Source organism: Streptosporangium amethystogenes subsp. fukuiense (genome assembly GCF_042665875.1).
Lineage (GTDB): Bacteria > Actinomycetota > Actinomycetes > Streptosporangiales > Streptosporangiaceae > Streptosporangium > Streptosporangium fukuiense.
The window spans coordinates 9,248,819-9,479,504 of the sequence record NZ_JBHTEE010000001.1 but is presented as its reverse complement, the minus strand read 5'-3'; the positions used below and the strand labels follow the sequence as shown (position 1 = coordinate 9,479,504).

186 protein-coding genes, 4 tRNA genes and 4 pseudogenes (2 of these 194 cut by a window edge) are annotated in these 230,686 nt (G+C 69.4%); 105 read left to right on the top strand and 89 right to left on the bottom strand.

The genetic code is table 11. The features are described from left to right. Positions 1-377: the beginning of a serine/threonine-protein kinase gene (locus tag ACFQVD_RS42000; RefSeq protein ID WP_343974341.1), read on the bottom strand. 1,183 nt of this gene lie to the left of the window's left edge; only the first 377 of its 1,560 coding nucleotides appear in the window; it begins with the start codon at positions 375-377; its stop codon lies beyond the left edge, outside the window. A gap of 695 nt (positions 378-1,072) precedes the next feature. On the opposite strand from ACFQVD_RS42000, the gene ACFQVD_RS41995 reads away from it, so the two are divergent. Then, complete coding sequence (locus ACFQVD_RS41995; protein WP_343974344.1) at positions 1,073-2,848, top strand: hypothetical protein; 1,776 nt, start codon at positions 1,073-1,075, stop codon at positions 2,846-2,848. A gap of 124 nt (positions 2,849-2,972) precedes the next feature. On the opposite strand, the gene ACFQVD_RS41990 is transcribed toward ACFQVD_RS41995, so the two are convergent. Further along, positions 2,973-3,917 carry an SDR family oxidoreductase gene (locus tag ACFQVD_RS41990; RefSeq protein WP_343974347.1) on the bottom strand — a complete coding sequence of 315 codons (945 nt, stop codon included), beginning with the start codon at positions 3,915-3,917 and terminating at the stop codon, positions 2,973-2,975. A gap of 189 nt (positions 3,918-4,106) precedes the next feature. Between ACFQVD_RS41990 and ACFQVD_RS41985 the strand changes: the two genes are divergently transcribed. From ACFQVD_RS41985 to ACFQVD_RS41965, 5 genes are all read left to right on the top strand, one after another. After that, positions 4,107-4,946, top strand: coding sequence for a helix-turn-helix transcriptional regulator (locus tag ACFQVD_RS41985; RefSeq protein ID WP_343974350.1), 840 nt, complete (start codon positions 4,107-4,109; stop codon positions 4,944-4,946). A gap of 204 nt (positions 4,947-5,150) precedes the next feature. Further along, positions 5,151-5,663 carry a hypothetical protein gene (locus ACFQVD_RS41980; RefSeq protein ID WP_386368823.1) on the top strand — a complete coding sequence of 171 codons (513 nt, stop codon included), beginning with the start codon at positions 5,151-5,153 and terminating at the stop codon, positions 5,661-5,663. Between the two features lie 409 nt (positions 5,664-6,072). After that, positions 6,073-6,528: an RNA polymerase sigma factor gene (locus tag ACFQVD_RS41975; RefSeq protein WP_386274453.1), complete on the top strand. Its 456-nt coding sequence runs from the start codon at positions 6,073-6,075 to the stop codon at positions 6,526-6,528. 2 nt (positions 6,529-6,530) lie between these two features. Then, positions 6,531-7,454, top strand: a complete 924-nt coding sequence (locus ACFQVD_RS41970; RefSeq protein ID WP_343974356.1) for a hypothetical protein — start codon at positions 6,531-6,533, stop codon at positions 7,452-7,454. A 514-nt stretch (positions 7,455-7,968) separates the two neighbouring features. After that, on the top strand, positions 7,969-8,502 hold the full coding sequence (locus ACFQVD_RS41965) for a hypothetical protein (RefSeq protein WP_343974359.1): 534 nt from the start codon (positions 7,969-7,971) through the stop codon (positions 8,500-8,502). 137 nt (positions 8,503-8,639) lie between these two features. Here the strand turns inward: ACFQVD_RS41965 and ACFQVD_RS41960 are convergent, their stop codons facing one another. From ACFQVD_RS41960 to ACFQVD_RS41910, 11 genes are all read right to left on the bottom strand, one after another. Continuing rightward, complete coding sequence (locus ACFQVD_RS41960; protein ID WP_343974362.1) at positions 8,640-9,179, bottom strand: hypothetical protein; 540 nt, start codon at positions 9,177-9,179, stop codon at positions 8,640-8,642. Positions 9,180-9,305: 126 nt separating this feature from the next. Further along, entirely contained in the window at positions 9,306-11,609 is a 2,304-nt protein-coding gene (locus ACFQVD_RS41955) for a GmrSD restriction endonuclease domain-containing protein (protein WP_343974366.1), read from the bottom strand. Positions 11,610-11,671: 62 nt separating this feature from the next. Beyond that, positions 11,672-13,777, bottom strand: a complete 2,106-nt coding sequence (locus tag ACFQVD_RS41950; RefSeq protein ID WP_343974369.1) for a UvrD-helicase domain-containing protein — start codon at positions 13,775-13,777, stop codon at positions 11,672-11,674. A gap of 59 nt (positions 13,778-13,836) precedes the next feature. Further along, positions 13,837-15,504: a serine/threonine-protein kinase gene (locus ACFQVD_RS41945; protein WP_343974372.1), complete on the bottom strand. Its 1,668-nt coding sequence runs from the start codon at positions 15,502-15,504 to the stop codon at positions 13,837-13,839. 81 nt (positions 15,505-15,585) lie between these two features. Next, positions 15,586-16,323: a DISARM system phospholipase D-like protein DrmC gene (drmC, locus tag ACFQVD_RS41940; RefSeq protein ID WP_386274451.1), complete on the bottom strand. Its 738-nt coding sequence runs from the start codon at positions 16,321-16,323 to the stop codon at positions 15,586-15,588. 23 nt (positions 16,324-16,346) lie between these two features. Further along, positions 16,347-18,278, bottom strand: a complete 1,932-nt coding sequence (locus tag ACFQVD_RS41935) for a DUF1998 domain-containing protein (RefSeq protein WP_343974378.1) — start codon at positions 18,276-18,278, stop codon at positions 16,347-16,349. Next, the gene (gene drmA / locus ACFQVD_RS41930; RefSeq protein ID WP_343974382.1) at positions 18,278-22,168 is read right to left on the bottom strand and encodes a DISARM system helicase DrmA; all 3,891 of its coding nucleotides are present in this window, start codon (positions 22,166-22,168) and stop codon (positions 18,278-18,280) included. The genes ACFQVD_RS41935 and drmA overlap by 1 nt, the downstream gene beginning before the upstream one ends. A 368-nt stretch (positions 22,169-22,536) precedes the next feature. Beyond that, entirely contained in the window at positions 22,537-23,496 is a 960-nt protein-coding gene (locus tag ACFQVD_RS41925) for an FAD-dependent oxidoreductase (protein ID WP_343974385.1), read from the bottom strand. Positions 23,497-23,508: 12 nt separating this feature from the next. Next, positions 23,509-24,591, bottom strand: a complete 1,083-nt coding sequence (locus tag ACFQVD_RS41920; protein ID WP_343974388.1) for a fatty acid desaturase — start codon at positions 24,589-24,591, stop codon at positions 23,509-23,511. After that, entirely contained in the window at positions 24,591-25,574 is a 984-nt protein-coding gene (gene dapF, locus ACFQVD_RS41915) for a diaminopimelate epimerase (protein ID WP_343974391.1), read from the bottom strand. Before dapF ends, ACFQVD_RS41920 begins: the two co-directional genes overlap by 1 nt. 15 nt (positions 25,575-25,589) lie before the next feature. Then, positions 25,590-26,507 (bottom strand): hypothetical protein, encoded by a 918-nt coding sequence (locus ACFQVD_RS41910; protein ID WP_343974394.1) that lies wholly within the window; start codon positions 26,505-26,507, stop codon positions 25,590-25,592. 587 nt (positions 26,508-27,094) lie between these two features. On the opposite strand from ACFQVD_RS41910, the gene ACFQVD_RS41905 reads away from it, so the two are divergent. The 4 genes and pseudogenes from ACFQVD_RS41905 (at position 27,095) to ACFQVD_RS41890 (ending at position 30,847) form a co-directional block, all read left to right on the top strand. Further along, positions 27,095-27,709 (top strand): DUF6461 domain-containing protein, encoded by a 615-nt coding sequence (locus tag ACFQVD_RS41905; protein WP_343974397.1) that lies wholly within the window; start codon positions 27,095-27,097, stop codon positions 27,707-27,709. Positions 27,710-28,203: 494 nt separating this feature from the next. Continuing rightward, positions 28,204-29,442 carry an MFS transporter gene (locus tag ACFQVD_RS41900; RefSeq protein ID WP_343974400.1) on the top strand — a complete coding sequence of 413 codons (1,239 nt, stop codon included), beginning with the start codon at positions 28,204-28,206 and terminating at the stop codon, positions 29,440-29,442. Positions 29,443-29,612: 170 nt separating this feature from the next. After that, positions 29,613-30,227 (top strand): annotated as a pseudogene (locus ACFQVD_RS41895) (transposase family protein); the annotation flags it as partial. 35 nt (positions 30,228-30,262) lie between these two features. Next, on the top strand, positions 30,263-30,847 hold the full coding sequence (locus ACFQVD_RS41890) for a DUF6461 domain-containing protein (RefSeq protein WP_343974403.1): 585 nt from the start codon (positions 30,263-30,265) through the stop codon (positions 30,845-30,847). A gap of 256 nt (positions 30,848-31,103) precedes the next feature. On the opposite strand, the gene ACFQVD_RS41885 is transcribed toward ACFQVD_RS41890, so the two are convergent. From ACFQVD_RS41885 to ACFQVD_RS41875, 3 genes are all read right to left on the bottom strand, one after another. Continuing rightward, a complete protein-coding gene (locus ACFQVD_RS41885; RefSeq protein ID WP_343974406.1) occupies positions 31,104-32,153 on the bottom strand; it encodes a DUF6461 domain-containing protein in 1,050 nt (349 codons plus the stop codon). 61 nt (positions 32,154-32,214) lie between these two features. Continuing rightward, a complete protein-coding gene (locus ACFQVD_RS41880; RefSeq protein WP_343974409.1) occupies positions 32,215-32,481 on the bottom strand; it encodes a hypothetical protein in 267 nt (88 codons plus the stop codon). A gap of 277 nt (positions 32,482-32,758) precedes the next feature. Beyond that, positions 32,759-35,692 carry a M20/M25/M40 family metallo-hydrolase gene (locus tag ACFQVD_RS41875; protein ID WP_343974412.1) on the bottom strand — a complete coding sequence of 978 codons (2,934 nt, stop codon included), beginning with the start codon at positions 35,690-35,692 and terminating at the stop codon, positions 32,759-32,761. A gap of 365 nt (positions 35,693-36,057) precedes the next feature. On the opposite strand from ACFQVD_RS41875, the gene ACFQVD_RS41870 reads away from it, so the two are divergent. Next, positions 36,058-36,645: a hypothetical protein gene (locus ACFQVD_RS41870; protein WP_157594386.1), complete on the top strand. Its 588-nt coding sequence runs from the start codon at positions 36,058-36,060 to the stop codon at positions 36,643-36,645. Between the two features lie 587 nt (positions 36,646-37,232). Here ACFQVD_RS41870 and ACFQVD_RS41865 read toward each other — a convergent pair. After that, positions 37,233-37,691 (bottom strand): ATP-binding protein, encoded by a 459-nt coding sequence (locus ACFQVD_RS41865; RefSeq protein WP_343974420.1) that lies wholly within the window; start codon positions 37,689-37,691, stop codon positions 37,233-37,235. A gap of 414 nt (positions 37,692-38,105) precedes the next feature. Between ACFQVD_RS41865 and ACFQVD_RS41860 the strand changes: the two genes are divergently transcribed. Both ACFQVD_RS41860 and ACFQVD_RS41855 read left to right on the top strand, forming a co-directional pair. Further along, a complete protein-coding gene (locus ACFQVD_RS41860) occupies positions 38,106-38,933 on the top strand; it encodes a helix-turn-helix domain-containing protein (protein ID WP_343974423.1) in 828 nt (275 codons plus the stop codon). Between the two features lie 14 nt (positions 38,934-38,947). Further along, a complete protein-coding gene (locus ACFQVD_RS41855) occupies positions 38,948-39,154 on the top strand; it encodes a DUF397 domain-containing protein (RefSeq protein WP_343974425.1) in 207 nt (68 codons plus the stop codon). A gap of 867 nt (positions 39,155-40,021) precedes the next feature. On the opposite strand, the gene ACFQVD_RS41850 is transcribed toward ACFQVD_RS41855, so the two are convergent. Together ACFQVD_RS41850 and drmD are read right to left on the bottom strand one after the other, a co-directional pair. Then, a complete protein-coding gene (locus tag ACFQVD_RS41850; RefSeq protein ID WP_343974429.1) occupies positions 40,022-44,353 on the bottom strand; it encodes an Eco57I restriction-modification methylase domain-containing protein in 4,332 nt (1,443 codons plus the stop codon). Then, the gene (drmD, locus tag ACFQVD_RS41845) at positions 44,350-47,505 is read right to left on the bottom strand and encodes a DISARM system SNF2-like helicase DrmD (protein ID WP_343974433.1); all 3,156 of its coding nucleotides are present in this window, start codon (positions 47,503-47,505) and stop codon (positions 44,350-44,352) included. The genes ACFQVD_RS41850 and drmD overlap by 4 nt, the downstream gene beginning before the upstream one ends. A gap of 768 nt (positions 47,506-48,273) precedes the next feature. Here drmD and istA point away from each other — a divergent pair. Then, a complete protein-coding gene (gene istA / locus ACFQVD_RS41840) occupies positions 48,274-49,803 on the top strand; it encodes an IS21 family transposase (protein WP_386274280.1) in 1,530 nt (509 codons plus the stop codon). Further along, positions 49,800-50,579 carry an IS21-like element helper ATPase IstB gene (gene istB, locus ACFQVD_RS41835; protein WP_364159275.1) on the top strand — a complete coding sequence of 260 codons (780 nt, stop codon included), beginning with the start codon at positions 49,800-49,802 and terminating at the stop codon, positions 50,577-50,579. Before istA ends, istB begins: the two co-directional genes overlap by 4 nt. Positions 50,580-51,533: 954 nt before the next feature. Here istB and ACFQVD_RS41830 read toward each other — a convergent pair. Both ACFQVD_RS41830 and ACFQVD_RS41825 read right to left on the bottom strand, forming a co-directional pair. Beyond that, complete coding sequence (locus ACFQVD_RS41830; RefSeq protein WP_343962672.1) at positions 51,534-52,583, bottom strand: DUF6461 domain-containing protein; 1,050 nt, start codon at positions 52,581-52,583, stop codon at positions 51,534-51,536. Between the two features lie 61 nt (positions 52,584-52,644). After that, entirely contained in the window at positions 52,645-57,978 is a 5,334-nt protein-coding gene (locus tag ACFQVD_RS41825; RefSeq protein ID WP_343962674.1) for a LamG-like jellyroll fold domain-containing protein, read from the bottom strand. A 657-nt stretch (positions 57,979-58,635) separates the two neighbouring features. Here ACFQVD_RS41825 and ACFQVD_RS41820 point away from each other — a divergent pair. After that, positions 58,636-58,908: a hypothetical protein gene (locus ACFQVD_RS41820; RefSeq protein ID WP_343962676.1), complete on the top strand. Its 273-nt coding sequence runs from the start codon at positions 58,636-58,638 to the stop codon at positions 58,906-58,908. Between the two features lie 125 nt (positions 58,909-59,033). Further along, the gene (locus ACFQVD_RS41815; protein WP_343962678.1) at positions 59,034-61,166 is read left to right on the top strand and encodes an N-6 DNA methylase; all 2,133 of its coding nucleotides are present in this window, start codon (positions 59,034-59,036) and stop codon (positions 61,164-61,166) included. 127 nt (positions 61,167-61,293) lie between these two features. Here the strand turns inward: ACFQVD_RS41815 and ACFQVD_RS41810 are convergent, their stop codons facing one another. Then, positions 61,294-62,790, bottom strand: a complete 1,497-nt coding sequence (locus tag ACFQVD_RS41810; RefSeq protein ID WP_343962681.1) for a serine/threonine-protein kinase — start codon at positions 62,788-62,790, stop codon at positions 61,294-61,296. Positions 62,791-62,993: 203 nt separating this feature from the next. Here ACFQVD_RS41810 and ACFQVD_RS41805 point away from each other — a divergent pair, with 203 nt between their 5' ends. The 7 genes from ACFQVD_RS41805 to ACFQVD_RS41775 all read left to right on the top strand — a co-directional run bounded on the left by ACFQVD_RS41805 (position 62,994) and on the right by ACFQVD_RS41775 (position 74,861). Then, positions 62,994-64,694, top strand: a complete 1,701-nt coding sequence (locus ACFQVD_RS41805; RefSeq protein ID WP_343962683.1) for a PD-(D/E)XK nuclease family protein — start codon at positions 62,994-62,996, stop codon at positions 64,692-64,694. 77 nt (positions 64,695-64,771) lie between these two features. Beyond that, entirely contained in the window at positions 64,772-65,968 is a 1,197-nt protein-coding gene (locus ACFQVD_RS41800) for a pPIWI_RE_Y domain-containing protein (RefSeq protein ID WP_343962685.1), read from the top strand. After that, positions 65,961-69,635 (top strand): pPIWI_RE_Z domain-containing protein, encoded by a 3,675-nt coding sequence (locus ACFQVD_RS41795; protein ID WP_343962687.1) that lies wholly within the window; start codon positions 65,961-65,963, stop codon positions 69,633-69,635. The genes ACFQVD_RS41800 and ACFQVD_RS41795 overlap by 8 nt, the downstream gene beginning before the upstream one ends. 25 nt (positions 69,636-69,660) lie before the next feature. Continuing rightward, a complete protein-coding gene (locus tag ACFQVD_RS41790) occupies positions 69,661-72,591 on the top strand; it encodes a pPIWI_RE module domain-containing protein (RefSeq protein WP_343962689.1) in 2,931 nt (976 codons plus the stop codon). Between the two features lie 230 nt (positions 72,592-72,821). Beyond that, positions 72,822-72,995, top strand: a complete 174-nt coding sequence (locus ACFQVD_RS41785; protein WP_343962691.1) for a hypothetical protein — start codon at positions 72,822-72,824, stop codon at positions 72,993-72,995. Between the two features lie 301 nt (positions 72,996-73,296). After that, the gene (locus ACFQVD_RS41780) at positions 73,297-73,878 is read left to right on the top strand and encodes a DUF4352 domain-containing protein (protein WP_343962693.1); all 582 of its coding nucleotides are present in this window, start codon (positions 73,297-73,299) and stop codon (positions 73,876-73,878) included. A 95-nt stretch (positions 73,879-73,973) separates the two neighbouring features. Further along, complete coding sequence (locus tag ACFQVD_RS41775; RefSeq protein ID WP_343962694.1) at positions 73,974-74,861, top strand: serine/threonine-protein kinase; 888 nt, start codon at positions 73,974-73,976, stop codon at positions 74,859-74,861. On the opposite strand, the gene ACFQVD_RS41770 is transcribed toward ACFQVD_RS41775, so the two are convergent. Further along, complete coding sequence (locus ACFQVD_RS41770) at positions 74,851-75,813, bottom strand: serine/threonine-protein kinase (protein WP_350957927.1); 963 nt, start codon at positions 75,811-75,813, stop codon at positions 74,851-74,853. The two genes, ACFQVD_RS41775 and ACFQVD_RS41770, sit on opposite strands and share 11 nt — an antisense overlap. Before the next feature lie 971 nt (positions 75,814-76,784). Here ACFQVD_RS41770 and ACFQVD_RS41765 point away from each other — a divergent pair. Then, positions 76,785-81,521, top strand: a complete 4,737-nt coding sequence (locus tag ACFQVD_RS41765; RefSeq protein ID WP_343962699.1) for an AAA domain-containing protein — start codon at positions 76,785-76,787, stop codon at positions 81,519-81,521. Positions 81,522-81,615: 94 nt separating this feature from the next. Here the strand turns inward: ACFQVD_RS41765 and ACFQVD_RS41760 are convergent, their stop codons facing one another. The 10 genes from ACFQVD_RS41760 to ACFQVD_RS41715 all read right to left on the bottom strand — a co-directional run bounded on the left by ACFQVD_RS41760 (position 81,616) and on the right by ACFQVD_RS41715 (position 92,454). Beyond that, positions 81,616-81,894, bottom strand: coding sequence for a hypothetical protein (locus tag ACFQVD_RS41760; RefSeq protein ID WP_343962701.1), 279 nt, complete (start codon positions 81,892-81,894; stop codon positions 81,616-81,618). 194 nt (positions 81,895-82,088) lie between these two features. Next, complete coding sequence (locus ACFQVD_RS41755) at positions 82,089-82,718, bottom strand: DUF1707 SHOCT-like domain-containing protein (RefSeq protein WP_343962703.1); 630 nt, start codon at positions 82,716-82,718, stop codon at positions 82,089-82,091. Between the two features lie 366 nt (positions 82,719-83,084). Continuing rightward, the gene (locus tag ACFQVD_RS41750) at positions 83,085-84,446 is read right to left on the bottom strand and encodes a serine hydrolase domain-containing protein (RefSeq protein ID WP_343962705.1); all 1,362 of its coding nucleotides are present in this window, start codon (positions 84,444-84,446) and stop codon (positions 83,085-83,087) included. Between the two features lie 346 nt (positions 84,447-84,792). After that, positions 84,793-86,001: a cytochrome P450 gene (locus tag ACFQVD_RS41745; RefSeq protein WP_343962707.1), complete on the bottom strand. Its 1,209-nt coding sequence runs from the start codon at positions 85,999-86,001 to the stop codon at positions 84,793-84,795. 403 nt (positions 86,002-86,404) lie between these two features. Next, complete coding sequence (locus ACFQVD_RS41740; protein WP_343962709.1) at positions 86,405-87,166, bottom strand: ABC transporter permease; 762 nt, start codon at positions 87,164-87,166, stop codon at positions 86,405-86,407. 9 nt (positions 87,167-87,175) lie between these two features. Further along, complete coding sequence (locus ACFQVD_RS41735) at positions 87,176-87,982, bottom strand: ABC transporter ATP-binding protein (protein ID WP_343962711.1); 807 nt, start codon at positions 87,980-87,982, stop codon at positions 87,176-87,178. Continuing rightward, positions 87,982-88,395 carry a DUF1048 domain-containing protein gene (locus ACFQVD_RS41730; protein ID WP_343962713.1) on the bottom strand — a complete coding sequence of 138 codons (414 nt, stop codon included), beginning with the start codon at positions 88,393-88,395 and terminating at the stop codon, positions 87,982-87,984. Before ACFQVD_RS41730 ends, ACFQVD_RS41735 begins: the two co-directional genes overlap by 1 nt. Before the next feature lie 2 nt (positions 88,396-88,397). After that, a complete protein-coding gene (locus tag ACFQVD_RS41725) occupies positions 88,398-88,727 on the bottom strand; it encodes a PadR family transcriptional regulator (RefSeq protein ID WP_343962715.1) in 330 nt (109 codons plus the stop codon). A gap of 368 nt (positions 88,728-89,095) precedes the next feature. Next, positions 89,096-91,345 (bottom strand): hypothetical protein, encoded by a 2,250-nt coding sequence (locus ACFQVD_RS41720; RefSeq protein WP_343962717.1) that lies wholly within the window; start codon positions 91,343-91,345, stop codon positions 89,096-89,098. 344 nt (positions 91,346-91,689) lie between these two features. Then, positions 91,690-92,454, bottom strand: coding sequence for a class I SAM-dependent methyltransferase (locus tag ACFQVD_RS41715; protein WP_343962719.1), 765 nt, complete (start codon positions 92,452-92,454; stop codon positions 91,690-91,692). A 137-nt stretch (positions 92,455-92,591) separates the two neighbouring features. Between ACFQVD_RS41715 and ACFQVD_RS41710 the strand changes: the two genes are divergently transcribed. From ACFQVD_RS41710 to ACFQVD_RS41670, 9 genes are all read left to right on the top strand, one after another. Next, entirely contained in the window at positions 92,592-93,194 is a 603-nt protein-coding gene (locus tag ACFQVD_RS41710) for a TetR/AcrR family transcriptional regulator (protein WP_343962721.1), read from the top strand. A gap of 387 nt (positions 93,195-93,581) precedes the next feature. Further along, positions 93,582-93,899: a hypothetical protein gene (locus ACFQVD_RS41705; RefSeq protein ID WP_343962723.1), complete on the top strand. Its 318-nt coding sequence runs from the start codon at positions 93,582-93,584 to the stop codon at positions 93,897-93,899. A gap of 510 nt (positions 93,900-94,409) precedes the next feature. Beyond that, positions 94,410-94,679: a hypothetical protein gene (locus ACFQVD_RS41700; RefSeq protein WP_343962725.1), complete on the top strand. Its 270-nt coding sequence runs from the start codon at positions 94,410-94,412 to the stop codon at positions 94,677-94,679. Beyond that, entirely contained in the window at positions 94,672-95,301 is a 630-nt protein-coding gene (locus ACFQVD_RS41695) for a DUF6879 family protein (RefSeq protein WP_343962727.1), read from the top strand. Before ACFQVD_RS41700 ends, ACFQVD_RS41695 begins: the two co-directional genes overlap by 8 nt. A gap of 179 nt (positions 95,302-95,480) precedes the next feature. Next, the gene (locus ACFQVD_RS41690; RefSeq protein ID WP_343962729.1) at positions 95,481-97,718 is read left to right on the top strand and encodes an ATP-binding protein; all 2,238 of its coding nucleotides are present in this window, start codon (positions 95,481-95,483) and stop codon (positions 97,716-97,718) included. Between the two features lie 105 nt (positions 97,719-97,823). After that, positions 97,824-98,327: a hypothetical protein gene (locus ACFQVD_RS41685; protein ID WP_343962731.1), complete on the top strand. Its 504-nt coding sequence runs from the start codon at positions 97,824-97,826 to the stop codon at positions 98,325-98,327. Further along, positions 98,314-102,231 carry an nSTAND1 domain-containing NTPase gene (locus ACFQVD_RS41680; protein WP_343962733.1) on the top strand — a complete coding sequence of 1,306 codons (3,918 nt, stop codon included), beginning with the start codon at positions 98,314-98,316 and terminating at the stop codon, positions 102,229-102,231. Before ACFQVD_RS41685 ends, ACFQVD_RS41680 begins: the two co-directional genes overlap by 14 nt. Before the next feature lie 382 nt (positions 102,232-102,613). Beyond that, positions 102,614-103,171: a hypothetical protein gene (locus ACFQVD_RS41675; RefSeq protein WP_343962735.1), complete on the top strand. Its 558-nt coding sequence runs from the start codon at positions 102,614-102,616 to the stop codon at positions 103,169-103,171. Positions 103,172-103,185: 14 nt separating this feature from the next. Next, complete coding sequence (locus ACFQVD_RS41670; RefSeq protein ID WP_343962737.1) at positions 103,186-103,989, top strand: hypothetical protein; 804 nt, start codon at positions 103,186-103,188, stop codon at positions 103,987-103,989. A gap of 110 nt (positions 103,990-104,099) precedes the next feature. On the opposite strand, the gene ACFQVD_RS41665 is transcribed toward ACFQVD_RS41670, so the two are convergent. Beyond that, positions 104,100-105,119 carry a hypothetical protein gene (locus ACFQVD_RS41665; RefSeq protein ID WP_343962739.1) on the bottom strand — a complete coding sequence of 340 codons (1,020 nt, stop codon included), beginning with the start codon at positions 105,117-105,119 and terminating at the stop codon, positions 104,100-104,102. A gap of 189 nt (positions 105,120-105,308) precedes the next feature. Between ACFQVD_RS41665 and ACFQVD_RS41660 the strand changes: the two genes are divergently transcribed. The 3 genes from ACFQVD_RS41660 (at position 105,309) to ACFQVD_RS41650 (ending at position 108,118) form a co-directional block, all read left to right on the top strand. Beyond that, the gene (locus ACFQVD_RS41660) at positions 105,309-105,506 is read left to right on the top strand and encodes a hypothetical protein (protein WP_343962742.1); all 198 of its coding nucleotides are present in this window, start codon (positions 105,309-105,311) and stop codon (positions 105,504-105,506) included. Between the two features lie 162 nt (positions 105,507-105,668). Continuing rightward, positions 105,669-107,339, top strand: coding sequence for a hypothetical protein (locus ACFQVD_RS41655; protein ID WP_343962744.1), 1,671 nt, complete (start codon positions 105,669-105,671; stop codon positions 107,337-107,339). Continuing rightward, a complete protein-coding gene (locus tag ACFQVD_RS41650) occupies positions 107,336-108,118 on the top strand; it encodes a hypothetical protein (RefSeq protein ID WP_343962746.1) in 783 nt (260 codons plus the stop codon). The genes ACFQVD_RS41655 and ACFQVD_RS41650 overlap by 4 nt, the downstream gene beginning before the upstream one ends. A gap of 58 nt (positions 108,119-108,176) precedes the next feature. On the opposite strand, the gene ACFQVD_RS41645 is transcribed toward ACFQVD_RS41650, so the two are convergent. From ACFQVD_RS41645 to ACFQVD_RS41635, 3 genes are read right to left on the bottom strand one after another with little or no spacing between them, the layout of a single operon-like run. Then, entirely contained in the window at positions 108,177-108,362 is a 186-nt protein-coding gene (locus tag ACFQVD_RS41645; RefSeq protein ID WP_343962748.1) for a hypothetical protein, read from the bottom strand. Then, on the bottom strand, positions 108,359-109,273 hold the full coding sequence (locus ACFQVD_RS41640; RefSeq protein ID WP_343962750.1) for a class I SAM-dependent methyltransferase: 915 nt from the start codon (positions 109,271-109,273) through the stop codon (positions 108,359-108,361). Before ACFQVD_RS41640 ends, ACFQVD_RS41645 begins: the two co-directional genes overlap by 4 nt. Beyond that, the gene (locus tag ACFQVD_RS41635) at positions 109,270-110,586 is read right to left on the bottom strand and encodes a cytochrome P450 (RefSeq protein WP_343962752.1); all 1,317 of its coding nucleotides are present in this window, start codon (positions 110,584-110,586) and stop codon (positions 109,270-109,272) included. Before ACFQVD_RS41635 ends, ACFQVD_RS41640 begins: the two co-directional genes overlap by 4 nt. A 250-nt stretch (positions 110,587-110,836) precedes the next feature. On the opposite strand from ACFQVD_RS41635, the gene ACFQVD_RS41630 reads away from it, so the two are divergent. From ACFQVD_RS41630 to ACFQVD_RS41585, 10 genes are all read left to right on the top strand, one after another. Further along, positions 110,837-111,223, top strand: coding sequence for a hypothetical protein (locus ACFQVD_RS41630; protein ID WP_343962754.1), 387 nt, complete (start codon positions 110,837-110,839; stop codon positions 111,221-111,223). A gap of 108 nt (positions 111,224-111,331) precedes the next feature. Next, the gene (locus ACFQVD_RS41625) at positions 111,332-112,285 is read left to right on the top strand and encodes an ABC transporter ATP-binding protein (protein WP_343962756.1); all 954 of its coding nucleotides are present in this window, start codon (positions 111,332-111,334) and stop codon (positions 112,283-112,285) included. Then, positions 112,282-113,133, top strand: a complete 852-nt coding sequence (locus ACFQVD_RS41620; RefSeq protein ID WP_343962758.1) for an ABC transporter permease — start codon at positions 112,282-112,284, stop codon at positions 113,131-113,133. Before ACFQVD_RS41625 ends, ACFQVD_RS41620 begins: the two co-directional genes overlap by 4 nt. Before the next feature lie 31 nt (positions 113,134-113,164). After that, on the top strand, positions 113,165-114,355 hold the full coding sequence (locus ACFQVD_RS41615) for a cytochrome P450 (RefSeq protein ID WP_386273813.1): 1,191 nt from the start codon (positions 113,165-113,167) through the stop codon (positions 114,353-114,355). Then, positions 114,345-115,547: a flavin monoamine oxidase family protein gene (locus ACFQVD_RS41610; RefSeq protein WP_343962762.1), complete on the top strand. Its 1,203-nt coding sequence runs from the start codon at positions 114,345-114,347 to the stop codon at positions 115,545-115,547. The genes ACFQVD_RS41615 and ACFQVD_RS41610 overlap by 11 nt, the downstream gene beginning before the upstream one ends. Continuing rightward, on the top strand, positions 115,547-116,452 hold the full coding sequence (locus tag ACFQVD_RS41605) for a Rieske 2Fe-2S domain-containing protein (RefSeq protein ID WP_343962764.1): 906 nt from the start codon (positions 115,547-115,549) through the stop codon (positions 116,450-116,452). The genes ACFQVD_RS41610 and ACFQVD_RS41605 overlap by 1 nt, the downstream gene beginning before the upstream one ends. Continuing rightward, positions 116,449-117,243 (top strand): alpha/beta fold hydrolase, encoded by a 795-nt coding sequence (locus ACFQVD_RS41600; protein WP_343962767.1) that lies wholly within the window; start codon positions 116,449-116,451, stop codon positions 117,241-117,243. Before ACFQVD_RS41605 ends, ACFQVD_RS41600 begins: the two co-directional genes overlap by 4 nt. Positions 117,244-117,318: 75 nt before the next feature. Next, positions 117,319-118,167: a hypothetical protein gene (locus tag ACFQVD_RS41595; protein WP_343962769.1), complete on the top strand. Its 849-nt coding sequence runs from the start codon at positions 117,319-117,321 to the stop codon at positions 118,165-118,167. Continuing rightward, on the top strand, positions 118,101-118,778 hold the full coding sequence (locus tag ACFQVD_RS41590) for a VOC family protein (RefSeq protein ID WP_343962771.1): 678 nt from the start codon (positions 118,101-118,103) through the stop codon (positions 118,776-118,778). Before ACFQVD_RS41595 ends, ACFQVD_RS41590 begins: the two co-directional genes overlap by 67 nt. A 91-nt stretch (positions 118,779-118,869) precedes the next feature. Next, positions 118,870-120,267, top strand: a complete 1,398-nt coding sequence (locus ACFQVD_RS41585) for an NAD(P)/FAD-dependent oxidoreductase (protein WP_343962773.1) — start codon at positions 118,870-118,872, stop codon at positions 120,265-120,267. A gap of 22 nt (positions 120,268-120,289) precedes the next feature. On the opposite strand, the gene ACFQVD_RS41580 is transcribed toward ACFQVD_RS41585, so the two are convergent. Continuing rightward, the gene (locus tag ACFQVD_RS41580) at positions 120,290-122,731 is read right to left on the bottom strand and encodes an ATP-binding protein (RefSeq protein ID WP_343962775.1); all 2,442 of its coding nucleotides are present in this window, start codon (positions 122,729-122,731) and stop codon (positions 120,290-120,292) included. 252 nt (positions 122,732-122,983) lie between these two features. On the opposite strand from ACFQVD_RS41580, the gene ACFQVD_RS41575 reads away from it, so the two are divergent. From ACFQVD_RS41575 to ACFQVD_RS41555, 5 genes are read left to right on the top strand one after another with little or no spacing between them, the layout of a single operon-like run. Then, on the top strand, positions 122,984-125,233 hold the full coding sequence (locus ACFQVD_RS41575) for a TOMM precursor leader peptide-binding protein (RefSeq protein ID WP_343962778.1): 2,250 nt from the start codon (positions 122,984-122,986) through the stop codon (positions 125,231-125,233). Between the two features lie 15 nt (positions 125,234-125,248). Continuing rightward, on the top strand, positions 125,249-126,610 hold the full coding sequence (locus ACFQVD_RS41570; RefSeq protein ID WP_343962780.1) for a SagB family peptide dehydrogenase: 1,362 nt from the start codon (positions 125,249-125,251) through the stop codon (positions 126,608-126,610). A gap of 6 nt (positions 126,611-126,616) precedes the next feature. Continuing rightward, positions 126,617-127,429: an HlyD family efflux transporter periplasmic adaptor subunit gene (locus ACFQVD_RS41565; RefSeq protein WP_343962782.1), complete on the top strand. Its 813-nt coding sequence runs from the start codon at positions 126,617-126,619 to the stop codon at positions 127,427-127,429. Positions 127,430-127,444: 15 nt separating this feature from the next. Next, entirely contained in the window at positions 127,445-129,679 is a 2,235-nt protein-coding gene (locus ACFQVD_RS41560) for an NHLP family bacteriocin export ABC transporter peptidase/permease/ATPase subunit (protein WP_343962784.1), read from the top strand. After that, entirely contained in the window at positions 129,676-132,558 is a 2,883-nt protein-coding gene (locus ACFQVD_RS41555) for an NHLP bacteriocin export ABC transporter permease/ATPase subunit (protein ID WP_343962786.1), read from the top strand. The genes ACFQVD_RS41560 and ACFQVD_RS41555 overlap by 4 nt, the downstream gene beginning before the upstream one ends. A 100-nt stretch (positions 132,559-132,658) precedes the next feature. On the opposite strand, the gene ACFQVD_RS41550 is transcribed toward ACFQVD_RS41555, so the two are convergent. Both ACFQVD_RS41550 and ACFQVD_RS41545 read right to left on the bottom strand, forming a co-directional pair. After that, the gene (locus tag ACFQVD_RS41550) at positions 132,659-135,088 is read right to left on the bottom strand and encodes a DUF4132 domain-containing protein (protein WP_343962788.1); all 2,430 of its coding nucleotides are present in this window, start codon (positions 135,086-135,088) and stop codon (positions 132,659-132,661) included. Positions 135,089-135,091: 3 nt separating this feature from the next. Continuing rightward, positions 135,092-135,484 carry a hypothetical protein gene (locus ACFQVD_RS41545; protein ID WP_343962791.1) on the bottom strand — a complete coding sequence of 131 codons (393 nt, stop codon included), beginning with the start codon at positions 135,482-135,484 and terminating at the stop codon, positions 135,092-135,094. A 357-nt stretch (positions 135,485-135,841) separates the two neighbouring features. On the opposite strand from ACFQVD_RS41545, the gene ACFQVD_RS41540 reads away from it, so the two are divergent. Further along, positions 135,842-136,132, top strand: a complete 291-nt coding sequence (locus ACFQVD_RS41540; RefSeq protein ID WP_386273810.1) for a hypothetical protein — start codon at positions 135,842-135,844, stop codon at positions 136,130-136,132. On the opposite strand, the gene ACFQVD_RS41535 is transcribed toward ACFQVD_RS41540, so the two are convergent. Then, positions 136,133-136,519: a TetR-like C-terminal domain-containing protein gene (locus tag ACFQVD_RS41535; RefSeq protein WP_386274448.1), complete on the bottom strand. Its 387-nt coding sequence runs from the start codon at positions 136,517-136,519 to the stop codon at positions 136,133-136,135. 29 nt (positions 136,520-136,548) lie between these two features. Here ACFQVD_RS41535 and ACFQVD_RS41530 point away from each other — a divergent pair, with 29 nt between their 5' ends. Next, entirely contained in the window at positions 136,549-137,127 is a 579-nt protein-coding gene (locus ACFQVD_RS41530) for a Vgb family protein (protein ID WP_343962795.1), read from the top strand. 33 nt (positions 137,128-137,160) lie between these two features. On the opposite strand, the gene ACFQVD_RS41525 is transcribed toward ACFQVD_RS41530, so the two are convergent. The 7 genes from ACFQVD_RS41525 to ACFQVD_RS41495 all read right to left on the bottom strand — a co-directional run bounded on the left by ACFQVD_RS41525 (position 137,161) and on the right by ACFQVD_RS41495 (position 144,138). Beyond that, positions 137,161-138,405 (bottom strand): MFS transporter, encoded by a 1,245-nt coding sequence (locus tag ACFQVD_RS41525; protein ID WP_343962797.1) that lies wholly within the window; start codon positions 138,403-138,405, stop codon positions 137,161-137,163. After that, the gene (locus tag ACFQVD_RS41520; RefSeq protein ID WP_343962799.1) at positions 138,402-138,812 is read right to left on the bottom strand and encodes a DUF2237 domain-containing protein; all 411 of its coding nucleotides are present in this window, start codon (positions 138,810-138,812) and stop codon (positions 138,402-138,404) included. The genes ACFQVD_RS41525 and ACFQVD_RS41520 overlap by 4 nt, the downstream gene beginning before the upstream one ends. Next, positions 138,809-140,362 carry an amidase family protein gene (locus tag ACFQVD_RS41515; RefSeq protein WP_343963050.1) on the bottom strand — a complete coding sequence of 518 codons (1,554 nt, stop codon included), beginning with the start codon at positions 140,360-140,362 and terminating at the stop codon, positions 138,809-138,811. Before ACFQVD_RS41515 ends, ACFQVD_RS41520 begins: the two co-directional genes overlap by 4 nt. 5 nt (positions 140,363-140,367) lie before the next feature. Then, on the bottom strand, positions 140,368-141,636 hold the full coding sequence (locus ACFQVD_RS41510) for a YlbE family protein (protein ID WP_343962801.1): 1,269 nt from the start codon (positions 141,634-141,636) through the stop codon (positions 140,368-140,370). A 134-nt stretch (positions 141,637-141,770) separates the two neighbouring features. Beyond that, positions 141,771-142,466: a GntR family transcriptional regulator gene (locus tag ACFQVD_RS41505; protein ID WP_343962803.1), complete on the bottom strand. Its 696-nt coding sequence runs from the start codon at positions 142,464-142,466 to the stop codon at positions 141,771-141,773. Then, complete coding sequence (locus ACFQVD_RS41500) at positions 142,463-143,410, bottom strand: polysaccharide deacetylase family protein (protein WP_343962805.1); 948 nt, start codon at positions 143,408-143,410, stop codon at positions 142,463-142,465. Before ACFQVD_RS41500 ends, ACFQVD_RS41505 begins: the two co-directional genes overlap by 4 nt. Before the next feature lie 8 nt (positions 143,411-143,418). Then, positions 143,419-144,138, bottom strand: coding sequence for a maleate cis-trans isomerase family protein (locus ACFQVD_RS41495; protein WP_343962807.1), 720 nt, complete (start codon positions 144,136-144,138; stop codon positions 143,419-143,421). 377 nt (positions 144,139-144,515) lie between these two features. Here ACFQVD_RS41495 and ACFQVD_RS41490 point away from each other — a divergent pair, with 377 nt between their 5' ends. Genes ACFQVD_RS41490 through ACFQVD_RS41465 form a run of 6 tightly spaced genes read left to right on the top strand, consistent with a single transcriptional unit; the run spans position 144,516 to position 149,929 of the window. Further along, positions 144,516-145,853, top strand: coding sequence for a nucleobase:cation symporter-2 family protein (locus tag ACFQVD_RS41490; RefSeq protein ID WP_343962809.1), 1,338 nt, complete (start codon positions 144,516-144,518; stop codon positions 145,851-145,853). A 60-nt stretch (positions 145,854-145,913) separates the two neighbouring features. Continuing rightward, on the top strand, positions 145,914-147,131 hold the full coding sequence (locus ACFQVD_RS41485) for an aromatic ring-hydroxylating oxygenase subunit alpha (RefSeq protein ID WP_343962811.1): 1,218 nt from the start codon (positions 145,914-145,916) through the stop codon (positions 147,129-147,131). A 21-nt stretch (positions 147,132-147,152) separates the two neighbouring features. Further along, on the top strand, positions 147,153-147,347 hold the full coding sequence (locus ACFQVD_RS41480; RefSeq protein WP_343962813.1) for a ferredoxin: 195 nt from the start codon (positions 147,153-147,155) through the stop codon (positions 147,345-147,347). Positions 147,348-147,353: 6 nt separating this feature from the next. Next, positions 147,354-148,601 carry an NAD(P)/FAD-dependent oxidoreductase gene (locus ACFQVD_RS41475; protein WP_343962815.1) on the top strand — a complete coding sequence of 416 codons (1,248 nt, stop codon included), beginning with the start codon at positions 147,354-147,356 and terminating at the stop codon, positions 148,599-148,601. Continuing rightward, the gene (locus ACFQVD_RS41470) at positions 148,598-149,131 is read left to right on the top strand and encodes a hypothetical protein (protein ID WP_343962817.1); all 534 of its coding nucleotides are present in this window, start codon (positions 148,598-148,600) and stop codon (positions 149,129-149,131) included. The genes ACFQVD_RS41475 and ACFQVD_RS41470 overlap by 4 nt, the downstream gene beginning before the upstream one ends. A 39-nt stretch (positions 149,132-149,170) precedes the next feature. Further along, positions 149,171-149,929, top strand: a complete 759-nt coding sequence (locus ACFQVD_RS41465) for an enoyl-CoA hydratase-related protein (RefSeq protein ID WP_343962819.1) — start codon at positions 149,171-149,173, stop codon at positions 149,927-149,929. 130 nt (positions 149,930-150,059) lie between these two features. Here the strand turns inward: ACFQVD_RS41465 and ACFQVD_RS41460 are convergent, their stop codons facing one another. After that, on the bottom strand, positions 150,060-150,962 hold the full coding sequence (locus ACFQVD_RS41460) for an alpha/beta fold hydrolase (RefSeq protein WP_343962821.1): 903 nt from the start codon (positions 150,960-150,962) through the stop codon (positions 150,060-150,062). Positions 150,963-151,173: 211 nt separating this feature from the next. On the opposite strand from ACFQVD_RS41460, the gene ACFQVD_RS41455 reads away from it, so the two are divergent. The 4 genes from ACFQVD_RS41455 (at position 151,174) to ACFQVD_RS41440 (ending at position 153,855) form a co-directional block, all read left to right on the top strand. Then, positions 151,174-151,596, top strand: a complete 423-nt coding sequence (locus ACFQVD_RS41455; RefSeq protein ID WP_343962823.1) for an Rrf2 family transcriptional regulator — start codon at positions 151,174-151,176, stop codon at positions 151,594-151,596. A 65-nt stretch (positions 151,597-151,661) separates the two neighbouring features. Beyond that, complete coding sequence (locus ACFQVD_RS41450; RefSeq protein ID WP_343962825.1) at positions 151,662-152,378, top strand: NIPSNAP family protein; 717 nt, start codon at positions 151,662-151,664, stop codon at positions 152,376-152,378. Positions 152,379-152,486: 108 nt separating this feature from the next. After that, a complete protein-coding gene (locus ACFQVD_RS41445) occupies positions 152,487-153,179 on the top strand; it encodes a formylglycine-generating enzyme family protein (RefSeq protein ID WP_343962828.1) in 693 nt (230 codons plus the stop codon). A 256-nt stretch (positions 153,180-153,435) separates the two neighbouring features. Beyond that, positions 153,436-153,855 carry a PPOX class F420-dependent oxidoreductase gene (locus ACFQVD_RS41440; protein WP_343962830.1) on the top strand — a complete coding sequence of 140 codons (420 nt, stop codon included), beginning with the start codon at positions 153,436-153,438 and terminating at the stop codon, positions 153,853-153,855. Positions 153,856-153,963: 108 nt separating this feature from the next. Here ACFQVD_RS41440 and ACFQVD_RS41435 read toward each other — a convergent pair. From ACFQVD_RS41435 to ACFQVD_RS41425, 3 genes and pseudogenes are all read right to left on the bottom strand, one after another. Further along, a pseudogene (locus tag ACFQVD_RS41435) lies at positions 153,964-154,239 on the bottom strand (type II toxin-antitoxin system PemK/MazF family toxin); the annotation flags it as partial. 53 nt (positions 154,240-154,292) lie between these two features. Further along, complete coding sequence (locus tag ACFQVD_RS41430; protein ID WP_343962832.1) at positions 154,293-154,937, bottom strand: hypothetical protein; 645 nt, start codon at positions 154,935-154,937, stop codon at positions 154,293-154,295. Between the two features lie 163 nt (positions 154,938-155,100). Next, a complete protein-coding gene (locus ACFQVD_RS41425) occupies positions 155,101-155,265 on the bottom strand; it encodes a hypothetical protein (RefSeq protein ID WP_343962834.1) in 165 nt (54 codons plus the stop codon). A 518-nt stretch (positions 155,266-155,783) separates the two neighbouring features. On the opposite strand from ACFQVD_RS41425, the gene ACFQVD_RS41420 reads away from it, so the two are divergent. Continuing rightward, complete coding sequence (locus tag ACFQVD_RS41420; RefSeq protein ID WP_343962836.1) at positions 155,784-157,781, top strand: hypothetical protein; 1,998 nt, start codon at positions 155,784-155,786, stop codon at positions 157,779-157,781. A gap of 8 nt (positions 157,782-157,789) precedes the next feature. Here ACFQVD_RS41420 and ACFQVD_RS41415 read toward each other — a convergent pair whose 3' ends face one another. Beyond that, positions 157,790-158,779 carry a helix-turn-helix domain-containing protein gene (locus ACFQVD_RS41415; protein WP_343962838.1) on the bottom strand — a complete coding sequence of 330 codons (990 nt, stop codon included), beginning with the start codon at positions 158,777-158,779 and terminating at the stop codon, positions 157,790-157,792. A gap of 52 nt (positions 158,780-158,831) precedes the next feature. On the opposite strand from ACFQVD_RS41415, the gene ACFQVD_RS41410 reads away from it, so the two are divergent. Then, complete coding sequence (locus tag ACFQVD_RS41410; RefSeq protein ID WP_343962840.1) at positions 158,832-159,227, top strand: cupin domain-containing protein; 396 nt, start codon at positions 158,832-158,834, stop codon at positions 159,225-159,227. A gap of 24 nt (positions 159,228-159,251) precedes the next feature. On the opposite strand, the gene ACFQVD_RS41405 is transcribed toward ACFQVD_RS41410, so the two are convergent. Continuing rightward, positions 159,252-159,887 (bottom strand): class I SAM-dependent methyltransferase, encoded by a 636-nt coding sequence (locus tag ACFQVD_RS41405; RefSeq protein ID WP_343962842.1) that lies wholly within the window; start codon positions 159,885-159,887, stop codon positions 159,252-159,254. 274 nt (positions 159,888-160,161) lie between these two features. Here ACFQVD_RS41405 and ACFQVD_RS41400 point away from each other — a divergent pair, with 274 nt between their 5' ends. Beyond that, complete coding sequence (locus ACFQVD_RS41400; RefSeq protein WP_343962844.1) at positions 160,162-163,032, top strand: HelD family protein; 2,871 nt, start codon at positions 160,162-160,164, stop codon at positions 163,030-163,032. Positions 163,033-163,147: 115 nt separating this feature from the next. Then, positions 163,148-164,545: a S41 family peptidase gene (locus ACFQVD_RS41395; RefSeq protein WP_343962846.1), complete on the top strand. Its 1,398-nt coding sequence runs from the start codon at positions 163,148-163,150 to the stop codon at positions 164,543-164,545. An 11-nt stretch (positions 164,546-164,556) separates the two neighbouring features. Here ACFQVD_RS41395 and ACFQVD_RS41390 read toward each other — a convergent pair whose 3' ends face one another. Then, complete coding sequence (locus ACFQVD_RS41390; RefSeq protein ID WP_343962848.1) at positions 164,557-165,750, bottom strand: sensor histidine kinase; 1,194 nt, start codon at positions 165,748-165,750, stop codon at positions 164,557-164,559. Positions 165,751-165,823: 73 nt separating this feature from the next. Continuing rightward, complete coding sequence (locus ACFQVD_RS41385) at positions 165,824-166,477, bottom strand: response regulator transcription factor (protein WP_343962850.1); 654 nt, start codon at positions 166,475-166,477, stop codon at positions 165,824-165,826. A gap of 150 nt (positions 166,478-166,627) precedes the next feature. Here ACFQVD_RS41385 and fdxA point away from each other — a divergent pair, with 150 nt between their 5' ends. From fdxA to ACFQVD_RS41365, 4 genes are all read left to right on the top strand, one after another. Next, positions 166,628-166,972 (top strand): ferredoxin, encoded by a 345-nt coding sequence (gene fdxA / locus ACFQVD_RS41380; protein WP_343962852.1) that lies wholly within the window; start codon positions 166,628-166,630, stop codon positions 166,970-166,972. Between the two features lie 133 nt (positions 166,973-167,105). Continuing rightward, positions 167,106-167,750, top strand: coding sequence for a helix-turn-helix transcriptional regulator (locus ACFQVD_RS41375; protein WP_343963051.1), 645 nt, complete (start codon positions 167,106-167,108; stop codon positions 167,748-167,750). A 34-nt stretch (positions 167,751-167,784) separates the two neighbouring features. After that, entirely contained in the window at positions 167,785-168,210 is a 426-nt protein-coding gene (locus ACFQVD_RS41370; RefSeq protein WP_343962855.1) for a hypothetical protein, read from the top strand. A 26-nt stretch (positions 168,211-168,236) separates the two neighbouring features. Then, positions 168,237-168,608, top strand: coding sequence for a cupin domain-containing protein (locus ACFQVD_RS41365; protein WP_343962858.1), 372 nt, complete (start codon positions 168,237-168,239; stop codon positions 168,606-168,608). Positions 168,609-168,675: 67 nt separating this feature from the next. Here the strand turns inward: ACFQVD_RS41365 and ACFQVD_RS41360 are convergent, their stop codons facing one another. After that, the gene (locus tag ACFQVD_RS41360) at positions 168,676-169,068 is read right to left on the bottom strand and encodes a VOC family protein (RefSeq protein ID WP_343962859.1); all 393 of its coding nucleotides are present in this window, start codon (positions 169,066-169,068) and stop codon (positions 168,676-168,678) included. Between the two features lie 434 nt (positions 169,069-169,502). On the opposite strand from ACFQVD_RS41360, the gene ACFQVD_RS41355 reads away from it, so the two are divergent. The 3 genes from ACFQVD_RS41355 (at position 169,503) to ACFQVD_RS41345 (ending at position 171,980) form a co-directional block, all read left to right on the top strand. After that, positions 169,503-170,330: a DUF692 domain-containing protein gene (locus ACFQVD_RS41355; RefSeq protein ID WP_343962861.1), complete on the top strand. Its 828-nt coding sequence runs from the start codon at positions 169,503-169,505 to the stop codon at positions 170,328-170,330. Next, a complete protein-coding gene (locus tag ACFQVD_RS41350; RefSeq protein ID WP_343962863.1) occupies positions 170,330-171,115 on the top strand; it encodes a hypothetical protein in 786 nt (261 codons plus the stop codon). Before ACFQVD_RS41355 ends, ACFQVD_RS41350 begins: the two co-directional genes overlap by 1 nt. 454 nt (positions 171,116-171,569) lie before the next feature. Further along, positions 171,570-171,980: an ATP-binding protein gene (locus tag ACFQVD_RS41345; protein ID WP_386368818.1), complete on the top strand. Its 411-nt coding sequence runs from the start codon at positions 171,570-171,572 to the stop codon at positions 171,978-171,980. A gap of 252 nt (positions 171,981-172,232) precedes the next feature. Here ACFQVD_RS41345 and ACFQVD_RS41340 read toward each other — a convergent pair whose 3' ends face one another. Together ACFQVD_RS41340 and ACFQVD_RS41335 are read right to left on the bottom strand one after the other, a co-directional pair. Continuing rightward, positions 172,233-172,733, bottom strand: coding sequence for a hypothetical protein (locus ACFQVD_RS41340; protein WP_343962867.1), 501 nt, complete (start codon positions 172,731-172,733; stop codon positions 172,233-172,235). 165 nt (positions 172,734-172,898) lie between these two features. After that, a complete protein-coding gene (locus ACFQVD_RS41335) occupies positions 172,899-173,174 on the bottom strand; it encodes a hypothetical protein (RefSeq protein WP_343962869.1) in 276 nt (91 codons plus the stop codon). Between the two features lie 293 nt (positions 173,175-173,467). On the opposite strand from ACFQVD_RS41335, the gene ACFQVD_RS41330 reads away from it, so the two are divergent. The 9 genes from ACFQVD_RS41330 to ACFQVD_RS41290 all read left to right on the top strand — a co-directional run bounded on the left by ACFQVD_RS41330 (position 173,468) and on the right by ACFQVD_RS41290 (position 183,514). Continuing rightward, positions 173,468-173,806 carry a hypothetical protein gene (locus ACFQVD_RS41330; RefSeq protein ID WP_343962871.1) on the top strand — a complete coding sequence of 113 codons (339 nt, stop codon included), beginning with the start codon at positions 173,468-173,470 and terminating at the stop codon, positions 173,804-173,806. Positions 173,807-174,201: 395 nt separating this feature from the next. Beyond that, entirely contained in the window at positions 174,202-174,999 is a 798-nt protein-coding gene (locus ACFQVD_RS41325; protein ID WP_343962873.1) for a DeoR/GlpR family DNA-binding transcription regulator, read from the top strand. Positions 175,000-175,102: 103 nt separating this feature from the next. After that, positions 175,103-176,650, top strand: a complete 1,548-nt coding sequence (locus ACFQVD_RS41320; RefSeq protein ID WP_343962876.1) for an amino acid permease — start codon at positions 175,103-175,105, stop codon at positions 176,648-176,650. Continuing rightward, positions 176,647-178,080: an FGGY family carbohydrate kinase gene (locus ACFQVD_RS41315; RefSeq protein WP_343962878.1), complete on the top strand. Its 1,434-nt coding sequence runs from the start codon at positions 176,647-176,649 to the stop codon at positions 178,078-178,080. The genes ACFQVD_RS41320 and ACFQVD_RS41315 overlap by 4 nt, the downstream gene beginning before the upstream one ends. Beyond that, a complete protein-coding gene (locus ACFQVD_RS41310; RefSeq protein WP_343962880.1) occupies positions 178,077-179,450 on the top strand; it encodes an NAD(P)/FAD-dependent oxidoreductase in 1,374 nt (457 codons plus the stop codon). The genes ACFQVD_RS41315 and ACFQVD_RS41310 overlap by 4 nt, the downstream gene beginning before the upstream one ends. Next, a complete protein-coding gene (locus ACFQVD_RS41305) occupies positions 179,447-180,727 on the top strand; it encodes an NAD(P)/FAD-dependent oxidoreductase (RefSeq protein WP_343962882.1) in 1,281 nt (426 codons plus the stop codon). The genes ACFQVD_RS41310 and ACFQVD_RS41305 overlap by 4 nt, the downstream gene beginning before the upstream one ends. A gap of 301 nt (positions 180,728-181,028) precedes the next feature. Next, positions 181,029-181,541, top strand: a complete 513-nt coding sequence (locus ACFQVD_RS41300) for a SigE family RNA polymerase sigma factor (RefSeq protein ID WP_343962885.1) — start codon at positions 181,029-181,031, stop codon at positions 181,539-181,541. After that, the gene (gene mltG, locus ACFQVD_RS41295; RefSeq protein WP_343962887.1) at positions 181,538-182,470 is read left to right on the top strand and encodes an endolytic transglycosylase MltG; all 933 of its coding nucleotides are present in this window, start codon (positions 181,538-181,540) and stop codon (positions 182,468-182,470) included. Before ACFQVD_RS41300 ends, mltG begins: the two co-directional genes overlap by 4 nt. Positions 182,471-182,548: 78 nt before the next feature. Beyond that, positions 182,549-183,514 carry a D-isomer specific 2-hydroxyacid dehydrogenase family protein gene (locus tag ACFQVD_RS41290; protein WP_343962889.1) on the top strand — a complete coding sequence of 322 codons (966 nt, stop codon included), beginning with the start codon at positions 182,549-182,551 and terminating at the stop codon, positions 183,512-183,514. A 12-nt stretch (positions 183,515-183,526) separates the two neighbouring features. Here ACFQVD_RS41290 and ACFQVD_RS41285 read toward each other — a convergent pair whose 3' ends face one another. The 5 genes from ACFQVD_RS41285 to ACFQVD_RS41265 all read right to left on the bottom strand — a co-directional run bounded on the left by ACFQVD_RS41285 (position 183,527) and on the right by ACFQVD_RS41265 (position 189,220). Then, on the bottom strand, positions 183,527-184,696 hold the full coding sequence (locus ACFQVD_RS41285) for a M20 metallopeptidase family protein (protein ID WP_343962891.1): 1,170 nt from the start codon (positions 184,694-184,696) through the stop codon (positions 183,527-183,529). 253 nt (positions 184,697-184,949) lie between these two features. Then, positions 184,950-186,272 carry an MFS transporter gene (locus ACFQVD_RS41280; protein WP_343962893.1) on the bottom strand — a complete coding sequence of 441 codons (1,323 nt, stop codon included), beginning with the start codon at positions 186,270-186,272 and terminating at the stop codon, positions 184,950-184,952. A 147-nt stretch (positions 186,273-186,419) separates the two neighbouring features. Further along, positions 186,420-186,887: an ATP-binding protein gene (locus tag ACFQVD_RS41275; RefSeq protein WP_343962896.1), complete on the bottom strand. Its 468-nt coding sequence runs from the start codon at positions 186,885-186,887 to the stop codon at positions 186,420-186,422. Positions 186,888-187,100: 213 nt separating this feature from the next. Then, on the bottom strand, positions 187,101-188,057 hold the full coding sequence (locus tag ACFQVD_RS41270; RefSeq protein WP_343962899.1) for a TIGR03885 family FMN-dependent LLM class oxidoreductase: 957 nt from the start codon (positions 188,055-188,057) through the stop codon (positions 187,101-187,103). Between the two features lie 137 nt (positions 188,058-188,194). Next, positions 188,195-189,220: a hypothetical protein gene (locus tag ACFQVD_RS41265; RefSeq protein WP_343962901.1), complete on the bottom strand. Its 1,026-nt coding sequence runs from the start codon at positions 189,218-189,220 to the stop codon at positions 188,195-188,197. A 299-nt stretch (positions 189,221-189,519) separates the two neighbouring features. On the opposite strand from ACFQVD_RS41265, the gene ACFQVD_RS41260 reads away from it, so the two are divergent. Further along, positions 189,520-190,485 carry an SCO6745 family protein gene (locus ACFQVD_RS41260; protein ID WP_343962903.1) on the top strand — a complete coding sequence of 322 codons (966 nt, stop codon included), beginning with the start codon at positions 189,520-189,522 and terminating at the stop codon, positions 190,483-190,485. A 38-nt stretch (positions 190,486-190,523) separates the two neighbouring features. Here the strand turns inward: ACFQVD_RS41260 and ACFQVD_RS41255 are convergent, their stop codons facing one another. Then, positions 190,524-193,454 (bottom strand): glycosyl hydrolase, encoded by a 2,931-nt coding sequence (locus ACFQVD_RS41255; RefSeq protein ID WP_343962905.1) that lies wholly within the window; start codon positions 193,452-193,454, stop codon positions 190,524-190,526. A gap of 493 nt (positions 193,455-193,947) precedes the next feature. On the opposite strand from ACFQVD_RS41255, the gene ACFQVD_RS41250 reads away from it, so the two are divergent. The 5 genes and pseudogenes from ACFQVD_RS41250 (at position 193,948) to ACFQVD_RS41230 (ending at position 198,212) form a co-directional block, all read left to right on the top strand. After that, complete coding sequence (locus ACFQVD_RS41250; protein WP_343962907.1) at positions 193,948-194,304, top strand: hypothetical protein; 357 nt, start codon at positions 193,948-193,950, stop codon at positions 194,302-194,304. A 343-nt stretch (positions 194,305-194,647) separates the two neighbouring features. Beyond that, on the top strand, positions 194,648-194,950 hold the full coding sequence (locus ACFQVD_RS41245) for a hypothetical protein (RefSeq protein ID WP_343962909.1): 303 nt from the start codon (positions 194,648-194,650) through the stop codon (positions 194,948-194,950). Beyond that, a pseudogene (locus ACFQVD_RS41240) lies at positions 194,947-196,493 on the top strand (molybdopterin-dependent oxidoreductase); the annotation flags it as partial. The gene ACFQVD_RS41245 and the pseudogene ACFQVD_RS41240, both read left to right, overlap by 4 nt. A 207-nt stretch (positions 196,494-196,700) precedes the next feature. Beyond that, positions 196,701-198,003 (top strand): annotated as a pseudogene (locus ACFQVD_RS41235) (4Fe-4S dicluster domain-containing protein). After that, on the top strand, positions 197,940-198,212 hold the full coding sequence (locus tag ACFQVD_RS41230) for a hypothetical protein (RefSeq protein ID WP_364148626.1): 273 nt from the start codon (positions 197,940-197,942) through the stop codon (positions 198,210-198,212). The pseudogene ACFQVD_RS41235 and the gene ACFQVD_RS41230 overlap by 64 nt, the downstream one beginning before the upstream one ends. Positions 198,213-198,605: 393 nt before the next feature. Here the strand turns inward: ACFQVD_RS41230 and ACFQVD_RS41225 are convergent, their stop codons facing one another. Together ACFQVD_RS41225 and ACFQVD_RS41220 are read right to left on the bottom strand one after the other, a co-directional pair. After that, on the bottom strand, positions 198,606-199,499 hold the full coding sequence (locus ACFQVD_RS41225) for a DMT family transporter (protein ID WP_343962913.1): 894 nt from the start codon (positions 199,497-199,499) through the stop codon (positions 198,606-198,608). Positions 199,500-199,730: 231 nt separating this feature from the next. After that, positions 199,731-199,804: transfer RNA gene (locus ACFQVD_RS41220), tRNA-Lys, on the bottom strand. Between the two features lie 231 nt (positions 199,805-200,035). Here ACFQVD_RS41220 and ACFQVD_RS41215 point away from each other — a divergent pair. Further along, positions 200,036-200,407 (top strand): PRC-barrel domain containing protein, encoded by a 372-nt coding sequence (locus ACFQVD_RS41215; RefSeq protein ID WP_343962915.1) that lies wholly within the window; start codon positions 200,036-200,038, stop codon positions 200,405-200,407. Positions 200,408-200,494: 87 nt separating this feature from the next. Here ACFQVD_RS41215 and ACFQVD_RS41210 read toward each other — a convergent pair whose 3' ends face one another. Then, positions 200,495-201,091, bottom strand: coding sequence for a hypothetical protein (locus ACFQVD_RS41210; protein WP_343962917.1), 597 nt, complete (start codon positions 201,089-201,091; stop codon positions 200,495-200,497). A gap of 66 nt (positions 201,092-201,157) precedes the next feature. Here ACFQVD_RS41210 and ACFQVD_RS41205 point away from each other — a divergent pair, with 66 nt between their 5' ends. Together ACFQVD_RS41205 and ACFQVD_RS41200 are read left to right on the top strand one after the other, a co-directional pair. Next, a complete protein-coding gene (locus ACFQVD_RS41205; protein WP_343962919.1) occupies positions 201,158-201,676 on the top strand; it encodes a DUF6328 family protein in 519 nt (172 codons plus the stop codon). Between the two features lie 22 nt (positions 201,677-201,698). Then, the gene (locus ACFQVD_RS41200) at positions 201,699-201,848 is read left to right on the top strand and encodes a GPGG-motif small membrane protein (RefSeq protein WP_165959640.1); all 150 of its coding nucleotides are present in this window, start codon (positions 201,699-201,701) and stop codon (positions 201,846-201,848) included. A 283-nt stretch (positions 201,849-202,131) separates the two neighbouring features. Here ACFQVD_RS41200 and ACFQVD_RS41195 read toward each other — a convergent pair whose 3' ends face one another. Beyond that, positions 202,132-202,845, bottom strand: a complete 714-nt coding sequence (locus ACFQVD_RS41195; RefSeq protein ID WP_343962926.1) for a metallophosphoesterase family protein — start codon at positions 202,843-202,845, stop codon at positions 202,132-202,134. Beyond that, positions 202,842-203,087, bottom strand: coding sequence for a BON domain-containing protein (locus tag ACFQVD_RS41190; RefSeq protein ID WP_343962927.1), 246 nt, complete (start codon positions 203,085-203,087; stop codon positions 202,842-202,844). Before ACFQVD_RS41190 ends, ACFQVD_RS41195 begins: the two co-directional genes overlap by 4 nt. Positions 203,088-203,233: 146 nt before the next feature. Here ACFQVD_RS41190 and ACFQVD_RS41185 point away from each other — a divergent pair, with 146 nt between their 5' ends. Beyond that, positions 203,234-204,454, top strand: a complete 1,221-nt coding sequence (locus ACFQVD_RS41185) for a glycosyltransferase (protein ID WP_417801425.1) — start codon at positions 203,234-203,236, stop codon at positions 204,452-204,454. Between the two features lie 114 nt (positions 204,455-204,568). On the opposite strand, the gene ACFQVD_RS41180 is transcribed toward ACFQVD_RS41185, so the two are convergent. The 10 genes from ACFQVD_RS41180 to ACFQVD_RS41135 form a co-directional block, all read right to left on the bottom strand. Continuing rightward, positions 204,569-204,796 carry a DUF4235 domain-containing protein gene (locus ACFQVD_RS41180; RefSeq protein ID WP_030913067.1) on the bottom strand — a complete coding sequence of 76 codons (228 nt, stop codon included), beginning with the start codon at positions 204,794-204,796 and terminating at the stop codon, positions 204,569-204,571. An 85-nt stretch (positions 204,797-204,881) separates the two neighbouring features. Continuing rightward, positions 204,882-205,148 carry a DUF6458 family protein gene (locus tag ACFQVD_RS41175; RefSeq protein ID WP_343962929.1) on the bottom strand — a complete coding sequence of 89 codons (267 nt, stop codon included), beginning with the start codon at positions 205,146-205,148 and terminating at the stop codon, positions 204,882-204,884. Between the two features lie 161 nt (positions 205,149-205,309). Continuing rightward, the gene (locus ACFQVD_RS41170; protein WP_343962930.1) at positions 205,310-206,146 is read right to left on the bottom strand and encodes a MetQ/NlpA family ABC transporter substrate-binding protein; all 837 of its coding nucleotides are present in this window, start codon (positions 206,144-206,146) and stop codon (positions 205,310-205,312) included. A gap of 68 nt (positions 206,147-206,214) precedes the next feature. Continuing rightward, complete coding sequence (locus ACFQVD_RS41165) at positions 206,215-206,901, bottom strand: DUF305 domain-containing protein (protein ID WP_343962931.1); 687 nt, start codon at positions 206,899-206,901, stop codon at positions 206,215-206,217. Between the two features lie 226 nt (positions 206,902-207,127). After that, positions 207,128-207,994: a lytic polysaccharide monooxygenase gene (locus tag ACFQVD_RS41160; protein ID WP_343962932.1), complete on the bottom strand. Its 867-nt coding sequence runs from the start codon at positions 207,992-207,994 to the stop codon at positions 207,128-207,130. 289 nt (positions 207,995-208,283) lie between these two features. Then, entirely contained in the window at positions 208,284-209,204 is a 921-nt protein-coding gene (locus tag ACFQVD_RS41155) for an NADP-dependent oxidoreductase (RefSeq protein WP_343962933.1), read from the bottom strand. A gap of 168 nt (positions 209,205-209,372) precedes the next feature. Continuing rightward, entirely contained in the window at positions 209,373-210,581 is a 1,209-nt protein-coding gene (gene fabV / locus ACFQVD_RS41150) for an enoyl-[acyl-carrier-protein] reductase FabV (RefSeq protein ID WP_343962934.1), read from the bottom strand. Between the two features lie 7 nt (positions 210,582-210,588). Continuing rightward, positions 210,589-210,756, bottom strand: coding sequence for a phosphopantetheine-binding protein (locus ACFQVD_RS41145; RefSeq protein WP_364148967.1), 168 nt, complete (start codon positions 210,754-210,756; stop codon positions 210,589-210,591). An 89-nt stretch (positions 210,757-210,845) separates the two neighbouring features. Further along, positions 210,846-211,841: a hydroxyacid dehydrogenase gene (locus ACFQVD_RS41140; protein ID WP_343962936.1), complete on the bottom strand. Its 996-nt coding sequence runs from the start codon at positions 211,839-211,841 to the stop codon at positions 210,846-210,848. Then, the gene (locus ACFQVD_RS41135; RefSeq protein WP_343962937.1) at positions 211,838-212,644 is read right to left on the bottom strand and encodes a ThuA domain-containing protein; all 807 of its coding nucleotides are present in this window, start codon (positions 212,642-212,644) and stop codon (positions 211,838-211,840) included. The genes ACFQVD_RS41140 and ACFQVD_RS41135 overlap by 4 nt, the downstream gene beginning before the upstream one ends. A gap of 159 nt (positions 212,645-212,803) precedes the next feature. Between ACFQVD_RS41135 and ACFQVD_RS41130 the strand changes: the two genes are divergently transcribed. Next, the gene (locus tag ACFQVD_RS41130; RefSeq protein WP_343962938.1) at positions 212,804-213,637 is read left to right on the top strand and encodes a hypothetical protein; all 834 of its coding nucleotides are present in this window, start codon (positions 212,804-212,806) and stop codon (positions 213,635-213,637) included. Positions 213,638-213,755: 118 nt separating this feature from the next. Here ACFQVD_RS41130 and ACFQVD_RS41125 read toward each other — a convergent pair whose 3' ends face one another. Further along, a complete protein-coding gene (locus ACFQVD_RS41125; RefSeq protein WP_343962939.1) occupies positions 213,756-215,654 on the bottom strand; it encodes a sensor histidine kinase in 1,899 nt (632 codons plus the stop codon). 300 nt (positions 215,655-215,954) lie between these two features. Here ACFQVD_RS41125 and ACFQVD_RS41120 point away from each other — a divergent pair, with 300 nt between their 5' ends. Beyond that, positions 215,955-216,953: a hypothetical protein gene (locus tag ACFQVD_RS41120; protein ID WP_343962940.1), complete on the top strand. Its 999-nt coding sequence runs from the start codon at positions 215,955-215,957 to the stop codon at positions 216,951-216,953. Positions 216,954-217,013: 60 nt separating this feature from the next. On the opposite strand, the gene ACFQVD_RS41115 is transcribed toward ACFQVD_RS41120, so the two are convergent. Together ACFQVD_RS41115 and ACFQVD_RS41110 are read right to left on the bottom strand one after the other, a co-directional pair. Further along, on the bottom strand, positions 217,014-217,871 hold the full coding sequence (locus ACFQVD_RS41115) for a 3-methyladenine DNA glycosylase (protein ID WP_343962941.1): 858 nt from the start codon (positions 217,869-217,871) through the stop codon (positions 217,014-217,016). A 126-nt stretch (positions 217,872-217,997) separates the two neighbouring features. Then, complete coding sequence (locus tag ACFQVD_RS41110) at positions 217,998-218,918, bottom strand: TIGR03620 family F420-dependent LLM class oxidoreductase (protein WP_343962942.1); 921 nt, start codon at positions 218,916-218,918, stop codon at positions 217,998-218,000. Positions 218,919-219,030: 112 nt separating this feature from the next. On the opposite strand from ACFQVD_RS41110, the gene ACFQVD_RS41105 reads away from it, so the two are divergent. The 4 genes from ACFQVD_RS41105 (at position 219,031) to ACFQVD_RS41090 (ending at position 221,353) form a co-directional block, all read left to right on the top strand. Further along, positions 219,031-219,591 (top strand): TetR/AcrR family transcriptional regulator, encoded by a 561-nt coding sequence (locus ACFQVD_RS41105; RefSeq protein WP_343962943.1) that lies wholly within the window; start codon positions 219,031-219,033, stop codon positions 219,589-219,591. A gap of 43 nt (positions 219,592-219,634) precedes the next feature. Beyond that, the gene (locus ACFQVD_RS41100) at positions 219,635-221,056 is read left to right on the top strand and encodes a hypothetical protein (RefSeq protein WP_343962945.1); all 1,422 of its coding nucleotides are present in this window, start codon (positions 219,635-219,637) and stop codon (positions 221,054-221,056) included. Between the two features lie 132 nt (positions 221,057-221,188). Further along, a tRNA-Lys gene (locus tag ACFQVD_RS41095) sits at positions 221,189-221,261 on the top strand. 20 nt (positions 221,262-221,281) lie between these two features. After that, positions 221,282-221,353 (top strand) — tRNA-Pro (locus ACFQVD_RS41090). 102 nt (positions 221,354-221,455) lie between these two features. Here the strand turns inward: ACFQVD_RS41090 and ACFQVD_RS41085 are convergent. From ACFQVD_RS41085 to ACFQVD_RS41070, 4 genes are all read right to left on the bottom strand, one after another. Continuing rightward, positions 221,456-221,529 (bottom strand) — tRNA-Lys (locus ACFQVD_RS41085). Positions 221,530-222,124: 595 nt separating this feature from the next. Then, positions 222,125-222,520 (bottom strand): OsmC family protein, encoded by a 396-nt coding sequence (locus ACFQVD_RS41080; RefSeq protein WP_343962947.1) that lies wholly within the window; start codon positions 222,518-222,520, stop codon positions 222,125-222,127. A gap of 60 nt (positions 222,521-222,580) precedes the next feature. Then, on the bottom strand, positions 222,581-222,865 hold the full coding sequence (locus tag ACFQVD_RS41075) for a hypothetical protein (protein ID WP_343962948.1): 285 nt from the start codon (positions 222,863-222,865) through the stop codon (positions 222,581-222,583). Positions 222,866-222,926: 61 nt separating this feature from the next. Continuing rightward, entirely contained in the window at positions 222,927-223,931 is a 1,005-nt protein-coding gene (locus tag ACFQVD_RS41070; protein WP_343962949.1) for an NADP-dependent oxidoreductase, read from the bottom strand. Between the two features lie 896 nt (positions 223,932-224,827). Between ACFQVD_RS41070 and ACFQVD_RS41065 the strand changes: the two genes are divergently transcribed. Further along, positions 224,828-225,208 carry a phage holin family protein gene (locus tag ACFQVD_RS41065; protein WP_343962950.1) on the top strand — a complete coding sequence of 127 codons (381 nt, stop codon included), beginning with the start codon at positions 224,828-224,830 and terminating at the stop codon, positions 225,206-225,208. Between the two features lie 4 nt (positions 225,209-225,212). Beyond that, positions 225,213-226,640, top strand: coding sequence for an aromatic amino acid ammonia-lyase (locus tag ACFQVD_RS41060; protein WP_343962951.1), 1,428 nt, complete (start codon positions 225,213-225,215; stop codon positions 226,638-226,640). A gap of 11 nt (positions 226,641-226,651) precedes the next feature. Here the strand turns inward: ACFQVD_RS41060 and ACFQVD_RS41055 are convergent, their stop codons facing one another. Continuing rightward, complete coding sequence (locus ACFQVD_RS41055) at positions 226,652-227,605, bottom strand: LacI family DNA-binding transcriptional regulator (RefSeq protein WP_343962952.1); 954 nt, start codon at positions 227,603-227,605, stop codon at positions 226,652-226,654. Positions 227,606-227,841: 236 nt separating this feature from the next. On the opposite strand from ACFQVD_RS41055, the gene ACFQVD_RS41050 reads away from it, so the two are divergent. From ACFQVD_RS41050 to cyaB, 3 genes are all read left to right on the top strand, one after another. After that, entirely contained in the window at positions 227,842-228,756 is a 915-nt protein-coding gene (locus tag ACFQVD_RS41050; RefSeq protein WP_343962953.1) for an amidohydrolase family protein, read from the top strand. Positions 228,757-228,853: 97 nt separating this feature from the next. Further along, positions 228,854-229,372: a cysteine dioxygenase gene (locus tag ACFQVD_RS41045; RefSeq protein WP_343962954.1), complete on the top strand. Its 519-nt coding sequence runs from the start codon at positions 228,854-228,856 to the stop codon at positions 229,370-229,372. A gap of 186 nt (positions 229,373-229,558) precedes the next feature. Continuing rightward, complete coding sequence (cyaB, locus tag ACFQVD_RS41040; RefSeq protein WP_343962955.1) at positions 229,559-230,113, top strand: class IV adenylate cyclase; 555 nt, start codon at positions 229,559-229,561, stop codon at positions 230,111-230,113. On the opposite strand, the gene ACFQVD_RS41035 is transcribed toward cyaB, so the two are convergent. Next, positions 230,110-230,686, bottom strand: the 3' portion of a protein-coding gene (locus tag ACFQVD_RS41035; protein WP_343962957.1) for an endonuclease/exonuclease/phosphatase family protein. It continues 221 nt past the right edge of the window; only the last 577 of its 798 coding nucleotides appear in the window; the start codon falls outside the window, past its right edge; it ends in the stop codon at positions 230,110-230,112. The two genes, cyaB and ACFQVD_RS41035, sit on opposite strands and share 4 nt — an antisense overlap.

Below are 230,686 nucleotides of genomic sequence, written 5' to 3'. Positions count from 1 at the left end.
AGCACCGAGCAGACCTGGGCGGCGATCGCCACCGCCCAGCCGACGGGCACCTCCGTCTCGTCGAGGAGCGCGGAGACGGAGGCGCCGTTGACGAGCTGCATGACGAGGTAGAGGTCGTCGCCGTGCGATCCGCAGTCGTAGACCGTGGGAACCCCCGGGTGCTCAAGCCGGGCGGTGATCCGTGACTCACGCACGAAGCGTCTGGTCAGTTCCTCGTCGCTCCGGCCGTCGGGCAGTTTGTCGGCCCTGATGAACTTGATGGCGATCGGCCGGTCGAGACGCTTGTCGTAGCCGAACCAGACCTCGCCCATTCCTCCCGAGCGACGCGACAGGGGGTCCAGCTCGTAGCGGGCCCCGATGATCGTCCGCCTGCTCAAAACCGCCCGCCTTCCGGAGATGTCGTGAATCCTCGGGATCTTCCGAGGAGACGCATAGGTTGATCGGCCGGACCACGGCTCGCGTTCCAACGAATGAGTGATTTCGTCGGCTAAAAGTGAATGATATTCAGAAAAACAGCAGATCGACGGTGGCCGAGGCATCGGCGGCGTACTCGGGGAGGTCCCGGATGCGTTTCGCGGCCCGCTCCGCCTGGTACACCGCATCCTTGGCGGCCCCGCGGAGCGACTTCGGGCAACCCCAGGATCCGGCCCTTCCGCCCGTCCAGCCAGGCCGCGAGCTCCTCGAACGCGTTACGCACCTGAAAGGAGGTTCCCGGTTCGAATGTCCGGGGAGTATCCGACTCAGGGGCCGCCCATTTGTTTTCGACTGGTTCGGTGGGAATTTGGGATGACAGATTAAGCCGTTACTACTTGTCCCCTAAGTCCGAAAATAGGTCTTCCTGGTCGCCTGTCACGCCCGCCGACACCTCGCAGAGTTCACGCCTGGCCGTTCACCGAAACAAACGTAACCCTGTTTTCGGCCTGGCTCTCAATGTCGAAGCAGACATGAATAACGTTAACGGATATATGAGGATATTTTTCGCCGAATATCCCGTATCCTCTGCTCGGCGGGGCGGGCCCGCTCGTTCCGCCGTGTCCGCCGGTACGGCGGTGCCGCGCTAAGATCGCGCTTCGTGCTTTCAGATAATTTCTGGCGGATTATCAGGATTGGATTAGTAGGTCTGGTTCTTGCGGCGGCGGTCGCGGGCCTAGTGCTCGGCGACGCCTGGCTCTGGGTGGCCGTCGAATGGTCGCCGCCTGCCTACGCGGGGTTATACGAAAACGGCGAGTTCGACACCCTGACGACCGCGGCGCTGCTCGTGGCCGCCCTGGTGAAGGCCGCGTTCCTCTGGCTGATCCTGCGTGCCCCCGCGCCCGGACCGCTGGACCGCCGGGAGAAGGCGCTGCGCCGGCTGCTGTACCTGGCGGTGGCGTACACCCTCGTGCTGCGCTACCCGATCGCGCTGCTTCCCGACGCGGTCGACGCGGCGTTCCAGCTCGCGCTGTGGACCGCGATCGACGTCCTCTACCTGCTGGTCATCCGCTGGCGGTCCCGCGTGCTGCGCGCGACGGCCGGCGCGATGTTCGCGGTCAATCTGGCCGCGATAGCCGACGAACTGCTCGACGAACTCGACCTCCCAGAGCTCGGATCGGGCGACATCGTCGAACTGGGCTTCATGCTGGGCGGAGTGGCGACGATCGCCATCACGGTCATCGGGCAGTGGCGCGACGGCCGGTGGAGCCGCGGCACGCAGATCGCCGGGTGGTCGTCGGTAGGCTCCCACGCGCTGGTGATCCCGCTCAGCATTCTGCTCGGAAGCATCTCCGGCGGCTATCTGGCGATCCTGGTCACGATGGACGCGGTGTGGCTCGTCGGCGCCGTGTGGATCGCGGCGACCGCCCGTGAACTGCCCGTTGAGGGCCGCCCGGCGGACCTTCCGCCCGCGCGGCGGCGCGTGCCCCGCATCGCGGTGGCGGCCGTGGCCGTACTGCCGATCATCGCACTGGTCCACCCGGAACAGACCCCGCACCTCACCTACACCGGCTGGTCGATGGACTGCTATGACCGGCCCAGTTTCGGCGACCTGAAACCCGCGGAACGCGACGCCGCGTTCCTGTGCCGGGCGCGGAGCACAGATGGCGGGGTCCCGCCCATGTTCCCGGACAGCCTGTCGGACCAGGGGGTCCTCGCGTACGGGCGGGCGCTGTGCCGTGCGAAGGACCGCGACGAGCAGGAGGCGATTCTGACGCGGGCCGGGAGCACGCGGCCCGCCTGGGGCGCGGACCCGTGGGACCTCGTCTACGTCTGCCCGGAGATCGTTGGCGCGACCCATCCCGAGTTGCTGCGGTCGACCGCGGAGACGGAGGCGGCGAACACCGCCTACATCGCCGAGGAGAACGCGAAGTGCCACGACCCGTGGCCCCGGACGAAGGGGGTCGTCCAGGCCACGGCCAACTACTTCCTGTTCGCCGACGGCGATCACGGCTATCTGGTCCACGACCCCGGAGACGAAGCGGTCGGCGAGGCGGCGGAACGGGCGATAGACAAGCTCTACGACGACCGCACCCTCATCGGGGTGGCCGGCAGCGCGGTGCTCGTCGGGCACGTCGAAGACGTCGTTGATCTGTGCCTTACCGTGAAGGCCCTCCGCACCGCGCCGCCACGGCGGACGGCCGGGTGGGATCAGGTCAACGAGGTGCCGATCGTCAGCCGCAGCGGCCGGCTCACCGTGCCGGAGATGGGCGAGGGCGGAGAGGTGGGCGCGGGTGCCCCGATGCCGAACCTGGCGATCGCGGGGAAGGGCCGCTACCGGCTCCGTGTCTACGTGCGGGTCGATGCAGGAGAGGAGCAGCACCTGGTCGTCGTGTTCCCTGGTGCGTCGAGGAAGAGGCTCCAACTGAAACCGTGAGCGGTGGCGGGGCGCGCACGCGCTCCCAACGGGCGGCGAAACCGTCCGGCACCGTCTGAACGCCGAGACGTCCCCCTCATCGCCCTTCCCGTTCGGCAGGCGGAGAAGAGGGCTTCGGCGTTGGTCAAGTGGTGGGAACGGTGGTCTTGGTGAGCCGCTCCGAGATCTGCCAGATGCGCTCGGCGTCGTCCGTGCCGCGTAGCGGGGAGTACATCCGCTGCTCGGCGGGCGGGCCGCCGAGGTCGCCGAGGCCCTTGGGTCCGTAGAGGGCGCCGGGCTTGGCGTCGGGGTCGGTCGCGGCCATGAGCGCGGGCAGCATCGCGGTCTCGACGGTGCCGACGAGGATGCCGCGGGCCGAGAGCGCGCGGATCAGGCGGACGCCGCCGGTGTCCTTGTCGCGGCCGAGCTCGGGGCGGGCGGCGAGGAGGCTGGTGGGGGCTACTCCGGGGTGGGAGAGGTTGCTGGTGATGCCCCACCCGTGGGTCTTGCTGCGACGGTCCAGTTCGAGACCGAAGAGCCCGAATGCGATCTTGGACTGCCGATAGGCGCGCATGGCGTTGTAGCCGCGTTCCCAGTTCAGGTCGTCCCAGTTGATGGCGCCGCGTTTCGCGGCGATGCTGACCTGCGATGTGACACGGGCCTGGCCTGCGCGCAGCAGCGGGAGGATGCGGCCGACGAGGGCGAAGTGGCCGAGGTGGTTGGTGCCGAATTGGAGTTCGAAGCCGTCCGCCGTGGTCTGCCGAGTCGGCGGGGTCATCACGCCCGCGTTGTTGATCAGAATGTGGATGGGCCGCCCCTCCTCGCGGAGAGCGTCTCCGAGGGCCTCGATCGACGTGAGCGACGACAGGTCGAGACTGCGCAGCGAGACCTTCGCGTTCGGGAGGCTCTGGCGGATCGCGGCGATCGCGTTCTCGCCCTTGCGGGGGTTGCGGACGGGCATGAGGACGTCCGCACCGGCCGCGGCGAGTCGCGCGGCCATTCCCAGTCCCATTCCGTCGCCGGCGCCGGTGATGAGCGCGCGCTTTCCGGACAGGTCCGGAACGGTGATGTCGATCGCTTGACGCGACATTGCTCTGCTCCTTGTGTTGTCGTCTCGGATCCACGGTCCCGGACGCCGCGTGGATGTTCCAGGGACTGCCGATCCATGGATGCGGGCTCATCCCGCCTCGGAGACCTCGGAGAGGGGGATCGGCAGTCCGTGGTTGCCGTCGCGCGAGGACGATAGAAACGGAGCAGCACCGCGAGCGGAGGGAATGCCATGATCGATCGCGCCGGGCTGGCGGAGTTCCTCCGCAGTCGTCGAGAAGTGCTGCAACCTGAGGACGTCGGTCTCCCGCGCGGTCCCCGCCGCAGGACGAACGGGCTACGGCGCGAGGAGGTCGCCACACTGTGCCACATGTCGACCGACTACTACTCCCGTCTTGAGCAGGAACGCGGACCGCGGCCGTCGAGCCAGATGCTCGCCTCCATCGCCCAGGGCCTGCACCTCTCGCTCGACGAACGAGACCACCTGTTCCGCCTCGCGGGACAGAACCCGCCCGCCCGCGGCGGAGTCGGCGAGCACATCAGCCCCGGCCTGCTGCGCATTTTCGACCGTCTGGACGACACTCCCGCGGAGATCGTCACCGAGCTCGGCGAGACCCTGCGGCAGACCTCGACGGGCGTCGCGCTCACCGGCGACACGACCCGATACACCGGGCCCGCCCGCAGCCTGGGCTACCGGTGGTTCACCGATCCAGCCGTCCGGCAGCTTTACGCGCCAGAAGAACATCCGTTCCTCACCCGGATGTTCGCCTCGGGGTTGCGCGAGATCGTCACCCTCCGCGGCCCCGGATCCCGAGCCGCACACCTCGCCGACCTGCTCCTCGCCCACAGCGACGAGTTCCGGCGCGTGTGGGACGCCCACGAGATCGGGATACGCCCCCACGCGGTCAAGCACTTCATCCACCCCGAAGTCGGAGCCCTGGAACTGACCTGCCAGAGGCTGGTCGACCCCGACCAGGCCCACTCACTGCTCGTCTACACCGCCATTCCCGGCAGCGAGAGCCACGACAGGCTGAACCTGTTGGCCGTCATCGGCACCCAGACCCTTCACTGAAGAACAGCCTGGAGGCGATGGTTTCGGAGACGGTGAACGACAGCTGGGAGTGGTGGGAGGCGTCAGGACCACTCGGAGCCGTCGAAGGGATACTCGCCCGGCCGCCGCACCGCGAACTCCGGACGGTTCATGAAGCCCGCATGACATGCTTTTCGTGTTATTCGGTAGCGGGAAGCAGGGCAGATGCGGTTACAGCGGTGGTGGTTGGCGGCCGCGTTGCTCGCACTCCTCCCCTCGGTCATGGCCTGGTTCGGCAGCGACGCCATCGCGAGCACCGGTCTCTTCTACTACGACTTCCACGTCATCGACGGGATCGGGATACTCCCTCTGGCGCAGGGCCTTGGCATCGGCTATCTGGGCTCTGTCGGGGTGGACATCATGCAGGTGCTGTGGGATGCCGAAGTCGTCGTGCTGGCCTTCGCGCTCCCCGTACCCATGGTGGCCGTGGCGGCCTTGCTCCGACGAAGGTGGCGGGATCGAACCACCCTGGTCCTGGCGGTCTTTCTCGGAATTCTCGCGGTGGTCAACCTCGCCGCCAACGTCGTCGGCCCCTGGTCGGACCTGACCCAATGCCCGCCGACCGATCACCTGTCTCTTCCCGACTGGTACTCCTGCTACAGGAACGGCACAGGGGTCGGCATTCCGCCCTTCCTCTACAGTCCTGCTTACGCCTTTGCCGCCTACACCCTGATCGAGATCCATCGTCGCCCGCTGTGACGCTCCGCCAAGTGGGATGTCCTTGGCCGATCGGCTTTGCCTTCCGATCATCAGACAGGATCGACGGCCCAACTGTGCTGAGCGGCGCGTGGTCGAGTACGAACCGCGAAGTGAGACCGGGCTTCCCGCCGCATGACGGACACCCGGCCATCGCGTTCTGACCGTTTTCTTCGCACCCGTCTGCGAAACCGGCCGCCTGCCCTCTCCCGACGAGGCTCCACCCGTACGGCACCTGGCGGCCGGGCACCTCAACGCCGCCACCGGCCGCCTTCGAGGGGGGCGGATCCAGTCGGAGGGTCTCAGCGAAGTGCCTGGATGATGCGCTGTCTCAGCCGGCAAGCCGTGTGACCATTCCCGCCGCGGTTGCGTCTGCATGTGACGTGACAATCGAAACCGCTCGGGGGGCGACATCATCGAGGAGCTGTACCGCGAGCACTGGCCGCTCGTGTGCGGGTTCCTCCTGCGCAGGACCCGCGATCCGCATCTCGCCGAGGACCTGGCGCAGGAGACGTTCATCAAGGCGACCAGGGCACTGCTCGGCTGGCGGGGGGAGAACGCGGCGGCGTGGCTGCTCACGATCGCGCGTAACGCCCTGGTGGATCACGTACGCAGGAGCCACCGCGAGCTGGCCCTCCCGAACCCCGACGAGCTGGGCGTGCCGCCGCTTCACGTGGAATCGCTGGACGTGCGCGACGCGCTGGAGCGGCTGCCCGAGCAGCAGTACCGGCTACTCACGCTGGTCTACTTCGAGGGCTTCTCGATGGTGGAGGTCGCCGCGATGACCGGCAGGTCGCACAACTCGATCAAAACCGCGGTGTGGCGGGCGAGAGCCGCCTTCGCCGACCTTTACCGGGAGAACCAATGAACATGCCTGAGATGCCAGACCTGCCGGACTTCGACCCCAAGCGCACCCGGCGTGCGGTCCGGCGGGGGCTGTCCAGGACGGTCGCCATCGTCCTGGCCGTGCTGGCGCTGCTCGCGGTGGCCGCGACCGAGGGCTCGTTCCTGGTGCAGACCCGCGGCGACCGGGAACGCCGCATGCAGGCCGTGCTCGGCACCGCCTTCAAGATCTACAACCCGGCCTATAGGGCGACGATCGACTCCTGCTGCCGGACCACGCCCCTATCGATGTCGTTCGAGGTGGCCGCGCGTCCCATGGGGCCTGCCGGAGCCTGGCCGGGCGGGAACGAGTCGTACACGATCAGTCAGGACTTCTTCGGCCGCGTGCGACACCTGCCGCTGGGCCGAACCGCCAACACCAGGCTTTCCCAGGCCCTGTTCGACGTCGGCACCACGTTGACGGCCAAGGACCAGGTGCGCGCGGTGCTCGCCCGGCTGCCCGCCGACCTCAGCGCGCTGGCGGTGGTGGAGTTCGAGCAGCCGCTCGGCGAGGCCGGCCTGAAGGCGTTCGTGAAGCGGTACCGCTCCTGCGCCGAACGGGTCGTGTACGAGCGCAGACCCGGCTCCCTCCCGATCACCTGGGGCTTCGACTACTGGGCCGACGCGCTGGACCTCGGCAAGGGCGGCGACATGACCGATGAAACATGCGGCGGCAGCCTGCCGCGGTTCCGCGACTGGGTCGGCCTGCTGCGTGACCACGACGACGCGAACCTGCGCTCCTTCGACCTGTCCCTGAACCGGCTGCGCGAGGCGGCCGAGGCCGGGCTCGCCCACGGCTATGTGGACCAGCTCAGCTCGGTCCGCGAGCTGCGGGAGCTGCTCAAGGACCCGAGGGTGCGCACGATCCGCCTGGCCGGCGTGACGTTCGACCTGGACCGACCTCGCCCTTAGCACGCGCCGCCTCGGCGAGCACTCGGACAATGCCTCCGTACAGACCGGAGCACGTCCCGATGCTCGAACGTCCGGGGAGATGGTGATGGAGTCGAGAGCGCTGGCAAGAAGGACTGCCACAGCGGTCGGACCTCTCTGAGAATGGGACAGCAGGAGGCTCTGGCGCGGGCCGTTCGTAGCCACACGCCAGAGCCTGTCGGCAAGCGTAGGCGAACCGGTCGTTCGGGGCGGGGGCGCACAGGACTGGCGGGGTACGGCCTGCTAACCGGACTCGTGCGATGGCCAGACTCACACCGACCACCGATCTTCCATTCGGCTTGACGACCGAGGCGGAACAAGCCGACACTGACGATGTCGTGCTCTCTGGGGTACGGAAGTGGCGCCGGGAACCCCCCGATGGAATCGGGAGCCCGGCGCTTGCGCTTTCTCCGGTCAGGCTGCCGATGCTTCCAGGAATGTGACGCGGTCTTCGAACAACGGACGCTGTTCTCGTCGGGGTAGAACTTCAGGCGGCGTGGCTCAGAAGGATGCGGATGGCGGGTCCGACTTCAAGGGACGTGGGATGCCTCATTTGATAGAACGCATCGACAGTGCGATCGTAGTCGACGCCTATCAGTTCATGCTTGTGGACATCGACGGAGCCAACGGGCAACCTGAGGGAGCACTGGATCTCTCGGAGCTCACAACCCGAGCAAACAAGACCGATTGGTTCGTCACCACAGCGAATCTCGCCATCATCACAAGCAGCGACACTTGGCATCTTGCCGACATCGCCATGGAACTGTGGGACGGGCAGCCACCCGACGACGATGGCGAGTGGGTCAAGAGCGAGACCACCATCCTATATTCCAGCTCGGGAAGAATGCGCCTGTCCGAAACACTTGGAGGGCCGTCCAAGTTGGACACGGTTATGGACCTGCGCGACAGAACCAGAACCTGGCCTGTACGCGCAAGCTTCCGGCCCGGCCCAGGCGTGCGCTATATCGAAGAGCAGCCACGCGAAGGCATAGAATCGTATCGGCTGCAGTTTTGGCCTTCAGTGAGGTGATCTCAGCGAGAACAGGCCAGGCATCTGCGGTGTTCTGCCCACGCGTACGAAATCGGCCGCCGACGGCACGAGCGTGGTCGGCGAGCACAGGACGGGTGCGGCTCACCTCACGGCGAGATGGGAAACCCTGTAAAAGGTCAGCGCTGCTCCCAGAACTGAACGAGATAAAACTCCAGGTCATAGGAGGTGCCATGGCGGTCATTTGTCATCGGCTCCCTTAGGCGCCACATATAGGCATGAACACCCCACACTGTTTCGCGGCGCCCCAGGTCGAAGATCAGTCGCGCAGGAGGGTGTTCAACCCAATCCGCCAAGCAGATCGTGCCGGAGAAAAGAGCGATCTCCCCCTCCCATTCCTTGGTCCACGGTTCCGAGGAGAACGGCGGCCCATCCCAGAGCTCGAACCGCACATCGACTACCTGATCACCGAATTCGGTGGTGACCAAGAGGCCGTTACCGCTTGTAGCGAACCAATCCCATTCCCCGTCGGGACCTCCCCAGGGATCCTCCGTTCCTTCCGTCCCCTCCTTTGCTGAATATATTTCTTCGTCGATGACGACGAACGTTTTGTTTGACACCCATACCGTGTCGCTGAGCGTGGCCAAGATATTCGCCATGTGCACATCAGCGCCTTCTATATTCAGGAGTGCGGCCGACTCGGAAACCTCGCCGCTCACACCGACCACTTCGTCTGTCTCAGCGGTTCTTATTTGACCGTCGGCGACCAAACCGTCAGGCGTTGCTGTGCTTCATCGGAGGGTCCTGATGGCAATAGTTCCGGCCGAAGGCACCGTTCCACGCGTTCAGTGGTAGCCGAACTGGCCGAGGCGGTGGTGGGCGATCTCGATCTCGGCCGGGGTGAAGAGATCCGCGAAGCGCGGCTGGACGACCAGCGCCTCGACGGTCAGGTCGAGACGCCCACGCTCCCAGAGAGCGGCGAAGCCGTCGGACACCGCGGGGGCGTGCAGCAGCTTGCGGGCCGTGGCGAGGCTGCCGTGCTCGGCGAGCATGCTCAGGAAGTACGTCGCGTGGTAGTTCGCCTCGGCGCGGGCCCGGTCGTAGACCGAGCGCATCGCCTCGTTGAACTCGACGTCCACCGCCGTCCCGGTCTCCGGCTCGTCCTCGCCGACAGGCCCCGCCACCGAGGACGCCGAGGACCCCGGGGACGCCAGAGAGCCAGAAGGCGCCGAGGCACCGGAGGCGCTCTCGTTGCGACGGGTCACGTAACCGAGCAGGGCGTCGACCGAGGTGAACACCTCGTACCCCAGTTCTGCGAGCCGGGGCAGATCCGCGACGTCCGGGTCGAGCTCCAGGACCACGGGCCTGCCCTGTCCCACCTGCAGCCCGTCCGGCCAGAACGCCTCGGCGACGGCCAGCGCGCGGCCGGTGACGGGATCGGCGATCTCGCTGTCCAGCGCCGGTTCGGCGTACCCCAGCCGTACCAGTTCCTCGGCCATGGCCTTGACCTGTGCCGACCGGACGTCGTCCTGCTCGTCCGCGACCACCGTCACCGGCCGCAGCTCGGTGGCCGCCACCGCGGAGGCTCCGTTGCGGAGTTCGGTCAGGAAGGACTGCACGGCCTGCGCCAGCAGTTCACGCCGGGCGGCAAGGAAGTCGGGATAGCGCTCGGGCCGCCACAGGTCGGGGTCGGTCGGGATCCACTGTGAGGCGAGCACCCCGGGGTGCTTCTCCTCCGCCTCCGCGAAGTACTCCTGAGGAGAACGCTTCCCGATCGTGAGGTTGGTGTCCTGGGTCAGGAAGCAGAAGTTCGCGACGGCGTTGACCTGCGAACGGTCGTAGCCGGCTCGGTAGAGCAGCGCCTTGGGGAAGATGTGGTGCACCTGCAGGGAGGTGAGCCTGCCCAGCATCTCGGCACGCAGTTCCAGCCCGCTGCCGAAGTCTCGGGCGCCCTTGACTCGGGTGAGCATGTAGAGGAGCGGGTAGAAGCGTGAGCCCTTGGTCGAGCCGTCGAAGTCACGGGCCTGGATCTCCAGGTTTCCGCCGCGCCAGCGCTCCAGGGACGCGATCAGCCCGTCGATGCCGGACTCCCTGACCACCTCGTAGTCCTGGGCGAGCACCGTCTCGGTCGACCCGGCGAAACGACCCCATAGCGCGGAGTGCACGTACCAGAACAGCACCTTGTCCCGGTGGACGGCGTCCGCGAACCGGCCCCCCGGGCTGAGATGGAGCAGCCGGGAGATGACGGGGATCGCATAGCGGCCCATGAGCACCTGGTCGTGGTCCAGGCCGAGCCGCCCGGAGGCGGCTTCGAGGAAGTTGCCGACGTATCCGACGGACCTGGTCAGGGCGGTCTCGAAGTCGGTGGCCGACACGGCGTCGAGCGCGGTGAACACCGCCCGGCCGGTCGCCACGGCGGTGGTGTTGCGCAGCAGCCAGTCCAGGGAGAACTCGAATCCCACGCTCTCCCAGCGCTTCAGCTGGTCGCGCATGACCTGCCTGGCGGGAGACCAGTGCGCGCAGATCTTCGCCAGCGCGAGGTCGCCCTTGGACAGCGCGGTGCCGCCGGAGTTCACCCGGTTGAAGATGTCGACGACGACTTCCACGTCCTTGTCGGCCCCGGTGATCTTCTCCTCGTGGAACTCCCGGTCGAGAAGCTGCCGCAACCTGTTGAGCCGCTCAAGGTAGACGGTGAACTCCGGAACGGAGCTGAAGTCCTTGATGAACGGCTGCAACCCGTCGGTGAACAACCGGGTCACGTCCACCCAGCGGGGGTCGTCACGCATCTTCGCCGGACCGTAGAACTCGAAGTTCTCGTCCTCGACGTTGAACCGGAGACCGGTGAACGCCGAGGCGTCTCCCTCGAAGAACGCGGGCGCCTGGCCTCGGATCACCCCGTACAGGGAGGTGATGCGCTGCTGGCCGTCGAGCAGCAGCCGCCGTACGCCGCCGTCGGTCGCGCCGCCGCGTACCGAGGCCTGGTCCGGTTCGGTCTCCCAGATCAGCAGGCCGCCGACCGGGTATCCGAGGTACAGCGAGCGCATCAGCCCGCGGACCTGGTCGCGGTTCCACACGTATCCCCGCTGGAACTCCGGCAGCAGCACGGTGCCGTTGTCGATCTGGTGGAGGAGTACCGAGAGCTTGGCCATGTCCTGCCTTCAGCGTGAGAAACCGATGATCTTAACTGCCGTACCTGGTCATTTACTGAAAGTCACGTGACGAAACCGGCCAGGAACGGGCTGGCCGTTCCGTGCCAGGAGAGGTGGAGCTGCTCTCGCGCCCGGGTACACGCGACGAACACCAGACAGCGCTCACGCTGCAGATCCTGCGCGTGCGTCAGCGGATCCTCCCGCACCGGGGTGACCGCGCTCGACGACGGCACCTGGTGCTCCGAGAGACCGATGATCGCCACACAGCGGAACTCCAGCCCCTTCATCCGGTGCATGGTCCCGGACCGGACCGCGTCCTCGGCGTCCGGGGCCTTGGCCAGCGACCGCGCCGGGATTCCGGCTCGCTCCAGCACGGTGATCGCCGAGTCGGAGAGCATGTTGGACCGAGCCGCGATGCCGATCTCCCCCGGTGCCACGCCCGCGTCCAGCCACTCCCCGACCTTGCCCGCGAGCGCGTCCAGTTCGTCCTTCTGGGTACGGAAACCGCGGAGCTCCGGCGGCCGGCCGTGCACCTGTGACCGGTAGCCGGCCACCATGTCCAGGCCGGCGTCCAGACCGCCGTCCATGTCGTCGATCCGCTCGCCGCGCAGCATGCCCAGGCTCCAGGCGAGGATCTCGGCGGTCGTCCGGTAGTTGATGGTCAGCCGGGTGGAACGGCCCGCGACCCCGATGCCGAGCTCCCGCAGCGAGACCCGGCTCTGGTAGATCCGCTGGTGGGTGTCGCCCGCGATGAACAGGTCGTCGAGCCCCTCGGACACGGCCGCGCGGAGCAGCCGCCACTGGACGGGGTGCAGGTCCTGCGCCTCGTCGACGACGATATGCCGGTACGGCCGTTCCGGCCGCTCGCGGAGCAACCGGGTGGCCTCGACGCAGATCGTCTCGTACGTCCAGACGCGCCGCCGTCGCAGTTCCTCCTCGAACTCCCACACCGCCTGCCACACCTGGGCCTTCTGCCGGGAGCCCAGCCCTCGGCCCCGCCCCTCCCGTTTGGCCTTCAGGTATTCGGCGGCGCTGGTCACCTGCTGGGCGAGCACCACGTGCCGCCACTCCTCGGCGAGGAACGTCTCGGTGAAGGGGGCGTCGAGCTGCTTGACGATCCGCCGCCAGATGTCCTTCTCCTCCTTGTCCCGGAGGATGGCGGCGCGGCCGTGCCGTTCGGCGAAGACCTGGTAGGAGAGCTGGTCGACGTGCCGCACCACGATGCGGTCGCGGACCTCGGGTGAGTCGGCCAGCAGTCGCACCCCGGCCTCCAACGAGGCGGACAGCGTCGAGGTGAAGGTGGTCACCAGCACCGGGCCGGCACCCTGGCGCGCGAGGTGGCAGGCCCGGTGCAGGGCGACGACCGTCTTGCCGGTACCGGGTCCGCCGGTGACACGGGCCGGTCCGCCGAAGGCCGCGTACGCCACCCGGTACTGCGCCGGATGGAGATAGACCTTCCAGAGCGCGAACGGGTGCCGGAACACCTCCATCAGCTCATCCGGTCCGTCGACGAGCACGACCTGCTCGGGGGTGCGCTCGACGGCCGCCGTGATGTCCTCGGTGTCGTACGGCTCCCGCCCGGCGGTGACGCCGAGTTCGGCCCACACCTGTTCGGGGGTCATGCCGGCGGCCAGCCCGTAGAGGGCGTCCCACTGGTTCTGCGGCAGGAAGGCCCGGGCGGCCTCCAACTGCACCACATCGGTCAGCACCCTGGCGAAGGCCAAAGTCTGCTCGTCCACACCGAGTCGCCTGAGATCGGCGTCGTTCGCGTCGTCGAACAGCCGCCGTGGCGCCCGATCCGCCATTCTGGCCAGTTCGGGAAGGGTGGCGTCGATGGCCGCGCCGTCCCTGATCTCGATGCGGCCGGTCGCCGTGTTCACCGATGCCCTGTGGCGCTGCGCCCAGGTGTAGGCGTCGTCATGCGGCAGCACCTTCAGCAGCGTGAACGAGTCACCGGCCTCGGGGGCGAGCACGACCCCGCGCCAGAACTTGTCGATGCGGATGGTCCGGAACCGGGGGTCTCGCGCGTTGTTCGGCTTCTCCAGATGCAGACCGGCATGGGTGGCCTGCTCGAACTTGGCGAAGATCTCCGTGACCCGATCCTGGACGGATCTTTCCAGCTTTCCGAAGTCACGGAGAAAGTCCTTGTCGATTCCGAGCTTCGGCACGCGGTGTCCTCCGGGGGGTTCTCATCTGTGGAAGCGGCCTACAAGGATGCTCGCCCTGATCAGTGGCTATCAAGGCTTTCCAGGATTTCCCGGACCTTGTCGACGGTGGGGTGGCGGGAGCCGTATCTGCCTTCGAGGTCCCGGAGCAGGTCGCTCAGTGTGACCCTTGCCCGCGACCTCCTTCCGGAACCGAGTTCGAGGAGCCCGATCTGGCGCCGCAACTCCAGGATCCGTTCCTCGTCGACGCCGAACCGTCTCTCGTCGTCCAGCAGCCTGCCGAGCTGAGCCAGGGCCAGGCTCGTCTCGCCGACCGCCGCGTGGCAGTTCGCCTCCATCAGGCGGCAGCGCAGGACGAGATCGTGCTCGGGTCCCTCCCGGTCGGTGAGGTCGGCCACCAGCCTGCCGAACTCGGGAGCGGCCCGCCGGTAGTCCCCGCCGAGGAACAGCGCGTCGGCCAGTTCGATCCGCAGATCGATCACACCGGAGTCCTTGGGCCCGAGGGCGCGGACGGCCGGTTCCACCGCCTCCGCCAGCACCTCCGCGGCCTGGGTGAACCTCGACTCGGCCTTGAGCGCCTCGGCGTCTTTTCTGGCGGACGCGATGGCCTCCTGCCTGGCATCACGCTGTTCGGCCGACAACACATCGCCGCCGCCGTGTTGGGGAACCTCGGCGTCTCCTGGCCGCTCAGACCGGGCCGTCCCGGCCGATCCCCGCGCTGCCACGGGCTGTGAAGGCGCGGGCAGCGGCTTCCCGTCCGGTGCCCGATCAACGGTGGAGACGACGGATTCCGCCACGGGCACATCGGAGGCGATCCGGCCCACGACGGCCGCGTACATCCGCACCGGGTGGGGTGCGCCGATGTTCACGTAACCGGGAAAGGCCGGCAGGTCGCGGCAGAAGTCCATCAGCCGCCGGTAGACCACGTCGGCGCTGGGCGGGCGCTTCTCCGGCTTCTTCGCGAGCAGCCACAGGACGAGCCGCTCCAGCCCTTCAGGCACCTCTCGTCTCCTGGTACGCAGCGGCCGGGGCAGGACGTCGGTGTGGTTGCGCATCGAGGCCAACGCCGTGGGACCGGCGAACTGGTTCTTCCCGCTGAGCATCTCGTCCAGGACCACGCCGAGGGAGTACAGGTCGCTCCGCTGGCTGGTGGCCTCACCCATCGCCTGTTCCGGCGCCATGTAGTCGGGGCTGCCCACCACGATGCCCGTCGCGGTGAGCTTCGTGGCGGCGTTGGACCCGAGCGCGGCGACGATGCCGAAGTCCAGCACCTTCACCGTTCCGTCGGGGCAGAGCATCAGGTTGCTCGGCTTGAGGTCACGGTGGACCAGCGAGTTGGCGTGGGCCACGGCCAGTACCGAGCACACCTGGGCGGCGATCGCCACCGCCCAGGCGACGGGCAGCTCGGTCTCGTCGAGCAGCGAGGAGACCGGGCAGCCGTTGACGAGCTGCATGACCAGGTACAGCTCGTCGCCGTGCGATCCACAGTCGTAGACGACGGGCACCCCGGGATGTTCCAGCCGGGCGGTGATCCGCGACTCGCGCACGAAGCGTTTGGTGAGTTCGTCGTCCGGTCTGCCGTCGGCCTGTTTGTCGATCCGGATGAACTTGACCGCGACCGGCCGGTCCAGGCGTTTGTCGTAGCCGAACCAGACCTCCCCCATACCGCCCGCTCGGCGGGAGGTGGGGTCCAGTTCGTAGCGGTCTCCGACAATCGTCCGCTTACCCACAACGGCCCGCCTTCCACGGAGACTCCTGGTATTTTCCGACAATCGCCAAGGGATTTCCGGAGAACGCCCCTGTTCCCCGGCTCACCGCAGCCGCTCCAGCACACCCCTGGCACGCAGTTCGGCGATGTGCTCGGCGGCCCGCGACGGTGTCGAACCGCCGTACACCAGCAGCCCGGCCTCGATGTTCCTGGCGACCCCGGACTGGGTGAGGTTGGCGCTCGACACGAGCAACACCCGCCGGTCGGCGACGGCGAGCTTGGCATGCATCTTCGCCCCCTGCCCGTCCCGTCTGGCCGTCGGCCAGTGCCACAGCTCGACCCCGCCGACCGACGCGAACGCCGCCGCCGGCTCGGCGCCGCCCAGTGCCGACCCCGCACCGCGCAGGGTCTCGACGACGGCCGTCACCAACACCCCGCGCCGCACCGCCGCGGCCAGTGCGTCCAGCAGCGGCTGGTACGGCTTGGCGGAGTAGGTCATCAGCAGCAGTTCGTGCGACGCCTCGCCCACCACGTCCACCAGGACCTGCGCGGTGGCTCTGACCGGCACGGAGTGGGTGCCGGGTCCGCTCCACACCGCTTCGACCCGGTGGGCGGCGGCGTGCCGCGCGTACCCGTCGGCGACACCCCGCAGGTACGCCGCGGCTTCCCCGTCCGGTATCCCCTCGGCGTCCTGCGCCGCCAGTACGGCCCGCGCCACCTCGGCGAATCCGGGGGCCGGGACGGCCGAGGGGATCGCCGAGCGTGGCCCGTCCCCCGAGATCCGCTCGGCCAGCGTGCGGACTCGCACTGGTCCGAGCCGAGCGGCGGCATCGGCCGCCACCCGGGCGAAGGGCGAGTCCGGCGTCACGGGATCTCGGGGTAGAGGGCCAGGTCGGGGTCGCCGATGGGCACGATGAACCTGCGGTCCAGGAAGCGGTTGCCGCGTTCGCAGGTCGTCTCGGAGACGAAGAGGCAGACGTGGCAGGCGGCGCCGTGCAGGAAGTCCTCGGGTGCTCGGGGCAGCCGCTCGGCGCAGAGCGGGTCGGAGGAGCAGTGCCTGGCCTCCGACAGCGCGCGGCGGGTCAGCCGGACCAGTTCCTCGGGTTCGGCGAGCGAGACCAGCCCACCCAGGGTGCCCTCGGCGTCCGGCACCGCCGTGTAGATCAGGATCCCGCTGCGCGGGTCGTCCTCGGTGCCGGCGTAGATCCGCTCGGACAGGCTGGCGGAGTTGTAGCCGCATTCCAGCGCGATCGTGCGGATCAGCAGGTGCGAGAGGGTGTGCAGGGCGTAGTAGCGCAGGTCCGGCCAGCCCCGATACCTGTCGAACCCCAACGGAATCCGGTCGGAGTAGCGGTGGTCGCGGAACCGCCCGTACGCCTCCCGGTGCTCGTGCGGGACCGACCGCGTCTGGCCGCTGTGCTCATCCGTGAAGGAGGAGGCGCGTACCCGCCCCTCCCACGCCGTCAACAGATCCTCGGGCAGCTTCAGGAAGATGCCCTCGCCACGTACCTCGCTCGCGGGCACCCAACTGGGCTTGGAACGGGCCAGCGGCGCCCGGGTCACCAGCTCGGGGTCCTCGAAGTCAGGGGCGTCCAGCCGGGTGAAACCGACCATCGCACGGACCTCGCGCAGCCGCTCGGCCTGGATGACGTCGGCGAAGTAGCCCTTCAGCAGGCTGGGTACGCCGTCCGGGTGCCGGTGGAGGGTGAAGTCGTCGGTCGGCTCGGGGAGCGTGGGGGCGGAGAAGACCTGCCATTCGGGAGTGAGCAGGTCCAGCCGGCCCTGTACCTCACCGCTCGCTGCCTCCAGCTTGTCGCGGTGTCGCTCGATGGCCGCCCAGACCTCCTCGTTGTCGGGCCACTTCGCCAGGGCCTCGGCGATGTGCGGAAAGGAACGCGTCATCATCATGTAGTTCGGTCCGGCGACGTGCTGAAGGTTCTCCCAGAACTGCTCGACCCTGGCATCCAGCTCGTCCGCGCCCGGCTTGGGTACGGCGAGCGCGGACAGGGGCTGCGCGAACCACTGGTTGGAGGCGCCCACCACGACGAGGTGCGGCTGCTGCCCGCAGCCGTTCTCGGCGAACGTGCCCAGGTGCGGGTGGCGGCCCCGGCAGCCCGGCAGTTCGGCCCTGCCCTTACGCCCCATGGCCTCGCGGATGTTACGGTCCTCGCCGCAGCGCTGGCAGGTGATCCGCACGTTGGCCCCGATGTTGCCTCCGAAGTCCTCCATGCGCAGATTGGGCTTGGGCGCCTTGGCGCACTTCTGGCCTCGGTGCACGAACTCCAGGTAGGGGAAGTCGTCCAGGTGACCGGCCGTACAGGCCAGCACGAAACGGGCGCCGACCACCAGGCGTTCCTTGTTGCCGCGTCCGCACTCGTGGAAGAACCTGGCCTCGTGCGGCTTGCTCGGCTTGTCGTTCCTGAAGCCGAACGCCTGGGTGTCGATCGGCGCCAGCAGGTTGCAGGCGGTGCAGCGCATCCAGCTCGGGAACGGCATGACCGGCACACCGACCCTGGCGGCCTCTCCCTTGGGTTTGGTGTCGGTCCCGGGCAGCCAGGGAGCGGGCTTGAGCTCTCCGACGGTCTTGCCGAGGATCGCCTGCACGGCGGCGAGCAGCCGGGGTTCGGTGATGACCTGCGGATTGTCGCCGAGCCTGTCGTACCGCCAGTCGTCCAACCCTCTGACCAGCACCGAGAAGTTCGGCAGGTCGACGATGGAGCCGACGCCGGAGGTGAACATCAGGTGGCTGGGGCGCACGGCCCCCACCCGGCGCAGGTACGGTGCGGAGTCGGCCATTACTTGCCCTTCCCATTCAGCTGGGACACGCCCATCTCGTCCCCCTCGGGGACCTCCACGCCCGTGCCGTCAGCGTCCGACGGCTGGAACATCCAGGCCGGTGCCCCGTACGGCACCGCGAAGATGTCACCGCTGCCCGGTAACAGCAGGTTGAGCTCGTTCTCCGTCTCGCGCATCGAGTTGCCGATGGTCAGCGCGTCCCACCGGCCGTTGCCGGCCCGGTTCAGCAGGCCGAGCACGATCTCCTGCTTGGTGCTCTTGCGCTGCTCGTAGCCGAGCCGGGCCGCGCTGCTCTTGGCCTGCTCCCAGGCGTCGGTCACCACTTTGATCCGTTCGGCCAGGTAGTCGCGAGCGCGGACGTCACCCGCCGCCTCGGCGCGGGTCAGCAGCCGGTCGATGATCCGGCCGACGACCGGCCCCGACAGCGGCACCTCCTCGGCGTCCCGGTTGCGCGAGTACGACTCCTCGGCGTTGCGCACCGCGGCGACGAAGGTGGCCGCGGTGCCCCGGTCCAGCGCCCGGCGAGTGTACGGGGTGACCGACAGCGCCTCGACCTGGCGGTAGAACGTGGCGTGGTAGTGCTCGAAATCCTCGTAGTGCGCCAGGTCGCGGGGGCGCGACCAGTTGTAGAGCGTGATCACCAGACCGGGGCGTTCGGCGTCGCGGCCGACGCGGGAGGAGGCCTGGATGTACTCGGCGGTGTTCTTGGGCTGCCCGGTGACCACCATCAGCCCGAACCGGGAGACGTCCACGCCGACCTGGAGCATGGAGGTGGCGAGCACCGCGTCCACCGGCTGGCGGCCCGTGCCGCGCCGCCGCTGACGCTCGGCCAGCGGATGGGCGTTCCGGCGTTTCTCCCTGTTCTTCTCCTTCAGCACGTCGGCCCACTCCGCGCGGATCGCGTACCGGCGCCCCGAGGTGTCCGTCTCCTGGTCGAAGCCGACCTCCAGTCGCTTGAGCACCTCACTGATGTCGCCCGAGGAGATCCGGGAGGTCAGCTCCACCACGGTGAGCAGGTCCGCCGGGGAGGAGAGCCGGTTGGCGATCCCCTTGCGCCTGCCGTGCGTCCGGATCCGCGTGGTCACGTCGTCGTCCAGATAGCGGCGCATACCGGCCAGCTCGCGGGTGGCGTTGAAGTAGCTGACGACGGTCATGTACGGATCGGCGAGCTCGCCGTACCGGTCGAACATGGTCTGCCCGGCCAGGAACAGGATCTCGGCCAACCTGATCTCGGCGGACTTGAGCCGCGTCCCGTGCGCGCAGACCCCGAGGTAGCGACGACCCGGCGTCTTCTCGGTGAGCGACACCTGCCGGGAGAAGAAGGTGTCGGCAACATCGATGACCTGCGGCGGGAACACCGCGAGCCGGCGGCCGAAGATCCCGAGCACCTGGCGTTCGGCCCGCTTGGTGGTCGCGGTGGAAGCGATGATCTTCGGCCCGGTCAGGTTCCCGGGGCGGGGGCTCCACGTGCAGAGCTCGTCCACCGCCGCCTCGAACAGGCCGACCGTGGTGCCGAGTGCGCCGGAGATCAGGTGCAGCTCGTCCTGGATGATCAGGTCCGGCGGGCGGAGCCGGATGACCGGGCGGCTGACCACCTTGGGCAGTTTCCCCTTGGCGTGGTGCCTGCCGCCGCAGTCGATCTGCTCGTCCAGGTCGGTGTGGCGGTAGCCGTGCCGGGGGCACCGCTGGCTGACCCGGCCGAACAGGTGACCGGCGAACCCCCGCCAGGGAAGCTGCGCCAGCTTGTCGACGGTGGCGATGACCAGGCTGGGCACCAGCCGGTAGATCTCCTCGTCGACGGTGAGAATCGGCAGCCCGTCCCGGCGCGCGGCGATCTCCTCCGTGTCGTCGAACTGGGAGGTGAGCATCAGATCCTCGCCGATCCGGGAGAACGGGCAGGGGTCGGCCTCGCCCTCGCGGCCCCGGCCACAGTAGAGCAGCACCCTCCTGCGGTCATCGTCGGTGAAGAGGTTGCGATCCCCGGTCAGCTTTTCCCCGCACCACGGGCAGGTCAGCGTCTGCAGCACGTTGGTCCTGCGGCCGGCCGGCGCCTCCCTGGCCTCGTGGATCTGGTCGGCTGCCTCCTTGAACCAGTTCGGGGAGACAGCACCGCCCACCCAGAGACCGATCCGGAACGGCTCCTCGCCCCAGGTCGCCGGGTCCTCCCGGCGCTGCACCTCGGCGGCGCAGACCAGGGCGGCGGCCCGCTGGAACTGCTGCGCGGTGAGCAGCCGCAGGGTATAGCGCATCAGCACCGACACCCCGGACCGACCGTCGCGGGCGTCGGCGCCGGAGCCGAGCGTGCCCTGCAGGCGGCGGATCGCGAACGTGTAGGCGGTCAGGCCGAGGTACGCCTCGGTCTTGCCGCCACCGGTCGGGAAGAACAGCAGGTCGACGGTGGCCGAGGCGTCGGCGGCCCGCTCGGCGTGCTCGGGGTCGGTCAGCGACGGCAGGTTGAGCAGCACGAACGCGAGCTGGAACGGCCGCCACGACGCGGCGTCCCTCCCCTGCTCCGCCACCTTGGCCATGGCCTGCGGATAGCTCAGCCCCAGCTCGTCGCGGAGCTTGCCGACCGCGGTACGGCGGCGCTGCGCGGCCATCGCGACGTTGGCGAACCGGAACGCGGCCAGCGCCTGGTGGTGGCGTTCCCGGTCGGGGTCGGTGAGCAGCTCGATGCCGTCGCGGATCCGTTTCGCGGCCTGCTCCGCCTTGTACACCGCGTTCCCGGCGGCCTCGCGGAGCGGCTCGGGCAGATCCGGGATCCGGTTCTTCTGCCCGTTCAGCCAGGTGGCGTATCCGTCGACGAGCGGACGCAGCCCGGCCGCGAGCTCCTCCGGTGAGGCCGTGGCCAGGGCATCCATGGACAGTTCGACCTCGGCCAGCGCCGTCCCCTTACCGACCGGCGCGACGGTGGCGGGCACGTCGTAGGCGGGCAACCAGGTGGTACGCAGCTCCCGCGCGCACCGCTCCCCTTCGGGGACCTCGGCGTGTACGGCGACGTTGCGGCCGGAGGCGTAGCGGCGCTCGTGCCGGTAGAGCAGCCGCAGGTGCCGCTCCTCCAGGTCGTCGCCGACCGCCTTCAGGTCGTCCACCGGGTCGTCGATCGGCAGGAAGACGCAGACGTCGTCGGTGTCTGTGGGGTCGCTACCTGTGGCGTTGGCGTCTGTGGCGGCGCTGCCCGTGGCGTCGGCTCCCGTGGCGGCGCTTCCTGCGGCGGCGGGGACATCGGCACCGGGGGCGGTCGTGGCGGTGAGGACACCGGGGGCGGTCACGGTCAGCTCGACCTGGAACAGCCATGCGGTGTCGGCGGCGCGCTCCGGCTCGATCTGCTGGTTGATCAGCGTCAGTTCGACGACCCTGCGGCCGTCCCGCTGCGGCCGTACGGCCACCGCGAGCAGGACGCCCGGGTCTTCGGCACGTTCCATGGTGAGCGGAATCCGCTGTGACGCCTCACCGTCCAGCCGGATCTCCTCGCGGTGCTTGACCGGCTTCCGCGTCCAGGCCGAGGCGATGCGCTCTCGGCCCTTGGCGCCCTCGCTCACCGTCTCGGCCCTGGTGTAGCGCCCCCAGGAGGCGGTGACCGCGAGCGCGTCGACCTCGTCGGGCACCGCGAACGACAGGCCCATGGATGAGGCCCAGATCCGGCCGAGGTTCTGCGTGGTGAGCACCTCGGGCAGCTCGCCGTCGGTGTTGTCGCCCTCGACCCCGATCTCGGTCTCCGGCATCTCGCCCGCGTTCCCCCTTGTCGTCCTGGGCGACGGTTTCGGGCCGAGCATGCCGACCAGGTAGCGCTCGCGCGGCCCTGCCGTCCTGGGCGGGAGCTCCTCGTTGTCACCGCCCCACGGCCCGAGCAGATCCAGCCGGACGAGATCCTCGAACGCGTCACGCACCTGGAAGGACGTACCCGGCTCGAACGCTTGGGGAATGTCCAGATCAGGGGCTACCTGTTTGTTTTCGACCGGTTCGGCGGGAATTTCGGACGACAGATTAAGCCCTTGCTGCCTATCCCCTAAGTCCGGAAACAGGTCTTCCTGATCGTTTATCACGCCCGCCGACACCTCTCGCGGAGTCCACGCCTCAGCCGTTCACTGAAACAAACTTAGCCTCGTTTTTGGCGTGTCTCTCAATGCCGAATCAGACAAAAGCGACACCAGTGGATATATAAGGATATTTTTATTCAGGACTCTCGACACCGCTGCCTCCACCCCCGGCCTGACGGCAACCCGCCCGCAGCGAACTCCACGCTCCGCCCCGGTGGTTAGAGCAAGGGTTGTGCGATCCGCAGGACGTCTTCTGCGCATCCCCAGGAGAGGGTCACACCCGCTCCACCGTGCCCATAGTTGTGAACACAGGGCACGTTGTTCGCCAGGCGATCGATCTCAAGTCGGACGGTTGGCCTGACGGGCCGGATTCCGACCTGATGGTCCACGATGAAGGCGTCGCCCAAGCGGGGATCGATCTCGCGGCAACGCGCCAGGATCGCTTTCCCTATCGCGGAATCCGGAGTGCGGTCCCGCACACCGTCGATCGCGGTGCCGCTGAGTATGACTGTCTTTTTGTGAGGGTAGATCGCGGTGAGACGATCCGATGATTCACGATCCTCGCTGAAGAAATCAGTTATTCCCGGATTTTCCACCACCAGGTGATCCCCGCGCACCGCGTGTAGCAAGGGGTCCACGGCCAGTTCCGCTGCCCCGTATCCAGAGCAGTTGACAACCAGATCAGGTCGGCCTGCCTCTTCGAGGGAGGTGAGCGTAGCCTGTTCGATCTTTGTGCCGGTGGCCGACAGAAGATTCTCCAGGTAGCTCAGATAGGTCGGCATCTCTATCATCGGCGTGCTGTATCGCCACCCCATGACGAAGCCTTGCGGCATGTCCTGTGCGGCGCACGGTGTCCACTCGGCCAACTCGTTCAGCAGTTCGTGCCAGGCCGGCGGCGAGACCGTACGTCGGGCTGCTTGAATGCCCGAGGATATCCGCACCCCCGCCGCCGGAACGTGCTCCGCGAGATGCCGGAAGACCCTCAGCGAGTGAGAGCTCCAGCGAGCGACGTCGCCGGTAGGTCCGGCACGGAAGGGACCCCAGAGGGCAGCGGCGACCGCCGAGGAGGTCTGCCGCGGAAGTTCGGAGGCGATGATGGAGATCTCTGCTCCCGTCTCTTTCAGCCTCAGGGCCGTTGTGAGCCCGATCACGCCGGCACCAACCACCGTGATCTTCACGGTGTCCTCTGCTCAGAGTGGATGCGGCTGCGCCCTGCTTTCGTCATGAGCTTCTCCAAGGACAGTGGACCGGTAGACATATGCCAATGACGAGTGCGGACCGAAGAAAATCGCCGGGACCAGCCTCTGTGGCTGTCCGATGGCTCTCTCCACGGCTCTCAGGTAGTTCCAGCGAATCATTGGATATGCCGAGTGAGCGAAATGCCGCAGGTCTCCATAGGGAAGCAGAGTCTGACCGGCAAGAGCTTCCAGCACGGGTCTTCCATAGTAAAGACGCTGGCAGCGCGCGGCCTCGACAGTCACCCGGTTGCCACGATCCGGCGGGCGATCAAACCATCGATGCTCGACGAGCAGAGATATCCACGACAGCTCCGGATAAACGAGGAACCGCGGGATCAGGAAACCGAAGGCAAGCCCGAGTGGTCCACCCAGCAGATATGCACCGACCATCGTGATCGCTGTCGACAAAAGCACCCATCTTTTTTGCCGACTCGAAGTCAGTGCATGCCAGACGTCCCTTCCCGTCCGGTAAACCCCTCTGGGCGTCATCGGGAACAGAACACCCAGAAGGAACCCACCTCTCGTGCACCCCATAGAAAGTCCGGCGTTGGCGAGATCCTCCAAGTTGGGATCGACCCCGGGAATGATGGCGTTCGGGTGGTGACGCCGCACATGAACAACTCGCCGCTGTGTCAGATCCCGCAGAGCGAGCGGAAACTGGAATCCCATGTTGGCCAACATGTCGCCGACACGACGGGTGCGGCAGAGCGAACGATGCACCGCATAGTGGGAAACCTCCTGCAGACAGCGGAACTCAATCGAGACCAGTAGCCCGATGAGCACCCATACGGCGAGATTGTCCACCGCTCCGCCGATCATCCAGAGGCCCGCTATTTCGAGCCAGTGTCCGACGACGACACAGATCGGTGTGTAGTCGTTGGCGCGGGCACGCTGGAGTCGCTTGATAGAGGCTATGTCGTTGCAGGCGGGACGATCCTTGCTGGAGCCCGGAAGACGGCGATACGGGGAGAACCACCAGTGATCGATCTGGCGAACGAGCAGCCCGATCAGAACAAGGACCAGCCCATTGGCCATTAGACGAATATCCCCTTTTCTTTCAGCCAAGCACGATTCTCGTTCTCCAGATCGACATAGGCTGCGATCTCTGCGGGGAAAGACTCGCCCTGCACAAAGGACTCTCGCTCGGCGTCCAGGATGTCGTCGATGGCGACGTCAGCCCGATAGACGAATGTTGCGTTACCTTCGAGGGTCGGCATCAGATCACCGTTCTTCGATCGAAGGGTGACCTTCGCCATTCCTCCCGCATTTCTGACGGTGATCTCGCTTACCTGCGTGTTGGCCGCGAGTCGCGAATACACTGCCGATGACGCTACGACGGCAGAGCCGCAGGATGGCGTCAGGCCGACTCCACGCTCGTAGGTTCTGACGAATATCTCGTCGGGTCCTATGGGGTAGACGAATGAGACGTTCGCCCCGATGGGAAACTGATCAACGTCCGAGGCCACGACGCCTCCGATACGGACAAGCTCCTGCTCATCGTAATGATCGACGATCGCCACAAGATGGGAGTTGGGCACGGCCAAGGCGGTGAAGGTCAGATCCGAATCCAGGACAGGAATGGATCGATCAACCCAGAGTGCGGAGCCGGCCACTATCGGACTGGGCGCCGTGAAAGACACCAGGGGTAGGTCCACTGAGACCTGACGCACACCACCTGCTGTTTCCGGAGCAGTGCGAACAACGAAGCGATGACGGCCTGACATGATCGACGTCGAGGTCTCAGCCCTTCGCTCAAGAACATACCGTCCGAGACATCTCATTCCGTTTCCACACAGGTCCGCCCGCGAACCGTCCGGGTTGAAGAAGGTGGCCTCCGGCACTCCATCGACGTGATCAACGAAGTAGATCCCATCACCACCGAGTGGTCCGTTCCGATCGCAAATGCCACGAACCAACTGCACCAGGTCCACCTCTTCGGGAAACCGGTCATGAGGAGATTCGATGATGAAAATATCGTTCTTCGAGCCGTGGGTCTTCAGGATCTCGATGCTGTTCATATCTCCCACAATCGATTATCTGTGCTTACTTAAAGCTGCGCTGATCTCCGCTGGCTTCCACCTGGAATCGATCAGCAGTTCGCGAGCCACCTGTTCGTATGAATGAAGAACGGCCGGCGCCGCAGACGAGTTTTCCGCACCCCAGATCTCGTCGAACTTCTTCACCCATTTGTCTATGCGCTTGAAGTAGACGCTGCTTCGACCTTTGCTGTATCCCGCATCGCCCTGCTCCTCCTCGACCAGCACGGCCGCCGCGGCCACCACCACGAAGTCGACAGTCTGATCGGGCCTCAGCCACTCACGTACGGCGAGCCCGCACTGAACACCCAGTGACCGGTGAAGGTCGACGAGATCGATCAGGTCTTTGGCGAAGCCACGTTTCGTCAAATCCGACAGGCGGCAGACAAATATGCGTAGAATAACGCCGCCGGACTCGATCAGCCGACGATTCTCCACGAGATATTCTCTACGCTGGGTCAATAGCCGAGGATCTATTGTGAGATCGGTTGCCATAATCTTTCGTGGCTGACATGAAGAGTCGATCAATGTCCGGTACAGCAGCACGCTTATTCGCGGAACCTCCGCCGCGTACAGGAGGAGATGGCCATCGGCGATCTCCTCCGTGTCCTCCATCAACTCTCCTTCGAGAGTGGCGCTTATAAGTTCGAAGTACGTTGGATCAGACATCGCCTTGCCACTCGCTCGCCTGAATTGCATGTAGGTTGCCTGCAACCAAGCATGTCGGATGACAATTGCAACCAACAAGCCAGTTTCAACGACAAAAAGGATTGTTGTTACCGAGGCTTGCCCCAACGCCCAGGCGGTCAACGGAACAATGAGACCAAGCAGGCCAACAAATGTATTGAGCGCTGTGGAGGTAAGCAGGCGAACCGCCCCCCTGGAACCTTTTCGACGGCGCGTCAAATCGGACATCAGGCTCCCTGCTTTACTTGTTTACCAGGAGTTACGGGTCCACAAGCCGGTTTTCGCACTTCACATCTGCTGACCTATTACCTTCACTTGTGCCTCACAGAGTACATCTCCAGCATGACCTTGGGCAGAAGAAAGCAGCGCCCAACGACCTGCGGTTACGCTCTCCTGCGACATTCGGGCAGCCGACTACCCAACCTCGCATACCTCAGATATCCATCCCGTACCGACCTGCCATGGCAACAGGAAAGATGCCTGCCCACGCAACCGCTCTCCATCGATACACCCAAACCAGGGATGCCTTTTATCGATACTAGTTTCATCTTAAATAGCTATCAATTCCGACGAACGCCTAGATACCACCTAGGTCGCATCAAACGATGCATGTCTGCAAAACAAGTCCAAAAGCCGACTAAAACACTTTGATGGACGATTCAGGATAAAAGGCTGATCTAGTCAACTACCGGGCGACCGAAGTTGCAATACCGCCCAGAGCCGTTACAACGGATATAGATGACCCGAATCACCTTGATGGTCACCAGGATCTCCAGCTCAGGCCGGGACACCACATCCTCAAGGAGCCATGACACATGACAGATGATTTGAACCTCTACGATCTCCTCGACGAATACGACCTCGACAACGAGGATTTCGGCTTCCGCGCGGCTTGGTGCGAAGGCCTGACCGGCGAGGAGGCCGCGCGTCGCCTTCGAGCAGACCTTGACAGCGCCTACACGTCCACTATCGACGAGCTGATGCACGAAGAGGGAGACTCCGACTTCGATGAAGGCGCGGTCCTCATCGGTCCGGCCGGGACCTGGACAATGATCCTGCAGCTCAACGGACTGGACTGCACTCGATATTCGGCACTTGAGGCATTGTCCGCCGGGGCCGGGCGAGCAGTTGGAATCGGCTGGAGCGTCAATGGTGACGAGCGGCTGATCTATGCAGAAGATGGGCGCGTCCTGGTCTCAATGGACTTCATGTTTCCAGAGGACCGCAGCGGGCCTGATCGCCAGGCGCTCGACCCGTATATGGAGGGACTTGTTCTCGCGTACGAGGAGGGCGCCGATGTCGAGGAGAGCATCGACGCCGCCTTGACCCTGATCGGCCGAATCACCGGACATCCCATCGATCGCGACTGGGTCGAGGCCCGCCACACGTTCTACGTGATTCCCCGAGACGCATGGGCCTTCCAGTCGTAGGCACGGGACGTCGCGGCCCGTAAGGCTCTCGGTCACGAAGAGTTCACGCCGGACATCATCGGTTTCACTCCGCTCAAGCTCCAATTCTGGCTGGACCACTGAGACAGGGTCGACGGAAACAGCCTGAGCTCTCGGAGGGAAAATGGGAACACGAGCGCGAGACCGTCATCAGTGCGGGCCGGAGTCCGAGGTGTCCGGGTACCAGCGGAAGACCGGGCGGAAGCGGCACCAGGGGCCGGAGGTGGCCGCCTGCTCTGGCGAGGAGTTCACTACCAAGACCGGGATTTTCGACAGAACTACTTCATAGAATATCAAGGCCACCGCTTCCCAGCGGGTTCTGGGCGTACATCGAGAGCGCATCTGGGGTCTGGTGAAATCATTGCCCTGGCAAAGGAAATCGGTCTGAGCCTGAAGGCGAGTGAGCTCACAAGGGTCGACCGAGGTGGCGCACAAGGGTGGCCCTGCGACGTGTTGTTACTGCAAATGGATAGGGAATGACGTTCACAAGGCCTCCCCTCGCTCTGGTCGCGCTCATCCTGGGAACGCTTGTTTCCGCGTTCGGAGACGGCATCGCACTTTTGGCGATGGTCCTGGACGCGGCGGACAAAGGACCGACGTGGTGGGTCACAGAAGTGTATTTCGCCGAACTGGTCCCCCCGCTGCTCCTGGCACCGGCTCTCGGCGCCTTCGTGGACCGCGCCAACGCCAAGAAGGTCTGGGTGGCGGCGGTCCTGCTCCAGGCCGCACTCTTCGCAGCGGCGACGCTGATTCCAGATTTCCACGTACGGGTCGCTCTTGTCGCTCTGGCCAATGTGCTGGCCGTTACCTCTTCGTCGGCCAGCTTCAAATTGCTTCCCGCGGTCGCCGGGGCGGCGGGCATCGAGAAGGCCAACGGCGGGCTCACGACAGCCCTGTCCATCGCCGGTCTGGCCGGCCCCGCTTTCTGCGGCGCCTTCCACCCCATAGTGGGATCCTCGTGGTTGCTCGGGCTCAACGGCACCACCTTCCTGGTGATGGCGCTCGTCGTCGGACTGGTCATCCCCGGTGAGATCGACAAACGCGTGTCGGTGGGCGGGAACCCCTTCGGCGGAGCACTCGACGGGTTGAGGGCCATGTGGCGATCTCCGATCGTCGGCCCGTTACTGCCCATTTTCGCGGGGGTCGTCTTCGCGACTTCCATCGAGGGCGTCGCCGGTGTCTTCTACCTGCGAGAAGTGACGAGCAGCGACGCCGTCTACGGTCTGCTGCTGTCGGCCTGGGCCCTCGGATCCATACCCGGCTCCCTCATCGGAGGGTGGAGCAGGGTGTCGCGCCATCATCTCGTCATGCTGCTGGGCGGGGCATTTCTCGTGTCGGCCGCACTGCTGGTCGAAGGGTTGGTTCCCATCGCCGCGGTTATCGGGTTGGCGTTCCTCGTCGGTGGCTTCGGCAACGGTGTGCACAATGTCGGCGTCCGTAACGTGATCCACCACAACATCAGCCCGGAGATGCACGGCAGAGCATGGGCGTACTACCGCGTGCTCGTGAACACCTGCCTGGCACTTGGGTATATGTCCGGCACCCCGGGAGTTTTCGTGGATGCCCGGACCGCGATCCTCGTTTCCGCACTGCTGTCCATGGTCGTCACTTTGCTCGCGATCTCGTGGTTTTGGAGGCGACGTTCGGAAACGGGGGTGCCGCCAGAGGCCCGGGGCGGCGTTCAGACCGTTTCCAGACTCAAGGAGCCGCGGTGACAGGCCCTTCATCTGCGCATGGAGAACACTGAACCTTTTTCACCCTCTGGGGATGGGCTTACTGGTCACAGCATGATCGCGACTCTGACGTTCGCCTGATGGCGTAGAAAGCTCCTGGTAGACGGATTGATCACCACAACCAGACCCGTCACAACCAGGAGCTTCAGGGGCTGTTCTACCGTGCCGCGGTCGATGTGTCGCGTTCAACGCTGAACTACGTGGCCGGGCTGATCCGTCGGCGGCGCAAGGCGATCGGATCGATCCGGCGGCGGCTGAACCCAGGACAACAAGCCCTGCTCGTCCTGGTCTACCTGCGCAAAGGCGAGACGTTCAGCCAACTGGCCGCCGGGTTCGGAGTATCGACGGCAACCGCCTGGCGCTACGTGGAAGAGACGGTGAGGCTGCTGTCGGCGCGGTCTCCGAAACTCCGGCAGGCGGTACGCAAAGCCAAGAAGGACGGGCTGCACTATCTGGTGCTGGACGGCACGCTGATCCGCACCGACCGGGTGAAAGCCGACCGGCCGTACTTCTCCGGCAAGCACCGCGTGCACGGGATGAACGTCCAGGTCATCGCCACCCCGGACGGGACGATCCTGTGGACGTCCGGAGCGCTGCCCGGCAAGGCGCACGACCTGAGCGCCGTCCGGATCTGGGGCGTCCTACGCGAACTGGAGCGGGCCAGCATCGTCACGCTCGCCGACAAGGCCTATCAGGGGGCGGAAGGCCCGGTCATCACCCCGTACCGAGGTAGAAACAAGCCAGAGTCCCAGAAGCGGGCCAAAAGGTTCATCGTGTCGGTCGGTGCTGCGAGCATGACGAAATGATCACGCCCCCTGACGACTATGCCTGGTTCTCCTACGAGCGCTTCCCCGACCTGACGGAGGCCTACTGCTTCACCTACATCCGCGGCCTGACACCCGAGCAACTGGTGACCCGGCTCGGTGCCCGGCCGGAGGACTTCACACTTATGACGCTTGAGGAGCTCATCGCGACCAGCTACAGGCACGGCTACGGCACCGCGTTCCTCGGCGCCACGACCATCGGCGACTGGGTGTTCGTCGTCGAGCCCAACGGCGGAATCGGCGCCGATGAAGGAATCATCACGCCATTGTCGGCGGGAACCCGCCTCGTCTCCCACTTCCGCGACGTCGAAGGCGTCGAGTCCTTCTACTGGAGCGAAGATGGAGAGATCCGGTTCTGCTTCATCGCTGATGACGGTTACTCGGAAGAGGCGCCGGAGGAGATCGTGGAGAGCATGCAGCGGATCGACTCCGACTACAGACACCTCTACCCCAGCGAAGGGCCGGCGTTCCTCATGGCCGAGCGTCTCACCGGAATCACGCTTACACCGGAACTGCTGGAGGGGTCCACCTACCTGTGCGGAGCCATCCCCGAATCGAGGTGAGCAGGATTCATTGTCTGTGACCCCCGCAGGCTAGCCGCAGCCGGTGGATCACTCCGCTGCAAGCTCCTACGAGATTCACCGATGGGCGCGGGGTTCGTCCCGGCCCACGGCCACATACTTCCTACTCGGCAGGGAGAACGTGATGGCGTTGGATCTGAACGTGGGCGAGGCGGTGTGGTTCCACGGCGTGCACATACCTCGGGGACGGTACCGGCGATAAACCTGATGGTGTTCACCGTCCCCCGCTCGCAGTTACTCAGGGGTCGAGGAAGGTGACGATCTTTCCGAGCGCGTAGTGGCGGTCGATGTCCCCGTTCTCCTCGCTGAGGTAGGCGCCGCCGGAGTAGTTGACGACCTGCCAGGCCCGCGAGAACGGATCCCTGTCCGGATTCACCGCCGCCCTCAGTGCCTCGGCGGCGGCTCCCTTCACCGCCCATCGGCCGTAGTCGGTGTCATGGCCCGGTGAGGGATATCGCTGCCGGGCGCTGTCGGGCGAGGCTTGAAACGCCTCCCACTCCCGTCGCGCGAACTCCATCCGGAAGTCGCCCAGCCGTTCGGCCAGCTCGGCGGAGCACGCGCCGGCCGCGATCAGGGCCAGCGCCTCCTCGACCAGGGGCCCGTCGATGCCCGCCGTGGCCACGGCCATACCGGCCGCGATGGCAATGATCTCCGGCACCCTGTCGGGCGTGGGGTCGGCGATGATGCGGGCGATGCGAGAGTCGACAGCCGCGACGGCCCGCATGCGCCCGTCGACGCGCAGAGCCGGGCGCGCGACAACGGTCATCGGACGTAACCAGTGCAGGGCGTGAGACCGGGCCGTCCAGTCGTCGTCGATGACGACCCCCGACAGGTGCTCGGCCACGGCGAACGCGGTGGCCCTCCAGTCGGCGCGCCAGTCGGCCTCGCCCACCGGCAGGCCGTCGAGCCACTCCCGGCCGGAGGCGCCGTCGAGATCCAGGGCGTCGAACGACGCGACGACCTCGCCGTCACGGACGTAGCTGACGAAGGTGGCCATGTTGACGGTCCACGCCATCCGGAACGCCTCCCCCTTCGCCGCGACCTCGCCCAGCAACGCCTCGCTCAGCCCACGGAACGCGAACGGCTCGACGATCACAGCCCACTCCCCGTGACGGGCCACCAGAGCCACGCCGGTGGCGTCGTCGGGCAGGTCCTCCGGGGCGATGCCGAACAGGCCGTCGAGGGTCTCCGGCTCCGACACCAGGGGGTCTCCACCGAACACCCGGACCGCCTGGTCGAGATCACCGGTCCTGATCCAGGTGAAGCAGGCGGTCTCGATCTCGATCATCTGAACGCTCCAGGAAGTAGCAGGGTGAGGGCGGCGAACAATCCGCCCTCACCCTGTTCATTTATTGAATGGGGGGAATGGGACCGAGGATGGCGTCGGATGCCTCCAGGTGACGGCCGGACAGCAGCCACCGGTCCAGGGCGAGGTGGCGGATGTGCAGGATCCGCCCGTCGGGGTCGGCGAGGATCGCACCGGCGGTCGCGTGGCCACGGAACTCCTTGCGGGTCGTGAGGTCCGCGCCGTCGTCCAGAAGTTCCAGGGCGGGGGCGAGGGTCTGCTTCTCCTCACCGCCGAGCCCCCATTCGGCTTGACGACCAAGAGGGAGCAAGCAGACACTGACGGTGTCGTGCTCTCTGGGGCACGGAAGTGGCGCCGGGAACCCCCCGATGGAATCGGGAGCCCGGCGCTTACACCTTCTAAGGTCCGCTGCCGGATATCGAGGAAGCGGTCGGCGTCGCGCTGATTCAGCAGACCCAGCCGAGTCCGGATGTCTTCCGTTGTCAATGCGGCCTCGCACCCCGGCGGCCGCAAACCCCGAGTCGAGGCATCCTGCCGCCGCCGCGCCTGCCCTCTCGTGCGCGCACTGAACTTCCGGTTCACACGCGTCACACGATGGAGATCGACCGCACCTGGGTGTTGCCCTTGGTTTCGACATATACCTTGTAATCGCCGACGGTGTAAGTGCCGGCGGCGTTGTTGTCGATGGTGAACGTGGCCGTCACAGGAGACTCGCTGCCGTCGATGTGGGTCTGCTTCACCGTGATGGTCAACTCGTTCTTGTTGCCCTTCAACTTCTTCACCACCGCCGACGGCTTGGCATCGATGACCGCGTTGGCGACTGTCACGTAGACCGCGTCGGGCGAAGAGAACTCCGCGTTCTTTTGCCCATCACCGAACAGGAAGAAGCCCCGTTGTTCGATGGCTCCGCGCCCGGGGAACGGATCTGGGTTTGAGGCCAGGTACGTCGGATTGACCGTGTACAGGTCCGTCTTGGAATCCGCGAGGACGGCCTGCACCCCGGCGTACGGGGCATCGGTGATCGCGAGGTTGACCGACAGGTAGATGGCGTCGGGGTTGTTGGCCGAGATGCGCGAGGAGAAGTACTTGTCCGCATTCTGCCCCGCAGGAACGGCCAGCGGCACAACCGCGTCGCCGACGAGAATGTTGAACTGGAAGTCGCCGTAGCCACCGGCCACGAACTTCGCCCAAGCCTCGTCCGACATGTGGTCGGGGCGCTCCACCTTGAACTCCAAGCGCATCGGCGACACGTACGTGGTGTTCAGGTACTCGGTGTCGGTCAGGGGCAGGTAGACCCCTCCCGGGGCGTGCCCCAGCGCGAAAGCCGAGGCCGTCGGAGCCGAGTTGCCGCGCCCGTTCCACATCGGGATGTTGAACGAGGTGGCGCCGAGCAGGGCCTGGGTGCCCAACCGGCTCGTGCCGACAGCGGCCGACGCGTCCTTGTAGGTTCCGATCGTGACGTCGAGCAGGTCGAGGTCCGCCCGGTCGGAGTTCAGCCCCGGGATGCTTGCCCACATGAACTTGGCACCGGCGGGCCCGGAGTACCGGGCCATCTCCAGCATGCCATCGGCCATCATCTTGGTCATCTGCACTGCCGAGTCGACCTTCATCCGCTCGTTGGCCGTGTGCCACCAGCGCTCGTTACCCGGGATCACCGCGCCGAAGGCGGTCATCTTGTTGCGGAAGTTGCCGGCCAGGGTGCCGCCGGTCGTGCCCTGCGGATAGACCACGTCCCTGAGGGAATATGGATCCGCGAACTTCTCCGGGTTGCGGTTGATCGAGGCTTGGTAGCTCCCGAACTGAAGAGCCGTCAGCGGGTTGTCGTGAGTGACGTACAACCCGGCGCCGACGGGCGAGCCGAGGTTGCCGATGGTGAACCCCTTCGCCTGGAAGGCGGCCGTGACCGCCGTCGTTGCCTGGCTGGAGTCAGTCGCGGTGACGTGCATGCTGCGCACGTACATCGGCATGCTGAGGCTTCCGGAGGCGTCCGGGTAAAAGCTCGTCGGGGTCTCCGAATTGATGCCTCCCATGAGGGCAAAGGTCAGGTTCGGGGTGCCGTTGCTCGGGTTGCGCAACAGGCTCGCCGGGATGCCCATGTACTTGCCGATATAGGCCTCGCCTTCGACACCGTCGCGGAAGAACAGGTCGGCGATGCCGTCGGCGGCTTTCTTCAATTGCATGTCGGCGGCCGTGGTTCCCAGTGCGCCGAGTCCCTTGGAGAGGAGGAACATCCCCCACACGACGGCATTCCTGCCGTACTGCGGGGTCGGCATCTCCATCGCCACATCGGTGTTGATCTCCAGCGTGAGCGAGTCGCCGGTGATCATGGTCTGCACCTTGGGGGTGGTGCGGGGAGCAGCCGGGAGCCAACCCTTCGTGGTCGCGGCGGCGGTGATCGCCGCTACGAATCGGTCGCGCTCGGCGGAGCCGGCCCCCGCCACGTCGAGGGTGAAGATTGCCCGGGAGGCGATCTGCGTGGTGCTGCCGTAGGCGATGTCCTTGAGCGTCGGATCGCCTTCACGCAGGGTGACGCCGGCTGTGGCATCCGTCAGCCGGAAGGCCTTGGTACTGTCTGCGGACAAGCTCATCGACACCGACGGGGTCACTGATCCGGAGTTGCCGACGATGACCGGGAACCGCGAGTCGGAGGTGTAGGCCGCGATCGGGATCTCCTCCCGATTGAGGTTCTTGTAGGCCCAGTTGTCGTAGAAGCTCGGGTTCGAGTTGTACGGGATGGACTGGAAGGTGGCGGTGTTCGTCGTCGAGGGCGTGCCGGGACCGCCGTCTTCGTAGATTCCCATGACGATGCGGATGCGTCGGTCGAGGGGCAACCCCGCCTTGAGCAGCGCCTTGGCCGCGAGCAGCGTCGCCAGCGTCGGACCGCTGTCGTCCTGCACGCCCGCCCCGTAGACCCAGCCGTCCTGGACATAGGGCGAGTGGTACGCACCAGGAGTGCCGAGGTTGCCATCGGCGTTCCGCCAGCGCGCCAGCTGGGCCGGCGAAACGGAAGCCGTCGGCGAGTCGAGGTGGCTCAACGCCATGACCATCTCCGGGGCGTCCGGATCACCGATCTCTGCGTAGACGTACTTGTCGGGCTGGCGTTGGACGACCACCGGGAAACCCAGGTCGGTGGCCAGCTTGACCACCCAGGCGAGCTTGGCGACCTTGCGGTCGTACTCGTTCTGGTTGGCTTCGGTGTTGCTGACCGGGAAGGGGTACGCCGTCGCGGCCGTGCCGCCTCGGGAGATGGAGTCGTAGCTCGACCCGTCCAGCATCGCCCCGATCAGACTGAGCGGGTCGTAGGTGCCGTCCCCCGCCCGCGCGCTGTTGACGCGTCCAGCCAACGCCTCGACTTCCGCGTGGATCGCGTCGCGCTCGGCGTCGGTCACCGACAGATCGTAGGTGACACCCGGTTGGAAGCGCTCCTCGCCGGAGCTGGTCGCGGACGCGTCAGCCGCTACCCCCGTGGACAGGAGCAATGACACGCCAAGTGTCAGCGCAAGAGGCTTCTTCCGCGTCACCGCGATCTCCCTGAATGGTCAGACCCAAAAACGTCGGATGATCTTCGTTGTACGCGAGACCTTTTCAGGCCCTTCCCAAGCTTGTCAATATCGAATGGATTCCCACTCGGGCGCGTCGGACAGCGCCTGGCCGACCGGCTCGGCACTACCCCCGGCCACGGACGCCGCTCTCGCCCCGCCGGCCCCTGAAGGGATGAGGGACACCGTCAGGTCCCTGCGGCACGCACCGGGGACAACAGCCCGCGGAGCGGCCATCGCCCCGGGAAACGGGACCGTATCCAGAGATCAATCCTCGTTCTACACTCGGTACGGCCAGCCCCCCGGCCTCGTTCCATCTGGCAGGACACGAAAAAGCGGAAGGGAACATGAAAGAAAAAGAGGAGCGCGCCGCGCGGGTTTACGAAAGAACCAGCACCCTCGCGACGGGAAACGTGCTGGCGCAGGGGGCGAGCGGGTTCTTCGGCGGCGGAGCGAACCTGGTCGTCGACGTGATCGCGATTCCGTTCTACATCGACCTGTGGAACGACGTACGGAGCATCTACGGCAGGGGCCACATCACCGCGGAGGCCGCCAAGGAATACCTGAAGCCGAACATTCCCTTCCTCGCCCAGGACCTGCTCTGGGACAAGCTCGTCGGCTCCATTCCCATCGTGGGGATTCCGTTCAACATCGCCTTCGCCAAGGCCCTGACGTGGCGCCTCGGCGCATGGTTCGGCATGCTCTCGGCAATCGGCGGGGACAGTACTCCCAACGAGAAGATCACCGCGTCCACGATGGAACTCACGCGCAGAATCTTCCCCTCGCTGGGAGACACCTTCAGCTTCAAGGCCCCCGACAGGGACGTCTTCGTCTCCTTCGTCGCCTCCGTGGACGGCTTGACGCATCAGGAGGCCCAGAATCGGGCCGAGGAGGCACTCCGGGTACTCCGCGGCGAAAAAGACACCCCGTCGTAACACCCGGCACGTCGACTCCGTGCGTCCGGAACGTCTCCACGATGCGGGAAGGGGTCGGCGGGGAGCTTCGGATAGCCGGTCCTGAGACCGCCGTAGGGCAGGGTCTGGTCTCCAACGGGCCCAGCAGCAGATGCCGGCTGAGCGACAAGCTGCTCAACATCGGGAGCCCGGCGCTTACGCCTTCTCCGGACGCTGCGCTCGCTTCTTCTTGGCAGCCGGGGCCTCGTAGGGGTCCAGACCGTGCGCAGTCAGTCGATATCGAGGAAACGGGCGGCGTCGCTCTGATTCAGCAGACCCGTCCGAGTCCGGATGTCGTCCATGTCGCTCGCCTCCTCCCATTGTCGTTCCTGCTGTCATCATCGCCGATCGGCCTATCACCGGACAGGGAGCCTCGCCGCTTCCGCAAGCATTACGGTCGGCAGCAAGGAGATCATGATGGGACGACCCGACGGACGGAACCCGCCCACCGGTCGGTCGCGGCACAGTTTCGCACGTGATCAGGCCGCGAGTCCGTGGTTCGGACGATCGCGGCCCTCGTGCTCCGGCGTGCTGTCGCCGTACGGCTCAAGCCGGTCAGCGACTCCTTTTCAGGGCTCAGTGGCCTCTCGGGGCGATGGTGGGGAGGCCAGGGTGCACCAGACGATTTTGCCGCCCAGGGTCGGGCGGTAGTAGCCCCAGTCGGTGGCGAGGAGGTCGACGAGGTGGAGGCCGCGGCCGTTCTCGTCGTCGGGGGCGGGGTCGCGGACGACCGGGGTGAGGGGGCTGGCGTCCCAGACGCGGAGCACCACGGTCTCGCCCATCCGGTAGAGGTCCATCCAGATCTGGTCCGGGTCGGCGTACGGGATCGCCTTGGCGGTGTCGGGGCACGCGGCGTGCGCGGTGATCGCGTTGGAGACCAGCTCGGAGGCGATGAGCTGGGCGGTCTCGATCAGGTCGTCCCGGTGCCAGCTCTCCAGTACGCGCCGGACGTGGACCCGGGCGTAGTAGGGCGAGGTCGGGAAGACGGAGAGTTTGAGGTACTGCGTGCTGCCGATGGCACCGGTCATTTCACCCGCTCCTGGTTGGTACGTCGGGCATAGGACCGGCACCGTTCGCAGCCGGGGACGCCGCTCACCCCCACGGGGGACGGGGGCACGGTGCCGGTCCTATGGGAGTACGGCCGGGGAGCGTCGCAGATGTGTCGCCGGTCGTACCGCTGAGGCCGGACGGACACCCGGTACGGGGTGGGCCGCCTCGGGAGGGAAGATCGCCCGCCCGGCCGTCTGGGGAAATCATGCGTTTCACCTTCCAGGGGGACACCCACCTGGAATGCTTACGGAGAGAGCATGCACCATCACTCTTGGTTAATGCAAGGGGCTTCATTTGTTCTCACACATGATCCAGAGATGCACCAAATGCGGGAGAGGTAGGGAATGAGCGAAAAGACACCCCCGTCATCCGGCAAGCGCCAACCTCCTACGGTGCGTCTGCGCCGCTTGGCGTCCGAGCTACGTCGTCTCCGCCAGGCCGCCGGACTCTCCCAGGATGACGTCACGGAGAAAACCCACGTCAACATCGTCACGCTCTACCGAATCGAGACCGCCAAGACCAAACCGCAGCTCAGGACACTCCTCGCCCTACTCGACATCTACGGCGTCACCGGCGACACCCGTGCAGATCTGATAGCCCTGCAGAAGGAGGCTAAGCAACGCGGCTGGCTACACAGCTTCGAGGCGAGCCTCCCCGACCAGTACACCGCCCTCATCGGTCTGGAGGCAGAGGCCGAACAGGCCATCAACTACGAGTCGCTGTTCATCCCCGGCTTATTGCAGACCGAGGACTACATCCGGGCGATGATCCGCGGTGTACGGCCGACCGCCACCGACGAAGAGATCGAGAATCGCGTCAGCGCTCGACTGCAGCGGCAGGCTCTTTTAGAGGGAGACACCCCTCTCCGCTTGTGGGCGATCCTGGATCAGGCCGCCCTGCTCCGACGGGTCGGCGGCGACTCTGTCATGCGTGCCCAACTCAAGCACCTGGCCCAGCAGGCTCGACGCCCGCACATCACCATCCAGGTCATCCCGTTCTCCGCCGGAGCCCATCCGGGAATGCCCGGCAGCTTCATCGTCCTGAAGTTCGCCGAGGACAACTTCGACGTGGTCTACATCGACAGCATGGCTGGCGACCTATTCCTTGAGAAGGAATCGGATATCGAGATGTATAACCATATGTGTCAGCATCTTCGCGCGATAGCGCTCAGCCCAGCCGACACAACCGCGCTACTCGCATCTCTACGCGAAGATCATTAGCGGAAGGAACCGAGATGCAGCCAGATCTATCGGGTGCACGCTGGCGTAAGAGCAGCCTCAGCGCTGACGGAGCAAGCTGCGTCGAGATGGCCTTCGTCGGCAACGACGTCGCCGTCCGCGACACCAAGAACCGCGACGGCGGAACCCTCATCTTCCACCGCAACCAGTGGACCACCTTCATCAACGGCATCAAAAACAGCGACTTCGCCCCCCTCCCCTGACCACCCCGAAGAACTCCAAAACCGACAGGACCGAGTCCCGCGAGGAGAAGATCCAAGACCGCCGGCCTGTCGCAAAAACCGAGGTCCCGCCCAGTGGGCGGGACCTTCGACCAACGGCGCGTGTCCGATGGCGTGGTCGAGGTCGGCGAACAGGCCCATTTCCGTGCCCGTCAACTCGCTTGGAGTAATAGGCGTACCCGCGCGACCGTCGACTCGGGGCCGGACAGCGCGAAGGCCGGACGCCCGATTCCATCGGGAGGCCCGGCCTCACTTCCGCACCCCAGAGAGTGCGGCACAGCTCGTCTCGCCAAGAATGACCAGGCAAGCATGTTGAGCCACAAAAGGCGCGAGAGCCGGGCACCCGATTCCATCGGTGATCCCGGCCTCACTTCCAACACCCACCGGGGGCGCGGCACTCCCCAGCCTGCCTCACCAACAGTGATCAGACAAGCACTTTAAGCCATGTTTGGAAGCCTGGAGGCCCGGCACCCACTCTCCGAGGGGAGTGCCGACATCCGCGAGACGAACCAGGAACGCGAAAGCCGGGCCACCACCTGCGGAGGTTAACCCGGCTTCACTTCATGACCCCGAGCGAGTCATGCGGCACCCACCGCAGCCAAGGCGACAGCCCCGAGAGACCCGGCGACCGGCGACCTGGCGAGAAAGTGCAAGACCCCGTCCGCCGGACGGGGCCTGATCCCACCGGCACATGTCCCGTGGGGCGACGCCGCAAGCCAAGCAGTCCACATCCGTGTCTGTCAACTCACTCGGAGTAGCGGGCGTATCCGCCATGCCTCTTCCCAACGGCGCTCGGGATGAGCCGAGTGCGCGCTCGGCTCATCCCAGGTTCCCTCGCCTTGCCCCCGGTCAGAACAGGTCTTCCTGGTCGGTGATCGCCTTGGGCTTGGGCTTGGGCTTGCTTCGGGTGGTCTTCTTGGTGGCCTTGTCGTGCAGGCCCTGGGCGACCTCTTCGGCGTAGCGGGCGTGGTTGAGCTCCAGCAGCCGGTCCACCAACTCCCGCTGCACGCCGGGACCGACCGTGTAGCGGGTCTCCCGGGCCACGGGGTGGTGGCCGTGGTCGAGCTGGGGGATCAGGTCGTCCCAGCCGTAGGCACGGCAGACCGCCTCGTCGATGGCCCGGTGGATACGGCGAAGCTCGACGATGTCCTCGTCCTCGCACTTGGGATCGTTGACCAGGTTGTAGGTGGCGGTGAGACCAGCCTGACGGGCGAGCATGAGATTCCGGCGGAAGGTGTCGAGCTGGTTGCCGAGGTCGCGCATCTCCCTAGTCAACTCGGGGAGGGGCAGCGTCTCAAAGACATCTGAGGGCGTGTAGCGGAGATCCGCTTTCATTGACGACGCACGCGCACGCGCCCACCAGTAGTGCGGTGCGCTCGACAGCAGCGCCAGCATCGCTGTGTCATCGGTTGCGAAGACACCAAGCATGTGCGAAAACACCTGCCCGGTCGGCACCATCACCGGCATCACGACCTTACTCACGAGCGTGATTACGATTACCCGCTTTAAGCCCGCAATTGCTGCTTTCATAGAAGGCGCAGGCCGTTTATAGCGCCACCAGAACTCGCGCAACTGCGGGTTGTTGTTAGTCAGGAGAATCGGTCGCACTTGTTCGCGCAACTGCACATAGCAATCAATATAATTTTTTGCTTGCCCCTCCGGCCAATCGTGAAAATTTACAATCCATCGACGCCCCGAACAGTCGGGGCGAGAGTTAAGGTCTTCTCCGTTCACAAAAGGGAAGAGAATATCGGCATTGGCGGGCTTTTTATTGATTAGTTCGCGTGCCTGCTCAGGAGTCATGGTGAAACCATCAATCGCAGTAACTTCAATCCCCTTGAACGCTACCCCTTGGCTAGCTATCAGCCTATGCGGATCTCCAATTACTCGTGTCTCGGGGACTAGGAACGATGTAATTACCGCAACAGCCATGCCGTCTACGATTATCTCGGATTCTTTACTAAGCGAGGTTTGGCTGGTCCAAATAGCGCAGTACTCCAGCACCGCGCTCCTCGACGGCCACGGCTTGCTCTTCACCGCCTGGCGGATCGTCACGCCGCCCTTCACAAGCTGGTCGAGACCCACCTCTCGCGTGTCGCCCTGTGCCAGGGTGTTCGTCGCGATCAGCCCGGTCTGGCCACCGCTGTTCAGCAGCTCATGGGCTCGGAGCACGAAATAGGCGACCAGGTCGGCGCTTCCCCGGGCTCCGTGGCCTATCGCCTCGACCAGGTACTCCCGGTAGGCAACCCCCATCGTCCCGGTGAGCTTCTGACCGCCCAGGAAAGGCGGGTTCCCGATGATCGCGTCAAAGCCGGGGCCATCCGGCCTTGGCCGAATCTGGGTTTCGCCGTTTTCGAGAATCTCGACGATATGACTCGCGAAGACCTCGGGAAAGGCCAACGGCCAGTGGATCGGATGACGGTCGAAGGAGCCGTCAACCTGGTCGGTGGCCAGCCACCTGCGGCGCTGTTCACGGGCGACCAGCTCGGCCTGCTCCGCTCTCCTGCTCACCGCGTCGGCAAGCTCGGCAGCTCGGAGCGAGGCGACATCGGCGCTTAACTTTCTGCCCTTCTCGGTCGAGCCGTGTCGACCGTGGTCGCCCTCCAGGTCCCGGTCCGGGCTGTTGACGTCGTAGATCTCCCGCGCCAGCGCCGCCCCCACCGTCAGGTCCGCGAACAACCGAAGCTGCGCCGAAGCGGCCTCCACCTCCCCTAGCCGAGCCCGCTTCCTGGCCAGCCCCGCCAGTGCGTCCTCCCCCAGCTCGATATCAGCGATCCCCCGGCGGCTCTCGGCCAGCTCGGCGACCTTCTCCCGCGCACCCGCCGTCCAGTCAAAGAGATCCTCATGGATCTTCCGGCCCTTCGCCGGATCCATGTGCATGACCTCAAGCTGCTCAAGCGACGCGATCCCCAGTAGCGAGTCCCCCGCCACCAGCCGGTCGTCCACGAAGGTGAACGGCCGGGCCGGGTCCATCGAGACCAGCCACAGCGACAGCTTCGCCATCTCCACGGCCATCGGGTTGATGTCCGCGCCGTACAGGCAGTGTTCGATGATCTGACGGCGAGCCTCGATGACCAGCGGGTCGGCCTCGGCGTCGACGGTGCGTAACTGGTCGCCGGTCAAGCCATCGAGGTAGGTGACCGCGCGCTCGTCGCCCTCCAGGAACAAGGCTTTGACCAGCGCGTCACCCAGGTAGCGGGCCGCGGCGACCAGGAAGGCGGCCGAGCCCATCGCGATGTCGGCGACCTTGAGCCTCAGGATCTCCTCGGCCGTCTTCGGCTTCCACTGCGACCGGTCGGCGGTCTGGAGGGGACCGACCGTGTAGATCAGCGGCTCCAGGGCTCCCTCGACGACCTCCTCGGCGAGCTTCCTCGGCGTGTAGTGGGTGCCGGTGTTCTTCCGCAACGCCGACTCGGTGACGTACAGCGTGCCGGGCAGGATGACCAGCGGCAGGCCGCGCAGGTCGTCGCGGATGATCCCGGCGAACGGCAGCAGCCGCCGGGCCAGCTCGGCGTCCCCGCCGGTGGCCGCGAGCAGTTTCCGGGTCGCCTCCAGCTCACCGGCCGCGTCCAGCGGGGTCAGTTTTCGAGCGACGGCACCGGCCGTACCGAACCCGGAGTCCCGGTACAGCTCGGCCAGCTTGGCGGCGAAGCCCTCGCCCGTCGTACCGCCGAATCCCGCGGCGAGGTTTTCGAGGTCGGTCAGCTCGACCTCGGCCTCCTTACCGGCCTTGCCGATCAGGCCGACGACGGTGTCCGCCGCGCGGAAGCCCTCGAAGGAGAGCAGGCCCTCGTAGACGTAGCCGATCTGCTCGACGTCCAGCGAGCGGAAGCTGAGCCTGCGGCGCTCGCGGTTCTTGCCGGTGCCGACCTCGACGTACTGCACGGCCTTGAGCATGTGCAGTACGGCCCGGTCGTCGATGCTCAGCGGCAGCCAGGAGAAGGCGTCCGGGTCGAACAGCGAGCCGTCGTGCGGGTGCATGGTCAGCCTGGGGTGGTCGACGCCCCGGTAGACGGCCTCGAAGACGGCGAGCAGCCGGTGCCAGGCGCCGTTGGTGTTCTCCAGCTCGGTCTCGGTGCCCTCGATGGCGCGCTGCTCCAGCTCGGCGCAGAGCCGGCTCGCCGAGTAGGCGGTGGCGTAGACCTCGTTGTCGGCGGGGAGCAGGCCGCGTTCCTCGGCGAAGAGCAGGAAGACGAGCCGCATCATCACGCTCACCGAGCCCCGGTAGACCTCGTGCGCCTTGACCTCGTCACCGACGCCCGCCCGGCCGATCGCGGTGACCAGCAGCTCGACGGCCTGACGGACCTGGACGCCGAGGGCCTCGGTGATCTCCTCCTGGTTGTCCAGGCTGGCGGCGAGCAGCGCGGGGAGCCGCTCGGCCTGGGGTACCGAGAAGAAGCGGTCGAGTTTGAGCAGTGAGATGAAGGCGCGCAGGACGTCGCGCTCGGCGGCTTCGGTCCAGGGGATCGCGTCGAAGACGGCGGTGGTGGTGACGCCGCCCTTCGGCGCCCAGACCAGGGTCCACCAGCGGCCGTCGGTGACCAGGCCGAGCTCGACGCCGTGGTGACGGCAGAGCTGGGCCATCCGGTCGACGGGGGTGGCGGCCCAGGTAGAGGTGCGCATCCGGACCATCGGATGGTCGTTGCTGATCATGCCGAGCAGCCGTACGTCACCGGCCGCGACCGGGCGCGGCTCGATCCTGGTCGTGTCCGAGACCGGCGCGGTCCCGGCCGCGCCCGAGTCCGGTGCGACCTCGATCACGCCCGAGTCCGGCATGGCCCCGATCGCACCCGGGTCCGGTGCGGCACCGGACCCGGCGCCCGGGACGGTCAGCGCGAAGTGCGGGGTGAGGGTGGTGTCGTGCTCGGGGACCTGGACGGTCAGCTCGTCGAGGCCGCCGATCCGCACCGCGTCGTCCCAGCCGAGCAGCTCGCGCAGTACGTGACCGATCCAGGCCCGGCGGACGGCGGCCCGGTCCCTGGAGTCGCGGCCGGCCAGCCAGGTGGCGTGCGCGAGGCGGAGCCGGTCGAGCTCCGCCCTGTTCAGCGAGTCGAGCTCCGGCCAGGCCGAGCGGAGCACCGGCACGCTGAGGAACGGGCCCGACACCTCGACGAGGCTCAGCCACTCCTGGTGGGTGCGTACCGCGTCCCGCTCCCGGCCGAACGTCCTGCCCCGGCTCATCGGGTGGCCTCACGCTTCGGCACGACGAAGACCACGGCCACCGGGAACCGGTGCGGTCGCGGATCGCGGTAGCGGTCCGCGACGGTGGCGAGCTCGCGGTCGCGCTCCTCGGCGAGGCGGGACAAGCGGTCCTCCCAGGATCTGCGGTCTCTGCGGTACTGGTCGAGCTCTTCCTTGTTCCGGCTCGCCTCGATCCGGCTGAACAGCGCGTCCTCGTCGCTGTTCTCGGCGAGCTTGGCGCGGAGCGTGCTCTCGAAGCGGGCCAGGTTGGCGGTCAGCCGGGCCTGCTCGGCCTCCATCCGCTGGGCGAGCTTGCGCTCCAGCTGGTCGCGCTTCTGGTCCTTGCCGTCGACCCGCCAGTCGATCGACTGCAGGACGGCCTCGCCGACCTTCGGCCAGAGCGCGGCCAGGCGGTGCCGTACCGGAGCGGAGGCGGGGGTGCCGCCGGCGAGTGCCCGGCCCAGGAGGGTACCGAGCGCGGTCACGCTGTCCAGCCGCCGGAACCTGCCACCCTCCGGAATCCAGCCTCCGGCGTGCAGCACCTCCTCGTGCAGCCGGACACCGTCCCCGCCGACCAGGACGAACCGGAAGAAGGCGCCGACCAGCGTGGTCTCCAGCGCGGGGTCGTCGCTGACCACCGCGGTCACCCGGTGCAGGTCGATCTCCGGGTTGGAGACGGCGGCGCGGAGCAGCCGGGTGGACATCGCGACGAGCGGGTGGCCGAGGTGGGCGAGGACCACGTCGTCGCGGACCCGGCCCTGCGGGTCGAAGGTGGCCCGCTCGTCGAAGGTGACCGGACGCTGCCTGGGCGGCTCGTCTTTCTTGCGAAGTTTCGCAGCGAGCCCGGCACTCGCGCGCTCCCAGGAGCCGGTGAGCGGCGACACGTCGTACAGGCCCTCGGCGAGGTGCTTGTCGTCGACGTGCCTGTGGAGCGGCTGCTGGCGGGCCAGGCCGAGCGCGGTGTCGACCACCCGTTTCACCTTGACCGGGGTGATGTCCAGCTCGCGTTTCGTGTCGTCGAGGTTGGCGCGGAGCCTGCGTACCTGCTCGCCGACGTCCGTCTCGGCCTGCACGGTCTGGCGCTGCGGCGCGCGCTCCACGTCGTAGTCGGGGATGCCGCCCAGCATCCGCCTCTGTACGGCGTCGGCCAGCACCGCGTTGACCGAGCCGAGGTCCTCCTCCATCCGGGCGACCTTCTGCGCGACCCGGGAAAGGAACTCCAGGTCGGCCTCGAAGGAGTCGACGGCCCGCTCCCAGCCGGTGCCGACGAAGTGGCGGATGTCGGGGTTGTGCTTCTGGCCCCACCGGTCGACCCGGCCGATCCGCTGCTCCAGCTTGTTGGGGTTGAACGGGATGTCGTAGTTGACCAGCCGGTGGCAGTGGTTCTGCAGGTCGATGCCCTCGCTGGCGGCGTCGGTGGCCAGCAGGATCCGTACCGGGTGCTCGGCCGGGTCGGTCTGGAAGGCGACCCGGAGCTGCTCGCGCTCATCGGCGGCGATCCCGCCGTGCAGGATGGCGAGCCGGTCCCCGGCCAGGTCCTCCTGGCGGAGCAGCTCGGTCAGCCACTTCTGGGTGTCGCGGTACTCGGTGAAGATGACGACCCGCTCGCCTGTCCACTGCCCATCCGGGCAGCAGACCGCCTTGAGGTAGGCGATCAGCTCGCGGGCCTTGGCGTCGGGGGCGCCCGTGTAGTCGAGTGCCCAGGCCCGCATCCGGTTGAGCAGTTCGACCTCCGCGACGGTCGCGGCGCCCTGGAGCGGCGCGGCCATCCCGATCGCGTCGTCCTCGGCCTCGGCCAGCGGCTCGTCGTCGAGGGTGGCGGTGTTCTCCCAGAACTCCTCCGCCCACTGGAGGGTCTCGTCGTCGTCATCCGTCTCGACCGGCCGGTCGGTGACGTTGCTCAGGTAGACGCCGACGGTGTGCGCGAAGGCGGCCGGGCTGGAGAAGAGCCGCTTCTTGAGCAGCAGCGTCACCAGGTCGGCGGCCTTGCGGCCCTTCCGGCTCCGGTTGAGCCGCGACCGGCGGAGTTCGGCGAACTCCTTGAGCAGCTCGTGGGCCTCGCGCTCGTCCTTCGGGTAGTGCACCGGGATGGCCCGCGCGGCGCGTTCCAGGAAACGCCTGCTGCCGTCGCCGTTGACGATGTGCCGCTTGAGGCGGCGTACCACCGTCTCCTTTACCGCGGCCTGGTCGGGGTCGACGCCCCGGGCGAAGCGCTGGTCGTCGAGGATCTCCAGCAGCGCGGTGAAGCTCGCCTGGTAGCCGTTGTGCGGGGTGGCCGAGAGGAAGAGCCGGTGGGTGAAGTGCGGGGCGAGGTGGCGGATCAGCTTGGTCTGCTGGGAGTCGACCGCGTAGACCTGCTTGGGCGCGGCCGGGGCGACGTGGTGGGCCTCGTCCAGGATGAGCAGGTCGAAGCGGCGCTCCAGCCCGGAGGAGTCGAGCACCTCGTTCAGCAGCCGCTGCGCCTTCGGGCCGCGCAGCCAGGGCAGGCTGACGATGGTCAGCGGGTAGACCTTGAACGGGTTGGCGGCGCTGCCGTGGGTGCGGCGGACCGTCGCGCAGCGCTCGGTGTCGACGATGGTGAAGTCCAGGCCGAACTTCTCCGCCATCTCGTCGCGCCACTTGAGGGTCAGCCCGGCCGGGCAGACGATCATGACGCTCCTGGCGCGGTGGCGGAGCAGCAGCTCCTGGGCGACGAGCCCGGCCTCGATGGTCTTGCCGAGGCCGACGTCGTCGGCGAGCAGCAGGTTGACCCGGGGCGCGTCCAGGGCGCGGGCCACCGGCTCCAGCTGGTAGTTCTCGATGGCGACGCCGGAGCGGAACGGCGCCTGGAGCGTTTTCACGTCGGCACTGGCCACCGCGGACCAGCGGATCGCGTCCAGAAAGGCGGCCAGCCGCTCGGGCGGGTCAAAGCCCTCGGGGGTCACGTCGGGCAGCGAGCCGCTGGGCAGCACCCGGCGGCCGGGCTCGATCTCCCAGACGACGTCGAGCCGGTCGCCGTACCGGCCGTCCTCGACGCTCTGCAGGCCGACCAGGGTGCTGGGCTCGCCGGCGTCGACCTCGCTGACCACCCAGCGCTGGCCTCGGATCTCCACCAGGGCTCCGATGCCCGGTCGTTGCTGGGTCGCGCTCAGGGGGGTCGCGCTGGTCACCATTCACTCCTCGCCGACGGCTCCCCGCCGCTCCCGCGCTCGGGCCGTCGTTCCGTGATCGAGGGGATGTGATCATCGGGGGGAAGGCTTACCGGGCGGGGGCCAACGGGGGTAAAGGACCTGCAAAGTCGATCGCCCAGGAGCCGTTCCGTCAAGGGCGCGAACTGGACTGTACGCCATATATGTGTCCTATGTCCACAGAAAAAATATTCGTGCGCTTAGTTCACATATAATCAGGAACGATCTAGTATCTCTCAGTGTGACGCGGCACACCCCCGATCGGGTTACCCGCTTCCCGCCCCCAAGCCCCGGCCGTACGAGCACAGGCGTGTGGCCGGCCCCGGAGAGTTCGATGACGCCACATCTACGGCGACCGCCGGACGACAGGGGAAGCGACAGGAAGCGGAGTTCGCCGCTCATCCACGTTCTCAGCCTGCCCTTCCCCCCTGGATTCGGAAATCACGACGAGCTCACCACGGACACCTGCGCGAGGTTGCTACGGCCGGGTTCCGCCGCCGAGGCGATAGCCGAGGATTCGGATCCCGACTGAGAGCGGTCACGTGGAACTCTTGATCGGCGGACAGAAAAGTCGCGGCTGACGGACACCGGTTCCTGGTGGGCGGCCACCAAAAGTCTTGGTCAATGGCCAGGCCGATCTCCTGATCTTGTCCGTGTGTCACAGCTTGGGTTCCCCTCCGCGGGGGCTTGGGTTGCGGGTTGTCGAGACCTTGCACCCCAGACCCGCGGAGGGGGCCCGTGACGAAGTCTGGCATGGAGCTGATGGAGATTTACGAGGCTTACGACCTGACCGGGTGCGCCTGGTCGGCGGCGCAACTGGCGGGGTGTGACCCCAAGACGGTGCGCCGGTATATCGCGATCCGCGCGGCGGGCGGCAACCCGCACCAGCCGGCGCCGCGACCTAAGGCGATCGACGCGTTCCTGGCGAAGATCGAGGAGAAGGTCGACCGGTCGAAAGGGAAGATCCGCGCGGACGTGGTGCACAAAGACCTGGTCGCGATGGGATTCGCCGGGTCCGAGCGGACCACGCGGCGGGCGGTCGCCGAGATCAAGGCGGCCTGGAAGGCCGGACGGCGGCGCGTCTACCGGCCCTGGGTGCCTGAGCCGGGGATGTGGCTGCAGTGGGACTGGGGCGAGGGCCCGCGGATCGGTGAGCGCCGCACGCAGCTGTTTTGTGCCTGGCTGGCCTGGTCGCGGTTTCGGGTGGTGATCCCCGCCTGGGATCAGACGCTGGCCACGTTGACGTCGTGCCTGGACGCGGCGCTGCGGCGGCTGGGCGGGGCGCCGACGTATCTGCTGACCGACAACCCCAAGACGGTCACGATCGAGCACATCGCCCGCATCGCGGTGCGCCACCCGCAGATCGTCGAGCTGGGGCGGCATTACGGGTGCGTGGTGACTACCTGCGAGCCGTTCGATCCCGAGTCCAAGGGCGGGGTGGAGGCAACGGTGAAGATCGCCAAGGCGGACCTGGTGCCCACCCACGCCAACCTCCGCGCCGCCTATGGGAGTTTCACCGAGTTGGAGACCGCGTGTGCTGCCTGGAGTGAGCACATCAACGGCCGCCGCCATCGCGAGACACACCGGCCGCCGATCGAGATGCTGGCCGAGGAACGCGCTCGCCTGCACGTGCTGCCCGCCGATCCCTACGTGCTCGCGCTCGGCGCCGAGCGCCTGGTCTGCGACGACCGGACCGTCCGCTGGGGCGATGTGCGCTACTCGGTGCCGCCCGGCCACGAGGGACAGACGGTCTGGTGCCGCGTCCACGGCGACGAGTTGGTCATCGTCGGCCGCTCCGGCACCGATGAGCAGCACGGTCAGCACGGTCTGAGGGAACTGTGGCGGCATCGGCTGTCGGTTCCGGGCCGGCCGCGGATCGTCGATGCCCACTATCCCGAGCACGAGGGCGGCAACGGCCCCAAAGCGCCCCGGCCTCGCCCGCGGACCAAGGCCGAAGAAGCGTTCCTGGCGATCGGGCCGGGTGCGCAGGCGTGGCTGATCGAGGCCGCCGCCACCGGAGTGGTGCGGATCCGCACCAAAATGGCCCGCGCGGTCGAGCTGGCCAGTCTGCTGGGCGCGGCCCGGGTGGATGAGGCGCTCGGCCTGGCCGCGATCAACGGCCGGTTCGCCGAAGCCGATCTGGCCTCCATCTGCGACCACCTCGCGTTGCATGAGCACGCCGGTGAAAACACCCGTGTCGACGAGGCTCACTCGGTCCAGCCCGGCACCGCTTCCTGGGCTGCCTTCAGTAACACCAACAGCGTCAAAGGAGATCACTCGTGAGTGTCACCCTTCCTGCGGCCCCACCGGTCCCGGCCGAGTTGGAGGCCCTGTTTCGCCGGATGCGTTTTCCTTACGCCCGCAAAGCGGCGCCCGAGGTGCTGGCGACCGCCCGCGCGCAACGCTGGGACCCAGCCGAAGTCGTGCGCGTCCTGCTCAATGAGGAGGTCGTCGGCCGCGACCAGGCGACCCGCCGCAACCGGCGCAAGAGCGCGGGCTTTCCCTCCGGCAAGACCTTTTCCTCCTGGCGGCGCGAGGGCTCCACGATCAACGAGGCCACCCAGAACGCGCTGATGACGCTGGAATGGGTCAGCCGCGCGGAGAACCTGGTGATCGCCGGACCGTCCGGCACCGGCAAGTCCCACTTCGCTGAGGCACTGTCGCATCTGGCGATCGAAAAAGACCTGCGGGTGGCCTGGTTCACTCTGGAGTCTCTCAGTGCCACGGTCGGCCGGGCCAAGATCGACGGATCGGTCTCGCGCGCCATCGGCCGCATCTGCCGCAGCGACGTCATCGTTATCGATGATATCGGGTTGCTGCCGGTCGGCCACGAGACCTCCGAGGCGTTCTACCGCGTTATCGATGCCGCCTACGAGCGCCGCTCGGTCGTGGTCACCAGCAACATCCACCCGTCGGGTTTCGACACCATCATGCCCAAGACGCTCGCCACCGCGACCGTCGACCGGCTGATGCACCACGCCCACCTGGTGGAGACCAGCGGCGACTCCCATCGCCTGGCCGAGGCTCTGTCCGGGCGTGGAGTGATCCCGCTGACCTGACCGCCCACCCGGAGATCGACCTGGCCACCCACCGGGATTCCCAGTGGCCACGCCAGGAATTTTGATGGCCATCAGCCAGGAGAAATCTGGCCGCTCAACTGGAGAACGGCGTGTCCGCTAGCACCCGACGCGATCGAAGCGCCCGACCACTACGAGCCCGAAGAGTTCGAGTTGACGACAGAGCCAGAAGAATCCGCGACGAGTACACCCCCCTGCCGCCGAGGACTCCGTCGAGGCGTTACAGGAGGAGGTGAGCCGTCTGCGCCAGACGCCGCTGAGGGCCGCCGAGGCCACCGGAAACGTGCAACGAGCATGCGCGGACGCACGCCGGCCCCTTGACCGCGACCTCGAAGTGATCGCGCGGAGCGTCACCGGCTTCGACGGACTGCGGGACCGGCTCGCATCGGCGGCCAACTCCACGATCACCGATGGCACGATGGCCGCCCTTCAGCGGACTCTCGACCATGTCGTGGCGGCGAGTTCCCAACGTCGCCGGATACTCGCGCCGGCTCACCTTGAGGGCCGGCCTGCCCCTGAAAGAGGTCGCCGACTCCCTTGGCATCGACATCAAAGAACCATCACCTTCAACACCAAACGGGTCTCAAAAACAAACTTCAACCGAATCCATCAGCCAACCACAGAAAGATCACAACTAACCCGAAATGGCATTGTCGCCATTTGCCATGCAGAAGTCAATGACCTGCAGTACACATAGGAGGTCATAGGTATCATTTGACTTATACTGGCTCGCGGTCGCCGATTTAGCATATTCCAGGCTTGGCGACAGCCCGAAACGGCCTTCCGGCTCCAGGGCCACCAAAAGTGACTTTACCGCGTAATATTTTATGTACAGCCGCCCCCAGCCAGCGTCAGTGGGCGGCATGAGAACGTCGACGCCATCTTCCAGAACGGCAGTGGCCGCTGCCAGAAAAAACGTCCCCGGCTCGCAGTTACTCAGGAGTCGAGGTAGGTGACAACCATTCCGAGCGCGTAGTGGCGGTCGATGTCCCTGTTCTCCTCGCTGAGGTAGGTGCCGCCGGACTGGTTGACGACCTGCTGTGCCCGCCAGAACAGATCCATGTCCGGGTTCACCGCCGTCATCAACGCCTCGGCGGCGGCCCCCTTCACCATCCATCGGCCATAGTCGGTGTCATGGCCCGGCGAGGGGTACCGCTCCCGGGCGCTGTCGGGCGAGGCCTGAAACGCCCCCGACGCCCGTCGCGCGAACTCCGCTCGGAAGACGCCCAGCCGCCCGGCCAGCTCGGCGGAGCACTCGCCGGCCGCGATCAGGCCCAGCGCCTCCTCGACCAGGGGGCCGTCGATGCCCGCCGTGGCCACGGCCAGACCGGCCGCGATGCCGACGATCTCCGGCAGCCGGTCGGGCGTGGGTTCGGCGATGATGCGGGCGATGCGGGGGTCGATGGCCGCGATGGCCCGCATGCGCCCGTCGACTCGGAGGGCCGGGCGCGCGCCGACGGTCACCGGGCGTAACCAGTGGAGGGCGTGGGGCCGGGCCGTCCAGTCGTCGTCGATGACGACTCCGGACAGGTGCTCCGCCACGGCGAACGCGGTGGCCTTCCAGTCGGCGCGCCAGTCGGCCTCACTCACCGGCAGGCCGTCGAGCCACTCCCGGCCACGAGCGCCGTCGAGATCCAGGGCGTCAAACGACGCGACGACCTCGCCGTCACGGACGTAGCTGACGAAGGTGGCCATGTTGATGGTCCACGCCACCCGGAACGCCTCGCCCTTGGCCGCGACCTGGCCCAGCAACGTCTCGCTCAGCCCACGGAACGCGAACGGCTCGACGATCACGGCCCACTCCCCGTGGCGGGCCACCAGGGCCACGCCGGTGGCGTCGTCGGGCAGGTCCTCTGCGGCGATGCCGAACAGGCCGTCGAAGGTCTCCGGTTCGGCCACGAGGGGGTGTCCGCCGAACGCCCGGACCGCCTGGTCGAGATCGCCGGTCCTGATCCAGGTGAGGCAGGCGGTCTCGATCTCGATCATGTGAACGCTCCAGGAAATAGCAGGGTGAGGGCGGTGAACAATCCGCCCTCACCCTGGTCATCTATCGGGCGGGGGGAATGGGGCCGATGATGTTGGCTCCTATTCCGTCGACCGTACAGGTGCCGTGATCGAGTTCCGGAAGTTCCTCCGGAAGCGGATCGGTGACGACGACGCCGGGCGCGCCACCCGTCGGCGCCGTTTTACCCTTCTCGATGATATCCATCCAGAACGAGAAATTGTCACGGATACGGTGACGCTGGTAGAACACGCTCGTCCGCGACCCGGAAGAACAGTTGTCCGAGCCCTTGATGGTGCGCACGGAATAGTCGTAGCTCGTGTTCGCAGCCCCCTCGACCGTTGACGCGAAGGGGAACTCGTCACAGTGGCCGCTGTATCCCGGCCAGGCTCTTCGGCATTCCGGAATCGACACGCCGCGGTTCCTGTTGATGGTGGCCGTGTCCCGGGTGCGATGCAGGCAGACGGGAGCCTGACCCTGCGTGCAGCCGGGGTCCTGCCAGTTGAACCGGCCGGGGATCTTCTTGGCCGTTCCTCTGCCAGGGTCGGTGGCGGCGGGGCGGAAGAGCGCGTCCGCCCAGTGCGCGGCCGACTCCTTCACCTTGGCGTCATTGCCGTTGAGGATGAAGACCGGACGCACGGTGTTGACGATGCAGCCACCGGTGTAGGCCTTGATCCAGTCAGCGCTGTCGCAGATGAAGTTCTGCACCCACGCCTTGCCGTTGAACTGCGGATTGAGCGTCTTGTAGCTGTCCATCAACTCGGGGTTATGGGTGTACTTGATAGACGGCTTGATGCTGCACGTATTCCCCTTGTCCGGGCTTGTCGACCGCACGTTCTCCGGCACGCTCAGCTTGATCTCGATCGGCCCGCGGTTGCGCCACTGTGCGACCGTGAGCTCCTTGCCGTATCCCCACGGCTTGGTCTGGCCGTCGGTGTCGACGAAGGTGGCGGCGCAGTCCGCCGACTCGCCCAGGCTGACCCGGAACGCGCGGTCGTCCCAGTCGGCGTTGACGAGGTTGATGTCGGTGACGGCGAGTTTGACCTTGATGTCCCGGCTGTTGTAGCCCGCAGGGCCGTTTCTGGCGATCCTGGGGGTGGCGGCATTGTGGCCCTTGCCGACATAACTGTTCAACAGGATCGTCAGCCGCCCGTACCAGTTGGTGTCGCTGAACAGCGGGTCGTCGCGGTTGACGCTGGAGTCTTCGTCGCGTTCACCGATCCACATCGCGTAACACATGCTGTAGGAGTTCTTGGAGTACCAGCCCCGTCGGTGCATGGAACTGACCAGGTCCGGTCGGTTGATCGCGGCGATCGCGTCCTGGCACTCCGACTCGGTCATGTGGTTGTAGGGGAACGTCCTGGCTGCGGCGACGTTACGGACCTCCTGCTTATCCATGGAGGGTCGGACGAGCGGAGCCGCCAGGAGGGCGGCGGATAACGGCTGCCAGGCCGACCACTTACCGGTCGTGGTCCGGGCCCGCCAGCGCACCTCCTGCCGGTTGGCGAGCAGACCGGACGGGATGCTGACCGTGGCGGTGGCGCTCCCGGCGGAATCGGTCGTGCCGGACCAAATCGGCTTCTTATGCTTGGCTGGCTGGGCCGACTTGGCCGACTTGGGGGCGACCTCGAACTCCACCTTCGCCCGGTGGTCCTGCGGGCCGGTCAGCCAGGCCTTGAGCCGGGGCGCGCCAACGGAGCCGGACACCGACAGTTTCGCGATTTCCGGTGCGGAGTCGGCCGCCTTCGCCGTGCTGAGTGCCGACGCCGCGAGGGCCCCGGCCGGAGCCGCGCCGACCTGGGTGGTCATGTCCGCCTGGATCTGCGCCTGGGTCTGGGCCATGTTGTAGATCCGGACCTCGTCGATGAGGCCGCTGAAGTGCTCGCCCCAAATGGCATTGCCGCCGATGTGCAGGTCGCCGTCGACGTCCAGCAGGCCGCCGGTAGCGGGGGTCTGGCTGATCTGGGCGCCGTCGATGTACAGATGGGCGGTGGTGCCGTTGTAGGTGACGGCCACATGCCGCCAGGCGTTGGTGGGCAACGCCGTGCCGCCGTTGACCGTCACCATCTCCTCAAGGCCGGTGGCCAGCCATCCGGAGGGGACGACGGTGTTGGACGCGTACAGGCCGTAGGACAACATCTCGGCCTGATTGTCGTCCTTCATCAGGATGGTGCGCCAGCTGGTGAGGTTCGTCGGCCTGACCCAGGCCGACAGCGTCACCCCGGTCGTCAGTCGCAGCGACGGAGAATCGGCGACCGTGACCAGGCTGGTCGTGCCGTTGAACGACAGCGCCTTGCCGTGCCGGCCGTCATTGGACCAGCCGGTGTCCAGGGCCAGGCCGGTGTTGCCCTTGCCGGAGGAGTCGCCGACCGTGGTGCCGTTGCCCTCCTCCATGCCGTAGGCCGCGACCAGTCCCGGGACTGGGGACGGTGTGAGGGTCGGAGACGGGCTCGGCGAGGGCGAAGGGCTGGGGGACGGGTTGGGGGACGAGCCGCCGATCTGGGTGGTCATGTCGGCCTGGATCTGAGCGGCAGTCTGGGCGACGTTGTAGATCCGGACCTCATCGATGAGGCCACTGAAGTATTCGCCCCAGATCGTGTTGCCGCCGATGTGCAGGTCGCCGTCGACATCCAGCAGGGGGCCGGTGGTGGTGGTCTGGCCGACCTGGCTGCCGTCGACGTAGAGGCGGGCGGTGGTGCCGTTGTAGGTGACGGCCACGTGCCGCCAGGCGTTGGCGGGCAAGGGCGCCGTGCCGTTGACCGTCACCTCTGCCGTGTTCTCGGTCGAGAACCACGCGGACGGGGTGGTGCCGTTGGAGGCGTACAGGCCGTAGGACAGTTCCTCGTTCTCGCCGTCGTCCTTCATCAGGATGGTGCGCCAGCCGTCGACGGTTGTCGGACTTACCCAGGCCGACAACGTCATGGCCGTCGTCAGGCCCAGCGACGGGGAATCGCCGACGGTCACCAGGCTGGTGGTGCCGTTGAACGACAGCGCCTTGCCGTGCCGGCCGTCATTGGACCAGCTGGTGCCCTGCGCCAGGCCGGTGTTGCCCTCGCCGGAGGAGTCGCCGACCGTGGTACCGGTGCCCTCCTCCATGCCGTAGGCCGCCACCAGGCCGACGCTGTTGGTGGTGAACGACCAGCTGTCGGGCGTCATGGCGTTGCCTGCGGCATCCTTGGCGCCGCTGACCGTTACGGTGTAGCGGGTGCCGCGCGGGAATGCCTGGGTGGGCGTGAAGGTCAGCACCGTGTTCGCAGCGTCCATCGCCGCGCTGCCCGCGACCGCGACGCCCGCGGCGTTCTTCACCGAGACCTGGGCCTCCTGCACGGCCTCACTGAACACGGCCTGCACCGGGGTGGTGGCGGCGACCCCGGTGGCGTCCCTGGCCGGAACGGTCTGCACGATCGTCGGCGCGGTGCTCTCCACGATCGTGGTGAACGACCAGACGTGCGGAGCCGCCATGACGTTGCCCGCGGCGTCCTTTGCGCCGCTCACCTCGGCGGTGTACCGGATGTTGGCCGCCAGCGCCGCGCCGGGCGTGAATATGAGCACCCGGCCTGCGTCGTCCGTGGTCGTCGTGCCGGTGACCGGGGTGCCGTCGGGGCCCTTCACCACGATCACGCCGTCGGTGACCGGCTCGCTGAACCCGGCGCGCACCGGCTCGCCCACCGGGGTGCCGATCGCGTCGGCCTCCGGGTAGGTGCCGCTCACCGTGGGCGGGGTGGTGTCGGGGCCGGTCGGCGGCTCGGGATCGGGGTCGGTCGGGTGCACCGCCTCGATCGCGTCGAGCCACTCCTCGGCGCTCATATCGTCGGGCACGCCCACGCCGAGCGTGGAGTCCTCCATGACATAGTCCGGCGACTCCTCACGCTGCCGCAACGCCTGCGTCTCGGTGATCTCCGGGGCCGAGGGCCACGTGTCGACGCCGAAACTGTGGTCCAGGTCGTCGCCGACCGTGGGGTTGGCAAAGTAGGGCAGGAACATGCCCTTGGTCTCCGGCTCTGGCGCGGGTTCTTCGTACTTGACGAAGAGGTGTGGGGGGTGGCCGTCGAAGTCGGTGTAGTTGGCCGAGCGGAACTCGCGCCAGTTGATGACGCCGCCCTCCTGCAGGGCGCTGATCCGCAGACCGTGGTTGGGCTGGCCGGCGGCCCAGTCCCGGACGATGCCCTCGATGGTGTAGTACACGTCCCGGGAAGTCAGGTCGCCGGAGCAGTGGTCTCCTACCGCGCTGCCCTTGATGCCCTGCCCGCTGGTGGTCACCGACGGCTGGCTGCTCCAGCTCAGCGAGTTGACACTCCAGCTGCTGGTGATGCGGCGGACGACGATGTCGCCCTTGGCGTCGCCACAGGCGTGGGAGCGGTAGTTCCACGGCCGCAGGTCGGCGTTGAGGATCGGCCGGCCCATGAACGGGGCGCCGGTCAGGTCGAAGCGCAGATAGCTGCGCCAGATGGTGCTCGGATCGTTGGTGTCGCCGTTGGAGATGGCGTTGCCGCCGTTGCCCACCAGCAGCTTGAACATGCCCTGGTTGGGGCCGCCGGTGCCCCAGGTCTTGTTGTTGATGAACGTGTCGTCGGGATAACCGGCGCCGTACCAGTCCGAGCCGGCCGCGGCCAGCGTCACCGGATAGGTGACCTGCGGATCGGCGAGGAATCCCTCGGCCGGAGACAGCACCACGACCGGCCCGCTCGACTTGTCCTGAACAGTGGTCGTCGCCGCACCCATGCGACCGGACCCGGGAGCTTCGGCCGCCGTGGCGTCCAGCATCCGCACCGAGGCCAGATCAGCCACCGGCCTGTCTCCCGCCAGTACGGCGGCCTTGCCCGCGGAGGTCTTTCCGTACTCCATCCCCGCGGGCAGATCGACGGAGATCGGCAGTTTCAGCTGTTTGGCGGGCCGTTCCCGGATCACGATCTCCTGGTGGAAACCGGTCGGGGTCACGGTGACCACCAAGTCGACGCCGCGACCGTAGGCGGACTCGTACACCGCTCTGTTGCCCGACAACTTCGGCGCGGGCAGTTCGCTCGGCGCGGAGATCTTCACCTCTCCGGCCTTGTCCTTCTCGGCCCCCAGCGTCTCGCCCCTGGCGGTCAGCAGAGCGGTGTCACCACCGTCGGACAGGCTGATGTCCAGCTTGGCCACCCGAGGCCTGACGACCCCGTTCTCCGCGACCAGCGTCGTGTCGACCTTCTTCCAGACGCCGTCTCGTTTGACGCGGACGGGCTGGCTGTAGACATAGGTGCCCAGCGTCTTACCGTCGCCTGTGGCGACCGTCGTCGAGTTCTCGGTGTGCAGGGTTTCGATCTCGACCTGCTTGTTCTGCCGTTTCGCCTCCTGCTGGGCCGCCTTCACCGGATCAGGAGTGGCGGCCGGTCGCGACACGGGAACGGCAGAGGTGGGGGCAGGCGTGGGGGTGGGGGCGGCTGCGGCGGGGGTCACGAGGAGCGAGGTGGACACCCCTACCGCGACTATCAGTGAGGCTCGGCGATGGTTACGGAACAGAACGCCAGGTCTTGGTTTCTGCGGTTTCACTCCGACCTTTCCGGTAAACGCTCTTGGGCCGAAGTGATCTTCACATGGAACCGGCAAGAAAGTAAAGACATAATCGCGGACGCCGGGCAGCTCTCACAATCATGAGCGTAACGGGAACACCACATTCTGCATCTTCAATGGCGTTCAACGCCCAAAGAAACCCGCCGCCAAAATAAAAGCAAAACCAAGGGAGATCCCCTGTTTTTGCAGCTCAAACGCCTAAGGCAACCAGCAATCTGACGCATCGACCGTGAGGCGAAGAACAACCTCGGCGAGAAGTGTCGGTGGCCCTGTCTATACTCCCCGTCCGCGAATGATTCGGTCGGCAACACTGACATTTTACGGATGGTACACATACATCCACCACCCGGCGCCCATGCTTTCTTCCATCACATCTCCGACGCTTCCAGAAATGTGACGCGGTCTTCACACAGGGGCCACCATCGCCGATCCCCGTCCAGCCTCCCGGCCACGATCCTCGCGACGGCAAAGGGACCGGAAGGGACCATGCCGTACGAGGTCCTGGAAGAGGGCGGGCACACCTACGAGCGCGTGCGCGAGGCCGTACTCCGAATCAGGGAGGTCGAGCACGTCGGCGGGGACCGGGCCGGGCACCTGTTCCTCGTACTCCCCCAGGCTCCCGAGCCCGCGTGGGCTCCGGGGGTGCTGTCCACCGCCTTCACCGTCACGACGATCTGGAGAGACGGCATCGGGTGGGCTGGAGAGGACCTCGACATCGCCCTTGGTCAAGCCTCCACGGCCGGGCCGGCTCCACGGTGAACTAAGTCAACGGATAGGCTGCCGAAAGGACCTTCTCGGGAAGCTAGGGTGCCTGCCCACCTGGGCACACGCCGTCGTCGCGCCTTCCGGGGTCGTCACCTTTCTGTCCCCTACCCGGAGACACAATGCCTCCTTCTGCCGACTTTTCCGTCTCCGTCACTCTGGCGGAGATAGCCAGGATCGCCGGTGTCGGGCGCGCGGCCGTCAGCAACTGGCGCCGTCGCCACGACAGCTTTCCCGCGCCGGTCGGCGGCACGGACACCAGCCCGCAGTTCGCGCTGTCCCAGGTGGAGGAGTGGCTGAGACAGCAGGGGAAGCTTGACGAGGTCGGCGACAGGGAACGGCTGTGGCCGGAGTTCGAGGCACTTGGGGACCGCGACGCGATGGGGACGGCGATCGCCGTGGTCGGTGCCCGGCTCGTCCGGGAGGAGACGGGCTCCTCAGGCTCCGCTTCCCCTCCCCGGCCCGACTCGGCAATGGAGTTCCCGGACGGCACCGGCCTCTCCGACGCTCAGCGGTCCCTGGTGGAACGCGCAGTCGGCCTGGCGAGGAAACACGGGGCACGGGAGGCCTTCGACTTCCTGCTCGGCCGCTGGCTCGACACCCACGTCCGGCAGATCGGCGTCACACCACGCCCGCTGGCGGCCCTGATGGCCAAGGTCGCCGAGCTGTCGCGCGACGACGAGGCCGGTGACGTCGGCACCGTGCTCGACCCCGCGTGCGGCACCGGCGGTCTGCTGCTCGCCGCCGCCCGGCAGTGGGCCGGCAAGGTGGAAGCGCCCGCCTCGGGCATCCCGCTGAAACTGCTCGGCCAGGACGTCGACCCGACCCAGGCGGCACTGGCCGCCGTACGAATCCTGCTCGCCGGGCATCCGCCGGGGCATGAGACCGGGTGGGAGGTGGACATCCGGGCCGGGAACACGCTGCGCGCCGACCCCCATCCCGGCGTCCGTGCCGACGTGGTGCTGTGCAACCCACCGTTCAACGAACGTGACTGGGGTTATGAGGAGCTCGCCACCGATCCCCGCTGGACGTACGGCCTGCCTCCACGCACCGAACCGGAGCTGGCCTGGGCACAGCACGCACTTAGCCGTCTGGCGCCCGACGGGACGGCGGTGCTGCTGATGCCGCCCGGCGTCGCCTCCCGCAGGGCGGGGCGCCGGATCCGGGCAGGGCTACTCCGTACCGGCGTACTGCGCGCGGTGATCGCCCTGCCACCGGGAGCCGCACCCCCGCACAGCGTCGCGCTGCACATGTGGGTCCTGCGAGCACCGGCCGAAGACGGAACGAGGCCCGGTGCCGGGGTACTCCTGGTCGATGCGGCCGATATGCAACCGGAGCTGTCAGGAGGAACTCAGCGGACCGGCAGGGCGGCGATCGACTGGCCTCTCCTGCACAGGCGCGTGGTTTCGGCCATCCGGACGGAAGACGGGGGTAGGGACCTGCCTGCCGGTCACACCGTGGTTCCGGTGATCGACCTTCTGGACGACGAGGTGGACCTCACCCCGGCGCGGCACATCCCGAAGGCGGCGGCCTCCGCGGACCTGGGCCTGCGGCGCTCGTGGAACCGGTTCGGCACCCTGCTCCACGAACTGCGGGAGCTGACCGCGACCCTGTCCGCGCTCGAACTGAGCGGCGAGGAACCGGCGGGGCAGGGCACGGTGACCGTGGGGGACCTGGTCAGGGCGGGTGCGATGACGCTGCGGGCCGGGCAGCAACCGGCGGACGGCGCGGTGCGCACCGGTGACGCCCCCGATGACGCCGTGCCCTTGCTGACCGTCACCGACGTGCTGGTCGGAGGAAGACCGTCCGGCTGGCTACCTGGGCGCGAGGCCTGGGCGGGTGAGACGGCGGGCACCCTCACCGTGACCGTCCCGGAGGAGGTGGTGGTCGTCGGGGCCTACCGGGCGTTCGGCGCCTGGGTCGACACCGATGCCCCCACGGTGCTGGGCTCGCAACTGTTCGCCCTTCGGGTGGATCCGGCACTGCTCGACCCGTGGTTCCTGGCCGGTTGCCTGCGGGCCCCGGCCAACGCGAGGCAGGCAGGCACCCACGCCTCGACATCCTCCCGCATCGATGTCCGCAGGCTGCAGGTACTACGGCTTCCTCTCGAGGAGCAGCGCCGCTACGGCGAGGCCTTCCGGCGACTCACCGTCTTTGAAAGGTCGTTGCGGGAGGCAGGGACGATCGGCAGGGAACTGGTCAACGGGCTGACCGACGGCATCGCCGCCGGAAGGCTTCCGGGAATCCTGGCATGATCTCCACCGGAAACTTCCCGGAACAGGACGCGAGCGATCGCCCGGCCGATCTTGGCGTCGCACGATCGGAGGCGGGTGACACCCGTACCCCACGCACCTCCCCGAGTGACCGCTCATCTGACGAGGATCACGCTCCGCGGCGCCTGATCGGCGCGAGGATCTCGTTCACCTCCGTCTCACGGCGCAGCTCGGACAGCTCGACACCGAGATCCTCGCAGAGGACGACGATCGGCTCGGCGAGTTCGGCGGGCAGCGCGACGACCTCGCCCACCACGTCGCGCAGGCCGTCCAGCGCGGCGTCGATCTCTCCGGACGGAATGCGGCATTCGGCGACCCTGAGCAGGGCGACGAGCCTCTCGGCCCGGGCCGCCGGATCGGACGCCCGGCCGAGGTCGTCGGCCTGCTGCCGGTAGAGGTCACCGGCTCGGACGCAGTCTCCCGCGATACGCAGGCTGTCGGCGCACGCCCTCCGCGCCCTCCGGACCAGCGGGTCGGCACCGAAATCACGCCGCGCGGCGGGAAGTATCTCGGCGAGGCGCTCGGTGGCGGGTCCGGCCCGCCCCTCGGCCAACTCCTCACCGACCTCGGCCAGGACCTCCTCGACGTTGCGGCGACTCACCCAGGTGGCCGCGCGGCGTGAGCGAGCGGCCCGCGGTGCCGCCGGGGGTTGGCGTACGGCAGCGGCGGGAGATCCGTCCGGCTCCCTGAACCCGAGCGTCGGGTCGGGGTCGACCCGGGGGTCGGGAGCCGTCTCTCCCGGGACGGGAAGGTAGGGCTTCAGCACCTTCAGCACGGCATGGATGTCAGAGGGCCGGTCGCCGGGGTTCTTGGCCAGAAGCCGCAGGATGATCTCGGCGATGTCGTCCGGCACCCAGGGGGCGAACTCGTGGACCGACGGCGGGGCGCTCTCCAGGTGCTGGCTGACGATGCTCAGCCCCGTCTCGGTCCCGAACGGCTGCCGACCGGTGAACAGCTCGTGGATCACGCACCCATAGGCGTACAGGTCGGTGTGCAGGGTGAGTCTTTCCTCCCTGATCTGCTCGGGCGCCATGTATCCCTTGCTGCCGACCGTCGTTCCCTGTGCCGTGTAGCGGGTGACACCGGGGCGCAGGGGCAGGGCGATCCCGAAGTCGATGAGAACGACGGTGCCGTCGCGGTCGATGACCACGTTGTGCGGCTTGAGATCGCGGTGGACCAACTGGGCGGCGTGCGCGCAGGCGAGGGCGTCGGCGATCTGGTAGGCGATCGCGATCACCACGGACCGCGCGAACGGCCACTGGGTCTCCAGGAACCGGTGGAGCGACTTGCCCTTCACCAGCCGCATCGCGATGTAGGGGCGGTCTCCGTGGGTGCCTCTGCCGTACAACTCCGGGATGCCCCGGTGTCTCAGGCCGGCCAGCACCTCCCCCTCCCGCCGGAATCGACCGTGTAGTTCCGTCCGGCCCTGGTGCATGTTCTCGGTGTCGAACCAGTGGCCAACGAGGTCCCGGACGGGGCGGACGACCTTGACGGCGACCTCGTGGTCGTCCCGCGTGTCGTAGGCCTCCCAGACCTCGGCCATACCGCCCTGGCCGAGAAGCCTCTCCAGCCGATAGCGGCTGTCCAGCATGTCCCCAGGCTCCATGTCCACCTTCCGACCGGCGTTCACACCTGTCTCGCGAATCGCCTATGTCGCCTTCTGTAACGACGGAAGCAGTGTAGCGTGAACTTGAGAGAGGAGAGTTCATCGCTTGACTTAGTTCACAGTAGATGCTCTCCTGAGACCACTCACTGCCGCTCCGCCACAGGAGCCCCACTCACATGCCGCGATCGAACAGAGGGGTTCAGATGACCACCTGGGTTCCCCCCTTGGGCACCGCCGGCGATGGCTCACTCGTGCGCACCGGCCTGCCCTCGGCACGGGAAGACACCCGGGACTGCCCCGTCGCCGTAGCGGTCAAGGCCCGTCCCTGGATCCGGGCCGCTCCCGGGTCGCCACGCCGCTACGAGCGGCTGCAGGGCTTCACCCTGAAACCGCTGATGGACATGCTCGACCTCATTGAACATCAGGGAGTGACGGTCACGCAGGCGATGGAGGACCTTCGCCGAACCCGTGGCACCTTCGACCGGAAAGGCCGCCCTCCCGCCCATCCCGGACTGGTCGAGTGGACCGCCGTCGCGGCGTCCCGCTATCTGGCCGCCCGCGCGGCCGAGGAGGCCGAAGGGGCGGCGCGCACCCACCCCGTCCGGGACGAGTGGGTGACAGGGCAGGTTCTCAGGTCACCCGACCATCGCGGCGCGACGCGCTACGAGCAGACCGCCTGGGGACGCCGGTACGCCTCCTCCGACGGAAGTGTCCGCGAACTGTGGCTGCTGTCCTTCGGCACCGTCAACGAGGAACGTTCCAAGGCGGAGCTGGCGGCCGCGGCCCACACCGTCGCCTTCGGCGTCCCGAGCACGGCGGAATACGGCGAGCCCTACAGACCGACGGAAGGGCTGCCCTCCGCTCGTACGACCCGTCCCCGGCGAGTTCGGGTCGTGGGCGTCGGCTGTGGCGACGGCGGCAGCGCCGTCTTGATCGACTGGGACATGGAGGAGGTCCGCGAACGCTATGCCGAGCATGCCGTACCCGCCCTGGGCCGGGCGGTGGACGGCGCCGAGCACGTTCCCGGCTCCGGCTGTGTCGGGTGCAAGGCGCTGAACGGATGTACGGCGCTGCACCGGGCTCCCGGCGTGCTGGCCCTCTCTCCCGGCAGACCGCGCCCACGGCGCAGCGTGTCCGCCAGCGACCTGCGAGCCCACCACGAGTGCCCGGCCCGCTTCCATCTCACCCGGCAGCTGAAGCTGAGGTCCCCGCGTCCGGAGAGTGCCGCGATCCTGAGAGGGCGTGCCGTAGACGCCTGGCTGAACGAGCGGCACACCGCCCTTCCCGCCCGGGGATGCCGGCACGTGGCGGGCCCCGAGGACCCGGGCGACTGGTCCGCCGGAGGACACGCCCTCAGCGGCGACGAGGCCAGAGCGGGTGCGCGCATGATCGCCGAGCACGCGGCCCTGTGCCCGCTCGACGGGCTCGGCCCCGGCGAGCAGGTGCGCGTACAGCCGCAGCTGACCTGCTACGACCCCGAACTCGACGTCGTCGTCATCGCCACCCCCGACCTCCTGCACACACGCGGAGGCGGGTGGATCTGGCGGGAGACGAAGACTGCGGGCAACCACCTGTGGGAGGGAAGGCCGCTGATGCGCACCTACCCCCAGCTCGCCCTCGCCGTTCTCATGATGGCCTCCGGGGTGCTCGGCGGGGACATGCGCCGGTCCCGGATCGAACTGGAAATGCTCTACCCGGACGACGGGGGCCTGGAGGAACTGGACCCCGGACTCCCCTCCGTCGTCGACGAGGCTCGCGCGGTTGTCGCGGAGATGGCCGGTCCCTGGCTGCGGGACACCTCCTACCCCCCGAACCCCGGTCGGCACTGCGTCGGCTGCGAGGCCCTCGACTGGTGCCGCCCCGGTCGCGAGCACCTCGGCACGCCGCCTGCTTTCTCCCGCTGAGAACACCGGCCCCAGACAGGCCTTCACCCGATCCGCCGAACGCCCTTCTCCGAGGAACCCCATCAGGAGGCCGTCCCATGCCATCGTCCCAGCCTTCCGCCTCCCTCGCGGACTGGTCCACGCACTCCGGTGTCACGCTTCTGCACACGATCGCGACGGCCGTGGTCCAGCTCGCGGAGATCACCGACCTTGAGGCGTTCGCCCTTCCCTATCCCGCCGAGGCGCAACGCGCCCTGGACCGTACGGTGCTCGCCTGCCTCTTGAAGGAAGCCCGCCCGCCCCGGAGCCTGCCGGAACTCCTCGCCTGGTGTCGCACCCGCCCGATCGAGGACTGGCCGCTGGACCTGCCCCAGGACGCCTTCGGCCCTGACGACCTCCTCATCGATCCCGACTCCGCCAAGCCCACCCAGCTGTGCCACGAGTGGTGGATCCGCGCCCGGGACAGCGCGGCGGAGCAGTACGACCGCACAGTGATCCACACCGCGATGCGGCTCTGCCGCGAGAGTGAGGCCCCCGAGTCCTACACCGCCTTCCGCCGACTGCTGGTGGAACGTCCCGTCCTCACCGGCAACGACATGTTCGAGGTCGCCACGGATCTCTACCTGGACCCGGTCAGGGAGCTCGTCGAGCAGATATATCACCGCGTCCCCGACAGTTTCTGCAGCGACGGAGCGTACGTCACGTGTGCCCGCTGCCTGACCCTGCTCGTCCCCCTCACCGACGGCGGCTGGTGGTGCGAGCGCGACCGCTGCCGACGGCAGGGGCAGCCCCCGCCGGGACGGACACTGCGCGCCGACGAGATCGGCACGCTGTGGCAACTCAGCCGGCCGCTGCGGCAGTTCGTCACCGGCCCCGGCCGGGCGGAGGCCGACCTGGAAAGGGAACTGCGGGCCCTGCGCCTCCCGGTCGAGATGTGGCCCGGCTTCGACGCCTACGACCTGCGGATCACCTTCCCCGACGGCTGGGTCTGGGCGGTCGACGTCAAGGACTGGGCCCACCCGGGCCTTCTCGGGCAGGCCGCGACCGAGGTCCGGCAGCAGCCGCCGTACGACGAGGCGTGCTGGGTGGTCCCCCGGTACCGCGTCGATGCCCGCCCGAACTATCTGGAGGTGTACGCCCGCAACCGCGCGCACGCGGCGGGCGGCCTCCCCCTGCTCACCGATCGGCGGCTGGTCGCGGCCGCGCGTGCCCGGCTGCGCGGTGACACCGGCCCCGCCGCCCGCCTCGTGCAGGAGAACGGCGACACACTCGCGAACGGAGCCTTCGATGCGTGACACGGAAAGCTGGTACCAACCCCTCGTCTCCGGCATCTCGGGATTCCTGCCCCGGGAACAGGGCGGGATCAGGCTGTCCCTGCTGTTCCAGGTGGAGCTCGGCCTCCGGCTCATGGAACGCCTCGATCCCGAGCGGCCCGCCGACGGCGTATGGGTGCTCCTTGGCGGCTACCCGTTCGCCCGCACCGGCGGCCTCACCACCACCGAGGACGAGGAAAGGCTACTTGTCTCTGCCCGCCACCTGCTGTGGACCCTGCGCCGCCGCCGGATGTGGCTGCAGTCCCTGGAGGCGTACCAGGAAGTGCCGGAGCGGTTGCGCGGTTACCGCCTGCCGTCGGCGGACGCTCCCGCCCGGCGAGTGGAGCCCTCCGTCGCGGCCGGTCGCTTCGCGATGTACGACGCCACTTTGGAGAGTACGCCCGGTTTCGCCCGGCGCAAGCTGACCCTCGCGAGTCCCGGCTCGCACCGTTTCGTCGAGCGCCGTCGGCACACATCCGTCACCCTGCCCGAGTCACCACGCCCGGCACCCGCTCCAGGCCACGAACTCACCGCGAAGGTGACCTGGGAAGGCCGGCCTCTGCACGTGCCTTTGGCGGAACTCGCGGACACCGCACGCTGGATGGACGACAGCGAACGACAACTCGGCCGACGTCCTGGTGACTGGGAGCGGCGCCTCACCGTCTTGGAACTGGACACACGCACCGACGACGGCCTCAGGTTCGCCCCCGCCGAGGTGCTCAGCCTCGACGGGATGCTGCACCTGGTCGGCATGGTCGGAGCGGGCAAGAGCACGTTGATGTCGCTGATCGCGGTCTGGGCCGCGAGACAGGGAATGCGGACCACCCTGGTGGTCGGCGACGTCGCCGAGCAGCTCACGCTGACCGCCCTCTTCCGCGATCTCGGCCTGGACGCGGCCCCCGTGCTGGGCACCACCACCCGGGAGACCCACGTGCAGCGGCTGCACCGTCGCCTCGCCGCCCGCACTCCCGGATCCCTGCTGACCCACGACGACCCGGGCTTCGACGACCTGAGCACCGTCTGTGTCGTGGACGCTCTGCGCGGCAACGAGGCCGTCGAACCGCTCCGTTACGCGGACGCCCCGTGCACCCGCCTCCATCCCGCCCGCAAGACATCGGAGCCCGCCGTCGGCCGGATACTGCCTGACCTCTACCCGATCGGCGAGCCGATCCGGAGCGATGAGCCTCCGGACGCGCTCGGCCCGGCACACGGCTGCCCGATCTGGAGCGCCTGCCCCCGGCACAGCGCCGCCCGGGAACTGGTCGACGCGCTGATCTGGGTGGCGAACCCCGCCAGCCTGGTGCAGAGTCCCGTGCCGAACCACCTAAACGAGGAACGGCTGCGTTATCTGGAGCTGGCCTGCCTGCGCAGCGAGATCGTGATCGTGGACGAGGCCGACCGGGTGCAGATGCAGCTGGACACCATGTTCGCCCCGTCGGCGACCCTGGTGACCAGGGGGCCGGAGTCCTGGCTCGACAAGCTGCACACCCACAAGATCGACGAGTTGGCCCGGCAAGGGAGACTGCCGCTGTCCGAGCGTGACGTCGAGCGCTGGGCCGTCTCGCTCGACGTGGTGAGCGCCGCCACCAACCGGCTGTACGCCATGCTGATGAGTGACGAGGACCTGCGTACCTGGGCCGACATCGAGTACTTCAGTGCCTGGACCCTGCAGGAGAAACTGATCGCCGCCTGGTATCCGACTCCCGGCGAGACCTCCGGAACCACACTCCTCGCCGACGACGTGCCCGACGAGGCGATCCTCTACGAGGACGAAGAAAAACTCGCGCGAGCCGAAGCAGAACAACGGCCGGCCCCGCAGGAAACCTTCCCCTGGGCCGACCGTAGGCAGGAGGTGACCTCCGTCTTCGACACCTTCCGCGACGACCCGCTCGGCGACCGAGGCCCCTACGGAACGGACACCGACCGCCTCATCCAGGCCACCCACGACCTGCTGCACACCTTGAACGAGAAGGGCACGCGGCAGCGGGTGCGCAGGGTCCTGGACCTACTCCTCAAAGGCTCCCCGCTACTCGACGGCTCCGTGCCGCCGCCTGTCCGCCGGCACAACGGCGAACCCGACCTGGCCGACGTCCCCGGCAGCCCCCTCTGGTACGACCGCACCACCAAGCGGCTGGAATTCACCCTCCTGCTCGCCGCGCTGCACCAGCGTCTCGACCGGCTCACCTTCCTGTGGCCGCAGGTGGAGGCCGCGCTCAACCTCGACTTGACCGACAACGAACTCTCCAGGCGTCCACCGCTCGACTATGCCCCCATCGTCCCCGAAGCCCCGATGGGCAATGTCATCGGTTTCCAATATCTCCCCGAGGAGCAGGATCACGACCCCGAGGGCCGCCGCAGCGGCACCCTGCGGTTCTTCCGCTGCGCCGGGGTCGGCCGGGAGCTGCTGCTGTCGCTGCCCAGCCTGGGCGCCGTCCCCTCCACCGGGCGCCCGGGGCCCCACGTGCTGCTGATGTCGGGCACCAGTTGGGCGGGCACGTCCACGCGCGCCCACATTCTGGCCCCCGTCAAGGCGGTGCTCAAGCCGGATCCCCGTGCTCTCGATGCCATCCGGGACACCGTCTTTCGCACGCACTTCCTCTACGACGACGACAACACTCCGCTGAGCCTGTCCGGTCAGGACCAGACCGTGCGACCGGCGGTGCTGCGCCGGATGATCACGTGCCTGGGCCGTCCCGGCCGGGGTGGGGTGCCCAGCCCGCTCGAACAGGAGCTCTCCCTGATCGACGACGACGGCCGTCGCAGGGCCCTGCTGCTGGTCGGCAGTTACCGGGAGGCGAACGCCGCCGCCGACGCCCTGCAGGAAACGGAGCGCTGGCGCGGCCGGGTCCGGGTGCTCGCCGCCGACGACACCGACCTGGAACAGGCCGTGCGAGGCGGGGGGCTCGGCTCCGACGGTCGCACCCACGCCGCCGCCATACGCCGTGGAGACCTGGCATCCTTCGCCGAGGACCCGGACGCCGAGCTTCTGGTCGCCCCACTGATGGCGATCGAACGCGGCCACAACATCCTCAACGCGCAGCGCACCGCCGCCTTCGGGACCGTGCTGTTCCTCGCCCGTCCGCATCCGCGCCCCGACGACCTGTCCCTGGCCATCTTCGCGATCAACGACTGGGTGACCCGCTTCGTCCGTGACCATCCCGACCTGAAAGGGGCCACCTTCGGCGAGCTGATGGCCGAGGCCGATGGCCTCGACGCGGCAGGCCTCGCGTTCCGCCACGAGGCCCGTCGTGAGTGGCGACGGCTGCTCTCCCGCCGTTACGTCTACTCCCGGCTCGGCCCCGAGGAGAGGCGGTCCTTCGCCTGGGACCAGCTAGTGGCGATCTGGCAGGTCATTGGGCGCCTGGTGCGCGGCGGCGTCCCGGCCAGAGTGGTCTTCGTGGACGCCAGGTTCGCCCCGCGGTACGCGGCGGCGACCGCACCGGGAGTCGACACGGCGCGAACCGCTCGTCTCAGCGGCCCTGGCGACGGCCTGCTGGTCGAGCTGCGGGCCGTTCTCGCCCCCTATTTCGCCGCCGATGCCGACCCCGGCCTCTTCGCCGACCCGGCGGACCCCGCCCTCGTCCAGATGCTCTACCGACCGCTCTACGACGCGCTCCGCGGCATGACCGCCGGGCCGGCACGTCCCTGACAAGCCCTCACCCCCAGGAGCCCCGATGGGATTCACCTACAACGAGATCCGCCGCGCCGCCTACCTCCTCGCCCCCGGCGCCGCCCCGCTGACCGCCCGGTACCGTGCCCTGCCCTTCCCCGAGCAGTGGCGCGACAGCCTGCTCGCGCTGTGCGACGCCGGCCGGGACGCCGAGGCGGAACCGTACCGTACCGTTCCCACCTACCGTATGGACGGCGTGCTGCAGAGCCTCGCCCCCGACCTGGTGGTGCGGGGGCGAGGCTCGGAGAAGCACGGCGAAGAGAAGGATTTCTGGCTGTACGCCCCCGCCGACATCCCCCACCCGCTGCCGGACGCGGCGTTCGAGCGGCTGCTCACCGCCTGGGTGCGTAATCTGCGCCCGGAACCGGAACACCGCGGGCGGGTCGTCGAGACCCTCGCCGAACTACGCGCCGACCCGCCGCGCTGGGGTGAGGTGGAGGTGGACCTGCTCGGCTGCGACACCACCGACGGAGGCACCGCGCTCCCGTTCGGCAGGCAGTTCCAGCTCGCCACCGACCATCTGGCGCGCCGCGTCCTCTCCCTGGAGCCCTACGACACGGGAGCCGGCTTGCTGAGGTTCAGGGCCGTTCCGCGCGGCCCTCGGCAGCAGGGTGCGGAGCTGATGTCGCAACCTCTGCCGCACGAGGTCAAGAACCGCACCTGGTGGTTCTCAGTCGTCATCAACATCTCGCTGCACACCGCCCCGTTCTCGCCGCACCTCCGGCTGCACGTCCACACAGGCCTGAGGCGGTGGGCCACCCACCCCGCCGCGAACGGCCGCCTCCACCTGCCCTTCCGCCGCGATACCTCGGTCTACTTGCGCCCGACCGTGCCCTGGCTTCCCGGAACACCCACCAGTGAGCGTTACGCCGTGGCCCGGCTCACCTGGGACCGCACCGAGCGAGCCCATGACTGGCGCGAGACGAGCCCCGCCGGAATCCTGCGGGGCATCGCCCTCGGGCAGCCCTTCCCCGACCCCGCAGAGCTGCTCACCGAACCCGAACGGTGGATCGGCGAGGGGCCCGGCGTGCGCGCCGCCGTGGTGCACAGCAACCACATGGGCCAGCACGGCGTCAAAGCCGGCCTGATGTCCCATCAGCGCTCACAGATCGTCGAGTGGGCCGAACAGGCGCTTCCCGAAGGGCTGACGCGCGCCCCCGACCTGAGGCGCAGCAGGATCTCCCCCAACACGCCCGCCAACCCGCGGCCCAAGCCGCAGGGGAACGCCAAAAAGGCCGAGGAGGTGCGGACCGCCCATGCCCGCCGCGCCGCACTCGCGGTCGCCGTACGAGCCATCTCGGACGAGGAAACGGCGTCCACCGGCGTCCCGGTCATGGAGGCCCGTCTCCTGTGGCAGACCGCCACCATGCGCGACACGGCCATCGCGGCCCTCGCCGAGGTGCTCGCCCTGGACGGGGACGGCGGCGCTCCCGTGGCCGAGGCCTTCGACACGGCCAAGCCCGGAGTCCCGGTTCTCCTCCGCTGGGAAACTCCCGAACTCGCCATCCTGCTGCGGTGCCTGCCGTTGTCGGGAGGTCTCGCCGACTCCCTCGACATCGACCCGACGCCCCGCGGCAGAAGGCGGGCTCTCGCCGCGGCCATCACCGCCCGCCGCGCCGCCGTCACCAACTTCCTGATCGCCGACGGCGCCGACCCGGAAGCCGCCGCCCTCGCCCTGGTCGAGATCGACCGGCGGATCGACTTCCGGACGCCTCTCCACGATCCCAAGTTCGCGCTGCGGCTGGGTTGCGCCGACGCCGGGGTGGTCACCCAGTTCACCGCCGTCCCTCGAAAGACCAGGGGCTACAACTCCGAGAAGAACGCGGCGTACCGCGCCCGTTCGGCCTGGCTGGACGGACTCCGCCAGCTCGGCGTGCGGGTCGTACCCGAGCACACGCTGGGGGATCGGCTGCCCGCCGACCTCCACTACGCGGCCGTGTGGATGGTGAAGCGCCGTGCCGACGGCCCCACCCGGGTGGCCAGGCACACCCCCGTCACCGTCCTGGTCGGTCCTTCGGATCCGGGATCGGGCCAGGCCGTGATCCGCGGCTGGGACCCGGAACAGCGCGTCTGGATCCCCTATCCGAAGTTCCTGCTACGGCTGACCAGGATCGCCGAGCTCCCCGACGCGCCGGACGAGATCGAGGAGGACTGCGCGCCCGGCACGGAGACACCCCTGTCGCCGCCGTCCACCGACGGGCAGCCGTACCCCCGCGTCACCTTTCAGGAGCGACACCAAAAGAGAGAGGAACAGCGCGCGAAGACCGCCCGCTACCTGCAGAAGATGCTCCGCTCCCTGCACGGGCGCCCCACACTGTTGCTCGCCCACTCCCAGAACGGCCGGGCGCACTGGCCCTGGCTCCAGGACGGTCAGGTCATAGCGGACCTGATCAGAACGGGCCACGCGTCGGCCGGCCGGCTCGACCCCGATCTGCGGCTGGTCAGGGTACGTGACGCGAGCGGGCGCGAAACGCCCCAGTGGTGGGGGATCGGCAACCCCTCCGGGGTCAACGGCCTCGCCGCGGGTCTGTGGACCGAGACCTCTGATTCGCGGGTCTTCTACAGCACCACCGACAAGGCCGGAACCTTCCGCGCCTCCGCGGTGGAGGCCGACAAGCTCGCCCCTCGTGCCCTGCGGATGGGAAAGCGCAAGGGTGAGCTGACCATCGACACCGAGATCCCCGCCTGGAACCCCGCTCTCATGGAGGTCGCCGTTCTGGGCTGCCACCCGGCCTCCCTCGGTGAGGAAGGAGACACTCCCGAGGCCCTGGCCATGACCGTCCATCAATTGCGCCAGGCGGCCGACTATCTCGACGCCCTGTCCCTACCGCTTCCTTTGCATCTGGCTGCACTCGCCCAGGAGTACGTGCTTCCCACCGTCGCGGAGGAAGATGACGGATCCGACGACCCCGTCACCACTGACGATCTGGGGTAGGGAACGTGTTTCCCGGTCGCGGGCGGCGCGCGCTGGCGCTGCCCGACCGGCGGTCCCGGCCCACGCTTTCGATCCGGCGGCGGCCATGGAGTCGCTCTGGGCCGAACTCGACCGCCGAGGCATCTCACCGGGCCTGACCGTCGACGCCGAGAACGGCGCGTCTCTGTCGTGGAATGCTCTGGCTCTGTCGGAGGACAACGGCTGGGCTGGGCTCGAAGGCGGAGACGCCGGTGAAGTGGACGAATCGCCGGCACCCGCAGGTGGACGACAGGGCGCTGAACGGGCTCAAGTTCAACACCGCGCTACCGCGTGAGCTCGCCGTCGAGACGCTGACCTCCCGCCTGGCCGACTTCTCCGCCGCGGCCTCCCTACTCACCGAACCAACTCGTCTTCCGGTTCGGTGACCAGGGCGGTCGTCCTTGCTGCTTGAACCTGCCTGCACCGGGGTGCGGCAACACACGCGCTCCGGGGTATCTGCCGCGACTTAAGTGCAATCCAATCAGACACGAACGAGATACATCAATTAGTAATGATATGCATATATGTGACAGCCACAAGCTTTAATCTTGTGCATCGTATTCACAATATGATTCACTGGCGTCGCACGATCGCCCCCACCCCCTGGAAAAGCGAGGTCCCGCCATGCACGGAAACCCGCAACCCTCGCAGCACGGCCACCCCCAACCCCCTCCACAGGCGGTGATCGTGCAGCGGAAGCGAGGCGGCTGCCTGCGCGCGACCCTCATCGGCGCCGCCGTACTGATCGGCCTGGTGGTGATCGGCGCCCTCCTCAGCGGAGGCGACAAGGACGGCGGGAACTCAGCGAGCTCGGACGACACCGCGGCCACCGACACCTCCACCCCCGCGAAGAAGACCGAACCCAAGTCGGCGGGAATCGGCGACACCGTCAGGGACGGCAAGTTCGCCTTCAAGGTCACCAAGGTCGAGAAGGGCGTCGCGCGGGTCGGCGACGAGTACGTCGGATCCGATGCCCAGGGGCAGTACGTCCTGGTGCACGTCACCGTGAAGAACATCGGCGACGAGTCCCAGCTGTTCAGCGACTCCTCGCAGAAGCTCATCGACACCAAGGGCAGACAGTACGACCCCGACTCCGGTGCCGCCGCCCTCGGGCTGAAGAATTCCAACGCCTTCCTCAACACCATCAACCCCGGCAACGCGGTCAACGGGATCCTGCTCTTCGACGTCCCGAAGAACTTCAGGATCAAGGCGATCGAACTACACGACTCCCCCTTCTCCGGCGGCGTCACCGTCGCCCTGAACGACTGACCACGCACCCCTTTTCGGACCGAACCACCGGTAAGATCCGGATCCGGCTATCCCCAACGGGCGCCCGATGCCCAACCTCTGACAAGAGGAGTCCCATGTTGGTCGCGCAGCGCTACGAGCTACGGCAGCCGATCGGCCGGGGCGGCATGGGGGAGATCTGGGAGGGCGTCGACACCCACCTGAACCGCAAGGTGGCCGTCAAACGTGTCCGGCGCGACCGGCTCACCGAGGAGACCGTCCGGCGGTTCAGGCGCGAGGCCCGAATCATGGCCTTGCTCCGCCATCCCGGGGTGCCCGCCGTCCACGACTTCGGGCAGGACGACTACGGGTTCTTCCTGGTGATGGAGTTCGTCGACGGCTGGCCCGTAACGCACGTGCTCGACGCGCACGAGAGCCTCCCCGTCTCCTGGGCCGCGCTGATCGGCGCACAACTCTGTGCCGTGCTGTCGGCGGCGCACGCTCGCTCGCTCGTGCATCGGGATCTGAAGCCGGGCAATCTCATGCTCTGCCGCGACGCGACCCTCGTCGTGCTGGATTTCGGAGTCGCGACGGTTCAGGGTTCACCTGACTTCTCAGTGATCACCGGAACGATGGGGGCGCCGGGCACCGAGCTGTACATGGCTCCCGAGCAGTTCCACGAGGGCAGGACCAGCGCGCTGACCGACCTGTACTCGGTGGGCTGCGTCCTCTACGAGATGCTCACCGGCCGGCGTGCCTTCCATCCGACGGGCTTCGTCACCGGGGTGGACGGACATTTCCGCCGCCCCTCGGCGCCGCTGGGAGCCGCAGTGCCCAAGGAGCTCGACGCGCTGGTGACGGCCCTGCTGGAGCGGGAACCCGGCCGACGTCCGCAACGCGCCGACGAGGTCTTTCACCGCCTCCTGCCGTTCGTACGGGACCTGCCTCCGCTGCCCGGCGTGGTCGATCGGGTGATGAGGCCGATCCACCTGTATGCCGGAGCGCTGTCCCGGGTCAGCTGGTGACCCGCATCATCACCTCGGCGGCCGTCGGCCGGCCACCCGGGTCCTTGGCGAGGCAGGCGGCCAGTGGAGCCTGGAGCGCTGCCGGCAGCACGGACAGATCCGGATGATGGGTGACGATCTTCCGGTAGACGAGGGGTGTGGAACCGGCGTCGAAGGCGTGTCTGCCCGTGGCGCCGAAGAGCATGGTCGCGGCCCAGCTGAAGACGTCGGAGGCCGGGCCGACCCGCTCACCGGAGATCTGCTCGGGAGACATGTAGGCCATGGTGCCCTTGAGGACGCCCGAGGTCATCGTGACCTGGTCCAGCGCCCTGGCGATCCCGAAGTCGATCACTCGGGGACCATCTGGACCGAGCAGGACGTTGGCCGGCTTGAAATCCCGGTGCACGATGCCCGCGGCGTGAATGCCCGCCAGCGCCGCCGCCGTCCCGATGGCCAGCCGGGTCAGACTGTCGCCGTCCCTCGGCCCCTCCTCCCTGACCAGCCGTTCCAGTGACGGACCGGGCACGTACTCGCTGATGATGTAGGCCACGTCCCCGACGACGCCGACGTCGATCACCCTGGCCGTGGCGAAGGGACGCACCCGCTGGGCCATGGCGGCCTCCCTGATGAAGCTCTCGCGTTCGGCCACACCGCCGATGATCCGGCTGTGCAGCACCTTGACCGCCACCGACTGCCCGCCAGGACCGTACGCGAGATAGACCGCGCCCTGGCCTCCTTCGCCGATCTTCTGGTCCAGCCGGTACGGCCCGATGCTGTCGAAGGGACGAGAGCCGGACGCGGTGTCCGCCGGGTACCACGGAGACGGGGAGGACGGCGGGGTCGGGGTCGCCTGGTAAGGCTGAGGCGTGGATGCTTGATAAGGCCGGGATGCTGGTGGCGGACCGTCGCCATCTCGGAAGGCCCGAGTTCCAGGGTGAGGCGCGGGTGCGTGGTAAGGCCCGGTCGGGGGCATCGGAGTCCGATGGTGGTGCGGCGGCACGGGGGTGTACCGCCAGGTCCCCGAAGGGAAGTGAACCGTCGGCCGAGTCCGGAAGACGGATGATCGAAGAATGAACGCGTGCACCGTTGCGCCCAGCCAGTTCACAAGGATGAAGACCCCCACGATCACGTCGACCTCTGGCTCCTTGGTCGTGGGGTCATTGTCGCTATAAATTCCGGAAATGATGACGAACGCAAGCAGGAGAATGCTGTAGATACCGGTCGCGAATCCGGCGATTCGGCTTTTCAGCCGCACCGCTGCGTGTCCGATGATGAGGGGGGTCGCGAATCCGGCGGTGCCCAGTGGGACCAGCGCCCAGATCACGCTGAGCGGGAGGTTCCACCAGGGAGGCTTGCCGGGAACGCGCCCGTCGGCGCCGTAGTGATGGTGGAAGGCAGGGCCACCGGCTGGGAACACAGCGCACATGATACGGACCCACCACTGCCTACGGGGCGGGGCAGACGACGCCCCAGGCGACCGCCGGTGCGATCCGGCGGTCGCGGCGGGTCGTCGCGGCCGGTGACTCCGCGCGGCTCGAACCGGTCGTCACCTTGCCGTTCACCCCGCATTCCACACGTGACCCGATCGACCCGGGATGATTATCCACAGTGCTGAGCCAGATATAGCCGATGACCTGAAACGACCTGGTAAGTATGGAAAACAGGTGAGAGCGGTCAGGCGGAGCCGATGGCCCGAAACCGCAGCGGACGAGCGTTTCGCTCCGAGCCAGGAAATCGGCATCCGTACCGCGCGGAGCCGCGGAGTCATCTCATTACGGGAACGATCCATTCCTTCACCGCCCGGCGACCACTAAAATCTCGTCCACTCGGAATCGCCCCTCCGAGGAGAAGCCTTGCTCGCGCCCGACCGCTGACATCGCTCCTATTCCCAGGCGCCCATCACCTCGACTCAGACCCCCACGACTCGAAGGAGAAGGGAACCACGTGAGCGTGCAGCAGTCCCGGGCCCGCGATCCCCAGCTGATCGACTCCAGCACGCGCCTGGTGGAGTTTCTCCGCCACCTCGCGTCGGCCCGCCGGGCCCCGATCCGGGATCTCCGCCACCACGATCAGGTGCTCTGGCTGGCAGACCTGCCGAACGAGGTCAAACCGGATCGCGAGGCGGGGCTGGGCGAGGTCTTCCTCTCCATCGATCCCGTCCGAAGCGCGCCACACCCGGCTCCGCCGGACAGGCTCTACGGCTGGCTGCGCCACGAGGAGCTCATCGACGCCGAACTGGACGCTCCGGAGCTGTCCGAGACCGGTCCGCGCCGCATCCAGGAGACGGACGAGAACGGGGAGACGACGTCCCGCTGGGAGACCCGGCAGGACCGGCCCGAGGTGGTCAGGGCCTATGGCGACTGGCTGCCTTCCTGGCAGGCCTGGGCGGAGGCGGAACGGGAGCGGCAACGGCAGCAGCACTGGTACCGCGACCTCTACTCGATCTCCAACCAACTGGACCAAGTCGAGGACCAGTTGGAACTGGTGCTGGCTACCGGCCTGCTCTCCTGGGAGGTGCCTGGCGGCCCGCGCGTCCGTAACCATCTACTCGCCACCCGCCTCCATCTCCAGGTCGACCGGCATACCCAGCGGGTGGACGTCCTGCTGGGCGAGACGGCGACCGTACTCCAGGACCGTGAACTGCTGGCCGACCTGGATGGGTTCGCCCCGCAGCGGACCGACCACCTCCGCCGGCGTGTCCGGGAGGGCGAAGGCGTCGGCCTGCGGGATTCGATGGCAGAGATCCTGGAGTCCTGGTGTGACCGGGGCCTGGACACCAACCCCGGCCCTCGATACCGGCACGACTGGTCTCCGGGCGACATGTCCGCCAGAGACGCCGAGGTACGGCCGGCGCCCGCGCTCGTGCTCCGGAAACGGGACCACGGTTCCCTGATCTCCTACTACGACCAGATGATCTCCACGCTGACCGGACCGGCACCCCAGACGCCCCTTGGGCTGGCGCAACTCGTCAGCCCTCTCGAACCGGCGGAGCGGATGGCCTTTATGCGGGACGGAGGGACCGCCTCAGCGGATACTCTCGGCCAGGATCCGCTCTTCCCGCTGCCCGCCAACCCCGAGCAACGCACGATCATGACTCGGCTGCGCTCGGACAACGGCGTCGTCGTACAGGGTCCACCGGGAACCGGGAAGACCCACAGCATCGCCAACCTGCTGTCGGCGCTGCTCGCGCAGGGACAGCGAGTGCTGGTCACCAGCCAGAAGGCGCAGGCGCTGCGCGTCCTGCGGGATAAACTACCGCCGGAGATCGCCGCGCTCTGCGTCTCCATGACCGACATCGGCCGTGGCGGCTCCGCGGAACTCGAAGGCGGCATCAAAGCGCTGTCGAGCCGTTTCTCCTCCTTCGACCCTGCCCGGCAGGCCAGGGCCATCACCGAGAAACGGCACCAACTCGACTCCGCTCGTCGTACGACCGTCGAACTGACCGAGAAGATCCGGGCGCTGCGCGAGTCCGAGACTTACCAGCATGCCGAGATCGCGGCCGGCTACTCCGGCACTCTCGCCTCCGTGATCCGGCGCCTGCGGCAGGAGGAGCCGGAGTGTTGCTGGATCCCGACCCCTCTTCCCGCCTCGGCGACGGCCATGCCACCCATCTCAACCGGTGAAGCCGCGGAACTCATCACCCTGCTCGCCGGAGAGACCCCCAGGCGCGGCGCGAGGCTCTCCCAGCGCCTCCCCGACGTGGCCGCACTGCCCGGCACGGAGACGCTCAAGGCCCTGATCGCGGCGGAGAGCAGCGCGCACAGTATGGCCCGGCACGCCCAGACGAGCATCTCCGCACGCCTTGAACACCTTGGCCTCGATCTGCTCTCCCGGCTTGAGGCGGTGGCAACCGATGTCACCCTCCGGCTGCGACAGCTCGGCATGCCCGAGGAGCCGTCGGTTTGGGATCCGGCCGACTGGACGGTCCGTGCGCTGGCCGATGGATTCGGCGGTCGTGAGACGGCCGTATGGAACCAACTGGCGGCGCACACCCACCGTCTTGACGCGGCCCGGGACGCGATCAGCCGCATCGGCTTCCGCGAAATCCGGTACCCGTCGCTGGACGCGCCGGGCGCGGCGGGTTCGTACCTCCAGTCCATTCAGGCATTGCGCGACTACCTCGCCGCGGGCAACCAGCTCAAACGCGGCCTGTTCAAGCCCGCCGTGCAGAAGCAGGCCGAGCCGTGGCTGGCCGGCACGTCGGTCGACGGAATCACACCGTCCAACGCGGAACTGCTGTCACTGGTCATCGCCGAATTCGAAGGCCAGGCCGCCGTCGGAGAACTCCTGCGCGGCTGGCGGCTGGTCGGAGTGGAATTCCCGCAGGACCAGCCCCTGCAGCGTACGGTCGCACAGCTCGCCGATGCCTTCGATCGGCTCGATCAGGTGCGTCAGATCGTGTCGGCGGTGACGGAGACGGCCCGCCTGCTCGCCTCGACTGGCGCGTACGTCGCCCTCGGCACTCCCGCGCAGTGGGCGTCGTACGTGGCGGCTTTGCACGCCGTACGGCTCCAGGTCGAAGCCGAACAGGCCACCTCGGAACTCCAGGGCCTGTACGAGAGGATCCAGCGGGAATCCCAGCTCGGCCCTCCGCCCCCGGAGCTGCTGGAGGCCGGACACGCGGTGAAATCACGTGACGGCATCACCTACCAGCTCTGTCTCGGCGTGCTTGCCGACGCGCACCGCGAGCAGGCCGAACAGCGACGCTGCGACGAGCTCGCCGGCCGGGTACGCGACGCGCACCCGGCGTTACTCGGCCTGCTCGCCGAAGCAGGAACCTGGCAACCACACTTCTCCACTTGGGACCGTGCCTGGGCATGGGCCAAGGCACGGACGTTCTTCACCGAGCAGCGTCGGCCAGGCCTCGAACAGCAGCTGGAGTCCGACCTCGAAGCCGCGACCGCCCGGGAGATGCGCCTAACCGCGGAACTCGCCGCCGAACAGGCCTGGCAGGCGGCGCTGAGCCGGATGAACTCCCGCCAGACGACGGCGCTGCGGGCCTACCAGGATCACATCGGCAAACTGGGCAAGGGCACCGGACGGTACGCCGACAGGTTCCAGTCCCGCGCACGCGAGGCCATGCACGACGCGCGCGACGCCGTCCCCGCCTGGATCATGCCCATCCAGCAGGTGCTGGAGACGATCCCGCCGACCCGCGACTCCTTTGACGTCGTCATCGTCGACGAGGCCAGCCAGGCCGGTATCGAGGCGCTCTTCCTGCTCTGGCTCGCGCCTCGGGTCATCGTCGTCGGCGATGACAAGCAGTGTGCGCCCTCGACCGTGACTCACGGCGAGCTGGAGCCGATCTTCGCGAAACTGGCGACCTATCTCCCGGACATGCCCGCCTACCTCCGGGACGCGTTCACCCCCAAGTCCAGCCTCTTCGACCTGCTGGCGACGAGGTTCGGCACGGTTCTGCGGCTCAAGGAGCACTTCCGCTGCATGCCGGAGATCATCGACTTCTCCTCCCGGCAGTTCTACGCGGACGAGCCGCTGGTGCCGCTCCGGCAGTTCGGCGCCGATCGGCTACCGCCGCTGCGGGTGGTGCGCGTCACCGGCGCGCTGAGCGAGGGAACGGCGACCCGGCTCCGTAACGTCGCGGAGGCCGAGGCGATCGTGGATCGGATTCTCACCTGCGCGGAGGATCCGGCGTACCACGACAAGACCTTCGGCGTCGTGGTCCTGCAGAGTACCTGGCAGACCCAGCTGATCCACAACATGCTGCTCGATCGGCTGGACACCAAGGAGTGGGAGCGCCGGCGCCTGCGGGTCGGCACACCCCCCGACTTCCAGGGCGACGAACGTGACGTGATGTTCCTGTCCATGGTGATCGCCGAGAGGCGTTCGGCGGTGACGAGCACCGAGTGGCAGCGCAGGTTCAACGTGGCCGCCTCCCGGGCCAAGGACCAGATGTGGCTCTTCCACTCTGTCAGCCCCGACCTGCTCTCCCCGATGTGCCTGCGCCGATCGCTCCTCGGCTACATGCTGAACCCGCCGACGACACCGCTCAGCAGCTCGTTGAGCGATGTGACCCCCGACAGCCGTCATCCGGAGTTCGACTCGCTCTTCGAGCAGCGGGTGTTCCTCCGTATCCAGGAGCGCGGGTACAACGTCGTTCCCCAGGTGGAGGTCAACGGCCGCCGGATCGACCTCGTGGTGAGCGGGGCCGAGGGGCGACTCGCGGTCGAATGCGATGGCGACTTCTGGCACGGCACGCCCGAACAACGCGAGGCGGACCTCGACCGGGAGCGCGAGCTCAAGCGCGCGGGGTGGCGGTTCTGGCGCATCCGCGAGAGCGAGTTCTACTTCGATCCGGCGACGGCCATGGAGTCGCTCTGGGCCGAACTCGACCGCCGAGGCATCTCACCGGGCACGACCGTCGACGAGGGGAACGGCTCGCCACTGTCCTGGAGCGCCCTGGCCCTGTCGGAGAAAATCGGCTGGGACGGGCTTGAAGACGGAGACTTCAATGAGATGGACGAATCACCGATCAGGATGGTGACGGCGGCCCGTCTCGGTAGCCCCTCCTCAACCGGGGTGCCCACCGCGCAGATACGCACCTGGGCCCGCAACCAGGGGTACTCCATCGGCGACCGCGGCCGCCTTCCCGTAGAGGTGATCGAGGCATACCGGCAGTCGATGAACCCGGAACGGGCTTTCCCCGTTTCAGAACATGGCTGACATTGAACGCATGTCGAGACGCACCCTGGTCCAGGGCCCCGGCGGTCCCGGGTTCTGAGTAACCAGACAGCTGACAGCGAGCCCGCCGCGCCGGTCATGGACCGGTTTCCGCACCCGGTTGCGGGCGCAAGAGGTCAGCCATCAGGAGCAGGGCGCGGCGGTTGAGGTCGTCGCGGGCCGCCTCCAGCGCCTCATACGGCTGCCCGTCAAGGTCGGGGATGTCCCAGCGCAGCACCTGCTGAGCTGGTGACCGGTCGCAGGACGGCAGTGGAATGCTCACCGGGCCGAGCAGGACGATCACGTCGGCGGCCTGGAGCGCGTCGTCGGTGACGGGCTTGGGGAACAGGCGGTCGCCGGTCAGGTCGTGGCGCACTGACGAAGCTGTCACCAGCGTCGCGCCGACGGCCACTGCCGCCGGCGCGATCACCCGGGGTTTAGGGAATGAGCAGGAAGAACGGTTCGTCGGCGGCGGTGCCGTCGTTGACGACAGGCCGTAGCACGGCGGCGCGCCCGCACCACGCGCGAGATGTCAGGGCCCGGATACCGCGGTATCCGGGCCCTGCCGCGTCACCGGCACGGCGCCTGCCACCGGATGTCGAGCCGGCCGTGCCGCATGCGGCCTACCAAGCGGACCTGCAGCGTCTCCGGCGCGTTGTCGCCCGCGTCCCTGCTGATCGCCAGCCAGCTGTGCCGTACCGACAGCTCGTTGGCGTCCACCACCATGCCTGGCGCGAGGACCAACTCCACGTTGCCACCGCTCACCCGCAACTCGATGACCAGCTCGGGCGCGCTGCGCACCGCGCTGGTCAGGTCCAGCGTCACGTCGCACCACGCGGTGCGCAGCGCGAGCCGGTGCGGCAGCGTCCACCGGCCATCACGGCGCACCGAGCCGTGCCGCTCCTTGATGGTGAGCAGTTCGGCGGCCGGCTCGGCCAGCGTCCCAGCGAACGGCAGCGTGAGTGCGCCGTCGCTGCCTGGAACCGCGGCCAGATCGGTGATGAGCGGGGCCAGCGCGTCGATGGTGCGGGCGGCCAGCGCCGCGTCCAGCCGCTCGTCGAACTCGACCGGGGCGAGCCGGCCGTCGGCGACGGCGGCGCGCAGCAGTTCGATGACCCGGTCGCGGTCCGCGTCGGACGCGCGCAGGGCGGGTAAGTTGGACTTCTCAAGACCCTGCGCGTGGATCGCCTCTGTCGTCATCGGGGTCTCCTTTTCGTTGGCCCGTGGCGGTGTCACTCGCAGAACACCTGCACCTTGGTGTCGGGCTCGTCGACGTCGACGATGGCCTCGCCAAGCTGCTTGATGAGCTCCTCGATGTGCTGTGCTGACGCTTACCAGCACGGCCGTTCGGCCCTGCTCGATCTCGACCCAGGAGCCGGGCAGCGCCCACAGCAGTTGCCCGGTGCCGCGCAGCTCACCCACCGGGCCCACGCGGATCGACCAGTTCGGCCAGCGCCTTCTATCGCCCCCCGCCGTAGGCGGTCAACGACACCGACGCCGGGGATGTCGTGCCGGTCTGCCAGCTCCTGCGGCGTCTCCTGGAGTTCCGTCACGCGAGGGCTGTCGTCAACCGAGGCAGGACCGGACGGCCTTGGCCAGGTTCGACGCCCGCGGGTCGTCGGGCCGGAAGTTCCAGAGGTTGGTGACGTAGCCGAAGCCGACACCGGCATCGGGGTCGGCGAAGCCGATCGATCCGCCCGAGCCCGGGTGGCCGAACGACCCCGGCCCGACCATCGGCAGCGGCGGGCAGGCTCGCCAGAACCCCAGCGACATGTAGAAGGAGCGGTCAGCCGGGATGTTCAGCCCCGGCGGCAGCCCGTGCATCGGCGTCTTGTCGGTCTGGACGGCTGTCATCTTCTCGACTGTTGACGGATCGAGCAGCCGCACCCCGTCGACGTCGCTGACCGTGGCGGCGTACATCCGCGCCACCGATCGCGCGTCCGCGAGCATGTTCGCGGCCGGGAACTCGGCCGCGCGCCAGGCACGCGTGGTGTGATAGTCGGTCGTGTTGTCCAGGGCGCCGCCGAGCTCGCCGGCGCGGGCTTGGACCGAGCCCGGGCCCCACACGGCGTTCACCCATGCGGTGACGGTGTCCGCGTCGAGTCCGGTGATCGCGATCAGCCCGGCCGTGAGCTCCTCCACACTGAACGGTGCGGCGTAGTGGATCCGGGCCACCCGTCTCTCCTGTTTCTCAGGCAGCCCGATCCAGGCGCTCAGTCCGAGCGGGGCGGCCACCTCCTCGGCGAAGAACCTGCCCAATGACTTGCCGGAGATCCGGCGCACGACCTCCCCGACCAGGAACCCGAACGTGACGCTGTGGTAGACGTGCTCGGCGCCCGGCTGCCACAGCGGCTTCTGCGCCTCGAGTGCACGGATGACCGGGTGCCATGCGCAGGCCTGCTCGAATGTCAGCGGTCCGTCGACGATCGGCAGACCGGCCTGGTGTGACAGTAACCAGCGCACCGGGATCTGGCCCTTGCCGGCAGCGCCGAACTCCGGCCAGTACTGGGCGACCGGGGCGTCCAGATCCAGCTCACCGCGCTGTGCCAGCATGTGGGCACAGATCGCGGTGGCGCCTTTCGTGGTGGATGCGACCTGGACGATGGTGTTCTTGCGCCACGGTCGGTTCGCCTCGCGATCGGCGAGGCCGCCCCACAGGTTGACGACGGGGCGGCCGCCCACGTAGACGCTGCACGCCGCGCCGACCTCGCCGGAGTTGTTTTTGAAGTTCTTGCGGAACGCGTCGGCGACTTTTCCCCAGCCGTGCTCGACACCGTGCTCGACATCGTCACCGCTCACGGAGGCGTTGGCGCGACCGGCGAGGGCGGCGTGCGTGCCGGCGAGCGCGCCGGCACCCAGCACGCCCTTCAACACGGTCCGGCGCCCGACGTATCCCTGTTCGGGTGTCCCGCTTGTCGTGTCTTCCATGCTGTATTCCTTTCTAGAGATCTGAAATGTAGGGAGTCTGAGACTTCTGGAGCAGACGTACGTCGGATCGACCGGGACGGTCCGTGTCGCTGGATCGGTGCGGCAAGAGTGGTGTGCGAGGAGCACGAGCAGTTTTCGTCGAAGGCGGACACGGCCGGCCATCGGTTTCATGCCGTCGTGTCGCTCCGGCTCGCACTTGGTGGTCTTGTCGTGGAACGCGAGCCGCCCTCGTCAGGGGGCCACCGGAATACGGGCGCAAACGGGCCGCGGACGCGATCGCCGCAGGCGAGCAGCCACAGCGGTGGCGGGCGGCCCGTACGCGCTCTCGCCTGTCATTGGTTCGTGGTTACGCGTCCCAGGTGACCGGGAGGCTCTTGACCCCGTAGATGTCGGCGGTCTCCGGGCGCAGGGCGACCTCTTCGGCGGGTACGGCCAGGCGCAGCGTGGGGAAGCGGTTGAGGAGTGCGGGGAAGGCGACGCGCATCTCGACGCGGGCGAGCTGCTGGCCCAGGCACTGGTGGATGCCGTGGCCGAAGGCCAGATGTCCGCCGTCCTGCCTGCGCAGGTCGAGCACGTGGGGGTCGGCGAAGCGCTCGGGGTCGCGGTCGGCGGTGTTGAGCGACAGGATGACCGTCGTACCGGCCCTGATGGTCTGGCCGCCCAGCTCGACGTCCTCCAGCGCGACCCTGTAAAACTGCTTGGCGACGCTCAGATACCGCAGCAGTTCCTCCACCGCGCGGTCGGTGAGCGTGGGGTCGGCGCGCAGCGCGGCCAACTGCTCCGGGTTCCGCAGCAGCGCGAAGGTGCCCAGCGCCAGCATGTTCGCGGTGGTGTCGAACCCGGCCGACAGCAGGATCAGGGCCATCCCCTGCAGTTCCTCGTCGGTCAGGTTACTGTCGAGCAGGTCGCTGAGCACGTCGTCGGTGGGGTTGGCGCGCTTGGCGGCCACCAACTCGGCGAGGTAGTTCTGGGTCGCGGTGTAGGCCGCGATCAGTTCCTCGTCGCCGACCTCTCCGCCGAGGAACTTGTCGATGTTCTCCTGGAAGAAGCCCCGGTCCTCGTACGGCACGCCCAGCAGCTCGCAGATCACGATGGCGGGGATGGGCTTGGCGAACGCGGTCACCAGGTCCACCTGCGGTCCGGCCTTCTCCATGGCGTCCAGGTGGTCGGCGGTGATCTGCTCGACGCGTTCGGTGAGCAGCCGCATCCGCCGGACGGTGAACTTACCGACCAGTGGTCTGCGGTAGCGGCCGTGCCGTGGCTCGTCCATGAGGAGGAACTCGCCGGGCGGCGCCGGGGGGACCTCGATGTCGCCGTAGTCGATCAGCGGGTGGTGGCGCATGAGCTCCTTGCGCGAGCTGAACCGAGGGTCGGCCAGGACCGCCCGGACCAGGTCGTAGCCGGTGACCAGCCAGCCCTGGTGCCCGTCGGGGAAGGGGAAGCGGCTGATCGGGCCGTGCTCACGGGCCTCGATCAGCTCCTTGGGCGGGTCGAAGGGACAGCCGGAGTGACGCGCCGTCGGCATCGTCGTGACGGTGTGGAGGGATTCAGTCATGATCTTCCTTGTCTCGCGATAGGACGTGTTGTGTGGAGCTCGAAGGGTGCGTTGCAAGGAATGGCAGCGAGCCACATGCTCTGGCGGGTATGCCGATCCGCGGCGGCGGCGGTGCGGGTCGCTCCAGTCCACGACATCGGGGCGACATCAGTACCTGGTGGGGGGATCGGCCCGCCCACGGTGGAGGCCGTTCGTCACTCGCACCGGCAAGGGTCAGCGGCTGCCGCACGTGTTCCGGGTGGTCCGCTCACAGCCCGGTGCTCATCTCGCGTAAATCTCCTGGAAGCCTCCGCCCGGCAGCGGAGACAAGCCGAGGAAGTGCTGTTCTTGTTCAGGGCAACCGCGCCGCGATCCGCCTGTCCGCCACGCTCGTCGGGATCAAGACGAGCCCGACCGATACGGTCTAGGAGATCTTGCGGCGGTAGGTGTTCATGGCGAAGGCGTAGGCGACGATGAGGATGCCGACACACCAGGCCAGGGCGATCCAGATGTCGGTGCCGACCGGCTGCTGGGTGAACAGGTCGCGGATGGCGTTGACGATGGAGGTCACCGGCTGGTGCTCGGCGAAGACGCGTAGCGGGCCGGGCATGGTGTCGGTGGGCACGAACGCCGAGCTGAGGAAGGGCAGGAAGATGAGCGGGTAGGAGAACGCGCTCGCGCCGTCCACGGACTTCGCGGACAGACCGGCGATGACGGCGAGCCACGTCAACGCCAGGGTGAACAGGATCAGCATGCCGGCGACCGCGAGCCACGCCGGCACTCCCGCCCCCGAGCGGAAACCCATGAGCAGGGCGACGAGCACGACGACCACGAGCGAGATCAGATTGGCGACCAGCGAGGTCAGCACGTGCGCCCACAGCACCGACGACCGCGCGATCGGCATGGACTGGAAGCGCTCGAAGATGCCGCCCTTCATGTCCATAAACAGCCGGAACGCGGTGTAGGCGATGCCCGAGGCAACCGTGATGAGCAGAATGCCGGGCAGCAGGTAGTTCACATACGAGACCGACCCTGTGTCGATCGCGCCGCCGAACACGTAGACGAACATCAGCAGCATGGCGATCGGCATGATCGCGGTCGTGACGATGGTGTCCACGCTGCGTGTGATGTGGCGCAGGGAGCGTCCTAGCAGGACGGCGGTGTCGCCGAAGAAATGCTTGCTCATCGTTGTTCCTTACTTGCGTACCGAGATGCGGTGTTTGCCGGCGTCGCCGTCCTTGCCGTCGGCACCGACGAGCGCGAGGAAGATGTCCTCCAGGGTCGGTTGCTTCTCGACGTATTCGACCTTGGCGGGCGGGAGTAGCTGCTTGAGCTCGGACAGGGTGCCGTTCACGATGATCCGGCCCTGGTGGAGGATCGCGATCTGGTCGGCGAGGTGTTCGGCCTCGTCCAGGTACTGCGTGGTGAGCAGCACCGTCGTGCCTTGGGCGGCGAGTTCCTTGACCGCCTGCCACACCTCGATGCGCGCCTGGGGGTCGAGCCCGGTCGTCGGCTCGTCGAGGAAGACGACCGGCGGATTGCCGATGAGGCTCATCGCGATGTCCAGGCGGCGGCGCATGCCGCCCGAGTACGTCGACACCTTCCGGGCGCCCGCGTCGGTCAGCGAGAAACGCTCGAGCAGGTCATCGGCGATCTGGCCGGGATTCTTGAGATGCCGTAACCGGGCGACCAGCACGAGGTTCTCCCGCCCGCTGAGGATCTCGTCGACGGCGGCGAACTGTCCGGTGAGGCTGATGGACTCCCGCACGTTCGCGGCCTGCGTGGCGACGTCGAAGCCGTTGACGCGGGTGGTCCCGGCGTCGGCCTTGAGCAGCGTGGACAGGATCTTCACGACCGTGGTCTTGCCCGCCCCGTTCGAGCCGAGCAGGGCGAAGATGCTGCCTCGTGCCACGGTGAAGTCCACGCCGCGCAGCACATGCAGTTCCTTGTACGACTTCTCCAGGCCTTGCACCTGAATCGCCTGGGCTTGCTGTGTCGTCATCAGTCTGTCCTGTCCTTTCTTGCGGTGTTTTCGCCGGCGGCGCGTTCGATGGCGCTGGTGAAGCGGTTCCGCTCCCGGGTTCTGTACTGCCCGATCGGGTAGTTGGCCACGAACGCCTCCACGAACTCCACGGGGTCTTCCCCGAAGATGTCGCGGATCGGGGTTCCGTCCGCCGCGCTCTGTTCGAACAGATCGGCAAGATCCTCATACATCGCCATCGCGCCGGCGCCGTCCGCCGGCCCGAAGTGCATCAGGTACCGCTCCAGCGCTTCGACGGCCGTGCGACAGTTCTCGGGAAGCTGCTTGATGCGCGCCTTGTACTGCCGGTAGCGCCGCTTGTCCTCGAGCGACCCGGTGAGGATCTCCAGGTACTGCAGGTAGCGGCTCTTCGGCTCGGTCGACCCTGTGACCACGTCTACTTATCTCCTTCTCGGAGTTGTTCGAGCCTCTCGGTGAGGAAGCTCCAGTTCCTCCAGAACTCTTCGAGGTACTCCCGTCCTTGAGCGTTCAGGGAGTACACCTTGCGCGGCGGCCCCTTCTCGGACGGGACCTTCTCCACGTCGACGAGGCCGCGCTGCTCGACCCTGACGAGCAGCGCGTAGATGGTGCCCTCGGCGATGTCGGAGAAGCCCTGCTCCCGCAGCCACGCCGTGATCTCGTAGCCGTACGCGGGCCGACCGGACAGGATCGCCAGGACGATGCCCTCCAGCGTTCCCTTGAGCATCTCCGTCAGTTGCTTGCCCACGGAACACCCCCCTCAGCTACTCGGTGTCGCTAACTACTGGTACAAAGTAACACCGACTACCAGTACCTAGCAACACCGAATAGCTGAGGGGCAATCGGGGGCCGCAAGCATGTGGGTGCGGGCGGCCTGATCGCTGCTCGCGAGCGAGCCCGTCGCCGACATCTGCCCGCACACCGGCCGCGCCCGCCTCGGCGAGGCCGACGTCCCGCTGCAGCTCATCATGGGCAAGACCCGGCACAAGAACCCCCGCACCGCCATGCGCTACGTCAAACCCGGCCCCGAAGCCATCGCCAAGATCACCACCATCCTCGGCCCACCCCGCCGCACCCAGTGACCATGCCGTCAACCAGCCGGAAGACCCTTCAAGATCATCCCAATGTGGGTTTTGGGCTTATGTGGGCTGCCCCCCTGGTACGGCTGCGGTGGACGACGACCTCGTCCCCACGCCCCGGATACGCCATGATCAGCAGCCGTTGCCCGCCGTACTTCTCGCCCTTCCAGGGGAGCCAGGCGTAGTGGACGCGGATCCGGTAGTCGCCCCTGCCCCGGACGGCGAGGTTGGGCAGTTCGGGACCACCCATCGCGTCGGCGAGTCTGATCTTTCCGGTCGGGCTGCGGTAGCCGACCTCGACGACGTGGTGCCAGCCCCTGGTCTCCACCGGCGGACGGCGCCGGTAGGTCTCGGTCGTGACACAGATCGAGTAGTCGGAGTGAACACCGACCATCAGATGACCGGGGAGCGCGGCCACCAGCTCGTTCTTGTTCAGCAGGTCGAGCAGGCCGTCCTCGTAGGGATCGCCGTCGTCGCTACCCGGCTCGTACGACTCCAGGACCCCGTAGTCCGTCCACAGGGGTTCCTTGTGCACCGACACCGACACGGGCCTGATCAGGGGGCGGTGCCGGGGTGCCTCGTCGCACTTGCGCTGCTCCTCGGCCTCCCACTCCAGCATCTCGCGCTTCTCGGCGTCCCTCGCGGCCTGGACGGTCTCGGCGGCGCGCGGGCAGACGTCGGCCAGGAGGCCGGAGAGCGTGCGCACGTCGAGGCCATCGAGCTCGCGGACGCGGGCGAGTTCTCGCGGATCGTTTCGCGTGTAGACGCCGCACAACCGGTGTCCGTACGCCACCAGCGCCTGGTCGGGGATGCTCCGCGCGGACGGCAGCGCGTCGGATGTCCGCACCGTGCACACGAAGGCCCGCTCGCCGGTCGGCGGAGGCGTCCTGGGTTCGCCGCCCGCGCTCCGCCCGCGCTCGGGCGGCTCGCAGTCGCCGCGCGAGGTGACCTGGCCGCGCACCTGGTCCGCCACCGGGAGCAGGCAGAGCGTCACGACCGACGCGACGCACGCCACGGCCACCCGGTACGGCGAACGCGGGGCCGTCCGCGGGCCGTACAGGAAGATCAGGATGAGCGCGGACGCGGTGAGGGCGGCGCTGTGCCAGAGCGGCGGGACACTGAAGAAGATCTCACCGCTCGCCGGGTCGGGGGCGAAGGTCCCGTCGGGATACATCCGCATGTTGTCGTACCAGAACCTCGTTCCGTCGCCCGCCGAGCCGGCGGGGGCGTGGTCCGAGGTGACCGCGGTGACGACTCCGACGGCGGCGGCGAAGAGCAGCAGGCTCACCGCCGTCCACAGGGAGCGGCGCGTCCTGCGGACCACCGTGACCAGGACCAGGACGCCGAGACCACCGACCCCGACCAGCAGGTCGAAGTACCCCCAGAACGGGCTGAGTCCCCAGAGATGCGTGCGGACGAAGGACTCGATTATCCCCTGCGGGCCGATCCAGAACGGCAGGCCGTGGGCGAGGTTGACCGCCACCGGGAGCAGCGGCAGCACGACGGCCATGACCGGCAGCGGCCACCAGCCGAACGGGGCCCTGATCCGCTTCTTCTCCGTCCGTACGCGCCTGGTGTGCGGGCCGGCGAGGTCATGGGCGGACCGGGCCAGCCAGACCGGCTGGAAAAGGTTGGCCACGCCCCAGAACACCAGGATGGCGGAGTGATCATCGATGAAGGCGAATGCCAGCGGTGCGACGAAGAACGGCAGCACCATGGACGCCACTCCCGACCACACGGTGCCCCTGCCCCACCTGCCGTCCCTGGCCTGGGCCACGAGGGTCAGCAACATCCAGAGCAGCCAGGTCAACCCGTCCAGTTGGACGATCTCGAAGCCCCCTTCGAGGCTCCGCAGATCGAGAAGGCCGAACACCTCCTCACCGATCGAGCCCGCCACGACGAGCGTCCCGGCCACCAGCGCGGTGAGCCGTAGCGCGCGGGAGGCGCCGTCCAGCACCCGGTAGAACAGCACCACCAGGGCGAGCTGTCCGAGATCTTCCAGGTCGTAGGTCCGCCAAGGCAGATAGGCCGCGAACCAATCAAGCGAAAAGAGGGCCACATTGACATAGAGCGCCACCCGCAGCAGGCGGACGGCCCTCCCCTGCTCGCCGATCTCCCCGGCGACCCGCCCGCGGAGGATCTGCCACAGCGCCCAGCCCTGCGCCGCACCGACCAGGAGCAGGAACAGCACCTGCCGGCCCGCGCCCGGCTCTCCCGGGAGAACCAGCAGCAGCCGGAGAACCCTGTCGTCACCGCTCACCAGCGCGACGACCCCGAATGCGACCACCGCGGCCAGATACTGAGAATGAAAGCTCGGCGTGACGCGCGATCATGCCGCTGACCTGCAGTGATAGATACCCTTCGGGTAACGTCCACCTTTGATCGTCAGTAACCGCCCACGACGAATGCGGCGAGCCATCCGAAACGATATCGACGGCCGGAACGGATGGAACGCATATGTACTTCCCGGGGGGCGAGAAAGCGAACAAAGCGCTCAACCCTAATCGAGCACCGACCCCGGATGTACTTTCACGCCACCGCCGGTACGATCCAGATCTCTCCAACCGCGCTTTCATCCCGGCCACAAGGCGGGCGTCCTGCCCGCGGCGTCGGATACCCCGGAAAGCCGGGTCAGACGGTGCCGGTTTTTACCGCGGTGACCGCCATCGTGGTGTAGGGCATCGTGAAGCCGCCCCCGATCGCGTCGATGGCGGCCCCGACGCCTGCCAGCACTTCGGCCAGTTTGTCCGCCGGGAGCCGGGTGAGGCCACCGGTCGTGGGCAGCAGATCCAGCCACTCGTCGCGGGTGTAGAACCGCTCCCAGTCGAATCGCCACCGCTCCGGGTCGCCGAACTCGCCCGCCTTTCGGATTCCGTCGGCGAACATGGTGAACATCTCCTGGTAGGTGTCCAGGCCCTGCTTCGGCGACCGGCCGTTGAACGGCGAGTCGGGCACCACCCGCCGATAGACCGCCGTGAAGGCCTCCGCGACGGCGGGCGGAGGCTCGAAGACGTGCGCGAACACCGCCAGCCGGCCGCCGGGCCGCAGGATCTGGGCCGCCTTCACGGCGCCCGCGACCGGGTCCACCCAGTGCCAGGCCTGGCCCGCGACGACCGCGTCGAACGTCCGGCCGGCCGGATCCCAGGCTTCGAACGTCGCCACCTGCACGTCGACCCCGCTGTGCCGCGCGAACTCGGCCATCCGCTCATCGGGGTCGACACCCAGCACCGTGCAGCCGGCCGTCTGGAACTGCCGGGCCGCTATGCCGGTGCCGCAGCCGACGTCCAGGACGTCTGGCCCGGGACTGGCCGCGACGATCCGCGCCACGAGGGCGTCGGGATAGCGGGGCCGGGCCCGGTCGTAGCGTTCGGCGTCCGCCCCGAACGACTCCGCCATCTGTCTGGCCTGGTGCGGCTCATTCTCTGAAGGGCGCGATTGTCCCTGCGCTGTAGTGGGCATGCGCCCACTATAGTGGGCGCATGCCCACTTGTCGGCAGGGTAACGTTCGCGGTGAGCATAAGGAGGAACGCGCGGTGCCGACCGGAGTGCACATCCGTGACGCCCGCCGGCAACTGTTCGACGCCGCCGAGCGCGTCCTGCTTCAGGACGGGCCGAACGCGTTGACCAGCCGTGCGGTCACCACCGAGGCGGGCGTCGCCAAGGGCGTCCTGCACCGGCACTTCGCCGACTTCGACGACTTCCTCGCCGAGCTCGTACGGGGCCGTATCGCCCGGATCGACGACCAGGCAGCCGCCTTGCGCGCGTCCGCCGGGACCGGCACCGTCGCCGGCAACCTCACCGGCGCGCTGATGGACCTGTTCGACCCGATCGCGGTGGCGATCACCGGTCTCGTCATCTTCCGGGACGAGCTGCGCGCCCGGCTGCGCCACGCCAGGCCGGGCCACGGCATCCCGGTCATGACGGAAGCCGTGGCCATGATCGCCTGCTACCTCAACGACGAATGCGAGCTGGGCCGCATCGCGGCCGACGCCGACGTCGACGCGCTCGCCCTCTCACTGATCGGGGCCGGGCACCTGCTGTTCGCCGGCCGGGAAGGCGCCCCGGTGGAGGCCGGAGCCGTCGGCAAGGTCGTGACCGCGGTCATCGCCGACGTCGTACAGAGACGGCTGCTGTGAACCACTGAACCGCCTGACGCATGGCATTACGGGGCAGCCTGGTCGCCGTTCGCGGGACTCCTCACCACCCAGGCGTTCTGCGAGACCGGTGCTGAGACTCCCCGGACCCGTGCGCACGGTCCACCTCGGCGTCCGGTCGCATCGACCCGAGCCGAGGCCGAGCACGGGCTACACCGTCGGTGACCAGGGCGCGGATCCGCGTTCGGACCGGTGAACGAGGCCACGTCATCAGTGGTCTCGGTAGACTCCCAGCCGACGTGGCCGAGGTCTGTGAAGACCAGAACGGCGAAGTTCGACGGACGCCCGCTCGCGAAGGGCCGAGCATCGCGGTCAACGCACCGGAGCGCCGGGCTTCCCCCGTTCTGAAACCTGGCCGACACTGAACGCATGTCGAGACGCACACTGGTCTGGTCGGGCGTAACCGTGGCGCTGGCGGCCCTGGTCGCGCTGGGGTGGTATTTCATCGCGGTCGGCCTGGATCGCGCCGACAAGCTCGCCAGCGTGCTCGGCGCCTTCGTCGGACTGCTGGGGCTGGGGCTGGCGGTTTTCGGCGCCGTTTCTTCACCTCCCAAAGACACCGAGTCCGGCGGTGTGCACAACGAGATCAGTGGCACCGTGCACGGTAACGCGGTGCAGGCCAGGGATATCGAAGGTGGGATCACCTTCGATGCCCCAAAGCCCTACAGACCACAGGAAATGGACTGATCGTCCTTCGACAGCCCCGATCAGCCGTCCTCGTACCGGCTGTCGTAGACCGTGAGCCATGCAATCCGGGCGCCGCCGATGGAGTCCCGGTCGGCGATGACGCCCTTCTCATTAAATATGAGACTTTGTGGCAGTAGATAATCCCGCACGCACCGTTACTGCCGTGATGTTCTCGGCGTCTCCGAAGTCCACGGACAACCAGAATCAAGCACTGAAGTGCTGGATGTCGGAATATGCAGCCGTACTGCGGACCCGGAAAATGTCCACTGATCGATGACCGGCAGGTCGAGGCCGGTTCGGCGTCAAACCTTCGTCACCATACGCATCGAAAATCGGCAGGCAGATGTCGTGAACACCTTCCACTCAGCTCGTCTGTCCGCCGTTTCGGACAGACGGTTTGTTTTTTCGGCCATGTTCGCGCGATAATCCCCCTATTCCGTTGTCCCGGGGTGCCGTCCAACATATGCTCCGCACAGATAGAACGCACAGCCAAGCCAAGTGGAGGCGGGCATGGCTCGTTCCTGGGAAGCCGACCCTTCCGCGTCATTCGAGCGGCGATTAGGGAAGTCGGCCAAAGAGTTAGACAGTTCGGACGGCCGCGACGAATGCCCAGATATCTGGCAACTCGACAACGGTGACATCGCAGTGATCGGCAGGGACCTCACCGCCGCCTACAGCCCCCGCCTGCCGGAGGGCGTGTCCCTCGCCCCGGATGAGCGACTGGTCGTCATCCCGGGCATCATGCTCAGCGCGGCGAAGGCGGACATCGCCGATGCTTGATCCCCGCGCCCCCTTCCTCGTTCCCGCACAGGGCGAAAGGCTCGTCAGGGACGCCTACCGACGCGACTTCCGGCACCGGGACGCGCAGATTCACAACCGGGACTCCTGGAAGTTCGAGCGGCGGCAGCACTTCGAGGAACAGGGCAGTCCCAGCCGTGACGCGTTTCGCCGGGGCGACTGGGAGGAAGCGCTTCGGCTTCTCGACGAAAGGCGAGAGGACCTGCTCGCGGTCGCCCGGGAGGACGAACGCCGCGGTTCCTTCTTCCACCGGGTACGCGTGGTCGAGACGCCGCTCACGCCATATATGCGATGGGAACTGCACTCGCTGCGACTGCGCGCCGAATGCGGTGAGCGGGTTCGCGTGGTCGGCGTGGAAAAGGTGGCGGCCTCGGAGAGGACCGCTCCACTGCCGGAAGTGGTCATCCTCGGCGGCCGAACCCTCTACCACGTTCTCTACACCGAAACCGGCGTCCCGAACGGCGCGGTTCGCTACACCGATCCCGGCCTGATCGGCGGCTGGGAAAAATACCTCAAAAGCCTCTATGAGGCCGGTGAAGATGTGATGTCCTACTTCGACCGCGAGGTGGCACACCTTCCCTCGCCCACGACGAAAGCGGAGTAGGCGTCAAAAAGCCCGGAGAAGACGAGAAGCGCCCCGGCAGTTCGCATTCCGAGCTGTCGGGGTCTTCGCGTGATGTCGTACAGGCCAGGGACGTCAGTGGCGGAGTCCACTTCCACGAGCACGGCAGACCGGACCGGAGCGGCTCCGCGAACCTCACCCCACGGCAGCTACCGGCCGATGTGCGCGGGTTCGTCAACCGCACCGGCGAGTTCGAAGAGCTGAACACGATCCTGATCGGCGAAGACGGCGATCCGCGGGTCATCTCGGTGTGCGTGATCGCCGGGACCGCGGGCGTGGGGAAGACGTCCCTCGCGCTGCGCTGGGCCTATCAGGTCCGGGACCGTTTTCCCGACGGGCAGCTCTACATCAATCTCCGCGGCTACGACCCGGGCGAGCCGGTCACCGCCCGGGATGCCCTGCACCGTTTCCTGGTCGCTCTCGGCGTCCGCGCCCATTCCGTGCCGCAGGATCCCGACGCCGCCGCCGCGCTCTACCGCTCGCGGCTGGCCGGCCGCCGGGTGCTGGTCGTCCTGGACAACGCGGCGACACCGGACCAGGTCCGTCCGCTGCTGCCCGGGAGCGCGGGCTGTCTGACCGTCGTCACCAGCCGCAACCGCCTGTCAAGCCTTGCCGTACGCGACGGGGCCCACCGGCTGACGCTGGGCACGCTGCCCGAGCCGGAGGCCGTCGCGCTGCTGCGGGCCGTCACCGCCGGATACCGGCCGGAGGACGACGAGGACAAGCTCACCGAGCTGGCCCGGTTGTGCGCCCGGCTGCCGCTTGCCCTGCGCATCGCCGCCGAGCGCGCCGTCAGCTACCCGCACATGCGGCTGGACGACCTGATCGCCGACCTGCGTGACGAGTCCGCCCTGTGGGACGCCCTGAGCACGGGAGACGACGAAGAGGCTGGAGCCGTCCGTACGGTGTTCGCGTGGTCCTACCGCGCCCTACCGGAGCAGGCCGCCCGGCTGTTCCGCCTGCTGGGCCTGCACCCGGGCCCCGAGTTCGGCCTCCACGCCGCCGCAGCCCTCGCCGGGCTGCCTCCCAGCCGGACCCGGCAACTCCTTGACTCCCTGGTCGGCGCTCATCTGCTGGAGCAGGCGGCCCCGGACCGCTACCAGTTCCACGACCTGTTGCGCGCCTACGCCGCCGACCAGGCACAGCGGGAGGAGCCGCCCGAAGAACAGGAGGTCGCGCTGCGCCGGGTGCTGGACTGGTACCTGCACACCGCCGACGCCGCCCAGAGCTGGATCAGCCCCGCCGAAGCCCGGCTGGAACTCGCCCCACCGGCGGACGGCACGCATCCGCTGGGCTTCTCCGACTACAACGCCGCCGTGGACTGGTCCGAGCGCGACCACACGAGCCTTCTGCAGGCTGTCAGGGCCGCCGCCTCGACCGGGCAGGACCGGCTCACCTGGCAGTTGTCGGCCGTCCTGTCGAACGCGCAGTCCCCTTCGACTCCGGTCGCCGACTGGCTGGCCGTGGGCCGCCTGGGGCTGGCGGCGGCCGGACGGCTGGGCGACCGCGTCGCGGAAGGGCAACTGCTCACGGAGCTGGGCATGGGATACACCCGGATCAATCGCCTGACCGAGAGCCTCGAATGCCATCGGAACGCACTGGCGATCTGGCGTGAGCTGGGTGACCGGCTCGGCGAGGCGCACTCGCTCAACCTGATCGGACTGGCGCATCTCCGCACGAGGCGGCTGGACGACGCCGCACGGCACTTCGAGCAGGCCGCCGTCGCCTTCCAGGAGCAGGACTCCGCTCACTGGGAGGCCACCATGCTGTCCAACCTCGCCAGTACCCACTACCACGCGGGCCGCCTGCCGGAGGCCGAGGACGCCGTCCGGCGTGCTCTCGCCGCACATCGATCCCTGGACAACCAGCGTGGTGAGGGCAATGTCCTGCGCCTGATGAGCGACCTGCAGTGCGAGCGGGGAGAGGTGGAGGAGGCCATGAAGTCGGCTCAGGCCGCGCTGGACATCGCCCTCGGCCTCCGCCACCACCGGCTGGAGGGTTTCTGGCTCATCACCCTCGGCAACGCCCAGCGGGCCGACGGCCGGTTCGCCGACGCGCTGGGTTCCTATCACCGCTCCGCCACGCTCCATCGCCGCCTCGGTGACCGCAGCCGGGAGGCGCTGGCCTGGCACGGCGCGGGCGAGACCTACCGCCGCCTCGGCCGCCACGAGGAGGCGGCCGACTTCCACCGCCAGGCCGCCGCCGTCCATCACGAGCTCGGCGACGCCTGGCACGAGGCCCTGGCCCTCGACGGCCTGGCCGCGGCTCTGCTCCACGAGGACCCGGAGGCGGCCCACCGGCACTGGACGAAGACACTGAGCCTCCTCTCCGGCTACGACGACCCGCGCGCGGTGGCGGTACGCGATCGCATCGAACTGCGGGCGACGGAGACGAACTGAGCCGAATAGCGTGAGCCGTAGAACACACCAGGCGTTCGGTCGTCATGTGGCTCTGGTTGGGGCGATTCGCTTTCCAGCAGGGGTCTCTGGCTTCACCATGGCAGCATGACGATGCGGCGGAAGCTCCGCGTGGGAGTCGTGATGGCCGGGGCGGGGGCCGTTCTGGGGGTGCTGGGCGCGGTCTTCACAGTGATCGGCCTGGAGCAGGCCGATCGGCTGGCCAGCGTGCTGGGGGTCTTCATCGGCCTGGCCGGGCTCGGCGTCTCGGTGTACGGGCTGCGCCACCCGGCCGGGCAGGCGCCCTTCGATCACGGGGTCGCATCCCCAGCCGGTATCGCGTCGTCCCTCCCCGGGCCCGCGGTTCGGCACGGTGAATCGCCTGGTTCCGCTGCCGAACCTGCCGGACCGGCCGAACCCGCCGAATCTGCCGGACCCACTGGACCTGCCGGACCCGCCGAACCTGTCAGACCGCCCGCTCCGCGTTCCGAGGTCGCTCGCCGGTACGGCGGGGACCACATGGAGTTCCACGGCGGCACCTTCCACGGCCCCGTCACCGGCAAGAGCGTGGGTCGTCAGGGGAACGGCCCGGGTGACGATGGCTCAACCTGATCCGGACGCCGGAGAGAGCGGTGAGAGCCGGTACGACGGGGACCACGTGGAGTTCCACGACAACACCTTCTACGGCCCGGTCGCCGGCACGGTCGCCTACCATGATCACCAGCACCACCATCCGGTCTCCCCTCAGGCGGAACAGCTCTGGACGGGCAGCCCGTACCGGGGCCTGGCGCCGTTCGGGGAAGCCGACGCGGAGGTGTTCTACGGTCGCGAGCAGGTCACCGCCCAGCTGGCACGGATGCTGGCCACCCGGCTGGACGGGCTGGGCATGCTGGTGGTCACCGGGCCGTCCGGGGCGGGCAAGTCCTCGCTGCTGCGGGCCGGGCTACTGCCGTACCTGGCCGACGGCCTGCTGGCCGAGGCGCCGGGGAGCGCGCACTGGCCGCGCCTGGTCATGACGCCCACCGCCGACCCACTGACCGAGCTAGCGCTCCAGTTGTCCGCGCTGACCGGAGCGGATCCACCGGCGGTCCGCCAGAGCCTGGCGAGCCACCCGGACCAGGCCCACCTGATATTCCGCCAGGCCGTACTGGCGCGAACGGATCCGCGCACCGGGGCGGAGGTACGGCAGGCCCGGCTGCTGGTGGTCGTCGACCAGTTCGAGGAGATCTTCACCCTTGTGGCGACGGATGCGGGCACGGCAATGGACACGGGCACGGGGACGGGGACGGGGACGGGGACGGGCGCGGACGGTCTGGAGAACCGGTGGGAGACCGATGCCGGCGCTGCATGGGCGTTCGTCACCGCGCTGCGGGCCGCGGCAGAGACCCCCATCGGCCCCGACCGGCAGCCGGCCGCGCTGGTCGTGGTCGGCGTGCGCGGGGATTTCTGGGACCGGTGCGCTTCCTTCCCTCCTCTCGTCGACGCGCTGCGCGCCGGGCCGTTCACCCTGGCTCCGATGAGCGACTCCGAGCTGCGCCGGGCGATCACCGGCCCGGCCGGACGCGCCGGCCTGCGCCTGGAGGACGGTCTGGCCGACCTGGTCTTGGGGGACCTGCGCACCCTCACCGTGCCCGGCCGCGGAGCGGGGGCCGCCGTCCCCGTTGACGGGCCCGGGGCGGGAGCGCTGCCGCTGTTGTCACAGGCGATGCTGCTGACCTGGCAGCAGCGTACGGGCGACCGGCTGACCCTGAGCGGCTACGGCGCCGCCGGCGGTATCGCCCACGCGGTGCAGACCGGTGCCGAGGCCGCCTACCAACGGCTCACCGGCACGCAGCAGGTCCTGGCCCGGCAGCTCTGCCGGCAGTTGGCCGTCATCACCGGCGACGGGCAGGTCGCACGGCACCGGGCGACCCTCGGTGAGCTGTACGCCGGTCGCGCGGCCGCCGAGATCGGCGACCTGGACGCGGTACTGGAGGTCCTCACCGGCCAGCGCCTCCTGGTCATCGATGGTGACAGCGTCGAACTCGCTCATGACCTGCTGCTGACGGCCTGGCCTCGGCTGTCCGGCTGGCTGCGGGCCGACCTCGACGACCAGATCCTGTACGGGCAGTTGCGCGAGGACGCCGGGGACTGGGAGCGCAACGGCCGCGACCCCTCGTTTCTCTACCGGGGCAGTCGCCTGGCCGCCCTGCGCCAGGTCCGCGACCGTCGGCAGGCAGGCCCGCAGCGCCATCCGCCGCTGACCGCCGTCGCCGTCGAGTTCCTCGCCGCCGCGGACCGGGCCGCCGTCCATGCCGAACAGGCCGCCATCCGGCGCAGACGCCTTGCCCGCCTGGCGGTCGGCGCCCTGGCCCTCATGGCGCTGGTCGCCTCGATCGCCGCCGTGGTCGCCGTCAACGCGGCCGACACCGCCGTCAGGGCACAGAGTAGGGCCGAAGGCCAGCGCAGGGAGGTCGTCTCCCGGTTGCTGTCGGCGCACAGCGACCGGATCGGCGACGACGACCCGACCCTGTCCGGGCTGCTGTCCGCCACCGCCTGGCACTTCACCCACACCGACGAGGCCCGCCACGGCATGATCGCCACCCTGGCCACCGGTATCAGGGCGATCCTGAACAGCCACACCGGTTCCGTCGTCAAGCTGGGGTTCGGCCCGGACGGCACGACGCTGGTCACCGGCAACGAGGACGGCACCGTCCGGCTCTGGGACACGGCCACCAGGAAGCAGGTCGGCGATCCGCTCAAGGGCCATGCCCACCCCGTCTCGGCGATGACGTTCGGCCCGGACGGCACGCTGGTCACCGCGGATCGCCAGGGCGCCGTCTGGCGGTGGGATCTTCGCACCCACCGGCCGATCGGCGACCCGTTCAAAGCACCGGTCGAGCAGACCGGAGCAGTGGCGCTCAACCGGGACGGCACGATCCTGGCCATCGCCCTCGGCGGCACCACCCGGACCATCCGGCTCTGGAACACGACCACCGGAAAACAGCTCGGCGATCTGACCGGCTACGACGACACCACCCGAACGATGGCCTTCAGCCCGGACGGTGCGACGCTGGCCACCAGCGGCGAGTTCGACGGCAGGGTCTGGTTGTGGGACACGGCCACCAGGAAGCAGTTCGCCCTGCTCCTGGGGCACACCTCCCTCGTCACAGCGATGACGTTCAGCCCGGACGGTGCGACGCTGGCCACCGGCGGTGGCGACAACACCGCCCGGCTGTGGAGCGTGTCCACCCGGAAGCAGATCGGTGACCCACTCAGACTCGAAGGGCAGAGTGGCCTGGTCACAGCGGTGGCGTTCAGCCCGGACGGCGGGATACTGTCCACCGGCAGCTCCGAGCATCACATCCAGTTGTGGAACACGGCCACGCAGCATTCGATCGGCGACCCGCTCAGGGGCCATACCGACTACCTCCGGGCGGTGGCGTTCGGCTCCGACGGCACCACCTTGGCCACCGGCGGCGACGACGGCACCACCCGGGTGTGGGACATCACCGCCCATCGGCCGATCGACGATCCACTCGAAGGCCACACCGGCCCTGTCCGGGCGGTGACCCTCAGCCCGGACGGCACCGTCCTGGCCACCGGCGGCGACGACCATACGGTCCGGCTGTGGGACACCGCGACGAGAAAGCAGATCGGTGACCCGCTCGAAGGTCATACCGGCTTACTCCGGGCGGTGACCTTCAGCCCGGACGGCACCGTCCTGGCCACCGGCGGCGACGACCATACGGTCCGGCTGTGGGACACCGCGACGAGAAAGCAGATCGGTGACCCGCTCGAAGGCCACACCGGCAGCGTCGGCATCATGGCCTTCAGCCTTGACGGCACCGTCCTGGCCGTCGGCGACGGCGACACCGTCCGGCGGTGGAACACGGCCACCCGGAAGCCCGTCGGGGACGCGCTCGACATCCCCGACGGTTACGGCACCGTGATGGCTCTCAACCGGGACAGCACGATGCTGGCCGTCGCCAACCGCCAGACCTTCCAGCTCTGGAACATGACCACCCGGCAGGCGACCAGCGAGCCGATCCACAGCTTCCACACCGACATCGATACGCTGGCCTTCAGCCGGAACGGCAAGATCCTGGCCACCGGCAGCCAGGATCGCACCGTACGGCTCTGGAACACGGCCACCCGGCAGGCGATCGGCGACCCGCTCGAAGGCCACACCGACGGCGTCGGCACCATGGCGTTCAGCCCGGACGGCACCGTCCTGGCCACCGGCAGCAAGGATCACACGGTCCGGTTGTGGGACACCGCGACGCGAAGGCAGATCGGCGCCCAGCTCAGCGGACACGGCGAGTACGTCGGCGCCGTGGCGTTCAGCCCGGACGGCACCGTCCTGGCCACCGGCGGTAACGACCGGATCGTCCGGCTGTGGAAGGTGGGCCTCCCCGCGGAGCCTTTGGCTTCACTCTGCGCCATCACGGGCCGCTCCCTCACCGAGGCGGAGTGGAGGCACTACCTCCCTCAGGGCGAACCCTTCCAGGACATCTGCCCCCGGCGGACTCGGTAACGGCGCCACCCGCATCAGACGAGCGCCCTTGACCTGCCACTCTTCCCACAGCGCGGCGATTCCATACAACGCTCGCCTTCCTGAGCTTTGTCGCGCATTATCACCCACGGAAATACGAGACCCTTGATGGCCCATATCGGGAAATAAGCAATTATTTGGCGGATTGCTCGCTTACATGCGAAAATCGCAGGTCAAGCGGCCACTGAAAGGCTGCCAATAATTCTTTTTTCGTTGACATGGCAGGGCGAGAATGACACGTTTATCGATGTCTGGCGCCATTACCTGAGATCAGCAGCGCGCACATTTTCAGCCGCCAGACAGGATTCGCACAGCAGTTCCTGCCCCTGCTCGACTCGACTCGACTCAGCACGGAGGTACGATCATGCGTCAATCACTCCGCAAGGTCTCCATGACGGCCGGCATCGTCAGCGCGGCGCTCCTCGGGATGTCGCAGACCGCGGCGATCGCGGTTCCGTCGGCGTCCGTCCTCGCACCCCCTCCCACCCCCGCTCCGGCCCCCGATACCGGCCGGGCTCCGGCAGGGGGCGAGGCGAGCCTGGAGAACACCGGTTCCGCGACGAACACCCGGGCGCTGTGCGTCTTCAACACCGCGGGGGACTACGTCCACGTCTCCTCGTCCGCCTTCGAGGCCTCCGGGCACGGCTGGTGGGTCAACGGCAACTGCAACGCCACCCTGGCGGTCGTCACCGTGCAGCTGCAGCAGTACTACTCCGACGGCAGCTGGAGAAACGCCGGCACGGCGGGCAGTGCGACGGTGCGGTCCGGCGGCGGCGCCGGCAACCGGGCGACCGGACGCGGCGGATGCAACAGCAACAGCCTGACGGGATGGCGTAGCGTCGTCGATGTGGACCTGGTCGGCCTGCCCGACGACCCGGGCAAGCTCTACACACCGAGCCGGAACATCTACTGCAGGCGATAGCGGAAGAGGGCGACGTGAGCATCAGACCCGACAGCACCATGTTCGCGGCTCTGCACGGCGAGCTGGTGTCACATCCGTGGCGAGATCCTCACGTCGCCTCCTCGGACGCGTACAGCCTGTTCGTCGCGAGGTCGTCCGCGCTGGGATGGCTCACCGAGGCCGTCGAGAACGTGTCCGGCGGCCTGTGGGGGATGAACGACGCCGGGCAGGGCCCGGAACCGTCACGCGTCGCGTGGTTTCAGGTGTCGTTGACCGAGCCGGTTCCCGACGGCCGGCCGTTGCCGGTCCAGCCGTTCCTCTCGTGTGCGGGCGACGTGGTGGCGCGTATCGGCGCTCCGCGCCTGCGCGCGGTGCAGCTCCTGCTGCCGGTGCAGAGCCTCGACGCCTCGACGCGGGCGAGAGCCGTGATACCCCTGCTCCAGGACGCCGGCTGGTTCGCCGACGGTGACCCGCGGTGGAGAACACCGGTGCGGGTGACGTTGGACGGCGGGCAGGAGCCGTCCATCCGCTCGGCGGCGCCCGAGATGCTCCGGTGGATGCGGGGTTTCACCCAGGACGTCTTCGCGTGCGACTCGGTCTCCCTGCCCGACGATCTGACCGACGACGGCACGGTCCTGGAATCCCCCGTCATCGACGAGCTGTGGCGCGGGCCCGCCCGGCACCGGGCCACATTCCGCGGCGTGCTCACCGAGTGGTCGTTGGACGCGCTTGGCTGGCTGGCCGCCTTCCTCGCCGAGGCGGCCTCCCACAACGGGGTCGGCACCCCGTTGATGCTCACGGCCGACCGGCCCGAAGGATCGCGTTCACCCGCCGATTGAGCCGGACGCCATCGCGTGTACTTCATGACAGCTTCGTTGCCGACACCCCATATCGCAGGACTTCGCAGAGGGTTCTCTGTCAAGAGTCCTCTGCAAAGTATGGTCTGCGGTTATTCGGTCTCGCACAGAGCGCGGGCCTGGTCCATGGTGGCGTACGCGGCGGTGTCGCCGCGGCGGCCGAGGCCGCAGGATGCGGCCACATCGACGGTGCTGCCGACGGCCTTCTCGATCGTGTCGAGGAGGCGGCGTTGGTCGTCGACGGTTCGGTCCTCGTGCAGGAAACCGGCAACGAAACGGGTGGTGGAGGGCAGCCGCAGGCCGGTGAGTGGCCGGTAGAAGCGGGTGGCGGTGACCGGCGGTTCGTCGCCGGCGGCGAGGGGTGCGTGGATGTACTCCAGCGTGCGCCCGCTCGGCCACCCGTCGGCGATCGCGTTGGCCAGCCGTACCAGTGGACGGGTCGAGGAGAGGCGGCTGAGTGCCTTGTGGCCGAGGTCGCCGAGGCAGAGATGGATGCCGAAGCGGGTGCCGGTCGGCGCGTCGCCGACGGTGCGGTGCAGACCTGCGGCGAGGCGGGCGGCGGCGACGCCGCCGAGCGGACCGGCCTTCGCCACGAAGACCGTCTCCACCGGGACCTCCAGCTGGAACACGACGTCGGACGGCGACTTCGCGTGGATCGCCGCAATGTCACGGACGGTGGCCTCGCGGAAGGGCTGCCGGTTTCCGGCGATCCGGGTCGGTCCGAGCGTGAACATCGTCATGTCCAGATCACCGGGGACGCCGACCTGGAATGCGAGGTCACCCTCAACGAGCTTGTCGAACACCGGTCGGTTGATCTCGTACCAGCGCAGATAGCCCAAATCGAGGCTGTCCCCGCGTAACCTGTGCCCGCGCCGGACGCGGTAGTTGCGCTGATGCTTGTAGTCCGACCAGTCCCCTTCGCGGGCGACTTCCAGGTCCGGATGCCCAAGCAGACTCATGATCAGCCCAACGACCCAGATCCGCCGATCGCCGGTCTCTCCGTCCGGCAGCTGCCGCAGGTGCGGCCCGAGCCGCTCCAGAGCCCCCCGCATCGCCTCCTCGGCAGTCTCTCCAGGTAGCGTCCCCACCAGCAGCGCCTTGCGTCCTGCCATCTCGCTCCGTGCACCTTTCCAACGCCCACCCGGCGAGGTCAGGAGGCGACCACACTTCACACGCAATCGACGATCCGGGTGCGGCGCCGAAACATTTCCACACCCAAGGGCAGCCTGCCTAGAGCTATGGCGACATGGAACGAAAAATCCGTACTTTTTGTGATCCGAGCCCTTGATCCGCTTGGCGCAATGTCAGCTCGTACGCTGCGCAACGGGGTGGGGGAACTCCAGGCCGACGTCGCAGGCGCGCGGTTGTTCGGCGAGTTCGGCCGGCGCGAGGCCGCGGCCGAGCCACTTGTGCTCGTGGACGACCAGGGGGACCGCGACGCCGGAGGCGCACGTCTCGCGGGCCAGGGTGACGGCGCGCTCGAGTTCGGATGGACCTGACCCACCGTGCCGCACGGCACCGTCCGCGCTCTCCTCCGTCTCGGTCCGTTCCTTCCGCCGACATACGCGCCATATGCCAAAATGATCACGCCTCCCGGAGGCGTGAATCGGTCCATCCGGATTGCCGAAAAGGCGCTCAGCGCCATCAGGAGAGGATGTCGGTTGTCCGTGACGGATCTGGAGCTCGCCGGCGAGCTTCGCGAGCTTGCCGATCATCCCCACCTGGCGGCCCGTCAGGACCAGCTACGTGATCTCGCGGACGCGGTCGCCGATCCCGACATGGCCGGACACTGGTGCGAGGTCGACCTGTTCGCCGCCTTCTCCCCCGACGACACCATCCTGGTGGACGGGGAACCGGCGGAGAGCACGTCCTCGCCGAGGAGGCCGGGATGGCGACGGGGGCTCAGCGGCGCCGTCGGTCCCGCCCTCGTCTTCGTACCGATCTTCATCACCTGGCTCGGCCTGATGATGGCCACCGGCGCCTACGGCGACGTCCTCGCGGCCGGTGGCGTGGAGGCGGCCCGGCGGCCCTTCCTGGAGATGTGGCAGCAGGGCTTCGACGGCCGGTTGCCCGGGTTCTTCAAGTTCGACAACATCGCGCTCTGCACCCTCGCGGCCATCTTCTGCCTCATCTGCTGGACCGTGTTCGAGAACATCACGCGGAACAGCAGGGAGGACGCCTCGGAGCGGGAGCTCCGTGCCCTCCGCGTCCGGCTCCGCGGGGCACTGACCGAGGCGAGCCTGGTACTCGGCCAGGTACGGCTCTCCGCGCCGGAGCGGTTCGGGGCCGAGCTCAACAGGGCGGCGGCCGACATCGGCTTCGTCGGGACCACGGCGCGCAAGGTGCACACCGAGCTGGTCGAGGCGCTCACCCTGACCCTGGAGGCCACCCGTAAGACCACGGACGCGCTGGCCGGTAGCGCGATCGACGTGCGCGACGCCGTCGAGCACCTGGGCGGGCACCTGGCCGCCGTCAACAGCACCTGTGACGACCTCGCCGCGGCGGTGGCCCGGTTCTCGGCCGTGATCGACACCGCGGGATCCACGGCCGGCCGTGCCGTCACCGATGTCGGGAACCAGTTGTCGACGACCATCTCCCGGACCACCCTCGACATGCGCCAGGCGTTCAACGACGAACTCGTACGATCCATCACGTCGGTCCAGGGCAGCGTCTCCGGTCTGAATCTCCGGATCAACGAGCTGGTCGGCGTGACGGCGGGCATCGGCCATGCCGTCGACCGCGCGGCCATCTCGATCGATTCGGTCGGCTCCTCGACGGAGAAGGCGGTCGACCTGCTCGGCGCACGGGTCACCGACACCATCGCGGGCACGGCCAGGGAGCTGCACCGGACCTTCGAGGGCGCCGGTACGGAGATTCGGGAGGCCCTGGAGAGCTGGTCCGCCGTCGCCGGGACCCATGCCTCCCGGGTCGACACCACCATCGAGACGGTCACCCTGCTGGAGCGGACGAGGGAGGCGCTCGACCGGCTTCCCAGCGCGCTCGCGAGCGCGCTGGCCGACCTGCCGTCGAGGGAGCTCGCCGAGCGCGAGGTGACCGGCTCGGAGCGGGCGAGCACCCGGCTGCGGCTTCCGGCCGACGGCCTCTGGACTCTCCCGGCGGGCGGTCCCGGCAAGGAGGGCGGCCCCGGCGAGAACGGCGGGAACGGCAAGGACAGCGGGAACGGCGAGGACCCCAACGGCGGCGGCGGCCGAGCCGACGGCGGCGACAACGAACACGCCATCGGCAACGGCAACGGCAACGGCAACGGCGGAACAGACGACAGCGGCGACGACGAGCCGGACTCACGCCAGAGAGCCCGAACCTCGCAATGACCGCCCGCCGAAGAACCTCCACCACGACCCTGCTGGCCGGTTGGCTCTTCGCCGACCTGCTGCTCGGACTCACGATCATCCTGCTGGGAGCACAGGCACCACCCCCCTCGCCCACCGACCCCGTGGCGGACACCGCTCGACTCCAACCGGGTCCCCTCCGGTCCCCGGCCGACTCCGTTCGGTCTCCGGCTGAAGAACCCTCGGCCGAAGGGCCCCCGGTCGAAGATCCGGCTCAAAAGCCTTCGGCCGAAGGGCCTTCAGCTGAGAAGCCCTCGGAGAGGGAAACCTCGGAGAGAGAGCCCCGGACCGAGGATCCCCCGGAGGAGAAGAGCCCGGCCGAGAAGGAGCCGGGAGAGAAAAGTCCCGCCCGGCCCGCCCCCTCACCGTCCCCCTGCACCGGCCTCGTCGGAGGTGTCCGGGCGAAACCGGTCACGCTCTCGTTCCGGGTCACCCCCGGCGCCGGTGACGTCGTACTGGCCGCACAGGTCCGCCAGGAACTGCGCAGGCACCGGGAGAACCTGGCCGGGCGGCGCGTCGGCATGGTGCTCACCTTCGGCTCCGACTCCGACGGCGGCGCCAGCGGCGGCGTTCAGCTGGCCACCCGGGTCAACACGGCCATCCGCGAGACGTACCCGCGCATCTTCGGAACGGCCGTGACCCGGAACTTCCACGACCTCTCCGCCCCGAACGGGTCGATCTCCATGGAGATCTACTTCGTCACCCACGGCTGCGCCTCGGCATCCCCGAACTCGAAGGCACCTGACGTCGGGCAACCATGAGAAGGACGAGGTGATCTTTTCGAAGGTCACGACCGGCCCGTGACCCCGGCCTCTGAGATCAGTAGCGGGGTTTGCGGCTCAGGGCCACTCCGGCTATCAGGAAGATGCCGCCGACGACTCCGGAACCGATGGCTCCGGGGGTGTTGGGCGGGGTGGTGCTGGCCTGCATGACGGCGGTGACGAGGCCCATCACCGCGCTGATGTAGCAGAAGATCGTGATGAAGATCTTGACGTTGGTGCTCACTGGATTCCTTCGGTGGGGTGACGGCCGTTCTGAGAGGCGTCGGGGGCGGTACCGGCTGCGGTGAACCCGAGGAGCATCACCCAGGCGTCGGGGTCTGCGCGGAACCGGTTCCAGCGGTCGGCGGCGAGGGCGAACTCGCGGAGCGACAACACTCCGGCGGTCACGAGCGGCTGTAGCCGTCCTGGGCCGAGGTGGGGGGCGAAGTCATCCGTGGGTCGGGTGTCGTTGGTGGTGGCGAACGGGCGGAGGGCGACCTCCGTGAAGCCGGCGTCCCGGAGCAGGCGGGTGAGGCGGCGGCCGATCGTGCGGTCACCGCCGGCGGCCTGCTGGGTCGCCGCCATCTTGGCGTGGATTCCCACCAGTTCCGGGTAGACCGGGTCGGCCAGTCCCCAGCAGGAGGCGTCCACCTCGGTGACCAGGATGCGGCCACCGGGGCGGAGGATCCTGCGGGCCTCGGCGAGGGCCGGTGCGGGATCGGGAAGGTGCTGAAGGACGTACCTGAGGAGTACGTACTGCGCGCTCGCCGTCTCCAGGGGCAGGTCGGCGGCATCGGCGACGATCAGCTCGGCGCCGGCGCCCTCGGCATGGGCGAGCAGGTCCGGGTCGATGTCCACGGCGACCAGTGACAACTCGGGCAGCGCCCGCCGCAGTCGCCTGGTGATCGCGCCGGATCCCGCGCCGATCTCGACCAGCGGGCCGCCCGACGCGGTCAGGCCCAGTTCGCGCAGCAGGTTCAGCTCCTCGTCGAACGAGAGCTCCGCCTGCGCCTCCAGCCGCGCCAGCTCACCCGCCAGCCCACCCGCGGTGGTGGTGGCGGGGTTGTACGAACCGGCGTTCGGGGTTGAGGAAACGGGATCCGGCCGACCCGGGTACGAGGTCGGGGGGTGCGGGGGGGTGGGGAGAGTGGTCATCGGGGGCTCACGATCATGTGCATGCCGTGCTTCGGCCGTAGCGTCACCAGTGCCTCCGGTTCCACCGGGAAACCGGGTTCCAGCGTCAGCCGTACCGACTGAGAGAGCATCGCCAGGACCAGCGTCGCCTCGATCAGCGCCAGGTGCTGGCCGATGCAGATGCGCTCGCCGCCGCCGAACGGCAGGTACAGATGACTCGGGAGGTCGACGCCGTCGAAACGGTCGGGTACGTACGCATCCGGGCGGTCCCAGTAGCGGGGGTCACGGTGCAGGACCCACTGGCTGACGCAGACGAGCGTGCCCGGCCGTACCGGATGGCCGTCGAGCTCGTCGGGGCCGGTCGCGCGGCGCGAGATCAGCCAGACCGGCGGGTACAGGCGCATCGCCTCCTGTACGGCCCGGCGGCAGAGCGGCAGGTCGGGCAGGTCGGCGGCCGTGGGCGGGCGTCCGCCCAGCACCCGGTCGACCTCGGCCCGGATGCGTTCCGCCTCCTCGGGATGGCGGTCCAGGAGATAGCAGGTCCAGGTCAGGGCCTTGGCGGTGGTTTCGTGACCGGCCATGATCAAGGTCAGTACCTGGTCGCGGAGGTCGGCGTCGGACAGGGCGCCGAGCATGGTGTCGAGCAGGGTGCCGGTCGCGGCGGGAGAGGCCCGGCGGGAGGCGATGACGGTGCGCGTCATCATGTCGAGCAGGGCGCGGGCGCGTGCGTACTCCCGCCGGCGGCGGCTCGTGTCCGCCGGATCGGGATCGGGGTCGGGTACGTAGTGGCCGATGAAGCGATTGACGGCGTCCACCGCGCGGCCGAACCCGTCGCCCGCCGCGCCGAGGTCCACGTCGAGCACCGCGCGGGTCAGGATCGACAGGGTCAGCGAGGTGAGGTGGTGGTCGATCGGCTGGGGTGCGCCGGTCTCCGCGGCGGCACGCCAGCGGGTCAGCAGCGCCGAGGTCTCGTCGGTGATGATCTGGTCGAAGGAGGCGACCGCGCTGCGGCGGAAGGCCGGGGCACAGAGCCGGCGCTGCCGGGCCCATTCCGCGCCGTCGCTGGTGAGCAGGCCGTTTCCGAGTAGCGGGCGGAGCATGTGGTCGTCGGGCGTGTTCTCCTTCGTGTAGTTGCCGACGTTGTCCTTGAGGATGTGCCGGGCGAGATCCGGGCGGTGCGCCATGAACACGGGCTCGCCGTTCGCATGGTGGCCGGTGACGTCCCCGTAGCGCCGGGCCAGGCCGGTCACGAACCCCAGTGGGTCGCTACGCATGCGTTCCATGTCCACCGGGCCGGGCGGGCCCGGGGGCAGCTGCGTGCCGATAGTCGTCACCGACGCCTCCGCTTAACGGTGCTTAAGTATCTCCGATACGTATTCACAAGTACCGGATATACGTATTGAATGTCATTGATGAGCACATCCGCACTGTGGCATGCTGCCAATGTAACACTGCGTTGATGAAGGTATCAATACTTACATCAATGGCGAACAACTTAAGTCTTGGTATATGCCGCAGGCCATGCGACAGTCCTTTCAGTTGCCGACGCAGAAAGCAGCGGTAAACAAACAGAGGGAGAATGACATGGCGCTCGAACCGCAGGAGCGGGCAGAATTCATCAACGCCTACACCCGCACCCTCATCACCGCCTGGTCGGACGAGGAGTACGCGGCCCGGCTGAACGCGGACCCGCGCTCCGCGCTGGCCGAGTCCGGTCTGACCATCCCGGAGGACGCCGAGATCGTCATCGTGCGCCACATCCCCGAGGGGCACGAGGAGGGCAACCTGGACGTCCAGGTCGGCCTCTGGGAGGTCGGCCTGGCGACCGGCCAGTACGAGCTGCACATCCCCGAGACCCCGGTGGTCGACGCGGCCGAGCTCAGCGAGGGCGACCTGTCCGACATCGCGGCCGGCGCCAACGCCGCGGAGGCCTGCTACTACTGCTGCTGCCCGTGCTGCTGCTGCACCTGATCCACCGATTCTCCGGCATTCACCGAATTCACCGAATTCACTGAACACGCTGGATCTCCAAATTCGCCATGCCGTTCCCGTTCCCGTCTCCATCGGAGGAGTAAGTCGATGGTTTCCGCCGCCGCGGAAAACGACCCGGTCGCCGTCACCGGCCTGAGCAAGCGTTATGGAGAGCACCCGGTGCTCACCGATCTGAGCCTGCGGGTACACCGTGGCGAGGTGTTCGCCTTGCTCGGGCCGAACGGCGCGGGAAAGACCACGACCGTCGAAATACTGACGGGCGTGCGACGGCGGAGCGGTGGAGACGTGGAGGTCCTCGGCCAGGATCCGGCCAGGGACCCCCGGGAATGGCGGGCGCGTATCGGGGTGGTCGGCCAGTCCACCGGCGCCTACCCCGATCTCACCGTGGGTGAGGTGGTCAGGCAGTTCGCCGCCATGTACCCCAGGCCGCTGCCGCCCACGCAGGTGCTCGACATGGTCGGTCTGGGAGCGTACGAGAAGAAGAGGACGACGGAGCTCTCCGGCGGCCAGCAGCGCCGCCTGGACGTGGCCGTCGGCGTGATCGGCGATCCCGAGTTGATCTTTCTGGACGAGCCCACCACCGGGCTCGATCCGGTCGCCCGCCGTGAGGCGTGGGACCTGGTGCGGTTCTTCTCCGCCCGCGGCCGCACCACGGTGCTCACGACCCACTACCTGGACGAGGCCGAGACGCTGGCCGCGCGGGTCGGCGTGATCGCGGGCGGCCGGCTGGTGGCCTGCGCACCGCCGGGCGAGCTGGGTGGGCGTGCGACGACCTCGGCCGCCGTGTCCTTCCGGCGCTCCGAGTCGCTGGCCGGCCGGGAACTTCCCGAGCTGCCCCGTGGAGCGGTGCTCGAACCGGGACCGACGGGCGCGGGTGACCTGGTCACCGTGCTGACCTCGGAGCCGACCCGGCTGGTGAGCCTGCTGGCGTCCTGGGCCGAGACCGAGCTGCCCGAGCTGATCGTGCACCGCCCCACCCTGGAAGAGATCTACCTCAACCTCATCGACCGGCACCGACAACAGCCGGAGGAGAACAAGTGAGCGTCACCGATTCCGTTCGTGCCCCCGGCCGGGAACTCGGGGAGGGGTTGCTGCCCGGACTGTGGCGGGCCAGTGCCGCCCGGTCGTCGGTCGAGCTGAAGTCGTTCTTCCGCAACAGGCAGTCCCTGGTCTTCACCCTTTTCTTTCCGGTGATCCTGCTTGTGGTGTTCGGTGCGATCTTCGACGGCAAGGTGGAGGGCACCCAGACCGATTTCCGGCAGGTCTTCATGGCGGGCATCGTGGCCGCCGGTGTGATGAGCACCGCCTTCTCCGGGCTGGCCATCAACATCGCCATCGAGCGGGACACCGGCCTCATCAGCAGGCTGGCCATGACGCCGATGCCCAAGCCCGCCTACTTCATCGGCAAGCTGGTCAAGGTCGTGGTGACCACCGTGGTGGAGACGGTGCTGCTGCTCGGCATCGCGGTGACCGCGTTCGGGTTGCCCTGGCCGAGCACCGCGCACCGCTGGTTCACCCTCGCCTGGGTGCTGACGCTGGGCACCGTCACCTGCGCGCTGGCCGGGATCGCCTACAGCGCGGCCATCCCGAACAGCCGGTCCGCCGCGGCGATCGTGACGCCGGTGTTCATGGTGCTGCAGTTCATCTCCGGGGTTTTCTACCCCTTTCACCAGCTTCCCGAGTGGATGCAGAACACGGCCGCGCTCTTCCCGGTGAAGTGGATGGCGCAGGGGTTCCGTTCGGTGTTCCTGCCGGACGGCTTCACCGTCGTGGAACCGGCGGGCGGGTGGGAGCTCGGCCGCATCGCGCTGGTCCTCGGACTGTGGGCGGTCGGCGGCCTGCTGCTGACCGCGTTGACGTTCGGCTGGCGCAACGCGCGTGTGCGCTGATCAGGTAAGAGATCGCAAGGGAGACTGACGCGTGACGGTAGGCACCCAGATCCGCTTTCCTGCCCACCTGGCTCACCCCTTCTCCCCCGCGGGACGGGCCGATCCCTATCCGGCCTACGACTGGCTGCGGGCCCGCGCTCCGGTCCACTACGACGCGGCGTCGCGGCTCTGGCTGGTGACCGGGCACGCCGACTGCGCCGCCGTACTGCGTGACCAGGGTTTCTCGGCGAGTGCCGGGCAGCAGGGGCGGGCGCGCGACGAGGAGCTGCCGCCGTCGATGCTCACCACGGACCCCCCCGATCACACCCGGTTGCGCGCCCCGGGGCTGCTGCTGCTCGGACCCGCGGCGATCGCGTCGGTGGCCGAGGCGATCGCCGCCGACGTGGACGGGCTTCTCGACCGGCTGGCGGAGCGGTCCGTGGTCGACGCGGTCGCGGAGATCGGCGGCCCGCTGGCCACCTCGGTCTTCCTGCGGCTGTTCGGGCTGGCGGAGAGCGACCGGAAGGTCTTCGCGCAGCTCGCCCAGGCGGCCTCGATCAATCTGGACCCGCTGGCCGGGCCGCAGGTGGCGGCGCTGGGCAGGTCGGCCATGGGAGAGCTGACCCGGTTCCTGGACGCGCACTGCGCGTCCGCGCCGCCCAGCCCGCTGGCCCGGCTGGCCGCCGACGACCGGCTGAGCAGGCCGGAGATGCTGGGAGTGCTCGGGCTGGCCGTGGTGGGCGGGTGGCAGCCGCTGGCCGAGGCGATCGGCAACGCGCTGTACTGGCTGCTGCCCCGGCCCGAGGCGCTGGCCGCGCTGCGCGAGGGCGGCCGCGAGCCGGCGCGCGTCGCGATGGACGAGTTGCTGCGGCTGGAGGCGCCGATTCCGTTCACCGCCAGGGTCGCGACCCGGAACGTGGCACTGCCCGGGGGGCAGGTGCCCCAGGGGGCCAGGGTGCTGGCGATCGTGGCCGCCGCCAACCGGGACCCGGCCGTTTTCGAAAGGGCCGGGGAGCTGGTGCTCGACCGGACGCCCAACCCGCACCTGGCCTTTGGCGGAGGGCCGCACTTCTGCCTGGCGGCGCAGCTCGTCCGACAGACCGGGGCGGTGCTGCTGGCCCGGCTGGCCGAGCGGTTCCCCGCCGCGTCGCTGGCCGATCCGGAGCCGGCCTGGGCCGGCACGTTGATCCCCCGGCGGCTGCGCGCCCTCCCGGTGCGGCTGGGAGGCGGGGATGCGTACTGAGGTCCTCGTGATCGGCGCCGGCGTCAGCGGGCTGACCTGTGCCGACCGCCTGGCCAGGGCCGGGGTGCGCACCGTGGTCGTCGAGGCCAGGTCACGGGTCGGCGGGCGGATAAAGACCTTCCGGCCCGCGGACGGCGGGCCCCCGCTGGAGCTGGGCGCGCAGGTCGTGCACGGTGACCGCAACCCTGTCCACGGGCTCGTGGAGACCGGGCCGGCGCCGCGGCCGACCGCGGCCCGGGTGATCAGCGGGCGGGTGGGCCGTCCCATGGGGGCGCTGGCCCGCACCCCGCATCCGCCCTGGCTGCTTGAGGCCAGGCTGCACGCGGAGGGCGCCGGGGCCGGCGGGTCGGTGAACGGCTGGCTCGGCGACGTCGGCGGACCCTACCCGGTGGCGAGCGAGTGGTTCCGGCAGATCTGGGCCGCGGACCCGGACCGGCTCAGCGCCGCCGGTGTGGCCGCGGCCCAGCGGGGGGACGACGGCGGGCCGGGAGAGTACGTCGTGTCCGGCGGGTTCGACCTGCTGCCGCGACGGCTGGCGGCGGGGCTGGAGGTGCACACCGGACGCCCGGTCCAGGTGCTCGGCTGGTCACCGGGGCGCATCGCCGCGCTGACGCAGGCCGGGACCGTGGAGGCGGAGCGGGTGGTGGTGACCGTGCCGCCCGCCGTGGTGACCCACGGCACGCTCACCATCAAGGATCTGCCCGAGCACAAGATCGAGGCTGCCCGGGAGCTGGCGGCGGGTGACGGCTGCTGCGTGGTCGCGACCCTGTCGGTGCCCGCGCCGGAGACCGCGTCGGTGTTCGACGCGGACGGCGTCAGCGGCTTCGTGAGCTGCCGCGAGGGGCGCCCCGAGGCGTTGATCGTGGCCAAGGACGCGGCGGCCGCCTGTGTGCGGGCCGCCACCGGTCCCGATCTGTCGGCCATGCTCACGGTGGCGCTGCCCTGGGCGGCGGGGGCCCGGGTGCTGGAGCGGCGGATCGCCGACTGGGGGGCCGACCCGTGGAGCCGAGGCGCGTTCACCGCGCCGCTGCTCGGCGCCGAGCGGGCTCCCGCGCGCTGGGCCGAGCCGGTCGCCGACACACTCTTCTTCGCGGGTGAGGCCACGGTCTCGGGAACGCGACTGCCGTGGGTTCAGGGGGCGATCGCCAGCGGGGTGCTCGCCGCCGACCGGCTCCTGGAGGCGATGGGCTGATGACGGCGCAGTTGGGGAAACCACATTCCGGCTGGTACCTACCGGCCTTCACCTCCGAGCTGACAGCCGAGGTGACCCCCCTGGAGATCGGGACCCGGCGGCTGGTGGCCGTGCGGGACGAGGCGGGGATCCGGGTCTTCGACGCCGACTGCCCGCATCGGGGCGCGCATCTCGGCTACGGGGGACGGCTCTCGGGCGACTGCCTGGTCTGCCCGTTCCACGGCCGCCGGATCGCGCTGGGCGACACCACCAGGCGGTGGTCGGTACGCGAGCACCACGTGATCGTCTCCGGCGAGGCCGTGTTCGTCCGGCTCGCGGACACCCCCGACGACGACCGGGGGCTCACCCGGGCGCTCAAGGAGCTGGGCGGGACCCATCCGCTCACCGCGGCCGTGATCAAGCCGGTGGACGTCGATCCTGCGATGATCGTGGAGAACGCCTTCGACATCGACCACTTCACCGAGGTGCACAAGGTGCCGCGGCTCCGCGGGATGGCGCACCGGGACGGGGACGAGGGCGAACTGATCATCGAGGGCGAGTTCGTCATGGGGGCCAAGCCGGGGAGCACCTCCGGTCCTTCGGTCACCCGGGCGCGCTTCCTGGCGTGCGCCTACAGTCCCGGCGTGGTCGTCACCCGGTTCGGGCCGCCGGGGTGGGAGCAGGTCATCGTCACCGCCGCCGTGCCCCGGGAGAGCGGCGGGTGCGTGGCGCGGGTGGCGATCGGCGTCCGCCCCGAGCAGCGGGGCGAGCTGCCGCTGCTCATCGGCGGCAGCGAGCGGGCGCTGGCCGAGGACGCGGTGGTCTGGGAACGGTTGAATCCGCGGGTGGTGCCCCGCTTCGACGGCGGGGACGCGGCCGTGGTGGCCTACCGGAGGTTCTGCGCGGGCTTTCGGGAGCCGGCGTGAACGGGCTGCGCGTGGTCGAGTCGGGGACGGGTCCTGCGGTGCTGTGGTTGCACGGCTACACCATGGACCTCACCCTGTGGGAACCGCTGTGGGGGCTGCTGCCCGGCTGGCGGCACATCGGTGTGGATCTCCCCGGTCACGGCGGCTCCGAGCCGCTGCGGCCCGGTGTGACGCTGCCCGCCCTGGCGGCACGGCTGGCCGAGATCGCCTCGGCCGAGCGGGCGGACCGGGTCGTGGGACTCTCCTTCGGCTCCTGCGTCGCGCTGCAGATGGCCCTGGAGGCACCCGAGGTGGTACGTCACCTGGTGCTCGCGGCGCCGACGCTCGGCGGTGCGCCACCCGACCCCGCGGCCAGGCGGCGTTACCTGGAGCTCATGATGTTGCGCAGGGCGGGCGGCGCGCGGGAGCAGATGGCCGAGCTGTGGATGAGCTCCCCGCCGGACATCTTCCGCGGCACCGAGGCCCATCCGGAACTGCGTGCCCGGCTACGCGAGGTGATCGGCAGGCACTCCTGGGCCGAGCTGGACAGCGGGGCGATGGCGGGTCTCACCGCGCATCGGCACTCGGCCGAGGATCTGGTCCGGATCAGGGCCAGGACCACGGTGATCATCGGAGATTCGGATATGCCTGTCTTCGTGGACAATGCCAAAATGCTGGAAAAAATGGTGGCACAATGCGACATCCGTACGATTTACCACTCCGGACACCTTCCCCTGCTTGAATGTCCAGAGATGTCGGCTAAAGCCGTATTTGCGGGGCTGGCGTTATCTGAGAGAGTAGACACTGCTTGACCTGGTTGTAGAAATGCCTATAAAAGGACAACCGTAAGGGGGGGATAGTTGCCCCTGTTATTGAGTTTCTTCGGTATGACCGTCATGGTGCTGACCAAACTCGACCCCACCGACCTGGCGTTCCTGTTCGGCCCCCATCTGGTGGAGGCCGCCGAACCACAACTGGTCGTGAAGCTTCTCACCAACAAGTCCTCAGAGGGAGAACTGCTGGTCCAGCGTCCCGACGGGATGTTGCTACAGCGTCGCGTGTTCCGAGGATGGAGCACCATGCCACCACCGCTCCCTCCGTTCGCCGTACTCGACCATCTCTACCTGGTGATGCGTGCCGTCGTCATGGCCAAGGACGACATGACGGTCGCGCTGATCGGCAGTGCCTGCTCGCCCGGCGCCGGCGTGGCGGCCGCACTGGCCGGCCGGTCCTGGCGGCCGGTGTCGGGGCAACTCCTCGTGGTCGACCGGACCACCGGGCACACCCTTCCCTTCCACATCCCGCTGGACCTGCGCGGCAGCGCCCTGGAGTCGGCGAGAAGCGGCGGGTTGATCGGCCAGGAGCCGGACCCGGCGATCTGGCGGCAGGCTCATCCCGCACTGGCCGGGGAGTCCGTCCTGGTCCGCCCCGAGCGGCTGGGCCCGCCCGTCCCGATCACCGCCAGGCTGGCCCCGCCCACGCTGGTCAGGCTCTGCCAGGGGGACGACGACCGCTGCAGGCTCGAACCCTGGTCGTTCCAGCCGCACATCTGGCCGCCGGCCGCCACGGAACTGGCCGACGCGCCCCGCTACCGGCTGCTCATGCCGGAGTTCGGCGGCGCGGAGGAGGCCGCGGCACTCATCGACGACAGGATCCAGAAGGAGCCCCCATGCCCCGGCGGACCGCGTACGGACCGGGAACACCGTGCTGGGTTGATCACATCACTGTCGACCTGACCGGCGCGAAACAGTTCTACGGTGACCTCTTCGGCTGGGAGTTCACCAGGGAGAACAGCCGCGGATACCACCTGATCACCCTGCGTGGAGAGATCATCGGTGGCCTCGGTCCCAGCCCGATGGGCCCGGCCTTCGGCTCGTCCTGGAACGTCTACCTGGCCGCCAAGGACCTCGGCCACACCCGGACGGAGGTCGGGCGCCTGGGCGGCCGGATCGTGATGGGCCCGGTGCCCGCGGGCGAGAACGGCCGACTCTGCCTGGCGGTCGACCCCTCGGGGGCGGCGGTCGGCTTCTGGGAGGGCGGCCGGGACGAGGGCGTGGTCCTGGTGGACGAGCCCGGCGCCCTGTGCGCCTGCGAGCTGCACACCTCCGGCCGGGAGACGGCGACGGAGTTCTACCGGAGCCTGTACGGCGACGCACCCCTGGTGATCCGCCCCTCCGCCAGGACCGGCTGGGTGCCGTTCTTCGGTGTCGGCGCCGGTGATGGCGACGGTGCCGGTGCCGGTGCCGGTGCCGTCGCGGCGGCTCTGGCGGCCGGGGCCCGCCCGCTGGAAGGCGGACTGCTCGCCGACCCGCTGGGCGCGGTCTTCGGCCTCACCACCCTGAATTAATCCATAAATGCGTATAAATACGTATTAACAATATTCACCGCACCTTGCGAGGATTAAACGGTTAGCAGTTTTCCTGCGGGAGGAGTATTCCATGGCGCCTGACGTGGTGGTCATAGGCGGCGGCCCGGCGGGAGCGATCTCCTCGGCACTGCTGGCCCGGGCCGGCGCTCGGGTGCGCCTGCTGGAACGGGACTTCTTCCCCCGGTACCACATCGGCGAGTCGATCTCCTCTTCCTGCCGGGCCATCATCGACCTGGTCGGCGCGCGGGAGAAGGTCGAGGCCCGCGGCTACCAGGTCAAGGAGGGCCTGCTGCTCCGCTGGGGCGCGGAGCGCGACTGGACGATCAACTGGCCGGACCTCTTCGGCGACCAGGTGCGATCCTGGCAGGTGGACCGCGCCGACTTCGACGACGTCCTGCTCAAGCACGCCGCCGAACAGGGCGTGGAGGTGGTCCACGGGGCCCGCGTGAGGAAGGTCGGCTTCGACGACGGCCGCGCCGTGGGCGTGGAATGGGTACACGAAGGGCACCGCCAGGAGACCGCGGCCGACTTCGTGGTGGACGCCTCCGGCCGCGCCGGCGTGCTCTCCGCGCAGCACTTCCGCAACCGGCGGCCGCACGACGTCTTCCGCAACGTCGCCATCTGGGGCTACTACCGGGGCGGCGCCCTGCTGGCCGACACTCCCAGGGGCGGCATCAACGTGATCTCCTCCCCCAACGGCTGGTACTGGGTCATCCCGCTCAGCGGCGACGTCTACAGCGTGGGCTTCGTCACCCACAAGGACCAGTTCCTGGCCCGCAGGTCCGCCTTCTCCTCGCCGGACGAGATGTTCCTGACCCTGGTCGCGGAGTCGGAGACGGTCGCGGAACTGGTGGCGAGCGGCGACTTCCAGGGCCAGGTCCGCGTCGAGCAGGACTTCTCCTACTCGGCTGACAGTTTCTGCGGCCCCGGCTACTTCCTGGCGGGCGACTCCGCCTGCTTCCTGGACCCGCTGCTCTCCACCGGCGTGCACCTGGCCATGTACAGCGGCATGCTGGCGGCCGCGACCATCCTGTCCGCGCACGCGGGGGAGGTCACCGAGCGCGAGGCGCTGGGATTCTACGAGTCCCACTACCGCAACGCCTACGGCCGGATGTTCTCCATGGTCGCCGGCTTCTACGAGCAGTACCGGGGGAAGAACAGCTACTTCTGGCTGGCACAGCGCCTGGCCAGGGGCCAGTATCCGGAGCTGATGAAGAAACGCGTCCGCGGCGCCCAGGCGCCCACCGACGGCGCCTTCGCCTCGATCACCGCGGGCCTGACCGACCTGGACGACGCCACCCGCGTCGGCGGTGCGGTGCCGCTGGACGCGATGGTGCTGGCAGGCGAGCTGACCGCGGGCCAGGACCGCGAGAACACCGCCGACAGCGCCGGCGCCGCCGGGCTGTATCTGGTCACCGAGCCGAGGCTGGGCATCGGACGGGCCACCGAGCCGGTGTCACCCCACTGATCAGGGGCCGATCAGGGACCGGTCACGGGCCGAGGGCGGCGGCCAGCTGGTGCCGCCCTCGGATACCGAGCTTGCGGTAGATGCGGCCCAGGTGAGTGTCGATGGTGCGCTTGCTCAGGCAGAGCCGCTCGGCGACCTCCATGCTGCTCATGCCCTGCCGTACCAGCTCGACGACCCGCTGCTCGGCGGGGGTGAGCAGGATCTGGGCCTGCGCCGGCCGCGCGTCCGGCGCGTGCTCCGGGCTCGCCGCCGGTTCGGCGGCGATCGTACGGGCCGCGGTGTGCTCGCCCAGCGCGTTGTACGCCTTGGCGGCGTGCGCGCGCCAGGGCAGGCAGGCGGGATTGGTGATGCCGCGGGCGGAGAGCCGGTGCCCGCAGTCGAGGAACAGGCTCAGCGCGGTGACGTGGTCGCCCGCCGCCGCCGCGATCAGTCCCTGGACCTCCAGGATCAGGCTCTTGATCAGGGGATGGGCGTCCGCGGGCATCGTCATCTCACGTACCAGCTCCGCGGCGTCCCGGGTGCGGCCCATCCGGATCAGGGCCCGCGCGCCACAGGCGCGCGCCGCCGTGGTCAGCACCCGCGCGCCGATCCGCTCGGCCCCCTCCCGCGCGTCGAGCGCGTCCCGCAGGCTGTCGTCCGAGTCGCCCCGCCGGTGGCCGATATCGGCCCGCAGCAGCAGCCCGAGCGCGTGCAGATCCGGCTGGTCCCAGGTGCGGGCGTCCTGCAGGATCCTGTCGCACACGGCCAGCGCCTCCTCCGGACGCCCCGTCCAGCCGAACGCCAGCGCGGCGCCCACCAGCCCGGTCCCCGCGGGCCGATCCCGGCGGGAGCGTTCTCGGCAGGCCCGCGCCGCCAGCCGCCTGGCGGTGCCCGGATGTCGTCCGCTCGCCGCGACCATCGCCGCCAGCGCGCCGGCCAGCTCCTTGGCGGCCGAGTCCGGCACGCCCGACGAGGCCATCCGCACCGACCTGCGCAACCCGGCGCGGTACCCGGACAGCACTCCCTGCGCGGTCAGCCGGAGCAGCGGCTCCCTCGGCGGGTCCGCCATGCCCGCCAGCTCGTGGGCCACGGTGACGAACGGCCGGACCCCCACCGTGCTGGCGACCAGCGCGGGGCTGGCCAGGTTCAGCAGCGACCTGGCCCGCCTGACGGGGTCGGGCGCGGTGCTGACCAGCGTCTCCGCGTGCCGGACGCAGGCGTCCAGGTCGTGGCGGAGCTCGACCGTGCCGAGCTGCAGGGTCAGCTCGTGAATGGTGGCCGGATCGTCGGAGCAGGCCAGCGCGCGGCGCAGGTAACGGGTCGCGTCGTCGTACTCGCGGGCCGCGACCGCCTCGGTGGCCGCCCTGCGCAGCACCGGAACGCCCCAGTCGGAATCGGTGAGCATCAGGTGCTCGGCGGTCTGGGCGGCCGGCGCGCCCAGCCTGGCCAACAGCGCGGCCCCGCGTTCGTGCAGGCCGAGCCGGGTCTGGTTGTCGATGCGCGACAGTACGGCCGTGCGGATCAGCGGGTTGTGGAACCGCACGGGCGGCCCCGCCGTGATCAGCCCCGCCTGGGCGAGGGCCCGGCGGGCCTGCCGGATCTGCGGCTCGCCCTGACTCAGCAGGATCGCCGCCACGGTGACGTCGGTGTCCGGGCCCATGACGGCGAGCTGGGTGAGCAGTTCGTAGGCCACCGGGTCGTGGTCGTGCAGCCATTCGAGCACGGTGGCGGACAGGGCCGCCGTGCCGACCTCCAGCACCTGGTCGGGGTCGGGCTCGCCCGGGCTGATCCTGGCCTGCCGCATCCGGCTGGTCAGCTGGCGCAGCACCAGCGGGTTCCCCTGCGAGAGCGTGTGGCAGAGCGCGGCCAGCTCCACATCGGGCGGCGCACCCAGCGCCTCGGCGACGAAGTCGGCCGTACAGGTGGCACAGAACGGTCTGAGCTGGACGAACCGCGCGTACGGCAGCTTGGCCAGATCCGTGCCCAGCCCGGCCGGGGGGCTGCCGGGCAGCGTGGCGATCATCATCACCGGCAGGTCGTCCAGGCGGCGCGCGATGTAGGAGAACCAGCGCAGCGACGGCGTGTCGGCGAAGGACAGGTCGTCGATCGCGATGACCACCGGCTGCTCCGCGACCAGGTCGCGGGTCATGTGGAACAGGCTGATCAGCAGGTCCTGGGTGGCGGCGCCGTCGTCGTCGGCGGCGGCGTGGTCGAACCGCCCGCGGGGCCGCTCGCCGGCGGACATCACCGGGTCGAAGAGCTGGCGGACCATGCCGTAGGCGAAATGGCTCTCGCTCGGGTGACAGCGCGCCCGCAGCACCAGACTGCGCGGGGGAAGCATTTCGGTCATGGCTCCGAGCAGGGAACTCTTGCCCATTCCGTTTCCGCCCAGGATCGCCGCGACGGTAGGGCGGCCGGCCCGTAGTTCGTCGAGAGCCTCTCGGAAGACAGCCAGTTCTCTGTCTCTGTGAAGAAGCGGTGCCATGCCTCATCGTCCCATTCTCCCGATACGGATCTCAACGGGTTCGGTACCCGTCTTTCTCGGCGATACCGGTTCAGGACCGGGCCACCGGCGCCGATCCCGGGCGTCCTGCGCGGTGATACCGAGGCGAATACGTCGGCGCCCTAAGTATCGGCCGCGCGATGCGTACGATTTTTTGCGCATTCACCATCCGGGTCCCCCCGTGTTTAAATCCGCACTGAAGAGGGTTGTCGAGAGCTTCATATAAAAAGGCGGATGCTGATGGAGAGTCCACGACTAAAAGCCCATTTCCATGTCGAGGTCGTGGACGGATCCCGGGTCTTCCTGTTCGCCGAGGGGAAGGACTTCCTGGTGCCGGGGAAGGCCGCCGCGGCGGTGCTCCCCTACCTCGACGGCCGCAGGACGGTGAGCGAGATCGTCCAGGAGCTGGCCGGGAGCGTTCCATTCACCACGGTGCTGACCACGCTGCGCCGCTACGAGGCGGCGGGGCACCTCGCGGAGGGCAGGCCGGACCTGCCGGAGAAGGTGCTGGCCTACTGGGACGCGCTGGGCATCGACCCGGCGGCCGTCACGAAGGGCACGCCGGTCACCGTCGCGGCCGCCGAGGGGGTGGACGCCGCCCCGGTCACGGCCGCCCTGACCGAGCTGGGGCTGAAGGTGCTCACCGGCGCGATCGACGAGGTGCCCGCCAAAGGGGTCTCGGTCGTGCTCGTGGACGACTACCTCGACCCGGCCCTGGAGCGGCGCAACGCCTCACAGCTGGCGTCCGGGCTCCCCTGGCTGCTGGCCAAGCCGGGCGGCGTCAGCCCGTGGCTCGGCCCCTTCCTCGATCCCGACCACACCGGCTGCTGGTCGTGCCTGGCGCAGCGGCTCAGCGGCAACCGCCAGCTGGAGCGCTACCTGGCGGGGAAGCGGGGCGAGCGGACGCCGTTCCACCCGGTGCGCGCGCAGATCCCGGCCGGACCGCTGGCGCTGGCCGGGATGCTGGCGGCCGAGGTCGCCAGGATCGTGGCGACCGGCGAGCCGGGCGCGCTCTGCGGCCAGATGGTCGCCCTCGACCTGGCGACCATGGAGACCAGCAGGCACATACTGATCCGCCAGCCGCAGTGCCCCTCGTGCGGCACGCCGCCCGACGACAACCCCAAGATCGTGCTCACCCCGCGGCAGGCCAACCACGTCACCGACGGCGGTTACCGGGTCGACCAGCCGCAGGACACGTTCGCGCGGCTGGAGCGGCACATCAGCCCGCACCTGGGCGCGATCACCAAGCTGGTCTCGATCGGTACCGACCCCAGCGGCCTGACCTACAGCTACGCCGCCGGCCACAACTTCGCCATGGTCAACGACAGCATGGACCTGCTCCGCCGCAACCTGCGCGGGCAGAGCGGCGGCAAGGGGCGCTCGGAGATCCAGGCGAAGGTCAGCGCCCTCTGCGAGGCGATCGAACGGTACTCGGGGGTCTGGCGCGGGGACGAGCCCGTCATCCGGGCCGCCTACGCCGACCTGGATCCGGCGACGGCGGTGCACCCGGACCGGTTGCTGCTCTTCTCCGACGAGCAGCGGGCCGGGCGCAAGGAGTGGAACGCCGACCCGGCGCACCGGCTGCAGCAGGTGCCCGACCCGTTCAAGGAGGACGTGCCGTTCGACTGGTCGCGGGCCTGGTCGCTGACCCGCGACGAGGAACGGCTGGTCCCCGCCGCCTACGGCTGGTACGGCCACCCCGACCTCTACCAGCACTTCTTCTGCATCGCCGACTCCAACGGCAGCGCGGCGGGCAACACCCTGGAGGAGGCCATCCTGCAGGGCATCTGCGAGCTGGTCGAGCGCGACTCCGTGGCGCTGTGGTGGTACAACCGACTGCGCCGCCCCGCCTTCGACCTCGACTCGCTGGACGACCCCTACGTGGGCGAGCTGCGGGACTTCTACGGGGCCATGGACCGGGACCTGTGGATGCTCGACCTCACCACCGACGTGGGCATCCCGGTGTACGCCGCGGTCTCCCGGCGCCGCCACGAGGTGGAGGACGTCATGGTCGGCTTCGGCTGCCACCCCGACCCGCGCATCGCGGCGTTCCGCGCGCTCACCGAGCTCAACCAGTTCCTGCCGACCGTGGACCGGCGTGACGAGCAGGGCAACACGCTCTACCGGGTGGACGACCCGGAGATGCTGGCCTGGTGCAAGGAGGCCAAGGTCGACCGGGAGCCCTGGCTGCTGCCGGATCCCGGTCTCCCGCCGGTCACCGTCGGCCCACCCGCCCCCACCGACCTGGCCGTGTGCGTGCGCCGGTGCGTGGACTCGATCGAGGCGGCCGGATCCGAAGTGATCGTCCTCGACCAGACCCGTCCCGACCTGGAGCTGAACGTCGTCAAGGTGATGGCGCCCGGCCTGCGGCACTTCTGGCGCCGCCTGGCACCCGGCCGCCTCTACGACGCGCCGGTACGGCTCGGCTGGCTCGACCGGCCGACCCCCCAGGACGAGATCAACTCCTGGAACGTGTTCTTCTAAGCGAACGGTCCTCCCATGAACCCCATCATCGTCTCCCGGCTGCGCCGGGACGCGTCGTTCTCCGGTGAGCGCATCCAACTGACCACCACGGCTCTCGAACTGAGGAACCTGTCACAGGGACAGGGCACGGCCCTGAAGCTGCTGGCCGAGGGCGACCACGATGACGCCGCCCTGGCGGGCGCGGTCACCACGGCGGACGGCGAGGCGGGACTGCTCCGCTGGCACATGCTGTTCCGCGGGCTGAACACCTCCGGGCTGCTCGAACACGCCGCGGCGGTGGACGGCACCGCGGTGGCCAGGCTCTTCTCCGTCGGCCGGGGTCCGACGCTGCTGGCCGCGGCCCCCACCGGCCCGGTACGGCTGTCGCGCTTCGCCGAGGCGCGGGTGGTGGACGGCACGCTGACCCTGCAGACCCCCGGCCGCCACCTGGCCGTCGAACTGATGCCGCAGGCCGCCGGGCTGCTCGGCGAGCTGGCGACCTGGAACACCTCCGTACCCGCCCCGGTGCTGCGGCTGCTGGCCACGGCCGGCCTGCTGGCGCCGGGCGGTCCCGATGAGGACGTGGAGGTGGCCGAGCGCCCCTACGCGCAGTGGCACCCCGCCGACCTGGCCTTCCACTCCCGTACCCGCTTCCCCGCCTCGGTCGGCGGATACGGCGGGACCTATCCCATCAGGGACCGCTTCGCACCGGAGCCGGTCTCCCCACCGCCCGCCGGCACCCGGACCGTCGCGCTGCCGGTGCCCGACCTGGACGAGATCGCGGCCGGGGACCCGTCGCTCACCGAGGTGCTCGAACGGCGCCGCTCGATCCGCGCCCACGACCAGCGGAGACCGATCACCCTCGCCCAGCTCGGCGAGCTGCTCTACCGGAGCCTGCGCAGGCGGGGCACCATGACCGGCGGCGACGGCCAGGAACTGGCCGACCGGCCGTACCCGAGCGGCGGTGCCGTACACGAGCTGGAGGTCTACCCGCTGGTGACGGTGTGCGAGGGGCTGGCGCCCGGGCTGTGGCACTACGCGACCGACCGGCACGAGCTGGAACTCGTCGCCGAGCCGGGCAAGGCCACCGAGGCGCTGGTCGGCCAGGCTCGGGGCGCCGCCATGCTGGAGGCGGATCCACAGGTGGTGCTGCTGGTGGCGGCCCGGTTCGGCCGGGTGATGTGGAAGTACGAGACCGTCGCCTACCCGCTGGTCCTCAAGCACGTGGGCGTGCTCTACCAGACCCTCTACCTGGTGGCCACCGCGATGGACCTGGCCGTGTGCGGCCTGGGCGGCGGGGACGCCGCCGCCTTCGCCACCGCCTCGGGGCGCGACCCGCTCCTTGAGGGCACGGTCGGGGAACTCGTACTCGGCTCCCGGCCCCGGACGGAGGAGTAGACCGCGATGAGATTCCGCTACCAGGCGCTGCAACGGATGCGCGAGCCCGACGAGCTGGACTCCCCCACCCTGCTGGCCACCCCCCGGGGCTGGATCGCGGTCTTCGTCGTGATGATCGTGATGGCGGGCGGGCTGGTCTGGGCGTTCGTCGGCGAGCTGCGCATCTCGGTCGCCGCCCCGGGCGTGCTCACCCACCCGGGCGGCACGGCCCGCATCCAGAGTCACTACTCGGGGCTGGCCCGCCGCGTGCTGGTCCGGCCGGGCGACCGGGTGATCGTCGGTCAGTCCGTCGCCGAGCTGCAGGACGCCGACGGCAAGACCCAGGAGGTGGCCAGCCCGTTCACCGGCCAGGTGGTCGGCACCACGGTCAGCGACGGCCAGGTGGTCGCCGTCGGCACCACGGTCGCCACGGTCGAGCGGACCGACCTGCCCGACGACCGCCTGGTCGCCATGGTGTTCGTACCCGCCGACCGGGCGGCCTGGATCGCCCCCGGCCGCCCGGTCGACCTGGAGGTGTCCACCGCGCCCGCCGCGGCCTTCGGGCTGCTGCGCGGCCGGGTCACCTCGGTCAGCCGCTACCCCCTGACCGGTGAGGCGCTGGCCGGGCTGGTGGGCGGCGAGCTGGCCGCCAAGAGATACGCGGCGGTCCAGGCCCCCCTGATGATCATCGTGGACCTGATCCCCGACCAGGACTCGCATTCGGGGTACACCTGGTCGACCGCGCAGGGACCGCCCGTGCAGCTCGACTCCCAGGTGACCGTGTCGGCCTCCATCCACCTGGGCGAGCAGACGCCGTTCAACCTGGTGCTCGGGCGCTGAGCGGAGGAGGCACCGATGACGAACACGACATTGAAACCCGCGAAACCCGCGCCCAGGAAGCAGCCGCAGCCCCCGCGCCCCCGCAGGAAGAACCGCCACCAGGTGCCGACCGTGATCCAGATGGAGTCGGTCGAGTGCGGCGCGGCCGCGCTGGCGATGGTCCTGGGCCACTACGGCAAGCACGTGCCGCTTGAGGAACTGCGGGGCCGGTGCGGGGTGTCCAGGGACGGATCCAAGGCGTCCTCGATGCTCGCCGCGGCCCGTTCCTACGGAATGATCGCCAAAGGATTCCAGGTCGAGGCCGAACTGCTCCGCGACCAGAGCGGGCCGGTGATCATTTTCTGGGCGTTCCAGCACTTCATCGTGGTCGAGGGACTGGTGACCCGGTTCGGCCGCACCATGGTCGCGATCAACGACCCGTCGTCGGGTCCGCGGCTGATGGAGTGGTCGGAGTTCGACTCCGGCTTCACCGGGATCATGCTGACCTTCGAACCCGGCCCCGATTTCAAGCCGGGTGGGGAACGCGCCAAGCTCAGCAAGGCGCTGCTCCAGTGGCGGCTGCCGTCCGGACGCGCCCTGCCGCTGGTGCTGCTGGCCAGCGCGCTGCTGCTGCTGCCCGGCATCGCCGGGCCCGCCTACTACCGGGTGTTCATCGACCGGGTGCTGAGCGGCAACTCCCCTGACATCCTGCCGCCGCTGCTGATCGTCATGGTCTTCACCGCGGCGGCCATCTTCGTGCTGACCTCGGTGCAGCAGTACTACCTCCTGCGGCTGGAGATCAGGGTCGGCCTGGTCGGCTCCGCCCGCTTCTTCCGTCACCTGCTCCGGCTGCCCATCGAGTTCTTCCTGCAACGCCGACCGGCCGAGGTCGCCAAGCGGATCTCCACCAACGACACGGTGGCCGAGATCCTCTCCCGCGACCTCGCGCTGACAGTGATCAACATGGTCCTGGTGACGTTCTACGCCGCCCTGCTGGTCCGCTACGACGTGCTGCTCGGCGTCATCGGCGTCGGCATGGCGGCGTTGAACATCCTGGTGCTGCGCTGGGTCGCCCGGGCCCGCAAGGACGCGGTCACCGCACTGCGCACCGACCGCGGCAACCTCACCGGCACCACCTTCGCCACGCTCAGCATGATCGAGACGGTCAAGGCCACCGGCTCGGAGCCCGACGCCTTCACCCGCTGGGCGGGTTTCCTGGCCAAGGTCGTCTCCGCCCAGCAGCGGCTCGGCGTGCCCACCGCGGTGCTGGTCGTCGTCCCGCCCCTGCTGGCCACGGTGAACACCGGCCTGATGCTGCTGATCGGCGGGCTGCGGGTGGTGGAAGGCGTGCTCAGCATCGGCATCCTGATCTCCTTCCAGACCCTGCTGGCCGCGCTGAGCAGGCCGGTCACCCAGCTCACCAACCTCGGCGGCCGTCTGCAGGACCTCAGCGCCGACGCCAAGCGCATCCACGACGTGGAACGGCACCCGATCGCCCGCTGCTTCGAGCGCACCGGCGGCGAGACCGAACTCGGCGCCCGCCTGGAGGGCCGCCTGGAGTTGCGGGAGGTCACCTTCGGGTACGGCCCGCTGAGCGATCCGGTCATCAAGAACCTCTCGCTGAGCATGACACCGGGCAGCCGGGTCGCGATCGTGGGCGGTTCCGGCAGCGGAAAGTCCACCCTGGGCCGCCTGCTGACCGGCCTGTACGAGCCCCGCGCCGGCCAGATCCTGCTCGACGGCCACCCGCTGGACGAGATCCCGCGCACCGTGCTCGCCGGCTCGATGGCCTACGTCGACCAGGACATCGTGCTGTTCGCCGGGACCGTACGCGACAACCTGACCCTGTGGGACGAGGCGGTCCCCGACGAGGTGGTGCTCGACGCGCTCCGCGACGCCGCCGTCTACGACGCCGTGCTGGCCCGTCCCGGCGGGATCAACTCGTTCGTCCGCGAGGACGGCCGCAACTTCAGCGGCGGCCAGCGGCAGCGGCTCGAACTGGCCCGTGCCCTGGCCGCCGAGCCGACCCTGCTGATCCTCGACGAGGCCACCAGCGCCCTGGACCCAGAGACGGAGCACGTCATCATGGACAACCTGCGCCGCCGCGGCTGCGCCTGCCTGCTGATGGCCCACCGGCTGTCCACCATCCGCGACGCCGACGAGATCATCGTCCTGGACCGCGGCGAGGTCGCCGAGCGCGGCATCCACGAGGAGCTGCTCGCCGCCGACGGCATCTACACACGGCTGTTCAACACCGGAGGGGGACTGTGAGCCCCGCCGCTCTCGCCGGGGTCGCCATCCCGCTGGACCTCGGCACCGAGCGGTTCATGATCCTCGACAACCCCGGGCGGATGCTGCTGGTCGAGTCGGGCCTGGTGGACCTGTTCGCGGTCCGGACCGCCGACGGCGAGCTGGACGGCCGCTGGAACTTCCTGGGCCGGGCCGAGGCGGGAACGGTGCTGGCCTGCGGGGTGCGGTCGGGTCCGCGCCACGTGATCGTGGCCCGCCCGGTGCCCGGCGCCGTACTCGCCGACGTCCCGGTCGCGGTTCTGCACGAGCTGCCCGCCGAGGCCGCCGCCTGGCTGGTGAAGGGACTCAGCGGCGGCATCGAACTGCTGTCCCGGGCGCTGCCCGCTCCCCTGCCGCCCCGCCAGTTCGTCCCACTGCCCGTCAACGGGACGGCCGAGCTGGACGCGGGCCGCGCCGTGCGATCGGTCGACGGCGTGCGCTGCGTGCGCGTCGAGTCGGGTGACGTGGAGGTCGGCGACGGCAACGATCTGGTGCTCGGCGCGGGCAGCGACATCTGCCTGACCGAAAGGGACTGGCTGGTCGCCCGCACCAGGACCCGGCTGCGGACCCGCTCGCTGCACTCGGTCTTCGACGAGGGCCTGCTCTGCGAGTTCCTCGCCGCCCATGCCGCCCGCCTGCTGACCACCGTCGACGAACGCATCGAACGGCGACGCGAGGAGGAGCGCGCCGCCCTGACCGGCCTGCGTGAACGCGAGAGCACCGTGCTGACACAGGCCGTACGGAGCTTCGACGCCGTGCTGCGGGACACCGAGGTCCAGGTGAAACTGGCCGACGTGGCCAACGATCCGCCCGCGCTGGCCGCGGCCCGGCTGGTGGCGGCGCACCAGGGGTTCGAGGTCCGGCCGCCGGTGCGGCGCGGCAACCAGGACCGCCCGGTGGGCGACCTGCAGGCGATAGCGCTGGCCTCCGGCGTCAGGACCCGGCTCGTACGACTGGACGGCCCGTGGTGGACGCAGGACCTGGGGCCCATGGTGGGCAGCAACTCCGCGGGCCGTCCCGTGGCGCTGCTGACCATGGGCCGCGGCTACGTCATGGTGGACGACGGCGTGCTCACCCCGGTCACCGCGGCCGTCGCCCGCGGCCTGGAGAAGCGGGCGCACGTGCTGTACCGGCCGCTGCCCGCCTCGATCAAGTCCGTCGGCGCGCTGCTGCGCCTGGGGTTCCTCGACAGCGGCAACTACCGTGACCTGCTGCGGTTCGCCGCCATGGGGGTGCTGGTCGCGCTGCTCGGGCTGCTCGTCCCGATCATGACGGGCAAGGTGCTCGGCGTGTTCACGGTCCGGGCCGAACTCGACCTCATCGTGCAGGGCTCCCTGGTCGTGATCGGCTCCGGGTTCGTGGTCGCGGCCCTGTCGGTGGTGCAGAACATCGCGGTGCTGCGGGTCGAGAGCCGCACCACCTCGGCCCTGCAGTCGGGCCTGTGGACCCGGCTGCTCTCACTGCCCGCCGGGTTCTTCGCCCGCTACTCCACCGGTGAGCTGGGCACCACGGTGCTGGGCATCAGCTCGGCGCAGGAGATGCTCTCCGGGATGCTGACCACGGCCACGCTGGGGCTGCTCACCGGGTCGGCCAATCTGGTCCTGGTCTACTTCTACGACGTGCGCCTGGCCCTGGTCGCCACCGGGCTCATGCTGTTCGGGCTCGGGTTCGCCATCATCGCGGGACGGATGCAGCTCCGCTGGCAGCGGCAGTCCTACGAGCACGAGCGGACCATGTCGGCCCGGGTCTTCCAGATGCTCACCGCGATGCCGAAGCTGCGGGCCGCCGCCGCCGAGGAGCGGGCGTTCGCCGAGTGGACCCGCGAGGCCACCAGGGGCCGTTCGCTGACCGCCTCGGCCCGTCGTATCCAGAACGCGGTGACCACGTTCAACGCCGGATTCCCGCTGGTCTGCACCGGGGTCGTGTTCGCGGTGGTGGCGGGACCGATGGCGGGTCAGATCTCGGTCGCCACCTTCCTGCCGTTCTTCACCGCGCTCAGCCTGCTGCTGGCCTCCAGCCTCCAGTTCACCGCCGCCGCCGTCAGCGCGATGGGCGTCGTGCCGATGATGGAGAACATCAAGCCGATCCTGGAGGCCCGGCCGGAGACCGACGGCACCAAGGCCGACCCCGGCGACCTGTCCGGGCGGCTCGCGCTCAGCCAGGTGTCGTTCCGCTACGGCCAGGACGGTCCGCTGACCCTGGACGGGGTCGCCCTGTCGATCGAACCCGGCGAGTTCGTGGCCCTGGTCGGCCCCTCGGGCAGCGGCAAGTCCACGGTGCTGCGGCTGCTGCTCGGCTTCGAGATCCCGCTGTCGGGTACCGTGCTCTACGACGGCCAGGACCTCGCCGAACTCGACGTCTCCGCCGTCCGCCGCCAGTGCGGGGTGGTGCTCCAGAACGGCGCGCTGCAGGCGGGCAGCATCCAGGCCAACATCGTCGGCAGCAGCATCCACACGGTGGACGACGCCTGGGCGGCGGCCGAGATGGCCGGGCTCGCCGATGACATCAGGGCCATGCCGATGGGCATGCACACCGTGCTCTCCGAGGGCACCAGCACGCTGTCGGGCGGTCAGCGACAGCGCCTCATGATCGCTCGAGCGCTGGTCGCCCGGCCCCGCATCGTCTTCTTCGACGAGGCCACCAGCGCGCTGGACAACCCCTCCCAGAGCCGGGTCGCCGAGAGCACCCGCCGGCTCAACGCCACCCGGGTGGTGATCGCCCACCGGCTCTCCACGGTGGTGGCCGCCGACCGCATCGTGGTCATGGACGAGGGACGGATCGTCCAACAGGGCACCTACGAAGAACTACTGGCCGTGAAGGACGGCCTGTTCGCCCAGCTGGCCACCCGCCAGCTCTCCTGAGTGCGACTCGGCGAGCCGCCGTGATCTCACCGATGGGTGGCCGGATCCTCCCCCGGCGCGGTCGTCCGCGTCCGGGGGCGCCTCGTCCTTCGGGCGACTCTCAGGTGCCGAGCTGGCGGGTGATCGACGGGTCGGTGATGGCCGTGTCGTCGGCGAGCAGGAACGCCTTGGACAGGATGACCGACAGCATGCCGCCGTTCTCCTCGAAGGGCAGGAAGACGGAGGCGGCGTCGCGGTCGTGGCCGGGGACGATGCACAGGTAGGCGTCGTTGGGTTCCATCAGGATGTTGCCCGAACCCAGGTGGATCCGGTAGGTCCGCCGGTCTCCGCGTACCCGTAGGAACCGGTCGGTCAGCTCCGTCCGGTCGGCGATCCTCAACCTGGGCAGCAGTCGGGCGAGCGCGTCGCGCCGGGTGCCGGCGGTCTCGGTGAGTTCGCCGAACCCGTAGGAGTTCCAGTACTCCTCGTGCCCGGCGACGGCCTGCTGGTCGAGGCCGATCGAGGTGACCCCCACCGCCAGGTCGGCGTCGCGGAGCACCTCCGACAGCACCAGCGGCGGCACCTCGGTCAGCGGGACCCCCTCGTCGTCGCCGGGGCCGACGGGGCCGTCGGCCCGGTGGAAGCGGATCCGCTCACTGGCGCAGAAGGACGCGGTCCCCCACCCGTCGGCCTCCGCGTCTCCCGTCACGTACATGTACCAACGGGCCTGCCAGCCGGACAGCTCCTTGACGGCCTCACCCTGGTGGCTGTCGTATTCGTAGCCCCAGTGACCGATGGACAGCCCACTCCAGCCGCGCTGGTTCAGCAACGCCTTGGCCTGGCCGTAGCGGAGCGTGTGCCCGGCGAACCGGTTGGAATACGTGCGGGTCTGCTCCTCGGCCGGGGTCAGCAGGTAGACCTCGCGGAACGCCTGCTTGTACGGCTGGCGGACACCGTGCTCCAGCAGGTGGTCGCGCCAGGCCCGTACCTCCTCGGCCGCCTCGCGGATCGGGTGCCAGAGCCGGATCGGAGTATCCGGCTCCGGCTGGATCCGGCGGCCTCGCGGATCGGCGAGTTCCCAGCCGGTGTCGGTTCCGACCGGGAGCCCGGCCGGGCCCTGGAGGACCTGCCAGATGAGATTCCTGGCGTACCGGCCGGTGAGAGGGTGGTCCAGGAAGAGCTCCGTCACCTCCTTCCAGCGCCAGAGCCGTTCCTCGATCAGCGCCCGCTCCAGCCGGAACCGCTCGGCGGGCAGCGCCTGCTTGAGGTCCTTCAGAGTGGTCTTGAGTGCGGCCAGTTCGGGGGCCTGGCGGATCGCCTGCGGCGCCGACTTGACCGTTTTCCCGGCCGGGTTGACGAACTGGAGGACGGGACCGTCCGCGCGGAGCCGCACCAGGCAGTCGCCGATCCTCTCCTCCCGCACCCCGTCCGGGCCGAGCCCGAAGGCCGGCACGGTGCGGTCCAGCAACTGCTCGCGGCCCAGCCCCGCCTCGGCGGCCACCGCGTCCAGGGTGCGTGCCACGTTGCCCAGCACGCTCTTCTTGCGGACCTTGACCTGGACCCTGGCCAGGGCCGCGACCACCTCCAGCCCGCCCCGGCGGGCCAGCGTGTTCACCGCGGCGTTGGCGAGCAGCTCGCTGCGGGAGTTGGCGCCCGACCCGCCGATCCCGGTCCCGCAGGTCAGCGCGACGTCGCCGAGGAGCGAGGTCACCCACGGCTCGTCGATCAGCTCGCACGTCCACACCATGCCGCGGACCGGCACGGCGGTGCGCTCGTGCAGGAAGACGGTCTCCCGCCACTCGTGAACGTTCTCCTCCGGCCTCTCCCGGTGAGCCGCCACCAGGACGAGGAGCTCGTGGACGAGGCCGGCGGCCTCGGGAGTCAGCAGCGCTTTCGCGGTCCTGAGCCATCTCTCACTCGGCTTGGAGGACCGCGCGGTGTTCCAGTGCAGAAGCAGAGGCAGGACCTCGGGGGCGGCCAGGCGTGCGCCGTACTCCTCGGCCAGCCTGCGCGCGACGACGTCGCAGTCCCAGATGACGTTCCGCACCACACCGGCCGGGCCGTGCTCGGCGGGCTCGGTCAGCAGAACCTCCATCTGGTCGTGCAGGGCGTCCCAGACCGGCCGGTGGTACTTCCGGAACCACCCCAGCGTCCCCTCCAGGATCTGGCGGCGTCCCCGGTGGTCCAGCCGCCGGATCGCGGCGAGCGGGAGCCGGTACAGCTCCGGGTAGTCGGTGTGTCTCCAGGTCATCAGCGCGTTGGCGGCCATCCAGAGAAAACGGACGTCCTCGAAGGTCCACGGGGTGTCGCCGTCGGCGGCCGACCGGGTCACACGCAGCACGCGCTCGTCGTAGTGGTCGATCCCGTGGTGCCCGTTGCCGAGTCTCAGCTGCGCCCAGCGGCCGAACATCCTCGGGTCGCTCTCCGCGCCGGGCAGCTCCAGCCCCGCCTCGAAGGCCGCGTCGAAGCAGGCGAAGGTCTCACGGGTCGGCGCGTCCAGATATTCCATGACATAGCCGTGCGATCTGGGAAAGTCGTCGATTACACCCATTCCTCAGCCTCCGACCAGCGGGACGAGCTTGATGAAGGACACCACCGGGTCGACGGTCAGGTCGATCATCTCGGACAGGTCGTCGATCTGACGCTCCCCGACGAGCAGCAGGAACCCGTTGCGGCCGAACGCCCGCTCGGCGGCGTCCGCCTGGCGTTCCCAGTCGATCCGCCGCTTCGCGCCCATCCGGTAGCCGTTCAGCTCCACCTCGGCGTCCTCGGGACGGACCAGGCCGTTGAACCGGGCGGCGGGGGCCGCGTTGTACCGGGCGACCTCCTCCCGGACCCGGAGCCGGACCAGTTCCCGCGCCGAGATGCTCTCCGGCAGATCGGGGAGGGTGAACTCCTCTATCGGCTTTCCCGCCGCGGTCTCATCCCTGAAGGTGACCGTCGCCATCTGGCAGCTCCACAAGTCATCGGAATCACTGTGATCGCAATCAGTAGCATTTCGATCCGACAGAAACCGATGTCGCCGAACCACCGGGCCTCCCCCGAGAACCCCGGCAGACCGCCAGGTCTGCCGCGTCCAGCCTGATCCCGTCGCCCCTGAGCACCTCGTGGATGTCGCACGTGTCATTCGTCGCGCAAAGCGGCAGAGATCTAAAATTCAGCGCGGATAACGGGTGACCGAAAAACCGGAGCTCGGCGTGCCGACGGGACAGGGGAAAGGCCACGGCTGGTGTTCGGATTTCGCGATCTCGACGCGTACGGTTGTCATACGGACGCCCGCCGACAAGGAGCGAGAGAAATTCCGGTGAATGACGGGCCACCGCCCGAGTTGCTGAACAGCGATCCGAAGGGCTACGCCTGGCAGGTCTGGCACGACCGCACTCCGAAGCTGGTAGCGAAGATCAAGGACGTGAATTCGTACGGTCCGAAAGAATGCGACGCGCTGGACGCCTTGCTCGCCGAGATCTTCTCCGGGGTGATGGAGCCGCTCGGCGCGCACGCCCATGATCGGGAGGTGTGGGCGGGCTGGGGAGCGGACCACCAAGCCCGTGCCCGGACCGGCCATTACCGGCGGCAGGCCGTTCACGAGACATGATCAGGGTCTACGGCCGGTGCACTGGACGACGCCCGCGCGGGCGGCGGCGGCAGCGGCGTCGGCCGCGCGTACCGCGTCGCGTTCGGTGACCGGCTCGTGGGTGACGAACAGCCGGTAGTAGACCGGGGCGACGGCCATCCTGATCACGTCGGCGCCGTCCGTGTCCGCCGGCACCTCGCCCCGCTCGACGGCTCGCCGCACCACTTCGGCCGCCTGCTCGTGGCGGGCCATGAAGAAGTCGTGCAGGGATCGCGCGGCGTCGCCGTTCTGCACGGCCGCCGTCACGAACGCGGCGGAGATCGGCCCGGCGACGGGATCGGCGAACCCGCCCTGCACCAGCCGGACGACCTCCCTCAGATCATCCTGAAAGGAGCCGGTGTCGGGTATCGGCCACGGCTCCTCACGCGCGAGCTCCAGTGTTGATCAATGGTTCTCCTTACGGCGTCGTCACCGGTTCCGACGGCGCGCTGTGGTTCACGCTCGTCCACCAGGGACAGATCGGGCGGGTCGTGCCGGGCGAGGACCCCACGATCTTCCAGCTCGATCCTGCCGACGGCCGACCCACAGTGATCACCGTGGGACACGACGGATCGCTGTGGTACACGGAGTTCGTCGGCGGCCGGATCGGGCGGATCACCCTGGACGGCACGATCACCGCCTTCGAAGTGAAGTCGTCGTACGGCATCGTCGCCGGTCCCGACGGGGCCATGTGGTTCACACAGCTCCAGGGTGACCGGATCGGACGCATCACCGCGGCGGGCGAGGTCACCCTCCACCCGCTGCCCACCGAAGGCGCGATGCCGTCGGCGATCGCGGCAGGGCCTGACGGCGCCCTCTGGTTCACCGAGTGGGGCATCGGCAGGCTGGGCCGCATCACCACCGAGGGCGAGATCGAGGAGTATCCGCTGGAGGGCGCCGAACCCCACGGGCTCACGGTCGGACCCGACGGCGCGATCTGGGTCGCGATGGAGTCCGGGGCCCTGGTGCGAAGTTAGGCGGTCGACCTGGCCGCTGGTGGGCGGCGTGTGCTACCTCGGAGGGAGTCCGGGGCGCAGCGCTGCCAGGTGGCGCCGACCGACGGTGCTGGCCGTGGCGCCGACGCCGGCCGCGGAGAGCGCGATCAGGAAGGCGGCGAGTGGGCCGTAGCGGTCGGCGAGGGTGCCCGACAGCAGCGCGCCGACGGCGTAGCCGACGACGACGGAGGAGGTGAGCAGGGTCATGACCCACGAGATCCGCTCCACCGGGACCGTCATCTCCCCCTGGGTGTAGGCGGTGACGAGAATCGGTGCGATGGTGACACCGGGCAGCACGATCAGCAGGCCCAGTGGCCAGAGACCGCCGATGTGCAGCCCGCCGACGATCGCGAGGGGCAGGGTGAGAACGGCCAGCAGGACGAAGCCGGTCTGGAGCCGGCGGGCCGGTGTGAAGGACGCGGGCAGCATCGGGACGAGCACGCCGGCGAGGGCGCTGCTCAGCCCGAGTACCGCGTAGATCAGCCCGGCGGCCCCGTCGGCGCCGGCGTCGACCGCGCGCCAGGTGACGCCGGCCTGCACCGAGCCGAAGTAGCAGCCGAGGCCGGCCAGCCCGGTGGCGAGGAGGAACACGGGGCCGCGCAGCACCGGGGCCGCGGTGCCCCCGTCCCGACGCTCGTCCCTGGTGACCGCGGCGGCCGTGGGATGCAGGGCGAACGCCACGCACATCGTGGCGGTGAGCCCGGCCGCCACGAGCACCGCCGTAGGGGGCGAGGTCGCCGTCGCGATGACGCCGACCAGTGCGGGCCCGAGGACGAACGCGAACTCGTCGCCCGTTCCCTCGAAGCTCATCGCCGCGGGGAAGCGATTCATGGGCAGCCGTCCCCGGTGGGCCAGCGCGGTCCAGCGGGCCCGGGACAGCGGGCCTACCTGCGGCACCGAGAAGCCCGCGACCGCCGACGACACCAGCGCCGCCCACGTGGGCATGCCCCGCACCACGCACACCACCAGCAGGACGAGGGCCGCCGTGTGCAGCAGCGCCGCTGCCAGCCCGGCCGGCCGGTGCCCGTACCGGTCCGCGGTCCGTCCGACGAGCGGCCCGCCGGCCGCCTGCCCCGCGGCGAAGGCGGAGGCCGTGACGCCGCCGAGCGCGAGGGAGCCCGTGGCCCCGCTGACCAGCAGCAGCGAGCCCAACTGCCCCATGGTCGCGGGGATACGGCCGATCAGCGTGACCGCCAGGAACCAGGATCCGGTGGTGGCGGGCAGGGCGGTGTAGGCGCGCAGCGCGTTCCAGCGGCTCACGGTGAGGGGTCCCGGCCGCCGTCCCGGGCCGTGGTGCGCGGGTCCACCCCGTACTCCAGCAGCGCCGCGCGCGGAACCACCTCCAGTGCCCGGATGTTGGTCGCCGCGAGGTTAACCGGGCAGGCGCAGCCGGCCAGATACGCCTCGTACCACTTCGACGCGATGACGCACCAGTGGTCACCCGGCTTCAGCCCGGGGAAGGCGAGGTCGGGCCGGGGAGTCGCGATGTCGTTGTCGACCGTGGTCTGGAAGGCGATGAAGCGTTCGTCGACGATCGCGCAGACGGTGTGCCCCTTGGGGTTGTCGGGGCCGGTGTAGCAGTAGCCGTCGCGGCGGTATCCGGTGATCGGGTCGAAGCCGCAGGGTTCGAGGGGCTCGCCGAAGAAGTTCAGCGCCGGCTCGGTCATCGTCCGCTCCTCGCGGTAGGAAGGCCCGCGTCCGGGGTGTGACGCGGGGGTGGGGGGCAGCGGAAGACGCGCTCCTCGAACTCGGCCGCGACGCGGGCCAGCCGCGCGTCCGCGCCGGGTCGTCCGACGAGGAGCATGCCGACCGGCAGTCCGTCCACGAATCCGCACGGGACGCTGAGCGCCGGGTGCCCGGTGAGGTTGAACACGCAGTTGTTGTCGTGCATCTCGAAGGGGAGGTCGGTGCCGATCACCGCCTCGCGCGGGTCGGCCGGGAGCGGGTGGGGCGGCATCGGGACGCTCGGCAGGACGAGCAGGTCCACCTCGCGCAGCGCGCGATCGACCTGTTCGCGCAGCCGCACCCGCAGTTGCTGCGCGTACGCCATGACCTTGCCGTGGGTGGCGTCCCGCAGCAGCGTGGCGCCGACGAGCGCCAACACCCCTCCGACCGGTATGTCCTCGGGGCGGCGGGCGACCGCCTCGCCGAAGGTCTCCCCGAAGTTCGGGTGGTAGGGCCCGAAGTGGTTGTTGCCCTGGAGACGGGACTCGAAGACGGTGGTGAGCCCGCCCTCGATCGAGATGGGCAGATGGATGTCCCTGCCGTACCGGTGCAGCGGCACCGACACCTCCGACACGGTCAGCCCCAGCCGTTCCAGCGCCCGCGCGGACTCGCGGACCTGGTCGTCGAGACGCGGGTCGGAACGGCCGGGCCAGCCGAATCCCTCGGCGAGGATTCCGGCGCGCAGCCCGGTGATCTCGCGGGCGTACCGGCCGGCGTACGACCCGTGCTCCCCGCCCGGATGCGGCGCCGCGGTCGCCTCCAGGAAGGCGACCAGGTCGGCGGCGCTCCGGGTGAGCACGCCGATGTGGTCCAGCGTGCGCTCGGTCGGCATCGCGCCGTCGTACTCGACGATCCCGTACGTCGGTTTGAGACCGAAGACGCCGCACCAGGCGGCGGGGTTGCGGACCGAGCCGCCGTGGTCGGTGCCGATGCCGTAGTCGGCCTGCCCGGTCGCCACCAGGACCGCGGCGCCGCTGGAGGAACCGCCGGCCGAGCGGCGCGGATCCCAGGGGTTGCCGACGGGGCCGTGCGCGCTGGTGAAGCTCGACCCGGAGTAGCACAGGTCCTCACAGACCGACGTGCCGACGATGATCCCTCCGGCGTCCCGCACCCGGCCGACGACCGCCGAGTCGGACCCGGGGACGAAGCCGACCATCAGGCGGCTGCCCAGGGTCATCGGCACTCCGCGTACCGCGATCGACTCCTTGACGGTCACCGTCCGCCCGGCGAGCGGCCCGTTTCCCGTCCGCCCGGGATCGTCGATCCGGTAGAGCCAGGCGCCGTACGGATCCTCCGGGCCGCGCGGGACCCGGGTGACCGCGATGGGCGGCGGCTCGGGGGGACGCCCCTCGGCGGCCAGTTCCCGCACGCGACCGTAGGTGTCGCGCATCCGGTCGATCGCGGGGCCGAGCCGGTCCACCAGGCCGGGGTCGAGGCCCCATCGGCCGGCGACGGCGGTGAGGTCGGCGGGTGTGAAGGCGGGAATGCTCATATCGCTCACGCGTGGCGCCCCGGTTCGTCCGCCGCGCCGACCCGTTCGGGAGCGGTCTCCTCCAGCGCCCGGCTCGCCGCGGCGAACGGCTCCACCGGAACAGGGGTGATCCCGGCGCCGACCCGCCCGCGTCCCGGCTCCCGGTGCGCGAGGCCGTTGTTGATGACGGGTTCGATGCCGGTGGCGCGCACCCTGTGCACGTCGATGCCGAGCGGCGTTCCCCGGAAGTCCTCGGCGGGGATGAGGAAACGCCCGCTGGTCCCGGCGCACACCTCCCGCATGCTCCGGGTGATCTCCTGAGCCCTGGCCGTGTCGCCGCCGACGAAGGACATGATCGCCGGCGCCGCGGTCATCGCGAAGGCGCCGAAGCCCGCGGTCTCGGAGATCATCGAGTCGCCCATGGTCGGGGTGACGTCGTCGAGGGTCGCCCCCTCCAGCAGGACCGGGTCGCCGATCGGGGCGGGCACGGTGAACCAGCGGTCGCCGAGCCCGCTGACGCGGATGCCGAACTCCCGTCCGTTGCTCGCCATGGCCGTCACGATCGGACTGCCGGGAATCCCGCCGGCGGCCAGCGTGACCGCCTTGGCGGCGGAGATCGCGAAGGGCAGCGCGAAGTGCCCGTTGCCGGCGATGAACGAGACCACCTTCGCGATGTCCTCGCGACCGAAGGGAGCGTGCAGCAGGCCCGGGGTGAGCGTCACCAGCAGGGCCGCGCTGGTCGCGACCAGCCGGTTGTGGCAGTCGTCGCCGCGCCGCAGCCCTTCGGCCACCAGGGCGAGCAGGTCGAGGGGGTCGGAGCGCCGGAGGGCCGCGTCGAGGGCCGGGGCGAGCACGTCGCCGAGCCACCGCAGCCGTGCCAGGGTCACCTCGTCGTACGACCCGTAGCGCATGGCCCCGCCGACGCCCTCGTTCAGCGGGGAGAACGTCCTGATGCCACCCGTGGCCTCGGCCACCACGACGGGGGTGTTCGGCGTGATGATCCCGGCCATCGCCCCGACGGCGTTCGCGTCGTGACAGGGGCTGATGCTCACCTCGCCGCAATCGATGATCGCCTCGGCCTCGGCGGCCGACCCGGCCTGCCGTTCCAGCAGCAGGCCCGCGATGATCGCGCCCCGCATGGGCCCGGGTATGTCGGCGAGTTCGATCGGCGGCCCGGCGTGCAGGAATCGCCTCGGCCCGACCTGGTCGGTGGCGTCGCGTGCCTTGCAGACGTGACGCAGCCGGACGTCGGTGCCGTTCAGGGCGTCGAGGGCCGCCCGCGTGGGATCGGACATGGTGCTGCTCCTGGTCGGTGGGAATGCGAAAAAGAGATCACGGCATCGCGGAGCGACGTGTGGGGTGAGAGGGCGCGACGGGGACCCGCGCTACGCGGCGAGGCCCAGGTGGCACCGCGGAGGTCGTGGGGGCTTCAGGCCGACGGAGCCTGGTGCTGCCGCTCGGCCAGGAGCGTCCGTACGATCTCGCGGTTCAGCCGGGCGTGCCTGCGCGCATGCTCGGCGGCGAGATCGGCCGAGCCCGAGGCGATCGCCTCGAACCACGCGGAATGCTCCTCGAACAGGTCGTGCGGGTCGCCGGTCTGCCGCAGCAGCCAGTGCAGGCGCCCCTGCAGAGGCTCCAGCACGGTCTGGAGCAGGCTGTTGTGCGACAGTTTCAGGATCTCGTCGTGAAACGCCTCGTTGGCCTTGCCGAGCGCGACCCGGTCCCCGGCGTCGAGCGCCTTGCGGCCGCGGGCGAGTATGCCCCTCACCCGCCGCAGCTCGGCCTTGGTGGCCTGGGTCGCGGCCTGCTGGCTGGCCAGGACCTCCAGTGCCTCGCGCACGTCGAACAACTCCTCGACGTCCTGCGCCGAAAGCTCCACGACGACCGCGCCGCGGCGGGGAATCGTCCTGACGAACCCTTCGCTTTCCAGCGCCCGGATCGCCTCGCGCACCGGCAGCCGGGAGACCCCGAGCTGGGCCGCGATCTCGGTCTCGACGAGCCGCGTGCCGGCCGGGTACACGTCGTCGATGATGCGCTGGCGCAACTCGTCGCGGACGCGGTCCCTGAGCGGCTTGTAGTCGGCGTCGATGTCGAACGAGCCCGACGCGTCCGCCTGCCTGCTCACAGGGCCGTCCCCCCGGTCTTCCGTCTCGGTCCCGGACCACCGCCGACCGGTGCCGGCCGCTCGGTGCCCTGGAAAGGATAACGCCGCCGGAAGTCGTCGGCCGCCGCGTCGAAGGTGGTGAACTCGACCCCGGGCAGGTCGAGCCAGCTCTCGAAGAGCCGTTCCAGCATCAGCAGCACCTGGGGCCGCCCGGACACGTCGGGGTGCAGCGTCACGGGGAACACCCCGTAGTCGAACTCGCGGTAGACCCAGTCGAACTGGTCGCGCCACAGCTGTTCGACGTCGCGGGGGCTGACGAAGCCGTGGCTGTTGGGGGACTTCTTGACGAACATCATCGGCGGCAGGTCGTCGACGTACCAGTTGCCGCAGAACTCCACGAGGTCCACCTCGGTGCCGTGCTGGAGGGGCTTCATCCAGTCCTCTGCCCGGCGGCTGTAGTCGATCTTCGTCCATTCGTCGCCCACCCGGGCGTAGAAGGGGTGGAAGTCGTTGTAGTTCTGCGAGTGACCGTAGGAGAAGCCGTACTCCTTGAGGAGAGCCGGGGTGTCGCGGCTCATCTCCCACCAGGGGGCGACGTAGCCGCGCGGCGGGCGTCCCCACAGGCGCCGGATCAGCTCGACGCAGCGGCCGAGCACGTCCCGTTCCTGCTCCGGGGACATGTCGATGGGGTTCTCGTGGGAGTAGCCGTGCGCCCCGATCTCGTGTCCCGCGTCGGCGACGGCCGCCATCTCGACGGGGAAGGTCTCGATGGAGTGGCCCGGGATGAACCAGGTGGTCCGCAGGCCGTACCGCTCGAAGAGCTGGAGCAGACGCGGGGTGCCGACCTCGCCGGCGAACACCCCGCGCTGGATGTCGTTCGGCGAGTCCTCACCGCCGTAGGAGCCGAGCCAGCCGGCGACGGCGTCGACGTCGACCCCGATAAGGATCTTGATTTCCTTGGCCATGGCGTTCCTCATCTCTGCCTGGAGGTTGCGGGCAGGCCGGCGAGCAGCCGGCCGTACCCGGTGATCGGTGTCGTGTCCCCGGCCAGTCCGAGGGTCTGCCACAGCGTCGCCGCGACACTGTCGACCACCAGGACGCCGGTCCGGTTCTCCCAGCCCGCGGCGAGGTGGGCGGCGCGCAGGTTGGTGCACACCACCGCGACGGCGTCACAGTCCGCGGCGGCGAGCTCGTCGAAGGCTCCGTCCAGTTCCGCGCTCGTGGTCAGCGCGAAGTCGTAGTTGGTGGTGCGGCCGAAGTGGCGGGCCGCGTGCACGGGGAGGCCATGCTCCGCGTAGTGCGCGGCGATGGCGTCGCCGACGTCCCGGGTGTACGGCGTGAGCAGGCCCAGGCGCCGGACCTCGAAGGTCCGCAGCGCCTCCAGGACGGCCAGCGTCGAGGTCGTCGCGGGAGTGCCCGTGACCTGCTCCATGGCCCGGCACAGGTGCTCGTCCCGGCCGGGGCCGAGCCACGAGCCCGAGGTGCCGTTCCAGGCGACGACGTCGACGCGGGCGTCGCCGAGGAGGCGTGCGGCGTCGGTGAAGGAGTCCTGGCCGAACTGGCCGGTGTCGGCGGGATCGAGGCTGATGCTCGTCACCCGGAGCCGGGTGAAGTGGACCGAGACGTCCTGCCGGGAGGTCAGCAGTTCGCCGGTCACGGGCTCCACCACGGTGTTGGAAGACGGGGTGATCATGCCTATCCGCCGGGCGGTCGGCTGCACTATGTCTCCGCTCAGGGGGTCGAATTGGGGATACGGTATACAGGATCCTAAGAAGTGGTCCGCAGGAAAACAAGTCGTTGACAGTGATATGGGTCGCCCTTAATCTCCATATACCGCACTACCGGATACCCACTGAACCGGCTCTTCGACGGGTGACCTCGATCGTCGGAGCAGCGAGGATTCCTGCTCACGCAGGTATTGCACACGCCTGCCCATAGCTCCGGATCTTGGCCTTGTCGACGCCGCCGGAGGGACCAGGGCTCGTTCCACTCAGTGCCCAGGAGACCGCCGTGTCACCTACCGTCCGCGCCCCCCAGCCAGCGGCTTCGAATCGCCACCCGGTAGACGAAGTGCTGCCCGTCCCCCAGCTGTTCTTCTTCGGCCTGCAACACATGTTGATCATGTACGCGGGCTGCGTGGCCGTTCCGCTCGTGCTCGGCGCGGTGCTGAAACTCGACACGCACACCATCGCATTGATCGTCAACGCCGACCTGCTGGTGGCCGGAATCGCCACCATCATCCAGAGCGTCGGCCTGACCCGCTTCTTCGGCATCCGGATGCCGGTGGTCGCGGGCGCCTCGTTCACCTTCCTCACCCCGATGATCCTGATCGGCTCCGAGTACGGCCTGCCGACCATGTACGGCTCGATGATCGTGGCCGGCGTCTTCGGGATCCTGGTCGCCCGGCCGTTCTCCAAGGTGCTGAGGTTCTTCCCGAGCCTGGTCACCGGCTGTGTGATCACGATCATCGGACTCTCGCTGATCAAGGTCAGTGCCGATCTGATCATCGGCTCCGATCCGGCCGCGGCGGACTACGCGAGCGTGCGGTACATCCTGCTGGCCTTCGCCGTCGTGGTGATCATCGTGCTGGTGAACCGCCTGTTCAAGGGGTTCGCCCGCAACGTCTCGGTGCTCTTCGGCCTCGTCATCGGGGCGGTGATCGCCTGGTTCATGGGCCTCGGCGACTTCTCGTCCGTGGCCGGCGCCAAATGGTTCGGCTTCTCCACTCCACTGCATTTCGGCGCGCCGGAATTCCGGGTCGTCCCGATCATCGCGATGTGCGTGGCCATGATCGTGGTCTTCAGCGAGATGACCGCGTGCGTTCTCGCCATCGGCGACGCCGTCGGCAAGAAGGTCACCGACAAGGACATGGCCCGGGGCCTGGCCACCGACGGCCTCGCCGCGGTGCTCGCCGGATTCATGAACTCCGTGCCGGACTCCACGTTCGGGCAGAACGTCGGGCTGATCAGCCTGACCAAGGTCAAAAGCCGTTACGTCATCACGGTCACCGGCATTCTGCTGCTGATCATGGGAGCCATTCCCAAACTCGGCGAGGTCGTCGCCAGCCTGCCCGGACCCGTGATCGGCGGTGCCGGCCTGGTGATGTTCGCGATGACCGCGGCCGTGGGCATCCAGATGCTGCAGAAGGTCGACTTCGAGGGAAACCAGAACCTGCTCATCGTCGCCGTCGCCCTCGGCGTCGGCATGCTGCCGGTCGTGGTGCCCGCCATCTACCAGAACTTCCACCAGGACGCGCAGTTCATCCTCGGCAGCGCCATCACGGCCACCGTGCTGGTGGCGCTGCTGCTCAACCTGCTCTTCAACCACCTGCTGGTCCGCAAGAGCACACCGGCCACCGAGGCCGGCAAAAGTCACGGCGCTCAGGAGAGCACCGACAACACGGTGTGACTCCCACGCCCCCGGCGTCGTCTCACACCTATCGCAGAAGCCCTAAGGAGCACCATCATCATGGGTCAGGCGCCCGTTTCAACACACCTCCGGCGGATCCTCAAGGTCATCGAAGAGGGCTCCCGCGACATGGCCACCGGATGGAACCTTCCCCGCGAGTGCTACGTCGATCCGGAGTTCTACGCCTTCGAGCAGGAGGCCATCTTCATGCGGCAGTGGCTGTGCCTCGGCCGCGTCGACGAGATCCCGAAGCCCGGCGACTTCGTGCGCGTCGACATGGGCGACGAACCCCTGATGATGGTCCGCGGCAAGGACATGGAGATCCGGGTGCTCAGTCCGATCTGCGCGCACCGGGCCCACCTGGTGTGCGAGGGGTCGGGGAACACCGGCAAACTCTTCCGCTGTCCCTTCCACGCCTGGACCTACGGACTGGACGGCAACCTCATCGCGGCGCCGTCCATGAACGACACCATCGGCCTCAAGAACCTGAAGGGAGAGGCCTACCTGCCCTCGCACCGGGTCGAGATCTGGAACGGCTTCGTCTTCACCAACCTCGACCCGGACGCGAAGCCGCTCGCGCCCACGCTCACCAAACTGACCGCCGAACTGGAGAACTACCACATCGGCGAGATGGTGAGCATGCCGGTGGCCGAACTGCGCGGCAACAACTGGAACTGGAAGTCCCAGCTGGAGAACGGCATCGAGCCGTACCACAGCGCCTACCTCCACGGCATGCTGCACGACTTCGCGCACGTCAGGCTGACCAGCTTCGCCGACATCAGCCCCGACGAGGGCGCGATCTACCACCCGACCGGCTTCTACCACGCCGACGCCGGCTTCAACCCGACCACCAAGGCCCTGCTCCCGGTGATCCCGACACTCACCGAGAAGGAACGCAACCAGGTCATGTTCGCGTCTATCCCGCCGAACCTGGGTTTCGGGGCGGTGCCGGAGGGCCTGTTCTACTACCTCGTCCTGCCGGACGGGCCCGAACACATGAACCTGCGCATCGGCCACCTGTATCCGGAGGAGTCCACCAAACACCCCCGCTTCGAACAGCTCTACAAGATCGCCCAGGATGGTCTCGTCCTCTTCCACCAGCAGGACGCCAGCTCGGACGCCTCCCTGCAGAAGGGCATGCGCTCCCGCTTCCGCCGCCCCGGCCGCTACTCCTACCAGGAGGAGTCGCTCCTCCAGTTCAACCAGTGGCTGCTGAAGCGCTACCAGGACTACGTGGACCTGGCCGACAGCGCCCTCGCGCCCTCGACCGCCTCCTGAAAACCCGTATGAGGACACGACATGAAACTCACTGTTGACCGCAACCTGTGCGACGGCAACGGCGTGTGCATGGGCATCGCCCCCGAGGTCTTCGACATCGACGACGACCTGACTTTGCACATCGTGGACGAGATCCCCGACGACCCGGCCGTCCACGCCCGGGTCCGGCAGTCGATCACCTCCTGCCCGGTCCTCGCCCTGACCCTGGAGGAATGAGCGACCGTGGTGGGCAACACCTCGAAGACCATCGTGGTGGCCGGCGGCTCGCTCGCCGGCCACACCGTGGTCACCGAACTCGACCGGCGCGGCTTCACCGGCGAAGTCGTCTGGGTACGGGGCCCCGAAGGTACGGCCCCGTACTCCAGGCCCGCCCTGTCCAAGGAACTCATCCAGGGCAAGGTCACCCGCGACGAGATCCGCCTGCCGGCCCCCAAGGAGCACGGCCTGCGGCTGCGGATCGCGGACCGCGCGGTGTGCGCGCGGCTCGACCCGGACGCGGACCGGGTGCTGATCACCCGTGAGACGGGGGCGGGAGAGGAGCCGTCCGACGGCGAATGGATCCCCTTCGACGCCCTGTTCGTCTGCACCGGGATGCGCGCCCGCGTACCGCAGGGGTTCGCGGGGCTGCCGGGGGTCCACTGCCTGCGAACCCTCGCCGACGCCGAGCGGATCAGGGAGCGGCTGGCCGGGCGGCCACGCACGGTGGTCGTCGGCGCGGGCCTGGTCGGCAGTGAGATGGCCGCGTCGCTGCGGTCCTGCGGACTGCCGGTGGAACTGGTCGTGCAGGGGCGGCTGCCGATGGAGCCCGTGTTCGACGCCGAGCTGGGGCGGTTCTGCCTGGACCAGCACCACGCCCACGGTGTCACGACCCGGCTGCTGACGACCGTCACCGGCCTGTCGGCGGCGGGGCCGGACGGCCCGGTCGTCCTGACCTTCGACGACGGCGGGGAGACCACGGCCGACCTGGTCGTCCTCGGGCTCGGCGCGGTGACCGCCTGCGACTGGCTGAGAGGCGGCGGGCTCGACCTCTCCGACGGTCTCGGCTGCGACGAGGCCCTGCGCACCGCGCGGCCGAACATCTTCGCGGCCGGGGACGTCGCCAACTGGAGGCACCCCCTGTTCGGGCGGCGGATGCGGGTCGAGCACTGGAGCAACGCGTCGGCCCAGGCGCGGCACGCCGTGGAGAGCTGGCAGGCCGGGCAGGAGGGCCGGGAACCTTCGGCGTTCGCGGACGTGCCGTACTTCTGGTCCGACCAGTACGGGCTCAAGTACCAGATGGTCGGCCACGCGCGCGGCTACGACGAGGTCCGTGTCGAGACGGCCGGGGCGGCCGGGTACCCGTTCGCGACCTACTTCCGGGAAGGCCGGGTCGTCGCCGCGGCCGGGGTCAACGCGCCGCGTGCGGTGATGCGGATGAAGGCGCGTATCCAGTCCGAAGGAATGACGAGCCAGGGAGCGTACGCAACGTGAACGGCAATCCCGCCGGGGACGGCACGACGCACGCGCATGACGGCGGCCGAGCCGAGGACACCGCGCTGTTCGGGGTGATCCGGGACAACATGTGGTCGCTGCTGAGCGACCGCTACCGCACCAACCGCCGTACCTCGCACTCGCCGACCGAGGACGAGTACCTCCACGACCGGCCCTTCTGGCCCGCGTTCACCTTCGAGGGGGTGACCCACACGAAGGAGGAGGGCAAGGACCGGCTCCTGGTGACCTTCCACGACACGGACATCCCCGACACCACACTGGGCTTCCGGATCGACCTGGACACGGCCATGACCGAGTGGACCCGACGGGTCGGCGGGCGGATCCCGCGCGAGCACCCGGAGATGTTCGCGGCGGAACTGATCTGGTTCATGATCTGCTTCATCGGCGTCGCCGATTTCGACGGCGCGACCGGCACGCCCGAGTCCCCGCACTGGATCAACAACGGCTCCGAGATCTTCGGAAGGCTTAGGAACAACCCGAACATGGACACCTTCGAGTCCCACCACTGACACCCCTCCGCCCGTGATCGGGCCGGCAGAAAGGCCACCATGGCAGTCGTCGAGATCGAAAAGCCCCGCGACGGTGTCGCGATCGTCCGGCTCAACCGGCCGGAGGTGCGCAACGCGCTCAACACCGAGGTACGTGAGCTGCTCGCCGCCGCCGTCGACACCCTCAACAAGGACGACGACATCGGCGCGATCGTCCTGACCGGCGGCGACACCGTCTTCGCCGTCGGCGCCGACCTGAACGAACAGGCCGGCCGCGACGTGGTGGGCGCGATCCGCGCCTACACCCACCAGGCGTTCTGGTACAGCGGCAAACCGGTGATCGCCGCCGTGAACGGAGACGCGTTCGGCGGTGGCAACGAGTTCATCCTGCAGTGTGACTTCGTCATCGCGGCGGAGAACGCGCGCTTCGCGCAGACCGAGGTCACCATCGGCCTGGTACCCGGCGGCGGCGCGACCCAGCGCCTGCCCCGCGCCATCGGACGGCAGAACGCGATGTACGCCCTCCTCACCGGAGCCCCCCTGAGCGCGGCCGACGCGTACCGGCTCGGCTACGTCTCCGAGGTGGTGGAAGGAAACGCCATCGACCGGGCCGTGGAACTGGCCGCGCTGATCGCCTCCCGCCCACGCCTGGCCGTACGGCAGATCAAGGAGGTCGTACGCCTCGGCCTGGACACCTCTTTCGAGGCCGGCATCGCCCTGGAACGCCGGGGCTACCAACTGATGTTCGGCACCCAGGACCTCCGCGAAGGCTTCGCCTCGATTCAGGAAGGACGCCGGCCCGACTTCACCGGCGACTGAATCCGCGGGCCGACCGTACCGGCGCCCCCGGCCCGGATGTGACGTCGGCGCAGGGACCACTCGTCGCCGGTGAGGTCGCCACGCGCCGTGACGATGGCCCATCAGGGCAAAGGCAGGCGCGCGGCAGACCCTAGCGGGTGCGCGCCCGCCGTTCCACCGGGACCTCCTGGGCCACATTCCCGACAAGGGAGCGGAGGATCGGCTCGGCGTGGGTCCAGAGCACCGCGCCGCCGATCTCCGGCACCAGGTGCCGTACCGCGCCGGGGATCCGGGCGGCGAGCGTCGCTCCCCGGTCCGGGGAGTGGCCGGTGTCCTGCTCGCCGTACCAGACGTCGACCGGAACGGTGATCCTCCCCAGGTCGAACGGCCATCGCCCCATGGCCAGGACGGTGTCACGGGCATAACCGGCCGCTCCCTGGGCGAACCCCTCGTCCAGCGCCCTGCGGTAGGCGGCCCCGAACCTCAGATCCCGATACACCGCCAGGTCGGAGGCCGGGCTCCCGGCCATGACCATGTCCCACATCGCGTCCGCGCCGAAGCCGGCGAAGAACTCCTCCGCCCCGTCCGGATCGTGCACGGCCCGGTCGACGAGCCCGCGCAGCTCCGCGGGCAGCATCTCGGCGAACTCCGGCGCGGCGACCTCGTCCGCACCGGACACGACGGCCAGCGCCGCGGCGACCCCCTCGACGGCGCACGCGAGCGCGAACGGCGCGCCCTGCGAGCTGCCGACCACCGCCGGGCATCCCAGCCCGCGCAGCTCGGCGAGACGGCGGACGTCCTCGGCGAAGCCGGCGAACGTCCGGCCGGGTGCGGGGGTCGAGGCGCCGAGTCCCGGGCGGTCCACGGAGACGAGACGCACTCCGAGCTCGTCGACGACATCCGTGCCGAAACCGAGCCGCCGGCTGGTGGCCGCCCCGGGACAGAGCAGCACCGGGATGCCGTCCGGTGCGCCCCACTCGGCCCAGCCGAGCAGCCGACCGTCGGGGAGCCGGCTCTCACCGAGCCGGACAGGATCGTCGATACGCACACTCATAGGCCCCATGTTTTCCGCAAGCACCCCCTGTCCGCACCCGATTTTCGCCCCCCGGCGGGGCCGCCCCGGTCTCGGACCGTGAGCCCCTCCCGGACCCCGCGAGCGCGGTCGCCGGCACCGCCGCGCCTGCCCGCGCCCGGCTCCTTCACCCGGCATCCGGTTCGGCGTCGGCCGTTTGAATGTAACATACGTTGTTACAACAAGGAGGACGATGGCTGCGAACAGCCGGCTGACGATCGCCGTACACGCTCTGACCTGGATCGCGCTCGCCCAGCGGCGCGGGCAGGAGTGGCTGACCTCGGAGCAGGTCGCCGCCAGCGTCAACACCAATGCGGTGATCATCCGGCGCAGCCTCGGCGATCTGCGCCGGGCAGGCCTGGTGGAGGTCCGTCACGGGGCCGGGGCCGGCTGGAGCATGGCCCGCGCGCCCGAGGACATCACCCTGCTCCAGGTGTACGACGCCGTGGAGCGAGAACCGCTCTTCGCCATGCACCACACCGAGCCCAACCTGGAGTGCCCGATCGGCCGGGGCATCCGGCCCGTGCTGGGCGTGGTCTACGAGCGGGCCGACCAGAGCCTGCGCCGCGAACTCGGTCGCACCTCGATCGCCGATGTGCTGCGGGACTGCCTGTAGGCGCGATGACGCATGCCCTCAGTAGCAACAATGTTCGTTCCAGCGACACGGAAGGATCTTCGCCGGTGGAGAACTGCCGATACCCGATCGTCGAGCTCAGGCAGTACACCCTGCACGAGGGGGGACGCGATGTGCTGATCGACCTCTTCGAGAGGGAGTTCATCGAGTCCCAGGAGGCGGCGGGGATGACCGTCATCGGCCAGTTCCGCGACCTCGACGCCCCGAACCGGTTCGTCTGGCTGCGCGGATTCCCCGACATGGAACGCCGGGCCGAGGCACTGCGCTCCTTCTACGGCGGTCCGGTCTGGAAGGCGAACCGGGACCGGGCCAACGCGACGATGATCGACTCCGATGACGTGCTGCTGTTGCGCTCGGGAGCGGACTTTCCGGCATCGGCGCGACCTCCGGTCGGCGGTGCCGCGCCGCCGTCGATCGTCACCGCGACGATCTACCACCGCGACCGGCCGTTCGACGACGCCTTCGTGGACTTCTTCGACCGCTCCGTACGACCGGTGCTGGCCGAGACCGGAGCACGACCGCTGGCCCGCCTGCGGACCGAGTACGCCGAGAACACCTTCCCCGCCCTGCCGGTCCGCACCGGGGAGAACGTCTTCGTGTGGTTCTCCCGGTTCACCGGTCCCGACCAACTCGCCGATCACCAGGAGCGGCTGGCCCGCTCGCGCACCTGGCACGATCGGGTGCTCCCGGAACTGTCGGAAACGCTCACCGGCGCTCCTCGGCGACTCCGGCTGGCACCCACCGCGCGATCGCTGCTGCGCTGAGACGCGGTCGCGCTCGGATGAGGCTCGAGCGGGGCGCCTGGTAGCGTTCCCGAACGGGTGTATCCGCATGTCGTTCACCCGGACCAGCCGAGTGGAACAGGACCTGCGATGAGCCCTGAGTCGACACCGCGCCGAACGGTCGCCGAGCACATGGTCGAAATCCCCGCCGGGAACATCTTCCTGCGGGACGAGGGCACGAAGGCGATCTGGAAGGTCGAGGTCGGGGCCTTCGAGCTGGCGCCGCATCCGGTGACCCGCGAGCTGTACCGCGCCGTCCGAGGCGAGGCGCCCGCGAGTCCGGCGGGACCGCGGACACCGGTGACCGAGGTCTCCTGGATGGACGCCGTCCGGTTCTGCAACCTGCTTTCCGAAGCGGCGGGGCTCGGCCCCTGCTACTCGACGGGCGACGACCCCGACGGCCAGGACGTGGTCCGCGACCGGGAGGCCGACGGCTACCGCCTTCCGACCGAGGCGGAGTGGGAGTACGCGTGCCGGGCCGGGACCTCCGGCGTGCGCTACGGGGAGCTGGACGAGATCGCCTGGCACCGCGGGAACTCCGGCGGCGAGGTGCACGATGTCGGGACCAGGGCACCGAACGCGTGGGGGCTGTACGACATGATCGGCAACGTGTGGGAGTGGTGCTGGGACGTCTACGATCCCGAGGTCTACGGCCCGTACCGGGTGTTCCGGGGCGGAGGTCTGTACGACCGTCCCCGGGGATGCCGGGCGTCATGCCGCCGCAAGAGTCACCCGACCTTCCGCATCGACGACCTGGGGTTCCGGCTCGCCCGATCGCGGTGAGCGGGGGCTCGGCTGTGTCCGTGAACGCCCTTGATGAGCCCCGTACCGGCCTTGATCTGGGAAAAGTGCCAGGGTCACGGGTTTGCGGCTCGACCTGAGATGGGCACTCTCACTCCTGCGGCCGGTTGTGCGTGGCCGGGGATTCCGGCCTCGACAGGCGTTCCCTCGGCGCTCCAGCACGGGACGGACCGCGTACGGAAGGTCGCGTGACCGTCACCGTCCGGGACGTGAGACGCCGACGCGAAGAGGAGAGGTCATGTCGAACCCGCCGCTTCCCGAGGAAGCAGTCGCCATGCTGAAGAGGCCGAATCCGGCCGTCATCACCACGCTTCAGCCCGACGGCCGGCCGGTGTCCACCGCCACCTGGTATCTCTGGGACAACGGCCGGATCCTGGTCAACATGGACGAGGGCCGCAAGCGGCTGAACCACCTACGCGACGACCCCCGGGTCGCCCTCACCGTGCTCGAAGAGAACAACTGGTACACGCACGTCAGCATCATCGGGCATGTCGCCGAGATGCACGACGACAGGGATCTGACCGACATCGACCGGCTGGCCCAGCAGTACCTCGGGAAGAAGTACCCGCAGCGGGACCGCGGCCGGGTCAGCGCCTGGATCGAGATCGACCGCTGGCACGGCTGGGGCAAACACAAGGACAGCAGCCAGCCCGGCTGACACCCGCGATCGACCCGGAGTCCGGCGACACCTCCGTGCCAGTGAATGTCCAGATGGACGGCCTTGCACTTGGTCGGTCGTGCCCAGGTAGGCGAACAGGTTCTCCTCGATCAGGAGGAGGACCTGGGGTGACAACTGTCCGAGGTAGTCACCGAGTTCCTCCTTGAGGAAGGGCTGGGCGCAGATCGTCCTCGCCCGGCATTTGCTCGGTAGGTTGCCGGTGCCCTGGGCGAGTTTGACACAGTATTCGGTCCTGAGCGTGGTCGACGTCGATGTGGGGACGACGTAGACCAGAGACCAGGTGGCCTGCTCGTTCTTCGCGTCACCGCTGAGAATGATCACTGGCCGTTTGAGGTGGTAGTTGCGTTGATCGTTGGGGGGCATCGTGAGCGACCGGTCGGAGACGAGGTAGACGCCACCCTTGCGGATGGATCCCTTCATCGATCATCCAGCATCTTCGCGTTGGCCCGTCGGAGGCCGGCCCTCATCTCCAGAAACTCCGCCCTGAGCGCGTCATCCACTCCGGGATCGTCCTCCACCGGAGGGCGTGCCGCACGCCGCGATCGGAACCGCTCAAGGCGCGCCTTTACCTGCTGACGGCGCCGTGCCCGGTTGAGATCGAGCAGCACCCCCCGATCCCCCGCCACCTGGGCCTCGATCACGGGCGCGGTCTCGGCGGACAACTCTTCCAGGTCTGCCGCGCTCCTGCCTCCATGGAGGCGCAGCACACTCCGGACACACTCCATGTCCGCCGCGCTCAGCGGATCCTCGATGTCGACGGTCACGGTGAGCGCGTACGAATCGCGATCGACATACGGCGTCTCTCTCCGCTCCACCAGCTCGCTCTCGACCACCCAGTCCTCGGCACGGGTGAGTGCGTGATCGTAGGGTCCGGAGTCGTCCCATCGCCAGGTGGCCCCACTGAACTGCGTTCGCCCCGACTCGATGGCATCCAGGTCCGCGAGATAGAGGAGCCTCGCCAGCGTCTCCGGGGTGAGCTCGACGCCCGTCTCACGAGCCGCCTTCAGCATCGCGAGGACCGCACTGGCCAGGGGGTTGGGCGACTCAAGAGGTCTGCTCATCACGGCGCCTCCCCGAATTCGTCCCAGTGTCACGCTACTCCTATCAGTCGTTTTCAGCTCTTATCGTCGTTCGCCCGCCACCAGGAATGTTCAATGGCAGTAAGTGAGGCCATCATTACATTCGGCTACGACAACGTCAGCGGATCACGACAACGCGTCCCGTTCAGAAGGGCCAGTCCGCGTTGCGGCCGGATTCCAGCAGCGGGATCATTCGGAAGGCCGCGTTGGTCAGGCCGCCGAAGGTGTGCCGGTTCTCCTTTCCCGAGGGGGTGGCACCGTGCTTGTAGCCGCCGAAGTTCCACATGTACAGCGGTACGTCCCGCGGCACCAGGTCGTCGATCCGCCGCTCCGGTCCGCCTCCGTAGGAGGCACCGTTGGAAGGCAGCCAGCCGGGGCGGGTCTGCTCGTCGGTGACGATGACGATCCGGTCGTGGCCGTGGAAATGGCGCTGAACCGCCGAGGGGATGTCGGTCCCGCCGAGCCGGCGGAATAGGCCAGCGCCTCACCGGGCTCGTCGGGACACCGCAGCACGCTGTCGACCAGTCGGCGGCCGCCTCCCGCGAGGCCGGCGTCCCGCCGTGCCCTGACGGCCTCCAGCGCGGCGACGATCGGAGCCGGCCCTGGCGGTGCGGGTACGTCGGGTCACCCTCGCCCTATCGCGAAAGCACCTGATACCACCCTATTAACCACCGATATTGCGGAACCCCCTCCTAAATAAGCGTTCATGCCGCACTATGCGCACCTGCGGGAATCTTCGAGCCCCGCTGACATCCAACCTCGTACGCGCCCGACGTCCATTCACCGGATGCGAGCCGTACCCCCGATGTTGACGAAGGTGTCGTGATCATGACGTCGAATGTGACGCGGTTATATCAGGCGGTGCTGCGCGATCCCACCCCTCCGATCTCGATCCGGCTGCGCCGCGGCTTCTCCGACTGGGTCGTACGGAAGGGGTTCCCGCCGCCGAGCGCCGCGGTGGTGAAGGACGAGGCCGAGGCCGGCGGGGCCCGGCTGGTGATGGAGCGACGCGGCGACTGCGGCCGCTACACGCTGGACGAGCCGTACGAGCAGGGACGCCTGCGGACCCGGGTGACCTACGCGGAATCGGTGCCGGCCATGACCGGATGGGTGGTCGTCACCGTGGAGCAGCACGGGGGACCTGATCCGGCCGCGAGACGGGGCGCGAAGCAGCGCGGGAGACAGAGAGCCGAGCGGCAGCCGGAACCGGCGATGGTGAAGGCGCCGGGTTTCCTCCGCGCGTACCTGAACACCGCGCGAATCAGCGACGGCGCCGTCCAGGTGGAGGGCGCCGCGGTGCTCCTCACCGAGGACGGCGTGCAGCGGTTCGTCTCCGTGATGACCGAGCCCCGGCGCCGGGTACCGATACTGGTCGTCTCCCCAGACCCTCGTGACCCCGAGGTGGCGCGGGAGCGCGCCGATCAGCTGGCCGACGGCGTCGCCGGGGCGGGCCTGGTCGTACGGCTGGCCGACCTGCGCGCCCAGGACCGGTTCAACGAGGCGATGGGCCCGGAGCTGGGCGTGTTCGGCGCGGCGGTCCGCACCTACTTCGCCCCCTTCGATCCCGCCGGGGAGCAGTACCCCCGCCGGCACCCGCCCATGGGCGACGCCGCGATCCGCAGCCGAGGCGCCGCCGCCCTCGACCGGATCGTCGACGGGGCGATCGGTGAGACCGCACACCGTAAGCTCCCCGACGACATGCGGCGGACGCTCGACGTGGTGTACCGCGTACTCGCCGGACGGGCCGAACCTGGCGAGATCGCCGACGCCGCCGCGCCCCGGCCCTCGAAGGTCGATTTCGCCCGTGAGGAGATGCGGCGGCGGATGATGGCCATGACCAGGCGCCCCACCGCGCCGAAGGCCGAAGCCGTCACCCCCGCGAAGGCCGCCGTGCAGGCCACCGTCGAGATCACCGCCGAGATCACCGCCGAGACCACCGTGGAAACCGCCGCCGAAGCCACCGCGGAGACCGCTCGGAGTGTCGCGGACATGGTGGTCAAGGAACTGCGCGGGGAGTTGGAGGCGGCACTCGGGCTCGCCACGTCGTCGCAGGTCCCGGGCGACTCCGGCCAGGTGCTCCGCGAGATCCGCGTGCTCGGCGCGCACCTTTCCGGCCTGCGTGACATCGCCGCGGAACGGCGCGGCGACGGGCCTGCCACCGAGGCGGAGAGGAACCTCCGCGACGAGCACCGGCTGCTCAACGAGGAGTACGCCGAGGCCGTCACGAGCGCCAGGAAGCTCGCCGAGCGGGTCCGCTGGCTGGAGCGCAGGCTCGCCGAGGCGGGCCAGCCGGTGTACGGGGTGACCGAGGACGATCCGGTGTTCGAGCCCGGCGGCCTGGTCGAGGTGCTGGCCGAGGCCCGCGAGAGCCTGCGGCACATCGGGGTCGGCGACACCTACGGCGCCGCCGCCCGGCTGGACCTGGAGCATCACATCCAGTGCCGTACCTGGGCGGCGAAGGCCTGGGACGCGCTGCGTGCCCTGGACGACTTCGCGGGGGCACGGTCCGGCGGAAGGTTCGCGGGCGGCTTCTACGACTGGTGCGCCGGTGACTCCCCCGGCCGCCGCACCATCCCCACCGGGATGCTCTCCATGCGCGAGTCGAAGAGCGTGGTCACCCGTGCCAAGTTCAGCGCACCCCGCAGGTTCGCCGTCCCGCCCGAGGTGCATCCGAGCGGGCGGATTCTGATGGAGTCGCACATCAAGCTCCGGCCCGTCGGGTACCCGGCCCCTCGGATGTACTTCCACGACGACTCCGCCGGCAGCACCGGCAGGATCTGGATCGGCTACCTGGGCGATCATCTTCCCAACACCCGTACCAACTGACCGGGGACTCAGCCCGCCGGGGCCGGCTCGGCGCCCGTCCCGAACCGCCGCCGGTAGGCCAGCGGGCTGAGCCCGGTCTGCCGCCGCATCCGGGCCCGCAGGTTCGACGCGGTTCCGAGCCCGCTGAGCCGGGCCACCATGTCGAACCGAAGCTCGCCTCGCTCGATCAGCCGACAGGCCAGCGCCACCCGTTCGGCCGTGAGCCAGGCCAGGGGGGTGATGCCGAGCTGGGCGGTGAACCGCCGGTGCAGGGTGGCGGGGCTGACCGCCGCGCGGGCCGCCAGGTCCGCGACGGTCAGCGGCCGGTCCAGCCGCTCCTGCGCCCAGGCGAGCACGGAGCCGAGGGAGGCGTCGGGCACGGCGGGCACCGGCCGTTCGACGAACTGTCGCTGACCGCCGTCCCGGTGCGCCGCGAACACCAGGCGGCGGCTCACCGTGTTGGCCACCTCCGCGCCGTGGTCGCGGCGGATCAGGTGCAGGCCGAGGTCCAGCGCCGCCGCGCTGCCCGCCGCGGTCAGCACGTCGCCGTCGTCGACGAACAGCACGTCGGGCTGGAGCCGGACCTCGGGGTGGCGGGCGGTGAACGCCTTCGCCCAGCGCCAGTGCGTGGTGGCCCGGCGACCGTCGAGGACGCCCGCCGCGGCCAGGGTGAACGTACCGGTGCAGAAGCTCACCAGCCGGGCGCCCCGCCCGGCGGCGCGCCGGATGGCCTCCAGCACCTCCGGGGCCGGCTCCACCAGCGGATCCGGCCGGTTGGGCACGATCACGGTGTCGGCCGCGTCGACCGCGTCAAGCCCGGCCACGTCCGACAGGGTGAACATTCCGGCGTGCATGCGGACGGCGGGCAGCGCGGCGCTGAGCGTGAAGTCGTACCACGGCACGTCGATCTCGGGGCGGCGCAGCCCGAACAGCTCGGTCGCCACGCCCAGCTCGAACGGGTTCGAGCCGTTGTCCACGATCACGGTCACCCGGTGCCCCTGCGAGGATCCATGCGACATGTGCGATTCCTAGCACTCACACCGCCCGGACGCCACCCGCCACGATGGCCCCATGAACGGTGAACCAATCCTCCTGCGAACCGCGCTGGCCGGCTTCGACAAGCTGTGGAGCCCGCGGATCGTCACCCGGGTGAACGACTACGAGGTCCGGATCGCGAAGGTGTCCGGCGAGCACATCTGGCACGTCCACGAGAACACCGACGAGTTCTTCATGGTGCTCGACGGCGAGTTGTCCATCGCCCTGCGCGATGCCGACACCGGCGAACGCGCCGTCACGCTGCCACAGGGCGCGGTGTTCGTCGTACCTCGCGGTGTCGAGCACCGGCCGTCGTCGGCCAGGGGCGCCTCGATCCTGATGTTCGAACCGACCGGCACCTCGTCGGTCGGCGACCGGCACGACCCGGTTCCCGGCCACATCGACGCCACCGTCGGCCACGCCCTCGGCTGAGCCGGCGCGACCGGGCGGAGGCCACTACCCGGCGGCCGGCTTCCTGGCCGCGAGCCGCTCGATGACGCCGAGTTTGAAACGCTCGTGCCGCTCCACCGCGAATCCCATCTCGCGCACCCCGATCAGGGGCCGGCGGCAGTAGTGCTCGCCGGCCGTCGGCACGCTGAAGAGGTCGACCAGCCGCTGCCCCATTCGCAGCGGCCAGGACGACGAGGCCACGTGGTCGGCCAGGAGCAGCAGGCCGCCCGGTCTGAGCACCCGGGCCATCTCCTCCAGCGCCGCCCGCTCGTCGGAGATGCCGCAGAGTGAGAACGTGCAGACGACCGTGTCGAAGCTCTCGTCGGGAAAGGTCAGTGCGCGCGCGTCGCCCTGCCGCAGATCGGCCGCCCGGCCGAGAGTCTCGGCCCGGCGCCGGGCCACCGCGAGCATGGCGGCGCTCCACTCCACCCCGGTCAGCCGGACACCCTCCGGGTAGTGGGCGAGGTTCATGCCGGTGCCGACCGCCACCTCCAGGGTGTCGCCGGACGCCTGCTCGCACAGCCATGGACGGCTGCCGGCGAAGAACCGGCGCTCGACGAGCGCCATCCGCCGGTCGTACGCGTCGGCCTGCCTTTCCCAGTATCGAAGCGACCGCGTGTCCCGTACCGAAGAGTTCACCACGATCTCAAGGTAACTCTCCGGTGGAAGCCGCGGCGGATCTCCCGCGAGAGCTCCACCGCGGACACCACACCATAGTCCATAGTTCACATAAAAAATCTTTGTGCGTTCAGTTCACATTTTCCGAAAGATGGCTTACGGTCCATGAGTGTGACGCGGCGCACACTCGATCGGATTACCGAGCGGAGTCCTCTCACTCCGATCCGGTGTGGGCCGCGCGTCCCGGCGAGGGAAATCCCAGTCCAGCAGTGCCCCGGGCACCGACCTCGGAGGAAACATGGGCAGCGTCGACCGTGCCACCCTGACCCGGGGCGGCAACCCCGTCGCCCTGGCGGCCAGTGGTGACCGCGCCGCCGGAGCGGTGAGTGGCGACCGGACAGGCGGGACGGGCGCGGGCATCCGCGCCCTGGTGGTTCCGCACGAAGAGCGCATCGCCGTGATCGCCGAGGAGCAGCGCGCCGTCGACCACGCGTACGACTGCGTCGAGCGCAGGCGGCTCGGCGTCGACCGGATCAGGAGCACGCACGGCCAGGAGCACCCCGACGTCGGCCTCCCCTTCGTCCCGGACGTTCCCCCCGAGTTCGGGGTGGAGGACGACCTCGGCGAGCAGCCGCTCGTCTTCATGCGCGTCGACGTCGCCGACGACCCGGACGGCAGGGAGACCTGGCGCATCGGGCGCCGCGCGGTCCGCGACGCCGAGGGCGATCTCGTCGTGATCAGCTGGACCACCGAACAGGCGATCCGCTGGATGAAGGCCCGCGCCTCCCGCCCCGGCGAGATCCGGCTCCGCCGCAAGCTGCGCCTGCACGGACGCACAGTGACCGACTACCTCGACGACATCCGGCCCCGGGTCGCGAACCGCAGACTCCAGGAGGTCCCGGAGGCCGTCTCCCCCGCCGAGGAGCCGCCCGGCGAGAACGCCGACGCCTTCCTCCTCGCCGACCTCGACCGGGCCCGCGACGGGCTGATGCGCGACATCGTGGAGACCATCCAGCGAGACCAGCTGGACCTGGTCTCCGACGGGCGGCCGGGGGTGCTGGTCGTGCAGGGCGGCCCGGGGACCGGAAAGACCGCGGTCGGCCTGCACCGCGTCGTCTGGTTGCTGGACCCGACGAACCGAGGGCTCGCCCCGGACGACGTCCTGGTGGTCGGACCGCACCGGGGGTTCCTGCGCTACGTCAGCCAGGTCCTGCCGAGGCTCGGCAGCCGGGGGGTGGCGACGGTGGAGGTGGCGCGGCTCTGGGACGGCGAGGTCCGCGCCGTCGACACTCCCGCGGCGCACCTGGTCAAGTCGGACGAGCGGATGGCCGAGGTGCTGCGCCGCGTCGTCGAGAGCGGCATCCGGCCCGAGGCGCCGGCCTCGCACATCAGTGACGACGTCTTCAGCACCCCGTACCGGGGAGCCGCGCTGACGCTTCCCGGCGCCGAGATCGAGGCGCTCGTCGTCGAGGCGCGCGACTCCAGCGGCCCCTACCTGGTCCGCCGCCGCAAGTTCGTCGATACGTTCGTCGACCGCCTGCTGAGCAGGTACGCCAAGGCGCTCCCCGGGCAGCGCCCGGACGGCGCCCTGCGGTCCGGGATCGAGAAACACGGCCGGGTGGCCTCCCTGATCAACGCGGTGTGGCCGGCACTCAATGCCGAGACCATCCTGCGCAGGACGCTGAACGACCCGGACGCGATCCACGCGGCGGCTCCCGGCGTGCTGACCGAGCAGGAGCGGGAGGCGGTGCTGCGCCCCCGGGTGAGCCGTGCCTCCGAGGAGCCCTGGACTCTCGACGACCTCGTCTGCCTTGAGGAGCTGCGCCATCTGTTGTCCGGGGACGAGCCACGCCGTTACCGGCACATCGTGGTGGACGAGGCCCAGGATCTCACTCCCATGCAGGCGCGCTCCATCGCCCGCCGCTGCCCCGGCGGTTCGATGACCGTGCTCGGCGATCTCGCCCAGACCACCGGCGCCCGCCAGTACGACGTGTGGGGACGGCTCGCCGGGATCCTGAGCGGGCGCGACGGCTGGCACCTGGCCGAGCTGGCCGTGGGCTACCGGGTCCCCGACGAGGTCATGCGGTTCGCGGCGCCGCTGGCCAGGGCCGTGTCCCTGTCCACCACGGTCCCGGTGTCGGTGCGCCCCGCCGACGAGACCTCGCTGACGATCGCCCGGACCGGACCCGAGCGGTTGGCGGACGAGGCCCTCGCCCGGGCACTGGATCTCGCCACGGCCGACCTGGAGCGGTCGCGGTCGGTCGCGCTGATCGCCCCCGACGGCACCGCACTGCTGGAGGAGCTGGAGCGGAAGGTCGCAGCGCTGCAGGGAACCGTCGCGGCGGACGACGTACCGCCGGTGAGCGTGCTGCCCGCGACCATGACCAGGGGCCTGGAGTTCGACCACGTCGTGGTGGTCGAACCCGCCGCCATCGCCGGCCAGGGGCCCGCGGGACCGCGCCGGCTCTATGTGGCGATCACCAGGTGCACCCAGTCGCTCACCGTCGTCCACGCGGCGCCGCTCCCCGAGCTGCTGGGCGCACCGGAGGCCCCGGCGCTCGTGGCGCCGGAAGAACCGGCTACTTCCCCGATCACGGTGCAGAACGGATCGGCACCCCCCGTACCGGAAGAACCCACCATCTCACCGCTCATCGCGCAGAACGGATCGGCACCCCCCGTACCGGAGGAACCCACCATCCCCGAGGAGAACACCACGATGGAGCCCGACACCCCGGCCACGGATGAGAGCTTCCGGTCCTTCGTCTCCTCGCTGGAGGAGCGGGTCGGCGCCGACAGGCGGTGCCACGTCCACGAGCAGGTGCGTTACCGGCTCATCGCCGAGCTGCACGGGGCCAGGCTCGTCCCCTCCCAGTCCCCTCTCGCCGACATCGTCTGCAAGGGGCCGCGGGGAGCGGTCCTGTACGAGGTCCTGGGAGAGGGCGGGCACACCTACGAGCGGATGCGCGAGGCGGTACTGCGGATCATGGAGGTCGAGCACGTCGGCGGAGACCGCGCGGAGCACCGCTTCCTCGTGCTCCCCCAGGCCCCCGAACCCGCGTGGGCACCGGCGATGCTGACCACCGCCTTCGACATCACGACGATCTGGAGAGACGGCACCGGATGGGCCGGGGAGGATCTGGCCACCGCCCTCGGTCAGGCTCCCGGCTGACCCGCCGCGGCCGGCGGTGCCGAGCGAATCCCGCTCCCTACCAGGTGGACCGCTACAGCGGTGTTAACGTTCGCGTTCACCCCCCGGCAACAGCGTGATCGCGATGCTCGGTGGCATGAGGAACAGAAAATCGTTCGTCGTCGCGGTCGCGCTGGCCGCTCTCATCGGTTCCGGGACCGCCGGCGCGAGTGCCGACCGCGCGGCCGGCGACCGGCCGCCGGCGTGCACACCCCCGTCCGGCCCGTCCGGACCTCCGGCACTGAAGCCGACCACCGTCACCACCATCGAGCAGGCGTACCGCTGCGTCTTCGCCAACTACTACAGCGGCCCGGTCCTGGACTCCCGCACGCTGCTGGTGCCCGCGTTCGCCGCGCTCACCCAGGAACTGCAACGCCGCGGGCTGGACCGGCCGAACGCCACCCTGCCGGCACTCACCGGCCGCAGGGACGCCGACTGGGCCGCGTTCCGCTCCGTCCACCAGAAGGTCGTCGACACGTTGCCCGCCGCTCCCGAGGTACGGCAGGCGGTCGCGGAGGCGACGATGCGGGGCATGGTGAAGAGCCTCGACGACAACCACGCGAACTGGAATCGTCCGACTCCCGATGGGATGTCGCTCGGCGCCCGCCTCTCCGGCCTCCGTCCTCCGGGAGTGGCCGATCCGGCGGCCACCCCGCCGTTCTTCATCACCGACGTCCTTCCTGAAGGACCGGCCGCCAAGGCGGGCATCCGGCCGGGCGACGAGCTCGTCTCGGTCGACGGGGTGCCGCTCGTCGTCAACGGGGTGCTCTCCCAGGGGGTTCTTGACGGGTTGGCCGGGCTCCCGGCGGGGAAGGCGATCAGGCTCACCCTGCGCCGCCCCTCCACCGGCGGCACCGTCACCGCCTCGGTGACGCCCGCGCCCGTCTCCGGATCGGAGCCGAAGGTCTCCTCCAGGCTGCTGTCCGGCTCCGTCGCCTACGTCAAGCTGCCGGCCTTCTTCCCCGGCGCGGCGGACAAGGTCCTTGCGGCCATCGCCTCCCTGCGGGAGAAGGCGCCCCTGCGCGGGGTCGTGCTGGACCTGCGCGGCAACGGCGGCGGCAGCCCGCAGGAGGTCGCCAGGCTGCTCGGCGCCTGGACGCGCGGGAAGACCACCAGCTACTGGTGCGACGTGCGCGACCACTGCACCGCCAACCGGAGCGACGACACCGTGCCGCTGCTGGGCCTGCCCCTGGTCGCGCTCACCGACCGCGGCTGCGCCTCGGCGTGCGACTCCTTCACCAGTACGGTCAAGGATCTCCGGCTCGGCACCCTGGTCGGCACCCGTACCGCCGGCGCGGTGTCGGGTCCCGGAGCCGGCTACCTGCTCGACGACGGCAGCGTCCTCATCCTGCCCAGGTTCCATGAGATCGGGGCGAACCGGGAGGTCGTCAACACCATCGGTGTCGTCCCCGACCACCAGGCCCCGACGACCTCCGCGGACCTGTCCGCCGGACGCGACCCGGGCGTCGCGAAGGCCCTGACCCTGCTGAAGTAGGCCCGCACCGATCACGGAGCCCGGCGGCCGCCGGGCTCCGCACCGGTGTGGACGGGGAACCGTACGGTCAGCTCAAGGCCGCCCCCCGGGTTGGGGCGGGCGGTGAGGTCGGCACGGTGGGCTCGGGCTATCGAGAGCACGATGGACAGGCCGAGACCGGCGCCGTCGGCGGTCCTGGTCCGGGAGTGCAGCCTGCGGAACGGCTGGAACAGCTCGGCGATCCGTTCGGCGGGTACCTCCGGGCCGGTGTTGCGGACGGTCAGGACGCCCGTCGCGGTGAGGCCGACGTGCACGGTCCCGCCGGGACGGTTGTAGCGGACCGCGTTCTGCAACAGGTTGGTCAGCAGCCTGCCGAGCAGCACCGGGTCGCCCTCGACGACGACCGGCCGGGTGTCCGCGGTGACGACGACACCGTCGGCGGCCGTCTCCTCGACCGTCTGGCGGACCAGCGGGTCCAGGGTCACCGGCTCCATGCCGCCCGGACCGTGTTCCGCCTGGGCGAGCAGGAGCAGCGAGTCGATCAGCCGCTCGGTCCGCCGGTTGGCGGTCAGCAGCTTCTCCCGTACCGGGATCAGACGGTCCGGCAGCGGGTCGTCCAGCCCGATCTGGATCGCGGCCCGCTGGACGGAGAGCGGGGTCCGCAGTTCGTGGGCGGCGTTGGCGATGAAACGGCGCTGGCTGTCCACCGACCGTTCCAGCCGTTCCAGCATCGCGTCGAAGGTGTCGGCGAGGTCCGTGAGCTCGTCGCGGGGACCGGCCAGCGCGATCCGCTCGTGCAGGTTGGACAGGGAGAGCCGGTGCGCGGTGGCGGTGATGTGCCGCAGCGGGCTCAGCACCCGTCCGGCCAGCCACCAGCCCGCGACCACCGAGACGACGGTGAGCACCGCGATCACGATCGCGCTGACCGTCCACTGGTAGCGCAGTACGGCGCCGGGCAGACCGCTCATGGCGTCGACGACCTCGGGCCGCACCGGCCGGTCAGGCGCCCCGGGTGCCCTCGGCGCGGGCCCTGCTCCCGGGGGGAGTTCGCCAAAGGGCGGGAAGTCCTCCGTGATGGAGCTGACCCGGCTCTCCAGCGCGCTCGTGAGCAGCAGGTTCACCACGGTGAGCAGGATCGTCGAGGTGACCAGGAACAGGCCGGTGTACAGCAGGGTGAGGCGCGTCCGTACCGTGCCGGAAGGCTTCCAGGCCGCGTGCCGGGTCACCGCGGACCTCCGGCGCCGCACGTTCCCCGACCGCGTGCCGGGTGCGCCGCGGGTCTCCGGGTCGTACTCCGGATCACAGCAGGTACCCGGCGCCCGGCACGGTCCTGATGCACGGCGGGTCGCCGAGCTTGGCGCGCAACCGGCTGATGACGACGCGCACCACGGTGGTGAACGGGTCGACGTGCTCGTCCCACGCCGACTCCAGCAGCGTCTCGGCGCTCACCACGCTCCCGTTCGCCCGCATCAGCACCTCCAGCACCGCGTACTCCTTCAGCGACAGCCTCAGGAAGCGGCCGTCGCGGGAGACCTGCATCCGCTGGGGGTCCAGCACGATCCCGTGCCGTTCCAGCATCGGTGGCAGCGGCGGCTGGTTGCGTCGGCCCAGGGCCCGCACCCGCGCCACCAGTTCGGCGTAGTCGAAGGGTTTGGGCAGGTAGTCGTCGGCCCCCAGCCCCAGCCCGGCGACCCGTTCGGGCACCGACGCGGCCGCGGTCAGCATCAGGACGCGGGTACGCGCCCCGGCCCGCACCAGGTCCCGGCAGATCACGTCGCCGGATATCCCGGGCAGGTCCCGATCCAGCACCAGCACGTCGTAGTCGTTGACGGCCAGCCGTTCCGCCGCGGCCTCGCCGTCGTAGGCCACGTCGACCGCCATCGCGTGCCGCCGCAGCCCCATCGCCACCAGGTCGGCCAGATCCCGCTCGTCCTCCACCACCAGTATTCGCATGATCGAAGTCGTATCCGACCACCGGTAACAACGGCGTTAACGCCCGCGCCACACCTCTGTCGTCTCACACGGGCCCATACCGTGCGGTCGGGCATCGCGTTCCTCCCGTCGGGTCTATTTATACAATTTTCTTTTGTGTAAACTCGGAGCATGACCTACGTGATAGGGCTCCCCTGCGTGGACGAGAAGGATCTGGCCTGCGTGGAGGAGTGTCCGGTCGACTGCATCTACGAGGGCGGCCGGAGCCTCTACATCAACCCGGACGAGTGCATCGACTGCGGTGCGTGCGAGCCGGTCTGCCCGGTCGAGGCGATCTACTACGAGGACGACCTCCCCGCCCCGCTGGGCGTCTACCTGGCCGACAACGAGCGGTTCTTCACCGAGCCGCTGCCCGGCAGGGACGCTCCCCTGGGGTCGCCCGGCGGTGCGGCCAGGATCGGCGCGCTGGGCGTCGACACCGCGATGGTCACGGCGCTGCCGCCGCAGGGGGCGTGAGCCGGACATGACCGGGCGAAGGAGACCTCACGGGGCCGATGACACCGACGGCTCGGGCGGCGCGACGCCCGAAGGGGCGCCCGCGCGAGGCGCCCGGCGTCCCGAGACGCCGACGTGGACCGCCGAACGCCCCGTGGCGCCGGCGACCGGCCGTCGAGGGCTCATCCTGACGATGCTCCGCGAATCCACCTCGCCGCTCGGCATCGGCGACATCGCCGCGCGACTCGACGTCCATCCCAACACGGTGCGGTTCCATCTCGACGCCCTGGCGGAAACGGGCCAGGTCGAGCGGGTCCACGTCGCGCCCACCGGCCCCGGCCGGCCGCCACTGGTGTTCCGGGCGCGGCCCGGGATGGATCTCGGCGGGCCGCGCAACTACCGCCTGCTCGCCGAGATCCTGGTCGGCGACCTGGCCGCGGACCCGGACCCCGCCGCCAGGGCCACCGAGGCCGGACGCGCCTGGGGCGGCTTCCTGGTCGACCGGCCCGCCGCTCTTTCCCGCGAGGAGGCGGTGCGCGAGTTGGTACGGCTGCTCGACGACCTCGGCTTCGCGCCGGAGGAACGGCCGGCGGGCGATCCCCGGCAGATCGGGTTGCGGCACTGCCCGTTCGTCGAACTGGTCGAGACCCAGGCCGCGGTGATCTGCCCGCTGCACCTTGGGCTGATGCGGGGGGCGATGGCGGCGCTCGGCGCCCAGGTGACCGTCGACCGGCTCGTCCCGTTCGCCGAACCCGACCTGTGCCTCGCACACCTCACGACAGCGGGCGGCACCCGGTGACCGGCAACGCCCGCGATGGAGAAAGGAACCACGGATGACCCCGGCATCGGCCGCCGCCACCGGTGTGACGTTCGTCTGGCTCGGGATGGTGCTGGCCATCTCGTTCCTGGAGGCACCACTGAAGTTCCGCGCGCCCGGGGTGGACCTGCGCCTCGGGCTCGGGATCGGCCGGCTGGTCTTCCGTGCCCTCAACACCGTCGAGGCCGTCCTCGCCGTGGCGCTCATCGCCATGATCTTCATTGCCGGCCCGCCGACCGGGACGGTGGTCGCCGCCGTCGTCACCGTCGCGGTCCTGGCGGTGCAGCTCGGTCTGATCCGGCCACGACTGACCCGGCGCACCGACCGTGTCCTCGCCGGTGAGGACGCCCCACGCTCGAAGGACCACCACGCCTACATCGTCCTTGAGACCGCCAAGGTCGCCGCCCTGCTCGTCACCGGCATCCTGCTGCTGACGGCGTGAACCGGCCGGGACGGAAGGGAAGCACCATGCTGACGACCTCTCTGACCACCCTGACGAACGAGCACATGGCCGCGGCGCGAAAAGCCGCGAGTGGACGCAGCGCCCACACCGTCCACGGCGGACGCCGGAACTCCCTGCGTCAGACGCTGCTCGCGCTCGCCGCCGGACGGGGCCTCGACGAGCACGAGAGCCCCGGCGAGGCCACCCTGCAGGTGCTGCACGGGCGCGTACGCCTGTCGACCCGCCAGGACAGCTGGGAGGGGACGGCAGGTGACCAGGTCGCCATCCCGGCGGAGCGGCACAGCCTGACCGCGCTCGACGACTCCGCCGTCCTGCTCACCGTGGTGATGCGTCCCGACCCGGCGCCCGGAGAGGACGCGCGCCCTCCGGCCGGCTGAGCACCGAGGCGCCGAGCACCCACCGGCGGACCCGCGTCGTCCTGGCCGCCGGTGGTCGGCGGTGGCTTCAGCCGCGTTTCTGCAGGGTGTAGAGGCGGATCTCGATGCCGTCGGGGTCGGTCACCCCGCCGATCAGCCATCCGATGCTGGCCTCGGCGATTCCGGAGTGGGCCGTGCCGGCGGCGTCGAGGTGATCCGACCACTCCACCAGCGCGTCGTAGGTCGGCACGCCGAGCGCGACGGGATCGAAGCCCCGCAGTTCCCCGGCCAGCCGGGGCTCCTCGCGCAGCGCCAGCATGAGGGTGCCGTCCCGGTCGCGCAGTGCCACGCCGCGCAGCACTCCCGCCTCGACGAACTCGATCGCCACTTCGAGGCCGAGTACCCGCCCGTACCACTCGACGCTCTTGCGCACGTCCGAGACCGGCAGTTTGACGTGGTGGAATCCGCCCAGGGCCGTCATCGGTCACCCCTTCCCGGCCGGCGGGAGCGCCGACGCGGATATGAAGTCATTGGAGCCCCACTTTATGGCCGCCCAGCGGACCCGGAACAGCGAGGAACGGCGCACCGCCCACGGCGCGTCCGTCCGCACCGCTCGCGACCACCGCGAAAGCAGCGAACCGCTCCGGCGGGAGCCTCGGCGGAGGACTTCCGGAGGCCGAGGAGAAGGGCTCCCGGGCCTGTATATCCAAGATCTTTGGAAGATTAGATCTTCATGGTCGCCGGCAACCCGTCATCAACGCTTTCCATATTTCGGTGTATATCAGCTTTTTTCAGCATAATTCAGCATTTGCCGATAGTGGGAGTGTGGCGGGAACGGGCCCGGGAATTATGTCGGGAGTACCGACAACGCGGGATCCCTGGATGGCGACACACGCCGGATCTTGGGGGTGCACGGTGTTCGAACCGCGCGAGTTGGGCTCAGGCCTGGGTTACCGGGCCGAGCTCGCAGAGATGATCGACCAGCACGCCGACCGGATCGACTGGTTGGAAGTGATCACTGAGCACTTCCTGTTCGCCCCGGCCGACAGGCGGGAACGGTTGCGCGCGCTGGCCACCCGCTTCCCGATCGTGCCGCACGGGGTGGAGATGTCCATCGGATCGGACCGCGAGGTGGACGGGGTCTACCTTGAGGCGCTGGCGGCTCTGGTCGCCGAGATCGACGCGCCGTGGTTCAGCGACCATCTCTGTTTCACCCGGACCGATCAGGTGGCGCTCGGGGTGCTCGTGCCGCTGCCCCGTACCCGCCAGGCGGCACGCCGGCTGGGGCGCCGGGCGCAGCGGGTGCAGGACGCGGTGGGGGCGCCGTTCCTGCTGGAGAACATCACCTACTACGTGGATCTGGCCGGCCCGCTCAGCGAGGCGCAGTTCATCGCCGAGGTGATGGAGAACTGCGAGTGTCATCTGCTACTGGACCTGACCAATCTCGACATCAACGCCCGCAATCACGATTTCGACCCGCTGGAGTTCCTCGGCACCATCCCGGTGGAGCGGGTGGCGCAGGTGCATCTGGCGGGCGGTGAGGACAACGACGACGGCGAGCCGTCCCTCGACACCCATGGTGAACCGGTACCGCCCCGGGTGTGGGAGCTGCTGGCCGAACTGGTGGGCCGCACCACCGTTCGGGCCACCCTGGTGGAACGGGACCGCAACTTCCCCGACGATCCGTACGAGCTGCTGGCGGAGATCGACCGGGCCCGGACCCTGCTGGCAGGGAGCGTCTGATGGGCCTGCTGGAGGCCCTGGCGGCGGTGCTGACCCGCGAGTCCGAGCTGGCGACGCTGCGTGAGCACCCCGCCCGGCTGCGGCGCCGTTACGGGCTGAGCGACGCCGAGCTGGCCATGCTGACCGGCGCCTCCCCCGCGGGACTCCGGGTCACCGGCGAGAGCGTCCGCGGCAAGCTGGTGCAGAAGGTGACGGCCTGTCTGCCCGCCACCGTCGCCGAGCTGAAGGCCCACCACCCGGAACTGCTGGACGGGTTCGCCGCCGCCACCGTCCGCCGGCCGCGACCGGGCGAAGGGGTTACGGATTCCGGGGAGGCCGGGCAACTGGTGACGTGGATCGACGGCCGGGTGCCGACGCCACTGGTCGACTTCGCCCGCTACGAACTGCTGTGCGGACAACTCGCCGGTGACCGGCGGGCCGCCCAGGCGGCCGGAGAACCGGTCCTCGTTCCGGACGGACCGCTACGTGGGATGCCCGGCGTCTCCCCCGCCGCCCGGGTCGCGTTCTTCGACCACGACGTCACCGCCGAGCCGCCGCCCTCGCGACTGCCCGCCCGGCGCACGTCGATCCTGCTGCGACGCCAGTGGGGTGAGCCGGCGCTCCGGGTCTACCGGATCAACGACGCCACCGCCGCCCTGCTGGGCCGCTGCGACGGCACCCGGAACGTCGCGGAGGTGATCGCAGAGGTGATCGCGGAGGTCGGCGCCGACGCCGAACGGGTCACCGGCATGCTCACCCGGTTCGCGGCGGCCGGAGTGGTACGCCTCGCCCCCGGCCGTTACTGAGCCGGCTCCCCATCAGGCTCCGCGCCGACCTCACAGAGGTCACCCGAACGGCGCGGAAAGCGGCCCGGCAACGGGTCGTCGAGCTGTGACCCGCCCACGGCGGGTCACACTGCGAAAGGAAACCCATGAGCACAGAGACCCTGACCGAGACCACCGTCGACCAGACATTTGTGTTCGAACCTGTCGTCGATCTCACCTCTGCCCAGGCACCGGATCACTGCGGCGGAAACACCTGCAGTCGATGCGGTCACTAGCCACGACAACGGACAGAGGAGAAGAGGAGTGGGGTCTCGACAACCCCACTTCTCTGCTGTCCGTCGCCGTGGTCGACCCTCGTGGTACCCGCTCACCGCCGAATCAGCCGGCCGTACTTCCGGAAGCCGTTCATCCGCCGCCTCCGTGGGCAGGTCGGAGTACTCGCGGAGGTCGTCTCCGCGAGTCACTGGGGGGTGGCATGGTGAAGGAGCTGGAAACGCTGGGCCAGGTCGAGTTGCCCGCGGAGGTCACCTCCGTGCCCAAGGCGCGGCGCTACGTCCGTGAGTTGCTGGAGGGCTCGGCGCACGCCCAGACCGACGACGCGCTCCTGCTGGTCAGCGAACTCGTCACCAACGCCGTGTGCCACTCCGACTCCGGACGCGTCCCCGGCGGACGGGTCATCGTGGCCGTCGCCCGCCACAATGGAACGCTGCACTGCGACGTGATCGACGCCGGTTCGGCCAGGCGCATCCCCTGGCTCCGTACCGAGGTCGACTTCGACAGCGGCGGGGGACGGGGCCTGTGGCTGGTCCAGAAACTGGCCACGGCCTGGGGTTGGCACGAGACCACCACCGGCCGTGTGGTCTGGTTCCAACTGGGAGGAGCATGAACACCACACCGCCGGCCTCCCCGCCGCTCCGCTGGAAAGGGAGGCCGGCGTCTCCTCAATCCGGCCGCCCACCACCTCGGCGGCCTGGGGGCCGGTAGCCCCCATGCGGACAGGTCGGCCACGCGCGGCCGTCCCTTCTCACACTCGGCCCGTCGTCAGGCGAACAACCCGCCGCCTCACGCATACCGCGTGGACAGGGATACCGCGGTGGCCCGGCCCTCTCACCGTCCGTAGAACATCACAATGCGAAAATCAGCAGCTGAAGGCGGCGAACTTGGCGTCGAACGAGTAGTGATAGTACTTCCGCTTTGAGATTTCGGTTACGCCGCTGAACGGGCGGTTGCACTGAACGATGACATCCTTGGCCTCGGCGAGGAGGTCATCTCCGGAAGTGTCGTCTTCCCACACCTGGACCGTCACCTTCTCACCCGGCGAAAACTTGATGGGGTAACGCGATGGGAATTCGACTATCCGGCCCTCTTCGTCCTCGTTGACGTCGACCGTGCCATTGGTCGGGGCGAAGCGCTGACTTACTCCATTACGCACGACATTGATGAATACTTCGTCACCGTTGCTAAAGGTCCCCTCCTCGTCAATGTCGTGAGCGTAGACGGTGATGCCGAGTTCGGTTTCGACGAGGGCGGGGGCGGCGGCGACAGGAGCGGCGCCGGCCGGGGCGGCGGTGGCAAGGGCCAGCACCCCAAGGAGGCCTAGCATCGACAGAACAGTACTGGGCTTGGAACGCGCGAGCATGGTTTCCTCTTTTATTCGGTTGATTTATCCCATCGATCGCGGCCAAAGCTTCCGCAGCCTCCTTGGAGGAGGCTTGCAGATAGCTTGGATTCCGCCCGGTGGACGCCTGACCTCCACAAAACCCTGTTTCCCGAAAGCCGGCCGGCGAACACCATCTGGCAGCGTTCACTCAGGTCCGGGTCGGCGGCGGCGTGCAGCACGTACCGGGGACCTGTCCATGTTCACCGTACGGCCGGCGTCCACCGGTCGCTCGTAGTACGCGGCCATGCCGTCGCGTATCGCCTCGCGCCCCGCCAGGAGGCCCGGAAAGGCGCAGCCGGCCGGAACGAGCGGCGCCTCGAAAACGCCGTCCGCGGTGAACATCTCGGCCGGCGCGACGGCGTTCCCGGTCATCCCGGCCCAGACATAACGCTCGAAGATCTCCTGTGGGGTCGAGGACACGGCGAACTCCTTCACCCGGGGAGCGCGAAAGGCTACAACACGTTCCCTGAATCGGTCTCGCACCGAGGCCTCAGAAGACGCCGTCCACGTCGGACGAGCCACCGCAGCCTTCCGCTTTTCCTGGAAATTGCCCGAACAAACGGATTCGCAGGGAAATTTGCGTCAAATATACCTACTTCAAGAATGAGAAAGCAGACAATCAGCTCCCCGACTCCAAAGGGTTCGCCTTATATCGTGCCTGGTGCCCATGGCCGCAAAGTGATCCGACTCGCGGCCGTTCAGAGGAGGAACCCATGTACGGAAAGCGACAGTTGATGGTGCTCGGCCCGGCGCTTCTCGCGGCCCTGGCCCTTGGACCGGTCCCGTTCTCACACGCCTCGGCCGCGCCGGACCCCGCGGTACCGGCGGCGAGCACCCTGCCTGCCAGGGTGACGGAGCCGACCCCGCCGGCCAGGGACCCGAGAGGCGGATACTGGAACGGCTATCGAGACGGCTACCGGGCCGCCGGACAGGACTGCTCAAGGCCAAGGGCGAAATCGGGAGAATTGCCCGGCCTGGCACTGAGAATAAGTGACTACGACAGGGGCTGGCTGGACGGCTACGACGACGGCCACGACCGATTCTGCCGGTAACCAGGAACCAAAAAACTCCCCCCAACCGGCACCGAGGCGATCGCGGCCACTTTCAAATGTCAGCCATATCTCTTAATCATTTCGGCGATCCGGCCTGCCGCGGGGCCTCTCGTGTTCGACCGGCCGAGGTCCCCGCGACGTGGAACGGCACCGGTGGCCGCACGGTACGTCCGTCATCGCCCGGCCCGCGCCGGCCGGTCGCACACCCCCGATGCCCGCCGATGACCGGGAACGCCCGAGGCGGTCACCCGGCGAGAAAGCCCCAGGGGATCATGAGCCCAGGTGAAAGGGCCGCACTCCGCCTACCGGCAGGCGGAGATCCCGGTAAAGGTTTCCAGCCCGGTAGCGCAAAGTATTGACGCGATAACCACATAAAAGCATAATTCCCCTCATTCATGCACAAACTTCCACAGAAGTGGGCAACCGTGCTGCCCGCTGAGCGGCACGCGCGCATCGGGGAGGCACTGCGGATCTCCCGCGTCGTCAGCACCGACGACCTCGCGCACGAGCTCGGCGTATCGGCGGAGACGATCCGCCGTGACTTCGTGGCGCTTGAGCGCCAGGGGAGGCTGTCGCGCGTGCACGGGGGCGCGACCATCGCGCTCGGGCAGGCCGCCGGCGAGGAGGCTCCCTTCGCCGAACGCACCGGGACCGCCGCAGACGCCAAGACGCGTATCGGCCGTGCCGCCGCCGGGCTGGTGCACCCCGGCCAGACCGTGGTGATCGACGTGGGAACCACCGCCGTCCAGGTCGCCCGTGCCCTGCCGCTCGACTTCACCGGGACCGTGGCCACCTGTTCCCTGCTGGTCGCGGCGGAACTCTCCGAGCGGCCCGGCATCGAGGTCCTCGTCTGCGGGGGCAGGCTGCGCGGCGGAGACCTCGCGCTCTCGAACTCGGTGGCCCAGGCGTTCTTCGCGGACCTGAACCCGGACGTCGCGTTCCTCGGGTCGGGCGGCGTCGACGCCGCGACCGGCCTGACCGACTACTACCTGGACGAGATCGCGGTCCGGAAGATCATCCTCAGGAACGCGACGCGTTCGTACGTACTCGCCGACTCGAGCAGGTTCGGCCTGGTCGCCCGGCACCGAGTCGCCGAGCTGGGCGAGCTCGGCGGTCTCATCACCGAGGCGGAACCACCCTCCGGCATCCAGGACGCGATCACCCGCGGGAACGGGGTGATCGTGCTCTCTTGAACGTTCCCGACCGTCGAAGGAGCCGGGCGGCGCGGCAACGCCACCCGGCTCGGACTACCACGCCGATGCACCGTCTGACAGGAAACACAGGAGTTGTAGGTCCATGACCCAGTATTCACCACCCGCGCCGGGCAATCAGGAGAGCGGCGCAAGTGTCGAGGAATTCGGCTACAAGCAGGCGATGAAGCGCGGCACCGGGCGTTTCGCCTCGTTCGCCGTGGCATTCGCCTTCGTCTCGATCGCCACCGGCATTTTCACCACCTACGGCTCGGTGCTGAACACCTCGGGCCCCGCGGGCATCTGGACCTGGCCACTCGTGATCGTCGGCCAGCTCGCCGTCGCCTTCATCTTCGGCTCGCTGGCCGCCCGTATCCCGGTGACCGGCTACTCCTACCAGTGGATGTCCCGGCTGGCCAACCCCGTGCTCGGCTGGATCATCGGCTGGGTCTCGTTCTCGTTCCTCGGTGTCGTGGTCGTGGCGGTGGACTACACCATCGCCTCCACCGTGATGCCCGTGCTGCTGAGCTACGAGGGCACCGCGCTGAACGCCTGGGTGATCACCGGTGTGGTCATCCTGTGCCAGGCGCTGCTGGTCGGGCTCTCCACGAAGTGGGCCGAGCGGGTCAACAACTTCGCCGTGACGGCGGAGCTGATCGGCATGATCGCCCTCGTCCTGTTGCTGCTGATCGTGGGATTCGTCGCCAAGGAGGTCAACTTCGCCAACCTGTTCAGCACCGGCGCCATCCCGTCCGAGGGCTACCTCAGCATGGGCACGCTCACCTCGGCCGGCCCGTGGATGCTGGGCTTCCTGCTCGGCGCGTTCACCATCGTCGGTTTCGAGTCGGCGGCCAACCTCGCCGAGGAGACCAAGGACCCGGCCCGGGTCGTCCCCCGCGCCATGTGGCAGGCGGTCCTCGCCTCCGGTGTGCTCGGCTTCCTGTTCCTCGTCGCCGTCACCCTGCTCGCCGGCGACCCGGTCGAGCTGGCCAAGTCGGGAACCCCGGTCGCGGACGTGATCAGCCGGTCGCTCGGCCCCGTGGTGGGTACGGCGCTGCTCGTGCTGGTGGTCATCGCGATCTTCGCCTGCGGCATGGTGATCCTGATGACCGGCGTGCGGCTGGTCTGGGCGATGTCCCGCGACCAGCGCTTCCCCGGCTGGCAGGGCCTGCACAAGGTCTCCCCGCGCTTCGGCACCCCGCTGAACGCCACCCTCTTCATGTTCGTCATCGGCGAGCTGATCCTGGCGGTCTTCTCCACCCGGACCGACGCCCTCTTCGGCCTGTTCGCCGCCGCCACCCTGCTGCCGGCGATCATCTACACCGGCACCGTCGTCCTGTACGTGGTCAAGCGGAAGTCGCTGCCGCCGAGCAAGGGGTTCGCCCTGGGCCGCTGGGAGATCCCGGTGATCATCGTCGCGCTGATCTGGCTGGTGTTCGAGCTGCTGCTCTTCCGTGACTCCTCGTTCGTGGAGTCGTGGGTCTACGTGCTCCTCATGCTCGCCCTCGGCGCCGTGTACTTCGCCTACCTGCTGCTCACCAGGGGCGCCAAGGGCCTGGTGATGCCGGACATGCACTCCATCGACGCGGAGCTGACCGCCGACGCCTCGGGTACGGCCAAGGGCAGGCACGCGGAGGGGACCCACCGACGGTGACCACCGTACTGGCGATAGATCAGGGAACATCCGGCACCAAGGCGATCGTCGTCGACGCCCGCGGTGAGGTGCTCGGCCTCGTCGAGCTCCCGGTCCGCCCCACCTACCTGCCCGGCGGCGGGGTCGAGCAGAACCCCCGGGAGCTGCTCGACTCGGTGCGGGGCGCCGGCCGAGCGGCCGTCGCGCGGGCCGGGGTTCGGATCGACGCCGTCACACTGGCGAACCAGGGCGAGACCGTCCTGGCGTGGGACCCCGCCACGGGGGAACCGCTCTCGGCCGCCATCGTGTGGCAGGACCGCCGCTCGGAGAGCATCTGCGCGGAGCTGGAGGAGTTCAAGGACCGGATCGCCGCGACCACCGGGCTGATCCTGGACCCGTACTTCTCCGCCCCGAAGATGGCCTGGCTACGCCGGAACGTGACCGGGGAGGGGGTGGTCACCACCTCCGACTCCTGGATCATCCACCACCTGACCGGGGAGTTCGTCACGGACGTCGCCACGGCCGGCCGGTCGCTGGTCACCCGGCTCGACGACGGCGACTGGGACCCGGAGCTGCTGGAGCTGTTCGGGCTCGGCACCGAGCGCCTGCCGCGCATCGTCTCCTGTGACGAGGTGGTCGGCCACACCTCCGCGTTCGGCGGGAACGTCCCCGTCGGCGGACTCGTGGTCGACCAGCAGGCCGCCCTGCTGGCCGAGAACTGCCTGAACCCGGGCGAGGCGAAGTGCACCTTCGGCACCGGCGCGTTCCTGCTGGCCAACACCGGCACCTCCACCGCGCGCTCCACCGCCGGGCTGGCCGCCTCGGTCGCCTGGCGGGTCCGGGGGGAGACCTCGTACTGCTTCGACGGCCAGGTCTACACGGCCGCCTCCGCCGTACGGTGGATCCAGGATCTCGGCTTCATCCGCGGTGCCGCGGACCTAGACGTGGTCGCGGCGGCGGATGCCGAGGGGGTGCTGTGCGTGCCGGCGTTGGCCGGCCTGGCGGCCCCCTGGTGGCGTCCCGACGCCAAGGCCTCGTTCTCCGGGCTGACCCTCTCCACCGGTTCCGGGCACCTCGTGCTCGCCGTGCTGCAGGGGATCGCGGCACAGGTCGCCGAGCTCGGCGACCTCGTCGCCGCCGACCTCGGGCAGCCGCTGACCCGGCTGCGGGTGGACGGCGGGCTCACCCGCAGCAGGGTCCTCATGCAGGCGGTCGCCGACCTGATGCGGATCCGGATCGACGTCTACCCCTCCCAGCACGCCACCCCGATGGGGGCGGTGGCGCTGGCCCGCGCCTCGCTCGACCCGTCGCTCTCCCTCGCGGACGCGGTCGACCCGTGGGAGCCCAGCACGACCTACGAACCCCGATGGTCCGCTGATCAGGCGGCCGACTTCCGCTCCCGCTGGGCGGAGGCGGTCGGCGCCACCCTGGCGCGGGAGGGAACACGATGAACACCACGTTCGACGTGGCGGTGATCGGTGCCGGCATCGTCGGCTCGGCCATCGCCAGGAAGCTGGCCGGCCACGAGCTGAGCGTCGCGCTGCTCGACGCGCGCGACGACGTCGGTGACGGCACGAGCAAGGCGAACACCGCCATCCTGCACACCGGTTTCGACGCCAAGCCCGGCACCCTCGAATCCCGGCTGGTCGGTGAGGGTTACCACCTGCTGTCGGAGTACGCCGAGCTGACCGGCATCCCGGTCGAGCACACCGGGGCACTGCTGGTGGCCTGGACCGCCGAGGAACTGGACGCGCTGCCGGGCCTGCGCGAGAAGGCGGAGCAGAACGGGTACCACAGGACGGAGATCGTCGGCCCCGAGGAGGTGTACCGGCAACTTCCCCACCTCGGGGAAGGCGCCCTGGGCGGCCTGACCGTTCCCGACGAGTCGATCATCTGCACCTGGACCACCAACCTCGCCCTGGCCACGGACGCGGTCAACCGGGGGGTGACGCTGCTGCTGAACCGGGCGGTCACCTCGGTCGAGGACCTCGGCGACCGCACGGTGCTGCGCGCCTCCGGCGGGGACGTGCACGCCCGCTGGGTGGTCAACGCGGCCGGGCTCGGCGCCGACGTCGTCGACCGGCTGTTCGGCCACGACCGTTTCACGGTCACGCCGCGCCGCGGCGAGCTGCTGGTCTACGACAAGCTCGCCCGCCCGATGGTCAACAAGATCATTCTGCCGGTGCCCAGCTCGCGGGGCAAGGGCGTGCTGATCAGCCCCACCGTCTACGGCAACGTGCTGCTCGGTCCCACCGCCGAGGACCTCGTCGACCGCACCGACACCGGGACATCGGAGAAGGGATTCGAGTTCCTGCTGGGCAAGGGCGAGAAGCTGATGCCCGACCTGCTGCTTGAGGAGGTCACCGCGACCTACGCGGGCCTGCGCGCGGCGAGCGACCATCCCGACTACCTCATCGAGGCCGACGCCGGGCGGCGCTACGTGCTGGTCGGCGGGATCCGCTCGACCGGCCTGACCGCCAGCATCGCCATCGCCGAGCACGTCGCCGGCCTGGCCCGCGACGCCGGGCTGGCGCTCGTACCACGGGAGAGGCTGCCGGAGCCGCCCCGCATGCCCAACCTCGGCGAGGCGTTCACCCGCCCGTACCAGGACGCCGCCCGGATCGCCGCCGACCCCGCCTACGGCAAGGTGGTCTGCTTCTGCGAGCGGGTCACCGCCGGTGAGGTCCGTGACACCTTCCGGTCGCCGATCCCGCCGGCCACCCTGGAGGGACTGCGCCGCCGCACCCGGGCGATGAACGGGCGCTGCCAGGGGTTCTTCTGCGGCGCCGAGGTCAAGAAGCTGCTGGAGGAGCGACGATGACACCGACGACATCGGAGACGTCGACCGGCGACGTCACCGTCCTCACCCCGGCCGTCGTCATCGTCGGCGCCGGCCCCTCAGGGCTGAGCGCCGCCCGTGAACTCGCGCCGAGGATCAACGGTGACGTCCTCGTCCTCGACCGGGAGAGCACGGCCGGGGGCATCCCCCGGCACAGCGACCATCCCGGCTACGGGATCAGGGACATGCGGCGCTTCATGAGCGGTCCTGCCTACGCCAGGAGGCTCGTCCGGCAGGCCGAGGCCGCCGGTGCGAAGATCCTGACGAACGCCACCGTGACGAACTGGGCCGGTGACCGGACGATCGAGGCCACCACCCCGCGGGGCCGCGTCCGGGTCGAGGCGCGGGCCGTGATCCTGGCGACCGGTGCCCGGGAACGCCCACGACCGGCCCGGCTCATTCCCGGAGACCGCGCCCACGGCGTCTACACCACCGGGCACCTGCAGAATCTCGTCCACCTGCAGCACGGGAAGGTCGGGAAGAGAGCCGTCGTCGTCGGCGCCGAGCTGGTCAGCTGGTCGGCCGCGCTGACCCTGCGCGAGGCCGGTTGCCGGACCGTCCTGATGACCACCGAGCATCCCCGGCCGGACTCCTACTCCCTGTTCAGCGTCCCCGGCCGGATCCTCTTCCGTACCAGGGTCGCCACCCGCACCCGGGTGACGAAGGTCATCGGCCGGCCGGAACTGCGGGCCGTCGAGATCGAGGACCTCGACACCGGCAAAAGGCGGGTCGTCGAGTGCGACACGCTCGTCCTCACCGGTGACTGGATCCCCGACCACGAGCTGGTACGCGCGGCGGGAATCACCATGGACCCCGGCACGAACGGCCCGCTGGTCGACAACGCGCTGCGTACCGACACCCCGGGCGTGTTCGCCGTGGGCAACCTGCTCCACCCGGTCGACACCGCGGACATCGCGGCGATCGACGGCGCCCACGTCGTGCGCGCCGTCATCGCCTGGTTGCGCGGCGGCAGCCCCCCGGCCGAGCAGGTGCGTCTCATCGCCGACGCGCCCTTCCGCTGGGTGGCGCCGGAGATCTTCCGCCCGAAGGATCCGGCCCCGGCCCGCCGCCGCCTGCTGCTGTGGAGCGACCGCTACATCCCGTTCCCCCGGATCGTTCTCCGACAGGAGGGGAGGGTCATCGCCCGGAAGCGGCTGTGGTGGCCGGCGGCTCCCGGCCGGGTGTTCCGCATCCCGACGAGCGTCCTCACCGCGGTCAGGCCGGACGCCGGTCCGGTGCACATCGGCGTGGAGACCTGACGCATCCCCGGTGAGCGGCCCTCGACCAGACCGGTCGGGGGCCGCTCGTATGTGCGGGGTGAGGGGACAGGCTTTTCCGCAGGGGTTTTGACCCTCAGCCCCCTCCCCAACCCGCAAAACCGAACAGCGCTCAACCACCCACTCACCCTCCACCCCGCACCGCGCCACAGACATCAACGGCCCTCGTCCACCACCCGCGACACCGAGCCACCGCACCGGACGGTGCGGATCGGTTCGGCCGTGTCGGCATAGATCGGCGTCCTGTCCGCGTCCTTGCTTGGTGACATGGCGAGGAGGACGGGTGGATCCAGGATTTGAGGCGGGCTTCCGGGAGTTCGTCATCGATCGGTCGGGGGCGCTGTTCCGTACCGCGTACCTGCTGACCGGTGACCGGCACGCCGCCGAGGACCTGGTGCAGTCGGCACTGGCGAAGACGGCGGCGAAGTGGCGCTCTCTTCGCGACCCGGCGGCCATCGAGGGGTACGTCCGCCGCGTCATGTACCACGAGCAGGTGAGCTGGTGGCGACGCCGTTCCCGCGTCGCGGAGGTGTCCACCGAGTGGCTGCCCGATCAGGCCGACGAGGGGCACGCCGAGAGCGTGGACCTGCGCCTGGTGATGCGCACGGCTCTCGCCCGGCTGACGCCCCGGCAGCGGACCATGCTCGTACTGCGCTACTTCGAGGACCTGTCCGAGACCGAGATCGCGCGACTGCTCGGTGTCAGGGTGGGGTCGGTGCGCAGCCAGATCTACCGGTCGTTGGAGCGCCTGAGGAAGGCCGCCCCCGAACTGAGCACCGTAAGGGAGTTGCGATGAACATCGAGGATCTGGTGCGCGAGACCCTCTCCGACATGGCCGGCCAGGAGCAACCGCCGCCACCCAGCCGATTCCTCCGGGCCGCCGGGGGCCGGCCCCGCCGCCGTGGCCTCGCCCTGGCGGCGGCCGCGGCCGTCACCGTACTGGCGCTCGGGTCCACGCTCGTGGTCGGGGGGCTGTCCTCCCGGGTGGCGGAGGCCCCCATCGGGCAGGGCACCGGCGAGGTGGTCGCGAAGAGCGTCACCGTGAAAGAGGGGCTGCGGCTCTCGCAGATCCTGGAGCGGCTGTCGACCGCCACCGGCAGGCCGGTGGCGGAGTTCAGGCGGGCCGCCGCCGACGGCGGGGCGCTCGGCCTTCCGGGCTACGCCAAGGGTGCGCTGGAAGGGTTCGCCTTCCCCGGGACCTATCAGGTCTCGCCCGCGTCGAGCCCGCAGGAGATCCTCGCCGCGATGGTGGCGCGCTTCGCCCGCGCCGCCGAGGACGCCAGGCTGGTGGAGGGGGCCAGGCGTGTCGGCCGTACGCCACTGGAGATCCTGACCATCGCCAGCATCGTCCAGGCCGAGGCGGCCGACAGGCGGGACATGCCCAAGATCGCGCGGGTCATCCACAACCGGCTCGATCACACCCCCGAGATGAGGCTGCAACTGGACAGCACAGTCCTGTACGGCCTGAACAAGTTCAGCGTCGGCGCCTCGACCAAGGATCTCCGGAGCACGTCGCGGTACAACACCTACGCGCGCCCCGGCCTGCCGCCCGGCCCCATCGGCAGCCCGGGCGCCGATGCCGTCGAGGCCGCGCTGAGGCCGGCGGCCGGCCCCTGGCTGTTCTTCGTGGTGACCGACCCGGAGCGGGGCGTCACCGAGTTCGCGGCCTCCGAGCAGGAGTTCTTCAAGCTGGTCAAGGAACGCGAGAAGCACGGGTCCGGGTGATCGATCCCGGCCAGCGTCCGGCGACGAGTGCGGGACGCCGAGAAACCCGGCCGGTGGGCCACATACAGAATGTCGGTCATGGAAGCCCGAATCGCGATAGCCCCGTCCCCGGGGGCGGGAGCGGCCTACGACCGCCCCAACTCCCCCGGCCTCGACCTCCTGCGCCTCGCGGTCGAGGAGGCCGTGTCCGGCGGCGGGGGCGTCAACGTCCCGCTCGCCGAGGCGGACGGCCTGGTGTGGCTCATCCCCGGTGAGCCGGAACTGCTCCGCTCGACTCTGGACGCCCACCCCCGGATCGGCTGGGTGCAGTTCCCCTGGGCGGGAGTGGAGAGATTCACCGCGTCCGGCGTGCTCGACCGCCCGGTGGTCTTCAGCTGTGCCAAGGGGTCGTTCGCCGGGCAGGTCGGCGAGCACGCGCTCACGCTGATGCTGGCCTGCCTGCGCAACCTCGCCCGGCAGGCGCGCACCCCCCGCTGGTGCCCGGTCGATCCCCGGTCCCTGCACGGCCGGCGGGTGACGATCCTCGGCGGCGGCGGTATAGCGGGCGAGCTCATCCGGCTCCTGCGGCCGTTCGAGTGCCGGATCCGGGTGATCCGCCGCCGGGCGGAGAGCATCGAGGGCGCCGAGGAGACGCTGCCGCCCGGAGCCCTGCCCACGGTGCTTCCGGAGACCGACATCCTGGTGCTGGCCCTCGCCCTGACGCCGGAGACGACCCACGTCATCGGCGCCACCGAGCTGGCCCTGCTGCCTGCGCACGCCGTCGTCGTCAACGTCGCCCGCGGCGCGCACATCCGGACCGACGCGCTCGTCGAGGCCCTCCGCGCCGGGACGATCTCCGCCGCCGGACTGGACGTGACGGACCCGGAACCGCTCCCCGAGGGGCACCCGCTCTGGGCCGACCCCAGGGTGCTCATCACCTCGCACTGCGCCGACTCCGCCGAGTACGTCACCCGGATGTTCTGCGAGCGGTTGGAGCGGAACGTGCGCAACCTGCGGGCGGGCCTCCCGCTGGAGGGGGTCGTCGATCCCGCCGCGGGGTACTGACCCGCGACCGGATCAGTGGCCCTGGCCCGCGCCGATCACCTGCGCGGCGCCGAGGTAGCCGGCGAGCAGGCTCTCGGCGAGCGCCCGCACCGTGTCGTCTCCGGGCAGGAAGTACGGGCTGTGCAGTCCCGCCTTCGTGTCGGTGCCCACGAACAGCATCAGCGACGGCACGACCGACGCGAAGTGGGCGAAGTCATCGGCACCGCAGGAGCGCAACGTGGCGGGCATGTGGTGGGCGGCGTCGACGAGGATGCAGCCGGTCTCCTCGGCGAGGCGGGCGTCGTTGACGAGCACCGGATCCCCGTAGGTGATCCGCATCTCCGCCTCGCAGCCGTAGGCGCGGGCGACGCCCTCGGCGAGCTCGTGGAAGCGCTGGTGCAGATGCCGGCGCCAGGACTCCGACATCGTACGGATGGTGCCGCGAGCGGCGGCCTGCCCTGGAATCGCGTTCGGAGCGCTGCCCGCCACCACGGTCCCGAAGGTGACCACCGTCGGCGTCATCGGGTCGGCGTCGCGGCTGACCAGTTGCTGGGCGGCCACGATGACCTGGGCGAGTGCCAGGATCGGGTCGCGGGCCAGATGGGGATAGGCCGCGTGCCCGCCCTGCCCCTTGACGATGACGGTGAACTGGTCCGCGGAGGCGTTGACCGCGCCGGGAGTGCAGGCCGTCTGACCGGCGGCGAGCACCGGCTGGACGTGTGCCGCGATCATGGCGCCGATCAGGTTCCGCTGGAGCGCGCCCGACTCGACGATGTCACGGGCGCCGGAGGGGGGACCCTCCTCGCGAGGCTGTAGCACCGCGACCATCGGCGCCGGCGCCTTCACGTGGTCGATCGCCCTGGTCAGCGCGACCAGGGCGGCGAGGTGGACGTCGTGGCCGCAGGCGTGCATGGCACCGTTCTGCGAGGCCCAGGGCACCCCCGTCTCCTCGGGGATCGGCAGGGCGTCCAGCTCCCCGCGCACCCCGACGGCCAGGCCGTCGCCGCCGACCCGGAGGAGCGCGCCGGTCCCGGCCACCCGCTCCATCGCGCTGCCCTCGGGCAGCGCGTCCAGCACCCGTTTGAGCGTCGGCTCCTCCTGGCCGGACAGGCACGGCTCGGCGTGCAGTTCCCGGCGCAGCCGGTAGGCGGCGGGCAACTCGGCGTGGAGCGCGTCGCGGAGCCGCGCGCCGATCTCGCTCACCGTCTTCCCCCGAGACCGCGGGGGCGGCCGTCCCTCATGCGCCCTCCCCGCCGAGCACGTGGGCCACGGCCGGGCCGATGCCCCCGCTCACGCCGTCGACCACGGCGATCCTGTCGGACGGGTGCGAATCCATCAAATACTCCTCTGTGGTCGGCGGCCCGGTGATCGGGTATGACAAGGCTCGTCATACCCTTCTGAACCCCCTGAACCACTCGGAGCGTCGGCAGGGGCCCGGCGCCGGCACCGCCGCGACTCATCCTGTGAGGCGAGGATCCCTGGGCGGGTCACCGGCCGCCTCACCGTCCGCATCACCCGTCACGATGTCGCCTGTCACGATGCCCGCGCGCCCGGCCCGGATGCCGTACGCGAGGGTGACCGCGACGACGGCGAGCGGGAAGGCGGTGGCGACGAGGATGCCGGCGCGCAGACCCGAACCACCGTCGTCGGGGAGCACGGCCGACAGATCACCCAGAAGCCCGGTGGCCGCGGCGGAGGCGTCCGCGGCGGCTCCGGCGATCCAGGGACCGGCCGCGCCGCCGGCGTCGCCGAAGACGGCCAGCACGCCGAACATGGCCGCGCCGCCGAGCGGGAAGCGGGCGGCGGCGAGGCTGAAGGTCCCCGGCCACAGCAGGCTGACTGCCAGGCCGCACACCGCGCAGCCGACGAGGCTGACCACCGGGTCGGCGGACAGGCAGGCCACCAGGTAACAGACGGCCGCCAGCGCGCCGCACGAGGTCATCGCGGGTACCAGCGGGATCCGCTCGCCCCACAGTCCGTAGACGATGCGTCCGACGCCCATCAGGACCGCGAACAGGCACGGACCCGCCAGGTCACCCCAGACTTTCGAGACCCCCAGCCCCTCCTCCGCGAAGAGGGAGGACCACTGCGACATGGTCAGCTCGGCCGCGCCGGCGCAGAGCATCAGCACGACGGCCGCGGCGAAGGCGGGGGCGCGGAAGAGTTCCCGCAGTGCGGTGCGGTGCTCGTCCGGGACGGTCGCGGGCAGCGGCACCTTCAGGAAGGCCACCATGTTGACCAGCGGTATGAGTGCCCAGGCGACGGGCAGGACCTGCCAGGCGCCCTGACCGATCCAGGCCAGCAGCAGGGTGCTGCCCGCCACCACCGCGACCTGTCCCCAGCAGTAGAAGGAGTGCAGCAGGCTCATCGCCGCGGCCTTGCCCTCCTGCGGGCTGGGCAGCGCGTCCACGACGGGGCTGACGAGCACCTCCAGCAGACCGCCGCCGACGGCGTAGACGACGATGGCGGCACACAGTCCCAGGTACGGGGAGGGTGACAGCTCCGGGACCACCGCCAGCGACACCAGCCCCAGCGCCGACAGGACATGTGCCAGCACCAGCGGGATGCGGTAACCGGTCCGGTCCACGAACTTCACTGCCACGATGTCGGTGACCAGCTGGGTGGCGAAGTTGAGCAGCACCAGCCGGCCGAGCATCTCCAGTGGCAGCTGGTAACGGGTCTGGAAGACGATGAACAGCAGCGGAGCCAGGTTGTTGACGATCGCCTGGGTGACATATCCCGTGTAACAGGCGCGACGGGTGTGGTCGTACGTGGTCATGGGCGATGCGTGTCTCTCCCTGGGGGCCGGCTGTCCGCAGCCTATGGGGAGATACGCCGAGATTGTGCCTTCACCTGCCGGGGTGCGGTAACACGCCCCGCCGGGCGGCCCGCATCCGGCGCGTGACCGTCGTGCTCGGGACCGCCGTCAGAGCCGCAGGGCCGGGATACCGGTGGGATGAGGGCGGGCGGGCTCGGGGCGGCCGAGGACGAACCAGACGGTCTTGCCGCCCGAGGGGGAATAGGTGACACCCCAGTCGTCGGCGAGGGCGTCGACGATCTGCAGGCCCCGGCCACCGGTGGCCTCCATGTCGCGGGCGCACACGCGGGGCGCGCCCGTCCCGGGGTCGAAGAGCTCGCCGTGGACCAGCCCTCCGCCACCGCGGATTCGCAGTGCGCACGCGGCACCGCCGTGCTTGACGGCGTTGGTGACCAGCTCGCTGACGACCAGCACGCAGTCGTCTATGAGGTCGTCCGCACCCCACAGGGAGAGCTCCCGGCGAACCATCGAACGGGCGTCACGCACGCTCGACGGAGCGGCGGACAGCAGGCACTCGGCCGCGCACTCGGGGACGGCGTCGAGGTACGCCGCGGATGAGCTGTGGTGGAGAGACACCGCGCCTCCTTCTGATGGGAGCGCTCCCACAACAAAGGTAGAACATCTAACCGCATCTGTGAATTGATTTCGCCTTAATTGTTTCCGTCCTATGTCACGAAAGTGAGGAAAATTCACTTCATTGGCCGCCGTGGGGGGTCACCGGATATCACCCGGACCTCTTCGGTGCGGATTCCCCAGGTCACCGGCGGGCCACGGCCGCCGCACCGGAGGTCAGCGCAGCTGGGGAAGGACCTTCGCGCCGAACGCGTCGATGAAGGCGTCCTGCTGCCGGCCCACGTGGTGCAGGTAGATCTCCTCGAACCCCAGGTCCGCGTACTCGTTGATCCAGGCGGCGTGCCGGCCCAGGTCGGAGGAGACGTTGACCGCCTCGGCCACCTTCTCCCGCGAGACGTCCGCGGAGACCACGTCGAAGAGTTCGGCGGTCTCCAGATCCCAGCTCACCGGCGGGGAGAAGACGTTGCTCCGCCACTGGTCGTGGGCGATGTCCATGGCCTCGTCCTCGTTCTCGGCCCAGCTGAGGTGGACCTGGAGTGCCGCCTTTCCACGGCCGCCGGCGTCCCGATAGGCACCGACGACCTCGCGCAGCCGGTCGACGGGCCCGTTCACGGTGATCAGTCCGTCGGCCCACTCCGCGCACCAGCGGGCCGTCTCGACACTCACCGCCGCGCCGACCAGCTTCGGCGGGACGTCCGGGCGGCTCCACAGGCGGGCGCGGTCCACGGTCACCAGGCCGTCGTGGCTGACCTCCTCCCCCGCCAGCAGCGCCCGGATGATGTCGACGCACTCCCGCAACCGCCGCTTGCGGACCTCCTTGCGCGGCCAGCGCTCGCCGGTGATGTGCTCGTTGCTCGCCTCGCCGGTGCCGAGCGCGGCCCAGAAGCGCCCGGGGTACATCGCCCCGAGGGTACCGATCGCCTGGGCCACGATCGCGGGGTGGTAGCGCTGCCCGGGGGCGTTGACCACGCCGAACGGCAGGCCGGTGGCCTGCAGCGCCGCGCCCAGCCAGGACCAGGCGAACCCCGACTGCCCCTGCCGCCCGCTCCACGGGGAGAAGTGGTCCGACGACATCGCCGCCGCGAACCCCGCCTGCTCGGCCCGGGTGACCGCCTTCAGCAGTTCTGCCGGATGGATCTGCTCGTGTGAGGAGTGAAAGCCGTAGGTCGTCATCGTCCCCGGCTACCCGGAAGAGGGGCGTCCATTCCGGAAGGACGCGCCCGAGGGATGGCGGCGGCCGGTGCGGGCGGGGGTCGCGCCGCCGCGGGCACGGTCCCGGCCGGGGTCCGGCCGGGACCGTGCCCGCGGTCTCAGAAGGCCGAGGTGTAGGTGACCAGGGACGGGTAGTCGAGGCGGGTGCCGGCGTTGTAGCAGACGACGTTGCGAACGTACGCGGTACCTCCGCTGGTGGCCCAGAGGGTCTGCAGGTTGCAGAACTCCGGACCGGGTCCGTACGCGGTGACCTGGACGTGGTCCGGCAGGACTCCCACGATCGGGAAGAGCACCATGCGCTGGCCGACTCCCGAGCTCTGGACGGTGTTCAGCCCGCCCTGGGAGTTGTAGTTCACCGCCGGAGGAACCGGTCCGTACGGGCCGGGGTTGGCCGGGGTGTTGTCGAAGGTGTAGGCGAAGTTCTTCGGCGGGATCGCCGCGCCGGTGATGGCCCGCTCCCGCTGGTAGGTAAGGGTCCAGCCGGTGTTGAGCGGCGCGCTGGTCGCGTTGTGACAGCGCACCTGGACCGTCTGCGCGCCTCCGCTCGGGACCCAGTTGGCGACCTTGCACCGGGCGGGCTGAACGGAGTCGACCGCGGTGACCTGCAGGTTGCCGGCGAAGCCGGCCGAGCCCAGGCCGGGCAGAGTGACCGTCCAGGAGCCTCCGCCGCCGGCGACGGCGTTCCCCGCCCCGGCCGAGTTGAACTGGTTGACGATGGAGGTGCCGTCGTAGTACACGTAGCCGAGCGCCTCCGGCGCGGGCAGCAGGCCGGTGCTCTCCTCGAAGACGATGCTGTACGGGGTGGAGACCGGGGCCCCACCGTAGCGATAGCACTGCACCGCCACCACCAGGTCGGCCCCCGCGGGTCCCCACTTCTGCACCTGGCACCAGTAGGCGGTCTGGGAGATCGCCGTGACGTGGACCACGCCCTTGGTGGTCGCGATCTGCGGGAACCTCACGAACGTCTGCCCTACCCCGCCCGGGGAGACGGTGACGTTGAAGCCTCCCGGCCAGCTACCGGCCTGGTGGCCGGGGTTGGGGATACCCGAGGTGACGTCGACGACGGCGAAACCCCATCTGTCGGGGACGGCCGCCTGCGCGGCCGTGACGCCCGTCGCCAGCATGGCGACGACACAAAGGATTCCTGTGATCACTATGAGTAACTGACGCACGCGGTTCTCCATCGGCTCGGGGGGGTTGGGCGACCAGACGTGACGGTGGCACCGGGAGCTCGGCGGCAGAGAATGGACCGTCTGGGATCACAATTCGCTCCGAGTTCTTGATAACCCGCGCGGCATCCCTTGAGAAGACCCAACCTTACCGGGAGGATGACCCATCTTCGCTGATCAGGTCAGTGTTCGGACCAGATGAGCGGATCTTCCCAAAGGCGATCAACGGTCATTTCGCCGAGTACCGTATGAACATGCACAGCCGATCCGCCAGGATCCATGAGACAGGGTGTGAGACCGTGCCGGAGCACGAACCGAACGTTCCGCGTGTCATGTGGCGACTGCTGGAGCCTCTGCACGCCGTCACCTACTTCGCCCCGGAGGCTCGGGCGGCGTCCGACGCGGTCGGCATGCGCGGCTTCTGGATGGGGTACTTCGCGACCAGGGCGGCGCCGCTCGGACCGGTCGGCCCCGACGTCGTCACGGCCGCCTTCCACGGCTTCCCTCCGGCCAAGGTCTCCAGGGCACTCCCCGACGCGTGGACGTTCGCGACCCCCGGCGACGTGCTCCGCGCCCGGCTCGACGGGGCGAAGGCGGCGCTGCGGAACCTGCTCACCGACGAGGTGGCCGGCCCGGACGACCTGCGCGCGGCGGCCGACCTCGCCTGGCGGGCCGCCCGGCTCGCCGACACCGCCGGCCGGGTGCTGAGCGCGGCCAACCAGGCGCTGCCGGCGCCGGACGAGCCGCACCTGCTGCTCTGGCAGGCCGCGACCACGCTGCGCGAACATCGGGGAGACGGGCACGTGGCCGCGCTCGTCGCCCACGGCGTCTCCCCCACCCAGGCCCATCTGCTCAAGGTCGCCGCCGGGGAGACGGACCTGGACCTGCTGCGCGTGGCACGCCCCTGGCCGGACGAGGAGTGGCAGTCCGGTGCCGCCGCCCTGCGCGAGCGCGGATGGGTCGACGCCTCCGGCGCTCTCACGGCCGAGGGCACCCGGGTGCGCGCGCGGATCGAACGGCTGACCGACGAGGCCGCGGCCGGTCCCTGGCGGGCCCTCGGTGACGAGCGGACCTCCGTCCTCGCCCGGCTGCTCCGCCCGCTGACCGAGGCCGTCGTGAAGGCGGGCATCCCGCCGACGCTGAGCCCGATCGGCCTGCCGGCCGGAAGCGAGAACGGCCGGGAGCTCTCGCTCCCGGCCTTCCCCTCGAAGATCGGCTGAGGTCGGGGGCGGCGGGAGACCCGCCGCCCCGTCGTGGATCAGCTGAACGGCAGCCGTACGAGGGACTGGTTGCCGACGCCGAGGGCGGTGGTGCCGTTGCCGATGGCGCTCCAGACCTCGACCTTCACCTGGCCTCCCGACAGGTTGCCGAGCGTCCCCGAGGCGGACTGCGGCCCCGCGCCCTGCGTGTAGTGCTCCCAGCCCGTCACCGGGTCGGTGGCGAAGTAGGCGTAGGTCTCCACCCTGTCCCAGCTCCCGTTGCCGGTCAGATCGTAGGAGACGCGGATCTGGGTGCCGTTGGCGACCGTGGTGCCCGCGTCCACGAAGAGGTCGAACGTGGTGGAGCCGCCGTTGTAGGTGCCGGTGAGGCCGGTCGCCGTGAAGACCTGCGCGTTGGTCGGGGTGCCGTCGCGGTTGCCGTTGGCGGCGGCCAGCGTGACGGTGCCCGCGCTGCCCGCCGTGCCCGGCAGCCCGCCACCGGACTGCAGGTAGCGCGTCGCGGTGAAGGGGCCCACCGTCGGGGTCGGGGTGGGGGTCGAGGTGGGCGTGGGAGTCGGGTCGGGGCCGGTGGTGCCCCCGTTGGCGTTGCCGCCGCTCCAGGTGAGGGCTCCCGAGGTGACGGTCTTGCCCGCAGGCACGTTGAGCGTCGTGCCGTTGGAGAAGGTCACCGTGATCGCGCTGCCGGTGATGTTGGACGCGACATAGGTCCGGGCGCCGTTCTTGCTGAACACCTTGGCCAGCGGGTGGTTGGCGGTCACCGAGTTGTCCACGTTGCCCAGAGCTGCCAGGTTGCGGATCCAGTGGAAGGTGTGAGCCCTGCTCTCCCCCTCCTCCGGGGTGAAGCCTCCGCCTGCCCTGAGGTTCGCCAGTGCCGTGTCGCCGTTGCCCAGGGCGAGGAACTCCCAGATGATGTCCTGCCACACCGTGGGCGGGCCGCCGTTGTTGCGTACCAGTTCGTTGTAGTTGGTGGTCACGTAGCCGGGGTTGTCGCCCAGGTAGAAGTGCCCGCCGGTGACCGGGAGCATGTTGATGCCCTGGATCATCTCCGGCTCGGCGCTGAACCAGGTGGCGTAGGCGGCGCCGGAGCCCCAGACCATGCCGACGGTGCTGTGGCCGAAGGCGGCGGGGAAGTTCTGGTCGCGCACGTCGAACCAGTACTCCTGGATCGCCGCGTTCTGGGTCGTGTAGATGTAGATGCCCGCGTCGCGGACCGCGGTGTTGCCGGTGGCCTGTCCCCACTGGATGAGGGCGTTGGCGAAGTTCATGCCCTCGGACGAGGACTCCTGGTTGTTGCCCGAGCCGAACGAGCCGTGCCCGGCCGCCCAGTCGTGGCCCGCGTAGATGTCGAAGTCACGCAGGTACGGGAAGCGGGTGTCGTCGCGGTCGTAGTTGTTGGCGTCGCGGATCAGCAGGTCCACCATGCCGCCGTACTGGCTGGTCTTCGCCCAGTTGGGGTCGAACTTGGCCAGGGTCGCGGCGGCCGCGATGTAGTAGCCGTAGTGGAAGTGGTGGTCGTTGAGCTCCAGGTCGGAGCCGTACGAGGCCGGGTAGCCGAGCAGGGTTCCCCAGGCCGGGTTGTAGTAGAAGACCCGGCTGGTCTTGCCGGGTGAGGCGGTGAACCAGTCGTTGAGGCGGGTGCGGATGGCGTTCAGCGCGGCGGTGCGCACCGACGTCAGGTTGAGCTGGTCGGCGATCTCCGCGATGCGGGCGGCCCTGCCCAGGCCCTTGCCCGTCCAGTAGGTGTCGTCGCCGCGGTTGTCCATCGGGTTGCCGAGTTCGGCGTTGAGGTGGTTGGTGATCGTGGTGAGGTCGGCGCCCGAGTTGTCGGCCACCGCGGGAACCTCGGGCAGCACACCGGTGTACTTCATCGACGTTCTGAACTGCGTACCGGTGACGATCTTCATCTGGCCGCGCGCCGAGACGTAGGTCTGCGCCAGCGGCGTGGAGCCGGTCAGGTGGTTCCACTGGTGCGGGTAGAGCGCGATGACCGTGCCGGTCGCGCTGCCCTGCCTGGCCGTGGTGGTGAAGGCATACGTCGTGGTGAGCGTGCTGTTGGACGGCGTGTAGGAGTACGAGACCCGGGTGCCGGTGACGTGCGCGTGCGCGTACTGGCCGTAGGTGTTCGCCAGGGTCGCGCGGTCGCCGCCCGCGGGCAGCGCCGCCACCGAGAAGAAGCCCTTGCCCGCGAGGGACGAGCTGATCGTCGTGCCGCTCACCGACCAGGTCGCGCCGGTCGGGGCGTAGGCGACGTAGTCGCGGCCGCCCGCGGTGAAACCGATGGTGGCGCCGCTGTTGGACCAGACCGAGGGGGTGCCGGCCGCGGTGATCTGCGCGTCGCCGCCGGTGATCTGGAAGTAGGCGAACGGCAGGCCATGGCCGATGGTGGCCTTCATGGTCCGGCCGCCACCGCTCCAGTACGGGGTGACGGTCCAGTCGCTCCAGCCGTCGACCTTGACGTCCGGCGAGTTCAGGCCCGCGACACCGACCCTGATGTTCTCGACGTACGGGTAGTGGTACTCCCCCACCCCGGTGGCGGTGCCGCTGATCTGCGGGGTGGTGTTGTAGGAGAAGCCGAGGCCATTGCCGAAGGTGTCGTAGGAGATCGGGTGGGCATGCAGCGGCTCGCCGTACGCGCAGTCGGTCTTCTTGAACAGGATCGACGACCACCAGTCGTTGGTGGGCACGGCTCCGGCAGGGGCGTTGGCCGTCACCCACTGGCGGGGGTTGGTGGAGAGGGAGCCGCAGCCGGTCGGCAGCGAGCGGCCGGCCGGGAGGGTGTCGGCGTAGCCACCGGCGCCGACCGTGGCCGCCTCGGCGGAGTGGGCGGCGCCGAGGCCGAGCAGCCCGGCCACCAGCGCGACGGCCACGCCGGCGGCGAGGCGCCTGCGGCGGGTCCGGATGCGGTGGGCGAGTCGTCCTTCGCGGGGATACGCGTTGTCCGGACCCGTGGTCCGGATCGAGGGATCCATTGGGGGGTGCCTCCGGGGAGAGGAGTCGGGCTCCGAAGCGGACCGGAATGAGAGAGCGCTCTCTCACCGCAAAGTAACGGCCCGCGTCACAGCAGTCAACGTTTCGCGTTGGTAACGAATAAGTAAAGAGCAGATATGCAGGCGGGACGGCATAGGCCCAGAAAACAGGGCGTTCCATCGCATGACACCCGCACCTCGCCCCCGCAGGCGACACATCGCCCCCCTGGCCAACAATCAAGAAATGGGCCTATCCTGATCTGAGAGCGCTCTCAGCAGTGATCGACATCCAGCATCGGCCGACCGCCGGCCACCTCCACTTCCAGCTCCCGCGCGGCCCTCTCCGCCGGACCCGGCACCTCCGCCCGCGCGCGCCTGCCCATCGGCGCGGCGGCCGCAACTGGCGGAACGGTGACAAAATCAAGGCTGGACACTCAGCGTGACGGCTAATTTACTGTGCGTGACCATTCAGGCACTCCCCGTCCCAGGAGAGATCATGCGAAGCAGGAAGCTCATGACCGTCACCCTGAGCGTCGCCGTCGGCATCGCGAGCCTGACCGCGATAACCGCCTCCGTATCCGCCGCCGCCGACACGGAGGCCGCGGCCGACTTCACGGGCTACCAGATCGTCAAGCTCCCGAACGCCAACGTCCCCAACTTCCAGCGCCGCGTGGTCCGCTGCCCCGCCGGGAAGAAGGCCGTCGGCGGCGGCGCCGAGGCACAGGGCAACCAGGCCGTCCTGGTGGGTTCCTTCCCCACCGATGACGGCGGCGGCTGGATCGGCCTCGGCCGCCAGCCCGGTTACAACGACGTCGGCATCAGCGTCTACGCGATCTGCGCCAACGTCGGCTGATCACCACCCCGGAGATCGCGGGTCCAGGTCCTGGCCGTGCCGGTCAGGACCTGGACCCGCGATTCGCCGGCAGCGACCCGGCCGATCGAATGCTGTTCACCGACAGGAACCGCCTAAACCACACAGGCGACTACGTACCATTACTCCCAGAGTCCCCATGATCATGAGGATGCGACTCGACAACCGCGGTGGATCGGCGGCGGGTGGCTCATGCCACCCTTCGGTCTCCGAGTCGCGCATAGGCCGCGGGGTCGCAGAGCCCAGCCGATTCCTTGACGCTTTTCTGGCGGTGCGCACAGCCTGGGCAGGGCATCGATCCGCAAACGGTCACCAAGGGGGACAGATGCCGGGCAAACAGCGGATCCTGCGGCTGCTGGCGTGCGGACAGGGCTATGTGGAGATCGGCGAGATGCTCGGCATGCCACCGGGGCGGGCCTACCTGGTCGCGACCGGCGTGCCCGCCGACGGCGGCGACACGGTGACCCGGGAGCAGCGCGAGCGTCCCGGGATGCTGCCCTCGCGCAGCCAGCGTCTGGTCAATCCACGGGAGGTGAATCCGTCGGCGCGGGGCAACGTGCACCAGTGGATGCGTCGGCGCGCCTGGTCCGACCCGCAGATGCGCGCCAACGCGGGACAGGCTCGATGAGCCGGCGCGTCCCGTTCCGCTCCTGGCCGTTGTTGCGCCAGCTCACCGGCCCCGACCGGCTGGGAAGGGGGGCTGCCGTCAAGTCGCGGCGCAGCGAGGAGTCGACCGCGCGCACCGCGTCCGCCGATCGCGTGGTCAAGTCCGTGTGCCCCTACTGCGCCGTCGGCTGCGCCCAGAACGTCTACGTCCGCGGCGAGAAGGTGGTGCAGATCGAGGGCGACCCCGACTCCCCGGTCAGCCGGGGGCGGCTGTGCCCCAAGGGGGCCGCGAGCCTCCAGCTCACGACGGGGCCGGGGCGCCATCACAGGGTGCTGTACCGGCCGCCGTACGGGCGCGACTGGCAGGAGATCGGGCTCGACGAGGCGATGGAGATGGTCGCCGACCGGATCATCGCCACCCGGCGCGCCACCTGGGAGTGGGAACGCGACGGCAGGCGCACCGCCAGGACCATGGGCATCGCCGCCCTCGGCGGGGCCACCCTGGACAACGAGGAGAACTACCTGATCAAGAAGCTGCTGACCGCGCTCGGGGTGGTGCAGATCGAGAACCAGGCCCGGGTGTGCCACAGCTCGACCGTGGTCGGCCTGGGCTCCTCCTTCGGCCGGGGCGGCGCCACGACCTTCATGCAGGACCTTCAGCACTCGGACTGCATCGTCATCGAAGGCTCCAACTTCGCCGAAGCTCATCCGGTGGGCTTCCAGTGGGTGATGGAGGCCAAGGCGCGCGGCGCCGTCGTGATCCACGTGGACCCCCGATACACGCGCACCAGCGCCCTGGCCGACCTGCACGTGCCGATCCGCGTCGGCACCGATGTCGCCTTCCTCGGCGGAATCATCCACCACGTGCTGGAGAACGAACTGTACTTCCGCGAGTACGTCCTCAACTACACCAACGCGGCCACCCTCATCACCGAGGAGTACCGCGACACCGAGGACCTCGACGGGCTGTTCTCCGGCTTCAACGCCGACACCCGCCACTACGACTTCGAGACCTGGCAGTACCAGGGCATGCGGGTCGTGGCCGCCGCCGGCGACCGGGACGAGGACTACGAGCGGCACGACGAGGGCAGGCGTTCCAGCGGATGGCGATGGCCAACCTCGACTGGCTCGTCGTGCGCGACTTCACCCTGATCGAGAGCGCCACCTGGTGGAAGGACGGCCCGGAGATCGAGACCGGGGAACTGGCCACACAGGCCATCGGCACAGAGGTGTTCTTCTTCCCCGCCGCCGCCCACACCGAGAAGAGCGGCAGCTTCACCAACACCAACCGGATGCTGCAGTGGCACCACCAGGCGGTCGAGCCGTCCGGCGACGCCCGCAGCGACCTGTGGTTCATGTACCACCTCGGCCGGATCATCCGCCGCAGGCTCGCCGGCTCCACCGACCCCATGGACGCCCCGATCCTGGATCTCACCTGGGACTACCCCACCGAGGGGCGGGTCGCGGAGCCGGTCGCCGAAGCCGTGCTCGCCGAGATCAACGGCTGGGACGCCGAGGGCCGCCCCCTGTCCGCGTACACCGCCCTGAAGGACGACGGTTCGACCGCGTGCGGCTGCTGGATCTACTGCGGCGTGTACGCCGACGGCGTCAACCAGGCCGCACGCCGCAAACCGGCCGAGGAGCAGGACTGGATCGCCGCGGAGTGGGCCTGGGCCTGGCCCGCCAACCGGCGCGTGCTGTACAACCGGGCCTCCGCCGATCCCGAGGGCCGCCCGTGGAGCGAAAGCAAACGGCTGGTGTGGTGGGAGCGGATGGGCTTCTTCACCGACACCAGTGTCTGCATCGGCTGCAAGGCATGCGAGGTCGCCTGCAAGGAGTGGAACGCGATCCCCGACGACCCGCTCGGCTTCACCGGCATGTCCTACGACAACACCGGCGGCCTGGGCGCCTCGACCTGGCGGCACGTCGCCTTCATCGAGCAGCCGGGCCGCACTGCCGGGGCCGACGGCGCCGAGTTCCGCTGGCTGATGTCCTCCGACGTGTGCAAGCACTGCACCCACGCCGCCTGCCTGGACGTCTGCCCCACCGGGTCGCTGTTCCGCACCGAGTTCGGCACCGTGGTCGTGCAGGAGGACATCTGCAACGGGTGCGGCTACTGCGTGCCCGCGTGCCCGTACGGCGTGATCGCCCGCAGGGAGCGGGACGGCCTGGCCTGGAAGTGCACCATGTGCTATGACCGGCTCGGCGTCGGCCAGGAGCCGGCCTGCGCCAAGAGCTGCCCGACCGACTCCATCCAGTTCGGCGAGCTGTCCGAGTTGCGGGCGCGCGCCGAGCGCAGGCTCGCGCGGTTGCACGAGGCCGGCGTGGGCTCGGCCCGCCTGTACGGCCACGACCCCGGCGACGGCGTCGGCGGGACGGGCGCGTTCTCCCTGCTGCTGGACGAGCCGGAAGTGTACGGCCTGCCGCCCGATCCCGTGGACCGACCACGACATCGCCGGCTACCTCTTCCTCGGCGGGCTGGCCGGGGCCTCCTCCACGCTGGCCGCCGCGGCGGACCTGACCGGGCGGCGATGCCTGGCGCGGGCGGCCAAGGCCGGTGCCGCCTGCGCGCTCGGCGGCTCCCTGTACACCCTCATCCACGACCTCGGCCGTCCGGCCCGGTTCCTCAACATGCTTCGGGTGTTCAAGGTCACCTCGCCGATGAGCGTGGGGGCCTGGATTCTCGGCGCGTACGGGCCGCCGGCCGGCCTCGCCGCGCTGACCGCCGTCACCGGCCGCCTGCCGCGGACCGGGCGCGCGGCGACCGCCACCGCCGGGCTGATCGGCCCCGCCCTCGCGACCTACACCGCCGCGCTCATCGCCGACACGGCCGTGCCGGTGTGGCACGAGGCGTACCGCGAACTGCCCTGGCTGTTCGCGGGCTCCGCCGCTGCCTCGGCCGGTGGCCTGGGCATGCTGGCCGCCCCCGTCTCCGAGGCCGGCCCCATCTCGCCGTGGCGGGCGCACTGGCCGAGTACGCCGCCGCCCGCCGCATGGAGCGTCGGCTCGGCATGGTCGCCCGCCCGCTGGGCACAGGGCGGGGCGGCGTCCTGCTGCGCCTGGGCAAGGCCCTGAACATGACCGGGGCGGTGGCCGCGCAGACCCTCGCCCGCCGCGACAGGACCGCGGCCGTCGGCGCCGGAGCGGCCCTGCTGGCCGGAGCCCTGTGCACCCGCTTCGGCATCTTCCACGCGGGCCTGGAATCGTCCCGGGACCCGCGGTACACCGTCCAACCGCAACGCGCCCGCCTGGAGGAGGCGGCCGCCCGGGAGAGTGGGTCGTGAACCGGTTGAAGTCCTACCTGCCGCTGACAGCCATCGTCATCCTCACCTGCGGTACGGCGTGGTGGACCGCTCGTCACGGACCCCGGCGAAGCCGATACGACAGGGTTCGATGACGCGCGGCCGGCGCCCGTGCCGCCGTCCGCTACGAGTTGCCGGTACCCGACCAGCGCGCCCTGAGCCCGGCCGACCGGCGGGAACTGTACGTCCACCAGCGGCCTCACTGACCCGGATCGTGCCCGCGCGGAACATCGGCAAGATCAAAGGAGAGGATGTGACCGGCCCCTGCACCGAACCGGCTACCGGGGGCGGTTCAGCGTGAACGTGGCGGCGAATCCGATGCCGACGCCGCCGCGTTGCCGGCCGCGCAGCGCACGGCGAAGACGACCGTGATCATCACCGCTCCCTGCCCGGACGCCGATGGGTGCCCCGCTCGGATTTGGCCAGGAACGGCGAGCGGCCCAGGATGACGATTCCCGCCACCAGCGCGATCAGGCCCGCGACCTCGCCCGCGAGGGCGAGTGGGTCCACGCGCAGGCGCTCGCCGAGGATCGCCACGCCCAGCACGATCCCGATGACGGGCTCGGCCGCGGTGGTGGCCGGCAGGGAGACGCGCAGCGGCGCGGCGTCGAAGGCGCTCTGGTTGAGCAGGATGCCCAGCACCGCGACCACGAGCAATGTGTACGGCTGCCAGATGGTCAGCAGCCCGGTGAGTCCCTGCCCCGCCCGCTCCAGCGTGACCAGCGAGGCGCGGGTCAGCACGTCCTGGATCCCGTACAGCGTGCCCGCTGCCGCTGCCAGCAGCATCGCCTTGACCGGCAGCGCGGCTCGTACCGCCACCAGCACCAGCACGGCCGCCAGGATCAGCGTGGCCAGGATGGCCACCCACACCACCGAGGTCGAGCCGGGCACGCCGCCGCCCTGCGGCTGCCCGGACAGCAGGAACATCGCGACTCCCCCGCTGACCAGCACCGCTCCCAGCCACTCCCACCGGCCCAGGCGCTCCCGGTATGCGACCGCCGCCACGGCCAGGGCGAAGATGAGGTTGGTCGCCAGGAGCGGTTCGACGCGGGCGACGTCGGCACGCTGCAGGGCCAGCGCGCCGAGGACCTGGCCGAAGATCATCGCGGCGATGCCGCGTAGCCACAGTGGTTTGCGGATCAGGTCCAGGAGCAGGCGCGGGTGCAGCATCTCCCCCAGCGGTTCGGTGTAGGCCGCGTGCTGCTGAGCCACGAACCCCAGTCCGAGCAGGCCCGAGGCCGCCAGCCCCAGCAGCACGGTGACGATCACAGGACTGACGCCTGCCGGTCCCGCATCGCCACCTCCACGAATCCGCCGGATGAACCCAGGGAGGTATTTACCCACTTGTCCGATGACGTGGCGATGTCTGCAGAAACAGGATCACGCGGAGATCAACTCATCCACCACTCCGCTGGAGGTGACCGCGCGCCCGGGCCCGGAAACGACTGTGGGCACCCCCGCCGGAAGCGAGGATGCCCATGTCGTCGGCCTGTACCAAAGTGCGCCGCCAGGGACTCGAACCCCGGACCCGCTGATTAAGAGTCAGCTGCTCTAACCAACTGAGCTAGCGGCGCCCGACCTCGACAAGACTACCGGACCCGGCGCTGTAGTCCGTACATGAGCCGACATATGAGCATGTTATTTCGCGGAGTGGGGTGGGGGATGGAATCGCGCGGCCACCTGCGGTTCGAGAGGGGCCGCGCGGTGTTCCGTACCGGCCGGCCCGGACGGATCCCGTTTAGGGCTCCTCGCTCGGGTACTTGGTCCGGAGCCCGGAGAATCCAAGTCAAAGGAGATGTTCGATCATGCAGCCTGAGCTCTGGAACTACCGCGCCGACGTGTACGGCCAGGACAGGACGCTCGATGTCGCCGGGTACCACGTGGAGGCCACCGACGGGAAGATCGGCTCTGTCGACGAGGCGACGTACGAGGTCGGCGAGAGCTACCTCGTCGTCGACACCGGCCCGTGGATCTTCGGCAAGAAGGTCCTCCTGCCGGCGAGCACCGTGACCCAGATCGACCCGCAGGAGAAGAAGGTCTACGTCGCGCGCACCAAGCACGAGATCAAGGGCGCGCCCGAGTTCGACGAGGCCAACTTCAAGGAGCCCGCCTACCGGGACCGCGTCGGCGAGTACTACGGCCGCTTCCCGTTCGGGAGCGGACCGGGCACCGTCTGATCCGGAACGCCGGAAACGAGAGGGGCCCCGCCATCTGGCGGGGCCCCTCTCGTTTCCGATACCGCCCCGGAAGGTCCGGCCGGCGTTTCAGGGCCAGGTCGGGTCGCCCGAGGAGTCGAGGGAGTCGGGGATGACGTCGAGGCGCCCGAGAAGGGTGAGGAAGGTGGAGGCGTACGGGGAGTCCTGCACGACGGCGGCGACGCGGTTCCAGTCGACCTGCTCGCGCAGCGCACGGACCTGGGGCAGCAGCGAGCCGTAGTCGCAGGTGTGCTCGGAGAACGGCAGCAGCCACGAGATGACCAGGTCGGTGGCCTCCAGGACGGGCAGGATCACCGCCGAGGTCTTCATCGGCTCGGCTCGCTTCAGCAACTCCGGGGTGATCGGATGGTCGCAGATCGAGAAGATCAGATCCACCAGCCTGCCCTCGTCGAATGCCTTGACCAGCCAGTCCTCCGGCGGCTTGACCGTCTCGAAGCCCAGCTTGGCCAGCGCTTCGAGCGCGAGCGGCACGTCCTCGACAGGGAGAACGAAGTCGACGTCGTGCAGCGAGGGTGCGGCTCCGCGCGCGTACGCCGCGCAACCTCCGGCGAGCGCGAACCTGACATCCGCCTCTTTCAGCCCGCTGCTCGCCCGCTTCAGCGTTTCCAGGATTGCGTCCGTGACCTCATGACTGTGGCTTCCCATGGCTCACGCGTACCCCATAGCCTCCACGGTAGGCATGCCGGACTTTGACTCGGGTAAACGGAGCGTATGGTTCAGGTCGAACATACGCAAAAAGAAACCCCCCATCCCGGAGAAAGCCGTAAGGAACGCGTCGACCGCGAGCTCGGCGAGCTTCTACAGGGCCTGCGTGTCGCGGTCACCGGCGTGCAGGTGCTTTTCGCCTTCCTGCTGACGCTGCCGTTCGCTGCGGGCTTCAACAAGGTGGACGCCCTGGGGCACTGGCTGTTCTTCATCGCCCTGCTGAGCGCCGCCATCGCGTCCGTCTGCTTCATCACCCCCGCCGCCCAGCACCGCCTGCTGTTCCGGACCGGGCTGAAGGAGAAGATGCTGCACCGCGCCAACGGGCTCGGCATAGCGGGGGCCGCCGGGCTCGCGATCGCGATGACGAGCTCGGTCGCGCTGGTCGCGGAGACGGTCATCAACGCCTGGCCCGCGGCGGTGTTCGGCGGAGTCGTGGCCCTGTCCAGCGCCTGGCTGTGGTTCGTGCAGCCAATAATCGATCTGTACCGAACAGAGGATGACGATGACGAGGATGTTAAGTCATGAATTGTGAGGGCAGAGGCCGGTTATGGCTACTCTACTTTGGATCATCGCAGTTATCCTCGTCATCTCCGGGATCTATGTGATCCTGGCCCGTCGCGACCTCCTCTGGGGGATCGTCCTCATCGTCCTCGGTTTCCTCGTCGGCCCCGGGGGTGTGAGCATCTTCAATGTCTGACGCGGGCCCCGCGCTCGCGAAAACACCTGTTCGATGTCAACCCACTAGATTATTCGACGCGAGTTTCGCGCTCGCAGAAACGCAAGTCGCCCCGAACTCCCAAGAAGCCTCGCGGGCCGGGTCTCCCCGGCCCGCTTCTTCATGTCCCCCCTCCCCCACCGCCGACGGCCCCCGTGGCGGTGCGCCCGGTGGCGCGGGGGAGGGGGCGGCGCCCGTCCACCCCCGCGCGCCGCTTGACCGCGACGCGACAGGAGACTCCCCGGCCTTCAGGCCGGGGAGGGTTTCAAAGGAGGTACACCCCGTACGCCCGGCCCAGCACCGGCAGCGCCACGTTGCGCACCCGGATGCCGCCCGGGGTGACGCCCTTCTCCGTACCGGCGTGCGCGTGCCCGTGGATGATCAGGTCGGCCCCCTCGGCGTCGACCGCCTCGGCCAGCAGGTAGCTGCCGAGGAAGGGGTAGATCTCCAGCGGTTCCCCTTCGAGGGTGTCCTTGACCGGCGAGTAGTGGGACAGCACGATCCGGTAGTCGGCCTCCATCTCCTTCAGCGCCACCCGCCAGCGATCGGCGATCCGCTTGGTGTGGCCGACGAACGCCTTGATCTCCGGCTCGCCGAAGTCGCTGGCGCACTTGCCCGCGTACCCTCCGCCGAAGCCCTTGCCCCCGGCCACGCCGAGCCGCACCCCGTCGATGTCGATCACTGTCGCGTCGTCGTGCAGGACCTCGATCCCGGCCCCGCGCAACAGCGCGGCGATCTCGGCGGGCCGGTCGGAGTGGTGGTCGTGGTTGCCGAGCACGGCCACCACCGGGATCGGCAGGTCGCGGAACTCCTCCGCCACCACCTCCCCCTCCTCCATGGTGCCGTGCCGGGTCAGGTCGCCGGCGAGCAGCAGCACGTCGGCCCGATCCTCGATGCCGTCGAGCCGCCTGCGGTAATTCCCCTTGAGACTCTCGTCCAGGTGCACGTCCCCGACCGCCGCGATCCGCAGCGCGCTCACAGTTGCTCCTCCCTCACCGGCTCCACCACGCTCACGACATCGATCTCGTTGTGGACGGCCAGGCCGGGGGCCGCCTCCCCGGCCACCTTGGCGATCAGTTCGCGGCGGTCGGCGCTGGTGACCTGGCCGCGCAGGTAGAGCTGATCACTTCGGACATCCACCCGGACGCCGAGTTCCGTGGTTCTCTCGTCCTCGGCGAGCGCGCGCTGCACACGCGCGGCGACGTACTGCGGAGCCTCCATCGTCGAACTCCTTTCCGTCCAAAAAAGCTCGCCTTCCCAGGGAGCTAAAGGTCAAACACGTTTAAAGCACTCGCTGAGGGCAGAGGAGACGGCTGTGCCCAGGACGCGGGCACGCCTGCCCCGCATGACCCGGTGGAGACGTGCCTATGAAGATCGCCATGGTTTCAGAGCATGCCAGCCCCCTCGCGACCGTCGGCGGAGCCGACGCCGGAGGCCAGAACGTCCACGTCGCCGCCCTCTCCATCGCGCTCGCCACGCGCGGGCACGAGGTGACGGTCTACACCCGCAGGGAGTGCGCCTTCCAGCAGGAGAGTGTCGCCCTGGCCCCCGGGGTCACGGTGGTCCATGTCCCGGCCGGCCCGGCCATGACCCTGTCCAAGGACGACCTGCTCCCCTGGATGCCGGACTTCGGCCTGTGGCTGGCCAGGCGCTGGAACGCCGCACCGCCCGACATGGTGCACAGCCACTTCTGGATGAGCGGCCTGGCGGCCCTGGTCGCCGCGAGGGAGGTCGACGTCCCCGTCGCACACACCTTCCACGCCCTCGGTACGGTCAAGCTCCGCCACCAGGGCTCGGCGGACACCAGCCCGCGCGAGCGTCTCGGGATCGAGGCGATGATCGCCCACCAGGCGGACGCGGTCGTCGCGACCTGCGCCGACGAGGTGGCGGAACTGCGCCGGATGGGCGTACCGCACCGCCGTACGAGCGTCGTGCCCTGCGGCGTCGACGTGCGCTCCTTCACCCCGGTGGGCCCGCGCGCCGATCTCGGTCCGGGCCCCGTCCTGCTCGCCATCGGCCGTCCCGTGCCCCGCAAGGGCGTGGACACCACGGTCCAGGCCCTCGCCCACGTCCCCGGCGCCAGGCTGCTCGTCGCCGGCGGCCACCCGGACGACCCCGAGGTGGGCCGGCTCTCGCGGGCGGCCGTCAGGCACGGCGTGGCGGACCGCGTCAGGTTCCTCGGCAAGGTGGCCCGCGAGCGCGTCCCGGTCCTGATGCGCTCGGTGCACGCCGTGGTCAGCATGCCCTGGTACGAGCCGTTCGGCATCGTGCCGGTGGAGGCCATGGCCTGCGGGGTGCCGGTGGTGGCGTCCGCGGTGGGCGGGCACCTGGACACCGTCGTCCCCGGGGTCACCGGCCTGCTGGTCCCGCCTCGCGAGCCGCGCACGCTGGGGGACGCGCTGCGCCGGCTGCTCGCCGCGCCGGGCCTGCTGGCGGCGTACGGCGCCGCCGCCGCCGTACGGGCACGCACCGACTACGACTGGAACAAGATCGCCGCCCAGACCGCCGCCGTGTACGCGGGGGTGCTCTCCTCCCACGCCCCGGCATGGCGGAAGGGCGGCGCCCGCTCGTACCCGGGCGTCGCCTGACGGCTCCCCGGTCCCGGAATCAGGACGGAAAACCAGAAAGGCCCCCGGTCCCGTCGGGACCGGGGGCCTTCGGCCGGAGATCGGGCGCCGGGCCCCGAAGGGCCCGGCAGTCGATCACTTGCCGGTGGCTCTGTGGATACTGCGCGCCGCGGAACGGTCGATCGCGGCCTTGACCACACCGAAGATCGCTCCCTGGATGGCAGCCGCCACGAGAACCTCTCGCCAGCCGTACTCATCCGATGTCGCCTGGGGCGCGTCGTCCTTGCCCGACGCGAACTTCCAGACCTGCTTGAAGACGGCTCCGGCGATCGCGCCACCGAGCATTCCACTCGCGGCGCTCATACTGCGGGATACGACCCTGCTCAACGTCTCGCCCTCCGTTCGATTGACCGGAAGGCACGCCTACCCTTCCGGACCGGTACCTAACTCACACGACCGGGGGGTCGTTGTAGTGCCGCTCCTCGTAGACGCGACGGTGGGTGACCGGGTCCTCGACCACGGTGGTGGCCGTCGAGTCCGCCACCGCCCGGCGGGCGATGCTGAGCCGGTACACGGCGAACAGGAGCCATGCGAGACCGCCGATCATCAGGATGACACCGACGATGTTGATGTCGAATCCGGCGATGTCGAATTCGACCGCCCAGGTGAGAATGGCGCCGAGCATGATGAGAATGATGCCGCCTGCGATGGTCATGGGATCTCCTCCTTCGAGCCAACGCATCACATCTATCCCCCACACGGCTCCCAAACGTCACCCGGCGGAGACAGCTGCCGACCACGGCGTTCCCACGGACGTCACGGGCCTGACGACCTCGGAAAAGTCGTCAGGCCCGTGGGTCGCCGGCGCGGAGCCGGTCACTGGGCGGGCAGGACCGCGCCCTTGTACCTGTCCTCGATGAACTTCTTGACCTCGGCGCCGGCCAGGATCTCGGCGAGCTTCTTGATCCGGGGGTCGTCCACCTTGGCGGGGACGGTGACCAGGCCGTTGGCGTACGGGTTGCCCTCGCCCTTCTCCAGGAGCAGGGAGTCGGTCGCGGGCTGCAGCCCGGCCTCCAGGGCGTAGTTGCCGTTGACGATCGCGGCGTCCACGTCCTCCAGGGAGCGGGGCAGCTGGGCGGCCTCAAGGGGCTTGAACTCCAGCTTCTTGGGGTTGTCGGCGACGTCGCGCTCGGTGGCCTTGACGCCGACGCCCTCGGCGAGGGTGATCAGGCCGTTGTCGGCCAGCAGCTTGAGCGAGCGGCCGAGGTTGCTCGCGTCGTTGGGCACGGCCACCTGGGCGCCCTCGGCGAGCTCGGAGACGTTCTTGATCTTCTTGGAGTACAGGCCGAGCGGCTCGATGTGGACCGGGGCGACCCAGCTGAGCTGGATGTTCTTGCCCTTGGAGAACTCCTCCAGGTACGGGATGTGCTGGAAGTAGTTCGCGTCCAGGTTGCCCTCGTCGAGCTGGGTGTTGGGCTGGACGTAGTCGGTGAACTCGACGATCTCCAGGTTCAGCCCGGCGCCGGCGGCGAGGTTGTCCTTGACGTACTTGAGCACCTCGCCGTGGGGTACGGGGTTGACCCCGACCTTGAGCGGGGCGTCGGCCTTCGGCGTTCCGTCGGCCGGTTGGGCCGTGTCGGTGGACGTCCCCCCGCATCCGGCCAGGGTCCCGGCCAGGATCAGTCCGGCCACGATCCCGAATATCTTGCGCATGATTCTCCCCTAATTCCCCTTACAGCTGGTAGGAAATATCTCACAGAAGCGGGGAAAGGGACAAATCCTTACTTGTCACGCAAAGCCAGCATCTGCGCGATCTGCGCTGTACGCGAGATATCGACGCGTTTTGCCATCTCGGTGACCTTGGCGTGCAGCCCGGTCGCGACCTCCACCTTGGCCATCTGGGAGGCGTCGTCCTGCTGGGCGATGAGCATGTCGAGGAACCTTCTCTCGAACTCGGCCGGGGGCGCCGCGGTGAGCGCCGCCACCTCCTCGTCACTCACCCCGGGCATCCCGCCGTGCGCGGCGTGCTCGTCGTCCGGCGCCGTCGCGGGCTGCCCCCAGGCGGCCAGCAGGCCGGACATGGTGCTGGACTCGCGCTCCTGGGTCACGCCGATCGCCTCGGCGAGCTCGGAGACCTCGGGGCGGACCTGCCGCTCCCGCGCCAGCCGCACCAGCCGCACCACCTGCGCGTTGTGCGGCACCATCATCTGCAGGAACATCACGTCGGGGGCGTTGAAGGCGACCCCCTCGGCGGTCCCCGTCGGCGGGGCGGGCGACGGGCTGGGCACCCCCTGACCCGCACCGTGTCCGTCGTGCGCGTCGTGGCCGGAATCCTGGCCGGCACTCCGGGCGGCGGCGCCGTGCCCCGCGTGACCGGACGCGCCGCCCCGAAGCTCCTGGATGCTGTGGGCACCGCAGCCCGCGAGCAGCAGGACGCCCAGGACGACCGCCGGGACCGCACGTCTCATCGAATACCTCCAGGGTGGAGACCCCGGACTCTGACCCCGGGGGAGGAAGCGCGGCACGGTGCCGCGTGTTTCGGCGTGGTGCTCGGTGTGCTGTGCGGCGGCGAGGACCGGTCCGCCGTGCGCGTGCCGCGCGGCGCCCTCGCCGTCGGGCAGGCGGAACCGGTGCGGGACCTCGGGGGGAACGCCCGGCCGGGACGGTGGCTCGTCCCGGCCGGACGTCAACGGGTCAGACGCGCTGCCAGAGAGCCGGCACGTTCGGCGGCTCCCAGCCCGCCAGCGCGGTGTGCGCCTGCAGGCACCGGTAGGTCACGCCCCCGTAGGTCACCGTGGCGCCCGCCGCATAGGCGGTGCCCGCCTGCCAGGTGCCGCCCGGCTGGCTCGTCGGGGTGACGGTCGGGGTCGGCGTCGGGGTCGACGTGGGGGTCACCGTCGGGGTCGGTGTGGGACTGGGATCGCCTCCCCCGCCGAAGTTCACGTCCGAGCAGGTGTAGAAGGCCTCGGTGCTGCCCACGACGCGCTGCCAGATCGAGAAGATGAGCTGGCGGCCGCTCCGCTGCGGGAGGTTGATCGTCCAGTTGGTGAACGTGCTGGGGTTCTGGTTGTTGAAGGTCCTGATGTGCTCCAGGTCCGACCACTTCAGCGGCTGGGTCGGGTTCCAGCTCTGCTTGGTGATGTAGAACTCGAAGTTGCTGTTCGCGTGCGGCGCGGTCGCGTGGTAGGTGACCGTCAGCGGCCCCGGGGAGACCTGGGTGGCGGGCCAGTCGGCCCTGGTGAGGTTGAGTCCCCGGTACTTGTCGCGCCCGGCGCCGCAGAGCTGGCCGTCGGGAATGATCTGGCGGTGGTTGCCGCCGGCTTCGAGCCGGGACACCTCGTGCCAGTCGTAGAAGGCCTGGGTGCCTCCGGCCGCGACGGCCGCCTTACAGGCGTCGGACTTGGGGGTCTCCGGACCCTCCGTCTTGCAGACGTAGGCCCGGCTGGGCGGGTTCGACATGGAACCGTGGGCGACCGCCGCGGTGGACGGCAGCAGCGCGAGCAGGGACCCTACGCTGAGCGCCGCGGCGGCACCGGTGGCCACCTTGTGTCGCAGATGCACGTGGACTCCTCCTGGGTCGGGGAATGGAGGCAGGACATGTCCAACGAGCCGACGGATAGCACGTTATTAACAAGAAACCTTACTAAGAGTACGTCCCATAATGCCAGTCGGACGAGGATACAGATCCCTGACCGGCACGATCCCAGGCCCCACCGAGCGGGTTCCGCGCCCCCGCCCGACCGCGCCTCCGTTCACCGGAACCCCGAGCCCCGGGCCGGCACGACCTCGCCCCTGCCGTACCGGCCCCGAGCTTCCGGAGGCGCCCCTGTTCCCCCCGGAAGCCCCGGCCTCAGCCCACGACCAGCACGATCTTGCCCCTGCCGTGCCTGGTCCCGAGCTCGCGATGCGCGTCCGCGGCCCGCTCCAGCGGGTAGGTCCTGCGCACCGGGAAGACGAGCCTGCCCTCGGCGTACAGGGCGGCGAGCTCGGCCAGGCGGGACGCCAGCCGCTCCCCCCTGGTCCGCTGTGCCCCCAGCTCGGCGGCCCTGTCGTGCTCGACCAGGGTGAGGAGGCGCTCCCCCTTCACCAGTTCCAGGGAGATGTCGAACGCCTCGCCGCCCGCGCCGTCCAGCACCATGTCCACCCCGCCGGGCGCCAGGTCGCGGATCCGCTCCAGCAGGCCCTCGCCGTACGCGACCGGGATCGCGCCGAGCTCGCGCAGGTAGTCGTGGTTCTCCTCGCGCGCGGTGCCGATCACCGTGGCCCCCCAGAGCCGGCCGAGCTGGACCGCGGCGGTGCCGACCGCGCCCGCGGCGGCGTGCACCAGGAGCGTGTCCCCCTCCCCCACCCCGAGCTGCCGCAGCGCCATGTGGGCCGTCTGGGTCCCGGCGGTGAAACCGCCCGCCACCTCCCAGGGCATGCTCGCGGGCTTGGGCGTGACGTTCCCCGCGGGCACGACCACGTACTCGGCATAGGCGTTGAGCAGGGTGAAGCCCAGCACCTCGGCGCCGACGAAGATCCCGTCCACGAGCCCCGCCACACCCTCCCCCACCTGGTCGACGACCCCGGAGAACTCGTTGCCCGGCACCCGGGGCAGTTCCCCGTCCACCCACGGCACGGGCCGGCCCTGCCGGATGGCCAGGTCGACGGGCTGCACCCCCGCGGCCCTGACCCGCACCCTTACCTGCCCCTCGCCCGCCTCGGGTGTGGGAAGCTCCGTCAGCCGCAGCACCTCTGGGCCGCCGAACTCGAAAAAAGCAGCTGCCTTCACAGGGTTCCCCTTCACTCGTGTACGCCGCCACCCAGCCTGCAACCTCAAGCATGATCGAGGTCAACACATGTGCTCCGGATCCCGGCGTGAAGGGGACCACAGTCCGTCGTACGGCGACCGCGCGGAGATCGAACATGGAAACCGGAGCACGTCTCCTCCAGTCGGTCGCTACTCGGCAGGGGTGGGCCAGAGCAGGTCAGGCTCGCTCGGCGCGTGGTAGTCCACACCGGGCACGTCGAAGCCGTACAGACGGCGCACCTCGGAGGTGAACCAGTCGATATCGGCCAGGTCGCCGACGGTGTCGGGGGCGACGGCCTCCCACCGCTCGGTCACCTGCTCCTGAATGAGCGGGTGCAGCTCCCACCCGTCCAGGCGGATGCGTCCCTGGTCGTCGAGGCCGAGCGCCTGGGCGCCGGTGAGCCGGTCCCACAGCTCGACGGACTGCTGAAGCGGGGACTGCATGGCCTCGCCGAGGGCGCCCCGCAGGAGGCTGACGTACAGGGCGATGCCGGGGATCGCGGTGGACGCCTGGGTGACGGCGGCGCCGTTGACCGATGTCATGGCCCGCCCGCCGACCTGGGCCAGATCTCCGTTCAGCGTGAGCGCGGTCTCCTCCAGGTGGGCCTTGGCCGCACCGATGGTCCCGTCCCGGTAGATCGGCGCGGTCAGGTGCGAGCCGATGTAGGACAGGGCCACCGTGGTGAACCCCTGGCGCAGCAGGCCACGGCCGACCAGGGCGTCGACCCACAGGGCCCAGTCCTCGCCGCCCATGACCTTGATGGTGTCGGCCCGCTCGGTGTGGCTACCCGGTTCGACCCAGATCTCTTTCAGCGCCGGTTCGTCTCCGCCGACATCGAGGGTCTTGGTGCTGTAGCCCTCGCCCAGCGGCTGGATCACCGACTGGTGGGCCTGCCCGGTGACGGGGTCGGTGCGCCGAGGTGCGGCGACGCTGTAGATCAGGTAGTCGATGCCGCCGAACCGTTCGGCGAGCAGGTCGAGTACCTGCTCCTTGGTGGTCTCGGCGAAGGCGTCGCCGTTGACGAACGACCAGTCGCGGCCGGCCTTGGCCGCGAGTTCGGCGGTCGCGATGGTGCGGTACCAACCCGCGGTGGCCGTGCGACGTCCGGTGGGCGGGCGCTCGAAGCACAGGCCGACGCCGTCGAGGCCGTAACGACGGATCCCCGCGATCGTGGCCGCCATCCCGTAGCCGGCGCTGGAGCCGATGATCAGGGCGACCGGACGACGCTCGGCCTTCTTGTCGGGGGTCGCGGGAGCGACACGGTCCCACATGTCGCCGACGATCTTCTCGCATCCGGCGGGGTGGGAGTCGAACAGCAGGAACCCGCGCCCGCGGGGTTCGATAAGTCGTTCCGTCATCGTGTGCCTATCTGGTCGGGTCCGCGGGCGGGTCGGAGCCCGCGAGACGCTGAATGATCCTGACGAGGTCGCCGACCGTGTGGGCCTGGCCGGTGTCCTCGTCCGGGACGGTCACCTGGAACCGCTTTCCGAGCCGTCGAATCAGTTCCGGCAGCGAGAGGCTATCGATGCCCAGGTCGTTCCACGGGTTCAGAGCCGGATCGGCGCAGTCGCGTGGCGCACGTCGTCTTCTCGGTCTCGGCGCGGGGAATGTCGGCCGGGGCGTCAGGCGATCCGATCCAGGTCCGCCGGCCGGACCGCGCCGCGAAGCGGAAGGCCCCGCGCCAGCCGCTCGACCTCCGCGACCGCGAACTCGCCCAGGCGGCGCAGCTCCCTGCCCCTGGCTCCGCTGAGGTGCGGGGTGACCAGCACGTTCGGCAGGGCGAGCAGCGGATGCCCGAAGGGCAGCGGCTCGGGATCGGTCACGTCGAGGACGGCGCCGATGCGACCGGTGGCGCAGTGCCGTACCAGGGCGTCGGTGTCGATCAGGGAGCCCCGGGCGGTGTTCACCAGCACCGCGCCGTCGCGCAGCAGCGCGAGGCGGCGCTCGTCGAGCAGCCCGCGGGTCTCCGGCAGCGCGGGGGCGTGCACGGTGACCAGCTCGGCCTCGCGGCAGAGATCGTCGAGCGGCACCGGCCTGGCCCCGAGGTCCGCCGCCTGGGCGGGACTGATGTACGGGTCGCTGAGCAGGATGTGCGCGCCGTGATCGCGGAGCCGCTCCATCACCAGCCGCCCGACCCGGGAGGCGCCGATGACGCCGACCACCGCTCCGATCAGGCCACCGCCCTCGCTCGGCGTCGCCACTCCGGGCAGCGGGTCGCCCGACCAGCCCCGCGTGGAGTACGCGCGCGCCTTGACGATCGCCTGCTTGGCGGCCAGCACGAGCATCGCCAGGGTGAACTCGGCCACCGGCCGCGCGTTGGCCTCGGCCGCCGAGGAGACCGCTATGCCCCTGTCGAACACCTCGGCGGTGAGGTGCCCCTTGACGCTGCCTGCGGCGTGCACGACCGCCCGCAGCCGTGGAGCCGCGGCCAGCACGTCCGCGTCGATCCTCGGACACCCCCAGCCGGTGATCAGGATCTCCACGTCGAGCGGCCCGTCGAAGGATTCGATCACTCGCTCGTCCGTCCGCGTCACCAGCGACAGCCGGTGCCGCAGGTCGGGGGGGAAGAGCTCGGGCAGCAGCAGGGGCTGCATGGCGAACGCCGCGGAAGTGGTCATCGGTCGGTGACCGGACGCCCCGCCGACAGCGGCGCGTTCCCCGGGAACACCGTCGGACTCGGCGTGGGGGCGAGCCCGGCCGCGTAGCGGAGCCCGCCGTACAGGTGCGCCCGGAAGTCCGGCTCGGTGTAGGACTCGATGGTGTGACCGAGGCCGGTGTACCAGGCCCGGCCACCCCGGTACGGCCTGCACCAGGCGATCGGGTGGTCCGCTCCCATCGACCCGCCCGAGTAGGTCGACTCGTCCAGCGTGGCCAGCACGTGGACGGCGGAGCGTGGGTTGGTGCGGTAGTCGTACAGCTCGTCGGTGCGCACCCAGGTCGCCGGCAGGTGGGCCGTCGAGGGGTGCGTGCGGTCCTCCACCCGTACGGTCGCCCGCTGGATGGCCGGGTGGGAGGAGAAGTAGGCGCCGACGAGGCCGCCGTAGAAGGCCCAGTCGTACTCGGTGTCGGCGGCCGAGTGGACGCCCACGTATCCGCCGCCGCCCGCGATGTAGGACTCGAACGCCGTCCGCTGCGCGGTGTTCAGCACGTCGCCGCTGGTCAGCAGGAAGACCACCGCCCGGTATCCGGCCAGGTCCGCCGTGCCGAAGACGGCGGCGTCCTCGGTGGCGTCGACGGTGAAACCGTTCTCGGCCGCCAGCTCGCGCAGCGCGGTGACGCCCGCGGGGATGGCGTCGTGCCGGAATCCCGCGGTCTTGGAGAAGACGAGCACCTTGTAGGCCGGGTCCGCTGCCATGGCCGGCGCCCCCAATCCGATCGTGACGACGAGCAGTGCGGTGATGACCGCGATGACATTACGCACCGTAGACCTTCGTCCCCCACGGGGAGTAGCCCCGGACGGTGCCGTACGCCCGCACCTACAGGGTCTTCCGAGGGCGACGGCACGCTTCTGTCCGGATGCGGACATGGTGACAACCGGATAATTTCCTAGTACGTCTTCCCTAACGCCACATTTGTCGCAATGGGAGTCGCCTTGCGGGTCCGATCCGTTCTCTCCGTCACCGTCCTGGCCGTTGGCCTGGTCCTCCTCCTCCAGCCGGTCGGCGCCGCCGTCACCGAGGTGCGGCAGGACTCGGGTGTCCTCACCGGCATCGTGGAATACCAGTGCACCACCACCGGCTCGGCCGAGAAGCAGGACATCAAGGTCGAGGTCGCGCTGACGATGCCGACCACCGCCACGACGGGCGAGCAGATGAGCATCGGCTGGCAGGGGACCTACGCCGAGGGCACCGGGTTGAAGGCACCCGCGACGGGACTGACCACCGGCACCGGCCTGTACGCGTACGCGTCCATCAGCGAACTCCCCGGACTGACCTCCGCCACCGGGGTGGGCACGCTCACCACGGTCGCCGCGAACCAGGTCATCCCGCTACCGACGGTTTCGGTCAGCCTGAAGACGACCCCGTCCAACGCGGGCACGGCGACGGTGCGGCCGGCCGCCCTGAACTTCGGGACCGCCGCCAACGCGCCGTCGATCGAGTGCGAGGTACAGAACCGGACCGCCCTGACCACCTACCCCCTCACGGTCACCGCGGCCGACCAGACGGGAACCGAGCCCGAGACCGATACGGGAACCGAAACCGATACGGATACCGAATCCGACGCGGGGACGGAGCCGGAGACCGATACGGGGACCGACGGGAACGGCAAGGTGCAGCAGACCCCGTCGGGGCCCGCCGCGACCGGGGGTGGCGGTGAGCGCGGGCCCGACGGGCGGGTGTTCCTGCTGACCGGCTCCCTGCTCATCCTCACCGCCGCCACCGGACTCCTGCTGCGACGCCGCGCCTGGAGATGACCCGGCCCCACGAAACCGGTCCGCTGACGACAGAAGTCCATGCTTCTCACCACTACGCTGTGCGCGCGCCGCGGGCCGGCTCATCTCCCGGCCACCTGTACCCACCGGCCCGCACCGGTCATACCGGGACGGGGAGAACGGCCTCGACCACGGTGCCGCCGTGCTCGCCGCCACGGACCGAGCAGGTGCCGCCCACCTCGACGGCCCGTTCGCGCATCGTCGACAGGCCGGAGCCCGAGCCCCGAGCCGGCTCGCCGACGCCCACCCCGTCGTCGGTGACCCGCACCCGCAGATCGCCCGCCCGCTCCAGCGCCACGGTGATGACCTCCGCACCGGAATGGCGCCGGGCATTGGTCAGCGCCTCCTGCATGATCCGGTACGCCGCGATCTCCACCGCGGGCGGCAGTCCCTCCAGGCTCCCCTCGACGGTGACCGGCACCTCCAGCGCCAGCAGCCGGATCGACTGCTCCAGCCCGACCGTGTCCAGAGTGCGGGGCCGGAGGCCCTGCACCAGCTCCCGCATCTCCCCGTTCACGGCGTCCATCCCCACCCGGAGATCGGACAGCAGCCGATGGGCCAGCTCGGGGGATTTCCCCAGGGATCGCCGCGCCGCCTCCAGCCCGATCGCTATCCCGGTCAACCGGCTCCCCAGCCCGTCGTGCAGGTCCCGGTGCAGCCGCCGCCGCTCCTCCTCCCGCGCCCCGGCCGCCTGTTCCCATGAGCGCCGCAGGTCATGAGCCATCTGTACGGCGTGCGCGACGTCGGCGACGATCGGCACCAGGACGGCCAGCATCCGCCGCTCGTACGCCCGGGGGAAGCGCCGCGCCCCGGGCGGGCCGAGGAGCAGCGTCCCGGCGGGTTCACCGTGCCACACCAGGGGGACCTTGCGAGGGTCGTCCCCGAGCTCGCCGACGACGTGGCTCTCCTCGGTCTCGACCGCCGCCCCGGTCACCGCCAGGCCTTCGGCCACCGCCCGCACCGCCGCCTCCAGCGCCTGGGCGGGACCGGCGTGCCGAATCTGCCGCCGCAGGGCTTCGGCGTGCACCTGGGGATCGCCGCTCCTGCCGTACAGGAGCCGGTCGAGCAGGCGCTGCAGGCGCCGCTGGACGGGCAGGAACGACAGGCCCGCGAAGATCGCCGCGACCACGCCGAAGAGCTCGCCGTAGTCGGCCAGGAAGAGTCCGGTGAGCGCGCCGACGGCCAGGTACGCCGTGGCGACGAAGACCACCAGGGCGCCGCCGACCAGGGCCCGGCTGGCGAGCGTGTCGATCGAGTAGAGCCGGTAGCGGAGTACGGCGATGGCCACCGCGATCGGCACGGCCGCCTCGCCGACGGTGTCCAGCCAGAGGTAGTCCCAGCCGAGGATCTCGTTGAAGGCGAGGTTGTCGAACGCCACGACGGGCGCCAGCCAGGCGATCTGCCGCCGTACGTCCGGGCCGGCGCGCCAGAACCGGACGAGCAGCACGAGCAGGCTGACCCAGAGCAGCGGCTCGCAGATCGCGGCGGACACCTGGTACAGGCTCGCGAGCGGCCCGGCGGACTCGTGCAGCCGCGGGATGGCGATCACCAGCAGGAGCAGCTGCCACGAGATCAGCGCCAGGTAGACCCAGCGCCATCGGGGCCGCAGCAGGCCGGCGTCCGGATGCGCGAGCGGCAGCATGAGCGCCGTGCAGGTGGTGACGGCGCTACGGAAACAGAGGAGCCAGTAGAGCGGCGGCGGGAGCGGCACCGCACCCTGCCCGTACACCTCGTACAGGGAGATGGCGAGCGTCACCCAGCCGTTGGCCGCCCCGACCAGCAGGAGCAGCCAGCCGACGATCAGCCCGGGACGGCGCAGCACGATCAGCATGCCCAGCGGGGTGCTGAGCAGTGCCTGGACGCGGGCGGTGTCGCCGACGCCGGGCGGCCGGGGGTTGATCGCGAGCTCGATGACCAGGTGCGCGGCCAGCGCCGCGAGGCCGAGCGCCCCCAGGGCCAGGGCCACGGCTCGCACCGCGTAGTCCGCTCTCCGCCCCATGGATCCCCTCCAGAAGGGGATTCTGGGGCCTTGCCGACCTGTCAGCAAACTCTGACGACCAGGTCAAGCCCCGAGTGACGATCTACCGGGCCTTCGCCTCGTCCGTCGCGACGCCGTTCCCCTGCTCGGCGTCGGTCTTCGGTCTGATGCCGCCGTCCCGCTCTACCTCCAGACCTTCGCGATCGCCCTCGTACCGACCCCGCCGAGTGAGCCGGGCTCCACGAGAAGTCAGGTGCGGCGGCGTGGGCGTGACGGATAAATCTGATGCGGCGGTGCTCTGCCGTCCAGCACGATGAGGTGATGAGTGATCTGTCGGAGTCCGACCCCTGGCTCGATCGGGTCCTGCGTGAGGGGGCCGCACCCGGGTTGTTGAGCGCCCTGGTCGAACGGCTCTCGCCCACCGACCTGCAGACGCTGCTGCTGGAGGTCTACCGCCGCCGCGCCGCCACCGTGACACCGGGTGGCCTGCTGCGGGCCTACGAGCGCAACCGTTTCACCGCGCCGTCGGTGCTGGACGCGGGCGAACTGGCCCGCCTGGACGCGCTCGGTCACGAACGGCTGGCCCGGCATGGTTTCACCGGGCTGGCGCTGTCGCCGGTCTGCCCGCTGGGGACCAACTCGGCGGTGGCGACCGTGGACCAGCACAAAATGGTCACCACCGTCCGCAACACCGAGGTCGTCTCGGACGCCACCAACGTCCTGGCCCTGGAATGCGCGGTGCGCCGCCGGGAACTACTGCGGGCCGACCCTCGATCGCGCCGGCGGGTCCGGCTCGCCGCCACCCATCGGGTGGTGCGCGCCCAGCTCTTCGCCGGGCCCGGCATGCCGGCGCACTTCGCGCTGCTGGCGCTGTGCACCGCCGGTCGCGCCGAGGGCTCGTTCGCCTTCGAGACGGCTGCCCTGGCCGAGCAGATCGGCGTTCACCTCGACGTCCTGCGCGGTGCCCGCGAGCTCGGCCACCGGATCTCCGCCGTACACGTGTTCCTCACCGACCTGACCGAGGGGCGGCATCGCCAGGCCCTACGCGAACACGTCCTGGATCGGCTCGCGCGGGCGCATCCGGGCACCACGTTCGCCTTCGACGACGACCGGGTGAGCGGCCGCGGCTACTACGACGGCGCCTGCTTCGAGATTCGCGCCACCACCTCCACCGGGGACGACCACAGCCTCGGCGACGGCGGATTCACCACCTGGACCGCCGGCCTCCTCAGCGACGCCAAGGAGCGCCTCCTCATCAGCGGCCTCGGCCTCGAACGCCTCTGCGGCCTGTTCCACCGGCACACCGTTCTGGACCCCTGAGCCGTGCGGTACCCGGTGGCAGCCCCGTTCGGCAGGCCATGAACCTCGCGGCGGTGCCGGTCAGGTCAGGGCCAGCAGCCGGTCGCACTCCTGTAGCAGACGCCTGCGGAGGGGGGCGGAGCGTTCGGTGAAGGCGCGCTGGGCGGTCGCGTACTCGGCGCGGCCCTCGGCGGTCTCCACCTGGATCGGCCGGTAGCCCAGGGCGCTCAGGTCGTACGGGCTGGCCCGCATGTCCACGATCCGGATGTCGCGGGCGAGCGCGAAGCAGTCGGCGACCAGCTCACTGCCGATCAGCGGCGACAGCTTGTAGGCCCACTTGTAAAGGTCCATGTTGGCGTGTAGGCAACCCGGCTGCTCCAGTTCCCGCTGGCGTTCGCGGGTCGGCTGGATCACGTTGAGCGGGCGGGCGGGGGGCGTGAAGAAGCGGAACGCGTCGAAGTGGCCGCACCGTACTCCGCGCTGGTCGACGATCTCCTCGATCCGTTCGGGGGAGAGCCGGAGCGGGAAGGAGGAGTGCCGGATCTCCACCTCCGGCGTCCGGTAGACCATCGCCCACTCGTGCATCCCGAAGCAGCCCAGATAGGGCGGACGGCTCGCGGTGGCGGCCAGCAGTTCCCTCGTCCAACTGATCGCGGCCGTGCGCTGCGGCAGCACCAGCTCAAGGTCCAGCACCGCGCCTTCGGCGCAGTCGCGGTAGTTCGCCCCGTAGGAACTCGCCCCCGCCAGGATCACCTCGGCCCCCGGATGCCATCGCAGCAGTCGTCCGGGCCGGAAGGTGTAGTAGGTGAACAGGAAGTCCTCGACCGGGTGGGCGACCTGCTCCCGGCCACGGCGCAGATGCGGTTCGATCCAGGCCCCGACCCGGTCCCGATGCGCCGAGGCCCGGCCCCGCCACTCCCGCTCGCTCAGCACTTCCACCCCAGCATGGTAGGAAAACCCGGCCGCTGAGCGGTAAACGGAGCCTCCTCTCGCAGGCCGGTCGTAGAGCCTGCTCGCGAACGGCCCATCCCGCCGGGCGATCATCGAACCGATCTGCTCTCGCCACTACAGGGCTGTCAGGGCGGACAGCTCACGCCACTCGGCCAGCGGGATCTCGCCGGGGCGTGCGGTGAGCACCTGCAGGCACACGTGGTCCGCGCCCGCGTCGAAGTGGGCTCGGACCCGCTTCTCGATCGCCTCCACGTCGCCGTAGGCCACGATCGCGTCCATCAGCCTGTCCCCGCCGTGCGCGACCTCGTCCTCGTCGAAGCCGAGCCGGCGTAGGTTGGCGATCTGGTGTGGGGCGGCGCCGCGGTAGAGGGACACGTGCTCCCTGGCCACCTCTCGCGCCCTGTCCAGGTCCGGGTCCAGCACCACGGCCTGTTCCACCGCGAGCAGCGCGCCCGGCCCCATGATCTCCCTGGCCCGCGCGGTGTGCTCCACGGGCACGAAGTACGGGTGCGCGCCCAGCGTGCGCCGGGCCGCCAGCGCCAGCATCTTCGGGCCCAGCGCGGCCAGCATCCGGTGTGGCGGGTACGGCGGCGCGGGCGAGTTCAGCGGGATGGCGTCCATCGCGTCGAGGTACGCACCCATCGTGGCCACCGCCCTGCCCCGGCTGGGGATCGCGTAGCCGTCCATCTGGATCGGCGTGTCGCTGACCCGGTGCCCGCCCAGGCCCAGAACGTACCGGCCCGGGTGCGCCTCGTTGAGCGCCCGTTCGGCGGCGGCCATGGAGATCGGGTCGCGCAGCGCGATGTTGGCGATGCCCGCCGCCACCGTGATCCGCTGGGTCGCCGAAAGCAGCAGCCACGCCTGGCTCACCGAGTCGCGTCCGAACCCCTCGCCGAACCACACCGCGCCGTAGCCCAGTTCCTCGATCTCGGCCGCCGCGTCGCGCACCTCGCCCGCCGGCTCGCCGTCGAAGGCGAAGGTCCAGAGGCCGACCCTGCCGAGGCGCGGGGCATCGTTCTTGCGCGTGCTTGTCATGGTCTCCTGCCCCATTCGGAATTTCCGGAGAGGTTCTCCGGATATTCCGGGGACTATAATACGGAGAGTCTCTCCGCTTCAACCTCCGAGGTGTCCCGTGCAAACGCGGCCGATGCGCGCCGACGCGCGCCGTAACCATGACCTGCTGGTGGCGGCAGCCATGGCCGTGATCGCCGAAAAGGGGCCCGACGCGTCCCTGAACGAGATCGCGCGGCGGGCCGGGGTGGGGCCGGGCACGCTCTATCGGCACTTCCCCACCCGCGACGCGCTGCTCGCGGCGGTGTTCCAGGGGCGACTGACCAGGCTGTGCGCGCAGGCGAAAGAGCTGGCCGAGGCCATGCCACCCGGCGAGGCGCTGGTCGCCTGGCTACGCCTGCTGATCACGCACGCCATGACCGACCACGGGCTGGGCGCGCGGATGATGCTCGCCACCTCCTCGGCCGGGGTGGACTGCTGGGCGATGCTGCGCGGTGCCGCCGAGCGTCTGCTCCACCCAGCCCAGCGGGCCGGATCCGTACGGGCGGACGTCGAGTTCGTCGACCTGGTCGAGCTGACCGCGGGCATCGCCCAGGCGACCACCGATCCCGGTAGGGCCGAGCGGCTGCTCACATTGACGCTCGACGGCCTGCGCCGACCCTGCGACACCACCGAGCAGACAGCTGCGACCGGATAAAACCAGTCGAAGTCGGATCGAACCAGCCAGGATCATGGCTCCCATGACGTTCCGCAAGGACAAGGACAGAGACCGGTCCCGCCGGCAGATCCTCGCCGAGTTGCACGATTCGCTGGATCGGCGACACCGGCCCGAGGACGTCGCCGACCTGGTGCTGCGAGCACTGGACGGGCAGCTGTCGCGGCGCGAGCGTGTGGTGCTGGAGCGTGCGGCCAAACACTCCTCCCGCCGCAAGGGCCGGTTCTCCTCGATGTCCACCGATTACGCGAGGCCGGTGGGTGGTGCCCGGCAGGTCGCGGCGGCGAGCCGCCTGTTCGAGCGGTCGGTGGAGGTCGACCCCGACGATCCCGAGTCGCTGCTGGAGTTCGCGGCGAGCGTGGGGCACGAGATCCGGTGGACGCCGGACCGCGATGACTTCCTGGCCGACCGACTCAACCGGGACGCCCGGGCGGCGGCGGGCATGGATCTGTCCAAGCGGCAGTACAACCGCCGGTTCAGGTTGCTGGGCCGGATCGCCGCCAAGGCGGGCACGCTGAGCACCGAGCAGGACAAGCGGCGCCTGCTCATGGTGGGTGTCACCGGCTTCGCCGCGGACACCCCCCTGGAGCGGTTCGTCACCGACGTCGACGCCGCGTGCTTCGTGGCGTACTACGCCGCGCGGCGCAAGGTGCGCCGGGAGTTCAGCCTGTCCGGGCGGGAGAACCCGTTCGACGAGATCGCCCAGGTCTTGCTCGGCCGGTGCACGGACCGGAGCGACTGGTGGATGATCGCCCAGGTTCGGACGACCCCTGACGTCCTGGAACGCCTGACCGACGAGGAGCGTGGACGGCTGCTTGGCCAGTGGTCGGCCGCCATGCGGCACAGCGCCGACTTGCTCCGTGCCCGCTGGAACCCCGGCACCGACCGCACCACGATGATCGTACGGCCCGGCGACGACTCCACCACGTGGAACAACCTGGCGGTCGCCTACAACGCGGCCCGGACCGGCTGGTTGGCCTGCCTGGCGTCGCTGGACGCGCTGGAGTTGCTTCAGGTGGCCTGTCCGGGCAAGGTGATGCGTCTGATGGCCGCCGACCTGGCCGCCTGGCATCGCGGTACCGGCGGCGACGTCGACCCCAACACCGCGGTGTGGGCGGCGCTGCCGCCGCCCTGGCAGGTGCTGGACGGCACCGCGGCCTGCACGCGCACCGACGTGGAGGCGGCCTGCCGTGCGGCCGGGCTGGACCCGGCGCGGACGGGCTGGACCGCGCCCGCGGCTCGACGTGGGGTGGCGGTGTTCCGGCCGACGCCCGAACTGGTGCACGGAGTGAGCGTCGCCGATCCGGTGTGGGCGGCCCTGCTGCGGCGTGCCGGGGTGTTCAGCGGCAGGAGCGTGAAGCCCGAACTGGCTGACGACGCCCGTCACGGGCTGGCCTCCGGGGTGGTGGTCAGCGATCTGCCCGCCACGGACCTTCCGGGGAAATAGGCCGGCGGCCCTGCCGCAGGATCAGCGGTGGCGCCGCCCGGCCTCGGATCGGATGAACGCCGGTGCGGGCCTGTCGGCGACGCCGTTATTCGGTGGCGTCCGCCACGCGGTATCGAGCACACTGGGGTGCGGCCCGCTGTAGTTCAGTGGTAGAACGCCTGGCTCTTCATCCAGGTGGGCGCCGGTTCGAGCCCGGCCGGCGGTGCCGCACGCGATGGACGTGGCCTCGCTGTAGCTCAGAGGTAGAGCGCCCGGCTCGGGACCGGGTGGACGCCGGTTCGAGCCCGGCCGGCGAGGTCCGCCAACGAACGTCCCAGGTGGCCGGAGGGCTCGTCGCCAGATCGGCCCGCACACGAAGAGAAGCCCAGGCCGACGATGCCGACCTGGGCTTCTCGCAAGTGCGCCGCCAGGGACTCGAACCCCGGACCCGCTGATTAAGAGTCAGCTGCTCTAACCAACTGAGCTAGCGGCGCTTGCGACGGGGGTAACTCTAGCAGCAGCTCCGGCGCGATCGCACCTCGGTTGACCGCCGCCCTGCTCCCCGCGAGAGGCTCGGGGCCGGGCCGTTCTCGGCGGTCCGGCCCGCACACAGGGTCGGGGCCGGACAGTCCCCCGACCGCCCGGCCCCGATCTCCTCGCGGGGTCTGCCGTCGACTCCGGCGGCTGTCCTGCTCCGGAATAGACTCGGGGCCGGACAGTCCCCCAACTGTCCGGCCCCGATCTCCTCGCGGGCTTTGCCATCGTCTCCCCCAAGACTCCGGCGGCTCCGCTCAGGAACGCGATCCCCCTCGCGTTCTTTATCCGGTGAAAAGTCTCTGCAACGCTCCCCCCGGGCTTCGCAGACCCCTTGACCTGCAACAACACTACCTGGCCAAATGTAACGGGCGCGTCATCCAAAGGTTGATTTTGCGCCTACACCCAACCTTGACCCGGTATCACCGAAGCCTCCGTCACCCCCACCGAATACCCGAAAATTCGCCTTTTCTCCGGTAGATCGGCCTGTTTCGGACACGGACCGGAGACCGATCTCCCTGGTTCGAGCTCGGACCGGGAGCCGGCCGGTCCGGGTCAGGGGAGTTCGAGGCCGACCTCGGTCTTCTCCCGCAGTGCCCGGCTCACCGTGCAGTACCTCTCCTCGACGCGGTGGGCCACCGCGCGAAGCACCTCGGCGGCCTTCTCGTCGCCCTCGGGCAGCTCCACGTCGTAGCTGATGGTGATCGGCCCCAGCCTGCTCGCCTCGATCTTCTCCGCCTGAACGGTCATCGCCAGGCGGACCATGCGGTGGCCGCGCTGGGCCGTCAGCGGCTCCACGGTGACGATGTTGCAGCCGCCGAGCGCCGCGAGCAGCAGTTCGACCGGGGTGAAAGTGCCCTGCTCGTCACCGCTGCCCATGGCGACCTCGGCTCCGCGGTCGTTACGCGCCACGAACCCGTCCTCGGTCCGTTCCACTCTCACCCGCGCCATGGCGCTCCTCCCCGGCCTTCCTCGATCTGCGGATCACCCTACCGAGGGAGGACACCCGCCTCAGGCATCGGGATGTTTGGACAGGTATTCGATGTAGAACGGGCGCAGTGCCTCACCCAGCTCCCCGTGACCCGAGACCATGGCGTCACTGAGCAGGGCCGAGATCCGGCTGAGGTCGTTGGTCGTCTCGTCCTCGCGTCCCGATGACGCCTCCGCCGCCGGGATCAAGGAGAGCAACTCCCACAGAAAGCCGAGATCTCCGTGATGCACGGCGTAGTGGACCGCGCGATCATGCAGTTCCTGGGCCGACAGCGACTCAAGCTCATCCGTTTCCAACAGACCCACCCCCTCACGCCCCTTCTGCCCCGAGATTGCGACCATCATGCGCGATCGGCGGTACGCGCAGTCAGCGCGCCAGCCTGACCAGCATTTTTCCGGTGTTGGCGCCGCGGAGCATGTCGATGAACGCCCGAGGGGCGTTCTCCAGGCCGTCGACGACGGTCTCCATCGAGACGAGCCTGCCCTCGCGGAGCCAGGCGCCCAGCTCGGCGATCATGTCGGGCAGCCGCGCCTGGTGGTCGGAGACGATGAATCCGCGCAGGGTGAGTCGCTTTCCCACGGCCAGGAAGAGGTTGTTCGGGCCCGGTACCGGCTCGGTGGCGTTGTAGACCGAGATCGCGCCGCACATCGCGACCCTGCCGTACATCCTCAGCTCGTCGATGGCCGCCTGCAGCTGGTCACCGCCGACGTTGTCGAAGTAGACGTCGATCCCGTCGGGGGCCGCCTCGGCGAGCTGCTCGCGGATCCGGCCGTCGCGGTAGTCGAAGGCGGCGTCGAAGCCGAGGTCATGGATCAGGTACGCGACCTTCTCCGGCGACCCGGCGCTGCCCACCACCCGCGAGGCGCCCTTCAGCCGGGCGATCTGCCCGACCAGGCTGCCCACCGACCCGGCCGCGCCGGACACGAACACCGCCTCGCCCTTCTTGAAGTGCGCGATGTCGAGCAGGCCCACGTACGCGGTGAGGCCGGTCATGCCCAGCGCCCCGAGGTAGGCGGAGAGCGGGACGCCCGGGATCTCCTCGACCTTGCGGGCCTGCCCCGCGTCGAGCACGGCGTACTCGCGCCAGCCGTACCCGTGGGTGACGATGTCCCCGGGGGCGAGGTCCGGCGAGCGCGACACGACGACCTCGCCGACGGCCCCGCCGTCGAGGGGGGCGCCGATCCGGAAGGGCGGGGTGTAGGACTCGGCGTCGTTCATACGTCCCCGCATGTACGGGTCGACGCTCATGAAGAGGTTGCGGACCCCGATCTCCCCCTCCCCCGGAGGGGGAGACTCGACCTCGGCCAGCTCGAAGTTCTCCGGGACCGGCCAGCCCGAGGGCCGTGACGCCAGCCGGATCTCCCGCGACACCGTACGTCCGGCGGCACGTGCCGGCGTCCCGTTCGCGGCGGCGGTCCTCCCGGCGCCGGTGCCGCCTCCGGTGCCGGGACCGGAGGCGGGGGTGGGACCGGGCCTGGGGCCGGGTCCGGGGGCGGGGCCAGGCTTGGGACCGGGTTTGGGAGCCGAACCGGGGCCAGGCTTGGGAGCCGAACCGGGGCCGGACCCGGGGCCGGGCTTGGGAGCCGAACCGGGGCCGGACTCAGGGCCGGGCTTGGGAGCCGAACCGGGGCCGGACTCAGGGCCGGGCTTGGGAGCCGAACCGGGGCCGGACTCAGGGCCAGGCTTGGGAGCCGAACCGGGGCCGGACTCAGGGCCAGGCTTGAGGCCAGGACCAGGCTTGGGACCGGGCTTGGGGCCGGGGCCGGGGACAGGTCCGGGTTTGGGAGCCGAACCGGGACCGGGACCAGGCTTGGGAGCCGGGCCGGGGCCGGGTTTGGGGGCGGGACCCGGCCTTGGGCCCGGCTTGGGGACGGGCCGGGTTCCGGGTTCCGTCCCGCCTCCGGTGGACTGATCTCCTGATCGGCCGCTGGATGGTCGATCGTCCGACATGATGAGGCCCCCTCGGCGATTCACACTTCTCATCTGGGACTTTCTCATCCGGTAGCGGTCCTCCTCGCGAGACGGCGACGCACCTGACAAGATCTCGCCACTTTCGTGACCGCATCCGGTCATGGATGCGAAACTTTGCCCGGAAGCCGGAACTCGGTCCGCCTCCCCGGCCACCATGATCACCGTGCCCGTGGCACTCGGTATCGATCGGATCAGCAGGCGCTCAGCCGACTAGCAAAGTGTCTAGTGTCCGTATATATCCGCTTCGGGCTGCAGATCTGCCGCCCGCCCGACCATCCATGCGAGGATGCCCAAACGTGAAGATAATCATCAAAATACTGGTGGTGGCCGCCGCCCTGTGGGCGGCGACCCGGCTCGTGGACGGCATCACAGTGTCCGCGCAGACCCCCGTCAAGGAGATCGGCACGCTGCTCGCCGTCGCCCTGGTGTTCGGGATCGTCAACGCCGTCCTCAAGCCCATCATCAAGACGCTCGGCTGCGCCTTCTACATCCTCACGCTGGGCCTGTTCGCCCTGGTCGTCAACGCCGGACTGCTCATGCTGACCAGTTGGATCGCCAAGGAGCTCAGCCTGCCCTTCCACGTGGAGGGCTTCTGGCCCGCGTTCTGGGGCGCGATCGTCATCGGCCTGGTCAGCTGGATCCTCGACCTGATCCTCGACGCGATCGTCGGCGACTGAGTCGATGGTCGTCCTCCTTGACGGCGCCCACCTGACCTGCGAGCAGGTCGATCGGGCGGCTCACGGCTCCGGGGTCGCACTGGGCTCCACGGCCCGCGCGCGGGCGGCGTGGCGGACGGCCACCCTGCTCGAAGGGCCGGTGTACGGCCGGACCACCGGGGTGGGCGCCAACAAGGACGTGGAGACCGAGGCCGCCGGTCTCGACCTGCTCCGCAGCCACGCGGGCGGCGCGGGACCGCGGATCGAGGAGTTTCGTGCCCGCGCCACCCTCGTCGTCCGGCTCAACCAGCTACTCGCCGGCGGCTCGGGGGTCGACCCCGCACTCCTGCCGGTGCTCGCCGCCGCCGTCAACCGGGGCCTGACCCCGCCGATCCGCACCTACGGCGCCATCGGCACCGGCGACCTCACCGCCCTGGCCACCACCGCGCTCTGCCTGGTGGGCGAGCTCGCCTGGAGACCTCCCGCCGAGGGCGTACGAACCGAGAAGAACGCACAGACCGAAGACGCACAGGCCGAAAGCCCTGCTCCCGGAACGCGGGCCGGTGAGCCCGTACCCCGGTTCGCGCTCGCCGCCGGTGACGCGCTGCCGTTCATCAGCTCGGGCGCGGCGACCCTGGCGGACGCCGCGCTGGCCTGCCACCGCCTGGGAGTCCTGCTGTCCGCCGCCACCGCGGTCGCGGCCCGCTCCTTCCTCGCCGTCGAGGCCTCACTGGAACCGCTCTCCCCCGTCGTGCAGCGCGGCCCCGAACAGACCTCGGTCGCGGCCGGGCTGCGTGACCTGGTCGGCGTCACCAGCCCGCGCCGCGTGCAGGATCCGTACGGCTACCGCGCCTTCCCGCAGGTACACGGGGCCGCACTCGACGCTCTTCGCCACGCGGAGCGGACCGTCGCCGAGGAGATGAACGCGGCTCCGGAGAACCCGTTGATCGCCGATGGCCGGGCGTGGCACAACGGCAACTTCCACTCGGCACGGGTCGCGCTCGCCCTCGACGCCCTGCGGGCCGCGCTCGTGCAGACCGCGACGATGAGCGCCGCCAGGCTCGCCACCCTGAACGACCCGGCCCATACGGGGCTGCTCCCCTTCCTCGCCGAGCACCCCGGCGGCTCCGGGGTGATGATCCTCGAATACGTCGCGCACTCCGCGCTGGCCGAGCTGCGCCATCTGGCCGCCCCCGTCACCCTGGGCGGCGCCGTGCTCTCCCTGGGGACCGAGGACCACGCGAGCTTCACCCCGCAGGCGGCCCGCTCCGCGCTCGCCGCCATCGAGCCGCTGGAGATCGTCCTGGCCTGCGAGCTGGTGGCCTCCGTACGGACCCTGCGCCTGCGCGGCGTCCCCTGCGACCTGCCCCTCGATCCCGCGCCGGCCGACCGCCCGCTGGACGCCGACCTCGACGTGGCACGCGGACTACTGCCCGGCCTCGCCCCTCGCTGACCGCCCGCCGGTCAGCCGACCGAGCCACGCTCGCGGAGCTGGGGTGCCTGGACGATGCGGCGACGGCGCGGGTTGCCGTCGGCGGCGGCCACCACCATCCGGACGGCGGCGCGGACGATGCCGTCGATGTCCCAGTCGACGGTGGTCAGGCCGGGGGTGAGCAGTCCCGACATGGGGTGGTCGTCGTAGCCCATCACCGACACCTCCGACGGGATGACCAGCCCCCGCTCGGTCGAGGCCGCGTAGACCCCGTAGGCGATCGAGTCTGCGAAGCAGAAGAACGCCCGGTGCCCGGCGTCGAGCATCTCGCCGGCCACCCTGGTGGCGGAGGCCGGCGACTGCGGGGCGGTGACCAGCTCGATGTCCAGATCCAGCCGGCCGGCCTCGGCCATGACGTGCACGTCGGCGGGCCTGTCGGGGGTGCTGGCCCTGGTCGAGGTGAGGATGGCCAGGCGTCGGTGCCCCCGCTCGCGCAGGTGTTCCAGGGCCAGGGTCACCCCGGCCCTGTTGTCGAAGACGACCTCGCCCGCGGCGCGCGCGCCGGCCAGCGCGTCACCGATCGACACCACCGGCAGCCCCTCGCACAGCTCGGCCCAGAGCGGTGCCGCGGGGTCGACCGGCTGCACGATCAGCGCGTCCACCCGCTGGTCGCGGAGCTGCCTGGCGAGCGTGTGCTCCCTGGCGGGGTCACCCGCGGCGTCCAGGATCAGGGCGTAGCGGTCGTTGTCCTTGAGCGCGCGGCCGATGCCGACGGCCAGCGCCTGCTGCCAGAGATCCTCCAGCGAACCGCAGAGCAGGCCGATCATGCCGGTTCTGCCGCTGGCCAGCGCGCGGGCGATGGGGTCGGCCTCGTAGCCGAGTTCGGCCGCGGCCCGGCGTACCCGCTCGATGGTCTCCTCCGAGACCTGCATGCCGCGCAGCGCGTACGAGACGGCGGCGGGTGACAGGCCGGTGGCCTTCGCCACCTCACGTATGGTCGCTCGTTTCCGAGGCTGGGGCATCGGACCAGCCTATTCCTCAGGGCCTCCGGGAGTGCGCTCCGGAGCGGATCGCATCTTTCCGGAGGTATTGACACAACATGGGGTGAAACGGTTCACTGAAACGGTTCACTGAACCGTGTCACTGTTGGATGTGGCATGGTGAGAGTGGTTACCTATATTCTAGGTAGGGAATACCTCGATAGCCCGGGAGGAGGCCGGTCGTGACCGTCGACGTTCACCAGCACCTGTGGACGCCCGCGTTCGTCGACACGCTCAGGCGCCGCACGGCCGCCCCCCGCCTCGACGGCTGGATCCTCCACACGGACGGCGAGCCCCCCTACCGGGTCAACCCCGCGGACCACGACCTCGCCGCACGCCTCGCGCTGAACTCGGACCTCGCCCTGGCCCTGGTGTCGCTGTCCAGCCCGCTCGGCATCGAGTCGCTGCCGCCCGAGGAGTCCTGGCCGATCATCGACGCCTACCACGAGGACGCCCTGGCCCTGCCCGCGCCGTTCGGCGCCTGGGCGGCGACCTGCCTCAGCGAGATCGATCCGGGCAGACTCGCCGAAAGCCTCGACACCCGGCATGCGGGGCGAGGGTTCGCCGGGCTCCAGCTGCCCGCGACCACCCTGCGCGACGCCGCCGGCCTGGCCGAGGTCGCCCCACTGCTCGACGTGCTCAGCGAGCGCGACCTGCCGCTCTTCGTGCACCCCGGCCCCGCCCCGGAGGCCGAGGAGGCCGGAGTGCCCGGCTGGTGGCCCGCCGTCGTGCCGTACGTGCAGCAGATGCACGCCGCCTGGTACGCCTTCGCCGCCTTCGGCCGGGCCCGCCACCCCCGCCTGCGGGTCTGCTTCTCGCTGCTCGCCGGGCTGGCCCCGCTGCACTCCGAGCGCCTGGCCAACCGCGGCGGGGAGGGCCGGGGGCAGGTCGACCCCGGCGTCTTCCTGGAGACCTCCTCCTACGGTCCGCGCGCCATCGACGCGATCATCCGCGAGCTCGGTGTCGACGTCGTGGTCAGCGGTTCCGACCAGCCCTATGCCACCGCCCCGGACCCCGGGCTCGGCGACGCCGCCTGGCACGCCATCGCGGTCACCAATCCCAACCGTCTGTTGAACCGGAAGGAGTCGCGTCAGTGAACCAGTCCCAGGGCCGCGAGAGCTGTGCGCTCCCGGCGACGACGGCCCCGAGCGCCGAGAGCGCCACCCGAGTGCACAGCGGCGGCGGGGAGTCCTCATGAGCTACGAGACCCTGCCCGCCCGTGTCCTCGACCGGCGCGAGCTGCTCGACCTGGTCAACGAGCTGGCCGCCGACCCCTCGCGGTGGGAGGAGCAGGTCGAGTTCCCCGAGGAGGGGGGCCGCCACTACGCCTCCCTCTACCGTGACTCCCACGTCGACGTCTGGCTGCTGTGCTGGCGGCCCGAGGACGACACCGGCTGGCACGACCACGACACCTCCTCCGGCGCGGTCCGGGTGGTGGCCGGGACGCTGCTGGAGTGCAACCCCCGGATCGGCGGCGAGCACCTGGAGACCGTGATCTCCGAGGGGGAGTCCTTCTCCTTCGGCCCCGACCACATCCACCGGCTGAACGGCGCGGTGCACGGCAGCGTCTCGATCCACGCCTACTCGCCGCCGCTCTGGCGTCTCGGCCAGTACTCGATCAGCGACAGCGGCGTGATGCGCCGCGTCTCGGTCAGCTACGCAGACGAGCTGCGCCCGCTGGACGACGCCGGGCAGCTGGTCGAGGTCGCCTGAGCACGGACGGCCCGGGCGAAGATCCGGCGGGGAGCACGAACACGGCCCCGGTCCTCTTCGGAGGGCCGGGCCGTGTTCGTGTTGTGCGGCTATCCGCATTCGGGTCAGCTGTGTACGCGGACTTCACGTCGTGCTGAGAGTGCTCTCGATAGGCTCCCTGCGTCGCAGCAGACACGGGAGGCCGACGTGATACATGGGGTGCGGGAGATCGAGGTCAAGTACCGGGTGCGCGATCTGCCGGCCCTGGAGGAGGCGCTGGCCCGACGCGGGGCGGTCCTCTCGCCTCCGGCGCGGCAGGATGACCAGGCGTACGCCGAGAACGGCTGGACCTACGAGCAGAGCAAGCTCGGTGTCACATTCGCCCGGCTGCGCACCCAGCGCGATCGGCACCTGTTCACGATCAAACGGCCACTGGACAACGTGATGGCCTGCCTTGAGCACGAGACCGAGGTCGCCGACCGGGAGCAGATGCACCACGCCATCGTCGCGATGGGCTTCCACCCCACGGTCCGCATCGTGAAGACCCGCCGAACCGCGACACTCGGCGGCATGGTGATCTGCGTGGACGAAGTCGAGCACGCGGGCGTGTTCGTCGAGATCGAGCGCACGGTGAGCGGTCAGGAGTCCGGCACCGCCGTACAGGACGAGCTGGACGCCTTCGCCCGCTCGCTCGGTGTTGAGCTGGAGCGCACGAGGGACACCTACGACTCGCTGGTCCGCGCCGCGCTGGCGCCGGCCTAGAACAGTGTGATCTCGTCCGGCTCGGCGAGGTTTCCGTACGGCAGGCGGACGGCGTCGAGGGCCAGGTCCAGTCGGACCGCGGCGTGGTCGGTCAGACCCAGCTCGCGGGTCTCTTGGAGATAGGTGCAGTCGTCGATGCGGTCGACCAGGGCCGCGCCCACGTGGAAGTAGTCGTAGCAGTAGCCCGCGCCGGTCCGGCCGATCCAGCTGTGTGCCTGCACGCCCGGAGAGCGATGAGCGTGGGCGTCGACGAACCCGAGGTCTTCCAGCTCGGTCAGCAGGCTGAACTCGAACGGCAGGAACCCCGGGTGGCGAGGGACGTGATCGGCGGCGATCACGTTGTAGTCACCGCCGACCACCAGGTGGTCGCGCTGCTCGGCGGGCAGCTCGTGCAGGGCCTTGAGCAGGGAGGTGATGAACAGCTCCTTGCGGGTGGTCTTGTCGGCGCTGCGGTCCCGGCTGGGCACGTAGACGCTGAGGAACCATGTCCGCGGAGTCGTGTCGAGGACCGCGGCGGCGACCCGGCCGGGAATGCTCACCCCGGGGAGCAGGAGGGGATCTCCGGCCAGGGGA

Excerpts from the sequence above, each read along its gene's own strand:
- ACFQVD_RS41990 (WP_343974347.1), bottom strand. The coding sequence starts at position 3,917 with ATGTCGCGTCAAGCGATCGACATCACCGTTCCGGACCTGTCCGGAAAG.
- ACFQVD_RS41985 (WP_343974350.1), top strand. The coding sequence starts at position 4,107 with ATGATCGATCGCGCCGGGCTGGCGGAGTTCCTCCGCAGTCGTCGAGAA.
- ACFQVD_RS41970 (WP_343974356.1), top strand. The coding sequence starts at position 6,531 with ATGCCTGAGATGCCAGACCTGCCGGACTTCGACCCCAAGCGCACCCGG.
- ACFQVD_RS41955 (WP_343974366.1), bottom strand. The coding sequence starts at position 11,609 with ATGGCCAAGCTCTCGGTACTCCTCCACCAGATCGACAACGGCACCGTG.
- ACFQVD_RS41935 (WP_343974378.1), bottom strand. The coding sequence starts at position 18,278 with ATGGCCGACTCCGCACCGTACCTGCGCCGGGTGGGGGCCGTGCGCCCC.
- ACFQVD_RS41920 (WP_343974388.1), bottom strand. The coding sequence starts at position 24,591 with ATGGCCAATGGGCTGGTCCTTGTTCTGATCGGGCTGCTCGTTCGCCAG.
- dapF (WP_343974391.1), bottom strand. The coding sequence starts at position 25,574 with ATGAACAGCATCGAGATCCTGAAGACCCACGGCTCGAAGAACGATATT.
- ACFQVD_RS41910 (WP_343974394.1), bottom strand. The coding sequence starts at position 26,507 with ATGTCCGATTTGACGCGCCGTCGAAAAGGTTCCAGGGGGGCGGTTCGC.
- ACFQVD_RS41905 (WP_343974397.1), top strand. The coding sequence starts at position 27,095 with ATGACAGATGATTTGAACCTCTACGATCTCCTCGACGAATACGACCTC.
- ACFQVD_RS41900 (WP_343974400.1), top strand. The coding sequence starts at position 28,204 with ATGACGTTCACAAGGCCTCCCCTCGCTCTGGTCGCGCTCATCCTGGGA.
- ACFQVD_RS41890 (WP_343974403.1), top strand. The coding sequence starts at position 30,263 with ATGATCACGCCCCCTGACGACTATGCCTGGTTCTCCTACGAGCGCTTC.
- ACFQVD_RS41885 (WP_343974406.1), bottom strand. The coding sequence starts at position 32,153 with ATGATCGAGATCGAGACCGCCTGCTTCACCTGGATCAGGACCGGTGAT.
- ACFQVD_RS41870 (WP_157594386.1), top strand. The coding sequence starts at position 36,058 with ATGAAAGAAAAAGAGGAGCGCGCCGCGCGGGTTTACGAAAGAACCAGC.
- ACFQVD_RS41865 (WP_343974420.1), bottom strand. The coding sequence starts at position 37,691 with ATGACCGGTGCCATCGGCAGCACGCAGTACCTCAAACTCTCCGTCTTC.
- ACFQVD_RS41855 (WP_343974425.1), top strand. The coding sequence starts at position 38,948 with ATGCAGCCAGATCTATCGGGTGCACGCTGGCGTAAGAGCAGCCTCAGC.
- ACFQVD_RS41850 (WP_343974429.1), bottom strand. The coding sequence starts at position 44,353 with ATGAGCCGGGGCAGGACGTTCGGCCGGGAGCGGGACGCGGTACGCACC.
- drmD (WP_343974433.1), bottom strand. The coding sequence starts at position 47,505 with ATGGTGACCAGCGCGACCCCCCTGAGCGCGACCCAGCAACGACCGGGC.
- istA (WP_386274280.1), top strand. The coding sequence starts at position 48,274 with ATGGAGCTGATGGAGATTTACGAGGCTTACGACCTGACCGGGTGCGCC.
- ACFQVD_RS41830 (WP_343962672.1), bottom strand. The coding sequence starts at position 52,583 with ATGATCGAGATCGAGACCGCCTGCCTCACCTGGATCAGGACCGGCGAT.
- ACFQVD_RS41820 (WP_343962676.1), top strand. The coding sequence starts at position 58,636 with ATGCCGTACGAGGTCCTGGAAGAGGGCGGGCACACCTACGAGCGCGTG.
- ACFQVD_RS41815 (WP_343962678.1), top strand. The coding sequence starts at position 59,034 with ATGCCTCCTTCTGCCGACTTTTCCGTCTCCGTCACTCTGGCGGAGATA.
- ACFQVD_RS41810 (WP_343962681.1), bottom strand. The coding sequence starts at position 62,790 with ATGGAGCCTGGGGACATGCTGGACAGCCGCTATCGGCTGGAGAGGCTT.
- ACFQVD_RS41805 (WP_343962683.1), top strand. The coding sequence starts at position 62,994 with ATGACCACCTGGGTTCCCCCCTTGGGCACCGCCGGCGATGGCTCACTC.
- ACFQVD_RS41800 (WP_343962685.1), top strand. The coding sequence starts at position 64,772 with ATGCCATCGTCCCAGCCTTCCGCCTCCCTCGCGGACTGGTCCACGCAC.
- ACFQVD_RS41795 (WP_343962687.1), top strand. The coding sequence starts at position 65,961 with ATGCGTGACACGGAAAGCTGGTACCAACCCCTCGTCTCCGGCATCTCG.
- ACFQVD_RS41790 (WP_343962689.1), top strand. The coding sequence starts at position 69,661 with ATGGGATTCACCTACAACGAGATCCGCCGCGCCGCCTACCTCCTCGCC.
- ACFQVD_RS41775 (WP_343962694.1), top strand. The coding sequence starts at position 73,974 with ATGTTGGTCGCGCAGCGCTACGAGCTACGGCAGCCGATCGGCCGGGGC.
- ACFQVD_RS41770 (WP_350957927.1), bottom strand. The coding sequence starts at position 75,813 with ATGCCCCCGACCGGGCCTTACCACGCACCCGCGCCTCACCCTGGAACT.
- ACFQVD_RS41755 (WP_343962703.1), bottom strand. The coding sequence starts at position 82,718 with ATGACGACAGAGGCGATCCACGCGCAGGGTCTTGAGAAGTCCAACTTA.
- ACFQVD_RS41750 (WP_343962705.1), bottom strand. The coding sequence starts at position 84,446 with ATGGAAGACACGACAAGCGGGACACCCGAACAGGGATACGTCGGGCGC.
- ACFQVD_RS41745 (WP_343962707.1), bottom strand. The coding sequence starts at position 86,001 with ATGACTGAATCCCTCCACACCGTCACGACGATGCCGACGGCGCGTCAC.
- ACFQVD_RS41740 (WP_343962709.1), bottom strand. The coding sequence starts at position 87,166 with ATGAGCAAGCATTTCTTCGGCGACACCGCCGTCCTGCTAGGACGCTCC.
- ACFQVD_RS41735 (WP_343962711.1), bottom strand. The coding sequence starts at position 87,982 with ATGACGACACAGCAAGCCCAGGCGATTCAGGTGCAAGGCCTGGAGAAG.
- ACFQVD_RS41715 (WP_343962719.1), bottom strand. The coding sequence starts at position 92,454 with ATGGCGGAGTCGTTCGGGGCGGACGCCGAACGCTACGACCGGGCCCGG.
- ACFQVD_RS41705 (WP_343962723.1), top strand. The coding sequence starts at position 93,582 with ATGTCGAGACGCACACTGGTCTGGTCGGGCGTAACCGTGGCGCTGGCG.
- ACFQVD_RS41700 (WP_343962725.1), top strand. The coding sequence starts at position 94,410 with ATGGCTCGTTCCTGGGAAGCCGACCCTTCCGCGTCATTCGAGCGGCGA.
- ACFQVD_RS41695 (WP_343962727.1), top strand. The coding sequence starts at position 94,672 with ATGCTTGATCCCCGCGCCCCCTTCCTCGTTCCCGCACAGGGCGAAAGG.
- ACFQVD_RS41685 (WP_343962731.1), top strand. The coding sequence starts at position 97,824 with ATGACGATGCGGCGGAAGCTCCGCGTGGGAGTCGTGATGGCCGGGGCG.
- ACFQVD_RS41680 (WP_343962733.1), top strand. The coding sequence starts at position 98,314 with ATGGCTCAACCTGATCCGGACGCCGGAGAGAGCGGTGAGAGCCGGTAC.
- ACFQVD_RS41675 (WP_343962735.1), top strand. The coding sequence starts at position 102,614 with ATGCGTCAATCACTCCGCAAGGTCTCCATGACGGCCGGCATCGTCAGC.
- ACFQVD_RS41665 (WP_343962739.1), bottom strand. The coding sequence starts at position 105,119 with ATGGCAGGACGCAAGGCGCTGCTGGTGGGGACGCTACCTGGAGAGACT.
- ACFQVD_RS41660 (WP_343962742.1), top strand. The coding sequence starts at position 105,309 with ATGTCAGCTCGTACGCTGCGCAACGGGGTGGGGGAACTCCAGGCCGAC.
- ACFQVD_RS41650 (WP_343962746.1), top strand. The coding sequence starts at position 107,336 with ATGACCGCCCGCCGAAGAACCTCCACCACGACCCTGCTGGCCGGTTGG.
- ACFQVD_RS41640 (WP_343962750.1), bottom strand. The coding sequence starts at position 109,273 with ATGACCACTCTCCCCACCCCCCCGCACCCCCCGACCTCGTACCCGGGT.
- ACFQVD_RS41630 (WP_343962754.1), top strand. The coding sequence starts at position 110,837 with ATGGCGCTCGAACCGCAGGAGCGGGCAGAATTCATCAACGCCTACACC.
- ACFQVD_RS41625 (WP_343962756.1), top strand. The coding sequence starts at position 111,332 with ATGGTTTCCGCCGCCGCGGAAAACGACCCGGTCGCCGTCACCGGCCTG.
- ACFQVD_RS41610 (WP_343962762.1), top strand. The coding sequence starts at position 114,345 with ATGCGTACTGAGGTCCTCGTGATCGGCGCCGGCGTCAGCGGGCTGACC.
- ACFQVD_RS41605 (WP_343962764.1), top strand. The coding sequence starts at position 115,547 with ATGACGGCGCAGTTGGGGAAACCACATTCCGGCTGGTACCTACCGGCC.
- ACFQVD_RS41595 (WP_343962769.1), top strand. The coding sequence starts at position 117,319 with ATGACCGTCATGGTGCTGACCAAACTCGACCCCACCGACCTGGCGTTC.
- ACFQVD_RS41590 (WP_343962771.1), top strand. The coding sequence starts at position 118,101 with ATGCCCCGGCGGACCGCGTACGGACCGGGAACACCGTGCTGGGTTGAT.
- ACFQVD_RS41585 (WP_343962773.1), top strand. The coding sequence starts at position 118,870 with ATGGCGCCTGACGTGGTGGTCATAGGCGGCGGCCCGGCGGGAGCGATC.
- ACFQVD_RS41580 (WP_343962775.1), bottom strand. The coding sequence starts at position 122,731 with ATGGCACCGCTTCTTCACAGAGACAGAGAACTGGCTGTCTTCCGAGAG.
- ACFQVD_RS41575 (WP_343962778.1), top strand. The coding sequence starts at position 122,984 with ATGCTGATGGAGAGTCCACGACTAAAAGCCCATTTCCATGTCGAGGTC.
- ACFQVD_RS41570 (WP_343962780.1), top strand. The coding sequence starts at position 125,249 with ATGAACCCCATCATCGTCTCCCGGCTGCGCCGGGACGCGTCGTTCTCC.
- ACFQVD_RS41565 (WP_343962782.1), top strand. The coding sequence starts at position 126,617 with ATGAGATTCCGCTACCAGGCGCTGCAACGGATGCGCGAGCCCGACGAG.
- ACFQVD_RS41560 (WP_343962784.1), top strand. The coding sequence starts at position 127,445 with ATGACGAACACGACATTGAAACCCGCGAAACCCGCGCCCAGGAAGCAG.
- ACFQVD_RS41550 (WP_343962788.1), bottom strand. The coding sequence starts at position 135,088 with ATGGGTGTAATCGACGACTTTCCCAGATCGCACGGCTATGTCATGGAA.
- ACFQVD_RS41545 (WP_343962791.1), bottom strand. The coding sequence starts at position 135,484 with ATGGCGACGGTCACCTTCAGGGATGAGACCGCGGCGGGAAAGCCGATA.
- ACFQVD_RS41520 (WP_343962799.1), bottom strand. The coding sequence starts at position 138,812 with ATGACCGAGCCGGCGCTGAACTTCTTCGGCGAGCCCCTCGAACCCTGC.
- ACFQVD_RS41515 (WP_343963050.1), bottom strand. The coding sequence starts at position 140,362 with ATGAGCATTCCCGCCTTCACACCCGCCGACCTCACCGCCGTCGCCGGC.
- ACFQVD_RS41510 (WP_343962801.1), bottom strand. The coding sequence starts at position 141,636 with ATGTCCGATCCCACGCGGGCGGCCCTCGACGCCCTGAACGGCACCGAC.
- ACFQVD_RS41500 (WP_343962805.1), bottom strand. The coding sequence starts at position 143,410 with ATGGCCAAGGAAATCAAGATCCTTATCGGGGTCGACGTCGACGCCGTC.
- ACFQVD_RS41495 (WP_343962807.1), bottom strand. The coding sequence starts at position 144,138 with ATGATCACCCCGTCTTCCAACACCGTGGTGGAGCCCGTGACCGGCGAA.
- ACFQVD_RS41485 (WP_343962811.1), top strand. The coding sequence starts at position 145,914 with ATGGGTCAGGCGCCCGTTTCAACACACCTCCGGCGGATCCTCAAGGTC.
- ACFQVD_RS41480 (WP_343962813.1), top strand. The coding sequence starts at position 147,153 with ATGAAACTCACTGTTGACCGCAACCTGTGCGACGGCAACGGCGTGTGC.
- ACFQVD_RS41465 (WP_343962819.1), top strand. The coding sequence starts at position 149,171 with ATGGCAGTCGTCGAGATCGAAAAGCCCCGCGACGGTGTCGCGATCGTC.
- ACFQVD_RS41460 (WP_343962821.1), bottom strand. The coding sequence starts at position 150,962 with ATGAGTGTGCGTATCGACGATCCTGTCCGGCTCGGTGAGAGCCGGCTC.
- ACFQVD_RS41455 (WP_343962823.1), top strand. The coding sequence starts at position 151,174 with ATGGCTGCGAACAGCCGGCTGACGATCGCCGTACACGCTCTGACCTGG.
- ACFQVD_RS41445 (WP_343962828.1), top strand. The coding sequence starts at position 152,487 with ATGAGCCCTGAGTCGACACCGCGCCGAACGGTCGCCGAGCACATGGTC.
- ACFQVD_RS41440 (WP_343962830.1), top strand. The coding sequence starts at position 153,436 with ATGTCGAACCCGCCGCTTCCCGAGGAAGCAGTCGCCATGCTGAAGAGG.
- ACFQVD_RS41430 (WP_343962832.1), bottom strand. The coding sequence starts at position 154,937 with ATGAGCAGACCTCTTGAGTCGCCCAACCCCCTGGCCAGTGCGGTCCTC.
- ACFQVD_RS41420 (WP_343962836.1), top strand. The coding sequence starts at position 155,784 with ATGACGTCGAATGTGACGCGGTTATATCAGGCGGTGCTGCGCGATCCC.
- ACFQVD_RS41415 (WP_343962838.1), bottom strand. The coding sequence starts at position 158,779 with ATGTCGCATGGATCCTCGCAGGGGCACCGGGTGACCGTGATCGTGGAC.
- ACFQVD_RS41410 (WP_343962840.1), top strand. The coding sequence starts at position 158,832 with ATGAACGGTGAACCAATCCTCCTGCGAACCGCGCTGGCCGGCTTCGAC.
- ACFQVD_RS41400 (WP_343962844.1), top strand. The coding sequence starts at position 160,162 with ATGGGCAGCGTCGACCGTGCCACCCTGACCCGGGGCGGCAACCCCGTC.
- ACFQVD_RS41395 (WP_343962846.1), top strand. The coding sequence starts at position 163,148 with ATGAGGAACAGAAAATCGTTCGTCGTCGCGGTCGCGCTGGCCGCTCTC.
- ACFQVD_RS41385 (WP_343962850.1), bottom strand. The coding sequence starts at position 166,477 with ATGCGAATACTGGTGGTGGAGGACGAGCGGGATCTGGCCGACCTGGTG.
- fdxA (WP_343962852.1), top strand. The coding sequence starts at position 166,628 with ATGACCTACGTGATAGGGCTCCCCTGCGTGGACGAGAAGGATCTGGCC.
- ACFQVD_RS41370 (WP_343962855.1), top strand. The coding sequence starts at position 167,785 with ATGACCCCGGCATCGGCCGCCGCCACCGGTGTGACGTTCGTCTGGCTC.
- ACFQVD_RS41365 (WP_343962858.1), top strand. The coding sequence starts at position 168,237 with ATGCTGACGACCTCTCTGACCACCCTGACGAACGAGCACATGGCCGCG.
- ACFQVD_RS41360 (WP_343962859.1), bottom strand. The coding sequence starts at position 169,068 with ATGACGGCCCTGGGCGGATTCCACCACGTCAAACTGCCGGTCTCGGAC.
- ACFQVD_RS41350 (WP_343962863.1), top strand. The coding sequence starts at position 170,330 with ATGGGCCTGCTGGAGGCCCTGGCGGCGGTGCTGACCCGCGAGTCCGAG.
- ACFQVD_RS41345 (WP_386368818.1), top strand. The coding sequence starts at position 171,570 with ATGGTGAAGGAGCTGGAAACGCTGGGCCAGGTCGAGTTGCCCGCGGAG.
- ACFQVD_RS41340 (WP_343962867.1), bottom strand. The coding sequence starts at position 172,733 with ATGCTCGCGCGTTCCAAGCCCAGTACTGTTCTGTCGATGCTAGGCCTC.
- ACFQVD_RS41330 (WP_343962871.1), top strand. The coding sequence starts at position 173,468 with ATGTACGGAAAGCGACAGTTGATGGTGCTCGGCCCGGCGCTTCTCGCG.
- ACFQVD_RS41325 (WP_343962873.1), top strand. The coding sequence starts at position 174,202 with ATGCACAAACTTCCACAGAAGTGGGCAACCGTGCTGCCCGCTGAGCGG.
- ACFQVD_RS41320 (WP_343962876.1), top strand. The coding sequence starts at position 175,103 with ATGACCCAGTATTCACCACCCGCGCCGGGCAATCAGGAGAGCGGCGCA.
- ACFQVD_RS41310 (WP_343962880.1), top strand. The coding sequence starts at position 178,077 with ATGAACACCACGTTCGACGTGGCGGTGATCGGTGCCGGCATCGTCGGC.
- ACFQVD_RS41305 (WP_343962882.1), top strand. The coding sequence starts at position 179,447 with ATGACACCGACGACATCGGAGACGTCGACCGGCGACGTCACCGTCCTC.
- mltG (WP_343962887.1), top strand. The coding sequence starts at position 181,538 with ATGAACATCGAGGATCTGGTGCGCGAGACCCTCTCCGACATGGCCGGC.
- ACFQVD_RS41290 (WP_343962889.1), top strand. The coding sequence starts at position 182,549 with ATGGAAGCCCGAATCGCGATAGCCCCGTCCCCGGGGGCGGGAGCGGCC.
- ACFQVD_RS41280 (WP_343962893.1), bottom strand. The coding sequence starts at position 186,272 with ATGACCACGTACGACCACACCCGTCGCGCCTGTTACACGGGATATGTC.
- ACFQVD_RS41270 (WP_343962899.1), bottom strand. The coding sequence starts at position 188,057 with ATGACGACCTACGGCTTTCACTCCTCACACGAGCAGATCCATCCGGCA.
- ACFQVD_RS41265 (WP_343962901.1), bottom strand. The coding sequence starts at position 189,220 with ATGCTGGCGACGGGCGTCACGGCCGCGCAGGCGGCCGTCCCCGACAGA.
- ACFQVD_RS41260 (WP_343962903.1), top strand. The coding sequence starts at position 189,520 with ATGCACAGCCGATCCGCCAGGATCCATGAGACAGGGTGTGAGACCGTG.
- ACFQVD_RS41255 (WP_343962905.1), bottom strand. The coding sequence starts at position 193,454 with ATGGATCCCTCGATCCGGACCACGGGTCCGGACAACGCGTATCCCCGC.
- ACFQVD_RS41250 (WP_343962907.1), top strand. The coding sequence starts at position 193,948 with ATGCGAAGCAGGAAGCTCATGACCGTCACCCTGAGCGTCGCCGTCGGC.
- ACFQVD_RS41245 (WP_343962909.1), top strand. The coding sequence starts at position 194,648 with ATGCCGGGCAAACAGCGGATCCTGCGGCTGCTGGCGTGCGGACAGGGC.
- ACFQVD_RS41230 (WP_364148626.1), top strand. The coding sequence starts at position 197,940 with ATGGTCGCCCGCCCGCTGGGCACAGGGCGGGGCGGCGTCCTGCTGCGC.
- ACFQVD_RS41215 (WP_343962915.1), top strand. The coding sequence starts at position 200,036 with ATGCAGCCTGAGCTCTGGAACTACCGCGCCGACGTGTACGGCCAGGAC.
- ACFQVD_RS41210 (WP_343962917.1), bottom strand. The coding sequence starts at position 201,091 with ATGGGAAGCCACAGTCATGAGGTCACGGACGCAATCCTGGAAACGCTG.
- ACFQVD_RS41205 (WP_343962919.1), top strand. The coding sequence starts at position 201,158 with ATGGTTCAGGTCGAACATACGCAAAAAGAAACCCCCCATCCCGGAGAA.
- ACFQVD_RS41200 (WP_165959640.1), top strand. The coding sequence starts at position 201,699 with ATGGCTACTCTACTTTGGATCATCGCAGTTATCCTCGTCATCTCCGGG.
- ACFQVD_RS41190 (WP_343962927.1), bottom strand. The coding sequence starts at position 203,087 with ATGGAGGCTCCGCAGTACGTCGCCGCGCGTGTGCAGCGCGCGCTCGCC.
- ACFQVD_RS41185 (WP_417801425.1), top strand. The coding sequence starts at position 203,234 with ATGAAGATCGCCATGGTTTCAGAGCATGCCAGCCCCCTCGCGACCGTC.
- ACFQVD_RS41180 (WP_030913067.1), bottom strand. The coding sequence starts at position 204,796 with ATGAGCGCCGCGAGTGGAATGCTCGGTGGCGCGATCGCCGGAGCCGTC.
- ACFQVD_RS41175 (WP_343962929.1), bottom strand. The coding sequence starts at position 205,148 with ATGACCATCGCAGGCGGCATCATTCTCATCATGCTCGGCGCCATTCTC.
- ACFQVD_RS41170 (WP_343962930.1), bottom strand. The coding sequence starts at position 206,146 with ATGCGCAAGATATTCGGGATCGTGGCCGGACTGATCCTGGCCGGGACC.
- ACFQVD_RS41165 (WP_343962931.1), bottom strand. The coding sequence starts at position 206,901 with ATGAGACGTGCGGTCCCGGCGGTCGTCCTGGGCGTCCTGCTGCTCGCG.
- fabV (WP_343962934.1), bottom strand. The coding sequence starts at position 210,581 with ATGACGGAACGACTTATCGAACCCCGCGGGCGCGGGTTCCTGCTGTTC.
- ACFQVD_RS41140 (WP_343962936.1), bottom strand. The coding sequence starts at position 211,841 with ATGACCACTTCCGCGGCGTTCGCCATGCAGCCCCTGCTGCTGCCCGAG.
- ACFQVD_RS41130 (WP_343962938.1), top strand. The coding sequence starts at position 212,804 with ATGGGAGTCGCCTTGCGGGTCCGATCCGTTCTCTCCGTCACCGTCCTG.
- ACFQVD_RS41125 (WP_343962939.1), bottom strand. The coding sequence starts at position 215,654 with ATGGGGCGGAGAGCGGACTACGCGGTGCGAGCCGTGGCCCTGGCCCTG.
- ACFQVD_RS41120 (WP_343962940.1), top strand. The coding sequence starts at position 215,955 with ATGAGTGATCTGTCGGAGTCCGACCCCTGGCTCGATCGGGTCCTGCGT.
- ACFQVD_RS41110 (WP_343962942.1), bottom strand. The coding sequence starts at position 218,918 with ATGACAAGCACGCGCAAGAACGATGCCCCGCGCCTCGGCAGGGTCGGC.
- ACFQVD_RS41105 (WP_343962943.1), top strand. The coding sequence starts at position 219,031 with ATGCGCGCCGACGCGCGCCGTAACCATGACCTGCTGGTGGCGGCAGCC.
- ACFQVD_RS41100 (WP_343962945.1), top strand. The coding sequence starts at position 219,635 with ATGACGTTCCGCAAGGACAAGGACAGAGACCGGTCCCGCCGGCAGATC.
- ACFQVD_RS41080 (WP_343962947.1), bottom strand. The coding sequence starts at position 222,520 with ATGGCGCGGGTGAGAGTGGAACGGACCGAGGACGGGTTCGTGGCGCGT.
- ACFQVD_RS41060 (WP_343962951.1), top strand. The coding sequence starts at position 225,213 with ATGGTCGTCCTCCTTGACGGCGCCCACCTGACCTGCGAGCAGGTCGAT.
- ACFQVD_RS41045 (WP_343962954.1), top strand. The coding sequence starts at position 228,854 with ATGAGCTACGAGACCCTGCCCGCCCGTGTCCTCGACCGGCGCGAGCTG.